The organism is Faecalibacterium sp. I4-3-84, from assembly GCF_023347255.1.
GTDB lineage: Bacteria > Bacillota > Clostridia > Oscillospirales > Ruminococcaceae > Faecalibacterium > Faecalibacterium taiwanense.
In genome coordinates this window covers 57,672-288,357 of the sequence record NZ_CP094466.1, presented here as the reverse complement: position 1 = coordinate 288,357, position 230,686 = coordinate 57,672, and the positions used below count along the sequence as shown (strand labels likewise).

Here is a 230,686-nt window from a genome sequence, read left to right as displayed (position 1 = left end):
AGCAGCGGTATTATAAAATGACATTGTCTGATTACATCACACCGGATTACCCGCCTACCTATCACTGGTACGGCAAAAACGACATGACCCTTATGACCATGTGCTGGTCGGCGCAGGGGCCTGTGCTGGAAAAGGCACTGGCCCGCAACCATGTGACGCATATCTACCATGTGTATGATGATGCTCCCCATGCAGTGGCCGCAGGCAAGGGCACCGATGCGGAGGGCTGGCTGGATGAAGCCGCTGCCTTCTGGGAGGAACAGGTCGGCTGAAAAGGAGATGTTGAGTTGAAACACAGGATATGCACCGCAGCAGCCTGTATCTGTCTGCTGCTGATGATGGCGCTGCCCGCATTTGCAGCAGAGTATGGCGAGCCGGATATCACGCCACAGACCACCATGGGCGAGATCCGCTCGAACCCCAGCATCCTTGGCGCAGGCGTTTGGACCTATTCCAAGGAGCAGAACCTGCCCGGCACCGAGGACTGGTGCAATGACCAGACGCTGGAAAAATATGTGAGCAGCCATGTGGCACAGGATTGTGCCGATGGTCTGAACCTGCTCATCCGCAATTACAATGCGGGCGTGCAGATTACCTATAAGCTCTACTCGGAGCAGGAGATCGCCGAGGACAGCTCCCGCAACAATGGGGAGTTCTATTACTACCCGGCCAGCACGCCGGATGCAAAGTATGCGCTGGTGCTCTCCGGCAACATCTTCAACCGCACGGCGGAGTTAAAGGAGTGCATCTCCACAGCTTACCAGCTGCACCAGAAAGGCTATGCGGTGTTCGTGATGCGCTACCGCGCCTACCCGGATAACGACAACAACGGCCCCATGGAGGACATTGCACGGGCGGTGAAGTACATCATCGGCCACGCACAGCAGTTCGGCGTGCAGACGGAAAGCTACGCCCTGATCGGCTATTCTTCCGGCGGACATCTGGCGGGCCTGTTTGCATCGGACGCTCTGGGCTATAAAAACTATGGCCTGCCCAAGCCCGGCGCAGTGATCCTGGCGTATCCCATCGTGCAGTTTTCCGAGATCACACCGATCTACCGTGTGGGCATCGACCCCTTTGTGTGCGGCCGGTTCTACTATGAATACAGCCTTGCCGACCTGATCACAGAGGACTATCCGCCGGTGTACTTCTGGTATGGCAGGGATGACCTGACCTTGAACCTGCTGTGCTGGCCGCTGCAGGGGCCGGCCCTCAGCAAGGCACTGGCCGCGCATGGCGTACCTTACAAAGAAGTGGTATATGACCACGCAGCCCATGGCATCGGCCTTGGCCGCGGCACGGCTGCGGATGGCTGGCTGGACGAAGCCGCTGCCTTCTGGGAAGAACAGACAAAATAATATAAAGTACGCAGATCCGGGCTGTGCAGCTGCAAAGCCCGGATTTTGCAATAGGAGACATTATGGAATTTTTAGCGTTTCTTTACACGGTGCTTCTGGTGGCCATCTGCCTGATGATGGCCCTGCTGCTGTACCGCTCGGCAAAGCCTGCCGCAAACCGGGACGATGCAGAACGGAAGGAATGGCTGCGTCAGCAGCTGGAAGCGCAGAACCGCCAGATGGACGCGAAGCTGGCAGAGATGGCGCAGCAGAACCTTGCCGCTATGGGCCACATCAGTGAAACACTGCAGGCTTCGGTGCAGAGCATGAGCACCGCCCTTGCCGCAGGGCAGGGTACCCAGCAGCAGACCATGGAACAGCGCCTGCAGGGGCTGGAAGCCTCCAACGCCCGCAAGCTGGAAGAGATGCGCCGCACCCTTGCCGAGGGCATGACTGCCCTGCAGGCCCAGAACGCCCAGAAGCTGGACGAGATCCGCCATACGGTGGACGAACAGCTGCAGGATGCATTGCAGAAGCGGGTGACCGAAAGCTTCAAGGCGGTGAACGACCAGCTGGAACAGGTGTACAAGGGTCTTGGCGAAATGCAGAACCTTGCCGCTGATGTGGGCGGGCTGAAACAGGTGCTTTCCGGTGTGAAGACCCGCGGCATCCTGGGTGAGATCCAGCTGGGAGCCATTCTGGAAGAGATTCTTGCCCCGGAACAGTACGACACCAACGTAGCCACCATTCCGGGCAGCACCCAGCGGGTGGAGTACGCCATCCGGATGCCCGGCGCGGACGGCGGCACGGTGTGGCTGCCCATCGACTCCAAGTTCCCCGGCGACACCTATGCCCATTTACAGGATGCGCAGGCATCCGGCGACGCACAGGCCGTGGAGAACGCCCGCCACGCATTGGAGCTGGTGCTGCGGGCCGAGGCCAAGGACATCCGGGAAAAATATGTGGAGCCGCCCTATACCACGGCCTTCGGCATCCTGTTCCTGCCCTTCGAGGGTTTGTATGCCGAGGTGGTGAACGCGGGCCTGCTGGAAGTGCTGCAGCGGGACTATCAGGTGAACATCGCGGGCCCCAGCACCATGGCGGCGCTGCTCAACAGCCTGCAGATGGGCTTCAAGACCCTTGCCATCCAGAAGCGTTCCGGTGAGGTATGGCAGCTGCTGGGTGCGGTGAAGACCGAATTTGACAAGTTCGGGCAGGGGCTTTCCAAGATGCAGCAGCGCCTGCGCCAGACCGACGAAGAGCTGGATAATCTCATTGGCGTGCGCAGCCGTGCCATCAGCCGCAAACTGCGCGCGGTGCAGACCATGGACGAAAGCGCTGCTGCCGCTCTGCTGGAACTGGATGCTGAGCCGGGCAAACCGGTGGCGGCACGTCTGCCGGAGAATGGGGAAGAGCTCTGATGTGCAGAATATTCCCACGTTATCCCTTGCGATTTTTCTGACGATGTGGTATGATAGGAACTGCTCTCAGAAACAACCGCCGCAGAAACGCGGCACTGCATAAAAATATAAATAAGGAGACCGAGCATTATGAGCGTAAACAAGATCAGTGAAGCCATTTTGGGCGTTGGCGTGGACGATACCACCATCGACCTGTTCGAGAGCCAGTATCCGGTGCCCACCGGCGTGAGCTATAATTCCTATGTCATTCTGGACGAAAAGACCGCCGTTCTGGACACGGTGGATGCCCGCGCCACCGAGCCGTGGCTGGAAAACCTGACCGAAGCTCTGGCAGGCCGTAAGCCGGATTATCTGGTGGTCTCCCACATGGAGCCGGACCACGGTGCCAACATTGCAAAGCTGGCGGCACTCTACCCTGAGATGCAGGTGGTGGGCAACGCCAAGACTTTCCTGTATATGGATCAGTTCTTTGGTGCTGATGCAATTGCCAAGGAGCGCCGTGTAGTGGTGAAGGACGGCGAGAGCCTTTCTCTCGGTGCACATACCCTGACCTTTGTGTTTGCCCCCATGGTGCACTGGCCGGAGGTCATGGTCAGCTATGAATCCACCGAAAAGGTGCTGTTCTCCGCGGATGGCTTCGGTCGCTTTGGCGCTGTGGCAAAGTTTGACGAAAAGGCCGACTGGGCCAGCGAAGCCCGCCGCTACTACCTGAACATCGTGGGGAAATACGGCCCGCAGGTGCAGGCACTGCTGAAAAAGGCCGCGGCTCTGGACATCCAGACCATTTGCCCGCTGCACGGCCCGGTGCTGACCGGAGATCTGGGCAAGTACCTGAACTACTACGACATCTGGTCCAGCTACAAGCCCGAGGAGCCGGAAAAGATCCTTGTGGCAAGTGCTTCCATCCACGGCCACACCCGTGCAGCAGCCCACCTCATGGCAGAAAAGCTGCGTGCAAAGGGCGCAAAGGTAGTGGAGATGGACCTGACCCGCACCGATGTGTCCTATGCCGTCACCGAAGCCTTCCGCTGCGGAAAGATCGTGCTGGCCTGCGCCACCTACGACGGCTTCCTCTTCCCGCCGATGGAAAATCTGCTGACCCACCTCAAGACCAAGAGCTTCCAGAACCGCACGGTGGGTCTGATGGAGAATGGCACATGGGCACCCATGGCCGCAAAGCTCATGCGCGCCGAGCTGGAAAGCATGAAGAACATCACGGTCTGTGAGAATGTGGTCACCATCCGCAGTGCTGCCAATGCTGCTGCCGAAGCGCAGATGGATGCACTGGCTGCAGAAATCGTGGCAAAATAAAGCACTCTGGAAAAATACGCAAGATCCTCTGCCGACTGCCCGGCAGGGGATTTTTTTATTGAACCATGTGGAAGAGTTTGATATACTGAAAAGCAGAAGTTTATGGATGGAGGAATATCATGTCTGTAGAAATAAAAGCGGATATCAGACACTGGCTGCGGGAGTTGGATAAGAAATATTTCTTTGTGATGCTGGGCTTTGCGGTGATGGTCTATTTTCCGCTGATCAGCTTGAAGCTGACGAACACAGTGGATGGTCTGTGGACAACGGCTGAGTACATGGCGGGAGCATGGGAGCTTTCCAATGGGCGATGGTTCTGGCTGGTGACCAGTTTTCTGCGTTTCAGTCTGCAGCTAGAACCCATCAATGCGGTGGTATGCTTGGTGCTGGTTTCTCTTGGAGTCACCAGGCTTCATATGCTCTTCAAACCGGCATGGATGAGAACATCCTGCATTGACTGGCTCGCAGGTTTATGCTATGTTTCCAATGTTGTGGTCGGGTGCTATCTTTCGTTTCACTTCATTGCACCGGAGTACGGATTTTCGTTTTTCTTTGCAATGCTGGCTACAGAGCACGTGATCCGGGGAAAATCAGCCGTAAGCAGCATTGTGCCGGCAGCGGTGCTTTTGGCACTGAGCCTTGGCCTGTACCAGACGAACCTTGCCTGTTTCTGTCTGGTGCTGCTGGCCTATTTTCTCCTACTACTTTTCCAGAATGGAGAAAAACAAAAGATTCGGGAATATATTTGCAAAAGCCTGGCAAGTGCTGCATCCGGCGCAGTGCTGTATCTGCTGATCTTAAAGATTACACTGTGGGCGACGGGAACGGCGATGGCCGATTACCAGGGTGGTGCAGATATTTCAGTGTCTGGAATTCTGAAAAATCTTCCTTCCAGCGTTGAAAAGTGCTATGAGCTTTTTTATCGGTATTTCTTTGGTACCCTTGTAAAACACAATATGCTGCAGGAAACTGCAGTTGTATTTGCTTTGATTTTTTGTGTGGTGGGTGCCGCGCTTGCGTGCAGACTGGTTCGGCTCATACGCCGGAAAGATTGGGAAAACACTTTCTATGGCACAGCAGCGCTGCTGGTGCTGCCCATGATGTGCACGGTATTTATGGTGGCAACCTCGCAGGCGTTGTTTTATATTCCCATGTCCGGAGGTCTGGCCTTGTTCCTGCCGGTCTGTTTCTGGCTATTGGACAGCAGCCGGGAGGGAAAAACAGCCTGTGATGCGTTCCGCAAATGCTGGAATAAAGCAGAAAAAGCACTGATCCTGCTTACGGCGGCTGCTGTCGTTTACGGGAGCGTATTCATGTCGGCGGTCGATCAGCAGGCGATGTATGAGGGACGCAAGGCAACAAAACAAATCGCGGACCTTGTGGCCGGTGAGCTGGTGGCAGAGGGCTATTATGATTTGCCGGAAAAACTGCCAGTGATGCTGGTAGGCCGCCCCAGTGCAAGCCCACTGTTCCGGACACACATCATCTATTGGGATGCGAACGACTACGCACAGGTGGGCCTTTTCGAAAAAGAAAATGCCGCCACAATGCGCTACTCATGGAATGCGGTGTTTCGTGACCTCACACCGATGCAGCTGGAGCTGTGCAGTGATGAGGTATATGACGAACTGATCCGGACAGAAGAAATCAAACGAATGCCGACATTCCCTGAGAAAGGCTCCATGCAGGAAATGGACGGCGTATATGTGATCAAAATTTCAGAGGATTATCTGATCGATGAATAACAAATGAGCCTGAGAACATAAAACAGGACAGATGGAGAAAATAACGATGAAAGAAAAAATCGATGTACAGAAACCGGACGACCTTGGGCTGGATATATCGGATCTAAGATATTTTCTGGTGATGCTGCTGTTTTCGGCGGTAGTGTTTTTCCTGCTGATCAGCCAGCGGCTGACCAATACATTTGACGGATTGTGGAACAATACATGGTTCTTCGGCGGCTATTGGCAGGTAGTCACGGGCCGATGGCTCTGGCCGGTGATCGATGTGCTGCGGTTTGGCATCCAGACGGAACCTTTCAATTCATTGCTGACGCTTTCCATGTCGGCGCTGGCTGTTACCCTGCTTCGGAAGTTTTTTACAGAGAAGGATTCTGTCGTGACCTATCTGGCGGGTATGGCTGTTCTGGCCAGCACGGTCACTGGAATACAGCTGTCATATCGGTTTCAGTCGCCGGTGTTTGGCTGCTCATTTTTATTTTCTGTTCTGGCGGCAGAGCGTGTGGTTCGTGCCGCAGATTTTAGAAAAGCGGTCGTACAGGGAGCACTGCTTCTGGTCATGAGCCTTGCGTGCTATCAGACGAGCCTTGATAACTTTTGTCTGCTCCTGCTGACATATCTTCTGCTGCTTCTGTTCCGCAATGTGGACAGAGAAAAGGTCCATGCCTACATTGGAAGAAGTCTTTGCAGCGCAGCTGCAGGAATGGTTTTGTATTTCCTGCTCACAAAGCTGATCGTATGGGCATGTGGATGGCAGATGGCAAGTTATAATGGAGGAGCGGATGTTTCGGTACTTTCTATACTGAAAAATCTGCCCAATGCCATTGCAGAGACCTACCAACTGTTTGGAGCTTACTTTTTTCAGAATTACTATCGGCATAACATTCTGCAGCCGGTGGGCTTTTTCGTTTTGGTATTTCTGGCGCTGAGCATCGGACTGCTGAACCGCTTCAGAAAAATGCTTCACCGGAAAAATTGGGAATATATCCTTCTGGGAGTGGCAGCGCTGATCGTTTTGCCCATCATGTGCAATGCTATCATGCTGATCACAAGCGAGGCGGTCTGGCTTTTGCAGATGGGCGAAGGATTGAATCTGTTCGTGCCGGTATGTCTGCTGCTGCTTGAAGGGACGCGCACAAATCAGCCTATGGTAAAAAAGTATGTACGTGCTGCCCGGACAGGGGCTGTAGTACTTGCGGTTTTGGTCGTCTATGGCAATGTCTGCTCTGCCGTGATCGATCAGGAAGCTATGTATGAGGGAAGAAAAACACTCAAGAGCATGTCGGATCACATTGCGGACGACCTGATGAGCAGCGGATATTTTGACGATAACGAGCAGCTGCCGGTACTGTTTGTGGGCAGACCCAGCTCGAACTCCAGTTTTATGAAGAGGGAGTATTACCTCTATGCAAATCCGTATGCGCAGATGGGCCGCTTCTGGCTGAACGATTACTCGGCCAGAGCGTCTTGGAAAGCGGTTTTCAGGGATATTACTCCGGCAAAACTCAAGCATTGCTCGGTGGAACAGTACGGGGAACTGTACAGCAGAACAGAGCTGGAACAGATGCCAGTCTATCCGCAGGAAGGATATATCCAGCAGATCGACGGTGTGGTCGTGGTAAAAATTTCAGATGATTACAAAGTTGATAAAGAGTTTGCGCCACTAATCGACCTGGGAGAATTGTTTCAGCTCATAATGGATGACATAAACGATTCATAATGGCTGCGGCTTTGTGAAAAAACCTCCACCGAACGCGACTTTTGCGGAAAGTGACTGCACAGCCCTTGCAAACTGTCCCGAAATGTGGTAACATAGCTCTTGGTTATAAAACCTGAATACTCCCAAACGCAGCGACGGAGAGAGTAGGCATGGCGTACACGGCAAAGAGAGAAGCTTCACCGGCTGAGAGGGCTTCCGGGTGTATCTGTGCTGAAGTTCGCTCCTGAGCGGTCTGTGCGAAACAGCAGTAGTACAGAACGGCCACGCCCCGTTACGGCGTTCTGAGAGCCGCCCGGCATCTGTGCACGGGTGGAAACCGGGTGGTACCGCGGAGCAGAAAAATTACAGCTTCGTCCCTTTTGCCTGAGAAATCGGGCAGGGGACGGAGCTTTTTTGTTGCACTCCGCTCATCAACACGAAGAATAAAGGAGAGAACATCCATGCAAGCAATGATCGACGAGCTGGCAAAACAGGCCGCTGAAAGCCTTGGTCAGGTGTCCGGCAAGGAAACGCTGGCCTCCTTCTGGCAGGAGTACCTCAGCAAAAACGGCAAGATCCCTGCCCTGATGAAGAACCTGCGCACCGTTGCGCCGGAAGAGCGCCCCGCTATGGGCAAGATCATCAATGAACTCAAGGCAAAGGTTCAGGCAGATTACGACGCTGCTGCAGAACAGGTGAAGCAGGCAGAGCTTGCTGCCCGCAATGCTGCGGAGACGGTGGATATCACCCTGCCCGCCAAGACCCGCTCTGTGGGCGGTCTGCACCCGCTGACCCTGATCACCAACCAGATCATCGACGTGTTCTCCGGCATGGGCTTTTCGGTGGGTACCTTCCCGGAGATCGAGGACGATGACCACAACTTTACCCGCCTGAACGTGCCCAAGGATCACCCAGCACGCGACATGCAGGACACCTTCTACCTGTCGGAGGAGTTCCTGCTGCGTACCCAGACTTCCGGCGGCCAGATCCGCACCATGGACGTTCAGAAGCCGCCCATCAAGATCCTGATGCCCGGCCGTGTGTTCCGCTCCGACTCGGACGCTACCCACAGCCCCATGTTCCACCAGATGGAAGGTCTGGTGGTGGATAAGGGCATCACGCTGGGCGACCTGCAGGGCGCACTGAATACCTTCGTGCAGAAGCTGTTCGGCGCTGACACCCGCACCCGCCTGCGTCCCTCCTACTTCCCGTTCACCGAGCCCAGCGTGGAGGTGGACGTGAGCTGCTTTGAGTGCCACGGCAAGGGCTGCCCGCTGTGCAAGCACACCGGCTGGATCGAGGTGCTGGGCGGCGGTGTCGTCAACCGCAAGGTGCTGGAGAACTGCAATATCGACCCGGACGAGTATTCCGGCTTCGCCTTCGGCATCGGCATCGAGCGTATCGCCATGCTGAAGTATGGCATCAACAACATCGGCCTGATGTTCGAGAACAACCTGCAGTTCCTCAAGCAGTTCCACGAATAAGAGGGGAGAGAAGAGACAATGAAAGTACCTTTCAGCTGGTTAAAAGAATTTGTAGATATCGACGTTACTGCGCAGGAACTGGAGGAAAAGCTCTTCTCCTGCGGCTTTGAGGTCGAAGAGCTGATCCCGCTGGATGCAGGCATCAGCAAGGTGGTCGTCGGCAAGATCGTGGAGATGGAAAAGCAGGAGGGCACCCACCTGACCAAGTGTGTGGTGGACTGCGGCGACTACGGCCACGACATCCGCATCAGCACCGGTGCCGCCAACATGAAGCTGGGCGACTGCGTGCCCGCTGCTCTGGATGGCTCCACCCTGCCCGGCGGCATCAAGATCAAGGCCCGCAAGATGCAGGGCGTGGAGTCCAACGGTATGCTGTGCTCCGGCGAAGAGCTGGGCCTGAACGACGACCTGTTCCCGGGCTCTGAGGTCTACGGCCTGCTCATTCTGCCCGAGAACTCTGTCCCCGGCACCGACATTGCTCCCGTGGTGGGTCTGGACGACTATATCTTTGATATCTCCATCACCGCAAACCGCCCGGACTGCCAGTCTGTTCTGGGCATCGCCCGCGAGGTGGCTGCCGTTCTGGGCAAGCCCCTGCACATGCCCGCCATGGACTACAAGACTGTCTGCGAGCCGGATGCGCCCATCACCGTCAAGGTGGAGGCTCCGGACCTGTGCCCCCGCTATATGGCACACTATGTGCGCAACATCCGCATGGGCGAGTCTCCCCGCTGGATGAAGCGCCATCTGGCTCTGTGCGGCCTGCGCTCCATCAGCAATGTGGTGGATATTACCAACCACACCCTGCTGGAAATGGGTCAGCCCATGCACGCCTTTGACCTGAACAAGGTCGCCGGCCGCACCATCGATGTGCGCCGCGCCCATGCGGGCGAAAAGATCGTCACGCTGGATGAGAAGGAGTTCACTCTGAACCCCAACAATCTGGTCATCTGCGATGCCGAAAAGCCGGTGGCACTTGCCGGCATCATGGGCGGCGCAAACTCCGGCATGGATGAGAACACCACCAGCCTGCTGTTTGAGTGTGCCACCTTCGCCCGCGACTGCGTGCGTAAGACCAGCCGCGCATTGGGCCAGAACAGCGACTCTTCTGCCCGCTACGAGAAGGGCGTGGACCGTCACTCTCCTGAACTGGGCCTTGCCCGTGCCCTGCACCTGATCCAGGAGCTGGACTGCGGCGACATCACCACACTGGAATATGACCTGACCGATGGCCGCCCGATGGAGCGCAAGCACATCGTTACCACTCCGGCTAAGATCTGCGGCGTGCTGGGTATCACCGTGCCGGATCAGACCATGATCGACATTCTGCAGCGTCTGGAGTTCACGGTGGATGTACAGGCCGATGGCAGCTGGGACGTGTCCGCACCCCTGTACCGCGAGGACGTGGAGAGCTTCCCGGATCTGGCCGAGGAGGTCATCCGTGAGTACGGCTACGACCACATTGTGCCCACCTTCCTGAACACTGCCTCCGTTACAAACGGCGGTCTGAACTATGACCAGAAGCAGCAGCTCAAGACCAAGCGTTTGCTGGCTGCACAGGGCTTCTATGAGGCCTCCACGCTGGCCTTCTACTCCAACGCAGAACTGGATATGCTGCACATCCCGGCGGATGATGAAGCCCGCAAGGCCATCCGCATCCTGAACCCCATCAGCGAGAATTTGTCCATCATGCGCACCCTGCTGGCTCCCTCCATGCTGAACGTCATCGTGGACAACCTCAAGAAGGGCAACACGGAAGGCCGTCTGTTCGAGATGGCACCGGTGTATCTTGCCAAGGAACTGCCCATCAACGAGCATCCGCACGAGCGCCAGACCCTCTGCATTGGTGCATTCGGCCCCGAAGAAGATTTCTTCACGGTCAAGGGTGCACTGGAAGCACTGGCAGCCGGCTTTGGCCTGAGCTTTGATTATAAGCGCGAGACAACCCCGTGGCTGCACCCCGGCATCAGCGCTGCTGTTTACTGCGGTGACAAGCGTCTGGGCGTGTTCGGCAAGCTGTCCAACGAGATCAACGGCGAGCTGGAAATTGCAAAGGATCAGAAGGACAACCAGAATATCTATCTGGGTGAGCTGGACTACGAGGCTCTGATGTCCTGCGTGGACGGTGAGCTGCGCTATCAGCCGCTCAGTCCCTACGCTGCTGTCAAGCGTGACCTGGCATTGGTCTGCGACGAAAAGACCACCTGCGGCGAGATCGAGGAGACCATCAAGAAGGCCAGCCCTCTGGTGGGTGAGATCAAGCTGTTCGATATCTACCGCGGCGCAAATCTCGGCGAGGGCAAAAAGAGCATGGCATTCACCCTGTCTCTGTCCGACCCGAAGAAGGAAGTCTCTGCGGAAGAAGTGGAGCGCGTGGTCAAGAAGATCCTCGGCAACCTGAAGTTCAAGCTGGGCATCGAGATCCGCTAACTCTATTATAGAAGTAATATAAGGCCGTCTGTGCAGGAATGTGCAGGCGGCTTTTTTGCGTAAAAAGAGAACGTTGAATACAAGAAAATGAACGTTTTTCAGCAGCGCAAGAAAAAAGATGAAAAAATCTGTCAAAAAGTGTTGACAAGGAGGCGGGGGTGTGGTATTATACTTGAGCGCCAAGCGCTGAGGCAAAAGAATGACTTCCAAAGCCTCAGCAGGAAGCCCTTGAAAAGAACCAATAGACGCTGAAAAGTTCCAGTTTGTTCTGAGAAACTTCTTGAGCGTCCAAGTTCAGAAAGTTCAAAAGCTTCTAAAAATAAGGCTTGACAAAAAACCGCTTCGGTGGTAAAATAAACAGGTCGTCAGCTACAAGGCTGAGGCGCACAGGACCTTGAAAATTGAACAATATCGAAAAACTTGTAAGGAACCTTTTAAGTGTTTGGAAAAACACTAAAAACAATTCCAAAAGTAATTCACACAGGACGCAAGCGATTGCGTGCTGAGCGAACAAGATTTAACACTTTTAAGTGATAAATATCATTTATAAAGAGTTTGATCCTGGCTCAGGACGAACGCTGGCGGCGCGCCTAACACATGCAAGTCGAACGAGCGAGAGAGAGCTTGCTTTCTCGAGCGAGTGGCGAACGGGTGAGTAACGCGTGAGGAACCTGCCTCAAAGAGGGGGACAACAGTTGGAAACGACTGCTAATACCGCATAAGCCCACGGCTCGGCATCGAGCAGAGGGAAAAGGAGCAATCCGCTTTGAGATGGCCTCGCGTCCGATTAGCTAGTTGGTGAGGTAATGGCCCACCAAGGCAACGATCGGTAGCCGGACTGAGAGGTTGAACGGCCACATTGGGACTGAGACACGGCCCAGACTCCTACGGGAGGCAGCAGTGGGGAATATTGCACAATGGGGGAAACCCTGATGCAGCGACGCCGCGTGGAGGAAGAAGGTCTTCGGATTGTAAACTCCTGTTGTTGGGGAAGATAATGACGGTACCCAACAAGGAAGTGACGGCTAACTACGTGCCAGCAGCCGCGGTAAAACGTAGGTCACAAGCGTTGTCCGGAATTACTGGGTGTAAAGGGAGCGCAGGCGGGAAGACAAGTTGGAAGTGAAATCTATGGGCTCAACCCATAAACTGCTTTCAAAACTGTTTTTCTTGAGTAGTGCAGAGGTAGGCGGAATTCCCGGTGTAGCGGTGGAATGCGTAGATATCGGGAGGAACACCAGTGGCGAAGGCGGCCTACTGGGCACCAACTGACGCTGAGGCTCGAAAGTGTGGGTAGCAAACAGGATTAGATACCCTGGTAGTCCACACCGTAAACGATGATTACTAGGTGTTGGAGGATTGACCCCTTCAGTGCCGCAGTTAACACAATAAGTAATCCACCTGGGGAGTACGACCGCAAGGTTGAAACTCAAAGGAATTGACGGGGGCCCGCACAAGCAGTGGAGTATGTGGTTTAATTCGACGCAACGCGAAGAACCTTACCAAGTCTTGACATCCCTTGACAGACATAGAAATATGTATTCTCTTCGGAGCAAGGAGACAGGTGGTGCATGGTTGTCGTCAGCTCGTGTCGTGAGATGTTGGGTTAAGTCCCGCAACGAGCGCAACCCTTATGGTCAGTTACTACGCAAGAGGACTCTGGCCAGACTGCCGTTGACAAAACGGAGGAAGGTGGGGATGACGTCAAATCATCATGCCCTTTATGACTTGGGCTACACACGTACTACAATGGCGTTAAACAAAGAGAAGCAAGACCGCGAGGTGGAGCAAAACTCAGAAACAACGTCCCAGTTCGGACTGCAGGCTGCAACTCGCCTGCACGAAGTCGGAATTGCTAGTAATCGTGGATCAGCATGCCACGGTGAATACGTTCCCGGGCCTTGTACACACCGCCCGTCACACCATGAGAGCCGGGGGGACCCGAAGTCGGTAGTCTAACCGCAAGGAGGACGCCGCCGAAGGTAAAACTGGTGATTGGGGTGAAGTCGTAACAAGGTAGCCGTAGGAGAACCTGCGGCTGGATCACCTCCTTTCTAAGGAGTCAGGCAAGGACAGGGCATCAAAAGATGGACAGTCCTTGGACAGGTAACAAACAAGCAGAGTAGATATTGTTCGATTTTGAGGGCCCTGAAAAGGGAACTCAAAGACGTACCTTGAAAACTGAATAATAACTGCGAAACAAAGATTATAGTAAGTTCTTTTTTAAGAAATATTACAATTTCAAAAGGAAGGGTAACAATAATCTTCGTTGGCAAGAGAGAATCAAGAGGAAATACAAGCCATTCTCGAAAGAGAATAGTTTGAATGGTCAAGCGAACAAGGGCGCAGGGCGAATGCCTTGGCACTGGGAGCCGATGAAAGACGTGATAAGCTGCGATAAGCTTCGGGGAGCTGCAAATAAGCATTGATCCGGAGATTTCTGAATGAGGAAACTCACCTGGGTTCATACTCAGGTACGTTATACTGAACTTCAAAATAGGTATATCGAGGGAACCGCCTGAACTGAAACATCTAAGTAGGGCGAGGAAGAGACATCAAACGAGATTCCGTAAGTAGTGGCGAGCGAACGCGGAAGAGGGCAAACCGAGAGTAGAAATACTTTCGGGGTACGGAGCGCATTTAGGACTTAAGTTGTTAACCGAACGGCATGGGAAGGCCGGTCAGAGAGTGTGAGAACCACGTAGGTGAAAACGACAAGAGCCGAGCGAATTCCAGAGTACGGCCAGACACGTGAAACCTGGTCGGAATACGGGGGGACCACCCTCCAACCCTAAATACTACCCAGTGACCGATAGCGTATAGTACTGTGAAGGAAAGGTGAAAAGCACCCCGGGAGGGGAGTGAAAAAGAACCTGAAACCCTGTGCCTACAAGCACCTAGAGCGCGTCAATGCGTGATAGGGTACTTTTTGTAGAACGGTCCGGCGAGCGATTGTATGCAGCAAGGTTAAGGACTTAAGGTCTGGAGCCGAAGCGAAAGCGAGTTTGAAAAGGGCGTTAAGTTGCATATAATGGGCCCGAAACCGGGTGACCTACCCATGGTCAGGTTGAAGTGGAAGTAAAATTCCATGGAGGACCGAACCGACCTCCGTTGAAAAGGCGGCGGATGAACTGTGGGTAGCGGAGAAATTCCAATCGAACCCGGAGATAGCTGGTTCTCCCCGAAATAGTTTTAGGACTAGCCTCAAGTTAGATACCTGGAGGTAAAGCACTGAATAGCCTAGCGGCCGAGAGGTTAGCGAAGCTTATCAAACTCAGAATGCCAGAGTATTGATGCTTGGGAGTCAGACAGTGTCAGATAAATGTCATTGTCAAAAGGGAAACAGCCCAGATCTACAGCTAAGGTCCCAAAGTCAGGTTAAGTGGAAAACGATGTGAAGATACGCAGACAACCAGGATGTTGGCTCAGAAGCAGCCACTCATTCAAAGAGTGCGTAATAGCTCACTGGTCGAGCGTCTTTGCGCGGAGAATTTAACGGGGCTAAACCTGACACCGAAGCTTAGGCAGCATGTTTACATGCTGGGTAGGGGAGCGTTGTATACGCGGTGAAACAGTAGCGCAAGCGGCTGTGGAGTGTATAGAAGTGAGAATGCCGGAATGAGTAGCGCGAATGCAGTGAGAATCTGCATGGCCGAAAGCCTCAGGTTTCTGGAGGAAGGTTCGTCCGCTCCAGGTCAGTCGGGAGCTAAGGTGAGGCCTAACGGCGTAGCCGATGCACAGACGGTAGAGATTCCGTCACCACCAAAAGAGTTAAACACAGGGACACATATGAAGTCTCGGAGCCGGGTGTTGGTTCCGGTAGCGATCGAGGGAAATTAGTACCGAAGTCCGGGATGGAAGATGGCGAGAAAAGCTGTGTGAATTTCTGCGGTGCCCGTACCGCAAACCGACACAGGTAGGTAGGAAGAAGATTCTAAGGCCAACGGGAGAAGGGTTGTTAAGGAACTCGGCAAATTGACCCCGTAACTTCGGGAGAAGGGGTGCTGCAGCAATGCAGCCGCAGAGAATCGGCCCAAGCAACTGTTTACCAAAAACACAGGTTTGTGCTAAATCGAAAGATGACGTATACGAGCTGACGCCTGCCCGGTGCTGGAAGGTTAAGAGGAGATGTGCAAGCATTGAATCGAAGCCCCAGTGAACGGCGGCCGTAACTATAACGGTCCTAAGGTAGCGAAATTCCTTGTCAGGTAAGTTCTGACCCGCATGAAAGGCGTAATGATTTGGGCACTGTCTCAACAGCCCGCCCGGCGAAATTGTAGTACCGGTGAAGATGCCGGTTACCCGCGACAAGACGGAAAGACCCCATGGAGCTTTACTGTAGCCTAATATTGGGTTTCGATGTTGCATGCACAGGATAGATGGGACACTAGGAAGCAGGTGCTTTGGCGTTTGTGGAGTGGCCGTTGGGATACCATCCTTGCGATATTGGAATTCTAACCTGCGCCTTTGAATCAAGGCGGGGGACATTGTTAGGTGGGCAGTTTGACTGGGGCGGTCGCCTCCTAAAGAGTAACGGAGGCGTTCAAAGGTTCGCTCAGCTTGAACGGAAATCAAGCAAAAGAGTGCAAACGCAGAAGCGAGCCTAACTGCGAGACTGACGGGTCGAGCAGTAACGAAAGTTGGAGTTAGTGATCCGGTGGTATGTGAGTGGAAATGCCATCGCTCAACGGATAAAAGTTACCCTGGGGATAACAGGCTGATCTCCCCCAAGAGTCCACATCGACGGGGAGGTTTGGCACCTCGATGTCGGCTCATCGCATCCTGGGGCTGTATTCGGTCCCAAGGGTTTGGCTGTTCGCCAATTAAAGCGGTACGCGAGCTGGGTTCAGAACGTCGTGAGACAGTTCGGTCCCTATCTGTCGTGGGCGCAGGATATTTGATGGGAGCTGTTCCTAGTACGAGAGGACCGGAGCGGACGTACCTCTGGCGCACCAGTTGTTCTGCCAAGAGCATAGCTGGGCAACTATGTACGGATCGGATAAACGCTGAAAGCATCTAAGCGTGAAGCCGACCCAAAGATAAGATATCCCATTGTTTCAAACAAGTAAGACCCCTTGAAGACTACAAGGTTGATAGGCACGATGTGTAAGTGGAGCGATCCATTCAGCAAGCGTGTACTAATAGGTCGAGGGCTTGACCACAATTCGCTTGAGACTCTGAGAGTCAACGAAAAAATGTGAGCAGTGATTATTCAGTTTTGAAGGCACGTCCTTCTAAGAAACACTGGACAAAGTACAACAAACATGTTATACTGGTTCAGTCAGATCGGTCGGTGTCGATGACGGTGAGGTTCCACCTGTTCCCATTCCGAACACAGAAGTTAAGCTCACTTGTGCCGAAGATAGTTCGCTGGAAACGGCGCGTGAAAATAGGTAGTCGCCGACTTGAACAAAAAACGCTTCAGAAGGAATTCTGAGGCGTTTTTCTTTTGTCTTGAAACCGTTTTAGGAGAAAACAGAAAGGCAGGGATGCTTTGAAAATGATGTGAGCATTGAAGATGAAACAGAAAATAAATTCATGGTGGCTCGGCTGTGCTGACCTTTTGGCACGACCGGGCCGCTTTATTGTAATAAAACCTTGACTCTTCAGTCGTTGTAGGGTTTACTATCTATAACGGAAAGGAGCTGCCCGGTCTGGCAGTGTAAGCTCTGTACATTCGGCAGAGAAGAGGGAAGCCGGGCAGAAAACATTATGGAAAAAAATCTGACCAGCGGCAGTGTGTTGAAAAGCATTTTGTTTTTTTCACTGCCCTATCTGCTTTCGTACTTTTTGCAGACGCTGTACGGCATGGCGGATCTGTTCATCATCGGGCAGTTTGAAGGTGTGGCCAGCACAACGGCGGTGTCCATTGGCAGTCAGGTGATGCATATGATCACTGTGATGATCGTGGGCCTTGCCATGGGAGCAACGGTCACTATTGGCCGGGCCGTGGGCGCAGAGAACAAACCTCGTGCGGCGCGGCTCATTGGCAACACAGTCACACTGTTTATGGCAGGATCTGTGGTACTGGCAGCTGTGCTAGTAGGGCTTGTGGATCCGATCGTACGCATTGTCTCCACACCGGAGCAGGCCGTGGCGGGCACTCGTACCTACCTGATCATCTGCTTTATCGGCGTTCCATGCATCACGGCGTATAATATCATGGCATCGATCTTCCGCGGGCTGGGCGATTCCAGAAGCCCGATGTACTTTATTGCGGCCGGTCTGTGCCTTGCCAGCCTTGCCGTGGTGAACGAAAAGGAGTACATTCTGGTCACGCTGGGGGCACCCGGAAACCACGCGACGGAGCAGACCAACATCATGGATGCTGTGCAGGTGTACCGCAGACTGGAAAAGAAAAATGACTGTTTTGCGCCAATTCTACCGCCAGTCGGTTGTGCGGGAATGTCCGGTCCGGTACAATGGAGCCACAAACAGAACTGCTGGCTCACAAGGAGGACAAAACGATGTACGAACTGAACAAGATCGCTTTTGGGAGTTTTCTGGCACAGCTGCGCAGGGAGAAGGGCATGACCCAGAAGGAGCTTGCCGCCTGCCTGTATGTTTCGGATAAAGCCGTCAGCAAATGGGAGCGCGGCTTGAGCGTGCCGGATATCTCCCTGCTGGTGCCGCTGGCCGAACAGCTGAATGTGACCGTGGCCGAGCTGTTACATGGCTGCCGCGTGGAGGAGGAGCAGCGCTTTACCCGCGAGGAAACAGAGGAACTGATCCGCAAGGCACTGACTTTTTCGGCAGAACCGCCGGAACGCCGCCAGGCCCGCACGCAGAAGTTTCTGCCGCTGTATGGGGTCAGCGTGGTGCTTGGCCTTGTAGAGACCGCAGCTGTCTGGGCCGTGGGGCTGGCCGGGACCGAGGGCGCAATGATGCTGCTGATTATAAACGTGATCTTCGGCATCGTATATGGGGCCTACACCTTGTTCTGGATGCCGGAAACATTGCCGCGCTATTATGACGAAAACCATGTCTGCAATTTTGCACAGGGCGCGTTCCACATGCATATTCCGGGTGTGTACTACAACAACCGCAACTGGCTCCATGTGCTCAAAGCAATGCGGGTGTGGTGCGTGGTAAGTATGCTCCTGACACCGCTCTGCACGGCAGCGGCGGTCGTGTTTGAACAGGCCACCGGATGGCAGGTGTGGCGTGCAGTGCTTATCGGATACATTGCATCGCTGTTTGGCGCAATCGTCATCCCGGCAAAGAAGTATCAATGACAGGATAGCGCAAGGGGAGCGGAAACGCTCCCTTTTGCTTTTGACGGCAATGTGATACAATAAAAATCAATATCATTCAGGAAGAAGGAAGATCATCCATGCGTGACGACCATATCGACCTGTGCGGCCAGATCGATTTTACCCGTACCGAGGCAATGCCCCTGCTGGCGCAGGATGCACATTTCAGCTTTGCGTGCAATGGCTGCGGCGACTGCTGCCGTGGCAGAGAGGACATTGTACTTTCAGGCTTTGATCTGTGGCGCATTGCAGCCCGGCTGCGCCTGCCGCCGCAGATCGTGGCGCGGGGATATTGCCGGGCCAGCATTGGCACGGTGAGCCATTTGCCGGTGCTGCGTCTGGCCCCGGTGAAGGAGAACCGGAACAACTGTCCCTTCCTTACGGGAGACCGCTGCGCCATCCACGATGCCGAACCGCTGGTGTGTGCTCTGTACCCGCTGGCGCAGGAGATCAGCAGGAAAGGACAGGTGAGCTATTTTCTGCAGCCCACCGGCTGCGGCGGGCAGGTGATCGAGGCAAGGGTGGAGGACTATCTTGCTCGTTACGATGTCCCGGCCCGGGAACAGACCGATGTGCGCTGGGCGCAGACCTGCATGACACTGGAAGACACGGTGGAACAGCTGGGTGCGCAGCTCAGCCCGGTGCTGGTGCGCCGGATGCAGGACAAGCTCTGGCAGGCGCTGTATTTTGGCTACGACTATGCCGCATCGTTCTTGCCGCAGCTGGAGAAAAACCTGCACTGGCTGGATGCTGAATTTGCAAAACTGACGGAATATCAGCAAAAACGGAATAACACATCAAAATAATCGATCGATATATTTGATGCAATCGATAATAAAGGCCGTTTTAGGGCAAAAGTGAGTTGTTTTACCGTGAAATGTGTGATATACTTCACGAGTGTAAAGCGAGACTGTACGAGCCTTGCATACAAAACATAGCTTTCCGGTGCGGTACCTGTAGGCCGCACACGCAAAGAGATAGAGGAGATAAACATTATGCGTAAAATCACTCGTCGTTCGTTTCTGGCTGCTGCCGCTGCCTGCGGCGCAGCTGCTGCCCTGACTGCCTGCGGCGGTTCTTCTGCATCTTCTGCAGCTGCTTCTTCCGCTGCGCCTGCATCCTCCGCTGCTGCTTCTGCTGCAGCCGATGGCCAGAAGTTCACGATCGGCATCTGCCAGTTGGTGCAGCATGCCGCTCTGGATGCCGCTACGCAGGGCTTTGAGGATGCTCTGACTGCTTCCTTCGGCGAGAACGTCACCTTCGATTTCCAGAATGCACAGGGTGATTCCGCTACCTGCGCTACCATCACCAACGGCTTCGTTTCCTCTGGTGTGGATCTGATCATGGCCAATGCTACGCCCGCTCTGCAGGCTGCACAGTCTGCTACCGACAGCATTCCGGTGCTGGGCACCTCTGTTACCGAGTACGGTGTGGCTCTGGGCCTGACCGATTTCGACGGCACCGTGGGCGGCAACATTTCCGGCACCTCTGATTTGGCCCCGCTGGATCAGCAGGCTGAGATGATCGTGGAGTGGATGCCGGAGGCCAAGAAGGTTGGCCTGCTGTACTGCTCTGCTGAAGCAAACAGCCAGTATCAGGTGGATGAGGTCCAGAAGTATCTGGAGGAAAAGGGTGTCACCGCTACCCAGTACGCTTTCTCTGATTCCAACGACCTGTCCTCTGTCTGCCAGAAGGCTGCCGACGAGAACGACGCACTGTATGTGCCCACCGATAACACTGTTGCTGCAAACACCGGCATTGTGGACGGCATCTGCCGCCCGGCCAAGAAGCCTGTGTTCGCTGGCGAAGAGGGTATCTGCGCCGGCTGCGGCGTGGCTACCCTTTCCATCAGCTACTACGATCTGGGCTACACCACTGGTGAGATGGCAGTGAAGATCCTGAACGGCGAGGCTGATATCTCCACCATGCCCATCGAGTACACCGATGTGACCAAGAAGTACAACAAGACGATCTGCGACGATCTGGGCCTGACCGTTCCCGACGGCTACGAGGAGATCGAGGGCTAAAATACTCCGGGAAACCAAACAGAAAATCAGCGGAGAAGGGTAAAAAGTGCTCTTCTCCGCTTTCCCGTATCAAACGGGAAGAAAAAAAGTGTAACGTTTAGGAGGAATTGTTTTGGAAATCATTGCAAGACTGGCAAACCTGCCGGGCGCTTTGCCGGGTGCCTGTGCACAGGGCCTTATCTGGGGTATCATGGCCATTGGCGTGTACCTGACCTACCGTATTCTGGATGTGGCCGATCTGACCGTGGACGGCTCCTTTGGCACCGGCGGTGCAGTGTGCGTCATGTGCCTGCTGTCCGGCCAGAACGTCTGGGTCTCCCTGCTCATGGCGCTGCTGGCAGGCCTGCTGTCCGGCCTCGTCACCGGTGTCCTGCACACATTTATGGGCATTCCGGCCATCCTTGCCGGCATCCTGACCCAGCTTTCGCTGTATTCCATTAACCTCAAAATCATGGGCAAGGCCAATCAGGCCATCAATGTGGACAAGTACAACCTGCTGATCTCCCTGCGCTGGGTCAAGGAGTTCGCTCTCCACAACCCTATCGTTATGATCATCATTGTCACAGCGGTGCTGATCGGCGTTCTGTACTGGTTCTTCGGCACCGAGCTGGGCTGTGCCATCCGTGCCACCGGCTCTAACCCCGCCATGTCCCGTGCGCAGGGCATCAACACCAACTTCAATATCGTGCTGGGTCTGGCTGTGTCCAACGGTCTGGTGGCGCTGTCTGGCGCTCTGCTGAGCCAGTATCAGGGCTTTGCAGATGTCGGCATGGGCCGTGGCGCGATCGTCATTGGTCTGGCTGCTGTCATCATTGGCGAGGCTCTGTTCAGCCGCATCTTCCACAACTTTGCACTCAAGATGGTTTCTGTCTCTCTGGGTGCCATCATCTACTACATTGTCATCCAGCTGGTGCTGACTCTGGGTTTCGATGCCAACCTGCTCAAGCTGCTGAGCGCTTCTGTGGTGGCTGTTTTCCTTGCCGTGCCGTACTGGAAGGGCAAGTACTTCTCGAAGCCGGTGAAGAAGGCAAAGGAGGATGCAAAAAATGCTTGAGATCCAGAATGTTTCCAAGACCTTTAACGCTGGCACGGTCAACCAGAAAACTGCCCTGAACGGCCTGAACCTGAAGCTGAACGAGGGCGATTTCGTTACCGTGATCGGCGGCAACGGTGCAGGCAAATCCACCATGCTGAACGCAGTTGCCGGTGTATGGCCGGTTGACGAAGGCAAGATCATTATTGACGGTGTGGATGTGACCCGCCTGAGCGAGCATCAGCGTGCCGCTTACATCGGCCGCGTGTTTCAGGACCCCATGACCGGCACTGCTGCCACCATGCAGATCGAAGAGAACCTTGCCCTGGCTGCACGCCGCGGCAAGCCCCGCACCCTGCGCATTGGCATTACCAAGGCAGAGCGCGAGCAGTACCGTGAACTGCTCAAGACGCTGGATCTGGGTCTGGAAGACCGCCTGACGGCCCGTGTGGGCCTGCTTTCCGGCGGCCAGCGTCAGGCACTGACCCTGCTGATGGCTACCATGAACAAGCCAAAGCTCCTGCTGCTGGACGAGCATACCGCTGCGCTGGACCCCAAGACCGCGCTCAAGGTGCTGACCCTCTCGGCTAAAATCGTGGAGGAAAACCACCTCACCACCATGATGATCACCCACAACATGAAGGATGCCATTAAGTATGGCAACCGCCTGATCATGATGTACGAAGGCCATATCATCTATGATGTTTCCGGTGAGGAAAAGAAGAACCTGCACGTCTCCGACCTGCTGGCAAAGTTCCAGATCGCCAGCGGCGGCGAGTTTGCAAATGACCGCATGATTCTGTCCTGATAAATTACAAGGTTAAAATGCAAAGCGCCTGTCCCGGAAAACCGGGACGGGCGCTTTTTATGTATGTTTACCAATTCAAGAGCAAGGCGGTTAATTGGAGTTTTTGGGAGATGATTTTCTTTACATCTTTTGAAGAATGCGGGGCACCGTCCTGAATCGCAAAGAGGAACAGCGAGTAAAGTTCATTATATTTTGGAATAGCCATTTTTTCAAACCTCACGCCTTGGAAAGTTGGAAAGGCTCAGCACACATTCGCAATGGCTTGAGGGTTGCGTTTGTTACATCATTTTGGTATAACAACTCACAACCTCGCAATGCCGTGTTCTTGGAAACAGATCCACCGGCTGCACCTTCTCTGCGTGATATCCATTTTGTTCCAGCCATGCAGCATCTCTTGCGGCGGTGGCGGGGTTGCAGCTGACGTAGACCACCCGGCGGGGAGCCATGCGCACCACGGCGGAAAGGGTGGCTTCGTCGCAGCCCTTGCGGGGTGGATCCAGCATTACGATGTCCGGGTGAAGGCCCTCAGCGGCAAGGCGGGTGGCGGCCTGACCGGCATCTGCGCAGAAAAATCGGCTCTTTGCGGCCACATCTGCACCCATGCGGGCAGCGTTAGCCTTGGCACTTTCAATGGCTTCCGGTACGATCTCCACACCGATCAGCTCACGGCAGTGCGCTGCCATGGAAAGACCAATGGTGCCCATGCCGCAGTAGAGGTCCAGCAGCAGGTCGTCCGGGGTAAGCTGAGCATACTGGGCGGCAATGCCGTAAAGCTGCTCGGCAGCAAGGGTATTGACCTGATAGAAGGAAAGCGGGCCAAGCTGCACCGGAACGCCGCACAGGGTGTCCTCAATATAGCCCGGGCCGTACAGAGTGTGGGTCTCGGTGCCAAGGATCACGTTGGTGTTTTTTGCATTTACGTTCAGCAGGATCGTGGTGATCTCTGCAAATTGAGCTTTCAGCCGGGTACAAAGCTCCTCGGCGCAGGGCAGCTTGGCACAGGTGCAGACAAGGCAGACCATGATCTGGCCGCTGTGAGTGCCGCGACGCAGAAAGATATGACGCACAAGGCCCCTGCCGGTCTCCTCGCTGTACGGCTGGATGCCCTTTTCTGCAAAAAAAGCACACAATGCGTTGCCGATCTCATTCAGCACACCGGGCTGCAGGCGGCAGTCCGGGCAGGGGACGATACGGTGGGTGCGCCCGGCGTAGAAGCCGATACAGGGCTTACCGCTTTTGTCCACGCCCACCGGGAACTGCACCTTATTGCGGTAGCGGTTCACTTCCGGCGAACCCACAATGGGCAGCACAGGCACATCCAATCCTCCGATGCGGGCAAAGGCATCTGCAACATTCTCCTGCTTGGCGCGCAGCTCGGCAGCATAGTCCAGATGCCGCAGGCTGCAGCCGCCGCAGGGGCCTGCCACGGCACAATCCACCGGGATACGGTCCGGCGAAGGAGTGAGCACCTCGTCCAGAATACCGAAGGCGTAGCGCTTGCAGTCCTTAACGATACGCACCCGGGCTTCGTCGCCGGGGGCGGCACCGGGAATAAACACGGTCTCACCGTCGGGGCTGTGTGCTACGCCGCTGCCATCGCTGGAAAGACGCTCTACGCGCAGGGTGAGAACTTGATTTTTCTGTAAGGGCATGAAGGGTCTCCTTTACTGGTGGTCGGGGCCGTCGGCGGGAGCATCAGCCTGCGCCGCAAAATACTTGCTGGGCGGCACGCCCTTGGCGCGCTTGAATACCCGCGAGAAATAGAACTGGTCAAAGAAGCCTACCGACACCGCGACCTCGGCAATGGAAAGGTTGCCTGCGCGCAGCAGCTTGCAGGCTTCGTTGATGCGGTATTCGGTAAGGTAATCGATGGGGCTTTTGCCTACGTTCAGCATGAACACGCGGTACAGGTGGCTGCGGGAGACACCTACGCTTTTTGCCACATCATCAATGGAAATATCGTGTGAATAATTGAACTGGATGTACTTGATGGCGTTGAGCACATACTGGCTGGAAGAGGAAGCCGTGTGCGGCTTGCCAGCGCTGGTCTCCTTCATCAGAGAGGCGATGAAGAGATAAAGGTAGCCCACCATGGCGGCTTCATCCTGCGGCTGCAGCCCGCGGGATGAATAAATGTTGGCCAGAGCGGCACGCATCCCATCGGGGTCGTGGGTGTGATGCACCGGCGAGTCGTCGGTGAAAGGGAGCTGTGCGGCCAGTTTGTGGGCACACGCACCGTTGAAGCCTACCCAGCTGTACTCCCAAGGCTGCTGCTCATCGGCAGTATACCGGATCAGCTGGCTTGGCCGGGCAAAAAACAGCTGACCCTGGCTCACTTCCCAGGTGCGTCCGCCCACCTCGAATACGCCCTTGCCGGAAAGTACCAGATGGATCAGGTAATGGTCGCGGATACCCGGCCCCCATGTTTGGCCCGGAGCACAGCGTTCGATGCCGCAATTGAAGATGGAAAGCTCAATATTATTGGTATAATTTTGTTTGAAGGATTGCTTATATACATCTGCCATAGCCGCGTTTCCTCCGCTCTGTCACGTTGCGGGCAGCTTTGTGCCCGATCTTTGGTATAGTATACCACACACCTGCCCGCAAATTCAACAAAAGTACATCTTATTCTTTGAACTGGGTGCCAAAATTCGCGCTTTTTCTACGTTGGAAATTGAAAAAAGCGGCTGGATGCATTACAATAGACGTAACAACCCATCTATCCCAAAGCAGCATATTCAGGGAGGAATCGTTATGGCAGACAGTGCGCAGCTCCGAAATGAGATCGCGGCGGGCAAATGGGACGATAAGCTCCGGGCACTGTATGGCGATGCGGCGCAGGAGATCTGTCGGCAGCGGGCACGCTACTGTGCTGCGCTGGAACAGTTTGAGCTATACTTTGGGCCGGGCAGGCAGGTGCAGGTTTATTCGGCACCGGGCCGCGCAGAGCTGGGCGGTAACCACACCGACCACCAGCACGGTTATGGCCTTGCGGCGGCTGTCACGCTGGATCTTGTGGCCGTGGCTGCGCACAATACAGACGGCTACGTGCGGGTCAAATCCCGCGGGTTCAACAAGCTGGATGTGATCGACCTGACCGTGGAGGGGCCGCAGGAAGGGGAGAGCACCCACTCGGCCAGCCTGATCCGCGGCATTGCCGAGGGCTTCCGCGCGGCAGGCAAAGCGGTGGGCGGCTTTGATGCATACACGGCCAGTGATGTGCTGCGCGGCAGCGGCCTTTCCAGCTCTGCTGCCTTTGAAATGGGCATGGCTGCCATCTGGAACGGAGAATATGGCTGCGGTCTGGCCCCGGCGGAGCTGGCAAAGATCTGTCAGTATGCGGAGAATACCTATTTTGGCAAGCCCAGCGGCCTGCTGGATCAGCTGACCAGCGCAGTGGGCGGCATTATCTTTGCGGATTTTGCAGATCCCCAGCAGCCGGTTCTGGAAAAGATCCACGCCGACGGCCTGCTGCCGCCGGGCATGAGCCTGTGCGTTACCGATACGCGCGGCAGCCACAGCGAATTGACCGGTGAGTTTGCAGCCATCCGGCAGGAGATGGAGCAGATCGCAGCGTTTCTTGGCAAAAAGGTGCTGGGACAGGTGACGGAGAGCGCATTCTGGGCAGCACTGCCTGCACTGCGCAAAGCCTGCGGCGACCGCGCGGTGCTGCGCGCCATCCACTATTTTGAAGAGAACGCTCGCACCCTTGCCCAGAGGGATGCGCTGCAGGCCGGACAGTTTGCTGCCTTTGCAGCGCTGGTGCTGGAAAGCGGACGCGCATCCTTTGCGCTATGCCAGAATGTCTACTGCAGCACCGATGTGCGGCATCAGGGGCTTTCGGTGGCACTGGCGCTGAGCCAGAGTATCCTGCAGGGCAGCACGGGAGCCTGGCGGATGCAGGGCGGCGGCTTTGCAGGCACCATTCAGGCGTATGTTCCCCAGAGCCTGCTGGAACGCTATCACAGCGAGATCGAGCGGGTATTCGGCAAGGGCAGCTGCTACATTCTGCGTCTGCGGGAGCAGGGGGCAGTGAAAGCGATCTGAAAACAAAAACGCATCTGCAAGATTTTGCAGATGCGTTTTTTGCTATGCTTTATACTGCTGGGAAGGTTCAGAAAACCGGTTTCGGGCCGGGAGCGGACTGAGCCTGCTCTTTCTCTTCTTCCCGGCGCTGCTGATCCGAGATATACTGCACCATGTCCCGCTCCTCGTGGGAAAAATGGAACAGGTCTGCGATGGTATCGTAGGCGCTCACCACGAAGTTGAAGCCTGTCTTTACCACATTGAACAGCAGCATGGGCACAAAGGTGAAAGAAAGTGAGATCAATCCGCCGCTAAAGAAAAGATCGTCCAGACGCAGATTGCTGAAGAAAAGATCCAACGCATCGCCCAGCGGCCCGCCGCCGGAAATGCTGCGCAGCTCTTCTTCGGAAACAGAAATGTATGAATGCGGCATCTGAAGGTTTTTCATGGAGAAAGCTCCTTTCTGACAAGATCGTTCCGGGAATGGAATCAAACTCAGGCGGCAGCGGTTTCCTCGGCCTGAGCGGCATCAAAGCTCGGCATGGGGTTCACGATCTGATCGTAGATGCTTGTAACGGTACGAATGACGTTCATGACCTGCGAATAGACATAGACACCGGCCAGACCGGCAACGCCCACAGAAGCGATACGGCTCCAGGTGTTCATCTTATCCCAAGTGTGATAGAAGGTGCCGGACAGGCTCAGACCATTCGACAGACCGGACTGCACACGGCCTGCGATGTACCGGAAGGAATAGTTGGTCATCAGCACGAACAGGTTGATCGCTGCATTCTGGCAGAATGTAGCAAACTGATCGGTGTTGAAATAAATATCGTGATTAAAGGCTGAGCCAAGGTAGATGGACTGACCGCCATCCAGATAGGTCATTTCCTCTTCGGAGATAACGGCATAGGAAGCCGGTAAAAGCATGGTATTCTGATTGGGATGATCCATGGTGGAAGAACTCCTTTCCGTAGTGGAATCTGCACAAAGGCAGACAATAATACTATCTGAATTGTAACATAACTGTGTCCAAATAACAAGAGCAGAGATGCGCAAAATCATGATACATTTGTGAATAAACTGTTACAGAAAGGCGGCAAAATCACGGATGTCAGCCCAAAAATGCGCAATATGTCCATAATCTGGTCCTGAAAAAATGTTCTGTAGAAAAAACAAAAGCGCCTGCACATTCCGGGTGCAGACGCTTTTACGAGGAGAAAATGATCGGGGAATTACTGTGCCCGTTCGTAGAGCACGGTCAGCTGCGCAATGTGTCCGGCCAGTGCTTCCGGCAAGGGACAGGTGAGCCGCCACTGCCAGTTGGAGCCTTGGGTGCTGGGAGTGTTGATGCGGGCCTCACTGCCCAGATGCAGCCAGTCCGCCAGAGGGATCACAGCGGTATCCGATACACTGGCAAGGCAGGCACAGATCATGGCCTCGGTCAGCTCTTCCGGCTGGCAGCGCAGGTAGCGGCAGGCATAGGCCACATCCTCGGCACTGGCGTTGGTACGCCAGCCTTCGGTGGTCACATTGTCGTGGGTGCCGGTGTACACCACGCTGTTGCGGTGGTAGGTGTGGGGCAGGTAATTGCCGGATTCCCGGCTGTCAAAGGCAAACTGCATGATCTTCATGCCCGGGTAGCCGCTGGCAGAAAGCATGGCCTTGACCTCCGGGGTCAGGTAGCCAAGATCCTCGGCAATGATGCCGCCCTCGCCAAGGTTTTCATGCATGGCGTTGATAAAATCGCGGTCAGGGCCTTTTTCCCAGTGACCGCCCGTCGCCGTTTTGTTCCCGGCGGGAATGGAGTAATAGCTCTCGAAGCCGCGGAAGTGGTCGATGCGCACCACATCGTAAATGGAGGTGGCGTGCTTCATGCGCTGCTTCCACCACGCAAAGCCGGTGGCTTTGTGCGTGGGCCAGTCATACAGGGGGTTGCCCCACAGCTGGCCGTCTGCTGCAAAGGCGTCCGGCGGGCATCCGGCCACCTGGGTCAGATGCATTTCTCCGTCGGTCTGGAACAGCTCCGGGTGGGTCCACAGATCGCTGGAATCCGGGCTGACATAGATGGGAATATCGCCCACCAGACGGACGCCCTTGCCGTTGGCGTAAGCCTTCAGGGCGTTCCACTGGGTGTAGAAGAAGAATTGCACCGCCTTGTAGTAATCCACCGCACCGGCGAGACGCTGTTTTGCGGCAGCAATGGCTTCCGGTTTGCGGCAGCGCAGGTCATCCGGCCAGTCGGCAAGGCCGGCCTGCCCCTGTTCGGCCTTGACAGCCATAAACAGGGCGTAATCCTCCAGCCAGAAGCTCTGCGCCTCGCAGAAGGCTTCATAGGAGGGGGAGGGGGCTGCCAGCAGGCGGTCGGCTGCCTTTTTCAGGATCACAGGCCGCTCGTTGTAAAGGGCACCGTAGTCGACAGAACCGACCGGCTTTTCAGCGGGGATCTCGTCGGCGGTCAGCAAATCGTCCGCAGCCAGCAGGCGGTAATCGATAAAATAGGGATTTCCGGCAAAGGCGGAGAAGCTCTGGTAAGGGCTGTCGCCGTAGCCGGTGGGGCCGATGGGCAGGATCTGCCAGTAGGTCTGCTTTGCATCGGCCAGAAAATCCACGAATGCAAAGGCCTCTTTTCCCAGCGTACCGATGCCAAAAGGCCCCGGCAGACTGAAAACGGGCATCAGAATGCCGCTTGCACGCATAGTGTGCGCACCTCCTTAGCCCTTCACGGCACCTGCAACCACGCCCTCGATGATGTACTTCTGGCAGGTCATGTACAGGATGATGATGGGGATAATGGCAATGATGATGCAGGCCATCATGGGAGCCAGCTCCACACGGCCGTAGCCGCCGCGGAAGTACTGGATGGCCATGGGAATGGTGCGGTATTTCTTGATGTCCAGCACCAGAGTGGGCAGCAGGTAGTCGTTCCACACCCACATGGTCTCGAGGATGGCGGTGGAGATCATGGTGGGCTTGAGGATGGGGAATACGACCTTGAAGAAGATCTGAATGGGGTTGCAGCCGTCGATCATGGCCGCTTCCTCAATTTCCATGGGCACGCTCTTCATGAAGCCGGTGAACATGAACACGGCCAGACCGGCACCGAAGCCCAGATAGATGATGCAGATGTCCCACGGGGTGTTCAGCTTGAGCTGGTCAGCGGTCTTGGACAGGGTGAACATGACCATCTGGAAGGGCACGACCATGGAGAACACGATCAGCAGGTTCATGAACTTGCTCAGCTTATTGTTCACGCGGGTGAGGTACCAACCGGTCATGGAGCAGCACAGCAGGATCAGCGCCACACTGGTAACGGTGATGACAAGGCTGTAGCCAAGGCTGGAAAGGAAGCCCATCTTGGTGACACCGTAAACGTAGTTGCTCAGGCCCGCAAAGGTCTCGGCGGTGGGCAGCTTGAACACGGTGGAGGTGGTAAAGCTGCCCTCGACCTTCAAGCTGTTCAGCAGGATCAGCACGATGGGGTAGATCCACAGCAGACTCAGCAGCGTCATGATGACGGTGAGGATGTTATCCCACATTTTTTTCTGTTTAGGCATTACTGCTGCACCTCCTTGGAACGGGTAAAGTGGAGCTGGATCAGAGAAATGACCACGACGATCAGGAAGAACACCACAGCCTTCGCCTGACCAATGCCCTTCCACTGGGCACCGGAACGGCCATAGAAGGTGTTGTAGATGTTCAGGGCCAGCATTTCACTGGCGTTGGCGGGTTCGCCTGCGGTCAGGGCAACGTTCTGGTCGAACAGCTTGAAGCTGTTGGTCAGGGTCAGGAAGGTGCAGATGGTCACGCTGGGCATAACCATGGGAATTTTGATCTTGAACAGGATCTCGCGGTCGTTGGCACCGTCGATCTTGGCGGCTTCGATCAGGTCGCCGGGCACGCTCTGCAGGCCGGCAACGTAAATGATCATCATGTAGCCGATCTGCTGCCAGCACATCAGGATGACCAAACCGACGAAACCGGCCTTGGCATCCAGCGCCAGCAGAGGTTTCTGCAGGTTGGCCAGCACACCGTTGAGCAGGATCTGCCAGATGTAGCCCAGCAGGATGCCGCCGATCAGGTTGGGCATGAAGTAGACGGTACGGAAGATGTTGGTGCCGCGGATGCCGCGGGTGAGCACCAGCGCAATGGCAAAGGCGCAGACGTTGATGAGCACGGTGGATACTACAGTGAACGCTGCGGTAAAGCCGAAGGCATGCAGGAAGGTGGAATCCTGAAATACGTTGATGTAGTTCTGGATGCCCACAAAGGTGGTCTTGCTAACAGTAGTGAACCGCTGGAACGAAAGGTAAATGCCCCAGATGAAGGGCCAGATAAAGCCGATGATGAACGCGAGCAGCGTGGGCAGCACGAACACCGGCCAATATTTGCTGATGGCTTTTTGCATGATGTACCTCCTATATGCGGAGTGGTTAACAAAAAAGGGGAGGCGGGGCGAACTTCTTCGCCCGCCTCCCTGTTCAGTTCTTTTTTATAGACCGATCAGGAGCTTAGCCGTTTGCCAGCTTGTATTCCTTAGCCCAGCCATCAACGAAGGCGGTCACAACGCCGTCCCAGTCGCCGGTGCCTGCTGCGTAAGCGGTCAGAGCGCTGCCCACGCCGTTCTTCCACTCCTCGGAAGGCATGGTGGAGAAGCACCAGTCCACACTGGTCTTGCCGTCGGCCACATACTGGTTTGCAATGGTGATCAGGGGGTTGGTGGAGTCCTTAGCCTTCTTGAAGGGGATGACGAAGCCCATCTTGTCAGCCATCGCGCTGGTGCCGGCCTCAGAGGTGACGCACCAGTACAGGAAGTCCAGAGTAGCCTGAATATCGGCATCAGAAGAGTTGTTGTTCACGCACCAGAAGTTCTCGGAACCGGTGCACAGGCCCTGATTCTCCTCGCCATCCACGCCGATGTAGATGGGCAGCATACCCAGGTTGTCGTCGCCCAGATCCTTCACGTCATTGTAAGCCCAAGTGCCGTTCTGGTAGAACACAGCCTTCTTGCCCACAAACTCAGCCACAGCGTCGTTGCCGGTCTTGGAAGCCAGCAGGGTGGGGTCACAGGTGGAATCGGTGATGTACAGATCCCAGATCTGCTTGTAGTTGTCCAGATAGGTGCCCTTGATGGCGTCGGTAGAGCTGATGCCGTCTGCCTTGTACTCGTAGTAGATGGGCAGGTTTGCCAGATGGGTCTTGAAGCGCCAGTCAGAAGAACTGTCCATGCCGGCAGAAGTGAAAGCACCGTCCACGCCCAGCTCAGCCTTGCGTGCCTGAATATCGTCAGCGACCTTCTTCAGATCGGCAAAGCCCTTGATGTCGTCCTGGGTATAGCCAGCGGCGGTCAGCAGTTCCTTGTTGTAGATGATGCCGTAGGTCTCGAGGACGTAGGCGATGGCAGCCACAGCGTCGCCATCCTTCAGTGCGAAAGAGTCGCTGGTCAGCTCACCGTACAGCTGGCTGCCGGACAGATCATAGCAGTAATCCTTCCAGTTTGCCAGACCAACAGGGCCGTTCACCTGGAACAGGGTGGGAGCCTCGCTCTTCTCCATCTCGCTCATCAGGGTGGTCTCGTACTGGCCAGAAGCGGCGGTGACAACGGTCACAGGCACGCCGGTCTCCTTGGTGTACTCAGCGGCCAGATCCTGCCAATCCTGATCCTGCTCGGGCTTGAAGTTCAGGTAGTAGACCTTGCCGTCTGCCTTTGCAGCGGTGCTGGAAGCAGCGGTAGAACTGGCAGCAGAGGAAGCGGTGCTGCTGGAGGAGCCGCCGCAGGCAGCCAGACCCAGAGCAGCGGCGGAAACGCCAGCGGCCTTCAGGAAGTTACGACGAGTGATCATTTTCTTCATAATAAGTTCTCCTTCTTATTAAAAATAAACTATTTCAAAATCTCCGTCCCCTGACGGAGGGAAAACAAATTAGGAAACTCCTTCAGTCACGACTTGCGTCGTGCCAGCTCCCTCAAAGAGGGAGCCTCTGGCGAAGAGGTGAAACCTACCGTACTGCCAAAGCCTCCCTCCGTGAGGGAGGGGGACCGCGTCAGCGGTGGAAGGAGTTTTTCAGATGGCTCTTACGCTTTCGCCCTGCTGCAACTCCGGCTGCAAGGTGATGGTCTGGGCCGGGGCACCGTGCTCGATCTGCCGCACCAGCAACTCAATGCTCTGCAGCGAGATCTGTTCACTGGGCTGCACAACGGTAGTCAGAACAGGCACACAGTAACGGGACATCGTGATGCCGTCAAAGCCGATCACCGAAACATCCTCCGGCACCCGCAGCCCGGCGCTCACCAGCGCGCGGATGGCACCTAAGGCGATCACATCGCTCATGGCGAACAGGGCGGTGAAGTCGGCCCGGCGGGCCAGCAGGCTGTTCACGGCATGATAGGCAGACTCAAAATCGTAGTTGGACAGGCCGTACAGCTTGTCGCTGAACAGGATACCTGCCTCCCGCATCGCCTGCTGTGCACCCTCGCGGCGCATCACGCTGGGATAACTGGTGACCGGACCGCCCAGCACTGCGATCTTACGATGCCCTTGCTGGATGAGGTAGTCCACAGCAGCGTAGGCTGCAGCGCGGTCATCCACGCCCACCATGGAAAGATTGGGAAAGTCCAGCTCGTCGGAGACCAGGGTGGTCAGCACCGAGGGGACTGTGATGTTGGCAAAGCCTTTTTTGAAGTTGGCTACGCTGCCGCCCAGAAAGATCATACCTTTGGGCTTGATCTCCCGCAGGATCTTTTCGGCGGCATCGATCTCGTTGGCGTTTTCATCCAAATAGGAAACGATGCCATTGTAGCCATACAAGGTGGCGGCCCGCTGCAGTTGGACTAAGAAGTCCGAGAAGAAGAGATTGCGGGTGCCTTTGACCACGAACACCAGACTGCGGGACTGCTGGATCTTCAGCTGCCGTGCATTGGTGTTGGGCACGAACCCGGCCTCCCGCATTACCTTGAGTACATGCTCCTTGGTCTCGGGCCGGACATCAGGCCGGTCGTTGATGACACGAGAAATGGTGCTTACCGAGCAGCCGCTGATCCGGGCAATGTCCTTAATGGTCAGATTCGGCATTTTGTCGGAGTACCTCACTTTCGGTAATAGATTCGGGAACGTTGTCGGGAACGTTTTCAGTGACTATAGTATGGCATAATTTGTATAAAAAATCAATAACCCAAAAGTGTTTTCGTGAAAATTGCATAGCATTCTGAGCTGCTTTTGTGCAGATTGAATTGCGTACAAATCAAAATGTGCCGACAGTTCCGCAAATTCCCGGTACAAATCAGAAACAACCGGTAAAACCGTACCGATTTGTAACTTTTCGACATAGAGCAGTGGTTTTATAAAAGGAGAAAGGAAAAAACAATGCCCGGCAGATAACACAGCCTGCCGGGCATTGCATGGTTTTGAAATGGTTTATCCGCTTTTTCAAAAATACGGGTGCTGATAGGGTTCGGGTTCCGGGCCGCAGTACAGGCCAAACGCATCACAGATCCAGTAGCTGCCGTCCTCCATGGGCACGCGGCACCACTGGTGGCTGTACTGGTTCTCGTTCACATGCTCATAGGGGATGCCCAGAATGTCCAGACACAGAGCGGTGGCCCGGGCACACCCGGCACAGGATGCTGTGCGCAGTACAAAATAACCGTAGGGGTCGTTGTAATGGTTGGCTTCCATAGAGTAAGCCATGGAGCCATCATCCACCACCGCACGCAGGGCAGAGGCAATGCCGTAAAGCTGATCTTCCCGGCTCATGAGCGCCAGCGGTGTGACCACCTTCAGCGCTTCCTGATATGCCTGCGCAAACTCCTCATCGGTGCATTTGCGCTTGAGAGACTTGTAGTGGGCCAGCTTGTTGATGGCTACCGGCGACCAGATGGAAGAAAACTGCGCTTCGGTCAAAGAAAGCTCGTCATCACCGGCAATGCCGTCCGCAGAAGGTTTGCGGCCTTCGTCAATGCCGTGGTCCAGATAATGACGCAGCAGCGCATCTTCGTCATTGCCGCATACGGCTGCAACATCCGGATACTGTGCAGCGTAGTATGCTGCATCAAAGGTAGAAAGCGCAGCAGCGGAAAGACCGGTCTGTGCGGCCAGCAGCACACCGGCCGTCAGCGCCGCAAGTCTAAGATACCGTTTTTTCATGACAGAAAACCTCCTCAGAAAAAATAAAGCGCGCCCTGAACTCAGTATAGCACATCCGGGCCGGAAGGAAAAGACAAAAAAGCGCTTTCACCTTGTCATCGGTGAGAGCGCTTTGCTGATTGCTGATTATTCTGATCGGGTTTGATTATTTTGATTAGTCGCTGACGTAGGGCATCAGAGCAACGTGACGAGCACGCTTGATGGCGATGGTCAGTGCGCGCTGATGATAAGCGCAGGTGCCGGTCACACGGCGGGGAATGATCTTTGCACGCTCAGAGACGTACTTACGCAGACGGGGCACGTCCTTGTAATCGATGGTGTCGATGCGATCGACACAGAAGCTGCAAACCTTCTTGCGGCCGCGACGCATGGGGCGTGCGGGGCGAGAGCCTTCGGTTCTTTCAAAAGCCATTGCTTATTACCTCCTATTGGATTTTTAACGGATTGACCGTTTCGTGTCAGAACGGCAGGTCGTCGCTGTCGTCGATGACGGCGAAGTCGTCTGCACTGCCGGCAGAGTAGCTGGGAGCTGCCTCCACAGCGGCCGGGCGGGCAGGCGCTGCGTTCTGGTAGGCGGGAGCAGAATTATTCTGATAATTTGCTCCGCCGCCTGCATTGCTGTTTTTGGAGCCTGCAAAGTTGATATTGTTGGCTACCACTTCCACAGCGGTGCGGTTGTTGCCGTTCTTATCCTGATACTGGCGGGTCTGAAGACTGCCTTCAATGGCGATCAGACTGCCCTTCTGGAAATACTTGCAAACAAACTCGGCCTGCTGACGCCATGCAACGATATCGATAAAATCGGCCTGACGCTGCTCGCCCTGACGCGCAAAATTGCGGTCACAGGCAATGCGGAAGCTGCACACATTGGTACCCTGCGGGGTGGTGCGCAGTTCGGGATCCGCCACAAGACGGCCCATGATGGCAACAACATTCAACATTTTACGGTCTCCCTTTCTGTCACAGAAGAATTACTCCTCGTGAGCAATGATCAGGCTGCGCATAACGCCTTCAGTGATCTTGTACACACGGTCCAGCTCAGCGGGGAAGCTGGGCTCGCTGGTGAAGTCGATCACGGTGTAAACGCCTTCCTCCTCGTCGTTGATGGGGTAGGCCAGACGGCGCTTGCCCCACTCGTCGATGGAATCGATCGTACCGTTAGCCTCGATCAGGGACTTGAACTTACCAACCAGAGCGGCGGTAGCCTCCTCGTCGAGAGCGGCGCTGGTAATCAGCATGGTTTCGTACTTTGCCATTTTGTAGCACCTCCTTTTGGACTTAAGGATCCTGCAATCACAGGACCAAGGGTACACACAAAACGCGGCATCGCGTCTTGTGTGCGGCGTGTCTGTTCAGACAGCAACTTATTATAGCAAGCTATGTGGATTCTGTCAAGCTTTTTCCGAAAAAAGATATAATAAAAAATATTTTGATTTTTTTGTGAAAGAGGACTATAATATAGTCGCTTTCAATGGATGAACGGCAAAGCAGCCGGGGATCGGCCGTCTCTCTGCTCTCTGTTATCCGTCTTCGAAAGGAATGTATATATGGTTCTGGGAATTTTATAGTAAAGGAAGGATTCTTTGTGTATTCGGTTTTCCGTAACCTGGCAATCATCATCCTCAGCGCAAAGTTCTTTGGCCTGGTGGCCCGCAAGTGCAAGGCCCCGCAGGTGGTGGGTGAGATCCTTGCCGGTTTGATCATCGGTCCGTGCATCCTGAACCTCGTGCAGACCAGTGACGCCATCTCCACCTTTGCGGAGATCGGCGTGGTCATGCTGATGTTCACCACGGGCCTTGGCACCAATCTGAAGGAACTGATCAAAGCCGGCCCCATCGCCACCCTGATCGCCTGCGTGGGCGTAGCCGTTCCGCTGGTGGGCGGCACCCTGCTGTACAGTGCGTTCTACGGCTTCTCTGCCGTGGGCAGCCCTGAGTTCTACCGTGCCCTGTTCATCGGCACCATCATGACCGCCACCAGCGTGTCCATTACGGTGGCAACCCTGCAGGAGATGGGCCACCTGAAGAGCTTTCTCGGTACCACCATCGTCAGTGCCGCCGTCATTGATGATGTCATCGGCATCGTAGTCCTCACCTGCGTGCTGGGCGCAAGCTCCGGCACCGGCACGGGTCTGGGCAAGGTGCTCATCAATACGGTGCTGTTCTTTGCCACTGCCGTGGGCGTGGGCGTTGTGGCTCACTTTGCTATGACATGGCTGGACAAGCGCAATCCCCACACCCAGCGCATCACCATCGTGAGCATGGCGTTCTGCTTTGCCATGGCCTACATCGCCGAGGAATACTTCGGTATTGCAGATATCACCGGTGCCTATATCGCCGGTATCGTTCTGTGCACCATGGACGATGCCTCCTACGTGGAGCGCCGCGTGGATATCAGCAATTATATCATTTTTGCGCCCATCTTCTTTGCATCCATCGGCTTGAAGACCGACATCAGCGGCCTGACGCCGGAAATCTTCCTGTTCTGTGTCTGCTTCGTCATTGTAGCACTTATCACCAAGATCATCGGCTGCGGCCTTGCGGCCAAGATCTGCCGCTTCAGCTGGGGCGACTCCCTCAAGGTCGGCGTTGGCATGATGACCCGCGGCGAGGTGGCACTGATCGTGGCCCAGAAGGGCCTGGATGTCGGTGTGGTGGACTCGGTCTACTTTACCGCTGTGATCCTGCTGATCGTGGTGTCCAGCGTGGCAACTCCGCTGGTGCTGAAGGCGCTCTTTACCAAGATGCCGCCGCAGAAGCACCCCAGTCAGGTAAATGGGTAAACAATAAAAAAGATCCTCCGACAGGTCTGCCGGAGGATCTTTTATTTTCAGGATAAGTTACAGTGTCTTGCAGAACTCCTTCAGGTAAGCGCGGAATTCTTCGCCGATCTCCGGATGCTGCAGGGCCAGCTCCACCTGAGCTTCCACCACCTTGAGCTTGTTGCCCATGTCGTAGTGCTTGCCGGTGAACTCTACGGCCGTCATGCCGCCGCGGGTGCGGGCATACTCGGCCATGGCATCGGTCAGCTGGATCTCGCCGCCTGCGCCGGGCTTGGTGTGGGCAAGGATATCGTAGATCTCCGGGGTCAGCAGCACACGGCCCAGAATGGAGTAGTTGCTGAACTCCTGTCCCTTCTTGGGCTTCTCGATCATGTCGTCCACAAAGAAATAGTTGTCGTGGATGGGGGTGGTCTTCAGGCTGCAGTACCGGCTCACATCTTCCCATGGCACTGCGGAAACGCCTGCCGCCGGGCGGCCGAACTCCTCGTAGGCGCGGATCAGCTGAGCACAGACCGGGTCCTCGCCCCAGATCACGTCATCGCCGTAGATGACAACAAAGGGATCATCGCCGGTGAAGGCCTTGGCGGTGTTCACAGCATGGCCCAGACCCAACGTCTGCTTCTGGCGCACAAAGAAGATGTTTGCCATGTTGGCGATGCTAAGGCACTCTTCCAGCGCCTTTTCCTTGCCGGGCTTTGCCAGCTTTTCTTCCAGCTCAGGGCTGCGGTCGAAGTGATCCTCAATGATGCTCTGGTTGCGGCCCAGAATGATGAGGATATCGGTGATGCCGGAACGCACAGCTTCTTCCACCAGATACTGGATGGCAGGCTTGTCCACGATGGGCAGCATACCCTTGGGCATAGCTTTGGTGGCGGGCAGCACGCGGGTGCCAAGGCCAGCAGCAGGGATGACAGCTTTTGTGACTTTCTTCATCATGATTCATATTCTCCTATTACTATTTTGAAATCCGCAATGCCAGCCTTTGCAGGCGGCATTGCAGATCAGAGCATCCCGGTCAAAGCGTCCAGATTCGGACCCATCAGCACGGTAGCGCAGGCACCCAGCACCATCAGCAGTACACAGGCACCGATCACACCGGCGATGCTCACGCCGCCCTGCGCAGACAGGACCGCACGGCGCTGGGCAGCGTCCGGGAACTCGGCACGGATGCGGCGGATGCGCTCGGCTGCGCTTTTGCGGTACAGCCACTTGGCGTACAGGGTGCGCAGCATCACCAGCGCAAAGCTGAACACCGTCATAATGCGGGAAAGCATGACGATGGCAGTGCTGCTGATGCCCGCAGTGAGCGGACTGCCGGTGGCCTGCATCATGCTCAGCAGGGTGGGCAGGGCCACCACCAGCTCTGCGGCCAGAAAACCAAAGGCGGGCTTCCACGCCTTGCGGTAGAAGAAATAGAACGGGCCGAACACCAGCGCCGAGAAGCACATGGAAATTTTGGTGTGCTGCAGCTGCATCCGGCTGTAATCGTTCAGGTAGACGGGCGCAGCCTTGCCAATATAATCGTTCCAGTCGCTGTAAGGGATGCCGTCGATCAGCTCTTCCTTGCCAAAGGCCGCCTGCACGTTGCGGCGGGTGGGTTCTTCCACCGTCTGCTGATACTGGCGGTAAAGGTCGTTGTAGTCAAAGCGTCCGTCTGCGTCGGTGCCGGGCTGGCTCTGGGTGGGTGGCTCCGGGCACTGGCTCTCCGGCGGAAGAACGGCACCGCAGCAGCGGCAGCGCTCTTCGGTGCGCAGGGTGCGCTCACCGCAGCTGGGGCAGGTGCGCAGAGCATCGTCTTTGTACGGGAACGTCCATTCATAGCCCGCGCCATGGGCGGGGGTGTGGATGCAGCGGCCAAGCTTTTCGTAGCACTCGCGGTGATAGGGCGCGCCGCAGTCCGGGCAGACCACGATATCATCGGTCAGCGCCAGCGGTCTGCCGCAGCCTTCGCAGGGACAGCCATAATATTTCGGCATGATTTCCTCCTGTTGTATGGTTCATACTGGTATTATACTCCCCTGAAAGAGAAAAGAAAAGGTGAAAATCTTCAAAATTCCAGCAGGATAATCCATTTACCCCTTTACTTTAGCATAGATTCTCGGTATACTAATGAAGTATCTGTGTATAAACTGTGTCTTTTGGCAAGTACAAAGGACTTTACCTTATTTATCATTTCGAGAGGGATTTAGAGAATGATCACGATTGACGAACTGAAGGTGCAGCTTGCCGATTACGGCAAGGCGGTCAAGGACCTGGAAGAAGCTCTTGCCATTGATGCCTCCCGCAAGCGCGTGCAGGAGCTGGAGCACACCATGAGCCGCCCCGGCTTTTATGATGATGCAGACCTGAGCAAGAAGGTCTTTGACGAAGTGGGCGACCTGAAGGGCAAGCTGAGCCGCTTTGAAAAGCTGCAGGGCCTGTACGATGATGCCGAGACCATGTTGGAAATGCTGGATGAAGAATACGACCCCGCCATGATCCCCGAAGCAGAGGAGTCTGTGAACGCTGTGGGCAAGGCTGTGGACGAGCTGCAGCTGATGACCATGCTGAACGGTGAGTACGACCACAGCAACGCCATCCTGACCTTCCATGCCGGTACCGGCGGCACTGAGGCACAGGACTGGGCCGAAATGCTGTACCGCATGTACAACAAGTGGGCTTCCAACCACGGCATGACCGTGGAGGTTCTGGATTATCAGGACGGTGATGAAGCCGGCATGAAGAGCGCCTCCATGATGGTGAAGGGTGCCAACGCCTACGGCCTGCTCAAGAGCGAGAACGGTGTGCACCGTCTGGTGCGCGTGTCGCCCTTTGACGCCAACGCCCGCCGCCAGACCAGCTTTGCTTCGCTGGAAGTGATGCCTGAGCTGGATAACACCATTCAGGTGGATATCCGCCCCGAGGACATTGAGATGCAGGTGTACCGTTCCTCCGGTGCAGGCGGCCAGCACATCAATAAGACCTCTTCCGCTGTCCGTCTGATCCACAAGCCCACCGGCGTCGTGGTCAGCTGCCAGACCCAGCGCAGCCAGTTCCAGAACCGTGACTACGCCATGGAAATGCTGAAGGCAAAGCTGTATCAGATCGCAAAGCAGCAGCACATGGATAAGATCGACGACATCAAGGGCGTGCAGAACGAGATCGCATGGGGTCACCAGATCCGCAGCTATGTGTTCATGCCCTACACCATGGTCAAGGATCACCGCACCAACTACGAGACCGGCAATGTGGATGCCGTGATGGACGGCGATCTGGACGGTTTCATCTTCGCATACCTCAAGGCTGCAAGCCGCGGGGAGCTGCAGGATACCTAATCTTGAACGTATAAAATGCAAAGGCCGTGCTTCCTTTTATGGAGGCACGGCCTTTTTTGTGTTCTTACGCCAGATCGGGCAGAATGGTATCCCAGAGATTTTCCTCCTGCCGCAGGGCGTTGAAGCAGCAGTCCAAGTACATTTTGTTTGCCGCTGCAAGGATCGTGCTGCGGAGAAGCAGCTTTTCATCTGCGGCATCCACGGCAAGGTCGCGGATCTCCCTGGTGCAGCCGAATACGAACGGCAGGCAGTTCTCCATCTCGTCGCAGAAGTAGTCGTAAGCTGCCCCGGCGGAACAGTGCGCCCGCTGCATTTTAAACAGGGCATCGATGTTTTCCATTGAGAGCACCGTTTTGGAGACTGCAATGTACATCAGGGATGCGATCTGATCGCGGGCGTACTTCTTGCGCACCGGGTGGGACAAAATGCCCTTTTTAACGTAGTTGCTTACCATGGAAGAGGTGAGCTCCACGCCGCAGAAGGTGCGGAAATAGCTGTTGACGTACTGCACGGTCTGGTCAAGATAAAGCCCCATCTGCGGGAGATCGGCGTACCGGGGCAGGGCAAATCCGGCGGCGCAGGCCGCAACGCGGCATTTGGTTTCAGTTTTCATATCGTAAGCAGTTTTCTAAGGTTGGCGCAGCTGGGCTGCGCGGGATACAGAAAATGGTTTTCTGGCGGTATTATAGCGCAAATCGGTTCTCTGGTCAACGGATTTTTAAAACTTTTTAAAGAATGCATAAAATCCCTTGACAGGTTTTTGAAAAACTGCTATGATGTCTGCAGTGAACCGAAAACCATGCAGGCGGAAGTGCGTGTAAGGCACGGAAAATAAAAAATGACCTGCTATCACAAAATAGATTTGGAGCGTGCATTTTATGAAAACCAAGATCGTTGTGGATTCTTCGTCCAGCCTGTATGCCCTGCCGGGCGTGGATTTTGCCTGTGTGCCGTTGAAGATCGTCACGGATGAACAGGAATATCTGGATGACGGTACTCTGGATGCTGTGGATATGGCCCGGTCTCTGCGTACTTACAAGGGCAAGACCAGCACCTCCTGCCCCAATGTGGCAGACTGGCTGGCTGCTTATGAGGGTGCGGAGCAGATCTTTGTTGCCACCATCACGGGCACACTGTCCGGCAGCTACAATGCTGCACTGCTGGCAGCGGAAGAATACAAGGAAACGCACCCGGAGGCCCGTGTTTTTGTTCTGGACAGCCTGTCCGCCGGGCCGGAGCTGCGTCTGCTGGCAGAGCGTCTGCGGGATCTCGTCCGGATCGGGATGGAGTTTGACGAGATCTGCGAGGCGATCCTGGCTTACCACAAGCACACACATCTGCTGTTTTCGTTGGAATCGCTGGCCAATCTGGCCCGCAATGGCCGTGTGAAGCCTGCCGTTGCCGCTGTGGCACGGATGCTGGGCATCCGGGTCATTGGTCAGGCCAGTGAGAGCGGCGAGCTGGAGGTGCTGTGTAAGACCCGCGGCGAGCACGGTGCACTGGAGCGCATCGTGCTGGAATTGAAGGATCACGGCTTTACCGATGGCAAAGTGCACATTGCCCACTGTGATAACCCAGAAGCTGCCAAGCGCCTGAAGCTGATGATCCATGCGGTGTTTGCAGGAGCGCAGGTGGATGTGACCGAGTGCGGCGGCCTGTGCAGCTACTACGCTGAGCAGGGTGGCCTGATGGTGGGCTATGAGGACGGAAAAACAGAGTAAAAGAGTTTTTGATATTGCAAGCAAGCCGGGCCTGCGGGTCTGGCTTGCTTTTTTTGAACAACGCAAAACTTGAAAAAGTTGTAAAACCGCGCTATACTTACACATAATTATAAATGGGAAAGGAGGGCAGGCCCATGCTTTTTCGTTCACCGATCGTGCGCTTTTTCAGCCGCATTCTGAACCGCATCACCATCACGGTTGTGTTGGTGGCATTGCAGCTGCTGTGGCTGTGCTGGGTGGCGTTTGCCATCACCACCGGCACGGGCCGCGTGTGGGTGAACGGCCTGCTCAACGCACTGAGCCTGCTCATCGTCCTGTACCTTGTGCGCAAGGATGAGAACAGCGCCTACAAGGTGGGCTGGATCGCGCTGATCGGCATTCTGCCGCTGTTGGGCGGTGCGCTGTATCTGGCCTTTGGCAACAAACGCCCGGCCAAGCGTCTGCGCCTGAAAATGCAGGCGGTGGAGGATGCCCACAAAAAAGACCTTGTACAGGAGCCGGGTGTGCTGGAAGGTCTGGATGCCCGCGAGCAGGGGCAGAGCCGATATGTGGCAAAGTACGGCCCCTATCCGGCGTGGCAGAACACTCGCACGCAGTATTTTGCCTGCGGTGAAGCCATGTATCCGCAGCTGCTGGCCGATCTGGAAAAGGCTGAAAAGAGCATCTTTCTGGAATTTTTCATCGTGAGCCACGGCTGCATGTGGAACGGCATTGAAAAAATCCTGCGCCGCAAGGCTGCGCAGGGCGTGGATGTGCGCCTGATCTACGATGATTTTGGTAGTCTGCTGGGTCTGCCCGCCGATTTCATCGTGCGCATGGAGCGGGCGCACATCCGCTGCATCCCGTTCAACCCGGTGGTGCCGCTGCTCTCGCTGGTGATGAACCACCGCGACCACCGCAAGATCGTAGTCATTGACGGTACGGTGGCCTACACCGGCGGCGTGAATCTGGCAGATGAGTATATCAATGCGGAGCAGCGCTTTGGCTACTGGAAGGATGCAGCCCTGCGTGTGGAAGGCGATGCCGCGTGGAATTTTACGGTGATGTTCCTCAACTTCTGGAACGCCTTCCGCTCCAGCGAGACGGATTATGATGCATTTCGTCCCATGCCGCTGGTGCCGCCGGTATCGGACGGCATCGTGCAGCCCTACGCGGACAGCCCACTGGACGAGGAACCGATGGCCGAGACGGTGTACCTGAACATCCTTGCGCAGGCACAGCGGTATGTTTATATCTACACGCCCTACCTTGCCGTGGGCGAGGAAATGCTGGACGCACTGAAAAACGCGGCCAAGCGCGGGGTGGACATCCGGCTGGTGCTGCCGGGAATCCCGGACAAAAAGCTGGTGTTCCGGCTGAGCCGGTCGTACTATCTGCCGCTTTTGAGGGCAGGTGTACGCATTTACGAATATACGCCCGGCTTTCTGCATGCCAAGTGCTGGGTAAGCGACGATGTAACTGCCGTAGTGGGCAGCATCAACATGGACTACCGCAGCCTGTTCCTACACTTTGAGTGCGGTGTACTGCTGCAAAAGAACAGTCAGGTGGCAGTTCTGCGGGACGATGTACGGGCCACGCTGCCGCAGTGCCGCGAGATACAGGTGACGGAATGCCGCACCAGCCTGCCCGGCACGGTGCTGGACAGTGTGCTGCGGCTGCTGAGCCCCTTGATGTGATAAAAACTCCCTTTCCGGGTAAACTAGCCCAAAAGCCCCTTTACGATGGGGGCAGGAAAGGGAGCGTTTTATTATAATGAAAAAGATACCTCGCATGATCCTGGGCTGCACGCTGGCGGCAGCTCTGGCCCTGACCGCCTGCAGTCGAAGCGATTCCGGTTCCTCCGGCAGCATGAGCACGAACATGGGCGGCAGTTCATCGCAGACGGGGCAGGCGGACCAGAACGCTGCATACCGCACCGGCCTTGGCATCCTGACCGAAGCGTCTGATCAGGAACGCGCGGGCAAGATCGATACCATCGCAGCTGCCGTTCTGCTGGATGCCGAGGGCAGGGTGGCAGATGTGATGCTGGACGAGGTGGAGATCTCGGTCACGGGGGACAGCACCGGCAAGGTGACGATGCCCACCGACGATCGCACCAAGCGCCAGAAGGGCGACGATTACCCGCTGGCGGCGGTGTCCTCGCTGAAAAAGGGCTGGGCAGAGCAGGCGGATGCCTTTGGCAATTATCTTACCGGCAAAACCCCGGATGAGGTGAAGAAGATTGCCACCGACGATGACGGCAAGCCGAAGGATGCTGACCTGCTCTCCACCTGCACCATTGCGGTGGACGGCTATCGGGATGCTGTGGTGCGCGCCTGCGAGAATGCAAAGGCAGTCGGCTCGGCCCGCGGCGACCGCGCTGTGCTGGGCGTGTCAGTGCGCAATGACACCAAGGAACTGACCGCCGACGATGACCACGATGTGACCGCGCAGGTGGACATCACAGTGGCAGCCCTGACGCTGGATGCTGACGGCCGTGTGACCGGTGCAGTGGCGGATGTGGCAGAGCCTGCCCTTACCGTGGGCGCGGATGGTACGGTGTCGGCACCGGAGATGGTCAAAACCAAGGTGGAACTGGGCGACAGCTACGGGATGCGCGGGGCATCCAGTCTGGACAAGGAATGGTACGAGCACAGCGAGGGCTGGTGCGATTACCTGAAGGGCAAGACCCGTACTGAGATCGCAGGCATCCCGGACGATGGTTCGGATGCCGACCTTGCGGCACTGTGCACCATCTCGGTGACGGAGCTGCAGAAGGCTGCGCTGGCGGCGTTTGCGGAAGAGTAAAGCGGAGAAAAGAGGAAAGGCGCAAAGCTTTTCCTCTTTTCTTTGTGCAATCGGACCAAAGAATTGGCGCAGAAAAGCCTTAAAAAAGACGAACTGCACTAACTTTTGCATTTCCTCTTGCCAAATGGCTGCAAACGCGCTATTCTATAGTCACAGTTTAACACTTTAGCATGATAAAATGCTAAACCGAGAGGGAACACATTTGGGAAACAAAAAAGGGAGGAGCCTTTTATGAAACGTCTTGTCTCTGCTTTTCTGGCTGGTGCCATGGCACTGAGCCTTGCCGCCTGCGGCGGTGCCGCATCCACTTCCACCGTGGCATCTTCTGCCTCTGCCTCCGGGAGCGCAGCCGCCTCCGAGACCGCAGCCAGCGATCTGGACTACATCAAGGAAAAGGGCAAGATGGTCATTGGCTACACCGTCTATGAGCCGATGAACTACACCGATGCCGACGGCAACTTTACCGGTTTTGATACCGAGCTGGCAACTGCCGTGTGCGAAAAGCTGGGAGTCGAGCCGGAGTTCGTGGAGATCAACTGGGATACCAAGGTGGTGGAGCTGGATGCCAAGAGCATCGACTGCATCTGGAACGGTATGACCCTGACCGATGACATCATGGCCAACACCGCCACCACCAAGGCCTACGCCAAGAACGCACAGGTCGTGGTCGTGAAGGACGGCACCGACTACAGCTCCACTGCGGATCTGGTGGGCAAGACCGTGGTTGCCGAGGCTGGCTCTGCCGGTGAAGCCGCCATTGAGGGCGACGAGAACCTTGTACAGGCCGATTACGTCTCCAAGAGCGTGCAGACCGACTGCCTGATGGAAGTTGCCGCAGGCACTGCTGATGCCGCTGTGCTGGATCTGACTCTGGCCAACGCCATGATCGGTGAGGGCACCGACTATGCAAGCCTGAAGATCGTGGACGAGCTGAACGCTGAAGAGTACGGCGTGGCCTTCCGCAAGGGCAGCGATGCCGCCGCAGCTGTGGATGCCGCCTTTGATGAGCTGAAGGCTGACGGCACCATGCAGGCTCTGGCCGACAAGTACGATCTGGCTCTGGCCGACTGAGTTCTATAAGAATGTAATTACTCCTTCCGTCATCGCTGCGCGATGCCACCTCCCTCGGTGAGGGAGGCTTTTTGTTACTGATGTGCGTGAGGCTCCCTCATTGAGGGAGCTGTCACCGAAGGTGATGGAAGGAGTTCAAAAAACGGATTGATGGGTGTGTTCTTGTGTCTGTGATTCTGAGTCGCCTTTCCGGCGCGTTTCTGCTCAACTGTGAGCTGTTCGCTCTGACCCTGCTGTTTGCGCTGCCGCTGGGTCTGGTGGTGGCTTTCGGCTCCATGAGCCGGTGTAAGCCGCTTTCCGGCGCGGTAAAGACCTTTGTGTGGGTCATCCGCGGCACGCCGCTGATGCTGCAGATCATCGTGATCTACCTTGGCCCCGGCCTGCTGGGCATGAATAACCCTTGGCCCTCCGGCTCCGGCGGACGCATGGTGGCGGCGGTGGTGGCCTTTGCCATCAATTACGCCTGCTACTTCTCCGAGATCTACCGCGGCGGCATCGAAGCCGTTCCCAAGGGCCAGACCGAGGCCGGTCAGGTGCTGGGCATGACCAAGACCCAGATCTTTTTCAAGGTGACGCTGCTGCAGGTGGTCAAGCGCATTCTGGCCCCCATGGGCAATGAGGTGATCACCCTCGTCAAGGATACCTCGCTGGCAAACACCATTGCCAACAAGGAAATCATCATGATGGCCAAGGAGTACAGCGCAAAGGGCTTGATCTGGCCGCTGTTCTCCACTGCCATCTTCTTCCTGGTGTTCGTGGGCGCACTCACCCTGCTGTTTGGCTGGGCCGAAAAGAAACTGGATTATTTCCGCTGATGAAAGGGAGGAAATTAGATCATGGCACTGCTTGAAGCCTCCGGCATCGGCAAAAACTTTGGCGATACCAAAGTACTCAAGGATATCTCACTCACGCTGGAACAGGGCGAAGCGCTGGCGATCATCGGCTCGTCCGGCTCCGGTAAGACCACTCTGCTGCGCTGCCTGAACTTTCTGGAACGGCCGGACACTGGCATCATCAAGGTGAACGGCGAGACCATGTGGGACGCTGCCGACCCCGCCACCCAGCGCGAGAGCGAGATCCGCAAAAAGCGGCTGCACTTTGGTCTGGTATTCCAGAACTTCAACCTCTTCCCGCAGTACACCGCCCTGCAGAACGTAATGCTGGCGGGTGAACTGCTGGCGAAGGAGCGCCCGGACTACAAGGCCAACAAAAAGGCCATCCATGCCGAGCTGGAACAGCAGGCACAGGAACTTCTGGCCCAGATGGGCCTTTCTGCCCGGGCAGGCCACTACCCGCACCAGCTTTCCGGCGGTCAGCAGCAGCGCGTGGCCATTGCCCGCGCACTGGCTCTGCACCCGGACATTCTCTGCTTCGACGAGCCGACCTCGGCCCTCGACCCGGAGCTGACCGGCGAGGTGCTGCGCGTCCTGCGCGACCTTGCCGACCGCAAGACCACCATGATCATCGTCACCCACGAGATGCACTTTGCCCGTGACGTGGCCGACCGCATCATGTTCATGGATGGCGGCGTGGTGGTGGAGGAAGGCCCTGCCAAGCAGCTCATTGAGCACCCACAGGAGGAGCGCACCAAACAGTTCCTTGCGCATTACTCGGAATAAGCAAAATCACCAATTCTTGCGGCAAAAATTTGGAAATGTTGATGCAATGCAAATCTTGTAAATCCTGCGTCACTCCACTATAATATCATTCATGAATGTACACGACGTCCTGCCCCTTTCCGGCAGGGCGTTTTTCACGGCAAAAATCACGACATCAAGCCGGTTCCCAGTGTGGCAGGAGGATTTTATACTATGACAAAGGATATGACCCAAGGCAGTCCGCTCAAGCTGATCCTTGCGTTTGCGGTGCCGCTGATGCTGGGCAGCCTGTTCCAGCAGTTCTACAATCTGGCCGATACCATCATCGTGGGCCGCTTTGTGGGCGTGGAAGCGCTGGCCGCTGTGGGCAGCGTGGGCGGTTTGAACTATCTGGTGCTGGGCTTTGTGAACGGCATCGCCTGCGGTTTTTCCATCCCCATCTCGTGGACTTTCGGCGCAAAGGACTACAAGGAGATGCGCCGCTACACTGCCAATACCGTGTGGCTGTCCATCGCTTTTGCCACGGTGCTCACCATCGTTACGGTGGCTATGACCCGGCTGGTGCTGGTGTGGACGAACACCCCGGCCGATATCATCGACCTTGCGGATATCTATATCCGCACCATTTTTGCAGGCATCCCCTTCACTCTGCTTTATAATGTGACCAGCGCCCTGATGCGTGCACTGGGCGACAGCAAGCGCCCGCTGTATTTCCTGCTGGTGGCAAGCTTTTTGAACATCGGGCTGGATCTGGTGTGCATCATCGTGTTCCAGATGGGGGCATTCGGTGCGGCATTTGCCACTGTGGTCAGTCAGGCTGTGGCGGGCATCGGCAGCCTTATTTACATCATGCGCCACTACCCGGAACTGCGCTGGAGCAGGGAAGAGGGCTGTTTCAGCCTGACCCACTGCGCAAAGCTGTGCAGCATGGGCCTTCCCATGGGCCTGCAGTGCAGCATTACCGCCATTGGCAGCGTGGTGCTGCAGGGCGCGGTGAACGGTCTGGGCAGCGACATCGTGGCCGCGCAGACCGCCGGCGGCAAGGCTGCGCAGTTCCTGAGTGTGCCGCTGGAAAGCATCGGCACCGCCATGACCACCTACACCAGCCAGAATATGGGCGCGAAGGATCTGGACCGCGTGGACCGCGGCGTGAACACCGCCCTCGGCATCGGCTGCGTATACAGCATTGCGTCCTTCCTCATCCTGCGCGTGACGGATAAGCTGCTCATCGGCCTGTTCCTGGATGCCAGCGAGACCGCCATCATGGCCAACGCCCAGAGCTTCATCTTCTGGAACAGCGTATTCTATATCCCGCTGGCGGTGCTCATTATCTACCGCTACACCATTCAGGGTCTGGGCTTCTCCGGCCTTGCCATGTTTGCCGGTGTGGCCGAGATGGTGGCCCGCGCCATGGTGGGCTTCTGGTTCGTGCCGCTGTGGGGCTACTTTGCGGCCTGCATCGCAAACCCAGTGGCATGGTTCTTTGCCTGCTTCTTCCTCATTCCGGCCTATTTTGTGGTGCGCAAACGCCTGCAGAAGGAAAAGGACATCGAGAAGGAACACGATGCCCGCACCGCAAACGCTTAAAGAATGTTCGCAAGCTCTCCTGCAAAGGGGAGCTTTTTTGCTGTTCGGGCTGTAGGGCAGCCTACGGTTTCAGGGAACTTTATCAGGTGCTACTGTGGGAGTTTTATCTGATACAGTGACGGATTATTAACGCTGATGCGATGAAAAATACAGTGTATCAAGCTGATACAGTGCCCCTTGATTGATACAGTGAGTCAGTGTATCAGGGCAGGCCAGTGTATCAACCTGATACACTGGCAAAAAGAAACATAAGTAAGTTATATATTTCTCACTGTATCATGTGTTTCTCCACGGTAGGGCTGCACTGCAGTCTGCCCGGATGATTTACAAATCCCGCCAAAAGCGTTATACTACTTATAATTGTGTAATTTGGCAGGAGGTGAGCGCATGGCAGAGCAGCAGCTGGAACAGATCGAGGGCACCGTGGAGGACATCATCTACGAGAACACCGACAACGGCTATATGGTGTTCGAGGTGTCCGGCGGCGGTGTGGTCACAGTGGTGTGCGGCATTGTAGGTGAACTGCACGCGGGCGAAAGCGTGGTCTGCCGCGGCCGCTACGAGAACCACGCCACCTATGGCCGCCAGTTCCACGCACAGGAGTGCGAGACCGACATGCCCAAGGATCTGGAAGCGGTGTACGCGTTCCTTGCCAGCCGGTCACTGCCGTACATCGGGGCCAAGACGGCGGATAAGATCATCGACCTGTTCGGTGCCGAGGCGCTTGAGGTGATCGCCAACGACCCGGCCCGGCTCACGCAGGTGCCCGGCATCTCGGCGGACAAGGCCGACCGCATCCAGCAGGAATTCAAGCGGATGTTTGGGATGCGGGAGCTGATCGCCTATCTGGCGCAGTTCGAGATCAGCCCGCGCCGCGCGATGGAGGTGTTCCGCACCTTCGGCCCCGGGGCCATGCAGGCCATTGCGGCAAATCCCTATCTGCTCTGCGGCGAACCGCTGCAGCTGGATTTCCGCCACGCGGATAGCATTGCCCAGTATTACCACATGGAAGGCGACTGCGCCCAGCGGCTGGAAGCGGCCCTGCTGCGCACCCTGCGCCACAACGCGGGCAACGGCCACACCTGCCTGCCGCGCACCCAGCTGCTGGAAACAGCATCCAATTTTATCCATCAGCCGCCGGAAAAGCTGGCTACTGCGTTGGACGAGTGCATCCGCACCGAAGAACTGCGGGTGAAGCTGTTTGACGGCACACCGTATATTTATCTGCCAGACCTGCTGGAAGCCGAGGAGGACATTGCCGCCCGGCTTGCCATGCTGACAAAACGGGGCAAGAATACCGCCCACGGGCTGGATAAAAACATTCAAATTCTGGAACTGACGCAGGGCTTTGCCTATGCGCCCCTGCAGAAGGAAGCCATCCGCAAAGCCATGACCGAGAACTGCCTTGTGCTTACCGGTGGCCCCGGCACCGGCAAGACCACCACCGTCAACGCCATTCTGCAGCTGCTGGAAGATCAGGCGGAACGGGTGGCCCTGTGTGCGCCCACCGGCCGCGCGGCTAAACGGCTGAGTGAGCTGACCGGCCGCAAGGCCAGCACCATCCACCGTCTTTTGGAGGTGGACTACACCGGCGGCGTGGTCAGCTTTATCCACAACGACAAGAATCTGCTCAAGTGCGATGTGGTCATTCTGGACGAAATGAGCATGGTGGATGTGAAGCTGTTTCAGGCCCTGATCGCAGCGCTGCGCTACAGCTGCCGCATTATCATGGTAGGTGATGCCGACCAGCTGCCCAGCGTCGGCCCCGGCAATATTCTGGGCGAGATCATCCGCTCCGGGCTGGTGCCCACCGTGTGCCTGAACGAGATCTTCCGGCAGGCAAAGCGCAGCCTGATCGTGGAGAACGCCCACCACATCATCTCAGGTGAACCGCTGCAGAAGGGCGGTAAGACCGACGACTTCTTCTTTTTGGAATCGGACGGCGATGCGGCCCAGCGGTTGGTGTGTGATCTGGTCACCACCCGCCTGCCGCGCAGCTACGGCTTCGATCCGATCCGGGACATTCAGGTGCTGTGCCCCACCAAGCTTGGCCCTACCGGCACACAGGCACTGAACGTGGAGCTGCAGAACCTGCTCAACCCGGAGCAGACGGGCAAGCCCCAGCTGCAAAGCGCATCCCGGGTGTTCCGCGTGGGCGATAAGGTGATGCAGGTGCGCAATAATTACGAGATCATCTGGAACCGCATTGGCGGGGAGCAGGGCGTGGGTGCCTACAATGGCGACATCGGCATTGTGGAGAGCATCAACACGCGGGATCGCTCCATGGTGGTGCGCATGGATGACAAGCGGCTGGTCTACCCGGCAGAGAACCTGGGCGAGCTGGAGATCGCCTATGCCATCACGGTACACAAAAGTCAGGGCAGCGAGTTCCCGGCGGTGATCCTGCCGGTGGCGCAGGTGCCGCCGCGGCTGTGCTACCGCAACCTGTTCTACACCGGCGTTACCCGTGCACGGAAGCTGTGCATCGTGGCGGGCCGCAGGGACGTTGTGAACCGCATGATGGGCAACATCCGCCAGAACCTGCGCTACAGCGGCCTTGCCTATCTTTTGCAGGCAGAGCTGCCGCCGGAACAGACGGAAACAGAATAGGGCAGGCCAGCAGATAGCTTTCTCCGCGAACAGCCCGGAACCCACGGTTCCGCCCCAATACTTCGTATCGGGGCCCCACTTCCCGGTCATTCGCTGGAGAAACTATCTGCCGTCCTGATGGCATCGGCACCGTTCGCTCCGGCAAGATGCGCGAAGCCATGTCTAAAGTGTAGGCTGCGACTAAAATCGACAGAAAAGCCCGACGGGAAGTGCGAGGACTTCTCACGCTGGTGGTCTGGCGAGCGCAGGCGGGACGGAGTGAACGGTGACAATACTGCATTGCGTCAAAACCGGTATACATTTTGCGGCAACTATGCTATACTGTAAGCTGGTATGATTTCCGGCCTGCATCAACAGGCCGTTGTTTCGATAGAGGAACCAGAGAAAGGAAAAAGAGAACTTATGGCACAGAACGATATCGGTATCGATCTTGGTACCACTACTATTATCATTGCGCAGGAGGGCAAGGGTGTTGTGCTCAACCAGCCCAGCGTTGTGGCAATGGATACCCGCAAGAAGACCGTGCTGGAAGCAGGCGATAAGGCCCTTGCTATGGTGGGCCGCACCCCGAACTATATTTCTGCCATCTTCCCGCTGAAGGACGGTGTGATCAGTGACCATACCATGACCCGTGAGCTGATCTGCCGTTTTGTCAAGCAGGTGTACAGCTCCCACATGGTCAAGCCCCGCGTGGCCGTCTGTGTGCCCGCCGCCATTACCGGCATTGAAAGCGATGCCGTGGTGGAGGCTGTGGTGGCCGCTGGTGCCCGTCAGGTGTACCTGATCGACGAACCCATTGCCGCTGCCCTTGGCTCCGGCATCGACATCACCCAGCCGGAGGGCCGCATGATCATTGATATCGGCGGCGGCACCACCGATATTGCAGTGCTTTCTCTGGGCGGCAAGGTCAAGGCCACCAGCGTACGCGTGGCCGGCAACCACTACGACGAAGAGATCCTCAAGTTCGTGCGCAACAAGTACAGCGTTGCCATTGGCCAGCGCACCGCCGAAGAGCTGAAAAAGAATGTGGCCTGCTGCCCCCAGAAGACTGATTTCCACGAGACCATGGAGATCAAGGGCCGCAGCCTGCTCACCGGCCTGCCGGTGCGTGTGAATGTTTCCACTGACGACCTGTACGACCCGGTCATGATGCTCAGCGAGCAGATCGGCACCGCAGCCCATCAGGTGCTGGAAAAGACCCCTCCGGAACTGGCAGGCGATATCTTCCGCAATGGTGTCATGCTGACCGGCGGCGGTGCACAGCTGCACGGCCTTACCGAATACCTGAGCGAAGAGCTGAAGGTGGAGGTGACAGTTTCGCCCGATCCCGTCAACTGTGTGGCACTGGGCACTGCCATGAGCCTTGGCCTGAACGACAAGCTGGAAACCGGCTTTTTGGATGCAACGCCCCGCATTGGCCGCAGATAATCAAAGCTGCACCATTTATCCATGAATCTGAACAAAAGCGCCAAAAAGAAAAAATATCTATTTTTGTTGAAATAAATTGGAAAATAAGGTATAATGTACCCAAATTGATTTTCTGCTGACGATCTTGTATCGGACGCAGTATACAAGAAACAGGAGGAAAACCATGGATTTAGGTTTTGACGTGGTCGTTACCATTACCGGCATCGTACTGGTGTTCTTGATCCTTATCCTGCTGATGGCGATTATCACGCTGGAAGGCAAGATCTTCGATTCGATGAACGCAAAGAAGAAGGCTGCCAAGGAAGCCGCCAAGGCTCCCGCTGCACAGCCCGCTGCACCCGTGCAGCAGGCCGCAGCTGCTCCCGCTCCTCAGGTGGAAGAGGGCATTCCCGGTGATGTGATCGCCGCCATTATGGCAGCAATCCATGCAATGGGCAACGGCAAGTACACCCTCAAGGCTGTGCGCCGCAGCAAGAACGGCTGGGGCAATGCGGGTGTAAACGACACCACCGCACCGTTTTAACAGAGGAGGAAGAGCATGACACAGTTTATTGATACTCTGGTCGGTATTTTCCAAAGCTCCGGCTTTGCGAAGTTTGGCGAGCCGGGCGGCTACCTGTACGCAGTTATGATCTGCGTGGGCTGTTTTTTGCTGTACCTGGCCATCGTCAAAGAGTTTGAGCCGCTGATCCTGCTGCCCATGGCATTCGGCATGATCCTGGCAAACCTGCCCGGCAGCGGCGTTATCCACATGCAATATTTCGTCGGTGACGGTCTGGAACACCCCATGTGGGTGGAGATCCTGAACAACGGTGGTCTGGCCGATATGCTCTACATGGGCGTTAAGTTGGGCATCTACCCGCCGCTGATTTTCCTGGGCATCGGCACCATGACCGACTTCGCACCCCTGATCTCCAACCCCAAGAGCCTGCTGCTGGGCGCTGCCGCTCAGTTCGGCATCTTCGGTACTTACATGGGCGCTCGTCTGCTGACCGCTACCGGTCTGGTGGACTTCACCCAGAAGCAGTCTGCTGCTATCGCCATCATCGGCGGTGCAGACGGTCCTACCGCTATCTTCGTTACCTCCCGTCTGGCACCTGAGCTGCTGGGCTCCATCGCTGTGGCGGCCTACAGTTACATGGCTCTGGTGCCTGTTATCCAGCCGCCCATCATGAAGGCACTGACCACCAAGAAGGAACGTACCGTCGTGATGAAGCAGCTGCGCACCGTCTCCAAGACCGAGAGGATCATCTTCCCGATCATGGTCACCATCATTGTCTCTCTGATCGTGCCCGATGCCGCTGTTCTGGTGGGTATGCTGATGCTGGGCAACCTGATGAAGGAGTGCGGCGTTGTGGATCGCATCCAGAAGACTGCCGGCAATGAGCTGATGAACATTATCACCATCTTCCTGGCACTGTCCGTTGGCTGCACCACCTCTGCAAACACCTTCCTGAACACCCGCACCCTGTTCATCATCGTGCTGGGCCTGATCGCATTCTCCTTCGGCACTGCTGCCGGTGTGCTGTGCGGCAAGGTGATGTACAAGCTGACCGGTGGTCAGGTGAACCCGCTGATCGGTTCCGCAGGCGTTTCCGCTGTGCCTATGGCCGCTCGCGTTTCCCAGAAGGTTGGCCAGAGCGAGAATCCCTCCAACTTCCTGCTGATGCACGCAATGGGCCCCAACGTGGCCGGTGTTATCGGCTCCGCCGTTGCTGCTGGTATCCTGATCAACATTTTCAGCTAAGCGCTTTCTGAAAAGCATTTTTCCGCCCGTCGGTTCGCAAGAGCTGCCGGGCGGTTTTTGTTTTACGATTTGAAATGCCCGCCGCGTTTGCTTTGGGCATAAAATAAGGAAATTATATTATTTATTTCGTGTTTGTCGCAGCCTGCGGGCTGCTCCAAACACATTTTCACAAAAAGGCCGTAACGAAAAACGGCTGCTGTTTTATCAGATGCAATTTTTCTCTACGACCTCTTTCGTGAAAAAGTAACTCCGAAAAGCCCGCAGGCTTTTCGGAGTTACAAATTATAAAAATATTTTTTCCGCTGAAAATAGCCAGAGCGAACGCGGCGGCTATTCTCAATCGTTTTGAAATGTGGTATACTGTATTTTGATAGTATAAACATAAAAGGAACAGGGGAAACCATGGCAACAGATCTCACACAGGAATTCTGCGCTCTGCGCGATACCTATATCGAAAAACAGTTTGGCCGCCTGAACGATATGCAGCGGCAGGCAGTGTTCACCACCGATGGCCCGCTGCTCATCCTTGCTGGTGCAGGCAGCGGCAAGACCACCGTGCTGGTAAACCGCATTGCAAACCTCATCCGGTTCGGCTCGGCCCACGGCTCCAAACAGACACCGCGCCCGGCCACGGAGGACGATATCAAGGCTCTGCGCAACGCCATCATGACCGGCACTGCCGCCCCCAGCTGGCTGGACGGGATGCTGCGCCAGAACGCTGTGCGCAGCTGGAACGTGATGGCCATCACCTTTACCAACAAGGCGGCAGGGGAGCTGAAGGAACGTTTGCGCCGGATGCTGGGCGGTGAAGAAGGCGACGAAGTGTTCGCTTCCACCTTCCACTCGGCCTGTGTGCGCATCCTGCGCCGCTGGGCGGAGGAGATCGGCTATCCGCGCAGCTTTACTATCTACGATACCGATGATTCCCAGCGCGTGATGAAGGCCGTGTATAAAGAGCTTGGCTTAGATGAGAAATCTGTAGCAATTAAGACGGCAATCAATATGATGAGCGCACGAAAAGATCAAATGGTTAGCCCCACCGATGCGTTAAAAGATCCAACATTGGGAATTGAGGGCAAGTACGATCGATATAAATGCGAAATTTCGGCCAGAGCATATGCCGCTTATGAGAAAAAGCTCAAAGAAGCCGGAGCATTCGACTTTGACGATCTGATCTACCAGACTGTGCAGCTGCTGGCCGAGCACAAGGATGTGCGGGATTTCTACCAGAACAAATACCGCTATCTGCTGGTGGACGAGTATCAGGACACCAGTGTGGCGCAGTTCCGTCTGGTGAGCCTCCTCACCGGCCCGGAAAAGAACATCTGCGTGGTGGGCGATGATGACCAGAGCATCTACCGCTTTCGCGGCGCTACCATTGAGAACATCCTTAATTTCGAGCGCGTTTACCCGGGCACCAAGACCATCCGTCTGGAACAAAACTACCGCTCTACGTCCAATATCCTGAACGCGGCGAACTGTGTCATTCAGCACAACACCGAGCGCAAGGGCAAGACCCTGTGGACCAGCAATGGCGAGGGCGATAAGGTGCAGGTGTACACCGCCGAGAACGAGCAGGACGAGGCCAGCCACATCGCGGATGTGATCGGCCAGCACCTGAAAGAGGGCGGACATCTGGCCGACCACGCCATCCTCTACCGCATGAACGCCCAATCGGCCCCCATCGAAAGCTACTTTACCCGTGCAGGCATCCCACACAAGATCGTGGGCGGCCAGCGCTTCAACGACCGCAAAGAGGTCAAGGATATCCATTCCTACATGTCCATCGTGGCGAACCCCCGCGATGATGTGCGCCTGCGCCGCATCATCAACGAGCCTGCCCGCAAGATCGGTGCCACCACCGTGGAGGTCATTGCCGATCTGGCCGCGCAGGAGGGCGTGAGCATGCTGGACATCATCGGCCATGCCGACCAATATGCAAAGCTCAGCCGCGCCGTAATGCCGCTGCTCAAGTTCTGGCAGATCTATCAGCGCCTGCAGGATTCTTTGGAGACCCGCACGCTGGACGAGTTTGCAGCCGATGTGATCGAGCTGACCGGCTATAAGGCCATGCTGGAAGCCGATGCAGCCAAGGGCCACGAGGATGCGGCTGACCGCCTGCAGAACCTTGGTCAGCTGGTCAACAACGTCAAGAACTACTGCGACCAGCACGGTGAGGAAGCCACGCTGGAAGGCTATCTGGAAGATATCGCCCTCATCAGCGATATCGACAGCTATAACGAGAGCGCCGATCAGGTGGTGCTCATGACCATCCACTCCGCCAAGGGTCTGGAATTTCCGTATGTGTTCCTGATTGGCATGGAGGAGGGCGTGTTCCCCAGCGAGATGAGCAAGTATTCCGAAGCTGATCTGGAAGAGGAGCGCCGCCTTGCCTACGTGGGCATCACCCGCGCCAAGAAGGAGCTGTACATCTCCAACAGCGTTTCCCGGATGCTGTATGGCCGCACCCAGCGCAACGAGCCGAGCCGCTTTTTGCGGGAGATCGAGCCGGAGTATATCGAGGAGACCCGCAGCCCGGTACTGGAACAGCGCTCCCGCTTTGGCGGCTGGGGCGACAGCTATCGTGATACGGTGCCCGGTGGTGCATCCGGTTACTCCGGGCCGTCCGGATGGGGCCGCAGCGCCAGTGGGTACGGTACGGGCGGCTACGGAAGCGGCTATAGCAATCGCAGCGGCTACCTGAACCGCGAATACAACGCGGGCGAGGGCCGCGGCTTTGGCTCGGCCTATGCAAACCGGGGCCAGAGCCAGAGCGGATACGGTTCCGGCTATGGCCGCAGCGGCGCAGGTACTGGATATGGTTCTGGTTACAGTTCTGCATATTCTGACGGAACAACGCAGAAAAAATCTGCAAAGCAAATCTCCTTTACAGGCACGCCGGCAGCAAAAACCGCTGCAAAAGGCGCAAAACACTATGAGCCGGGCGATCTTGTGGAGCACAAGGTGTTCGGACGCGGTCAGGTGGTGGCTGTGAAGCCTGCCGCCGGAGATCAGATCGTGGAGATCAACTTTGAAAAGGTGGGCATCAAAAAGACCATGGCCAATTTTGCGCCCCTGACCAAAATCACTGCGGAGGAATAACACACTTATGATGACTGTTCGTTTGATCGCACATACCCCTGAACCGGAAAAGGTGGTGGCTGCAGCGGCAAAGCTCTGCTATTCCGATGCGCACATCACCGACCTGCTGGACGGCCTGACCGAGGAAAAGACCGCGAAGTTCCTGACCATGCTCAGCGATCTGGGCCATGCCAGCCCCATTGAACATGCCAGCTTCACCTTTGGCATCGAGGGGGTCAGCCGCACTTTGCTGGCGCAGATCACCCGCCACCGCATTGCATCCTTCAGTGTGCAGAGCCAGCGCTATGTACGGCTGGACGATTTCCGTTATGTGGTACCGCCCGAGATCGAAGCCATCCCGGAAGCAAAGGAAGCTTTCCTTGCCAGCATGGAAGAGGACGCAAAGCGCTACCTCGACCTTGCCCACAAGCTGGAAGAAGGCCACACCGCCCGCCTGATGGCTGAAGGAATGCCGGAAAAGCAGGCCCGCGCCAAGGCCAGCAAGCAGGCCAACGAGGATGCCCGCTTTGTACTGCCCAACGCTTGCGAGACTAAGATGGTGGTCACCATGAATGCCCGCAGCCTGCAGAACTTTTTCCACCTGCGCTGCTGCAGTCGCGCCCAGTGGGAGATCCGGGAGCTGGCCGAAAAAATGTTTGAGCTGGTGTATCCGGTGGCACCGCATATCTTTGCAAAGTCCGGCCCGGCCTGTGTATCCGGCCCCTGCCCGGAGGGAAAAATGTGCTGCGGGAAAACCGCTGAGGTGCGCGCAAAATATGCATCCATCAAGGAGGCTGCAGGCGTATGAGCAAGGGAAAACTGATCGCCATTGAAGGACTGGACGGCAGCGGCAAGGCCACGCAGGCAAAGCTGCTGGCCGGGTATCTGGCTGCACAGGGCCTTGCGGTGCGCGAGGTGAGCTTCCCGGACTACGGCAGTGACTCCAGCGCCCTTGTAAAAATGTATCTGGCAGGGCAGTTCGGCCAGCACCCGGACGATGTAAACGCCTATGCAGCCTCCAGCTTTTATGCGGTGGACCGCTATGCCAGCTACAAAAAGGACTGGGGCAGTTTTTACGAGAATGGCGGCATCGTCATTGCCGACCGCTACACCACCTCCAACGCGGTGCACCAGTGCTCCAAGCTTCCGCCGGAGCAGTGGGAGAGTTTTCTCGGCTGGCTGTTTGATTTTGAGTTCCATCTGCTGGGCCTGCCTGCGCCGGATGAGGTGATCTACTTACAGGTAGACCCCGCCGTGAGCCAGAAGCTTATGACCCAGCGTTACCACGGCGACGAGAGCAGGAAGGATGTGCACGAGAAGGATACCGAGTATCTTGCCCGCAGCCGCTGCGCCGCCGAGTATTGTGCCGCGCACCTTGGCTGGGCCGTCGTGCATTGCACCAGCGGGGACAACATGCGCAGCATCGAAGACATTCAGGCTGAAGTGCAGGAGATCGTGTTGAAGCAGCTGACATAATTTTCGATAAGAGGGGGCATCCTGACAGATGTATCGTTTGATGCAGCCGGAAGATAAACCGGCAGTGCTGGCTTTATGGCAGAGCCAGCGCAATGAATCGGAAGAATTTGCCAAAAAGGCCATTGAGCAGTTTGCAGGCGAGCAGAACGTCTATGTGGCCGAGGAAAATGACGAGATCGCCGCGGTGGCGCTGGCTGTGCCGGTCACGCTGCAGGGCCGCAGCGGCACCTACCTGTACGGTCTGTGCGGCGAGGGCAGCCTGATCCTGGCGGGCCTTGTGGACTATCTGTGTGCCCAGCAAAAGCTGCGCGGCGCAGGGTTTACGGTGGCGGTGCCCACCAGCCCGGAGCAGGCCGCACTGCTGCAGGATAAGGGCTTTGCATGGGCCTTCGCCCTGCGCTGTCTTCCCCGCGAGGTGGAGCGCAACCTGTGGAGTCAGGCGGAATTTGATTCCGTCACCGCCAAAAAGCTGTGTGAGCTGCGGGAGCGCTTCTGGCCCGATACCGTGCAGCTGACCCCGGAGCGCATGGCCGTGGTGTTGGGAGATCTGTACTCCTCCGGTGCCACCATCGTTTCCAGCGCCCACGGCTATGGTATTTATTTCCGCAAGGAGGATACGCTTTACTTTGTGGAGCTGCAGGCCGACAATGACCGCGCCGCCGAAGTACTGATGGAAGCCGCCCGCGAAAAGGAAGTCATCGTGGAAAAGGCGGTCATTACAGTGGGCGCATCCCAGCCGCTGTTCCTCGGCGAGGGCACCCGGCAGGACTACGGCATGATCCGCTTTGATGCCGAACCCTTTGATGTAGCCGAAAGCTACATGCGCCTGATGCTGGAAAACTAAGATAAAAGGAAGGTGCTTATGGCACACGAAAAAAACACCCGCAAAAAAGGCGGTGTAGGGAAGATCCTGCAGGTGCTGGTGGTACTGCTGGCACTGGCCGTTGGCGGGGCGCTGCTGTTTGCGCACAACGAGATCAGCGGCAATGGCAGACCCGGCACGGAGGTAACGGTGAGCATCCCACAGGGCAGCGGCGTTTCCGTTATTGCGCAAAAGCTCAAGGATGCGGGTGTGATCCGCTCGGCCTATCTGTTCCGCTGGTATGTGGGGCAAAAGGGCGCGGCATCAAAGCTGCAGTATGGCGATTTTACCCTGCAGAAGAGTGCCTGTTCTTACGATGCCATTATTGCGGTCCTGTCCACCTACGCCAAGGCCGAAACGGTGCGCGTGACCATCCCAGAGGGAACCACGGCCATTGCCATTGCCCAGAAGATGGAAGCCGCCGGGCTGTGCAACGCCAAGGATTTCCTGAAGGAAGCCAACGAGGGTGATTTCAGCGAATACACCTTCTGGCAGTACGTGCCGGACGATGCCGACGCGCCGGACCGCTTTATGAAGTGCGAGGGCTATCTCTTCCCGGAGACCTACGAATTTTTAAAGGACGACACCGTGCACAACTATGTAGCCACCTACTATGCCCAGTTCGATGCACAGATCACCGATGAGATGTATGCAGAACTAAAAAAGCAGGATATGACCCTGCCCCAGCTGATCACACTGGCATCCTTTGTGCAGGAGGAAGCGGGCAACAGTCAGGACTCGAACGTGGCACAGGTGTTCCGCAACCGTCTGGCTGCGGATTCGCCCTATCCGCGCCTGCAGAGCAACACCTCCAGCTATATCCAGAGCGACAGTGACAACAATTACCTCTGGAACTGGGTCGCACCCTACTATGGAGGCTGGGATAATATCCCGGGAAATATCGTGGCTGCGTATGATACCTACAGCTGCAAGGGTCTGCCTGCTGGGCCGATCTCGAACCCCGGCATTGCGGCCATCAAGGCAGCGCTGGCCCCACAGCCCAATGAGGAAGCCAAGGATGCCTATTTTTTTGTGACCGACCTCAAGGGCAGCTATTATTATGCCCGCACCCTGAGCGAACACAACGCAAACTGCCAGAAGGCAGCACAAGTGAACAAAACTGTGAATACGGAAAAATGAGAGGAATTTGAACTATGCTGCAAATCCCGGAACTGCTGGCCCCGGCAGGCGATCTGGAACGCCTGCGCTATGCCATCAACTACGGTGCCGATGCCGTTTACTGCGGCCTGCCTGAATTTGGAATGCGGTCTGCTCCGGCCAACTTTACGCCGGAACAGCTGGCCGAGGGTGTCATCTACGCTCACGCCCGCGGCCGCAAGGTCTACCTGACCATGAACACCCTGCCCACCAACGAGGAAGCCGACCGCCTGCCCGAGGCCATTAAGGAAGCAGCCAAGGCCGGTGTGGATGCCTTTATCGTGGCAGACCTTGGTGTGCTGGATGCCTGCAAGACCTTTGCACCGGACATCGATGTGCACATGTCCACCCAGACAGGCATCACCAACTGGGCTGCGGCCCGCGCCGCCTACAATATGGGCGCAAAGCGCGTGGTGCTGGCCCGTGAGATGACCCTGCAGGATATTGCGATCCTGCGCGATAAAACACCACCGGAGCTGGAGATCGAAGCCTTTGTGCACGGTGCGATGTGCATGAGCGTTTCGGGCCGATGCCTGCTTTCCAACTACATGGCGGGCCGCGACGCGAACCGTGGCCAGTGTGCCCAGCCCTGCCGCTGGAAATACTATCTCAGCGAGGAGACCCGTCCGGGACAACTGTACGAGATCGGCGAGAACGAGAACGGCAGCTACATCCTCAACGCCAATGATATGTGCACCGCACCTTTCCTTGACCTGATCTGCAAGGCAGGGGTGGACAGCCTGAAAATCGAGGGCCGTGCCAAGACCTTCTACTATGTGGCAAGCGTTACCGCCGCCTACCGCAGGGCGCTGGACGCTTATCTGGCCGACCCGCTCAACGACAACTTTGAGCTGCCTGCTGAAGTGTACGAGGAGCTTACCCGTACCAGCCACCGCCATTACTCGCCGGGCTTCTACTTTGGCCGCGAGCAGGCCAGACAGGCCACCGACAGCGCTACTTACATCCGCGAGTGGGAGTTTGTGGGCACGGTGGACGGCTGGGAGAACGGCGTTGCCTCCTGCCAGCAGCGCGGCAAGTGGAGCCTGGGCGACACTCTGGAAGCCCTCTGCCCGGATGGCCGCAGCATTCCGCTGAACCCTGAGTGGATCGAAAACGAAGCCGGTGAGCGGGTGGAGAGCACCCCGCATGCCATGGAAAAATACACCATTCCCACGCCGGAGCTGCCGCCCATGAGCCTGCTGCGGCGCAAAACGGTATAAGGAGACCACAATGGAAGCAACACGCCTGTGTCCATACTGCCTGCAGCCGCTGCCCGGAGCAGCACAAAGCTGCCCGCACTGCGGCAAAAGCTTTGCCGGGCGCAACCCCGGCGGCACCCTGCCGGTGGGCACCGTGCTGGCCGGGCGCTACACCGTAGGGGAAATGCTGAGCATCGACGGCGAGGGCATCCTCTACCGCGGCGCAGAGAATCTGGGCCGTTTCCGGGTGACCATCAAGGAATATCTGCCCATTACCCTCACGGCGGAGCGCACGGCAGAAAGCACCCTGCGGCCCAAGACCGGCAGTGAGGTGCTGTTCAAGACCACCCGCATGGATTTTGCGGACCTGTACCGCTCCATCCAGCGCATCACTCCGGCCAATGGCCTGGAAGCCGTGCTGGATGTGGTGGAAGCCAATAACAGCGTTTACGCCATTCTGGAAAATCTGGGCGGCACCCCGCTGGATCAGTGGCTGGAAAACCACCCCGGCACCATCCGCCCGGACGATGCCTGCACCATGCTGCAGCCGGTGTTTGAAGGCGTAGCCGCCATGCACAAGATCGGTCTGGTGCACCGCGGTATCTGTCCGGAGAACATCCGCGTGATGGAAAACGACCGCTGCCGTCTGGCGGGCTATGCCACGGTGGGCCTGCGCACGGCGGGCAGCGGCCTGCGCGAACAGCTGTACGAAGGCTATTCCGCCCCGGAGCAGTATTCCACCGCAGAGTTCGAGGGCCGCTATACCGATGAATACAGCCTTGCGGCCGTGTTCTACCGCATGGTGTGCGGGCAGGCCCCGGTGCCTGCAGCGCAGCGCATGGTGGCAGACTCCAACCCACGCGCAAAATCGGTGAACGGCAGCCTGCCGCTGTACGTCTCGCAGGTGCTGCAGCTGGGCCTGCGCCTGCGGCCCATGGAGCGCATCCAGACCGTGCCGCAGCTGTATCAGGCCCTTTCTTCCAAGGAATACACCGCCGAGCTGACCCGCACCATGAAGCCGGAGACTCCGGTGCGCACAGCCCAGCCGGAGCCGGAACGCAAGGAGCATCTGCTCAGCTTAAAAGCGCTGCTGGCAGGCATCGTGATCCTGCTGTCCATCCTCATTCTGCTCACGCTGTGGAGCGTGCTGAGCCAGCACATCCACCAGCCTGCCGCGTCGGCTGCGGAGTCGGAACCGGCCAGCAGCGAGGTGATGGTGCCGCAGAACCTTGTGCCGAACTTTATTGGCATGGACTACACGCAGGTGCAGAACAACCGGGAATATACCAGCATGTATCTGTTCTACGTCACCGAGGAATACAGCGATACCGCCCCGGCGGGCCAGATCATCCAGCAGGAGCCGAGCGCGGACACTGTGCTCAAGGCAGGGGAGACCATACGGCTGGTGGTGAGCAAAGGCCCGCAGATGGCCGAGATGCCCAATATCATCGGCTTTACGCAGGATGGCGCGGTAAAGGAACTGGAAGCCCGGGGCCTTGTGGCCAGCTGCTTTATGGTGGTGAACGATGGCTCCTATGCATCCGGCTGCGTGGTGCGTACCAGCGAGGAGCCGGGCACCAAGGTGGAAGTGGGCACAGTCATTACGGTATATATTGCGGCAGACCCCAGTGTGCAGATCACTGTCACACCGGAGGAACCCGCCGCTACCGAACCCACCACGACAGAGCCGGCCCCTCCGGAAACAACAGATCCTACCCCCACGGAACCGGAATACAATACAGACTAAAAAACAAAAGCAGAAGCGGGAGCCTTGCAAAGGCCCCCGCTTCTGCTTGTTTAGGATAGGAAAGAGAATGGCTTAGTTAGAGGTTGGTGTAGCCCATCAGGTAGCGGTCTACCTCGGCGGCGCAGTCGCGGCCTTCGCGCAGGCCCCACACCACAAGGCTCTGGCCGCGGCGCATATCGCCGCAAACGAACACCTTTTCCACGTTGGTCTTGAAGCTGTGGTCTGCCACGTTGCCGCGGGCGGTCAGCTCCACACCAAATGCATCGGCCACGTAGCTTTCGCAGCCGGTAAAGCCTGCGGCGATGAACGCCAGCTGGCAGTTGTAGGTAAATTCTTCACCGGTGGGCACCATGCTGGTACGGCCGGTCTCGGGGTTCCGCTCCGGCTTCAGGTAGGAGATGATAGCACCGGTCAGATTGCCCGCATCATCCTTCAAAAATTCCTTCACGGTGGTCTGGTACACGCGCGGGTCCTTGCCAAACTTTGCAAGGCACTCGGTCTGGCCGTAGTCCACCTTCAGCACACGGGGCCACTCCGGCCACGGGTTGGAGGCTGCACGCTCCTTGGGCGGCTGCGGCATCATTTCCAGTGCCACCAGATCGGTGCAGCCCTGCCGCAGGGCCGTGCCCTGACAGTCGTTGCCGGTGTCGCCGCCGCCGATCACCAGAACATTCTTGCCCTTGGCATCGATGGCCTTGCCGTCCGCGAACTGGCTGTCCAGCAGACTTCTGGTCACGCTGGTCAGGTAGTCCACGGCAAAGTGCACGCCGTTTGCATCGCGGCCGGGCACATTCAGGTCGCGGGCCTTCTTGGCACCGCAGCACAGCACCACGGCATCGTAGCCGTTCAGCAGCTCTTCGGCGGCAACAGTCCCGCCCACATCCATGTTGGTGCGGAACTCCACGCCCTCGGCCTGCATGATCTTGATGCGGCGCTCGATGACGGATTTGTCCAGCTTCATGTTGGGAATGCCGTACATCAGCAGGCCGCCCACGCGGTCTGCACGCTCGAACACAGTCACGGCGTGGCCGCGCTTGTTCAGGTATTCAGCCACCGAAAGGCCGGAGGGGCCGCTGCCCACCACGGCTACGCTCTTGCCGGTGCGGGAGGGCGGCGGTGCGGCGTGCAGCCAGCCCTTGGCGTAAGCCGTTTCGATAATGGCGTGCTCGTTCTCACGCACGGTCACGCTGCTGCCGGTCACATCGCCGCAGGTGCAGGCCGCTTCACACAGGGCAGGGCACACCCGGCTGGTGAACTCAGGAAAACGGTTGGTGGCCATCAGACGGTGCATGGCCAGCTCCCACTTGCCATGATAAACAAGGTCGTTCCACTCCGGGATGAGATTGTTCAGCGGGCAGCCGGAAGCCATGCCGCCGATCATCATGCCGGCCTGACAGAAGGGAACACCGCAGTCCATGCAGCGTGCTGCCTGCGTCTGCTGCTCCTCGCGTGAGAGCCAGACGTGAAATTCGTTAAAGTTTTCAATGCGTTCCAGCGGCGGAACATCCGTGCTGGTTTTGCGCGTATAGTCGATAAATCCAGTTGTCTTACCCATAACGCTGCCCTCCTTACTTCTTCTTCTGCACCGTGTAGAATGCTTCGATCTGTGCCTGCTCGCCGTCCAGACCGCGCTCCTCAACGGATGCGATCACACGCAGCATACGGTCATAATCGTAGGGCAGAACTTTCTTGAACTTGGGCAGGAATTCGCTGAAGTTGTCAAGGATCTCTTTACCGCGGGGAGAGCCGGTGGCCTCCACATGTTCGCGGATCAGCTCTTTCAGGGTGGCAACATCGTACTTGTGCTCCACAGGCTCCAGGCTGACGGTCTCCTTGTTCACGCGCTGGTAGAAGTCCCAGTTCTCGTCCAGCACGTAGGCGATGCCGCCGGTCATACCGGCTGCAAAGTTCTTGCCGGTCTGGCCCAGAACCACCACCGTGCCGCCGGTCATGTACTCGCAGCCGTGGTCGCCAACGCCCTCCACAACGGCGGTGGCACCGCTGTTGCGCACGGCGAAGCGCTCACCGGCCACGCCGGAAATGAACGCCTTGCCGCTGGTAGCACCGTACAGGGCCACGTTGCCGGTGATAATGTTCTCCTCGGGCTTAAAGGTGATGCCTTTGGGCGGGCGCACGACGATCTTGCCGCCGGAAAGGCCTTTGCCCATGTAGTCGTTGCAGTCGCCCACAAGGTCCAGCGTCAGGCCGCCCGGGATGAACGCACCAAAGCTCTGGCCGCCTGCACCCACACAGTGGGCGGTGTAAACATCATCCGGCAGGCTGTTGCCGTATTTGCGGGTGATCTCGCTGCCAAAGATGGCACCAAAGGCGCGGTCGGTGTTGGAGACATCCAGCGTCACGCTCTGGGCATTCTTGCTGCTGAGCTTGAACTTCTTCATCAGCACCTTCATATCGAGGGTGTTTTCCAGATGGAAGTCGTAGGTGTCCTCCTTCACGAAGTGAACATTGCTGTTCTCGATGGCAGGGTTGTGCAGGATGCAGTCGAGATCCATCTTGGAAGCGCGGCTGCCGGGTGCGGCAGGCTTGACCTTGAGCAGGTCGGTGCGGCCCACCAGTTCATCGATGGTGCGCACGCCCAGCTTTGCCATGTACTCGCGCAGCTCCTCGGCCACAAAGGTGAGGTAGTTGATGATGTATTCCGGCTTGCCCTTGAAGTTCTTGCGCAGCTCCGGGTTCTGGGTGCAGATGCCCATGGGGCAGGTATCCAGATTGCACACACGCATCATCACGCAGCCCTCGGCCATCAGCAGGGTAGTGCCGAAGCCGAACTCCTCTGCGCCCAGCATACAGCTGATGGCAACATCGCGGCCGGAGAGCAGCTTGGAGTCGCTTTCGATGCGCACGCGGGTGCGCAGGCCGTTCAGGATCAGGGTCTGATGGGTCTCGGCGATGCCCAGCTCCCACGGCAGGCCAGCGTGCTTGATGGAAGTACGCGGTGCTGCACCGGTGCCGCCGTCGTAGCCGGACACCAGAATGACCTGTGCGCCGCCCTTGGCAACACCGGCCGCAATGGTGCCAACGCCGGCCTCACTGACCAGCTTGACATTGATGTTGGCGCTGCGGTTGGCGTTCTTCAGGTCGTAGATCAGCTCTGCAAGGTCTTCGATGGAGTAGATATCGTGGTGCGGCGGGGGAGAGATCAGGCCCACACCGGTGGTGCTGTGGCGGGTCTTTGCAATCCACGGATATACCTTGGCACCGGGCAGGTTGCCGCCCTCACCAGGCTTTGCACCCTGTGCCAGCTTGATCTGGATCTCTTCCGCAGAAACGAGGTATTTGCTCGTTACACCAAAGCGTGCGGAAGCCACCTGCTTGATCTTGGAATTGCTCTCGCTGTGGTAGCGCTCTTCGGGTTCGCCGCCCTCGCCGGTGTTGCTGCGGCCGCCCAGACGGTTCAGGGCAATGGCAATGGTCTCATGGGCTTCGCTGCTCAGTGCACCGTAGCTCATGGCTGCGCCCTTGAACCGCTTGACGATGCTGGACACCGGCTCCACCTCTTCCAGCGGGATGCCGCCGTCAGGAGCGTAGTTGAAGTCCAACAGGCTGCGCAGATGCACGCCGTCAGCACCCATATTGTCCACGGTGCTGGTGAACTGCTTGAAAGCCGAGTAGTCGTTCGTCCAGCAGGCTTTCTGGAACAGGTGGATGGTCTGGGGGTTGAACAGGTGTTCTTCCTTGCCGCTGCGGAACTTGTGTGCGCCGCTGTCGGCCAGCTCCATGTTGATGTCCAGACCCAGCGGGTCGAAGGCTGCGTTGTGCTGGGCTTCCACATCGGCCTGAATGTCCGAAAGGGTAATGCCGCCCACACGGCTCACCGTGCCGGTGAAGTATTTGTCGATGACATCCTTGGAGATGCCCACAGCCTCAAAGATCTGGCTGCTCTGGTAGCTCTGGATGGTGGAAATGCCCATCTTGGAGGCAATCTTCACAATGCCGCTGAGGATGGCGTTGTCGTAGTCCTCCACGGCTGCGTAGTAATCCTTATCCAGCAGGCCCTCGTCGATGAGCTGGCCGATGGTCTCATGTGCCAGATAGGGGTTGATGGCGCATGCACCGTAGCCCAGCAGGGTGGCAAAGTGGTGCACCTCGCGCGGCTCTGCACTTTCCAGGATCAGGGCCAGTGCGGTGCTCTTCTTGGTGCGGATCAGGTACTGCGAAACCGCGGAAACTGCCAGCAGGCTGGGAATGGTCACGTGGTATTCATCCACATCACGGTCAGAAAGGATGATGATGTTTGCACCATCCTTGTAGGCGCGGTCGACCTCCAGAAATACACGGTCGATGGCCTTTTCCAGACTGGTGTTCTTATAGTAGTTGATGGACACCGTGGCTACCTTGAAGCCGGGCACGTTCATGTATTTGATCTTGAGCAGGTCGGTGCTGGTCAGGATGGGGTTGTGCACCTTGAGCACCTTGCAGTTCTCGGGCTTGTCCTCCAGCAGGTTGCCGTGTGCGCCAATATACACGCTGGTGGAAGTGACCACCTTTTCGCGGATGGCATCAATGGGCGGGTTGGTGACCTGCGCAAAGCGCTGCTTGAAGTAATTGAACAGCGGCGGATGCTGGTTGCTCAGCACAGCAAGCGGGGTGTCGGTGCCCATAGCGCCGGAAGGCTCTGCGCCTGCCCGTGCCATGGAGAGGATCATGGTGTTCACATCCTCATACTTGTAGCCGAACACCTTCTGCAGGCGGGTGAGCTGATCGCCGGTGTAGCTTTCCACCTTCACGTTGGGAATTTTCAGTCTGGCCAGCTCCACAAGGTTGCGGTCGATCCACTCGCCGTAAGGCTCACGGCTGGCGTAGAACTCCTTGAGCTTTTCGTCGTCCACCACTTCGCCCTTCACGGTGTCCACCAGCAGCATTTTGCCGGGGCGCAGACGATCCTTGACCAAAATATTATCCGGCTCGCATTCCAGCACACCCACCTCGGAGGACAGGATCATGCGGCCGTCCTTGGTGATGTAATAGCGGCTGGGGCGCAGACCGTTGCGGTCCAGCACAGCGCCCATCACGTCGCCGTCCGAGAAGAGGATGGCAGCGGGGCCATCCCAAGGCTCCAGCATGGTGGCATAATACTGGTAGAAATCGCGCTTTTTCTGGCTGATGTTCTTGTTGTTCTCCCACGGCTCGGGAATGGTGATCATCACGGCCAGAGGCAGATCCATGCCGTTCATCACCATGAATTCCAGCGCGTTATCCAGCATGGCGGAGTCGGAGCCGGAAGTGTTGATGATGGGCAGGATCTTGTTCATGTCGTCCTGCATGATGGAGCTGGAGATGCTCTCTTCACGGGCCAGCATGGCATCCGTGTTGCCCTTGATGGTGTTGATCTCGCCGTTGTGCAGGATGAAGCGGTTGGGGTGTGCGCGCATCCAGCTGGGGTTGGTGTTGGTGGAGAAGCGGCTGTGCACCATGCCGATAGCGGATTCATAATCCTCGTCCTGCAGGTCGGTATAGAACAGGCGCAGGTCGTGCACAAGGAACATGCCCTTGTACACGATGGTGCGGCTGGACAGGCTGGGCACATAAGTGCCGTTGCTGGCCTGCTCGAACACGCGGCGCACAATGTACAGCTTGCGGTCAAAATCGATGCCCTTGCTCACCTTGGCGGGCTTTTTGATGAAGCACTGCCAGATAGCAGGCATACAGTCGCGGGCTTTCTGGCCCACGGCATCCGGGTTCACGGGAACCTTGCGCCATGCCAGAAATTCGAGGCCTTCCTTGCGGGTGACCACCTCGAACAGCTTCATGGCCTGCGCACGCAGGTGCTCGCTCTGGGGGAAGAAGAACATGCCAACACCGTACTCGCGCTCGTTGCCAAGGCTGATGTTCAGTTCTTCGGCCACCTTGGAGAAGAACTTGTGGCTGATCTGCAGCAAAATGCCCACACCGTCGCCGGTCTTGCCCTCGGCATCCTTGCCGGCACGGTGCTCCAGCCGTTCCACAATGGCCAGCGCGTCGTCCACGGTCTGGTGGCTTTTGCGGCCCTTGATATCCACCACAGCGCCAATGCCGCAGGCATCGTGCTCAAACTGTGGATCGTACAGACCAAGGGTGTTTTTCTGCTCTGTAAAGTTTTCCATAGACTTTCCCATCCTTATCTAAAATCCTCACCGGTGCGGCACCCTCCGCATTTTGACAAAAAAGAAAAGCGCCCCGCAAGGGCATACTTTACCCTTGCAGAACGCCTTTGTTCCGGTAACTATTATTATACTGAACGCTGAAAAATCTTCAAGTGACAGCTGCACCAAATATGACAACTGCTTTACACCACTTCTTGTGCGAAACGCCGCGTATGGCGGTCAGTTGTAGCTATAATGAGAACAGTGCAGGCTCAATGTCTGCCCAGAATGGCCTGCAGGTCATTTTCCGGCGTTGTTACGGCTTTTAAATCGTACTTTTGCTGCAGGGCAGCCACAACGACCGGCGAGAGGAACGGGGGCAGGGTAGGCCCCAGCCGGATGTTCCGGATGCCCAGCGCCAGCAGCGCGATGAGGATGCACACGGCCTTCTGTTCAAACCAGCACAGCACCAGCGAGAGGGGCAGGTCGTTGACGCCGCAGCCAAAGGCGTCGGCCAGCGCCAATGCGATGCGGATGGCGCTGTAGGCGTCGTTGCACTGGCCCACGTCTAGGATGCGGGGCAGGCTGGTGCCCGGCACGGTGCCAAGGGGCAGGTCGTTCAGGCGGAACTTGCCGCAGGCCAGGGTCAGCAGGATGGTGTCGGGCGGGGTAAGGCGGGCAAACTCGGTGTAGTAGCGGCGGCTGGGCCGGGTGCCGTCGCAGCCGCCCACCAGAAAGAAGTGCCGCAGCTTACCGTCCCGCACCGCCTGCACGATCTCGTCCGCGTGCTGCAGCACGGCGGTGCGGGCAAAACCGGTGGTCACCGTGGAGCCGCCGTTCAGGCCGGGCAGCAGGGTGTCCTGCGCGTAGCCGCCCAGCTCCAGCGCCTTTTCGATCACCGGGGAAAAGTCGCGCCCTTCGTCGATGTGGGGCACGCCGGGGTAAGCCACCACCGAGGTGGTGAACACCCGGTCGGCGTAGCTGGCGCGCAGGGGCATGATGCAGTTGGTGGTGAACAGGATGGGCGCGGGGATGTCCTCGAACTCCCGCTGCTGGTTCTGCCATGCGGTGCCAAAGTTGCCCTTGAGGTGGGGGTAGCGGCGCTTCAGCTCCGGGTAGCCGTGGGCGGGCAGCATCTCCGAGTGGGTGTAGACGTTGACGCCCCGGCCTGCGGTCTGTTCCAGCAGCTGCTGTGCGTCGTAGAGGTCGTGGCCGGAAATCACGATGAACGGCCCCTTTTCAATGGTCAGGGGCACCTGCACCGGTTCCGGATCGCCAAACGCGCCGGTGTTGGCCGCGTCCAGCAGCTCCATGCAGCGGTAGCTGGCTTCTCCTGTGGCCTGCACCAGCTGCCACAGGGCGTCGGTGGTCTGGCCGGGGTCGCCCACGGCCTGCAGGGCGGTACAGAAGAACCGGTCCAGCTCCGGGTCGATGCGGCCCAGCACCCGGGCGTGGTAGTTGTAGGCGGCCATGCCCCGCAGGCTGAACAGCACAAAGCATTTCAGGCTGCGCCGGTCGGCGTCCGGTTCCCGCCAGAGGGCCTGCATGTCGTAGTCCGGGCCGGTGCCGGGGCTGGCGTCGTGCACCCGGCGGGTCAGCGCGTCCACGGCGGCGGGGTCAAAGTTCACGTTGGTAATGGTGGTGAACAGCCCCTGCATCAGCAGCCGGGCCTGTTCCGGGGTCGGGCCGCGCCCCGCCGCGATGAGCTGCCCGGCAAACGCGATGAGCGCCCCGGTGAGCCGGTCCTGTGCGGCGGCTGTCTCGGCCGACTTGCCGCACACCCCCGCTGCGCCGGTGCAGGCGGTGCAGCCCGCCGCCTGCTCACACTGAAAACAAAACATCTGCTCGTCCATACAAAACTCCCTTTCTGCCATAAGATACTGCCAGTGTGGGCAGAGCGGGGCGGGGTTATACCCAAAAAGAGCCGCACCCCTGCGGGCGCGGCTCTTAGACGACGCGGTATGACTTAGTAGGTGATGCCCTGTGCCATCATGGCGGTTGCAACCTTCAGGAAGCCGGCGCAGTTTGCACCGACCATCAGGTTGCCCTCGGAACCGGCAGCCACAGATGCATCGTAGGAAGCATGGAAGATGCCCTCCATAATGCCCTTCAGCTTTGCATCCACTTCCTCAAAGCTCCAGCTCAGGCGCTCGGAGTTCTGGCTCATCTCCAGACCGGAGGTGGCCACGCCGCCTGCGTTGGAAGCCTTTGCAGGTCCGTACAGGATGCCGTTGGACAGGTAGACCTCGATGGCCTCCGGGGTGCTGGGCATGTTGGCGCCCTCGCACACGACGGTGCAGCCGCCCTTCACCAGAGCCTCAGCGGACTCCTTGTTGATCTCGTTCTGGGTTGCGCAGGGCAGGGCGATGTCGCAGGGGACAGTCCAGACCTTGGTGCAATCTGCAACATAGGTTACACCCTCGTGGGTCTCGGCGTACTCCTTGATGCGGCCGCGGCGCACTTCCTTCAGATCCTTGACGTAGGCCAGATCAATGCCGTTGGGATCGTAGACGTAGCCGTTGGAGTCGGACATGGTCACGACCTTAGCACCCAGCTGGGTGGCCTTCTCGCAGGCGTAGATCGCAACGTTGCCGGAACCGGAGATGACCACGGTCTTGCCCTCAAAGCTGTCGTTGCGCATGCACTTCAGAGCTTCAGCGGTGAAGTAGCACAGGCCATAGCCGGTAGCCTCGGTACGGGCCAGAGAACCGCCGAAGGTCAGACCCTTGCCGGTGAGCATGCCGCCCTGGAAGCTGTTGGTCAGGCGCTTGTACTGGCCGAACATATAGCCGACCTCACGGCCGCCGACACCGATATCACCGGCGGGGCAGTCCACGAACTGGCCGATGTGGCGGTACAGCTCGGTCATGAAGCTCTGGCAGAAGCGCATCACTTCCATGTCGCTCTTGCCGTGGGGATCAAAGTCAGAGCCGCCCTTGCCGCCGCCCATGGGCAGGGTGGTCAGGCTGTTCTTGAAGGTCTGCTCAAAGCCGAGGAACTTCAGGATGCCCTGATTGACAGAGGGATGGAAGCGCAGGCCGCCCTTGTAGGGGCCGATGGCGCTGTTGAACTGCACACGGTAGCCGCGGTTCACCTGAACCTTGCCCTGATCGTCAACCCAGGGCACACGGAAGGTGATGATGCGCTCCGGCTCGACCAGACGCTCGATCAGAGCGGCCTTCTCGTACTCGGGGTGCTTCTCAACAACGGGCTGGATGCTCTCCAGAACCTCGCGCACAGCCTGCAGGAACTCAGGTTCGTTGGCATTGCGCTTTTCCAGACCTTCGTAAACGCGCTTCAGGTATTCATTTGTCAGCATAGTAGAATACTCCTTTTCCCAATTACTCTATAAAATTTGAAAAAGACGAAACCGCCCGGCCCGCCGCACAGCGGACGCGCTGCTAAAACGCTTTGGGACGATCCCGGATTTCCGTTCTTACACACCGGCCTGCTTATGGCTGCAGACCGCTTTATTATTATAAAGCATTTCTGTGGGTTTGACAATAGCGAGAAAGCAGAAAATGCTTCAAAAAAACAGATGAAAAGTTGAGACCGCTTCACAAAACGAAAAATAAAAGAAAAAAACGGCACAGAACCTTGTTTTTTAAAGCGCTGGCAGAACAAAAGAAATACGGAAAAGAACGTCTTTTCTCCATTTTGCTGCATTCTGCAGGCGCAGAAAGCTATATTTTCTGCAACCAAAAAGCCCTGCACCACGCAAACGGCACAGGGCAGAGAAACGATTTTTACTTCTTCAGCAGCTTTTCGCAGGCGTCTGCGGCACCTTCCAGATACTCGCCGCCGTAGGTTTCGATCATGCCGGCATCGGAAAGCGCAGCCAGCTGGGGATCGATGGGGCACTTGGCCAGCACGGGCAGGCCGTGCTTTGCAGCCACCTCATCCACATGGCTGTTGCCGAACACATTGATGTGCTTGCCGCAGTCGGGGCAGACGATGTAGCTCATGTTCTCCACAATGCCCAGCATGGGCACCTTCATCATCTCAGCCATGTTCACGGCCTTGGCCACGATCATGCTCACCAGCTCCTGCGGGCTTGCCACCACAACAATGCCGTCCACCGGCAGGCTCTGGAACACGGTCAGGGGCACATCACCGGTTCCCGGAGGCATGTCCACGAACAGAAAGTCCACGTCCTTCCAGACCACGTCGGTCCAGAACTGCTTGACAGCACCGGCGATCACCGGGCCGCGCCACACAACGGGATCCTCCTCGTTTTCCACCAGCAGATTGATGCTCATGACATCAATGCCCATGCGGCTCTGGATGGGCCAGCAGCCCTTGTCGTCGGCCATGGCACGGCCATGGATGCCGAACAGCTTGGGAATGGACGGGCCGGTGATGTCGGCATCCAGAATGCCGCAGTGGTAGCCGCGGCGTGCCATGGCGCAGGCCAGCAGGGCGCTGGTCATGCTCTTGCCAACGCCGCCCTTGCCGGACACAACGCCGATGACTTTTTTGACGCTGCTGTTGGGGTTGGGGGCATCGTGCTTGGGCGCTGCATCGCGGGAAGAACATGCTGCTCCACAGCTGGAGCAGTCATGGGTACATTCTTCGCTCATTCTCTTTTTGCGCACGGCTGGCTCAGAGGCATTGGCCGTGTGCTTCCTCCTTAAACAGAATACGGCCATATAAAAGCCGCCCCTTTACTATACCATAAAAGCGCTCAGGAAACAACCCGCCGCGCCGCTCTGCTTTTGCATATCCTGTTCCGCCGCTTCATATGCTGGAACCGGAACATTCCGGCAGGAGGTGCGCCATGCGGCAGAGCTATTTGAAAAATGCGGCGCTGCTCACCGGCTCAGACGTGGTGCTGCGGCTGGCCGGCATGGGCCTGCGCATCTGGCTGGCAAACGAGCTGGGCGGCGAGGGAATGGGCCTTTACCAGCTGGTGCTGGCGGTGTATTCACTGTTCGTCACGCTGGCAACGGCGGGCGTTTCGGTGGCGGCTACCCGGCTCATGACCGAGGAACTCAGCGGCCCGGCTTCCGCCCGTGGTGCAGCCCGCGGCATGCTGCGCCGTCTGCTGGCGGCAGGACTTGTGCTGGGGCTATTTGCCGCTGCACTGCAGCTGGCAACAGCGGATCTTGCGGCCCGGTTGTGGCTTGGCGATGTCCGCGCCGTCGGTGCTTTGCGCGTTTCAGCGCTGGGAATGCCATGGATGGCAGTGTCTGCGGTGCTGCGCGGTTTTTTCATCGCCCGGCGGCATGTGGCCCCCAATGTGTTCAGCCAGCTTACGGAGCAGACGGTGCGCATCGCGCTGGTGGCACTGGCGCTTACCCGCACCGAGGGCCTTGCGGTGGGCGTGCGCTGTATGCTGGTGCTGGGAGCTACCGCCGTCAGCGAAGCGGTGTCGGCGCTGTGCATGCTGGCCTTTTACCGGCGGGATGCCCGCAGTGCCTTTGCGGGGCAAAAAGCCGTCCGCCCGGCAGACCCTGCCCGCCGTCTGTGGGAGATCCTGTGGCCGGTGGAGGGCGGGCGGGTATTGGCAAGCGCCCTGCACACGGCGGAGAATATGCTGGTGCCCGCCTGCCTTGCGGTCTATCTGATCAACGCGGGCGGGCGCACCGCCGCGCTGGAGCAGTACGGAGAACTGAAAGGCATGGCTCTGCCGCTGCTTACGTTCCCATTTGGCCTGCTGGGCAGTCTTTCGGTGCTGCTGATGCCGGAGATCACGCAGGCTCATATTCTGGGCCAGACCGAACGGCTCAACGCACTTTTGAACCGGATGCTGCGGCTCACCGGTTATTTTTCCGCGCTGGCAGGGGTGCTGTTCTGGGTGTGGGGACGGCCGCTGGCACAGCTTTTGTACCAAAGTGCGGATGCCGGGTTTTATCTGGAAACGCTGGCTCCTGCCATGCCGCTGATGTATCTGGAAAGCATGGTGGACGGTGCCATGAAAGGGGTAGGGGAGCAGAAGGCGGCCTTCCGCTACAGCGTGTGGGATTCCATCCTGCGCATTGGCGGGGTGGTGGCGCTGCTGCCGCGCTTTGGCATGAAGGGCTTTTTGGCAGTGATCCTGCTTTCCAGCCTGTACACCTGTGCGGCCAACACCGGGCATCTGCTGTTTTCCAGCGGCACGCAGCATGCATTCCGCCGCTGGCTGGGTGCACCGGCACTGGCAGCTGTGCTGGCCGCGGCGGCTGGCATGGCGTTGCGGAAGCTGCTTGCGGATGGGTTTGCGGCTCGGCTGCCTTTGCAGCTGGCCGCGTTGGGCGTAGGCGGCTGCGCTACCACAGGAGTGTTCCTGCTGGCGGCATGGCCGCTGGGCCTTGGAGAGGAAGCAGCCGCGCTCTGGGCTGCGCACCGGCCCGGCAGACCGAAAAAATAGAGGGAGTTTGGCAGCGGATTCAAATTTTCTGGACATTCTGCAGTGTTCTGAGTATAATATAAAGATAGGGCTGTCCGGTGCGCCGGGCAGGACGGAACGCCGGAAGCTTTTCCGGCCAAAACTGCGGCTCTTGTGCCGTATGTAAAAGAGGACTTTTTTGTGAAAGATAAAAAGAACACGCCGCAGGTGCTTGCGCGCCGGGCGTTGCTTGTGCTGCTGGATGCAGCCATTGTTGCATTCAGCTTTTATTTTGCGCTGCTGCTGCGTGCAGACGGTGCAGTGGAAGCCACATGGTGGCCCCACAACCGTGCCATTCTGTACGCAAACCTGCCGTGGATCGTGGCGGTATATATTATCTGCTTTCTGGCAGGCGGGTTGTACTCCGTTCTGTGGAAGTACGCCGGTGAGCGCGATCTGATCCGCCTTGCCGGAATGATCGGCGTACCAACCGTCATTGTGTACTTTGTCAACCGGCTGTGCATCCACGGAGTGCTGTTCAACTCCGCCAACTGTATGGCGGCGGTGCTCATCTTCCTGCTGGTGGGCGGCAGCCGTCTGGCATGGCGGCTGTTTTTGAACCATCCGCTGGGCGAAAGGCTGCGCGGCGCTGCAAGCAAGGACCCCAACCGGCCCGTGATGATCGTGGGTGCAGGGGAGGCCGGTGCATGGGCCATCAACGTGTGCAAGTCCAATAAGGAATACGGCCACGCGGTGGTGGCGGTGGACGATGATCCCACAAAACTCAACCAGACCATCCACGGGGTGCCGGTGAAGGGCACGCTGGAAGAGATCCCGGACCTGTGCAAGCGCTACGGCATCCACAGCATCATCATCGCCATTCCTACCCTGAAGGGCAGCAAGCTGAACCATGTCATCGACCTGTGCGTCAGCACCCATTGTGCGGTGCAGCTGCTTAGTGACCCGCAGCTGGTGGGCAGCGGTACACCGCAGCAGGGAGCCTTCCGCGAGTTGAACCCGGCGGACTTCCTTTCCCGCGATGAGGTGACTCTGGATACCAATCAGATCTCCGGCTACCTCACCGGCAAGACCGTTCTGGTCACGGGCGGCGGCGGCTCCATCGGCAGCGAACTGTGCCGTCAAGTGATGCGCTTCAAGCCCGGCAAGCTGCTTATTTTTGATATCTACGAGAACTGCGCCTACGAGCTGCTCATGGAGCTGCAGCAGAAGTACGGCCGGGATATCCCGGTAACGGTGCTCATTGGCTCCATCCGCGATAAAAAGCGTCTGGATGAGGTTTTTGAAACATATCATCCCACTGTGGTGTTCCATGCGGCAGCACACAAGCATGTGCCGCTGATGGAGGTCAGCCCTGCAGAAGCGGTCAAGAACAATGTTCTGGGCACCAAAAATCTGCTGGTGAGCGCCAGCGAACACGACGTGGAGCGGTTCGTGCAGCTTTCCACCGATAAGGCTGTGAATCCCACCAGTGTGATGGGCTGTACCAAGCGCATCTGCGAAATGCTCATCCAGACCTTTGCGGGCAACACGGATATGAAGTGTGTGGCTGTGCGTTTTGGCAATGTGCTGGGCAGCCACGGCAGCGTCATTCCGCTGTTTGAGGCTCAGATCAAAAAAGGCGGGCCTGTCACCCTGACGGATCCCAACATTGAGCGCTACTTTATGACCATTCCGGAAGCGGCCCAGCTGGTGCTGCAGGCCGGTGCGCTGGCCGAAAGCGGCAATATCTATGTGCTGGACATGGGCGAGCCGGTCAAGATCATGGATCTTGCCAAGCAGCTCATCCGCTTTTACGGCTATGAGCCGGGCGTGAATATGGAGATCAAGATCGTGGGTCTGCGCCCGGGCGAGAAGCTCTACGAAGAGCTGATGATGGACGAGGAGCAGGATAAGATGCGCCGCACCCAGCACAATAAAATTTTTGTGGCTTCGCCGCGCAGCATCGATCTGGCCGAGTTCTACGGGCAGCTGCAGGAGCTTGCCGCTGCGGCAGAGCACAACGACGAGGGTGTGGTGCAGCAGCTGGCAAAGATGATCCCGACCTTCACCCCCACCCGCCAGAATCTGAAGCTGTAAACTCCCCTAGTCTGCTGCGCAGACAGCCCCCTCAAAGAGGGAGCCTGTCCGTGCGGCAAAGCCTCCCTCTTTGAGAAAGACTTCCCCCGGCCGGGACAGATTCTCCCCGCGCCGGGGAGAAATGTCACCGCAGGTGACAAAGAGAGGAACAGATGTCGCGCCAGCGACAAAAAGGGAATGGGTGGCATCGCATCAGCGATGACGAAAGGAGTTTCTACTGATGCCACTGCGGCGATCGGCCGCGTGCATATAAAATGAGAGGGATGTTACTATGGAAAAGAAACCGTTTCTGACCGAGGCGATGGCACAGGAGATCATTCAGGATGTGCCCACGCCGTTCCATGTCTACGATGAGAAGGGCATCCGTGAAAATGCCCGCCGCATCAACAAGGCATTCAGCTGGAACAAAGGCTTCAAGGAGTATTTTGCCGTTAAGGCTCTGCCAAACCCTGTCATCCTGCAGATCCTCAAGGAGGAGGGCTGCGGCGTGGACTGCTCGTCCCTGACGGAGCTGATGCTCAGCGAGGTGTGCGGTTTCTCCGGCAGTGAAATCATGTTCTCCTCCAACCAGACTCCCGTGGAGGATATGAAGAAGGCCTACGAGTTGGGTGCCTATATCAATCTGGACGATGCCACCATGGTGGAATTTCTGGAGCGTGTCGCCGGTGTGCCGGAGAACATCTTCTGCCGCTATAACCCGGGCGGCACCTTCAGTCTGGGCGAGAGCGAAGAGGGCTTTCAGGTCATGGACAAGCCCGGCGATGCCAAGTACGGCATGACCGAGGAGCAGATGATCGAAAGCTACAAGAAGCTGGCCGCCAAGGGTGCCAAGAACTTCGGCATCCACGCTTTCCTTGCTTCCAATACCATTTCCGATGAGTATTACCCGGAGCTGGCAGGTATCCTGTTCCAGCTGGCTGTCCGGGTGCAGAAGGCCACCGGTGTGCACATCGGTTACATCAACCTGTCCGGCGGTGTGGGCATCCCGTACCGCCCGGAGCAGACCGAGAACGATATCATGGCCATCGGCGAGGGTGTGCGCAAGAAGTTTGAGGAAATTCTGGTGCCCGCAGGCATGGGCGATGTGGCCATCTTTACTGAGATGGGCCGCTTTACCACCGGCCCCTACGGCGCACTGGTGGCAACTGCCATCCACGAAAAGCACATCTATAAGGAATACATCGGTCTGGATGCCTGCGCAGCCAACCTGATGCGCCCGGCCATGTACGGCGCTTACCACCACATCACCGTGCTGGGCAAGGAAAATGAGCCTTGCGACCATATGTACGATGTGGTGGGCGGTCTGTGCGAGAACAACGACAAGTTTGCCATTGACCGGATGCTGCCCAAGATCGACATTGGCGACATCGTTTATATCCACGACACCGGTGCACACGGCTCTGCCATGGGCTACAACTACAACGGCAAGCTGCGCAGCGCCGAAGTGCTGCTGTGCGAGGATGGCACCCACCGTCTGATCCGCCGTGCCGAGACTCCGCGCGATTACTTTGCAACGCTGGATTTCCTGCCCCTGATGAAGCCACTGTTTGAAGATTAAGAGGTATCATAAATGTTTTTTGGCTTTCAGCTCACCCTTGGCCTGATGATGGTATTCTACGGCTATTCGGTCATGAAAAATCCCCGTGTCTGGGGAGATCAGGGCCGCCGTGCCGTCAAAGCGGAACACTTTGAGGAATACTGCCGCCAGAACGGCCTGTTCTTTTTGAAGGCAGGCTGCGTGGTGGCGGTGATCGGTGCACTGGATGCACTCATCACGCTGGATGCCCTGCTGTACGCTCTGCTGTACCTCTTCGGTCTGGCCTTCGCGTTCTATCCGCTGGTCAAATGGTGCCGCGAAAATGAGGGCTTCAGCTGGCCATGGCCCCATGTCCAGAGCGAGAAAAAGCGCATCAAAGAGCTGCGCCGTGAACAGGAATCGCAGGAAAAAGCGGAGCAGGACTCCGACAAAAAGTAAAGAACAAAGAGAAAAACGGCTGCTGTACGGTAAAGTACAGCAGCCGTTTTTTACAATTCATCAATGCTTTTTTGAAGCTTTTGATAAAACTGTCCCAGGTGATACCCATCGATGAACCGGTGGCTCACCTCAAGGCTCATGCCCAGCGTTTCGCGGCCGTTTTCCGGTACAAACTTGCCCCATGTGATGCGGGGGATGGCGTCGTCTTTGTCAAAATCCCGCTCGTTGGTACAACTGGTCAGATCAAACCACGGCGTGGTGGAAATGTAGATCAGCGCGTCCGTCTCGCAGTCCTGATCCAGAAAGCTCTGCTGTGCAGCGCTCTTAGCTTTTGCGGCGCAGCAGAACTCGTCCAGCGTGCCGGTCTTGGGCAGTGTGACGATGTGGAACTGCTCACTGCCGGGCTTCAGATCGGTCAGGCTGGGGATGCGCTTATCCAGAAGCCAGACCTCGCCGTCCCGGATGGTATAGCGGAAATTCACCACGCTGTTCACGGCATCGGTCACGAGATAGCCGAGGGCATAATAAAAGGAAATGCCGCGGGCTTTGGTGTAGGCGTGGAGATTCGTCACGTCCACCCGGAAGGTGACACTGTAAAATGGCTGCGACACTCCGGAAAAGAACCGGAACAGCTCTGCCCGCGGCCACGTGTTCATGTCGATTTTATGCATGGTTGTTTTCTCCATCCGCCTTGCTTTTATCCAGTGCATCGAACTGCTTTACGATCTGCGGGTCCTTCAGCTTGACGACCTTGCCGGAGAGATAATGCAGGGTGTTTTCCTCGGGAATATCAAGGAAAGTGACCCGCACAGCGCACAGGGCCTGCGTTTTGGTGCCGGTGCGCTCGTTCATCTTGCGGTTGCCGTACTTGATATCGCCCAGAACCGGACGGCCCAGATAGGCCAGATGTGCACGGATCTGGTGGGTGCGGCCGGTGACAAGGCCGATCTTGCACAGGGCGAACGGCCCGGCGGTGCGCAGTACGTCCACGTCCGTAATGATCTGCTTGCGGCGCTCGTCCTGCGACTGGTGTGCGTGGATGCTTACCTTGTTGTTCTTCTCGTCGTGCTCCCACCATGCGGTGAACCGCCCGGACTGCGGGATACCCACCGTGATGGTGTAGTACTCCTTTTTGAGTAGATCAGTGCGGATGATCTCGTTCATGTCCCGCAGGGCGGTGTAGCTCTTGGCGGCGATCACAAGGCCCTCGGTGCCGCGGTCCAGCCGGTTGCAAATGCCGGGCTTGAACCGGTTCTCGCCGTGGGGGTCGTATTCGCCTTTTTCGGCCAGATACTGGGTAAAAGCGTCCACAAGGTTTGCATCGCCGGTGCGGTCGCTATGGCACAAAAGGTGGGTGGGTTTGTACAGCACAGCAATGTTTTCGTCCTCATAAATGACATTGACCTTGGGCTGATTCTGCTTTTTTTTCGGCGCGGCCTTCTGCACGGTTTTTGCGCCTTCCGGCGGGAAAAACTCGTCGTTGATGTACAGCTCGATCAGGTCGCCTGCCTGAATGCGGTACTCCGGCACGGCCTTTTTTCCGTTTACCTTCACGCGCTTATTGCGGAAGCTCTTGTACAAAAGGCTGGTGGGAAAATCGCGGGTCACGCTCTGCACAAAGCGGGAAAGACGAACGCCGTCGTCGTTGGCGGTTGCGGTATATTGTTTCATAAATGTTCCTCAATTTTCAAGAGATACCTTTATAGTAATACAGCCTTGGCTGCAAGTCAACGCGGAAACGCCCCGGATCAAAACTATTTTACCGCAAAGCCTTGAGTTCCGGGCGCAAAATGGGTACTATTATAAGGAATGAATCAGAAGGAGAGTACCGCAATGGCAGAACACAAACGGCATCAGGGACACCGTCAGCGGATGCGCGAACGGGTGCAGAACTACGGTCTGGACAGTCTGGCCGAGCACGAAGCGCTGGAATATGTGCTGTACCTCACCAACGCCCAGAAGGACACCAACGGCATCGCTCATGACCTGATCGACCGCTTTGGCGATTTTGCCGCTGTGCTGGAAGCCAGCGAGGAAGAGCTGTGCACTGTGGAGGGCGTAGGCCCGGCCACAGCCCGGATGCTGCATCTGCTGCCGGAGATCAGCCGCTACTATGGCCGCAGCCGTACCAGCACCACCCGCTGCATCAGAACTACGGAGCAGATGGGCAGCTATTTGATGGCGAAGTTTGCGTGGTCGGATTACGAGCGTGCAATGCTGGTCAGTCTGGACAGCCGTAAGCGGGTGCGCGCGGCGGTCTGGCTGCGGGAAGGCACCACCGACCGGGTAAGTCTGGACATCAAGGATGTGGTGTCTGCGGCCATCAAGGGCGGCACCGACACGGTGGTGCTCAGCCACAACCACCCCAACGGTGCGGCCTTGCCCTCCATGGAGGATCTGGAGGCCACTGGCAATATTGCCCGGGCATTGGGCCTTGTGAACATCCATCTGCTGGATCACTTCATCCTGACCGATACGGAGTATTTCTCCATGCGGGACGCAAACCGCCTGCCGATCTATGACTTTAAAACAGGTACGCTTTTCTGGCCTTGATTCGTGAAACAACAAAAAAGTGTTTACATTATAAAACTGGTGTGCTATAATCAAACCGTAAAATACAACTGATTGTGGTTCTTTGCGTGAGGGCCGGAGAGGAGAGGGAAGATGACAGACGAAAAATTTGAACTGGTATCCTCTTACCAGCCCACCGGCGACCAGCCGCAGGCTATTGAAACACTGGTGAAAGGCGTGGAGCGGGGCGACCGCTGCCAGACCCTGCTGGGTGTTACCGGCAGCGGCAAGACCTTTACCATGGCAAATGTTATTGCAAAATGCAACCGGCCCACGCTGGTTCTGGCCCACAACAAAACGCTGGCGGCCCAGCTGTGCACCGAGTTCCGGTCGTTTTTCCCCAACAACGCGGTGGAGTATTTCGTCTCCTACTACGATTACTACCAGCCGGAAGCCTATATCCCCAGCACGGATACCTATATTGAAAAGGACAGCGCCATCAACGACGAGATCGACCGCCTGCGCCATTCGGCCACGGCGGCGCTTTCGGAGCGGCGGGATGTGATTATTGTAGCATCGGTTTCCTGCATCTACTCGCTGGGCGACCCCATCGACTACCGCAGCATGGTCATCAGCCTGCGCCCCGGCATGCAGATGGAGCGGGACGAGCTGTGCCAGAAGCTGGTCACTCTGCAATATGAGCGCAACGACGTGAATTTTGTGCGCAACAAGTTCCGTGTGCACGGCGATATCGTGGACATCTACCTTGCCTATATGAGCGAGCTTGCCATCCGTGTGGAATTTTTTGGGGACGAGATCGACCGCATCACGGAGTTCAACCCTCTCACCGGGGCCAAGCAGAATGTGGTCAAGCATGTAGCCATCTTCCCGGCCAGCCACTATATCGTCAGCGCCGAGAAGAAGGCCGCAGCACTGGAAAAGATCCGCGCCGAGTGCGACGCGCAGGTGAAGCAGTTCACCGCCGAGGGCAAGCTGATCGAGGCGCAGCGCATTGCCCAGCGCACCAATTACGACATTGAGATGCTCAACGAGGTGGGCATGTGCAAAGGCATCGAGAACTATTCGGCGGTGCTTTCGGGCCGTGCGCCGGGCAGTATGCCCACCACTCTGCTGGATTATTTCCCGGATGATTTTCTGCTGTTTGTGGACGAGAGCCATGTTACCCTGCCGCAGGTGCGCGCCATGTACGGCGGCGACTATGCCCGCAAAAAAACGCTGGTGGAGTACGGCTTCCGCCTGCCGTCCGCCTTCGATAACCGCCCGCTCAAGTTCGAGGAAGTGGAGTCCAAGCTGAACCAGATGATCTTCGTTTCGGCTACGCCCGGCGACTACGAGCGGCAGAACAGCACGCAGGTGGCGCAGCAGGTCATCCGGCCCACCGGCCTTTTGGACCCGCTCATTTCGGTGCGCCCGGTGGAAGGGCAGGTGGTGGATCTGTTGGGCGAGATCAATACCCGCATCCAGCGGCACGAGCGCGTTCTCGTGACCACGCTGACCAAGAAAATGGCCGAAGACCTGACCGACTACCTTACCGAACAGGGCATCAAGGTCAAGTATATGCACCACGAGGTGGACACCTTTGAGCGCATGGAGATCATCAAGGACCTGCGCCTTGGCTCCATTGATGTTGTGGTGGGCATCAACCTGCTGCGCGAGGGTCTTGACCTGCCCGAGGTGAGCCTTGTGGCCATTCTGGATGCCGACAAAGAGGGCTTTCTGCGCAGCGAGACCAGCCTGATCCAGACCATTGGCCGCGCGGCCCGCAATGCCGAGGGCCTTGTCATCATGTACGCGGATGTCGTCACCGACAGCATGGACCGCGCCATCACCGAGACCGAGCGCCGCCGCGCCATCCAGATGGCCTACAATAAAGAACATGGCATCGTGCCAAAAACCATCGTCAAGGCCATTGCAGACAGCATCGAGATCAGCGATAAAGCGGAGAACGCTAAGCTGAACACCCGCCGCATGGGCAGGATGGAGCGGGAGGCCGCCATCGAGCGCCTGACCCGCGAGATGAAGGAGGCGGCGAAGCTGCTGGAGTTTGAGCACGCGGCCTTCCTGCGTGACCAGATCGACCGACTGCGCCGGGGCGAGAACCCGACGGTGGACTCTGCGGCAGAAACGGAGCGCAAACAGAACCATTCACAGACACAACGAAAAGGGAGAAAATACCTTGGCAAACGATAAGATCGTCATCAAAGGTGCCCGCGAGCACAACCTGAAAAATGTTAACCTGACCCTCCCGAGGGAAAAGCTGATCGTCATGACCGGCCTTTCCGGTTCGGGCAAGTCGAGCCTTGCGTTCGACACCATCTATGCCGACGGCCAGCGCCGCTATGTGGAAAGCCTTTCCAGCTACGCACGCATGTTTTTGGGCCGCATGGACAAGCCCGATGTGGACGAGATTACCGGCCTGTCACCGGCAATTTCCATCGACCAGAAAACCACCAGCCACAACCCGCGTTCCACCGTGGGCACCGTGACGGAGATCTACGATTATCTGCGACTTCTGTACGCCCGCGTGGGTGTGCCCCACTGCCCGGTGTGCGGGCGGGTGATCAGCCAGCAGACCGTGGACGAAATGGTGGACGCGGTGCTCAAACTGGACGAAGGTACGAAGTTTCAGGTGCTGGCTCCTGTGGTGCGCCAGCGCAAAGGCACCCAGCAGAAAGAGCTGGATGCTGCCCGCCGCGGTGGCTATGCTCGTGTGAAGATCGACGGCAACCTGTATGATCTGGACGAAGAGATCAAGCTGGAAAAGAACATCAAGCATACGGTGGAGATCGTGGTGGACCGCCTTGCCATGCGCAAGGGCATCCGGGGCCGTCTGGCAGATTCGCTGGAAACCGCGCTGGCGCTTACCGGCGGCATCGCCGAGGTGGATGTGATCGGCGGCGAGTGCATGACCTTCAGTCAGAACTTTGCCTGCCCGGAGCACGGCATTTCCATCAGCGACCTGTCGCCGCGGCTCTTCTCCTTCAATAACCCGCTGGGAGCCTGCGAAAAGTGTACCGGCCTTGGCACTTTTATGCGGGTGGACGAGGAACGCATCCTGCCCAACCGGAACCTTTCCATCCGTGAGGGTGCCATCAAGGCCAGCGGCTGGTACTATGCCGAGGGGTCTGTATCCGAAATGTATTATCTGGGTCTTGGAAAAAAGTACGGATTTACGCTGGATACGCCCATCAAAGAGATGAGCACCGAAGCTGTCAATGCGTTGCTGTACGGAACTAATGGCGAAAAAATTGAGATGCACCGCACGAATGAGTTCGGCAGCGGTGTGTATTATAATACCTTCGAGGGCATCGTGGAGAACCTTGAGCGCCGCTTCCGCGAGACCAACAGCGAGTGGATGAAGGAAGAAATCGGCAGCTTCATGTCCGGCGTGGAGTGCCCGGACTGCCACGGCAAGCGCCTGAAACCCGTGGTGCTGGCTGTGACCATCGGGGATAAGAACATCAGCGATTTCTGCGAAATGTCCATCCGGGACGAGCTGAAATTCATTGCCGAGAACGAGCCGAACCTGACCGAAAAGCAGAAGCAGATCGGCGGGCAGATCATGAAGGAGATCCGGAACCGCCTGCAGTTTTTGCAGAGCGTGGGTCTGGATTATCTCACGCTGGCCCGCTCAGCAGGCACTCTTTCCGGCGGTGAGAGCCAGCGCATCCGCCTGACCACTCAAATCGGCAGTGCGCTTTCCGGCGTGCTCTATGTGCTGGACGAGCCGTCCATCGGCTTGCATCAGCGCGATAACGACAAGCTCATTGCCACCCTGAAAAATCTCCGCGACCTCGGCAATACGGTGATCGTGGTAGAGCACGATGAAGATACCATGCGCAGCGCGGATTATATCGTGGATGTAGGCCCGGGCGCAGGCGTGCATGGCGGTGAGATCGTAGCTGCTGGCAGCGTGAAGGACATCTGCAAGGCAAAGCGCAGCATCACCGGCGATTATCTCTCCGGCCGCAAACGCATTGCCGTGCCGCAGACCCGCCGCACCGGCAACGGCAATTACCTTACTGTACGGGGTGCACGGGAAAATAACCTGCGCAATATCGACGTGAAATTCCCGCTGGGAGAGTTTATTTGCGTTACCGGAATTTCCGGCTCCGGCAAGTCCAGCCTCATCAACGAAATTCTGTATAAGACGCTTGCCTGCGAGCTGAACGGTGCGCGTTCCCGCGCAGGCAAATGCGATGGGGTAGAAGGGCTGGAATTTGTGGATAAGGTCATCGGTATCGACCAGCAGCCCATTGGCCGTACGCCGCGCTCCAATCCGGCCACTTATACCGGTGTGTTCAATGATATCCGCACGGTATTCTCCCAGACGCAGGATGCCAAAATGCGCGGTTACGGCCCGGGGCGTTTCAGTTTTAATGTCAAGGGCGGCCGCTGCGAAGCCTGTGAGGGCAACGGTATTCTGCAGATCGAGATGCACTTTCTGCCGGATGTGTACGTGCCCTGCGAGGTATGCAAGGGGGCGCGTTACAACCGCGAAACGCTGGAAGTGAAGTATAAGGAAAAGACCATCTCCGATGTGCTGAACATGACCGTGGAGGAAGCAGTGGTATTCTTTTCCAACCAGCCCAAGATCGCCCGCAAACTGCAGACCCTGTTGGACGTGGGTCTTGGTTATGTAACACTGGGCCAGAGCGCCACCACCCTTTCCGGCGGCGAAGCACAGCGCGTGAAGCTGGCCAATGAGTTGGCCCGCCGCAGCACTGGTAAGACCGTGTATATTCTGGACGAGCCTACTACCGGCCTGCATATTGCAGATGTGCACCGCCTGATCGAGGTGCTGCAGAAGCTGGTAGATGCGGGCAACACGGTTATTGTCATCGAGCACAATCTGGATCTTATCAAGTGCGCCGACCATATCATTGACCTTGGCCCTGAAGGCGGCAGTGCAGGCGGTGAGATCGTGGCCGAAGGCACGCCTGAACAGGTGGCAGAGGTGCCAGGCAGCTTTACCGGTCAATATCTGAAACCGCTTTTGGAAAAAGACAAGCTCCTGCAAGAAAAAGAGCAAAATAAATAAAGCGCGTACTTTCGCAAAAATCAGACTTTTTGAGAAAAAAGCAAAGAAAATTGCAAAAATCGGTTGACAAAACTGCTGCATCTGAGTATAATATTTCATGTCGCCACGCTTCGGTAGGGAAGCGGCGGTCGATATCCGGGTGTAGCGCAGTTTTGGTAGCGCGCTTGAATGGGGTTCAAGAGGCCGTGAGTTCGATTCTCGCCACTCGGACCAAAAATCCAACGATTTCACGTTAGAAATCGTTGGATTTTTTTGTTTGTGGGCTGACCTCATTTGGTTTTGACCACAATTTTGACCACAATGCCAAAGATTTTATCTGGTCTAATTAGTGCCGTTCCGTCCAATTTTCAGGCTGAAAACGCCTCACTGAACAACTGGATTGCACTCTGCCGAATGGATTCCTGAACATGGAGATAATGCTCAGTCATCTCGGTGTCGGCGTGGCCTACGATGCTCTGGATGGTCTGGATATCCACGCCCAACGCCTGCATCTGCGACACATAGGTGTGGCGGCAGCTGTGCGGCGTGAGCAAGCGGACATCGCCCGCTTCTTCCAGAGATTTGCGGAACACATCCCGGAAATGGGTGGGATTGCAGGGCAAGCCGGTCTTGGGGCTTTCCCAGATGAACTGGTCGTTGGTATCCCGCAGCTTGATGGCACACGAGCGGACATTCAGCGGCACCGGAATATCCCGGATACTGTCTTTGGATTTCGGACTGCCGATGCTGACCGTACTTTTTACGACCTTTAAGTAAGGCAGGGAGTTCCCCCAACGGGAACTTCCTGTTTTTCTTTGCCAGAGATATGAGCCTGCTCCGCCTGCCAAAGACAAGCTTGCGTTTGCGCAGCAACAAAAGCCCCAGTGGGGCTTTTGAGCAACCGAACGGTCTGTGAAGCAGATGGAGGGGCCTTGCCCCGACAAGTGACCGTTGACCTTCCTCGCTGTTCCAGCAGGCAAGGATGGCCGGGTAGAATGCCCGTGCCAGACGGTCAATGACTTCATCGGGGTAGGGGGAAGTGTTTGTGGACTTTTTCTTTTTGTTCAAACGCACGCTCCTTTGATCGTCCCACCGTGGCAAAGCCGGGCGAGAAAATCAAAGTTCCAGTTTTTATCAGGCGCAAGGGCGCAGATATTTTCCACCCTGCTCTTGCGGCTGGTGGCTCGTTGATGGCTTACAAGGGCCTGTTGTTATGCGACTTTTTTATCGTTCAGCAGTTCTTCAAACTGTGCCATATACGCCTTGTGCTGTTTTAGGATCTTCATGGATTCCATTTTCACATAGGCATCATCAGGCACCTGGGGGAGATACTTCATCAGGAAATCAACATCCTGCTGGATTCGCCGGACGGCAGCTTCCAGTGCAGAATAGTTGATCCCGTAGATTCGTTTCTGCGGAGCAGGGCGGGCCTCCGGGTGCAGAATTTCGTGCACGATTTGCTTGAGGTTCGGAAAATCGGCTCTGGCGAGGCGGTGCATATCGGCATCACGGACTTTGAACTGCCTGGACAGGACCTTCTCTTTCGTACCGGGCATCATCTGCTCCATGATCTCCACGCCCCGCATGAACTTTTCCGAGCGGACAACATAGGATTCACTGACATTGTTCCGCTCTGCAATCTGCTTGCGGATGCTTGCTTCCGCAGAGGTGGGAGGAATTGTGTCAATTTGACACAATTCCTCCTGTATGGTTTTCTTGGAAGCAGTCGTGTGCTGGTTGTTGCCGTTTTCACCGGGCTTTCGATGCTCCACACTGTACTGCTTTCCAATGAGGAACTTCTTCTGCTCCGGGGTGAGGTTGCGCCGCCCCAACTAACTGTATTTGGATATTCTATGGTAACTTCAGCATATAAAAATCCGAAGATTGCTCTGATGAAGCCAATGATATTTTTATTGGATTATAGTGGATTTTTTCTTGAATTTTATATGTTTTAGATTCGAGCTTTTTCCATCCATCAAAAAAGTAGTTAGGAACTCTTTTTCCGTCAATAATCTGAACTCCGTCTATGATTTCTCCCATTACAACACGATGCTCTCTTTGGTATTGATATCGGGGAGATTTATAAAAAAGGTTTTCAACCGTTCCATTTACGAACATTTCTTTTGACTTATCTCTTGAGGGCGGTTGATACAACACCGTATGCTCACAATAATTTATGCCTTGCGCTGCTTTTGTTTTTTCCAAATCCTGTTTGAATCCAAGATAGTCTATGAGTACAGCAAATCCTTGCTCGCAGTTGAATTCTTCTATAACTTTCTTTGAAATTGCAATTCTATTATCTGCTATGTCATTCTCGTAAACAGTATATGTACAAAAAATTGGCAGGTCATCATTTTGAAAAAACCCAAGATAGTTAACTGCTGTTCCTCTGGTATCTGCAAAAATTGCTCCCTCTGTCTGGTCACCTCGACTATGATCCAAGTTTTCTGATTCAAGGCTTCTAAAATATCGAGCCGGACGCATAAATAGTTTTCCGTCGAGCAAGTCATTTGCATATGCTTCTTCAGTTACAAACTTTACAAGGTATTTTAGTAGATTATTACCCAATTCAAAGTTCCTCTTTATTATTTGCTTCCGCCGAGTCGCTGTGCCACCGTCTCATGGTCGGAGCATCTGTTATTTTGTTGCGGTTACGATAATCTTTAACCTTGCGCCAGAATGTTGCAGGTTTCAGATGGAGTTCATTCATCATAATTTTAGGTGTTGTTTTTCCATTTTGCCAGTCGTTATACAATCTTTCAAATTGTGTCTCGTCTATTTCAATCGGTTTTCTACCTTTGTGCTTTCCCTCAGCCTTAGCTTGCTCAATTCCAATACGCTGACGTTCAAGAAGATTTTCATGCTCGAGCTGTTTTAATTCGGTCAAAATAGATACAGCGAACTTTCCGATAGATGTAGAAGTATCAAGATTTTCTCTGATGCTAATAAAGGTCACTTTCTTTAGTTCTAGTTGCTCTACAATTTTCAGAAAAACTCGCACATTAAGTTCGTCAAGGAGTTTCGCCCGGATCTGCTCGGTGTCCGCACCGCCAGAATTGAAGTGCCTTGCAAGCTGGTTGAGGTTGGTGCCCACCCTGCTGCACTGGGCAAGCAGAGTGGAAACGGCAGTCAGGGTTTCTTCGCCACCGCCGGCAACGATGACCGTTTTCTCGATCTTGACGTTGTGGATGGCGCGGTGGATAAAAGTGGAGAGGGAGAGATTTAGGAGTTTGCAAGTGAGTTCCAGTGACGCTTTTTCCTCCGCTGTCACACGGAACTTGATGATGTGCGTTTTGTTGTTCGGCGTGTCGTGGTGCTGAGAATTGCTAGGAATCGGTTGAACATTCGTTTTGGTCATTGTACCTCCTGTCTGTTCGATAACTCCTCGGTGAAGTTATGTAAGCACGACACGCCGTTGCTGTTCGCACCGTCAGGTGCGAACCATGAGCAGGGTTTGGGGCAGGCACGCCCCAACAAGATCACATCAAAACTCACAAGAGTTGCAGATGTGAAGTCCCGGTGGAACACAAGATTTTCAAGAATTGAAAATTTGTGGCCATGGGACGGTTCTTGCCCTCTACCGCTGCGCTCAAAATCAACTTTCGACAAATGTTTCCGAATTGTTAAGACGCAAAAAATAAGTAGAGGTGGTGCTGCTCATGTAAGGGGGTCACCGGTTGTTCCGAACGAAGTTCCTGCCCCTGTTTTGCAGCAGCGTTGACTGAAAAGCCGGTATCGCGTTCGGACGGCTAATGAAATTATCAAGGTACGGTGCTTCCCGGAAAAGAAAAATACCGCCCACGCAGTACAGGCGAAGGATTTTGTCGGGGTGAAACGGCGGCAAAATGATCGGGTGTGTTGCGGGGCGGTAAATCTTTTAGGGATAATCCACGGAGAGGCTGTATTCAAAATGAACACGACCACATCTTGTGGAGAGATTCAGGCTACTCAACAAAATCGGTGGGATTTACAAGAAAAATACCACTGTATGTGGAATTCGTCAAGAGAAATTTGAAAAATTTATGGCAGTAAAGTGAAAAGGGTAGGACTATTGAATCGGAATTAAGGTGCTGCGAGCCAGAAAATTGCGGCATAACTTTGAAATTAAGGATGGGCTACTAAAACATCTTAATGAAGTTAATATAATAAGTCGGACTATGCACAACGGCAGGTTAATTTATTATGAACAGCATTGATTACTTGGTAAAAAGTGCTATAATTAAAATGCCTCATACAAAAGGTATGAGGGAAGGAGATTGTTGTCAACCATCCTGCTAGAATGTTCTCGAGAACATTTAGCAGCACAGTTGACACGGTTGTTGATGCTGATGTAGTTGAAGCTATAATCAGAGTGATTCCAAGAATCAAGACAATCGCCTCCTCGTCGATTATACCATAATTGATGATTGCGCTAACAGAATAGCTGGAAACTCTGAAAACCCTTTATGGTAATAGGGGTAACCACGTCAAACGTATATCCACCGGCTTAGAGACGCTATTCCTCGTGCCGGTGGATATTGCATTTTAGGGGAATTGAAGATGGATGCTTGGTTGAGTGATAAAGAAACTATTCGGAAAATCAAACGGTATTATGCACATTTTGATGTAAAAACTGATATTGGTCATGTAACAGATTACGTTTCGAATCCGCAATCTGTTGCAATGCACGGCTTCTACCCCTTTATCCACTATGAAATGGATATGAGCAAATTTAATAAAGAAAAAGGACTGGTTCCTAAAACCCGTGATATTTGTTATGCAGCGCATATTGATCGGTGTATTTATCAGTATTACAGTCACATTTTAAATGAATTGTATAATGAGAGAACAATTAGTGATAGGATTTCTGATGTTGCTGTTGCTTATCGTACTAATTTAGGAAAGAGCAATATTCAATTCTCCAAAGCTGCCTACGATTTTATCCGTAAAACAGAGAACTGCTATGTGATGATTGGCGATTTTACGCATTTCTTTGATAACTTAGATCATGCTTATTTGAAAAAACAATGGTGCTCTTTACTGGGATGTGAAAGACTGCCGAAGGACCATTATAATGTTTTTAAGAACATCACATTGTTTAGTCAATGGGAATTGACGGACTTGTTGAAAATAAATGCGCTGAAAGATAACAAAGCAGGCCATCGTGCGCTCAATAAGCAATCAAGGGTATTGACAGCAGAGCAATATAAAAACAATCGTTCTCATATACAATCGAATAGAAATCATTACGGAATTCCACAGGGATCGCCAATCAGCGGAATGCTGGCAAACCTCTATATGTTAGAAGTTGATAGGAAAATCCATGACCTTATAGAACAATATAAAGGATTCTATATGAGGTATAGCGATGATTTTATAGTAGTGTTGCCAGATAGACCGGAAGGTCAAGTTTTGAATGTTTTTTCAGAAGTGCGAGAGTTTATCGCCAGTGCGCCAAGATTGATACTAGAGCCAAGCAAAACGCAATATTTCCGTTATGTAGAAAAAGAAGTTGAGAATATCGGAAAAGCGGTTTCTAAAGATGCAGACGATAGTAAAAAGTTTATCAATTTCTTGGGATTTTCGTTCGATGGAAAGAAAGTGTTTATCCGTTCTAAAACAACGGCTAAATACTATTATCGGATGTACAGAAAGGCAAAAAATATTGCAAAAACAGGAGGGTATACTGGAAAAGGAAATCATATCAATCTTTCTGGTCTGTATACGCTTTATTCTGAACATGGTGCAAAGAGCAAACGAGGAAATTATTTTACTTATATTGAACACGCCGAAGAAGAATATGGGCAGGATGAAGATATTCGGCGTGATTTGAAAAATAATATGGGGAAAATACGAAAAGCCTTAAAAAATCATTGATACATATAACAACAGCCGCCCAGCGACCTTACGGTCTTGCTGGGCGGCTTATTTTTTGCGTTTCCAGAGCAAATATTCCTCGTAGCGGTGCATCTCGTTCTGTTCTTCTTCGGTCAGGCGTTGGCGCTGCTTGCGGGCTTCGTCCGAGGGGTCGATGTCGGTCAAGCCCAGAAGGTAGTCGGCGGAGGTGCCGTAGAGCTTGCAGATGGCAATCAGCATCTCGTGGTTTGGGGAACTCTTTTCATGCTCCCAACTACGGATGGTAGAAGTTGCAACATTAAGGGCTTTGGCGAGTTCTTCCTGTGTTTGGTTATTCCAATCTCGTAGGTCAGCTAATCGTGCTCCAATCATCCTTTTCCCGCCTTTCTTTGCCATAAGTATAGATACTTCTTATCACTTTTGGCAAAAAGCGCCGAGAATCTTGTTAATTTGCCTTGAAAGTGATAAGACACTTATTAGTATAGGCTGGAAATGCTAAGAATATTATCACTTCCGCCACAACGCTAAGGCAAAGCGAGGGAATCCCCGTTGGAACAACTGATCGACTTTCACGCACCGGAAGTGCAGGCGGTGCTGGATACACTTCTAAAAGATCGCTCCACCGGTAAAAACATCATCTGGGCAACCGACCCGCCGGAGGAACTGCAAACGGTGATGTACGAACCTGTCACGGATAGATCCCAGATCACCACCCAGCAGCTCGGGCTGACCCACTACGAGGTGGTGCTGCCCCGGATGATGAAACAGACCGACACTCAGCAGCAGCGCACCCGCAAAAAAGGCGAGGTGTTCAGCCCGGCATGGGTCTGCAACAAGATGAACAACGCACTGGATGCCGACTGGTTCGGTGCGCTGGGGGCAGAGCAGACCGCTGGACAGTTCACGGTGGAACTGCCCCAAGGCTGGCAGACGGTGGAAACGCCGGTGCAGTTCCCGGCTTGCGGGGGCAGAGCCCCGGCATGGGTGCAGTATGTGCAGAGCCGCCGCTTGGAGGTGACCTGCGGCGAAGCCCCCTTTCTGGCGTCCCGGTACGATGCCGCCACCGGCGAGATGATCCCGGTAGCCCGGCGCATTGGCATTCTGGACCGCAAGCTGCGTGTGGTAAGCGAGAACGCCGCCACCGAGGACGAGTGGCGCAAATATGCCACCCATGCGGTGCAGTCCACCTACGGCTACGAGTATCAGGGCGATAATTTGTTGCTGGCACGGGTCAACCTGCTGCTGACCTTTGCGGAGCATCTGCAAGCCCGCTGGCAGCGCAAGCCAACAAAAGAGGAGCTGCAAACCATCGCCAAAAACATCAGTTGGAACCTGTGGCAGATGGACGGTTTGCACCTCTCCGTGCCCGGCGGCAAGCCCCAGCCGGAGGCGGAACAGCTTGACCTGTTCTCCATGTTCGAGGCGGCAGAGGAGCAGCCGCCCACGGTATCCTGCAAAGTGAAAAACTGGCGCAAGGGTGGCCATGGAACGACCCAGAACTTTGAAACCATTCAGGAAAGGAGTACCAGCATGAAGTTTGATTATGTCATCGGAAACCCGCCGTATCAGGATGAAACCCTTGGCGATAATGGAACGTATGCGCCACCGGTCTATAATCTCTTTATGGATGAAACCTATAAAGTGGCAGATAAAGTAGAATTGATTCACCCGGCACGGTTTTTGTTCAATGCGGGCTCTACACCGAAAGCGTGGAATCAGAAAATGTTAGAGGATGGGTGGTGAAAAAGATGGTGGATTTGCTGGAGCAGGAAAACCCCGGCTGCTTCGATGACCCCGGCAAGACCTTTCTCGACCCCTACATGAAGTCTGGTCTGTACATTACGGAGATCGTCAAGCGGCTCTACCGCAGCGAGAAGATGCGGCAGGCTTTTCCGGACGACAACGCCCGGCTGGAGCATATCTTTGCCAAACAGGTCTATGGGCTTGCGCCGACTGAGATCATCTACCGCATTGCCATCAGCTACATTCTGGGCTTTGCAAAGGATCACGGCATCACCGCCCACCATATCCGTCAGGCGGATACGCTGGAATTTGCCAAGGCGGGCACCATGGAAAGGGAATTGGATAAGATTTTCAGAGACTGAGAAATAGAATACAGCATAAAAACCAAAGGCGGCTGTCTGCATGGGTGCAGATGGCCGCCTTTGCGCTTTTTTACGGAATGGAAGGGAGGAATAAGCAATTATTATCGCAATTTTCAAAAATAGTGCCCATCAACACGGTATATTTGCGATATGCAGTTTGCGGATGTTGCTTGTGCATTAAAAACGCAAACTGCTATAGAAGGACGAGAATCGCAGGTTTAAAATTAGTTGGGGGTGAACGATGTCCATCTGGGCAAGTACCAAAATTTTTCGGCAAATTTTGTGCAGCCCGCAGAAATCAATAAGCCCTATTGAAAAGTGACGTAAAATGCGTTACAATAAAGCTGAGGTGATAACCATGGAAAAAACGATGACACTCAATCTCCGTGTCAACCCCACCGTGAAACAGCAGGCCGAGGATGTGCTGAAGCAGCTTGGTATCCCGATGGCAACTGCCATTGATATGTACCTGCGCCAGATTACCATGACTGGCGGCATTCCCTTCTCGCTGTCCCTGCCGAAAGCTCCTACGGCTCTGAACGCTGATACCATGACTGATGATCAGCTCCATGCAGCCTTGCAGGTAGGCATCAAGGAGATTCAGAACGGTGATACCGTGGATGCCGCAAGCGCATTCGCACAATTCAGGGAACAGCACAGATGAAGCAGTATGACGTGAAAATTTCTCATGCAGCCCTCAGCGATATGGAGCAGATTTACAGCTACATTGCAGACCGTCTGCTGGAGCCTGACACGGCTATGGGGCAGTATAACCGTATTGCAGAAGCCATCCAGTCGCTGAACATCCTGCCGGAACGTTGTGCGCTGGTGGAAAGCGAACCGGAGCGCACCCAAGGGCTGCGGCAGATGCTGGTGGACAACTACTCGGTGTTCTACATCGTGGGCGAGGATACCGTGTCGGTGGCTCGTGTGCTGTACAGTGCATCTGACCTTGTGCGCCGCCTGCGGAGAATGAAGTGAAAGGGGTGTTTGCATGACCGCCGTGATCTATGCCCGCTATTCATCGGACAACCAGCGTGAAGAATCCATCAAAGGGCAGATTCGGGAATGCACGGCCTATGCGGAAAAAAACGGTATCACGGTCATCAAACACTACATTGATCGTGCATTCTCCGCCAAAACAGACAATCGCCCGGAGTTCCAGCAGATGATCAAAGACAGCGGCAAGAAGCTGTTTGATGTTGTTCTCGTCTGGAAATTTGACCGCTTTGCCCGGAATCGTTTTGATAGCGCAAATTACAAGATGATCCTGAAAAAGAACGATGTCCACCTGATCTCCGTTATGGAACCCATTGCCGAGGGCTCACAGGGCATTCTGGTGGAAACGCTGCTGGAAGGCATGGCAGAATACTATTCGGCAGAGTTGTCCGAAAAGGTGATTCGTGGTCAGACCGAGAACGCTTTGAAGGGTAAGTGCACTGGCGGTACGGGAACCATTGGCTATAAAATCGACGAGGACAAGTTTTATCATCTTGACCCGCTGACTGCTCCGCTGGTGCTGGAAGCCTTTCAGCGGTATGACAACGGCGATAAAATGGTGGAGATCGTAAACTTCCTCAACGACAAGGGTGTCCGCAATATGTTGGGCGGCAAAATGACCCACAGTAGCGTGAACACCATGCTGAAGAACCGCCGGTACATTGGCGAACTGTCTTTCCGGGATATCGTTGTGCCGGATGCAATTCCGGTTATTGTTCCGAAAGACCTGTTTGACCGGGTGCAGAAGCGTCTGGATAAGAACAAGCGTGCCCCTGCCTGTGGCAAGGCAGACGAGGAATATCTGCTGACCACCAAGCTGTTCTGCGGTAAGTGCGGTGCACTGATGTTCGGCGAAAGCGGAACCAGCGCCACCGGACGCACCTACTATTATTATAAATGCGCCAACGTCAAACGGCGCAAGGGCTGCAACAAAAAGACCGTGCAGAAGGACTGGCTGGAAGATCTGGTCGTCCGGGAAACCATGAAGCTGATTCAGGACGATGCGGTGATCGACAAGATCGTTCAATTGATCATGGATGTCCAGAATCAGGAGAATACCACGATCCCGCTGCTGGAAAAGCAACTGCGAGAGGTCAACAAAAAGCTGGACAACCTGATGAAGGCTATCGAGGACGGCTTGTACACCCGGACAACGAAAGAGCATCTGGAAGCACTGGAGAACCAGAAAGATGAGCTGACTGCAAAAATTGCAGATGAAAAATTGAAGAAGCCCAGCTTCAATGAGGATTTCATCCGATTCTGGCTGATGAAATTTAGAAAGTTCGATATTTCGCAGAAAAAGCAGAGAAAAGCGCTGATCGAAATTTTTGTAAATGCCATTTTTCTGTACGATGACCGGATGCTGATTACGTTCAACTACAAGGATGGCACCCAAACTGTCCGGTTTGAGGACACTTTGACGGCTGATGGGGTAGAAGGAGATAGTTCGGATTTGTCCAGCTCTGCTGGACCATAAATCCAACGATTTCACGTTAGAAATCGTTGGATTTTTTTGTTTGTGGGCCGACCTCATTTGGTTTTGACCACAATTTTGACCACAATGCCAACGATTTTATCTGGTCCAATTCGTGTCGTTCCGTCCAATTTTCAGGCCGAAAACGCCTCACTGAACAACTGAATCGCACTCTGCCGAATGGATTCCTGAACATGGAGATAATACTCAGTCATCTCGGTGTCGGCATGGCCTATATTGCCTTCATGGGCTGGATCTTGTTTATGCAGAAAAAGGGCCTTTGGCAGCAGCTGATCCACGCAGCCGCCGGATGTGAAAAGTTCTTCTTCACACTGGGTGGTTTAGTGTTGATGATGAACCTGCACATTTTTCCATTCATGCTAACCATCTACGATTATTTCCTCAATAGGTCGCTTTGCATTTTATGCCATGCAAAAGGCAGAATCATATATAAAAAGTTCTTTCGTATGTAAAAGCCTTCAAAAACAACTTGAAACACTTTTGTTGCAATGGTACAATAATAATGTTATTTTATGGAAGCTCGGCGCAAAGCCCATGCGGACAGGCCGCCGGTGTGCTGACAGCCACGGCGGCGGTAAGACCGAAACGGCTAAAGAAGACGATGCGCACGAAGCCGTTACCTTTATGGCACCGTATATGGAGGTAGGAGCCTTTATCGAGCAGGTTCACAGCGTTTACCCGGAAGTGAATGTTGAGATCGTGCCGTACAGCGGCGATAACACCCCACTACCTGCCTACAGAATATGTTTACGGCGGGCGACCTACCGGATGTATGCACCCTTACGGTCTATGTTTCCAGCTCGCTGACTGCGGACGACTCCCGGATGTCCTATTTGCACGGTTCTTCCTTTGCGGAGGCAAAGGAGCGGCTTGACCGCATCATCCGCCAGCAGGCAGGCCAGCGCCGCCAGACCTTTACGGTAAACACCCATCTGCAGCACGAAAACGTGCTGGCAGACCCCAACCGTCTGAATCAGGTGCTGATGAATATCCTCTCCAACGCAGTCAAGTATACGCCCACCGGCGGGCATATCCGGTTTGAGGTGGACGAGCTGCCCCGAAACGAGCACTACGCCCGATACCGCTTTGTGGTGCAGGATGACGGCATTGGCATGAGCGAGGCCTACCAGAAGACCCTTTTTGACCCCTTTACCCGCGAGGAGCGCTCCGGCACCAACAAGGTGCAGGGCACCGGCCTTGGTATGGCCATCACCAAGAACATTGTTGACCCGCTGAGCAGGATCATTCCCACCCTTGCCATGACCGCCAATGCCTTCCTTGAGGATATGCAGAAGAGCAGGGAAGCCGGCATGGACAAGCGCGTTTCCGCAGAGGAAGCACACAAACGATGTAAATGATGCAGGAGAAGATTAGAACGTGAATACACTTTCCGAGATCGAGGAATATTACAAAGCGCGTGAGCAGCAGCTGTTGGAAAAACTTCATCAACAGGAAGCCGCTCTTGCCGCAGCGGAGCAAACGCTGAAACAATTGACCGAAAATCAGAAAACACTGATGGACGAAACCACCAAGCAGCGTGCTGCACGGGAGCGGGCATTCAAAGAAGAACTCTATCGGGATTCTCTGACAGGTGCTTACAACCGCCGCTATTACGAAGAGGTCGTCCGCAAGACCATCGGCCCGGCGGGTGTCGCACTGCTGGATGTGGACAATTTCAAGATCTGTAACGACACCTATGGGCATTACGCCGGGGACATGGCACTGAAAACGGCAGCAAACGCCATTCAGTCCTGCATCCGGGAGTCGGACCTGCTCATCCGCTACGGCGGGGATGAGTTTCTATTGGTCCTGCCCGGCATTCCGGGAGACTTCCTGCAAACCAAACTGGAACAGATCCGCACTGCCGTGCAGATGGCATCCGTACCCGGCTGTTCGCATTTCCGCATCTCGCTGAGCATTGGCGGAACGATACAGTCCCTCGCCGACCCTATGAAAAACATCGTTCGTCGTGCAGATTGGCTGATGTATCAGGCAAAGTGCCGCAAAAATGCCGTCATGGTGGAGGTTCCGGGGCATAGCCTGACCACACGGGAAACGCTTTTGCAGGAAAAATCCCAGATCCTGCTTGTGGACGACTCTGCAATGAACCGCATGATACTGGCAGAGATCTTAGGAGATAGCTACCATATTCTGGAAGCAGAAAACGGGCAGGAATGCATGGAAAAATTGCAGGCAGAAGCCGGAAACATTGCACTGGTGCTGCTGGACATCAATATGCCGGTCATGAACGGCTTTGAAGTGCTGAAAGCCATGAATGTCAACCACACCATCGAGGATACCCCAGTCATTATGATCTCCAGCGAGGACTCCGACGCTGCAATTCGGAAGTCCTACGAACTGGGCGCAAGTGATTATGTCAACCGCCCCTTCGATGCACGCATCGTATACCGCCGCGTGACCAACACCATCAAGCTGTACGCCAAGCAGCGGCGGCTGGTGCAGATGGTCTCTGACCAGATCCGCGCCCGTGAGAATAATACGGATATGCTGGTGGGTGTACTGAGCCATATCGTAGAATTCCGCAACGGCGAAAGCGGTGCCCATGTGCGGCACATTCGTATCATCACAGAAATGCTGCTCCACTGCCTATTGGGGGTCAGCAACAGGTACTCGATCTCTGCGGAACAGCAGGATATGATCCCGCTGGCCTCCGCCTTGCATGACATCGGAAAAATTGGCATTGACGAAAAAATTCTTAATAAACCCGGAAAACTGGCCCCGGAGGAATTTGAAATCATTAAGACCCACAGTATGCTTGGAGCCGGGATGCTGCATGATCTGGATGAATTTGCCGAGCAGCCGTTGCTGCAAACCGCCTACGAGATCGCCCGCTGGCACCACGAACGCTGGGATGGGCGCGGCTACCCGGATGGGCTGAAGGACGATGAAATTCCCATCAGCGCACAACTGGTTTCGCTGGCCGATGTATACGATGCGCTGACCAGCGAACGCTGCTATAAAAAAGCCTTCTCCCACGAAAAAGCCGTGCAGATGATCCTGAACGGTGAGTGCGGAGCATTCAACCCGCTTCTGCTGCAATGCCTGACGGATATCCAAGCTGCCCTGAAAGAAGAATTACAGCAGCACAACTGAGCTGCGGATGCAATCAAAACAGGAGTATAAAAAGCCCGAATGAAACACAGAATCTCACGCCGTGCATTCCTGAACGGATGCACGCTGCTGGCGGCAGCTGCTGCCGTAAGCAGTCTGACTTCCTGCGGAGAAAAGGAAGCGAAAGACAGCGGTCTTGCACAAATCGTTGTGGGAAGTGACACCTATCCACCTTATATCTATCTGAACAATGACGGTGTTCCCACCGGGATCGATGTGGAGATCGCCACCGAGGCGTTCCGCCGCATGGGGTATGCTCCCCGGTTTGAAACGATCGATTGGGAACAAAAAACAAATCTTGTGGAAAGCGGCGCCATCGACTGCATCTGGGGCTGCTTTTCCATGGATGGACGCGAAGAGGTATACCGCTGGGCGGGGCCTTACATGGTGAGCCGTCAGGTGGTTGCGGTGGATGCCGACAGCAGCATCCGATTCCTCAGCGACCTTACCGGCAAGACCATCGCCGTGCAGAGCACCGGCAAGCCGGAGGAGATCTTTCTCAGCGGCTCCGACCCGCGCATCCCGCAGACGGTGGAGGTGCTCAGCATCGAAAACCGCAGCGTGCAGTATGCAATGCTGGCCTGCGGCTATGTGGATGCCATCGCCGCCCATGAGATGGCCATCCTGCAATACATGAAGGACAATGATGTGGAGTTCCGCATTTTGGAGGAACCGCTGCTGGTCACCGGGCTGGGCGTCGCCTTTGCCAAGAACGACACCCGCGGGCTGGACAGCCAGCTGACCGATACCCTTGCGCAGATGCGCGCGGATGGCACGCTGGAGCGGATCGTTGGCCGATACCTTGAAAATGCTTCGCAGTATCTGGAGGTGGACACCGTTGGCGCGTAAAAACAGAACCACCCCGGATAAAAGGATATGGACAGCCTATCTGATCATCGGCGTGCTCTTGATGGCCGGTGTTGCTTTTTTCTCCAGCTGGCGGGCAATGCGCACAGCAGAGGAACGCTTTTGCCAGACCCTTGAGTTTGTCAAATCCCAGTCCACCAGCTTTGAAAAGCACAACGATACCATCACGGCAAAGGCACTCCGCCGCACGGCGGTCGCAGTCCATCAGCTGGCAGAGGACACTGCCCTCGATCTCTCCGACCCACAGTGCCTGAACAGGCAGGCAGAAAAGCTCTGGCTCACCGGCGTTTCGGTTCTGGGACCGGATGGCACGCTCCGGTGCGAGTCCACGACCAACGGCATCGGCTATGACCGGTTTGGCGACCGGCTGAAAAATGACGCTGTTCTGGACGTTTTATCTTACCCGCGAAAGACCTATGTGAAGCGCGTCCTGCTGGAAGATGGCTCTGCTGTGGATGTTGCGGCGCACCGGGCAGAAAGCACAGAGCTGCTCCTGCTTGCCTACCGGTACACCCCGGCGGAATTTGTGGAGGAAACGGCGCTGTCCATCCAGAGCATACTGGATGGCTACCCGGCAGAAACCAGCGGCACGCTGTTCATCGTGCAGAACAATCAGGTCGTTGCCGCAAACCGCCCGGAGCTGATTGGGCAGGATGTTGCAGGCAGTCCGCTGGCGCAGGGAATTCGCAAAGCCGGGGCCGCAGAGAAGCTGACCCATACCCGGGACTGGAACGGCTCCGGCTGCTATTTCGGGATGTTCTGCCATGGCAGATCCTTCGATCTCTATGCGTACACGGATGAAAAAATAATCTTCCGGGAGTCGCTTTTGCTGATCCTGACGGTTCTGGTCGGCTACATCCTGCTTGTAATGATCCTTCAGCTGCTGCGCCGCCGCTCCGTGCAGGAGATGGAGCTGCAGAAAAAAGAGCAGGAGAGGAAGTACCAGACCCAGCTGGAGGAACAGAACCGCAAGCTGGAGATCGCGCTTCAGCACGAGGGGGCGGCAAACCGCGCCAAACGGGAGTTCCTGTTCAATATGAGCCACGATATCCGCACCCCCATGAACGCCATCATCGGCTTCACCTCGCTGGCTGCGACCCATATCGACAATAGGGAACAGGTGCTGGACTACCTCAAAAAGATCTCCACCTCCAGCCAGCATCTGCTTTCCCTCATCAATGATGTGCTGGATATGAGCCGCATCGAGAGCGGAAAGGTAAAGATCGAGGAAAAAGCGGTGCATCTGCCGGACCTCGTCCACGATGTGCGCTCCATCATTCAGCCCAATGTTTCGGCAAAGCGGCTGTCGCTTTTTATTGATACCATGGATGTGGAGAACGAGGATATCATCACCGACCCGCTGCGGCTGAACCAGATCCTGCTGAACATTTTGTCCAATGCCATCAAGTTCACTCCCACAGGCGGCATGATCAGCATTCGCATTGCTGAGAAAAACGGTGCGCCTGCGGGCCGGGCCTGCTATGAGTTCCGCATCAAGGACAACGGCATCGGCATGAGCGAGGAATTCCAGAAGCACATCTTTGAGGAGTTCACCCGTGAGGAAAACTCCACCGTCAGCGGCATTCAGGGCACCGGCCTCGGCATGTCCATCACCAAGAACATTGTGGACCTGATGGGCGGCACCATCGCCATTGAGAGCGAGCCAGGCAAGGGCAGCGAGTTCATCGTGAATCTCTGCTTTGCGCTCAGCGGACAAAAGGTGGAGCTCAGGCAGCTCCCGCAGCTGGAAGGGCTGCGGGCACTGGTGGCGGACGACGATACCGACACCTGCCTGAGCGTCAGCACCATGCTGTCCAAGATCGGGATGCGGCCGGAGTGGACGATCTCCGGCAGGGAAGCGGTGATCCGCACCCGGTATGCCATGGAGCAGGGGGATGAATTCAGCGTTTACATCATCGACTGGCTGATCCCCGATATGAACGGCATCGAGATCGTGCGGCAGATCCGCAAGGTGATTGGGAAAAGCTGCCCCATCATCATCCTGACCGCCTACGACTGGGCCGATATTGAAGAGGAAGCTCGCGCTGCCGGTGTTACCGCCTTCTGCGAAAAGCCGCTGTTCCTCTCGGAGCTGCGCAGAGTGCTGGCAGAGCCGTTCGGTGCAGAGCCTGACTGCAGGCCGGTGCAGCGGAACGCGGAGGCCTTCAAAGGGAAAAAGATCCTGCTGGTGGAGGACAACGAGCTGAACCGTGAGATCGCAGTGGAGATCCTGAAGGAAGCGGGCTTTGAGGTGGAATCTGCCGAGGATGGCGAGATCGCCGTCCGGAAGATGAAGCAGGCGGCAGACGGACAGTATGACCTGATCCTCATGGACATCCAGATGCCCAACATGGACGGCTACGAGGCAACGCGGCAGATTCGTGCGCTGCCGGATGCCGCAAAGGCTGGCATCCCCATCTTTGCAATGACGGCAAATGCCTTTGAGGAAGACCGTCAGAACGCACTGCAGGCCGGTATGAACGGCCATATTGCAAAGCCGCTGGATATTCCGCACCTGCTGCAGGTCCTTGCAGATGTACTGAAATAAACAGCACCCAAAAGCAAAAGCACCCACAGCAAACGCCACAGAGGTTTTGAATCTCCGGTGAGCAAATTGCTGCGGGTGCTTTATTTTTTTTTATGCCTGACAGGCGGCTTGTTACAAAATTTTGCGCAGCTCCTGCACAAGGTCGCCGATCACGATGGGTTTGGACAAAAAGCCGGTCATGCCGCTTTCCAAGGCATTGCGGCGGTCTTCATCGAATGCGTTGGCAGTCATGGCAAGGATCGGGATCTTTGCCAGTGCAGGGTCATCCAGTGCGCGGATCTGCCGGGTGGCGGTATAGCCGTCCATCACCGGCATCTGCACATCCATCAGCACCAGATCATAGCTGCCCGGTGCGGCAGTGCTTACCTTTTCCACCGCCACGGCACCGTTTTCCGCCGTATCGACCCGGAAGCCGTACTCGCACAGGATCTCCTGCGCGATCTCACGGTTCAGCTCGTTGTCCTCTACCAGCAGGATGTGCCTGCCCTTGAAGTTGGTGTTCTTTTCCGGCAGAAGCTCCTGCGCCGCATCCGTCTGTGTCTGTCCGATGGCGTTCATCAGGGTCTCGCGCAGGTCGGATATGAACATGGGCTTGGAGCAGAAGGCGGTCACACCGGCAGCCTTTGCCTCCACCTCAATGTCGGACCAGTCGTAGGCGGTCAGGATAATGATGGGCGTATCATCGTTCAGGCTGCGGATCTGGCGGGTGACCTCGATGCCGTTCATGTCCGGCAAGCGCCAGTCGATGATATAGGCATGGTAAGCATCGCTCATCTCGATGGACTGCCGTGCACGCAGCACCGCTTCCTTGCCGGAAAGGGTCCACTCGGCACGCATTCCCACCTTGACCAGCATCTTTGTCACGCTGTCGCAGGTGTTGAAATCGTCATCAACCACCAGTGCCTTCAGGCCTTCCAGTTCGGTGATCTTTTCCACCGGACGGTGCTCGGCCTGCGCACGCATCGGCACACGAATGATAAACTCGCTGCCCTTGCCCTGCGCCGTCTGCACCTCGATGGTGCCGCCCATCATATCCACGATGTTTTTGGTAATAGCCATGCCAAGGCCGGTGCCCTGGATCCGGCTTACCGTGGAGGTGCGCTCCCGCTCAAACGGCTCAAAGATCTTTTTGGCGAACTCCTGGCTCATGCCGATGCCGTTGTCCTTGACGCGGAACTCGTACTGCCCGCAGCCGCGCACCGCTCCGGCAAGCTGCCGCACCCGCACCGAGACCGTGCCGCCCGCCGGGGTGAACTTGATGGCGTTGGACAGCAGGTTCAGCAGTACCTGATTCAGCCGGGTCTTATCGCAGTAGACGTCCTCATCGGTCACATCCATGGCATCCATATAAAGCTCCAGCTGCTTTGCGTAGATCTGCCCGCTGACGATGGTTTTCAGGTCGTGCAGCACATCCGAAAGGTTGACTTCCACTTCTTCCAGATGGATCTTTCCGCTTTCGATACGGCTCATATCCAGCACATCGTTGATGAGGGAAAGCAGATGATTGCTGGAAGCGAGGGTCTTGGCAAGATAATCCTTCACCCGGTCTTTATCGTCAATGTTGCTGAGTGCCAGCGTGGTAAAGCCGATGATGGCGTTCATGGGGGTGCGGATGTCGTGGGACATATTGGAAAGGAAGGTGCTCTTGGCGCGGTTGGCCGTTTCGGCAGCTGCAACGGCATCCGAAAGCGCCTGGTTTATCTGTTTGTCGGCGGTGCGGTCGGACATGACAAGGATATATTTTGTCCTGCCTGCCACATCGCTGCCCATGGCAACGATGTGGAACCAGCGCAGCTCTTTTGTCTCCTGATGCATATACGCCGCATCCCACTCGCGCTGTTCCCCGCGGTGAAGCCTCTCCAGAAAGTTCTTGTCACGGTCCGGGTCGTCTTTCGGGTGCAGGTTCGCCAGAACATGGACATCCTGCCGCACTTCTTTCCACGGGATGCCCAGCAGCCGTTCGACGTTGGGGCTGACATAATCCACCTTGGAGGTTTTTGCGTCCAGCATCAGGAAAACGTCGTCCACGTTCAGCGAAAGCTTTTGGAACAGCTCATCCCGGTACAGGATCTCAGTGTCCTTCCGGCGCAGGGTCGTATGGCTTCTGCGCAGGATCAGCAGGATGATCAGCACAGCAAGGCCAAAGGCGATGCTCGCCACGATCTGCACCGTGTGGAACCACAGCTTATCCAGACTGGCATTGACGATGCTGACCGGCACAAGCCCCACCATCGTCCAGTTCTGGACCGCGGTATTCTCGTAGACCAGATAATAACTGATGTCGCCAAGTTTGACCCTCAGGTTTCCGCTGCGGCCCTGCGCAAAATCATCCGAAAGGGCAAGAATCTGTTCCTCAGAAAGGTCGGAATGGTCGCGCAGCATCGCAATGAAGTTGTAAATGATTTCCTTGCGGTTTACGGAATTGTCGATGACCACCCGCCCATCCGGGTAGATCACATAGTTGCTGGCATTGCCCTGAAAAGCAGAGTTGTCCAGCAATCGCAGCACAGCATCATTATAATAGGTGATGGCAACAGCATCGTAGGCAAAGCCCCGGTAGCTGCCCTGCGTTTCGGGGCAGATGAACGCAAGCATCGGGGCTTTGCCGGGCAGCGCCGTATTCACGACGATATCCTCGCCATCGGAGAGCTTTTCGTCCAGATTGGTCTGCAGGCCAAGGTAGCCGGTTTCCCCGGTCACGGTCGTGTAGTTGCCGTCATAGGAAAGAAAGTAGAAGTCAACAAATCCGGTTGCCTGCTGTGCTTCCTCGATATATGCCTGAATTTCATCCTCATTCGAGGTGCTTTTCAGAAAGCCGTTGTACAGATGCAGATAGGTCAGGTTTTTGCGCACCATCTCTTTCAGCATACTATTGGATTTATACAGTACCTCTTCCAGATGCGAGGTGCTTTCCTGATAGATGGTCTGCGACACAAACGAGATGTACCGGACGCTGAAACCGGCTGCCAGAAAGACCAAAAGAAGGATGGCAGCGGCGGCAAGCAGCCACTTGTGCCGGGAATAGCAGCTGCGTTTGGATTCGTGCTTTTCGTCTGCCATCCCGCTCACCTCAGTGTCATGTAGTTTTCAGGCTCTGCAAGCACTGCCTTGCCGCCGGAAACGTAATCTGTCCATGTGGATTTTACCCACGCATCTTCGCCCGCAGACGTGCCGCTATCGCTCGCGAGCAGCGCTTCCATCTGCTTTTCCGTTGCAAGGCAGGTCACGGTAACGGTGTCGCCATCCCCCAGCGGCTGACCGTTCCGGGTGATGCCGGTCAGGGTATAGCTGCCGTTTGCCTCTTTTACCTCCACGGCAATGCCGCTGACCACCGGCAGAGAGCCGCGGTTGAAGGGCACAAACCCGCCCTCGCAGCCTTCCACAAAGGCGCGGACGGTCTCTTTCAGCTCCGCACCGGTCATGGTGCGCTGGCGGGACATCAGACCGTTCGGCATGATCATGGAAGCTGCCATTTTCTGGTTATAATCCGCCTGCAGCACACTGCCGGTAAAGCTGTTTGCGGTGGCAAGCAGCACATCGGTGCCATACACGCCGCGCAGCGTGTTTGCCATCACGGAGAAGGCAGCGCTGCCGCCGTTTGCGTGGAATACGTTGGAATAGGCCTTCCCGGAGGTCAGCACGGTCTCGTTGTCGGCAGGCTCCTCTTCGGCAAGGAGCTTGGCATTGAAGGCCTGATACGCCTGCGCAGCGGTAAGCTCGCCTGCGATCATTTTGGAGACCACATCCTTGGAAACGGCAAAGAAATCGTTGGAGGCGATGCGGATATACATGTGGTTTTCTTCCACTACGCTGCGCACGTCTTTCAGATACTCGGTCAGGCGCAGGGGGACGTTCTGGCTGTAGCTCAGTACGTCCTGCCCCTCCGAGACGATGCGGTTCTGCGCCTGTTCGGAGAGCATGACGTTCAGCACCTTCATGGCTTTTTCGCGGCGCGCAGTGTCCTGCTCCAGATCCCGGTTCAGGGCAACTTGGAAATAGGGGGTGGTCATGATCCACTGTTCGCCGTTCTGGCTGAAGAAGGGCAAAAAGGTGGTGTCGATGCCCTCATCCTGAAACATCTTCACGCCGGCAGAGCTGCCAAAGTACATGGCAACTTCTCCGTTCCGGAACATCCCGGTCACATCGTCGTAATTCAACGCAAGATCGTCTGCCGTAAGGTGGGTATCCTGAATGAACTGCTCCATCCGCTCAAATGCCCCCGGCCACACGGTGTCGTCCAGACCGACCCGTGCGGTGTTGGCGGGGTCGCTGTAGGCAGTACGCCACTTGCGTCCCGCGGTGGTGGTAAGCTCGGCAGCGGAAAGCCCCTGCAGCGTTTCCATGCAGGTGTAGTCGTAGGCGTAATCGGCGGTAAAGCCGCGGATGCCGATCTTTTCAAAAGCCTGACAGGCCGCTGCAAAGCTTGCGTAATCGGTGGGCAGGGGAATATCGTACTGCTCAAAAAGGCTGCGGTTGACCACAAAGCCGTGGGCATCCGCGCACACCGGCAGCCAGTTCACACTGCCATCCTCGTTTTTGAAGCTGTTGAGGTAGGTGTTGTACACAGCGCCCGCCTCATTGGTCATGGCAAGGTTCATCAGGCTGTCCTTCAACGGTGCCGCATCGTGCAGCGAGAAGCGGCAGCAGGTGATGATATCCGGCAGACCGCCGTTCTGCTGCAAAAACTTGTAAAAATCCAGATCGTTGTTGCCTACGATGAATTCAATGTTCACGTCCGGCAGCTGCGCCTGAACATAGGGCGCATAGTTTTCGTACAGGCTGGTGCTCCACAGATACACCTGAATGGTCTGAGCGTCTTCCAGCTTCTGTGTTCGTTCCGCATCTTTTCCGCTGCATCCGGTGAGCAGGGATAGCCCCATCACCAGTGCCGCAAGCATGGAAAATAGGCGGCGCAATGTTTTTGTTTTCATCCGATCCTTCTCCTCACACTTCTTGGGCAGCCATCGTTTTGCGGCTGGCTGCTTTGGCTTACTGATCATACATCACCGCCCGCAAGAGTGTGCGCTGTAAAACCCACCCACGGAAAGGATGCCGCAATTTTTGCGTCTTTTCTGTTTTGCGCTCTCCCTCTACCGCGAAGGGGCACAGAATGACAGAGATATAAAAATATTTTACCACTCCCATGAAGGATTATCAATAAAATTTCATGGATTGATCCATAAAAACTGTATGGGATTACAATAGATGTGTTACAAAGTGAAAAAGACGAATGAGTCGTTCTGTGGTACAGTTAAATTGCTACACCAAACATCACAGAAACACATCATTGACAAACCTGCATTGTGAACTCAAGGAGCCTGTCCAAAAGAAAGCATAAAAATGCGCATAACGCCCTATGAAATGGTGTTGCGGGGCGTTTTATTTTGTCTTGTTTTGTGGGCGATGTTGCGGTTTATGCTGCGGTTTTGCGAAAACTTGCGAGACTAAATAAAAAAATCCTACGGAATTACGATTTTAAACGTAAATTCGTAGGATTTCTGGAGCTACTGACCTGATTCGAACAGGCGACCTGCTCATTACGAGTGAGCTGCTCTACCAGCTGAGCCACAGTAGCAGATAAAATTTTCTTGCATGTTCTGCAACGAGAAATATTCTATCATACTTCCTGTGCGCTGTCAAGATTTGATTTTGCGGCAGAACAGGTGCAAATCGTCTGTGATGCAAAAATATAACTGCCCTCCGAGAAAAACTCGAAGAGCAGCCTTGCACACAAGAATAATCAGTTGAACAGCTTACGGCCGATCCAGATGCAGATGCAGGCACCCACAACGGAAACGAGGATCTCACCCACGATGCCGGTAGCGCTCAGACCGATCAGGCCGAACACGATACTGCCTACAAAACCGCCCAGAATGCCCAGCACGATATTGCGCACGGTGGAAGTTTCGCTGCCCATAATGCGGCCAGCGATGTAACCAGCCAGAGCGCCGATCAGTAGACTGAAAATAAAACCAAACATAATACTCGACCTCCTGAATTTTAAAGCTCTGCGCTCTGCCCGGCGGTTTCCCGGGCAAAGCGGCAAATATCCTTCAAACAACATTTTTCGCATTCTGGTTTGCGCGCATTGCACACTGCCCGACCATGCATCACAAAGCGGTGGCACAGGTCGCTGCCTTCTTCCGGAGGAACGATCTTCCACAGGGCCATTTCCACCTTCTGCGGTTCCTTGATGCCGTCCACAAGGCCGATCTTGTTGCACAGCCGGATGCAGTGGGTGTCTGTTACGATAGCAGGCTTGCCAAACACATCGCCCATGATAAGGTTTGCGCTCTTGCGGCCTACGCCGGGCAGGGCGAGCAGCTCTTCAAAGGTGGTGGGCACCTGACAACCGTATTTATCGCGCAGCACCCGCATACAGGCGGAGATATCCCGCGCTTTGGAGTGTCCCAACCCGCAGGGCTTGACGATGGCTTCAATGTCTTCGGGTTCCGCAGCAGCCAGCGCAGCAACATTGGGATATTTGGCAAACAGGTCTTCCACCACAATGTTCACGCGGGCATCGGTGCACTGGGCTGCCAGACGCACGCTGACCAGAAGCTGCCAGGCGTGGTCATAATCCAATGTACAGCCGGCATCTGGGTATTCTTTTTTTAACCGGTCGATCACTTCCAGCGCCAGCGCCTTTTTTGCAGTAAGGTCTTCTGGTGCTTTTTTGCGAACAGGCATTTCATCCACTCCCATCAACAAAAGCTGATACGATAATACCATGTTTTGCGTTTTTTGTAAACTGCGGGCAAAAATTATCTGAGAATGATTTTCAGATAAAACCTTGCTCTTACTGCCAAAATGCGATATACTATAAAAAATGCTGGGGGAATCGCGCCTCGGTACGGGAGGAGGGAAACACGATGAACGAACCACTGGCACAGCGTCTGCGGCCCAAAACACTGGCAGATGTCTGCGGTCAGCAGCATCTGCTGGCACCGGGCAGGGTGTTCCGCCGTACCATCGAGAGCGGACGCATCCCGAACATGATCTTCTACGGCCCGTCCGGTACCGGAAAAACGACGGTGGCACGTATCATTGCAGAAAACAGCGGTATGACGCTGCATAAGCTCAATGGCACTTCCTGCGGCACCGGGGACATCAAGGCGGTGCTCAAGGATATCGGCACGCTGGCAGGTGCGGGAGGCATCCTGCTGTATCTGGACGAGATCCAGTACCTGAACAAAAAACAGCAGCAGAGCCTGCTGGAATGCATTGAAGACGGCTCGGTCACGCTCATTGCATCCACCACCGAAAATCCGTACTTCTACATTTATAATGCGCTGCTGTCCCGCTGCATGGTGTTTGAGTTCAAATCGCTTTCGGCGGCAGATGTGGAGCGTGGGGTGCACAATGCACTGAAAAAGCTTTCGGAAGGGGAGAGCACAAAGGTCTGCATGGACGAGGATGCCTGTGCCTACCTTGCCGAGAGCGCAGGCGGCGACCTGCGCAAGGCGCTGGGCTGTCTTGATTTTGCGGTGACGGCAGCTCCCATTGAGGATGGGGAAAAGCACATTACGCTGGAAATGATCCAGCAGGTCACCCGCCGCACTGCCATGCGGTATGACCGGGAGGGCGATGACCACTACGACATCGTGTCAGCCTACCAGAAGTCCATGCGCGGCTCCGACCCGGATGCGGCGCTGCATTATCTGGCCCGTCTGCTGGAAGCAGGAGATCTGCCCTCGGCCTGCCGTCGCCTGATGGTATGTGCCTGCGAGGATGTGGGCCTTGCCTATCCACAGATCATCCCCATTGTGAAGGCGGCAATTGATGCCGCCAACATGGTGGGCCTGCCGGAAGCACGGCTCCCGCTGGCAGATGCCGTCATTCTGGTGGCCACCAGTCCCAAGTCCAACAGTGCCCATGATGCCATCAACGCGGCCATTGCGGATGTGCAGGCGGGCCGTACCGGGCCGATCCCGCGCCAGCTGCAGAACAAGCACTACGACGGTGAGGATGCGCTGGTAAAGGGACAGAATTACAAATATGCCCATGATTACGCCCACCACTGGGTGGAGCAGCAGTACCTGCCAGATGCCATCAAGGACGTGAAATATTACACCTTTGGCGATAACAAAAATGAGCAGGCGGCCCGTGCCTACTGGGCAAAGATCAAGGGCGAAGAGAACGTCTGAACAAGACCTTTTGTATGAGGAGAAAGCAAAGGAGAAGTTATGCGATATTCCAAACAGCGCGAGCTGGTCATGCAGACGGTGCAGAACCTGTGCGACCACCCCACCGCCGAGGAAATTTATGATGCTGCGGTCAAGGAATGCCCGGGCCTGAGCCTTGGCACCGTATACCGTAACCTGAATAGTCTGGTGGATGCGGGCCGGGTGCGCCGGGTGTCCATTCCAGGCAAAGCTGACCGCTTTGACCACACGCTGCCCTGGCACAGCCATCTGTACTGCACCGTGTGCGGCAGCGTGACCGATGCCGAGGTGGACGAAAAGCAGGTAATGAAACTGGTGAAAAACCAGAAGGGCCATGTGCAGGACTGCGCTGTTGTGCTGATCGGCGTATGCGAGGCCTGCTGCGAGAAGCAGGCGCAGGAAAACGCCCACTGAACCATAAAATTTGCACGGAACCTCTTGCCCGGAGCGTATAAACAGGGTATACTATAGAGAAGGCTCTTTTCAGAAAGTGCAAGTAGATTTTCGCCGCACAGGGCACTTCGGTCCGGCGGAGAAGGATGGTTTGATTGGAATACATTAGTTTTGAACATAATAACATTGCCGCTGAGCTGGTAAAGCAGGCCTATGATACGCCGCCGCTGGCCTTTGTGCACAGCTATGGCTGTCAGCAGAACGTGAACGACGGCGAGCGGATCAAGGGCGTGCTGATGGACATCGGCTATGGCCTGTGCGATAAGCCCGAGGATGCAGACCTGATCCTCTTCAACACCTGCGCCGTGCGTGAGCATGCCGAGCAGCGTGTGTTCGGCAACGTAGGTGCCCTGAAGGGACTCAAGGAAAAAAAGCATGATCTCATCATCGGCCTGTGCGGATGCATGGCCAACCAGAAGCACGTGGTAGAAAAGCTGCGCAAGAGTTACCCCTATGTAGACCTTGTGTTTGGCGTGGATGGCATCGACACCCTGCCGCAGCTCATTGCCCAGAAGCTGCAGAAGCATAAGCGTGTGCTGATGGAGCCCGCCCAGCGCCCGGTCATCGTGGAGAATATCCCCATCCGGCGTGAGAGTGAGTTCCGCGCATGGCTGCCCATCATGTACGGCTGCGACAACTTCTGCACCTACTGCATCGTGCCCTATGTGCGCGGCCGCGAAAAGAGCCGCAAGCCCGGAGATATCCTTGCTGAGTTCCGTGGTCTTGTGGAGGCAGGCTATAAGGAGATCACATTGCTGGGACAGAACGTCAACAGCTACGGCAAGGGTCTGGAAGAAAAGGTGGACTTTTCTGATCTGCTCAACCTGCTGTGCACGGTGCCTGGCGATTACCACATCCGCTTTATGACCAGCCACCCCAAGGATGCCAGTCACAAGCTGATCGACACCATTGCCGCCCAGCCGAAGCTGTGCAAGCACCTGCACCTGCCGGTGCAGTGCGGCTCCGATGAACTGCTGAAGAAGATGAACCGCCACTACACCGTGGAACAGTATCTTGAACTCGTTGAATACGCCCGCAAAACGGTGCCCGGCATCACCTTTTCCAGTGACATCATCGTTGGCTTCCCCGGCGAGACCGAAGCGGACTTTGTAAAGACGCTGGAACTGGTGCAGAAGGTGGGCTATATGCAGCTGTTCACCTTTATCTATTCCAAGCGCACCGGCACCAAGGCTGCCGAAATGCCCGATCCCACCCCCCGCAAGGAAAAGACCGACCGCATGACCCGCCTGCTCAAGCTGCAGGACGAGATCGCCATGGCACTGGTCAAGGCGCAGGTGGGCCAAACCGTGAAGGTGCTGGTAGAGGGCTTTGGACGCAGTGAGGGCACCCTCTCCGGCCGTCTGGACAACAACCTGACGGTGGAGTTCACGGCAGACGCTTCCCTGATGGGCAGCTATGCCAACGTACATCTCACGGGCGCACGGGCGACTGTGCTGCTGGGTGAGCTTGCCTGAGTGATTCCGGGGCAGTGCCCCTGAACATATAAATAAGAAGGAGACCATTCAAATGGATTGCATTGATCTTTTCAAGCGCGCAGCCGTTGCGTTGCAGACCGATAGCCGCTACCTCGTTCTGGATCAGACCCGCAAGGCAAACGATAAGGACGAAGAGCTGCAGAACCTGATCGGCGAGTTCAACCTCGCCCGCATGGATCTGAACAACGAGATCGGCAAGAGTGAGCGCAACGATGCCCGCATCGCCGAACTGAACGAAAAGGTGAACAGCCTGTACGGCCAGATCATGGGCAACGAAGGCATGGTGGCTTACAACGAGGCCAAGCGTGACTGCGAGAACCTTGTGAACTATATTGATGCCATCATCAACACTGCCATGAATGGCGGCGACCCCATGACGGTACAGGAGCCTTCTGCTTCCTGCACCGGCAGCTGCTCCACCTGCGGCGGCTGCCACTAAAACCGGCAAAAACAAAACGCGGCTGTGCAAAACAGACCGCGTTTTGTTTGCAAAAGCGGTTACAAGCCGCAAACTTGTGCACAGAACCATAGAACGGGAGAGAGGGTAAACCATGGCAGAGCTGTCGCCCATGATGCAGCAATATCTTGAGATCAAAAAACAACATAAGGACGAAATTCTGTTTTACCGCATCGGCGATTTTTACGAGATGTTCTTTGACGATGCCCTGACGGCATCCAAGGAACTGGACCTGACTCTGACCGGCAAGCAGTGCGGCATGGAAGAGCGAGCGCCCATGTGCGGCGTGCCCTTCCACAGCTACGAGGGCTATGTGGCGCGGCTGATCGCCAAGGGCTACAAAGTAGCCATCTGTGAGCAGGTGGAAGACCCGGCCAAGGCCAAGGGCCTTGTCAAGCGGGACATCATCCGCGTGGTCACACCCGGCACGGTCATTGAGAGCAGTATGCTGCAGGATGACCGCAATAACTACATTGCCAGTATCTTCCTCAAAGGAAAGAAAGCAGGTTTGTGCTTTGCGGATGTCTCTACCGGCACGGCCCATATCACAGAGCTGGATGCAGACAAGATCGCCCCGGCGGTCATTACGGAGCTGTGCCGCTACCATCCCAGCGAAGTGCTGATGAATCCGGGTCTGCTGGACTGCCGCGAGGTGACAGCGTACATCAAAAAGAATATGACTTGTTCGGTGGAGCTGATCGAAGAGGAACGCTATGCACCGGGCCTTGTGGCGGCATCGCTGGAAAACCAGTTTGGCCGCGACTGGGCGCAGACCACCGGCATTGCAGCGGACGGCCTTGTGCGCTTTGCCATGGCGGCACTGCTGGAATATCTGCACGATACCCAGATCAAGGGCGTGGAACGTCTGAAAACGGTCATAACCTATAATAAGGCCCAGTTCATGCGTCTTTCGCCCGTGACCCGCGCCAATCTGGAGCTGACCGAGACGCTGCGCGGCCGCGAAAAGCGGGGCACGCTGCTTTGGGTGCTGGATAAGACCAGTACATCTATGGGCAAGCGTATGCTGCGCAGCTGGATCGAGCAGCCGCTTATTTCCAGTGCACTCATCAACCACCGCCTGAACGCTGTGGAGAGCCTTGTCAAGCAGACCATGGCCCGCGGCGACCTGACCGAAGAGCTGGGTTACATTGCGGATATGGAACGCCTGATGACCCGCACGGTTTACGGCTCTGCCACACCCAAGGAGATCTATACGCTGGCCCAGACCTGCGACCGGCTGCCCGGCCTGCGCAGGCAGGCTGAGGCCTGCGGCTGCCCGGAGCTTGCTGAACTGGCAGTACAGATCGATCCGTTGGAGGACATCAAGGCCCGTATTTATGCGGCGGTGGACCCGGAAGCGCCCTCTACCCTCAAGGATGGCGGTGTCATTGCCAAAGGCTACCATGCCGAGGTGGACGAGCTGCGCTCCATCCGCGACAATACCAAGGGCGTTCTGGCGCAGCTGGAAGCCCGCCTGCGGCAGGAGACCGGCATCCCCAAGCTGAAGATCGGCTATAACCACGTGTTTGGCTACTTCATCGAGGTAAGCAACTCCTATAAGAGCATGGTGCCGGAGACCTACATCCGCAAGCAGACCCTGACTTCCGGCGAACGCTACATCACGCAGGAACTGAAAGAGCTGGAAAGCAAGATCTTAGGTGCCCACGAACGGCTCATCACGCTGGAGCACCGCCTGTTCAGCGAACTGCTGGAAAGCATCAGCGCTCAGCTGGACCGCATCCAGCGCACGGCCAATGCGGTGGCCCAGCTGGATGTGCTCACGGCGCTGGCGCAGGTGGCAGCGGAAAACAACTACTGCCGTCCCATCGTGGACGACAGTGACGAGCTGACCATCACCGAGGGCCGTCACCCTGTGGTGGAGCAGATGCTGAAAGGCAGCCTGTTTGTACCCAATGATACCACCCTGAACTGCGGTGCAGACCGCTGCCTGATCATCACCGGCCCCAACATGGCAGGTAAATCTACGTACATGCGCCAGAATGCACTGATTGCGCTGATGGCGCAGATCGGCTCCTTTGTACCGGCTTCCAGCTGCCATGTGGGTGTGGTGGATGCCATTTTCACTCGCATCGGTGCGTCGGACGATCTGTCTGCCGGTCAGTCCACCTTTATGGTGGAGATGACCGAGGTAGCGGAGATCCTGAAAAATGCCACCGCCAAAAGCCTTGTGGTGCTGGACGAGATCGGCCGCGGCACTTCCACCTTTGACGGTATGAGCATTGCCCGCGCCGTAGTGGAGCACATTGCAGACCCCGCCAAGGGCCTTGGCTGCAAGACTCTGTTTGCCACCCACTACCACGAGCTGACCGAGCTGGAAGGCGGCGTGGACGGCGTAAAAAACTACAATATTGCAGTAAAAAAACGCGGCGAGGACATCACCTTCCTGCGCCGCATCGTGCGCGGCCCGGCGGATGACAGCTACGGCATCGAGGTGGCAAAGCTGGCAGGCCTGCCCGGCAGTGTGACCCGCCGCGCCCATGAGGTGCTGCGCGCGCTGGAAGCAACTGCACCTAAAAATAAAGTAGAGCAGATGGATTTTGATGCCCTGCAGGAGTATAACTCTCCGGCTGTGCCCAGCGAGATGATGGACAAGCTGGAAGCTCTGGATGTGGAAACACTCACCCCCATTGAGGCTTTGAACTTCCTCTACGAGCTGAAAAAGACCCTGAAGGGCAGCCTGAACAGATGAAACTGCTCTACCTGACCCAGACCATACAAGGAGGGAAAACACCATGGCAGTGATCCATGTTCTGGATAAGCACACAGCCGAGCTGATCGCAGCCGGTGAGGTGGTCGAGCGTCCGGCATCCGTTGTTAAGGAGCTGCTGGAAAACTCCATTGATGCCGGTGCCACGCAGGTGACCGTCAGCATTGAATCCGGCGGCGTTAAGCTGATCGAAATCAGCGATAACGGCACCGGCATCGAGGCAGAATATATCTCCACGGCGTTTATCCGCCACGCCACCAGCAAAATTGAAACACCGGACGATCTGACCAACATCCATACGCTTGGCTTCCGCGGTGAAGCACTGGCATCCATTGCCAGCGTGGCCCGTGTAGAGCTGACCACCCGAACCGAGGTGGACGAGTTTGCCACGGTCTACCGCATTGAGGGCGGGGAAGAGGTCTCCCGTGAGCCGGGTGCCAGAGCTGTGGGCACCACCATCCGGGTAAAGGATCTGTTTTACAACACGCCTGCCCGCATGAAGTTCCTCAAAAAGGACTCCTCCGAGGGCACCTTTGTGTCGGATACAGTTACCCATGTAGCGCTCAGCCACCCGGAAGTCAGCGTCAAATTCATCCGTGAGGGCAAGCTGCAGTATGTCACGCCCGGCGACGGCCAGCTGCGCGGTGCAGCCTATGCGGTGCTGGGCCGGGAGTTCAGCCGGGACCTCATTGAGCTGAAAAATCAGGAGGGCGTGTACCGCATCACCGGTCTGGTCACCCCGCCCAAAAGCTGCCGCGCCAGCCGAAGCATGCAGCATTTTTACATCAATGGCCGCTATGTGCGCAACCGCACCATGATGGCCGGTATGGAGATGGCGTTCAAGGGTACCATGATGCAGGGCAAGTTCCCGGGCGGCATTCTGCTGCTGGAAATGCCGGCCGACCTTGTGGATGTCAATGTGCATCCGGCCAAGATCGAAGCCCGCTTTGCCCGCGAAAATGATGTTTTTGATGTGGTGTATCATGCCGTCAAGCTGGCATTGGCTCAGCCCGGCACCGGTGAACGGCTTTTTACTTTTGAAGCAGACAAAGAAGAAAAAGCTGAAAATTTAAAAAAAGACACTGATATAATCAAAAATGATGTAAAGAACAATAACTTTACAGGTCTTTCCGCGATCATTCGGGGGCAGGCAGACCCGGGCGTTCTGCCACAGCAGCACTGGGAACCGGCAAAACCCGCCGCAGCACCGCAGCAGCCTGCCCCGTCTGCTGCAATGCAAATACCGACAGCACCCAGTGTGCCGCGCTGGAAAGGCAGTGCTCAGAACGAGGATATGCTTGATCCGTTCGTGACCCTTCACAGCCCGAAGCTGGAAACGACAAAGGCACCAGAGCCGTTCCGTGCGGCGGCAAGTGAAACACAGCTGGATGTGGAACCGGAATTTGGTGAAACAAAACTGCATTCGCCTCAGGACCATATGGCAGCGTGGAACCCTGCGCAGGAAGCACCAAAGGAAGAACCTGAGAGTGCACCTTATGTAGAAACAGAACCGGATGCGCCGGAAGCGGCAGAACAGGAAACTGTACTGGCCGAGCCGGAGCAGATGAACTTTGATCCGACGGCGGATCAGCCGGAGCCGCTGCGCTATGTGGGCGAGGTGTTCAGAACATATATCCTTGCAGAACGCGGCGACGAGCTGTGCCTGATCGATAAACACGCTGCCCACGAGCGCCAGCTGTACGAAAAACTGGCCGCGAACTATGGCAATGTGCCCAGCCAGATGCTGCTGGAGCCTGCTGCCATCGACCTTGCTGCGGAGGAAAAGCAGGCCCTGCTGGATAACATTCCTCTGCTGGAAAATGCGGGCCTTGAAATCGCGGACTTTGGCGGCAATACCGTGGTGCTGCGCGCGGTGCCCGCAGATGTGGAGCCGCAGAATGCCGAAAGCCTGCTGGTGGAGATCGCAAATAAGCTGCTCAAGGGCGGCCATGATGCGCTGAACGAGCACACCGAGTGGGTGCTGCATTCTATCTCCTGCCGTGCAGCCATCAAGGCGGGGGACAAGTCCTCGCCGCAGGAACTGCTGGCGCTGGCCGAAAAGATCCTTTCCGGCGAGGTGCCGCCGTTCTGCCCGCATGGCCGCCCCTGCGTACTCAAATTGACCCGGAAGGAGCTGGAAAAGCAGTTTGGACGCATCGTATAAACATCCCGTGGTGGCCGTCGTCGGCCCTACCGCAACCGGAAAGACGGCGTTGGGCGTAGAGCTTGCAAAACATTTTTCCGGCGAGGTCATCAGCTGTGATTCCATGCAGATCTATAAAGGTCTGGACATAGGCACGGCAAAGGTGACACCGGAGGAGACCTGCGGTATCCCGCATCACGGCGTGGATATCCTTACGCCGGACAAGGCTTTCAGCGTGGCAGACTTTACCGCCATGGCCGGAAAGCTGGAAGAAGAGATCTCTGCCCGGAAGAAGCTGCCCATCCTTGTGGGCGGCACAGGGCTGTATGTTCAGAGCTTTCTGTATGGGGTGCGCTTTACAGAGGAAAAAGCACCTGCCGGTCTGCGGGAGCAGCTGGCGGCGGAACTGGCTGCAAAAGGCGGTGCTGCCATGTACGAAGAACTGAAGCAGGCCGACCCGGAAGCTGCTGCGGCTATCCACCCGAACAATCAGGTGCGGGTGCTGCGCGCACTCGAACATTATCGTGCCACCGGCAAAAAGCTGAGCGAACAGAAGGCGGAGTCTCTCCCACCGGAGCGGCCCTACCGCAGCCTGATCCTCGGTCTGGATTTCCCAGAGCGCGCGGTACTTTACCGCCGCATTGACCTGCGTGTGGACAAAATGCTGGAAGCGGGCCTTATAAAGGAAGCGGAGCATGTCTGGCAGAACCGGGAAAGCTTCCGCACGGCAGCGCAGGCCATCGGATACAAGGAGTTCTTTCCGTATTTTGAGCAGACGGCTCCACTGGAAGCCTGCACGGAAAAGCTCAAGCAGGCGTCCCGCAACTATGCCAAGCGCCAGCTGACCTGGTTCCGCCATATGGACGGTGTGGTCTGGCTGGATGCCGGTGCACCGGATGCAGTGCAGACTGCCATCCGCAAAACGAGCGAATTTTTAGCGAAAGGATGATCGATATGCCGGATGAGACCCAGAAGGAACGCCATGCGCCGCATGTGCTTACCACTCTGGCAGGCGTGCTGATCGCGTTTCTGCTGCTGGCAGCAATTTATGTGGTGTATCAGGCCGCACATATCCTGTTCCCGCAGAATGTTTATGAGACTGCGCTGCCTGCGGTCATTTCGGATACGGTGGAAGCCGACGGAGTTCTGCTGTTCGACGAAAGCTATGTGGCAGGCAGCGGAAACCTTGGATATCTTGCTGCCGACGGCGAGCGCGTTTCAGCGGGCACCGCAGTGGCAGAGGTGTACAGCAACGCTTCGCAGGCTTCGCTGCGCCTGCAGCTGAACCAGCTGAATGATCAGATCGACCTGCTGCAGAAATCGCAGAACACTTCTGCGCTGCAGCTGGATACCCTTTTAAAAGAACGTTCTTCTGCGCTGTATGACCTGCTGGATACGCTGGACGACAGCGATTATGAAGCGGTGGATGATGATGCCAATGCCTACCTGCTGGCCCAGAACAAGCTCTGGGTGGTAACGGGCGAAGCTGCAAACTTTACCGATCAGATCACTGCGCTGGTCCAGCAGTCCCAGAGCGTGCAGGCGCAGCTGGGCAGCCCGGCGCAGATCACTGCACCGCAGACCGGCTATTTTGTGCGCTCTTCCAGCAGCGGACGGCTCAATGCCAGTGCCGATGATATCCTTGCACTGAATGCACAGGAGCTGCAGGGCTATCTGCAGTCCGACCCAGTGCTGGCACTGGACGGCTGCGCCGGTAAGATCGTGGCAGGGTTCACATGGCGCTATGTGGGTGTGTGCACTGCAAAGCAGGGCGAAAAGCTGCTGGGTCAGAACGGCAAGCCGCTGAGCACAGCGGTGGAGATCAGCTTCCCGGGTCAGGTGGAGAACAGCCTCAAGGCCACCGTCACCGAGGTGGAGATCGATCAGGACAGCGGCCTTGCCCGCTTTGTGCTTGCTTGCAACTCCATCAACGGCGATGTGCTTTGCCTGAACCGGGCTGCAGCACGCATCTCGGTAGGAGAGCGCAGCGGCCTGCGGGTGCCTGCTGCGGCTGTGCACTATTTGAAAGAGGATGGCACCGAGGCACAAACGCAGGGCGAAAACTACATTCCCGGTGTGTACGTGAAACTTGGCAACATTGCCCGCTTCTGCCGGATCGACCCGGTGGACGCAGACCATCCCCTCATCACGGACGGCGATTACATCCTTGTTCTGCCCGAAGGGACCGAGGGCTCGGTCAGCAAGGTGAGGCTATATGACGAAATAATCGTTTCCGGACAAAATTTGTATGATGGAAAGCTTTTGTAGTTATTGACATCTGAGGCAAAAAATCCGATAATAGATAAAGCTATTATTTGCATCTATTTGCAAAGAACGCCAGGCAGCGCCATGCTGCCCGAATGAAAGGAGCAGATTGTATGTCTTTGCTTGACAGCATTAAGAAAGGTCTGTTTGACCAGGAAGACGATTACGAGGATCAGTACATTGACGATGGCCCCCAGATGGTAAACAATAACAATGGCATCGGCCTTGGTGCTGACGACGAAAATGAAGAGCCTGTTGAGGGTGCCAAGAAGAACGGCAAGGTGGTCAACATCAATGCCACCACTCAGCTCAAGGTCGTTCTGGTCAAGCCTGAGCGTTTTGAGGATGCCAGTACCATTGCTGACCACCTGAACAACAAGCGCACCGTGGTGCTCAATCTGGAGTCCACCAACAAGGAAGTGTCCCGCCGTCTGGTGGACTTCCTGTCCGGTGTTGCATATGCAAACAATGGCCAGATCAAGCGCGTGGCCAACAGCACCTTCATCATCACTCCGTACAACGTGGATATCATGGGTGATCTGCTGGACGAGCTGGAGAACAATGGCGCGTTCTATTGATCCGCAGCCCAAGGCGGCGCGCGGGTTCATCCCTGCGCGTACCGATGAAGAACGCTATCTCATGCGCCATATCGAGGACTTGGCCCACACGGCCTTTTCCCGGGACATTGCGCGGTATTCGGCTTTCCTGAGTGACCGCGAGCAGGACTTGGCCCGCGCGGCACTGGGCCGTGCCGGTGTGCAGGAGAGCTTCCGGTTTGAGGGCGGCTGGCTGAATGCGGAGCGCAGAGTGCTCTGTATCGAGCCGGAGTACAGCTGCGGCGAAGCACCCATCTGCTGTGTGCGGCTGCAATGCCGTGCACAGGCGGGAGCTGCGCTGCCCGCCCACAAGGATTACCTGGGCAGTCTGATGGGCCTTGAGCTGCGGCGCGAGGCGCTGGGAGATATCGTTCTGCCGGAGGATCAGCCGGGCACAGCTTATGTGTTTGCGCTGGAACCGGCAGCACAGCTGATCTGCCGGGAACTGTTTCAGGCTGGACACACGGAGCTGACCACGGAACTGCTGACGCTGGACGAGGTGCCGCAGTTTCCGCAGGCGGAGCGTGAGATGCACAGTGCAACGGTATCGTCCCTGCGGCTGGACGCTGTGCTGGCAGCTATGCTGCACTGCAGCCGAGGACAGGCTTCGGAACTGATCGAGGCGGGCAGGGTGGAGATCAACCACCTGCCGGCGGATAAACCTCATGCGCAGGTATATGAGGGCGATGTGTTCACGGTGCGCGGCAAGGGCCGCTTCAACCTGACTGCACTGCCCGGCAAAAGCAGAAAAGATCGGTCGATCATCGAATTTTTTCAATATTAAAAGCAACGGGAGGAAATGACTATGCTGACTCCGCAGGATGTCCGTTCTGTGCAATTTGAGAAAAACCTCCGCGGCTACCGCACAGAGGACGTAGACCGTTTTCTGGATAAGGTGGAAGAACAGCTGCGGGAAGACGATGCGCAGGCGGAACAGCTTCGCAAGCAGATTGCGGACCTGACTGCTGAAAACCAGAAGCTGCACGATGAACTGAAGAGCTTTGAGGCAGATGGTGAAATGCTCAAGAGTGCGCTGATCAATGCACAGCGCATGGGCGAAAATGTCATCCGCGAAGCAAACCAGAAAGCAGAAGAGATCATCCATCGTGCAAATCTGCGCGGTGATGATATCATCCGCGATGCCAACGAACTGCTGCAGAAGGCAAACGACCGTGCAGACGAGATCGAGAACGAAGCAAACGAGAAGCGCCTTGCAGAGGAGCGCGAGTATGACCGCGTGCGTCTGGAAGTGACCCGCTTCAAGTCTGACGTGCTCAACCTGTACCGCAGCCATGTGGAGTCTCTGAGCCGTCTGCCGGAGTTCCAGAAGGAAACGGCTGCACAGGATGCCGAACAGGCAGAGCCTGCTGCAGAGGAAAGTGAGCCTGCCGCTGCAGCCCAGCCGCAGGCAGCGGACGTGCAGGAGCCGGAAGCAGAGCCTGCACAGCCCGCACAGGAAGATGCAGAACCTGCTGCCGTTGTTGAAAATGACGACGACAAGGCAGCTGACAGCAGCGAGGATTTCTGGGCAAAGGATGAGAGCCAGCTCAAGCTGGACCCGCCGCCCGCGCCTCCTGCTGATTTTAAGCCGGACGAGCCAGACTACGATGCTTTTCAGGGTGTCAAGTTCAGCGAGTAAGGCAACCCCATAAGGAAATATAGAGGAGAGTGTAAACCATTGGCTAAGAACAAATCGCAGTACGATAGTACTCTGAACCTGCCCAAGACCCTGTTTGAAATGCGTGCCGGCCTGCCCAAGAAGGAGCCGGTCATGCTGAAGGATTGGGACGACAACGACCTGTACAATCAGCTCATGAAGCACAACGAGGGCAAGCCGCAGTTCATCCTGCACGACGGCCCTCCGTACGCAAACGGTAATATCCACATGGGTACTGCCCTGAACAAGATCATCAAGGATATCATTATCCGCGATAAGAACATGGAGGGTTTCCAGGCTCCCTATGTGCCCGGCTTTGATACCCACGGCCTGCCCATCGAGCTGAAGGCTCTGTCCTCCGTCGGTGATAAGAAAAAGGACATTTCCAAGCTGGAACTGCGCCAGATCTGCGAAAAGTTTGCTACTGAGCACATCGATATCATGAGCGACCAGTTCAAGCGTCTGGGCGTTATCGGCGATTTCGAGCATCCGTATCTGACCCTGAAGCCTGAGTTCGAGGCACGCCAGATCGAGATCTTTGGCGAGATGGCAAAGAAGGGCTACATCTACAAGGGCCTGAAGCCCGTGTACTGGTGCCCGGACTGCCGCACGGCTCTGGCAGAGGCCGAGATTGAGTACGGCGAGGACGACTGCGATTCCATCTTCGTGCGTTTCCACGTCTCTCAGGACCCCAACGGTGTGCTGGCAAAGCACGGCATCCCGATGGACAAGACCTACTTCGTCATCTGGACCACCACCACTTGGACTCTGCCCGCTAACGAGGCGATCTGTCTGAACGGCCAGTTCGAGTACTCCTTCGTCAAGATCGGCGATGAGTTCCACATCATGGCCACCGAACTGGTCAAGAGCGTCATGGATGCCTGCCACATCGAGAACTACGAGATCGTGGGTGAGCCGGTCTCCGGTGCCGAGTTTGAGCTGATGCGCTACAACCACGTCTACCTGCCCAAGGAGGGCTGGGTCATTCTGGGCGATCACGTCACGCTGGAAAGCGGTTCCGGCTGTGTCCATACCGCAGGCGGCCACGGCGTGGACGACTTCAACGTCTGCCAGAAGTATCCGCAGGTGCCCATCACCGTCCCCGTGGACGATGGCGGCTATCTGACCGAGCTGGCCGGTAAGTATGCAGGTCAGCGCGTGTGGGCTGCCAACAAGACCATTCTGGCCGATTTGACCGAGTCCGGTGCTGTCATGGGTCAGGTGCACATCAAGCATCAGTACCCGCACTGCTGGCGCTGCCATCACCCCATCATCTTCCGTGCAACGGAACAGTGGTTCTGCTCCATCGCAAAGTTCCGCGAGGATGTCTACAAGGCCATCGACACCGTTACCTGGATGCCGGATTGGGGCCATGACCGCATGAAGGGCATGGTGCGCGACCGCAACGACTGGTGCATCAGCCGCCAGCGCACCTGGGGTGTGCCCATCCCCGCATTTTATTGCAAGAAGTGCGGCACCTACCACATCACCGATGCCACCATCAAGGCTGTCAGCGACCTGTTCCGCAAAGAAGGTTCCGATGCATGGTATAAGTACGAAGCCGAGCAGATCATCCCCGCAGGCGAAGTGTGCGAAAAGTGCGGTGCTTCCGAGTGGACCAAGGACACCGACATCATGGATGTCTGGTTCGACTCCGGCTCCACCCACGCTGCTGTGCTGGAGGAGCGCCCCGAGCTGCGCTTCCCGGCTGATATGTATATGGAAGGCGGCGACCAGTTCCGCGGCTGGTTCCAGTCCAGCCTGCTGACCAGCGTTGCAAGCAAGGGCTGCGCACCCTATAAGTCTGTTCTGTGCCACGGCTGGGTCGTGGATGAGCAGGGCAAGCAGATGCACAAGAGCGCCGGCAACGGCGTGGAGCCCAGCGAGATCATCAAGGACTACGGCGCTGATATCATCCGTCTGTGGGTGGCTTCTTCCGACTACACCGTGGATGTGCGTGCCGGCAAGAACATCTTCAAGCAGCTGAGCGAGGCTTACCGCAAGATCCGCAACACCGCCCGCTTCATTCTGGGCAATCTGGACGGCTTTGATCCCAACACCGACTGTGTGGCTGACGATCAGCTGCAGGAGATCGACCGCTGGGCACTGGCTGCTCTGGATGACCTGATGGTCAACACCAGCGCAGGCTACGCTGTGTATGACTTCAACAAGGTCTATCATGCAGTGTACAACTTCTGCGTTGTTGCAATGTCCAACTTCTATCTGGATGTGACCAAGGATCGCCTGTACTGCACCAACGGCGCAGGCCGCAAGGCTGCTCAGACCACCATGTACAAGATCCTTGTGGCTCTGGACAAGATCATTGCGCCCATCCTGTGCTTCACCAGTCAGGAGATCTGGGACTTCATGCCCAAGACCGAGGGCATGAACCAGTACGTTGTCTTTGAGGAGATGCCCAAGGCCGGCCAGTATGCCGCCGATGAAGCCTTCAAGGCAAAGTGGGCACAGCTGATCGCCGTCCGTGATGAGGTGAAGAAGGTTCTGGAGCAGGCCCGTGCCGAAAAGGTCATCGGTGCTTCTCTGGAGGCTGCCGTCACCCTGTACTGCAATGATACTGTGTACAGCCTGCTCAACAGCATCCCCATGGACGAGCTGGCCGACCTGATGATCGTCTCTCAGGTAGAGCTGGTCAAGGGCGAAGGCGGCGCTGCAAGTGCTGTCGAGGGTCTGGGCGTTGCTGCTGCACATGCTACCGGCGAAAAGTGCGAGCGCTGCTGGAAGTATTCTTCTTCCATCGGCAGCCATGCCGCACATCCCACCCTGTGCGCACGCTGCGCCAGCGTTGTGGAAGCCTAAGCGTTCCGCATAAAACAATGTTTTAAAGGGCGGCGCTCCCTTATACCGGGGAGCGCCGTTTTTTATACTGAATGATTTTGGGAGTATCCTATGGCATTTGTTGTTTTTAATCTGCTCGCGGCTGCGGCACTCATTGGCATCGATCAGGTCATCAAGCTGTGGGCCACAAATGTGCTGCAGCCCGTTGGTGCAATGCCGCTGATCCCCCATGTGGTGGAGCTGCGGTTCGTGCTCAACCCGGGCATGGCGTTCAGCCTGCTCAGCGGCAAGCAGCTGTTCCTTATCATCGCTACCAGCATAGCGCTGATCCTTGTGGCCTACGGGCTGTTCTTCCGCAGCCGCGGCAGATACCTGCAGCAGGCCGCACTGCTGCTGATCCTTGCCGGCGGTGTCGGCAACCTGATCGACCGTGTGCTCAACGGCGAGGTGGTGGACTACATCAATCTGCTGTTCATGCAGTTTGCGGTGTTCAATTTTGCGGATATCTGCGTGTGTGTGGGCGTGGGCCTCTGGGTGCTGGTAATTTTTCTGGAAGAGCTGCACGCTGAGAACGGGCAGTCCCCGAAGGAGCAGTGAGCCATGGAACAGCGTGAATTTGTGGTGGAGCAGGAGACGGCAGGCCAGCGCATCGACCGCTTTCTGAGCGGCGAGGACACCGGCCTTTCCCGGTCTGCTCTGCAGGCGCTGGTGGCCGACGGTCATGTGTTGTGCAACGGCAAGCTGGTCGCCAAAAGCCTGAAGCTCAAGGCGGGCGACACCATCGTTTTGGAAATTCCGGACGCAAAGCCCATTGAGGCCGTGCCGCAGGACATCCCGCTGGAAATCGTCTATGAGGACGAGCATCTGCTGGTGGTCAACAAGCCCAAAGGCATGGTGGTGCACCCGGCTCCCGGCAACCCGGACGGCACGCTGGTGAACGCGCTGCTGTGGCACTGCAAGGGAAGCCTGTCCGGTATCGGCGGCGAGATTCGCCCCGGCATCGTGCACCGCATCGATAAGGACACCAGCGGACTGCTGGTGGTGGCAAAGGACGATGCAACGCACATCGGCCTTTCCCAGCAGATGGCGGTGCACAGTGTGGAGCGCGCGTATCGCACCATCGTGTACGGCGGCTTTGCACAAGATGAGGGCTTTGTGGAAAGCAATCTGGGCCGCAGCAAGACCGACCGCAAAAAGATGGCGGTCTACCCGGCCAGTGAGCCGCACACCAAATATGCCTATACCGGCTATCAGGTGCTGGAACGGCTGAACAACTTTACCATGCTGGAATGCCGCCTGAAGACCGGCCGCACCCATCAGATCCGCGTGCACATGGCATCCATCCAGCACCCGGTGGCGGGCGACCCGGTGTATGGCCCGCACAATTGCATCACCAGCCTGCACGGCCAGTGCCTGCACGCCAAAACGCTGGGCTTTGTGCACCCGATCACCGGCGAACATCTGCGGTTCGATTCGGAATTGCCGGAATACTTCACTCGTTTTCTTGCAACGCTCAGGAGGGGAACGGTATGAACCATCTTTCTTCAACGCTTGTACTGTGTGATCTGGACCATCTGCTTTTGGGTGCCGACGGCAACCTGACGCAGGTGGTGCGGGATGTGCTGCAGCTGTTCGTCCGCCGTGGCGGACGTTTTACGGTGTTTTCCCAGCGCACGCCGCGGGCAGTGCGGTCCATTCTGGGCAGTGTGCGGCTCAGTGCTCCTGCGCTGGTGTGCGGCGGTGCCATGGCCTACCATTTTTCCGATGGCACCCGCCAGCCGCTGTGCACCTTTGCCGGGCAGGATGCCGACCTGTTCGCCCGCCTGCCGGTGGCAGAGGGCGTGGGCATTGCCCTGCAGATGACCGACGGTACTACCCGCGTGCTGCGCATGAGCGAGGCATTGGAGCGTCATCTGCGGCAGGAATGGACCCCTTATCTGCTGGCAAATGCGGCAGACATCAAGGGGGAAGAAGTGCTGCGGGTGTTGCTGTATCAGGACAGCAAGGTAGTGCCCATGATCTCGCTGCTGGAAAAATCTCTGGGCGACCGCACAGCGGTGCTGCTGGGCGAGCGTGCCGCAGCGGATACGCTGATCCTGACCCCCAGAACCGTCTCTGGCCGTGAAATGCTGGATGCCGTGTGTATGCCGGTGGGCATCGACCCGGAAGATGTGCTGGTACTTGCCGGAGGGCTGCCTATGCTGGACATGGTGCGCGCTTCCAGCCAGAGCACCGCAGCTGCGGATGCCCCGGCTGAGCTGCGTCTTGCTGCCCAAAAGGTCACTTTGACCGATGCTGCGGCAGGTTCTGCAGTGGAAGTGCTGTACCGTATGGTGCGGGATGCTGAAAATTTGGCGTAAAATTTGTGCAAGGCTTCTGCAAATTCTTTCGCAGAAGCCTTTCTTTTTGGAGGAAAGTCAGGTACAATGAGAGAAACGCATCTTCTGGTCCTGCAAAAGAAGGAAAAACTCTTTCTTGCGCTGTCGCTGGCGGCGGTGGTTTTGTGCACAGTGCTGGCCTTTGGCTTTGCCGTGCCGCTGCAGGCTGCCGAACCGCAGGTCCTGCCGGATACGACCGGGCTGGAACAGTATGTGCTGGTGGATCTGAACACTGCTGATCTCTCTGCGCTGTGCACACTGCCGGGCGTAGGGGAAAAGCGCGCACAGACGATTCTGGATTACCGGACGCAGAATGGCCCGTTTGAACGGGTAGAAGATGCAGCCGATGTTCCGGGCCTGACACAGACCATTGTGGATTCCTGGGCAGGAATGGCAACCGTGAGCTGAGCCGCAGCCGGCGGCCCGGCGCAGCAAAAAGGGGAATGATTATGAGTGACGATACCATTTTTATCAACCGGGAACTGAGCTGGCTGGATTTCAACCGGCGCGTTCTTGCGCTGGGAAAGGATAAAAATGTTCCGCTTGCAGAGCGGGTCAAATTTCTTGCGATCTACGGCTCCAATCTGGACGAGTTTTTTATGGTGCGCGTGGGTTCTCTGCAGGAGCGCGCCAATCTGGAACAGGAACAGGGCAAAAAGGTCAAGAGGGAAAACAAGACCAACATGTCCGCGGCGGAACAGCTGACTGCCATCATGCCCAAAACGGCACAGCTGCAGGAGGAGTGCGATAAATACTACGCAAAGGCGCTGGAAGCACTGGCGGAGTGCGGCTGGCGCAAGGTGGATCTTGACCACTTGTCCAAGGAGGACGAGCACTTCTGGAAGAAGTACTTCCAAACGGAGCTGTTCCCCATCCTCAGCCCGCAGATCGTGGATAACCGCCATCCGTTCCCATTCCTGCGCAATAAGGAGATTTACCTTGGCGTTCTGCTCAAGGAAAAACACCCGGCAGGGCAGAGCCTTGGCATCATTCCCATTTCCAGCCAGATGGAACGGATGCACGTTGTAAAAAAAGACGGCGAAACGCAGTTTGCACTTACCGAAGAGCTGGTGCTGCACTTTGCGGCCAGCATCTTTGGCAAAGAGACGATTCAGGAAAAATGTCTCTTCCGTGTTACCCGCAATGCGGATATCGACGTAAAAGAGGGCATGATGGATCATGATATCGACTACCGCGAGATCATGACCGAGCTGCTCAAGCGCCGCCGTAAGCTGGCTGCGGTGCGTCTGCAGATCACGCCTGCCCCGGCCCCGGAGGTAGAACGCCTGCTGTGCAACCGTCTGCTGCTCACCCATAAACGGGTGTTCGAGCAGAAAAGCCCGCTGGATCTGAGCTTTTTCTACAAGCTCACCGGCCGCATGGAAGCGGAGGAACGGCCGGAACTGTTCTACCCGGCTGCACGGCCCATGCTGCCGCCGCCGGACTACGACCTTGCCGCTGAGGTGCAGAAGCACGATGTGCTGCTCAGCTATCCGTACCAGTCCATCCGGCCCTTCATTGCCATGCTCAAAAAGGCTGCCCATGATCCTGAGGTCATTTCCATCAAAATGACGCTGTACCGTATGGCGCGGGAGTCCCAGATCGTGCAGGCGCTGATGGAAGCCGCTGAGAACGGCAAAGAGGTGGTGGCGCTGGTGGAGCTGCGCGCCCGCTTTGACGAGCAGAACAATATCGACTGGTCGAAGCAGCTGGAAAGCGCAGGCTGCACGGTCATTTATGGCTTTGATGATTACAAAGTGCACTCCAAGCTGACCCTTATCACCAAAAAGAGCAAAGAGGGCTACTCTTATATCACCCAGATCGGCACCGGCAACTACAACGAAAAGACCAGTGAGCTTTACACGGATTATTCCTTCATTACGGCAGACCATGGCATTGGCGAGGAAGCTTCCAATGTGTTCCAGAACCTTGCCGTGCAGAAGCTGACGGAGGAGAGCGACCGGATGCTGGTAGCACCGCTGCGCTTCAAGAGCGTATTGCTGGAAGAGATGGATCGTGTCATTGCCGCCGCCCGCATGGGCCGTCCGGCATCCATGATCCTGAAAAACAATTCCATCAGCGACCGGGATATCATCCTCAAGCTGCAGGAAGCCAGCTGTGCCGGTGTGCGCATTGATATGATCGTGCGCGGCATCTGCTGCGTGCGCGCCGGCGTGCCCGGCAAGACGGAGAACCTGCATATCCGCAGCCTTGTGGGTCGTTATCTGGAGCATGGCCGCATTTACAGCTTCTTCGATGGTGCACATACCCGCATCTATATTGCATCCGGCGATTTCCTCACCCGCAACACCGAGTGCCGCGTGGAGGTGGGCGTGCGCGTGGAGGATCCCGTGCTGGTGCGGAAGCTTACCGATATTCTGCAGCTGCAGCTGCGGGATAACGTCAATGCCCGCGAGATGCGCCCGGACGGCAGCTACCAGAAGGTAAAGCCCGCTGAGGGCGAAGCACTGGTGAACGGCCAGATGGGCATGTATGAGCTGTTGAAAAATGACTGGACGCAGCCGGAGCCTTGGAGGCTTTCTGCCGCTGCGCAGGAAAAACAGCCTGAACCTTCTGCCGAAGCAGAAAAGCCAGAACCTGCGAAAACGGAAGTAGCTCCCGCTGCAAAACAGGCAGAAGCTTCTCACCCGGAATCTGCTGCGGCACCGGAAAGCGGCGACCGTTTTGACCAGCTGGAACAGATGGTCAATCATAAAAAGCGTACAGAGCCGCAGCCTGCCCCTGCAGCCAAGCCGATAAAGCCGGTGGTGGTGGAGACACCCGCCCCCAGAAGCCGCCTGAAACGGATTTTGGATTTCTTCAGGTTACGCAGATAATATTTGCAAGACCCGACAGAGCAAACCCTCTGCCGGGTCTTTTTGCGTGTTTGCCTGCATAAATAAAAAGCAAACGGAAGGCAGGAGGCAGAAGGTGCGGGCAAAGCGATGGGGACGAGCCGGGCACGGCAGGGAGCAGCCCAGACGGAGGGTGATTTTTCTGGCAGTTTTAGCCGGACTGCTGGTGTGCGTGGTGCTTCCGGTGCGGGCGCAGAAAAAAACGGGGAAGCTCTGTTTCCCGCTGGACACCACACAGTACCGTGTTTCGGACGGATACGGCTGGCGGCAGGATCCTTTTACCGGGGAAAGGACGTTCCATAAGGGCATTGATCTTGCCTGTGCAGAGGGAACAAAAGTGCTTGCTGCGGAAGGCGGTGCGGTGGTGCAGGCATACCGCAGCACAAGCTATGGCACCTGTCTGCGTGTTCTCCATACAGATGGCAGCGAGTCACTTTACGCCCATTTGCAGTACGCCTATGTCCGCCCGGGCGAGGTGGTGGAAGCAGGGCAGCTGCTGGGCGCAGCAGGGCGCAGCGGGCGCGCTACGGGAGCACACCTGCATTTTGAACTGTACCGGAAGGGAACAGCCTGTGACCCGGCGGATGCGCTGGGCCTTTCCTCATGAAGCTGCATGATTTCCGGCAGCTGGGGCCGCTGGTGTTCCGCGACCCGCTGCTTTTGTGTAGCGCACTGTATTTTCTGCTCTACTTTGATGCAAGCGGCTTTTTGCGGCTGGGGCTGCTGGCGGCGTTCCTGCACGAGTGCGGGCACATTCTGGTGTATTGTGTGTTTCTGCGCCGCTTTCCGGTCATTGAGGTGACCATGACTGGCTTTTGTATGCGGATGGACGCTCCGGCCCGGGGCCTTTCACCGGGGCGGCTCTTCTGGCTGGCTGCTGCAGGCCCGGCGGTCAATTTCATGCTGGCAGGCATCTGGGCGCTGCGGCTGGAACAGGAACTGACCATCCGCGGCAGTGCCTTCTGGGCGGCAAATCTGCTGACCGGGGGATTCAATCTGCTGCCCGTTCCACCGCTGGATGGGGCGCAGCTGGCATCCTGCCTGTGCGAAATGCGGCGTGCAGGCAAAAAGTTTAAGGGAAATGATTGAAAAAACAGCTCATTTCGGGTACAATAAAATGACGTGTAAAAATGGACTGTTTATTGGAGGACTCGATGTTTGATCCAAAACTGAAAGAAGCACTGGGACGGGTACAGAAGCCTGGTCGTTATACCGGCGGAGAACCCGGCAGTGTATATAAGGACAAAGAAAAAGTGGATGTCCGCTTTGCGTTCTGCTTTCCGGACACCTATGAGGTGGGTATGTCCTTCCTCGGCGAAAAGATCCTGTATGAGCTGCTCAACCGCCACGAAAACTGGTGGTGCGAGCGTGCTTTTATGCCGTGGCTGGATATGAAGGCTGAGATGGAGCGTCTTGGTCTGCCGCTCTACACCATGGAGAGCAAGGACCCGCTCACCGCTTTTGATGCAGTGGGCTTCACCCTGCAGTACGAGCTTTCCTATACCAATATTCTGGCTATGCTGGATCTGGCGGGCATCCCGTTCTATTCCAAGGATCGCGATGAAAGCTGGCCGCTGATCGTGGCGGGCGGCCCCTGCGCCTGCAACGCGGAACCCATTGCGGACTTTTTTGATGTGGTCCAGCTGGGTGAGGGCGAAAACCAGCTGCCCGGCATCTGCGCCGAGATCGAAAAGGCCAAGAAGGAGGGCGGCGTTTCCAAAAAGGAACTGCTGCTGCGCATTGCAAAGATCCCCGGCGTCTATATCCCGGCGTTCTACGATGTGGAGTATTACGAAGATGGCCGGGTCAAGGCCATCACCCCCAATGAGCCGGGCATCCCAGCGCGCATCACCAAGGCGATCATCAAGGACCTGAACGAGTTTGCCCCGCCTACGAATTTCGTGGTGCCCATGGTGGGTGCCATTCAGGACCGCGCCAGCATCGAGGTGCTGCGCGGCTGTGTGCGTGGCTGCCGTTTCTGTCAGGCGGGCTTTCTGTACCGTCCCATGCGCCAGCGTGACGCGGGCCTTCTGAACAGGGCGGCGCAGGAGCTGTGCGCTAACACCGGCTATGAAGAACTGAGCCTTTCCAGCCTGTCCACCTCTGACCACGGGCAGCTGGAAGAGCTGCTGGACGATCTGAACGAGTGGGCACCCAAGGAGCATGTGAGTCTGTCGCTGCCTTCGCTGCGCGTGGACAACTTCTCCCAGAGCCTCATTGAAAAGACCACCAAGGTGCGCAAGAGCGGCCTGACCTTCGCCGCCGAAGCCGGCACCCAGCGCCTGCGCAACGTCATCAACAAGAATGTCACATGGGATGAGATCGAAAAGACCTGCACCATTGCATTCAACGCGGGCTACACCTCGGTCAAGCTCTACTTCATGATGGGCCTGCCCACTGAGACCATGGAGGACATTGAGGGCATCGCAGAGACGGCGCAGAAGGTGGTAGACCTCTATTATTCGCTGCCCAAGCGCGGCAAGGGAAAGGGCGTTCAGGTGACCATCAGCTGTGCCTGCTTTGTGCCCAAGCCCCATACGCCGTTTGAGTTCGTGCCCATGGACACTGAAGAAATGCTGCGCGCCAAGCAGAAGCACCTGCTGGAAAGTGTGCGCAGCCGCAAGATCAAGGTCAACTACCACGACAGCACCACCAGCTTTTTGGAGGGCGTGTTCGCCAAGGGCGACCGCCGTCTGGCACCGGTCATTGTGGAAGCCTACAAGCGCGGCTGCTACTTCGACGGCTGGGAGGAGTGCTTCAAGTACGATACTTGGCTGCAGACCTTTGCTGATCTGGGCATCGACCCGGCGTTCTACTGCCAGCGGCCCATCGGTCTGGACGAGGTAACGCCCTGGTCCCATATGGACTACGGTGTTACCCACGAATATCTGGTACGGGAGTACAAAAAGGCCCTTGCCGCCCAGACTACCCAGCCCTGCAACCGTGCCTGCCACGGCTGCGGTGCAAATCACCTGTTAGGAGGTCCCTGCTTTGATTACAGTCAGAATCTCGTTTGAGAAAAAGAATGAGGCCTCCTACATCTCCCTGCTGGACCTGCAGCGGGTGATGCAGCGGGTGCTCAAGCGCAGCGGCCTGCCGGTGTGGCATACGCTGGGTTTCAATCCCCACATCTATATGACCTTTGCCTGCCCGCTTTCTCTGGGGCAGGAGAGCGAGTGCGAGTGCGTGGACGTCAAGACCGAAGCGGAAGCCCCGGATTTTGAACAGTGGAAAGCGGCCCTCAATGCCATCATGCCCGCAGGCATCGTGATCACGCACGTTGGCCCGGTGCAGATGAAAGCGGACCTCATTGCCTACGCATGCTATCGCATCACCTACCCGGCGGCAGCGGCTGCGGCGCTGGATGCGTACAACGCGCTGGAAAGCGCCCCGGTGGAAAAGCACGGCAAAAAAGGCAACAAGATCATTGAGCTGAAGGAATATCTGCCCAAGGTGGAGTACACCACGGAGGGGGACAGCGTGCACATTGATCTGTGCCTGCCCGCTGCGCAGGAGCTGAACCTGAACCCCTCGCTGCTCACCGGCTTTCTGGAAGAAAAATTCGGCCTGCCTGCCGTCAGCGCCAACATCCTGCGCAAAAAGTTTTTGACGGCAGATAAGCAGCTGTTTGTCTGATCGGAGCGTGAAAGACTGTCTGTTGGGCAAAACAGAAAATTTTTGCATTTATTTTGGTCAGAACGCTTGCATTCACGCAGGTTTTGTGATATCCTATTTAGGCGTTAGTGTCCGCTGAGACCACAGCGGGGTTAATGACAATATCATTAAACGGGCGGTCCTCTGACGGCAAAGTGCCGTGTATGAACGTCTAAAAACAAATGGAGGATTCAAAAATGGACGCACTGAAGATTATTTCTGAAGGCAGCATCAAGGCTGAAAAGCCCCAGTTCAACGTTGGCGATACCGTCCGCGTTGATGTTCGTATCAAGGAAGGCGACCGTGAGCGCATTCAGGCCTTTGAGGGCACTGTGATCGCAAAGAAGCACGGCGGCGTTGCTGAGACCTTTACCGTTCGCCGCGTTGCTTACGGTGTTGGCATCGAGCGTGTCTTCCCCATCAACAGCCCCTTCGTTGAGAAGGTCACCGTTGTCCGCAAGGGCAAGGTCCGCCGCGCAAAGCTGTTCTACCTGCGTGGCCGTACGGGCAAGGCTGCCAAGGTCAAGAGCGATATTTGATCATCCCCGATTTGAAACGGGAGAAAAGGGACAACCTTGTTGTCCCTTTTTTCTTTATCAAAATTTCGGAAAAATGCGGCTTTTTGCAGGCACCGTTCTTGCGAAGAGCCTGTCGGTTGCGGTATAATCGGGTCAGCAGTGTAAAACCAGAAGGTGAGGTGTACCGGATATGGAAAAACAGGAACAGACAAAGCCCGTGCGCGGGCAGAACCTGCTGGAATGGTACGAGGCATTGATCTCGGCAGCGCTGGTGCTGGTGCTGATCTTTTCGTTTTTCTTCCGCATCATTCAGGTGGACGGCAGCTCCATGGTGCCCACACTGGTGAACGGTGATAAGCTCATCGTGTGGGGAGCAGGCTATACCCCGCAGCGTGGTGACGTGGTCATTGTGGACAGCTATACCTCCTACGGTAAACCGCTGGTCAAGCGTGTCATCGCCAAGGGCGGAGATACCATCAGCATTGATTACGATTCCGGTGTGGTCATGGTGAACGGTGAGGTCTTGCAGGAGGACTACATTGCAGAGCCTACCTATCTTGGCTACGATGTGCAGTTCCCGTACACAGTGTCGGAGGGCACGGTGTTCGTGATGGGTGATAACCGCAACCAATCACTGGACAGCCGTTCCACCTATGTGGGCTGCATTGACGAACGGGACATTCTGGGCAGGGTGCTTTTGTGCTTTATGCCCTTTACAGATTTTGGGGTGGTAAAATGAACGAAATGGATACCCGCTTTGCAAACCAGTACAATATTCAGTGGTTCCCGGGCCACATGACCAAGACTCTGCGCATGATGGAGCAGGAGATCCAGCACGTGGATGCCAGCCTTGTGCTGCTGGATGCCCGAATCCCGCTTTCCAGCCTGAACCCGGAGATCGAGCGCATCACGGCCCGCAAGCCGAAACTATACGCGCTGAACAAGGCCGATCTGGCAGACCCGGCTGTAACGGAAGAGTGGATCAAGTATTTCCGTGCGGCAGATGCCGGCTGTGTGGCCATCAGCGCCAAGCAGAAGGGCGGTGCCAATGCGGTAAAGGCTGCCATTGAAAAAGAACTGGCGGGCCTGCTGGAACGCCGCCAGAACCGCGGCATGGGCGGTGCCAAAACACAGGTGATGCTGTGCGGCATCCCCAATGTGGGCAAATCCACCTTCATCAACACCTTTGCAGGCTCTGCCCGCGCCAAGGCGGCAGACCGCCCGGGCGTAACCAAGGGCAAACAGTGGGTCAGCACCGACAAATTTGACCTGCTGGATATGCCCGGCGTACTGTGGAAGAAGTTTGACTCCAAGACCATTGCGTCCAATCTGGCCTTTATCGGCTCCATCAAGGATGATATTCTGGATGTGGAAGAGCTGGCCATGAACCTGCTGGACGAGGTGCGCCGCAACTACCCCGACCTTGTGGCCCAGCGCTACAAGCTGGATGCCGAAACGCTGGCCCTGCCGCCCTACGAGCTGATGGAAGCCATCGGCCGCAAGCGCGGTCTGCTGGTGCGCGGCGGCGAGGTGAACACCGAGCGCTGCGCCATTATGCTGGTGGACGAGTTCCGCGCCTGCAAGTGGGGCCGCATCTCGCTGGAGCGTCCGCCGCAGCGGGATGATCTGGCTGATTTTGCCGAGGAGGATGACGAATGAAGCGCCGTTCCGACGAGGAGATCTCGGCTCCGTTGTATGAGTACGATGCCGCTGTACGCAGTCAGTATGGCTGCTTTGCAGGCGTGGACGAAGCCGGACGCGGCCCTCTGTGCGGCCCGGTGTGCGTAGCGGCCTGTATTCTGGACCCGGAGAATCCGGTCTTTGGCATCAACGACTCCAAAAAGCTTACTGAGAAAAAGCGGGAAGCTCTGTTTGATGAGATCATTGAAAAGGCGTTGGCCTACAAAATTGTTTTTGTGGGGCCGGAGATCATTGACCGGGACAACATCCTCAACGCCACCATGGGCGGCATGAAGCAGGCTGTGGAAGAGCTGGACATCGTGCCGAACCTTGTTCTCGTGGATGGAAACCGCACCCCGGCAGGGCTGCTGGTCCCGGCACAGCCGGTGGTCAAGGGCGATGCCACCAGTGCCAGCATCGGCGCAGCATCCGTCCTTGCCAAGGTCAGCCGTGACCGCTATATGCTGGAACTGGACAGACAGTATCCGCAGTATCAGCTGGCAAAGCACAAGGGCTACCCGACCAAGCTCCACTATGAGCTGATCGCCCAGTACGGCATCCAGCCGTTCTACCGCCGCAGCTTCCTCAAAAAGCAGGGCTACTGGCCGGAGAACGGAAAGTGAACCGCGCCGAGACAGGGCGCAGGGGAGAAGCAGCTGCGGCCCGCTGGTATCAGAAGCAGGGCTGCAGGCTGCTGGCACACAACTTCCACACCCGGATGGGTGAGCTGGATGTTGTGGTGCAGGAGCCGGATGGGACCATTGTCATCTGTGAGGTCAAGACCCGTGCGGAAGGCTCTCTGGCCAGCCCGGCAGAAGCGGTGGACCGGCCCAAACAGCGCCGCCTGATCCGTGCAGCACAGTGTTATCTGCAGCAGAACGGCCTGAGCGATGCACCGGTGCGATTTGACGTGGCAGAAGTGTTCCCTCTTGACAGCGGGCGCTGGATGGTACATATTATAAGGGGCGCTTTTCTCACGTAAAGCAACGGCCCCGGTGGGAAAATGTACGGGCAGAGGGCTTCTCTGCCACAGCAGAAGAGCGTGCTTTGCACGTTCTACGGCGAAAAAGGAGCGACAACAATGCAGTTTTTTAGTACCAGAGACCAAAACCGCAAAGTGACTTCCTCGGAAGCAATCGCACAGGGCCTGTCCAACGAGGGCGGTCTGTTTGTACCGGAAAGCTTTCCGCAGGTGGATGTGAAGGCACTGTGCGAGCTGGACTACCCGGCCATGGCAGCTGCCGTCATCAAAGAATATCTGACCGACTACTCGCAGGATTTCCTGACTGAAGCTGCCCACAAGACCTACGGAGAGGCCTTTGGCGGCAAGGCAGGCTATCTTGCCCCGGTGGAAGGGGACACCTATGCCTTAGAGCTGTGGCATGGCCCTACCTGTGCATTCAAGGATTATGCTCTGCAGCTGATGCCGAAGCTTCTGGTGGAAGCCAAAAAGAATCTGGGCCGCACGGAAAAGACCCTGATCCTTGTGGCGACCAGCGGCGATACCGGCAAGGCAGCTCTGGACGGCTACCATGATATCCCGGGCGTGGAGATCGCAGTGTTCTATCCCACGGGCGGCACCAGCGAGATCCAGCGCCTGCAGATGGCAACGCAGGAGGGTGCCAACGTGGCAGTGTACGCTGTGCGCGGCAACTTTGATGATGCACAGACCGGTGTGAAGAAGGTCTTTGGTGACACTGCCATTGCAGCAGAGCTTGCCAAGCGGAACATCCGCCTGTCCAGCGCCAACTCCATCAACTGGGGCCGTCTGGTGCCGCAGATCGTCTATTACTTTGCCGCCTATGCCCAGCTGCTCAAGGCGGGCAGGATCACCTTCGGCGATGAAGTGGACTTCTGCGTACCCACCGGTAACTTCGGCGACATTCTGGCAGGCTACTATGCAAAGCGCATGGGCCTGCCCGTGGGCAAGCTGGTCTGCGCTTCCAACGAGAACAACGTGCTGACCGATTTCCTCACCACCGGCACCTACACCGCAAAGCGGGAGTTCTTCAAGACCACCTCACCCAGCATGGACATTCTGGTGTCCTCGAACCTCGAGCGCCTTCTGTACCATGTCACCGGCAGTGATGCCGAGGTGGCGGGCCTGATGAAGAGCCTTGCCGAGACTGGTAGCTATACTGTGCGTCCGGAGACGCTGGCTGCCATTCAGGAGAACTTCTCCTGCGGCTGGAGCAGTGAGGAAGAAGTGGCAGGGGAGATCCGTGTCCGCTACGAGAAGGACAACTACCTGTGTGATACCCACACCGCCGTTGCGTTCCATGTGGCAGCGCAGAAAAAGCGCGCGGGCGTGCCCATGGTGGTGCTGTCCACCGCGTCTCCCTTCAAGTTCCCGCGCAGTGTGCTGGAAGCACTGGGCCGCACCGCCCCGGAAAATGATTTTGAAGCAATGCAGCAGCTGGAAGCAGCTACCGCGCATACCGCACCGGCAAGCCTTGCCGCGCTGCGCCAGAAGCCGGAGCGCTTTAACACCGTGATCGATCCTGCGCAGATCGCCGAGGTGGCGCTGGGCTATCAGGAATAACACATCCTGCTGCATTTAGAACAGGAGAAAAAACATGGCACTTTTTGTGCTTGGCGATACCCACCTTTCTCTGGGCGCTTCCAAGCCGATGGATATTTTTCCCGGCTGGAATGATTATGTGGAGCGCCTTGAGAAAAACTGGCGCAAGCTCATCAAACCAGAGGATACCATTGTATTGGCGGGCGATATCAGCTGGGCCATGCGCCTGACCGATACCCGTAAGGATTTTGAATTTCTGCAGAGCCTGCCCGGGCAGAAGATCATCATGAAGGGCAACCACGATTACTGGTGGTCTACCGTGAACAAGATGAATGCCTACCTCAAAGCAGAAGGCTTTGATACCCTGCACATTCTGCACAACAACTCCTACAGTGTAGAGGGGTATGCACTGTGCGGTACCCGCGGCTGGCTGTTTGATGCAGGCGAGGCCCACGACGAAAAGGTGATGAACCGCGAGATCGGACGGCTGCGCATGAGCTTGGATGCCGCCGAACCCGGGCTGGAAAAGCTGGTGTTCCTGCACTATCCGCCGGTGTATACCGGCACCAGTGCGCCGGAGATCGTAGCCACCTTAAAGGAATACAGCATCAGGACCTGCTACTATGGCCATCTGCACGGCAATGCCATCCGCTATGCGGTGCAGGGCGATGTGGATGGCATCCACTACAAGCTGGTCAGTGCCGATGGGCTGCGTTTTTGCCCGTACCGCATCAATTGAACCGTTAAAACCAATAAAAATTAACAATTTGGGCTGGCAATTGTGTCAGGAGCGTGCTATAATAGTTTTTGACGCGATTGTTGCACCCAATTGAGCGCGCGCGTCCCCGCATATTGCAAAAGCAAGTTCATCCAGGACGCAGTGCGCGGTTGCAAAGGGCAAAAACTTCCTGCCCTGCGCAATAGAATTTTTGAGTGGAGGAAAAACAAATGAATTTCATCAAGTGTGAAAAGCTCGAGAAGAGCATGGCAGAACTGCAGTTCTCCATCGACGCAGAGGCTTTCAAGAAGGCTGTTGCCGATGTTTTCAAGAAGGAAGGCAAGAAGTACGCTGTTCCCGGCTTCCGTAAGGGCAAGGCTCCCCGCGCTCTGATCGAGAAGATGTACGGCGCTGATGTCTTTACCTATGATGCCATCAATGAGCTGTTCCCCGAGGCTTTCGAGGCTGCTGTCAAGGAAGCTGGCGTTGAGCCGGTCGGCCGTCCGGAGGTCACTGTTGACTCTGCTGATGAGACCAACGGTGTCACCCTGACCGTCAAGGTCGCTGTCAAGCCTGAAGTCAAGATTGGCAGCTACAATGGTCTGACAGTTGAAAAGACTGTCCATACTGTTTCTGACGAGGCTGTTGAAGCTGAGCTGAAGCGTGTGCAGGAGCGCAATGCCCGTGAGCTGACCCGTGAGGGCGCTGCTGAGAACGGCGACATCGCTGATATCGACTTCGAGGGCTTCGTCGATGGCGTGGCTTTCGAGGGCGGCAAGGCTGAGCACTACAGCCTGACTCTGGGCAGCGGCAGCTTCATCCCCGGCTTTGAGGATCAGATCGTGGGCCACTCCGCTGGCGAAGAGTTCGACGTGAATGTTACCTTCCCCACCGAGTATCAGGCTGCCGAACTGGCTGGCAAGGCTGCTGTGTTCAAGATCAAGCTGCACGAAGTGAAGTACAAGGAGCTGCCTGCTCTGGATGACGAGCTGGCTAAGGATTGCTCTGAGTACGACACTCTGGACGAGTTCAAGGCTTCCATCCGCAAGAACAATCAGGAGCAGCTGGACAAGCAGGACGATCTGGCTGTTGAGAATGCTCTGGTGGATCAGGTCATCGAGAGCATGGAGGGTGAGATCCCCCAGGCAATGTATGATGCCCGCATGGACGAGATGGTCAACGACTTTGCATTCCGCGTGGAGCAGCAGGGCCTGCGCCTCGAGGACTACCTGAAGTATATGGGCCAGACTATGGAGCAGTTCCGCGCTTCCTTCATGCCGCAGGCTGAGAAGCAGGTCAAGATCCGTCTGGCTCTGGAGGCTGTTGCTGCTGCTGAGAACATCGAGGCTTCCGAGGAGGAAGTTTCCGCTGAGATCAAGCGCATTGCTGACCAGTACAAGATGGAAGAGGACAAGGTTCGTGAGCTGGTCAATGTTGACGACCTGAAGAAGGATCTGGCCATCAACAAGGCCATCGACTTCATCAAGAGCCACGCAAACATCGTGGAGAAGGCTGCTGAGGAAGAGAAGGCTGCAGACGCTGAGTAATCAGCTCCTGTGTTCCTTTGAAGCGAGCAGTATGCTGCACGGTTTCAATCAAAGGTTGTAAAAATTGACCGATACGGAAGAACCGGCAGGGAAACCGTATCGGTCAATTTTGCAAATACTATATTCCATTTCAGGAGGCGAACTTTATGAGTTTTGTTCCTTACGTTGTGGAACAGTCGTCCCATGGCGAGCGTTCCTATGATATTTTCTCCCGTCTTTTGAACGATCGCATCATCGTTCTGAGCGAGGATGTCAACGATACCTCCGCCAGCCTTGTTGTGGCACAGCTGCTGTATCTGGAAGGGCAGGACCCGGACAAGGACATCAGCCTGTATATCAACAGCCCCGGCGGCTCCATCAGCGCCGGCATGGCCATCCACGATACCATGCAGTATATCAAGTGCGATGTTTCCACCATCTGCATGGGCATGGCAGCTTCCATGGGTGCCTTCCTGCTGGCAAGCGGCACCAAGGGAAAGCGTTTTGCACTGCCCAACTCGGAAATTCTGATCCATCAGCCGCTGATCGGCGGGCAGGGCGGCGGCCTTTCCGGCCAGACCACCGATATCAAGATCCATGCCGAGCACATGGTGTATATCCGCGATAAGATGAACCGCATGCTCAGCGAGTACACCGGCCAGCCGCTGGAAAAGATCCAGCTGGATACCGAGCGCGACAACTATATGTCCGCACTGCAGGCAAAGGAATACGGCCTGATCGATGAGGTCATTGCCCACCGCTGAGCCGCCGACATTTAATTTACCCAGGATAAGGAAAAACAGCTATGGCAAATAACAATTCCGGCAGAGACAAAAACGAAAAGGATCTGGTCTGCAGCTTCTGCGGAAAGCATCAGGACGAAGTGGAGCGTATGATCATCGGCCCCGGTGTCAATATCTGCAGCGAATGCATCGGCCTGTGCCACGACCTGCTTTCCGACAAGCCGGATCAGCCCAAAAGCGCCCGACCGGCCCGTGGTGCAAACCGTGCACACATCCAGCCTGCGGACGATCTGGATATCAACATCCTGACCCCGGCCGAGATCAAGGAAGGTTTGGATCAGTATGTGATCGGTCAGGACGAGGCAAAGCGTGTGCTGGCCGTCTCGGTCTACAACCACTACAAGCGCATCCTCAGCGGCAAGGGCAGCGATGTGGAGCTGCAGAAGTCCAACGTGCTGCTGCTGGGTCCTTCCGGCGTGGGCAAGACCCTGCTGGCACAGACTCTGGCAAAAATGCTGGGCGTTCCCTTCGCCATTGCCGATGCCACCACCCTGACCGAAGCCGGTTATGTGGGCGAGGATGTGGAGAACATTCTGCTCAAGTTGATCCAAGCAGCGGATTTTGATGTGCAGAAGGCACAGATCGGTATTATCTATATCGACGAGATCGACAAGATCACCCGCAAGAGTGAGAACCCCTCCATCACCCGCGATGTGGGCGGTGAGGGCGTGCAGCAGGCCCTGCTGAAGATTTTGGAGGGCACTGTGAGCAATGTTCCTCCGCAGGGCGGCCGCAAGCACCCGCAGCAGGAGTTCATCCAGATCGACACCACCAACATCCTGTTCATCTGCGGCGGTGCATTTGATGGCTTGGATAAGTATATCCTGCGCCGCACCGATAAGTCCGCACTGGGCTTCGGCAGCAGCCTGAAGGATAATTCCAGCGAAGCGGAGAAGGCTCTGCTGCGCAAGGTGGAACCCCACGATCTGGTCAAGTTCGGCCTGATCCCGGAACTGATCGGCCGTCTGCCGGTCATTACCGTGCTGGACGATCTGGACGAGGACGCTCTGGTTCGCGTACTCAAGGAGCCGCGCAACAGCCTTGTGAAGCAGTATAAGGAACTTCTGAGCATGGATAATGTGGAACTGAACTTCACTGACGAAGCACTCCACGCCATTGCCCGCAAGACGATCGAGCGCAAGACCGGTGCCCGCGGCTTGCGCAGCGTGATGGAAAGCATTCTGCTGCCCATCATGTACGAGGTGCCCACCGATGCTACCATCATCCGCGTAACTGTGGATGAAGATACCGTGGAAGGCGGCGAAGCACATCTGGAATACGGCGCGGTGCGCAAGCGCTATAAAAATCAGGTCGCTCTGAGCTGACGCTTTTAGCGTACAGCAGGGGAGCAAAGACCCGGCATTCAAGCTCTGTTTCAAAAGCTTTTTGCTTTTGGCAGGGCTTTTTGCTTTATTATTCTTGTTTCCGAGGGCAAAATGTACTATAATATTAAGGTCTGGAATGGCATGGGGAACGCTCCCTGGCAGGAATGCTCCGCAAAATGCCGCTCTGGCGCTATGGGTAACAGGAAGTACGATAAAGGAGTGTGTTTCTAATGGCAAATTATCTTGCAATGAATCGTGATGAACTCACTGCCGAAAAGGCAGCGCTCGAAGCAGAGTATAAAAAATTTCAGGCCAAGGGTCTCAAGCTGAACATGGCCCGCGGCAAGCCCGGCCCTCACCAGATGGATCTGGCTATGGACCTGCTGAAGATGAATGACTATACCACCGATGCCGGTACGGATGCCCGCAACTATGGCGAGCTGGAAGGCCTGCAGGAGGCCCGCGTGCTGTTTGCGGATGTCTTTGGCGTAAAGCCGGAGGAAGTGTTCGTGGGCGGCAACTCCAGCCTGCAGCTGATGTATAACCTCGTCAATATCGGCTATGTGTTCGGTTTCCCGGAGTCTCCGTGCCCCTGGTCTCAGGTGGAGAAGCGCAAGTTCCTCTGCCCGGTGCCCGGCTATGACCGTCACTTTGCTATTACCGAGGAGTTTGGCTTTGAGCTGGTCAGCGTGCCTATGACCCCCAATGGCCCGGATATGGACATTGTGGAAAAGCTGGTGGCCGAGGATCCTGACATCAAGGGCATCTGGTGTGTGCCGCAGTATTCCAACCCCGATGGCTACACCTACAGCGATGAGACCATCGAGCGTTTTGCCAAGATGAAGACCGCTGCGCCTGATTTCAAGATCTTCTGGGATGAAGCCTATATCGTCCATCACCTGACCGATGAGATCATCGAGACTCCGGTGCTGCTGAACGAGAGCAAGAAGTACGGCAACGAAAACCGTGTGTTCATGTTCACTTCCACCAGCAAGATCACCTTCCCGGGCGCAGGTGTCTCTGCCATTGCCTGCAGCGAGAGCAGCATGAAGTATATCTGCAAGCGCTTCTCGGTCATGATCATCAGCTATGACAAGATGAACCAGCTGCGCCACGTCCGCTTCCTGAAGAACAAGGAAGGTGTGCTGGCCCACATGGCAAAGCACCGTCGTCGTCTGGTGCCCTGCTTTGATGCCGTCAAGACCGCATTCAAGAACAACCTCATCCCCTGCGGGGATATTGCCCACTGGACGGACCCCAAGGGCGGCTACTTCATCAGCCTGTATGTGATGCCCGGCTGTGCAAAGCGCGTGGCGGGTCTGTGCAAGGATGCGGGCCTGACCCTGACCGGTGCCGGTTCTGCATATCCCTATCACAAGGACCCCGAGGATTCTCACCTGCGCATTGCGCCCACCTATCCCAGTCTGGACGAGGTGGAAACCGCTTCCGAACTGCTGTGCATCTGTGTGCGTCTGGCTGTGGCAGAAAAACTGCTGGCTGACAAGGCAGACTAACATTTTTTGATTTTATCTCCTCTGTGCGGCCCGTCTGGGCCGTCAGGGGAGTTTTGTCGCAAGAAAGCCGGCACGACGGCCCCCTTGCGGAAATGATAAGGCCCGCCGGAGCAGGCGGTCCGCGCTAGAATACGGGCGGCAGCTGCAAGAACTGCTGCTTTTGGAGGTTCTCTGAATTTTATGAAAACAAAAGGCAAAGCATGGCATCTGATCGCCACAGTGCTGTTGATCGTGGTATTTGTGTATACTGCGTTCTTCGGTGTGTATGCCAAGTACGGCGATACGACCACGACCTACATCAAAGGTGCAAAGGATATCCGCTTCGGTGTGGATATCAAGGGCGGTGTCAACGTCACCTTTGTGCCGTCGGATGGCTACGATGCTACCGAAGAACAGCTGGAAGCAGCCCAGCTCGTCATTGAGAACCGTCTCGTGGCGCTGAATGTGACCGACTACGAGCTGTATGTGGACAACAATTCCGACAGCCTGATCCTGGAGTTCCCGTGGCAGTCCGGTGAGACAGATTTTGACCCGGAAGCTGCGATCGATGAGATCGGCACCACCGCCTATCTGACCTTCCGCGAGGGAAGCAGTGCGGACGGTGAGCTGATCCTGGACGGCTCCATGATCGAGAGCGCCGCAGCTCAGTATGGCCCCGTCAGCAATGGCGGTGCTTCGGAGTATTTCGTCTCCCTCAAATTTACAGAGGACGGTGCCAAGGCATTTGGCGATGCTACCACAAAGCTGGCTGCATCGGGCGGCACCATCAGCATCTGGCTGGACGATGAAAACGTGAGCACGGCTACGGTCAACACCGCTATTACCGATGGCTCTGCCATCATTACAAGCTCGGCTTCCAATCCTTTCACGCAGGAGCAGGTCGTCAAGATGGCCCGCCAGATCAACTCCGGCGCACTGCCCTTTGCACTGACGGTGGACAGCTATTCCACCGTCAGCCCCAGTCTGGGCGAGAACAGCCTAAGCGCCATGGTTCTGGCCGGCCTGATCGCCTTTGCACTGATCGTGGTGTTCATGACGATGCTGTACCGTCTGCCGGGCTTCCTTGCATGTATTGCACTGGCTGGTCAGGTGGCAGCAACGCTGGCGTTCGTTTCCGGCTACTTCCCGGTGTTTGAAAGCTTTACCATGACTCTGCCCGGCATCGCAGGCATCATCCTTGCCATCGGCATGGGCGTGGATGCCAATGTTATCACGGCAGAACGCATCAAGGAAGAGCTGAAAAACGGCAAGTCCCTGGATGGCGCGCTCAAGAGCGGTTTTGCCCGCGGCCTGACCCCCATTGTTGACGGCAACGTGACCATCGTCATCGTGGCCATCGTGCTGATGGGTGCCTTTGGCCCCTCGGACAGCATGTTTGCAAAGGCACTCCACTTTGTGTTCTTTGCCTTTGGCCCCTCCACCGCAGGCACTATTTATGCCTTCGGTTACACGCTGCTCACCGGCGTGCTGCTGAACTTTGTGTTTGGCGTGTTTGCTACCCGTGTGATGATCCGCGGTGCGGCATCTATCAAGGCACTGCGCAACCCTTGGCTCTACGGTGCAGAAAAGCCCGGCAAGGAAAAAACCGAGAAGAAGCCCATCGACTTTGTGGGCCTGCGCAAGCGCTTCCTGACGATCTCCTCCTGCCTGATGGCAGCCATCGTGCTGTGCGCTGTGGTTTTGGGTGTCCATCTGGATACCGAGTTCACCGGCGGTGCCATGATCACCCTGAGCTACGAGGGCAGCTTTACCATGTCGGATGTGCAGAAGGTTGCATCCTCTGCATTGGAGAATAACGGCCTGACCCTGCAGACCGGTGAGAATGTTGCTACCGGTGGCCAGACCCTGAAAATCTCGATGCCCGGTACCGAAACAGTGACTACCGAGCAGGTGGCCAAGCTGCTGGACAGCCTGAACGAAAGCTGCCCGGACAACAATTTTGAACAACTGTCGCTAAGCAACGTCAGCGCTGCCATGGGCACCAAGTTCCTGCAGAAGAGTCTGGTTGCCGTGGTGTTTGCACTGGTGCTGATCCTGCTGTACATCGCCCTGCGCTTCAAGAACATCGGCGGCCTGACCGGCGGCATGATGGCAGTGCTGGCGCTTGTGAACGACCTGATGGTGGTGTTTGGCACCTTCGTGTTGCTGCGCACCGCGCTGGATGGCAACTTCATTGCCGCCATGCTTACCATCCTTGGCTACTCCATCAACGATACCGTTGTGGTCTACGACCGTATCCGCGAGAACCGCACCCTGATGGGTAAAAAGGCATCCTTTGAAGAGCTGGTGAACCACTCGGTGAACCAGTCCGCCCGCCGCACCCTGATCACCACCATTACCACGGTGATGGCGCTGGGCGTTATGTGCATCGTGGCAAAGCTGTATGGTCTGGACAGCATCTTTACCTTTGCGTTCCCGCTGATGATGGGCATGATCAGCGGCGTGTACACTTCGCTGTGCGTTTCCACCTCTGCGTGGGTGCTGTGGAGTGAGCGCAAGCCCAAGACCAAAGCCTAAAAACACAGCCCGGTCAGACCGGACAGGAGGAACAGAACATGAAGTGTCCCTATTGCGGAGCCGAGGAATCCAAAGTAATCGATTCCCGCCCCACCGAAGACAGTGAGCGCATCCGCCGCCGCCGCGAATGCCTGAGCTGCCATATGCGCTTTACGACCTATGAGGTCGTGGAGACTGTTCCGCTTGTGGTCATCAAAAAGGACAGCTCCCGTGAGCCGTTCGACCGGCAGAAGCTGCTCAACGCCATGGTGCGTGCCTGCGCCAAGCGGCCGGTCAGCTACGAATCGCTGGAGCGTGCGGTAAGCAGCATTGAGCAGACGCTGCTCAGCTCCTACGACCGTGAAATCCCCAGCGTGCGCATCGGTGAGCTGACCATGCAGGAACTGAAAAAGATCGACGAAGTGGCATATGTTCGCTTTGCATCGGTCTACCGTCAGTTTGCAGACGTGGAAAGTTTTTTCAATGAGCTGAAAAAGCTGATGGGCGACCGCAAGGAACCACAGAAATAATTTGCATCAGAACACCGGCTTTCGCCCAATGGGGCAGGGCCGGTGCTTTTGTTTATACCAGCCGGTGCGAGAGCCATTCCAGTGTTTCCACCTGTACCTGTGCGCGGCGCAGCTCACCAAAGGCCTCCTCTGGGGCACCCATTTCCAGGTGTCCGTCCGCCGCCCGCAGTGCAGCTTCCAGCTCGGTAAAATCTGCGGTGCGCAGCAGGTGGTTCATTTTGGTGCGCATTTGGTCGCACCGGTCGGCACCATCAGCAAGCGCCTGCCGGGCGGCAGGGTAGTCGGTATTGCGGATGGCTTCGGCGGCGGTGTCAAGGTCTGCCGAGATCACATCCGCAAAGCTCTGCACCTTCCAGCTGCTGTAAAAGGCCACGCTCAGCAGTACGGCCACAATGGCGATACATGCATAGATCCGCTTCATCCGCTCACCTCAATGGGAGCCGCCGGCACGGCGGTTCTCTTTTTTTAGCAAAAAATAATCCTCGGTCTCGTTGCCGATCAGCAGCAAAATTTCTTCCGGCAGCAGGGTGTTGGCCTGCGCCGTGCGTTCCAGCCACGCGCGGTCCTTGCCGCACCAGCGCAGGTTGTCTTCCAGCACCTGTCCGTCCAGCACAAAGGGAATGGTGGCGTTGATATGGGTCACCTTCAGCTGCAGGTCAGCAAGACGGGCTGGCTCTTTTTCTGGCCGCAGTGCTGCCGAAAGGGTACCGTTCGTCTCGATCACCGCGTAGGAGACCTCCCGTGGGTCAAAAATATTTTTACCGCGCAGCGCTTCCATCAGGTCGGCTGTGGTCAGCCGCAGCATCCGCAAGGCTTTCTGATCGATCTGCCCGTCCAAGATCACCGTCTTTGGTCTGCCGGAGAGAAAGTTGAAGAATTTCTGGCTGCGGAAGCTCAGCACGGAGCCAAGCAGTTCCAGCGCTGCAATGAGAAACAGCGGGATCAGGCTGGATGTGATGGGCACCTCTTCCGATTCAATGGAGATGGATGCCAGATTGGAAATGAGAATGGTGGACACCAGTTCTTCGGGCTGCAGTTCGCCCAGCTGGCGCTTGCCCATCAGCCGCATGGCAAACAGGACGCACAGATAAATGATGATCGTGCGGCAGATCAGAAGCTTCAAGTAACAAGACCTCCTGTCGTTTCTGACGGAATGGATGCCGCTGCAGCCGGGCATACTGCTGTGCAAAGGAGTGGTTGGATGCGGCAGTTATCACAGAGCCTTGCGGCAAATCTTGCGGTGCTGGACAAAATGTTTGGCACCTCTGCGGATTATTATGCCAAGGAGATCACGATTTATCATTGCAGGGGAAGCATCCTGCTGTTTGACGGCATGGCAAGCCTGGATTCTTTGTGGGAGCTTTTACTGGATGCGGCCAGCCGTCAGGCACCGCCGCAGCAGGCAGGCCAGCGTTGCACCGGGCCGCAGGTCTTTGAGCTGATCCTGCACGGCTCAGCCTTTCCGGCAGAAAGTGAGCCGGTAACAGATCTGGCTGATCTGATCAAACGAATGACGGCAGGCATGGCGGTCTTACTGCTGGACGGCTGCGCAAAGGGCATTGCCTTCTCGGTGCAGGGACTGAAGTTCCGCTCGGTAGACGAGCCTTCCGGGGAGGGCAATCTGCGCGGCTCCCGCGAAGGCTTTGCCGACCTGCTGCGGGTCAATCTGAGCCTGCTGCGGCGGCTCATCCGTACCGAACATCTGGTGCAGGAGGTGGCGCAGGCCGATACCGAAATGCAAACGGAATACGCCATCTGCTACTGCAAAAACAGGGCAGACTCCGCCATGGTGATCCGTGTGCGCAAAGCGCTTGCCGCTGCAAAGCCGGAGCTTTTGCTGGATTCCAGTTACTTTGTGCCGTGGCTGCTGCCGGGCAGGGCGCGGCTGTTCACGCCGGTAAGCTACACCGAGCGGCCTGCCGTGGCGGCGGCAAAGATCTGTGAGGGCAAGATCGTGGTGCTGGTCAACGGAAGTCCCTCTGCCATGGTGCTTCCGGCTCTTTTCTGCGAAAATTTTGAGTGCTTGGACGATTATGCATCCACCGCCGTGTTTTCCTCTTTTCTGCGCATCCTCAAATATGTTTCGTTCTACCTCACAGTATTTCTGCCGGGTGTGTTCGTCTGTCTGGCGGTCTACCTGCCGGAGCTGATCCCACCGCAGCTTCTGTACAAGATCGAAGCGGCGGAGAAGGCCACACCGCTGCCGCTGTTTGCGGAAATGCTGCTGGTCATACTCATTTTGGAGGTCATCCGGGAAGCAGGACTGCGGATGCCGCAGTCGCTGGGGCATTCGGTCAGTCTGGTGTCCGCGTTGATCATCGGCGATGCTGCCATTGCCACCGGGCTTATGAGCACGCCGGTGATCTTTGTGGCAAGCATCACGGCCATCGCGGTGTTCGTCACGCCCTCTTTGTACGAGCCTGCTACGCTGCTGCGTCTGGGCGTGGTGCTGGCTGCAGGCCTTGCCGGGCCGGTGGGCCTTGCGGGAGCTTTTTTTGCAGTTCTGCTCAGTCTTTCCGGCACAGCCTGCCTGCAGGTGCCATATCTGGCGGCGCATCCGTTCCCGCAGCGGCCCATGGAAGAGGATGGCATCATCCGCCGCAACTACCGCCGCCTTTCAGCGCACGACTTTAATATCTGGCAGAAACGGGAGGAAAAATGATACAAAAACAGAAAGGCTTTTCTGCTCCCGTGCTGGCACTGAGCGTGTGGACAGCTGCGCTGGCAGAAGAAATGCAGACCGGTATCTCTCCGCGTGGGATGATCATTCATGGAGCGGTTCAGACTCTTTTGCTCACATGCATCAGTGGGGTGTTCTCTGCCTGTTGGCAGCGGGCAGCCATGCAGTGGGTCTGGCTGTTTTCCGCAGGAGCATGGTTTCTGGCAGAGTTGTTTGAAACCGTAATGCAGGCCCAGAACATCTGCCAGCAGGAGTTCCGCTCCATGGCGCTGATCGGCCTGCTGCCGCTTTTGCTCTGGGCAGGGTGGTGTATTCCGCCTTCCGGCTGGGATGCTCCGGCACGGGTGCTGTGGTGGTTCGTGCTGCTGGGTGGGCTGGTCTGTCTGACAGGGCTTGCCGGGCAGATGGACTGGGCGCACCTGCTGACGGCAGATGCTGTGCAACTGACCCGCTGGCCGCGTGTTCCGCTGTATGCGGAGTATTTGTTCTGGCCGCTTCTTGCAGGTTATGAAGAGCCGCGCAGCATGTCCTGGCTGCCATGGCTCACCTTTCTGGTACAGGCGGGTCTTACTGCCGGGATGTGCCTCGTATTTGGCGCAGCGGATTACCCGGCACAGGAGCTGCTGCGGGCATGGAGCGCAGATGTTTTCTCCCGCATGGATGCGCTGCTTTTGCTCATCTGGCTCACCTGCGCGATCTTCCGCACCGGCTTTCTCTGCGCGGCAGTGCGTACCGTGTGGCAGCGCGCGGTGCAGTGCGGGAAAGGAGCGGTAAAATGAAGCAGAAGAAACTGCGCGCTCTCAGTGCGGTGCTTTTGATCGGGTGGTGCCTGATTTTTCTGCGCTGCGAGACCACCGAAAAAAGCATGGTGCGTGCGCTGTATCTTGCTCAGAAGGAACAGTCCATCACCGTAGGGCTGCTGTATCAGGCTCCGGAAGCCGCCGCCGATGCATCCGAGGCTTCTGGTGCTGTGCAGCTGCAGTTGGCGCAGGCGGACACGCTGGCAAAAGCGCTGGCGGCGGCTCAAAAGCAACTGCCGCAAAAGGCGGATTACCGCCTGTGCGATTATCTGCTGATCGATCAGGATGCATCGGCAGAGCTGCTTGCAGCGTATGAGCGTACGGTGCTGGAAAACAGGCAGGGCAGGGTATCGGCAAAAGTTTCTGTGCTGGAAATGGACGATGGATTTTTGGAGGAACTTCCAGCAGAAAAGCAGGAATTTCCGAACAAACTGCTTGAGCAGCTCAAGCAGTGCGCAGACCAGATGCCGAGGCTTTACCAGTATCAGGACGGAATGCTTCTGCCGCAGCTGCGGGCAGAGAAACAGGAAGTGGCACTTGCAGATACAAGCATCCTCTGGCGAGTGGAAAACAGCATTGAGCTGGAGGCCCGGCAGGCGGAAACAGCGCGGCTTTTGCTGGAAATGGGCGGCGTGCATACGTTCTGGCTGGAAGGTGAGCCGGTAACGGTCCGCCGATGCAGCGTGTCTGTCACCCTGCAGGAAGAAACTGCCAGTCTGCGGCTGGACTGTCAGCGCAGCTATGATACGCCGCAGCCCAGCGCCGCACAGTGCGAACAGCTGGCAGAACTGTGCACGCAGACGGTGCAGTCTTTCTGGCAGCAGGGCATCGACCTTGTGCATCTGCAGCAGCGCAGTGCATTGCAGAACGGTGTGGGCAGAGAAAAGATCACAATAAAAAACGCCTGCCCGCAATTGCAGGCAGACGTGAAATTTTTACCGATGTGATTCAGTTGGCAGTGGGGAAGGTGACAGTAATGGTAGTGCCCACATCCACCTGACTTTCCAGTTTGATGCGTGCGTTGTGGATGCGCGCGATATGCTTGACGATGGCAAGGCCCAGACCGGTACCGCCGGTAGCCTTGCTGCGGCTCTTATCCACACGATAGAAGCGCTCAAACACGCTGGACTGTGCTTCTTTCGGGATGCCGATGCCGTTATCGGCCACAGTCAGGGTGCAGTGTCCGTCGCGGCTGCAGGCTGTGGTGATCTGTACCTTACCGCCGGGACGATTATAACGGATCGCATTATCGCACAGGTTCTGGCATAGCTCGTCCAGCAGGGCACGGTTGCCGTGCACAAGAGCACTTTCGCCCAGACAGTTCAGCGAGATGTAAGCCCGGCGGGCATTCAGCTTCTGGCGCTCTACGCAGTCCTTGGCAACGGTAAGCAGATCCACTGTCTCCATCTCCGGCTCAGAACCGGCTTCGCTGGCGTTGTCCAGACTGGAAAGCTGCAGGATATCGTTCACCAGCTGGATCATACGGCTGGCCTCCACATGGATCTTCTGGGCAAAGCCCGGCACATCCTCAGGCTTTGCAATGCCGGTCTCGATCAGCTCCGCATAGCCGGAAATACTGGTCAGCGGGGTTTTCAGCTCATGACTGACATTGGCAGTAAACTCCTGCCGCATCTTTTCATTGTTCTCACGGAGGATGCGGTCAGAGTGGATGCTTTCGGCAAAGGGGACAAGCTCCTTATAGGGAACATTGTCCTGAATATGATCCAGATCTTCGGTCATGCTCAGCACAGGGGAGACCAATGCACGGGTGAGCAGAGCTGCCAGCACAGCGGCGGCCAGCATGAGTGCAACGCAGCTCAGCACGATGGCAGGCAGGGTCGAATCATAAATAGACCAGACCGTTTCTGCATCCTGTGCCATGCGCAAAATTTCGCCGTTGGGCAGCAATATGGCATAGTAATAGGTCTCGTAGCCCATGGTCTGGGAGTCGCGGATGTCCCGGCCCACACCTTCGGTCATGGCCTGACGGATCTCCGGGCGGGAGAGATGGTTCTCCATGGGCTGATCGGTAGCAGATTCAAACAGCACGCTGCCGTCCTGCGAGATCAGGGTGATGCGCAGATCATTGGTAACGAAGGACGAAAGCTGCTGCGGGTCCTGCACCAGATCATAACCGGCGCTTACCAGATCGGCTTCCCGCTCAAGGCTGGTCCATGCCTGAGCCGTGAATGCCTTGTGAAAAACAAAGATGCAAAGCGCCGCCGTGAACAGCAGACCAAGGAAGCCCATCAGGAACAGGCGGTAGCTGATCTTTTCTTCCATGCTGCGCAGCTTCATTCTTCACCGGCCTCCTCTTCATCGGTCAGCTTGTAACCCACCTTGCGCACAGTGCAGATGTATTTGCCGGCATCCCCCAGCTTTTTGCGCAGGGTGCGGATATGCATATCCACAGTGCGGCTCTCCACCGAAATGTCGGTGCCCCACACCACCTGCAGAATGGTCTCGCGTGTCACCACCAGATTGGTGTTCTCCAGCAGCAAACGCAGCAGGCTGTACTCCTTGTAGGTCAGCTCCACCGGCGTTCCGCTCACAGTCACGTTGTGACGGGCATTGTCCAGCAGGATCTCGTGAAAGCTGAGTACGTTGGGACGTGCTTCCGGAGCCGAGCGGCGCAAGGCGGCGCGCACCCGGCTCAAAAATTCCATGATGCCAAAAGGCTTTGAGATGTAATCATCGGCACCGCAGTCCAGCCCGCGCACGGTGTCCAGCTCACTGGATTTTGCAGTCACCATGATGACGGGCAGCCTGCGCAGGGAAGGGGTGTTGCGCAGCTTTTTCAGGATGGAAAAACCGTCCTCACCGGGCAGCATCACGTCTAAGATCACCAGTTCCGGCTCTGCAGCGTGCATGGCCTGCCAGAACAGCTCAGAGCTTTCAAAGCTGGTCACTTCGTATCCGCTGGACTGCAGGGCATACTGTTCCAGCTCCCGGATGGCGGCATCGTCTTCAACAATATAGATCATTTGTCAAAATCCTCCGCAGATTGATTTTCAGGGAAGAGATAGCGTTCACGGTAACGGTCAAGACGGCGATGGAATTCCTCACTTTCCTTGGTGTCATTGCCGTGACGCAGCTCGTTGAGGTATGCGTGGGTATCAAAGCTGTCCTGTGCAACCTCGATCTGTGCAACGGCTACGTTGCTGCAGTGGTCGCACACACGCTCATAGTTGGTCAGCAGGTCGTCCAGCACAAAGCCATATTCAATGGAGCAGCTGCCGGCCTGCAGGCGGGCAATGTGGTGGGCCTTGATGGCACGTACCAGCTCGTTGACCACGGCTTCCAGCGGTTCCACCTTGCTGGCAAGATGCAGATCACCCTTGCGGAAAGCATCAGTGGTGCGGTTCAGAATATCCTGCACCGCATCCTCCAGCACCTGCAGCTCGTCGCGGGCATCCTGCGAGAACTGGATTTCTTTGGTGTGCATCTCTTCGGCAGATTCCATCAGGTTTACGGAATGGTCGCTGATGCGCTCAAAATCGCTGATGGTGTGCAGCAGAGTATTTACGCTCTGGCTGTCGGCATGGTTCAGCTCACGGCTGGAAAGCTTGACAAGGTAGGTGCCGAGAGCGTCCTCGTAACGGTCTACCTGCGTCTCTTCCTCGCGGACTTTCTGCGCAAGGGTGTCGTTCCACTCATGAGTCAGGCTCATGGCCTGCATCACGCCCACACGGGCAAGCTCTGCCATTTCAGCAGTTGCAGAGCGTGCACGCTCCACGGCCACGGCAGGGGTGTTCAGCAGGCGGTCATCCAGCAGCGCAAAGCTTTCCTTTTCCGGCGAATCCGGAATGGTGAGGATAGCAAGCTTTTCCAGCAGGTTTGCAAAGGGCAGCAGCACCAGCGTTGCCACGATATTGAACACCGAGTGCACCACAGCGATGCCCCATGCCTCGATGGTGGTGTTCACAAAAGCAAAGTGGCAGACCGTATTCAGGCCGTAAAAGCCGACAAGGAAGATGGTCACACCGATGATGTTGAAGTACAGATGGACCATGGCAGCACGGCGTGCATTCTTGTTGGCACCCACAGAGGAGATCAACGCGGTAACGCAGGTGCCGATGTTCTGACCCATGATAATGGGAATGGCACTGCCGTAGGTGATCACGCCGGTGGCGCTCAGCGCCTGCAGAATACCCACGCTGGCGCTGGAGCTCTGGATGATGCCGGTAACAAGGGCACCCACCAGAACGCCCAGAAGGGGGTTGGAAAAGCGGGTGAACAGGCTGGTGAACCATGCCTCGTTCTGCAGGGGCAGGACGGCGTTAGACATGGTGGTCATGCCAGTCATCAGCACGGCAAAGCCGATGAGGATGGTGCCCACGCCTTTTTTCTTCTCACTCTTACACATATACAGCAAAATGCCGATAAATGCAAGCAAAGGACTGAAAGAAGTGGGTTTGAGCAGATTGATGAGGAGGCTGTCGCCCTGCAGGCCGGAAAGGCTCAGGATCCAGCTGGTGACAGTGGTGCCCACATTGCTGCCCATGATCACGCCGATGGCCTGATGCAGCTCCATGATGCCGCTGTTGACAAAGCCGACCACCATGACCGTGGTAGCGCTGGAACTCTGGATCACAGCGGTGACGCACAGGCCAAGGAAAAAGCCTTTAAGGGGGTTGTCAGTCAGCTTGCTCAGGATCTTCTGCAGCTGGCCGCCGGCCTGCTTTTCCAGTGCTTTGCCCATGATGTCCATGCCGAACAGGAACAGGGCAAGACCTCCAAGCAGGGAAAAGACATTGAAGATGGTCATAAAGATTTCCTCACTTTGGTTTGACGTGTTTTTGATGTGTTTCTCCTGATTTTGAGTATACAGATGCAATGTAAAATCCAAAATCGAGGGAATGTAAAATCCGTGTAAAGGTAAGAAAAATGTAAAAAATCAGTACATGGCTGCGCTGCTGCGTGCATTCTTGCCGGGCTGCGAAAAAGCCGCCCGCACAATATTGTTTTTTACCGATCGTTCTATTATAATAATAAGAAGGAATCCTGCACGGTACCTGACAGCAGGCAGGGCTGTGCAGCAAAAGGGAGCACAGGAGGAACAAGAATGGGCACATTCAATGTCTCGCTCAAAACGCTGACCGACCGTGTCAGCATGGAAGTTGTCTATACGCCGAAGGAACTGGATCAGATCTGTGTGGAGATCGCCGAAGTGAACCGCCCGGGTCTGTTTCTGGCGGGCTATTACGATTATTTTGATAAGCTGCGTCTGCAGATCATGGGTCTGGCCGAGATGAACTTTCTGTCCGGCCTTTCACCGGAAAAACGCTACGAAGCGCTGGATCAGCTGTTCCGTCAGCAGCCGCCGGCTGTTATCGTCTGCCGCAGCGAGGAATTGACTCCCTTCCCGGAGATGCAGGAGCTGGCCCAGAAGCATGGTGTTGCACTGCTGCGCTCCAACGAGACCACCTGCACTCTGATGGGCAGCCTGATCAGTGTGCTGAATCTGGAACTGGCACCGCGTATCACCCGCCATGGTGTGCTGGTGGAAGTGTACGGCGAAGGCATCCTGATCCTGGGCGACAGCGGCATTGGCAAAAGCGAGCTTGCCATCGAGCTGGTCAAGCGCGGCCACCGCCTTGTGGCAGATGATGCGGTGGAGCTGCGCAAGGTGTCCAACCGCCAGATCATGGGTACTGCCCCGGAGAATATCCGCCACTTCATTGAGCTGCGCGGCATTGGCATCGTCAATGTGGCCCGTGTGTACGGCGTGGGCGCGGTCAAGCTGAGCGAAAGCCTTGACCTTGTGGTTCAGCTGGAAGCATGGGACCCCACTAAGAACTACCAGCGCACCGGTCTGGAAAACGAATACTACGACATTCTGGGCGTCAGCATTCCCAGCACCAGCATTCCGGTCTCACCGGGCCGCAATCTGGCTGTCGTGCTGGAAACTGCAGCCATCAACAACCGCCAGAAGAAGATGGGTTACAACGCAGCGCGTGAACTGCTGATCCGTCTGGGTCTGGACGATAAAATGGATTGATCCCACACCGCAAAAGGAGCAAGTTATCATGGAACGATTCAAGCAGAAACTGCAGGCAGCAGCGATCCCGTTCAGGGAGAATGAACCGCTTGCGGCACACTGTACCTTTAAAATCGGAGGCCCGGCACAGCTGTTTGTCATGCCGGAAAACGAGCAGCAGCTCTGCAGTGCAGTTGCGCTTTGTAAAGAGCAGGCTGTCCGCTATTACCTGCTGGGCAACGGCAGCAACATCCTGTTTGCGGACGAAGGCTTTTCCGGCGTGGTGATCGATGTTTCGGCACTGGACGCAGAGATCGCGGTGGAAGATACAGTCCTGACCGCAGGCGCAGGTGTCCGCCTTGCGGCACTGTGTAAGGCGGCACTGAAGCATGGCCTGTCCGGGCTGGAATTTGCCTACGGCATCCCCGGCACGGTGGGTGGTGCAGTGTATATGAATGCGGGTGCCTACGGCGGCGAGATGAAGGACGTGCTCACCACAGTGCGGTATCTTGCGGCAGAAGGCGAGGTCAGAGAAGTGCCTGCCGCAGAGCTGGATCTCCGCTATCGCCACAGCATTTTTGAAGAGAACAGCGGCTGCATCCTCTCGGCACAGTTCCATCTGCAGCCCGGAAACGCAGCGGACATCCGTGCAAAAATGGATGAATTGATGGCCAAGCGTGTGGACAAGCAGCCGCTGGATAAGCCCAGCGCCGGCAGCACCTTCAAGCGCCCGGCGGGTGCTTTTGCGGCTGCGCTGATCGACCAGTGCGGCCTGCGCGGCTATCGCCACGGCGGCGCAGCCGTCAGCGATAAGCACTGCGGCTTTGTGGTAAACCTTGGCGGCGCTACCTGTGCTGATGTACTGGCACTCTGTGACGAGGTGCGCGCCATCGTAAAGGAAAAGACGGGCTACGACCTTGAAAAAGAGATCCGGGTCGTCCGATAACGGAAAAAGCAAAAAAGGAGCGGTAGATCAGATTATGGAGCTGTTGATCGTCAGCGGACTTTCCGGTGCAGGCAAGTCGGTGGCTATGAATGCGCTGGAAGATATCGGTTTTTTCTGTATAGATAATGTTCCGGCCGGACTGCTGCCCAGCATCACTGCATTCTCGGAAGCGGGCGACAGCCAGCTGGAGCGGGTGGCTCTTTCCATGGATGTGCGCGGCTGCCGCACCAGCGAAGAAATCGAACGTGCGCTCGACAAGCTGGATGAGCAGGGTGTGGATTATAAAATTCTATTTCTGGATGCCCCGGACGATGTACTCATGCGCCGCTACAGCGAGACCCGCCGCCGCCACCCCATCAGCATTGCCGAGGGCATTTCCACCCGGGAGGCCTTTGCAAAGGAACGCAAAATATTGAAGCCTTTGCAGGAGCGTGCAGATTACGTCATCAATACCGCCCTGCTTTCTACAGCACAAAACAAAGAACGCATCTGCGATCTTTTTGCAAAAAATGGCGGAGCCAAGGGCGCTATGCGCCTGACCGTGATGTCCTTTGGATTCAAATTCGGCATCCCGCCGGAGGCAGACCTTGTGCTGGATGTGCGCTGCCTGCCCAACCCCTTCTACGTGCCGGAACTCAAGCATAAGACCGGCCTTGATCAGGATGTGGTGGATTTTGTCATGAGCCACCCGGAAGCGCAGGAACTGCTCAAGCGGTATGAGAACTTTTTGCAGTATGCACTGCCGCTGTACGTCAAGGAGGGCAAAAGCCAGCTGACCATTGCGGTGGGATGTACCGGCGGCAAGCACCGTTCCATTACATTTGCGCGTAAGATCGCGGAGTATTGCACGCAACTCGGCTACGAGCCGGGCGTGCAGCACCGCGATGCCAAACGCTGACAGAATTCGAGGAAGTATGAGTAGTTTTGCATCCCGCGCGCGGGAGGAGATCGCGCAGCGCAGCATCCAGAAGGATTGCTGTGTGCGTGCGGCAGCTTATGGCATTGCGTGCTTTGCCAAATATTTTGATGCAAAGGGTCTGGTGGTGCAGACCGAGCAGCAGGAGACGGTGCAGGCTGCCCAGCAGCTGTTCGCACGCTGCGGCGTGCAGGGCGAGATCCTGCACAAGCAGCGGCCCAGCGGCGTGCTGTATGAATTCAACATCCGCGCACCGGAGCAGGTGGCCCGGGTGCACGAGCTGTTCGGCACCACGGGCAGCGAGACCAGCCTGCAGATCGATCCCCGCCTTATCCGCTGTCAGACCTGCGTCAGTGCATACATTGGCGCAGCTTTTTTGTGCAGTGGAACGGTCATTGATCCGCAGAAAGAATATAATCTGGAGTTCCTTACCTCCCGCACCAATCTGGCACGGGACTTTGAAGCGCTGCTGGCAGAGCATGAGTTTGCACCGCACCGCACCCGCCGCAACGGCGTGAACCTGATCTACGTCAAGACCGGGGCCAATGTGGAACGGCTGCTCAGCTTTATGGGCGCTGGAAACGCTGCAGAGGAAATGCATGCGCAAAAAGCCTTCAAACAGGTGCGCAACCAGACCAACCGACAGACCAACTGTGATACGGCAAACCTTGGCAAAACGGCCCGTGCCAATGCGCAGACGCTGAAGGCCATCCGCTTTCTGGAAGAGCAGGATGCCCTTAGCACTCTGCCGGAGGTATTGCAGGAGGCCGCTGCCAAGCGGATGCAGTACCCAGATCTTTCGCTCACAGCGCTGTGCGGCTGCTTTGAGCCACCCGTGAGCAAATCCGGCCTGTCGCACCGGATGAAGAAGCTGGAGGCATTGGCCGAAAATCTGCGGCAGAATCTGGAACAGGAGGCAAAAGCATGAGCGAAGCATTACCCAATACCCGGCCTTTTGTCCATCTGCACATCCACACAGAGTACAGCCTGCTGGATGGTGCCTGCCGCATTGACCAGCTGATGGATCGCGTAAAAGAGTGCGGACAGACCGCCATTGCCTGCACCGACCACGGCGTGATGTACGGCTGCGTGCAGTTTTATAAGGCTGCAAAAAAGGCTGGCATCAAGCCCATCATCGGCTGTGAGGTGTATGTGGCCACCCGCACCCGCTTTGACAAGGTAAATAAGATCGACGGCAACAACCACCTGATCCTGCTGTGCAAAAATGAGACCGGCTACAAAAACCTGATCAAAATGGTGTCGGCCGCCTTTGTGGAGGGCTTTTATTCCAAGCCCCGCATTGATAAGGAACTGCTGGAAAAATATCACGAAGGTCTGATCTGCCTGTCGGCCTGTTTGGCAGGCGAAGTTCCACAGGCTATTCTGGCGGGCGATTATGAGCGCGCCAAAGCAGCAGCGCTGTGGTATCGAGACCTCTTCGGCGAGGGAAACTATTATATCGAGCTTCAGGACCATGGTCTGGAAGAGGATAATACTGTGCTGCCGCAGCTCATCAAGCTTGCACGGGAGACCGGAATTCCCATGGCAGCCACCAACGACTCCCACTATCTGCGCAAGGAGGATGCCAAAATGCAGGGCATCCTGCTCTGCATCCAGACCGGCAAGACCATTCAGGATGCGGATAAAATGGAGTTCCAGACCGACGAGTTCTATGTCAAAACGACAGACGAAATGTACGAGCTGTTCTCCATGGTGCCGGAAGCCTGCGAGAATACCGCCAAAATTGCCGAACAGTGTAACTTTGATTTTGATTTTGGACACACTAAAATTCCATATTACAAAGCGCCGAACGGTATGGATAATCAGGCGTTTTTTGAAAAGCTCTGCTGGGAAGGTCTGGAGCGCCGCTACGGCCCCAATGTTCCGCAGGCCAACAAAGACCGTCTGGAATACGAGATCGGCGTGGTCAAAAAGATGGGCTACACGAACTACTATCTTATCGTGTGGGACTACGTGAACTACGCCAAGAGTCAGGGTATTCCGGTAGGCCCGGGCCGTGGCTCCGGCGCAGGCAGCATTGCGGCTTACAGCGTGGGCATCACGGATATCGACCCTATCCGTTATAACCTGATCTTTGAGCGCTTCCTGAACCCGGAGCGCGTCAGTATGCCAGATTTTGATGTGGACTTCTGCTACGAGCGCCGTCAGGAAGTGATCGATTACGTCAACCGGAAATATGGTGCCGACCATGTGGCTCAGATCGTCACTTTTGGCACCATGGCCGCCCGCAACGCCATCCGCGATGTGGGCCGCGTGATGGGCATTCCGTATCAGCAGGTAGATGTTGTGGCAAAACAGGTGCCCATGGAGCTGAAAATGACGCTGAAGCGTGCGTTGGAGGTATCGCCGGAACTTAAGCGGATGTACGATACCGACCCGCAGGTCACAGAGCTGATCGACACGGCCTTGAAGGTGGAGGGCATGCCCCGCCATGCTTCCACCCATGCGGCGGGTGTCGTCATTACCCCGGAGCCTACGGACTACTATCTGCCGTTGGCCACCAACGACGGCCTGCCTGTGACCCAGTTCAACATGACCGAGATCGAAGAACTTGGCCTTTTGAAGATGGACTTTCTGGGCCTGCGCACGCTGTCCGTCATTCATGACGCGGAAACTGCTGTGCAGAAGCACCACCCGGAGTTCTCCATCCAGAAGCTGGATTACGACGACCCGGACACCTACAGGATGCTGGGGCAGGGAGACACCGAGGGTGTGTTCCAGCTGGAATCTTCCGGCATGAAGCAGGTGCTTGTGGGCCTGCAGCCGCAGAACCTAGAAGACATTATCGCTCTGATCAGCCTGTACCGGCCCGGCCCCATGGATTCGATCCCCACCTACCTGCGCAACCGCCACGAGCCAGACAAAATCAGCTATAAGACCCCACAGCTGGCTCACATTCTGGATGTGACCAATGGCTGCATCGTCTATCAGGAGCAGGTCATGCAGATCTTCCGGGAGCTGGCAGGTTTTTCTTTTGGTCAGGCAGACAATGTCCGCCGTGCCATGAGCAAAAAGAAACATGCCGTCATGGAGGCCGAGCGGGAGCACTTTGTGTACGGCTGCACCGATCCCGGCAACGAATGCCCCGGCTGTGTGGCAAACGGCATCTCTGAGAAAGTGGCCAATGAGATCTACGATGAAATGTCCAGTTTCGCTTCATATGCGTTCAATAAGAGCCATGCGGCCTGCTATGCCTATGTGGCATTCCAGACGGCCTACCTCAAGTGCCATTATCCCAGTGAGTTCATGGCGGCTTTGCTGACCAGTGTGCTGGATAACACGGATAAGGTCATTGAATATTCCGGCGAGTGTGCCCGCCTTGGCATCAAGGTGCTGCCGCCGGATGTGAATGTTTCCAACGGCGGCTTCACGGCGGATGGAAGCGGTCAGATCCGCTTTGGCCTGAATGCAGTCAAAAATGTGGGCCGCAACCTGATCGAGAATGTGGTGAAGGGGCGGCAGAATAAACCTTACACCGGCCTGTACGATTTCTGCAAGCGGATGCATGGCAATGAACTGAACCGTCGGGCAGTGGAGTGCCTCATCAAGGCCGGCGCATTCGATCATCTGGGCAACAACCGCCACAGCCATGTGGAGGCCGTAGAGGGCATTCTGAAGAGCATTGAGACCGACTCTCGGCGCAATCTGGATGGACAGCTGGATCTGTTCTCGGTGATGAGCGGGGAAGCACAGAGCGGTGCTTCCGAGGATAACTATGAAATAAAGCAGCTGCCGGAATACAGCCATAAGGAACTGCTCCAGCAGGAAAAGGAAGTCAGCGGCCTGTATCTGTCCGGTCATCCGCTGGATGCTTACCGGGAACAATCGGCACGCATTGCATCCCACACCATCAAGGATCTTACAGGGGAAGATGCCCATGTGAAGGATGGAGAAAAAGTGCGCATTGTGTGCGCGGTGGTAAAAAGCCGCATGATGACCACAAAGTCCAACAGCATGATGGCTTTTACCAGCGTAGAAGACCTGACCGGCACCATGGAAGTGATCGTATTCCCAAAGGTGTTGGATGCTTTCCGGGATTCACTGCACGAAAATGCAGTCGTCGTGATCGATGGCAGACTGTCGGTACGGGAGGATGAAGCTTCCAAGCTGCTGGCAGAGAGCATCGTCCCGATCGAAAATTACGATCCGGCCCGACTGGATAACGGCAGGCCGGACCCGATGAAAACGGCAGCAAAGAAGCTGTATATCCGTGTGCCTTCCCGCAGCAGCAGGGAATATGCAAAGGTGGTCAATCTGCTTGGCATTTTTGATGGGGACATGCCGGTGCTCCTGTATCTGACCGATACCAAGCAGTATCTGCGTGTGCCGCGCCATCTGTACGCATCCGGCCATCCGTTGCTGTTCAAAGAGCTGGAAAGGCTGGTCGGAACGGACAACATTGCAACAAAATGACATTTCCGTGCACGAATCTTAACGCAAATCCGGCGGGATGGCTGTTTCCAAAATAAGGCGTTTGTGTTATAATGATTCAAGGCAAGTGAAGTGCTTTGGACAGCGTTAAAATGGAGAGCGCTGTGATACCATTGGGTAAATGAAGAAACAAATTGGAGGGAAACTCTCGTATGGAAAAGCAGATCAAAACGATTGGCGTATTGACGAGCGGTGGTGATGCTCCTGGCATGAACGCTGCCGTGCGCGCCGTAGTCCGTACCGGCCTGCATAAGGGTTACCGCATGATCGGCATTCAGCGTGGCTACAATGGCCTGCTGAACGGCGAATGCTTTGAGATGAACCTGCGCAGTGTGTCGAACATCATCTCTGCAGGCGGTACCATTCTGTATACCGCCCGCTGTCTGGAATTCAAGACCAAGGAAGGTCAGGACAAGGGTGCAGAGAAGTGCCGCGAACTGGGCATTGATGCGCTGGTGGTCATTGGCGGCGACGGTTCTTACCGCGGCGCTCGTGAGCTGGCCCACCGCGGCATTCCGATGATCGGTCTGCCCGGCACGATTGACAACGATATTTCCTGCACCGATTACACCATTGGCTACGATACCGCCATGAATACCGCGCTGGAGATGATCGACAAGCTGCGCGATACCACCCAGAGCCACGACCGCTGCAGTGTGGTCGAGGTCATGGGCCGCAACGCCGGTTATATTGCTCTGAATGTTGCAATTGCTTCCGGCGCTATGGCTGTTCTACTGCCGGAGAAGGAATTTGACATGCAGCGTGATATTCTGGATAAGATCGCTGAGACTCAGAAGACCGGCAAGCGTCACTTCATTATTATCGTTGCCGAGGGTGTTGGCCATGCACAGGAAATCGCAAACGAGATTCAGGCACGCACCGGCATCGACTCCCGCGCCACCATTCTGGGCCATGTCCAGCGCGGTGGTTCTCCCACTCTGCGTGACCGTGTGAACGCTTCTGCAATGGGCTACCATGCCGTGTGCCTGCTGGAGCAGGGCAAGTATAACCGCATCGTCGGCATGAAGGGCGAAAAGCTGGTGGATTACCCTGTGGATGAAGCTCTTGAAATGACTAAGACGCTTGACCCGGTGCTGCTGGACGTGGCAAACACCATTTCTATCTGATATTTATAAAGCCAATACTATGGAGCTGTTCTCTCGAAGAATCGGGAGAATGGCTCTTTTTTGCGTTTTAACGTAAAAAATACATGAACTGACTGGAACTTTCTGCATTTTTAAAAAAGAAAAATCGTGAATGAAAAGTGCATAGCTTAAAATTGAAATTTGTGGAAGGTGGTTTACGGGAAATTGTGGAGGAATACGCAGGGCGTGTTTTACTACTTTGGCAGGAAAATAACGATGATGTGTGAGGCAAAAATTGTAGCACAAAAAGCCAATTTTGTCTTGAACTTTTTGCCGTATGTGCTAGAATAAAAGAGAAAGGCATCCTTGTGTCCAACAGATATCTGGATGTGAATATTGGAAAGTAAATTCGGAGGTAATCACAATGGCTGATATGTTTGCACCGCTGGTAGCACAGCTGAAGGCAAATCCCAAGACGATCGTTTTCACCGAGGGCAATGATCCCCGCATTCTGGAGGCCGCTGCAAAGCTGCTGGCCGAGGGCGTGCTGAAGGTCGTCATGGTGGGCAACGAGGCTGAGTGCAAGGCTGCTGCTGCCGCCGGTAACTTTGATATTTCCGCTGCCGAAATCATCGACCCCGAGAACTATGCCGGTTTCGATGAGATGGTCAACACCATGGTGGAGCTGCGCAAGGGCAAGCAGACCGCTGAGGAGTGCACCGCTCTGCTGAAGAAGTCCAACTACTTCGGCACCATGCTGGTGAAGATGGGCAAGGCTGATTGCCTGCTGGGCGGCGCTACTTACTCCACTGCCGACACCATTCGTCCCGCTCTGCAGCTGGTCAAGACCAAGAAGGGCGCACATCTGGTCAGCTCCTGCTTCATTCTGGACCGTGACTGCGGTGAAGAGGGCCTGAAGCGCATTGCCATGGGCGACTGCGCTGTTAACATCGACTATACCGATACCATTGATAAGGCTACCGGCGAGGTCAAGATCGCCGCTTCTGCAAAGCTTGCTGAGGTTGCTATTGAGACCGCTAAGACCGCAAAGTTGTTCGGCATCGATCCGAAGGTTGCTGTGCTGAGCTTCTCCACCAAGGGCTCCGGCAAGGGCGGCACCGTTGCTTTGAGCCATGACGCTGTGATCAGGGCTCAGGAAATGGATCCCGAGTTGGCTGTGGACGGTGAGCTGCAGTTTGACGCTGCCGTTGCTCCCGAAGTTGCACAGGTCAAGTGCAAGGGCAGCAAGGTGGCTGGTCAGGCCAACACCTTCATCTTCCCCTGCATCGAGGCCGGCAACATCGGCTATAAGATTGCTCAGCGTCTGGGTGGTTATGCAGCTTACGGCCCCATCCTGCAGGGTCTGAACGCTCCCATCAACGATCTGTCCCGTGGTTGCAACGCCGACGAGGTCTACAAGATGAGCCTGATCACTGCCTGCCAGTCTTGAGCTGACTGATTGAAAATAGCCGCCGCATTCACCGTACAAAACGGGCAGAATGTTGAGGCCTCAAAGGCAGATTTCAAAAAATGAGTATAGAAAAGCTGAGCATCTGTGAAAAAGCAGGTGCTCAGCTTTTTGCATTTTCAGTTCCGAAAAATTCTACTCTTTTTGAGGGAAAAAGATGAGATTTTTGCTTTCCGCTTTTCGTTGGCGCTATTTTGCAACAGCCCCTTTACAGGTTTGCTCAGTTCTTTTCGATATACACGCTGGTGGAGGGGAACGCAAAATCCACACCGTCGGCCTGCATGATGTCCATAATGTTCAGGTTCAGGTCGTTCTGCATCTGCAAAAATTCCGCGTAGGCGTTAGTCAGCAGGTAGGCGGAGACCAGAATGTTGATGCTGGAATCGCCAAAGTTTGCAAGCTGTACGATGTTGGTACCCTTGTTGGTGTAAGGGCTTGCGTCCAGCATGGTCTGCAAGTCTTTCATCAGCTGTTCCAGCTTCGGGCGGGTGGTGCCATAGGTGACACCCAGATTGAACTTGTAGGGCCGCATGGTGCGCAGGGCGGCGTTCTGCACGGTGGAAGAGCAGATCTTACTGTTCGTCACCACATTGATGGTTTTATCCAGCGAGCGGATGCGGGTGGAACGGAAGTTGATGTCGATCACTTCGCCTTCCACATCGCCCACAGTGATCCAGTCGCCCACCGAGAAGGGCTTGTCCAGCAGAATCACGATGCCGGAAAACAGGTTGCTGGCGCTTTCCTGTGCGGCCAGCGAGATGGTCAGACCAACCAGACCGGCACCGGCGACAATGCTGCCGATGGGAAAGCCCACTTCTTGTGCCAACGCTGCCACGCACAGCACGATCACCAGCACCTTGTAGGCGGTGTCCAGCAAAGAGCAGAGTGTTTTGTTGGAGCGGATCTCCGGGCTGCAGGAAGCCAGCAGCAGGTCGGCCAGATCCGATGCCGCATACAGGCCTTCGCAGACCAGCAGGGTCATGACAAGGCGGAAGCAGACCAACAGCAGCTTGGCAATGCCGGGAATGGCCCAGGGCAGGGAAGCTGCCGCCAGATATACGCCAACCGCAGTGCACATGCGCTGGATGGGTACCGCAAAGCTGCGCAGCAGGATGGGAGTGCCGTTAAAGTGCCACTTGCGGGACAGCAGTGCCGGAATGCCCCTTTTGCTCAGCCAGCGGCGTACCAGCCATGCGGCAAGCAGAATGAGCAGTGCGCACCCTGCGCGCGCAGCCAGTGCAAACCAGCCCTCCAGCAGTACAGAGCCAAGCTCAAACGAAAGATCACGAATAGAAAAGATCATGATAACCTCCTGAATTTTATACGACCCATCTATGATACCATACCGCACCCACCCGGGCAAGAGCTTACAGAGAAGGGCGCTTGAAAGAATTACTTTGACATTTTTTGCACAAATTTTAAGATGCCCTCTTGACAAGCTGGGCCTGCCACGCTATACTTTGTGCCAGAAAGTTCGTTTCAGGGCGGGGTGAGATTCCCCACTGGCGGTAAAGTCCGCGACCACCCGCAAGGGTGCTGACCCGGTGCAACTCCGGGACCAACGGTATAGTCCGGATGCAAGAAACGGCAGGCAAATCGTTGTCTACGCGCCCTGTTGCAGTGTTTTTGTTGCAGCAGGGTGCTTTTCTATTTGTCCTTCCCGTTCCAAAAAACAAGATACGAAAAGAGCTTTCGGAACAATTTTTGCAAGGGGCATCTTACCCCGGGAAGGATCATTACCATGAAAAAAAGCACGACTCACAATCTTACTGTTGCCGCCATGCTCAGCGCGGTGGCCTTTATCCTGATGTTCATTGAGTTTCCCATTCCGATGCTCATTCCGTCCTTCGTCAAGATGGACTTTTCTGACCTGCCGGCTCTGCTGGGTGCCTTTGCTCTCGGCCCGGTGTACGGTGTGGTCATCAGCTTTATGAAGAACCTGCTGCACATCGTTATCAAGGGCACTTCCACTGCATGCGTGGGTGAGCTGTGCAACTTCATGCTGGGTGCGGTTTTCTCCGCTGTGGCAGGCGTTATCTATAAGCACCACAAGAGCCGCAAGACCGCCATCATTGGTGCTATTGCAGGCGCTGCAGCCATGGCTGTGTTCAGCGTACCGTCCAACTACTTCATCACCTATCCGGCCTATGTGCAGTTCTACCACATGCCGCTGGAAGCCATCCTCGGCATGTATCAGGCCATCCTGCCTTCTGCAGACAGCCTCATCAAGTGCCTTGTCATCTTCAATATGCCCTTCACGCTGGTCAAAGGCCTGCTGGATGCAGTGCTGTGCATGCTGATCTACAAGCCGCTGTCTCCCATCCTGCACGGCAGAAAGTAACTTGTTCTCCATTTTTTCTTCTTCTCAAATCGTATAACCACAGCAAAACTCCCCGGTCAGGTCCCGCAGTGCGGTTCCCGGCCGGGGAGCTGTTATTTAGAGGAAAATATATCCGCCAGCGGTCGATCAGGCTAATGCCCCTTTGTCCAGCCATCTGCCGCGTACCAGCCGCACAAGGAACAGCACACCGCGCATGGTCAGCTCAAAGCTCATGGCCATCCATACGCCCACCAGCCCAAAATGCGGAGCCAGCAGGGAAGCCAGCGTGAGCCGGATGCCCCACATGCTGACAAGGTTCAGCACAAAGCATCCCGTGCTGTCTCCGGCACCCTGCATGGCACCGCTGGCAACGATACTGGCACCGAACATCGGTTCGGCCAGTGCTTCAATGCGCAGCACCTGTGCGCCCAGCGCAATAACTGCCGCATCTGCGGTGAAAATACCCATCAGGTTTGGCGCAAAAATGTACATGCCAACACCGGTCAGCGCCATGATGCCTATGCCCATGCCGGTGCACAGCCAGGCAAAGTTTTTTGCCATATCCCGACGGTTTGCGCCCACGGCCTGCCCCACCAGTGCAAGGGATGCATCCTGAATGCCATAGCCTGCCATGTAGCACAGGCTTTCGGCGCTCACACCCAGACTGTTGGCAGCAATGGCGGTGGTGCCAAGGCCGGATACGATGCGGATGAGCAGCACCTGCGCCGAGGAAAGAACTGCACGCTCTGCGGCCAGCGGTGCGCCTACCTTCCACAGGTTCTGCAGGCAGGCTTTGGTAATGTGCCAGGAGCCGGGCTTGCGGATGCACAGCGGTCCGTCCCGCAGCAGCAGGATGGCAAGGGTCAGCACACCGCTGATAGCGGTAGCAAGGGCGGTGCCCAGTGCTGCGCCCGGTACCCCCCAGCCAAGGCCCCAGACGGTCATTGTGCGGCCAAACACCACCATCTCACGGGTGGGATTGATGAGGCAGAAGTTAAAGATCACATCCAGCACGCAGGTCAGCACGCTGATAAGGCCCGGTGTCAGGGCATCGCCGGAGGAACGCAGCATGGAGGAATAGGTTCCCATGATCATCAAAAAGGGCAGGGAAGCCGACCAGATGGCAAAGTAGGCCGAAGCATCCGCCTGCAGGGAAGAATCAGCACCCAGCCATCCGGGCAGAAAGCGGCTGATGCCAATGCCGAAGGCCGCAGCTGCAAGGCCCACCACAAGGTTGAAGATCATAGATTGGCGCAATACACCGCGTGCATCGTCCTGCCGGTCTGCACCCAGATACTGTGCCACCTGAATGGCAAAGGACATATATAGACCGGCCAGCATTCCATGCATGAGCCACGTGCTGGAACTGACGATGCCAATGGATGCCGTAGCAGATGCACCGATATGCCCCACCATGGCTGCGTCGATGTACTCCACCGCAGTTACCACGATCTGCTGCAGGATGGATGGGATGCTCAGTGTGAGCACCACCTGCATGGTGTGCCGCAGCGGCACCTGTTCGCCCCGGCGCATCTGCGCCGAAAGCTGCTCAAGAGAGATGGACATGAGTTCTCCTTTTATAGAAACAATAACTTTTTCGACAGACTGATATACTATTATAAGTGCGGTGCTGCAGAAAGTCAATCAAACGTGGATTTTTCTCCGGGAATGATTGATTTTTTATGGATAGCGTGATACACTTCTCTCACAAACATAAAAGAAAGAGGAACTTTGAATATGATCGAATCACTGCTTTCGGTCGTAGGACAGCGCGGTGTCGATGCTCTGGCATTCCTGCTGGCGTTTGCCCTTACGGCTTTGATGGACTCCGTTTTTCACGATAAGCTTCCGCACGACCATGGCCGCGAGTTTGCGGTGAACGGTGCGCTTTCCAAGGGTAAGGCCCGTGGTTCCGGCCTGATCTTCGTGCTGTGCATCGCACTGGTATCGCTGGCATTCCTGCCGTTCAAGGTGGAATACGTCATCTACACCATCCTGCTCATTGCATCCATGCTGTCCGGCTACTTTGACGATGCTGCTGAAACTGCATGGAACGAGTATAAAAAGGGTATCATTGATTTTGCCATTGCCATTGTTGCAGGTGTGACCTACCTCAACTTCAACGGCTGCGGTGTGAATTTCCTGCAGTGGAGTTTCACTCTGCCGTATGCTGTGTACCTGCTGCTGATCGTTATTCTGATCTGGACCAGCATCAATGTGGTCAACTGCACCGACGGCGTGGACGGCCTTTCGGCAAGTGTTGCAGTGGTGACCATCGGCACCTACCTGCTGGCCTATAAAACAGAGCTGGCCGAGTACGGCACCGCAGGCGTTGTGTTCATGGGTGCGCTGCTGGCCTATCTGTGGTCCAACGCAAAGCCGTCCAGCCTGCTGATGGGCGATGCCGGCAGCCGCGCAATGGGCTTCTTTATCGCAATGCTGTCCCTTAAGTGCGGCCATCCGTTTGCCTTCCTGCTGGCAGCCATCGTGTTCATCGTGGATGGCAGTCTGGGCATCCTGAAGATCAGCCTGAAGCGCTTTTTGCACATTTCCATCCTCAAGAACACCCGCACCCCTTTGCACGACCATGCCCGCAAGAATAAGGGCTGGAGCGACGAGCAGGTGGTGGCCCGCTGGCTGATCATGCAGTGTGTGGCTTCGGCTTTGCTGCTGCTCATTGTCCGCGGCTAAAATATAGCAATCAAAAAAGACGCTTGGTCTTGTCTGAATATGTTTTCCCGGCAGGGAAGCATACAGCAGTGTATCAAGCGTCTTTTATTTTATAGTTCTATCATTCGTTACAGCCCGGCCTTTTTTGCTGCAGCCTGCACGACATGGCCCACCAGCACCGAGGTGGTCACAGTGCCCACACCGCCGGGTACCGGCGTGATGGCATCCACTACCGGCTCTGCTTCGCTGAACTTTACGTCACCACACAGCTTGCCCTTTTCGTTCACATGGATGCCCACGTCTACCACGGTCTGGCCCTCACGCAGGCAGTCGGTGCCCACGGCACCCATCTTGCCCATGGCCACTACTACCACATCTGCTTCCTTGCAGATGGCGGGCAGGTTCTGCGTGCGGGAATTGCAGATGGTCACGGTGGCATTCTCGCGGTCCAGCATCATGGCTGCGGGCTTGCCTACCACAAGGCTGCGGCCCACTACGACAGCGCGCCTGCCGGAAAGCGGAATGTTGTAATACTTCAGGATTTCAAGGCAGGCCTGCGCGGTGCAGGGAGCATAGCCGAGATCGGTATTCGTGAACACACCGGCCAGAGAATCGTCCGTGATGCCGTCAATGTCCTTTTCCGGAGCCAGCGCCGCACGCACAGTGCGGTCATTGAACTGCTTGGGCAGCGGACGGAACAGCAGGCATCCGTGGATGGTATCCTCTGCGTTCACCTCGGCAATCACCTTCAGCAGATCGTCCTGCGAAGCATCGGCGGGCAGAAGAAACTGCTTTACCTCCACACCCACCTTGCCACAGCGGGCGATCACGCCGCGCTCGTAGGAGAGGTCGTCCTCCCGCTCACCCACACGCACCACGGCCAGCGTGGGAGTGATGCCTTTTGCCTTGAGCTGCTCACACAGCGCCGCATTGCGTTCGTTCATAGCGGCTACAACGGGTGCGCCCTTCAAAATCGTTGCCATAATACTTTCCCTCACTTATTTCGCAATTTGTTCATCACGGATGCAAAAACAGCGTCTGCCCGCAACACAAATTCATCCAGCAGTTTGTCTGTTTTTGCGTCCAACGCAGCAGCGCGCTCACGGTCTGCCATCAGCTTTGTGTTGATGAACACATTCAGGCTTGCGGCCTGCAAGGCTGCCTTGCACAGGGCGGCTGCACAGCCTGCGTCCGAGACGGCCATCACGCTGCCCTTGGCGGCGTATTCTTCCACCAGAGCAATGCCCTCGGCGCACTTTTCCATGATCTCAAGTGGCACGGCACAGGCGGCATCCAGCGCCTTTTCCAGCACGGCGGCTTTGTGTGCAGCCTGCTCTGGTGTGTCCTTGGGCAGGCCGTAGGCCGCAGCCAGCGGCGCAAAGGCATCGGCATCGGCCTGCACCAGCGCTTCCAGCTCTTTGCGCAGGGCATCGGCTTTTGTGTTCAGGGCCTGAATGTCTGCTTCCACGGCGGCATATTTCTTTTTGCCGGTGGTCAGGTTGCCCACCATATTGCCCAGCGCTACACCGGCAGCACCCACCAGCGCTGCCGTTCCGCCGCCGCCCGGCGTGGGGGCTTTGCTGGCCAGCTCTGCGAGAAATTTCTCACAGCTCAGCTTAGTCATTTCCATTTGTAAATACCCCTCTCTGTTACATAGGCATCCAGCCGCTGGTCGTGCTCGTCTACGGCAGCATGTTCCACCCGCTGTGCCTCAAATGCAATGCCGATCTTCACCGCGTTTTTGCAGCGGGGAAGATACCGGTCGTAATAACCCTTGCCCATGCCGACCCGGAAGCAGTCTGCATCAAAAGCCGTGCAGGGTACAAGGACCAGATCCAGCGCTTCCGGCAGCAGAATCTCCGACCGGCTCAGGATGGGGGTGCGGATGCCGTACTGCCCCATCTCCCAGCCGTCCGGGCCGGGCACAGCGGCTGTAAGGGAATACGCCTCGCCGCACACCGGATAGGCCAGTGTTTTGCCCTGAGCTGCTGCTTCGGCGGCAAAGGCAGCAAGGTCGGCTTCAAAGCCAAACGCTGCGTACAGCAGGATGGTCTGCGCATTCTGCACGGCAGCCAGCTGCCAGAGGGATGCGCACAAAGCGGCATTTGCAGCCTTGCGTTCTTCCGGGCCGAGAGCCTTGCGTGCGGCACGGCCCGCTTTGCGCTGGGTCTGCTTTGCTTCGCTGACCGTCACCAGAGAACACCTCGCTTCATCTGAAGGTTGACTGACTTGAAAAATATACAAAAACGACACTGCATTTTTATACAAGTATAATAAACACTTCAGACGAAAAAAGCAAGCCTTTTGGCAAAATGGAAGTTGAAGATTCTACAGCTTTCTGCTATGATAAAAGAAAGCAATTCGGTTCGTGCGCGGAGCAGGGTGGCTTGAAGAGATCCAGAGATCCGGGGCTTTCTCCGGAAATTGAGAGGGGTAGAATATTATGTACAATGAAATGATGGACACCATCGGTCTGGTCAATACCGTTGATCCGGAGTTGGCCGCAGCCATGGATCGCGAGCTGAACCGTCAGCGCCAGAACATTGAACTGATCGCCAGTGAGAACATCGTCTCTCCCGCCGTCATGGCCGCAATGGGCAGCATCCTGACCAACAAGTACGCCGAGGGCCTGCCCGGCAAGCGCTACTATGGCGGCTGTGTCTATGTGGACGAGGTGGAGAACATTGCCATCGAGCGTGCCTGCAAGCTGTTCGGCGCAAAATATGCCAATGTTCAGCCCCACTCCGGTGCACAGGCCAATCTGGCAGTTTATTTTGCTCTGCTGGATCTGGGCGATACTGTCATGGGCATGGATCTGTCTCAGGGCGGCCATCTGACCCACGGTTCTCCGGTGAACATGTCCGGCAAGAACTATAACTTTGTCTCTTACGGTGTCAATGCCGACGGCGTGATCGACTATGCTGAGCTGGAAAAGCAGGTTAAGAAGGTGCGCCCCAAGCTGATCGTGGCTGGTGCGTCTGCATATCCCCGTGCCATCGACTTTGAAAAGATCGCTGAGATCGCCCACGGCTATGGTGCATATTTGATGGTGGATATGGCCCACATTGCCGGTCTGGTGGCAGGCGGCTATCACCAGAGCCCTGTGCCGTATGCTGATGTTGTTACCACCACCACCCACAAGACCCTGCGCGGCCCCCGCGGCGGTCTGATCCTGACCAACAATCCCATTCTTGCAAAGCGCATCAATTCTGCCGTGTTCCCCGGCACCCAGGGCGGCCCGCTGGAGCATGTGATCGCCGCAAAAGCTGTCTGCTTTGGTGAAGCACTGAAGCCGGAGTTCAAGGAATATGCCCGCAAGATCGTGGAGAATGCACAGGCTCTGGCAGCAGAGCTGCAGGCACGCGGTGTCAAGCTGGTGTCCGGCGGTACGGATAACCACCTCATGCTGATCGACCTGCGTGACGAGGAGTGCACCGGCAAGGAGCTGGAAGCACGTCTGGACAGCGTGCACATCACCGCCAATAAGAACACTGTCCCCGGCGAGACCCGCAGCCCGTTCGTGACTTCTGGCGTGCGTCTGGGTACCCCGGCTGTTACCACCCGCGGCATGGGCGTGGCCGAGATGAAGGTGATCGCCGACTGCATCGCCGATTGCATCTGGCACTACGACGAGAAGAAGGACGAGATCAGTGACCGTGTGCTGAAGCTGACCCGGGATTTCCCTCTGTATCAGTAAATATCGCATTGTTTGAAAGAGGAAGCGCCTTCGGGTGCTTCCTCTTCCTTTTTTGCTGGGTTTGTGTTACCATAAACGCAAAGATAAAAGGAGAAATGACCATGAAGCGTACAGGGCTGTTACATCTATATTACGGTGATGGCAAGGGCAAGACCACCGCTGCCATGGGCCTTGCTTTGCGGGCCATGGGCAGCGGAAAGCGGGTGGTGATCCTGCAGTTCCTCAAAGGCGGCAAAAGCGGCGAGGTGCCGCTGCTGGAACAGCTGGGTGCAAAGGTGTACCGCGGCAAGGCGGGGCAGAAATTCGTGTTCCAGATGAACGAAGCGGAAAAGGAAGCCACCCGCCAGCTGCAGAATGCGAACCTCACAGCTGCCATGGCCGACCCTGCCGACCTGCTGATTTTGGACGAAGCAGGCAGCGCATGGGAACTGGATATGGTGGATAAAGCCCTGTTGCAAAAGGCTGTGCTGGAACGCCCGGCAGAGCAGGAATGCGTGCTTACTGCCCATGCTGCGCCGCAGTGGATGCTGGATGCCGCCGACTATGCCACGGAGATGAAGTGCCACCGCCACCCTTACCAGAGGGGAATTTCCGCCCGGCAGGGCATTGAATACTGACCACGACAGCAGGATGCCGGGTGCATGAGTGAAAAGCGCAAAAACCGGGATGGGGTATTTTTCATCTTGCATTTAGCCCACTGGTGTGATATGATGAAGACAAGAAATCATGCGTGCATTTTCTGAGCAGACCCACCACAGAACAGGGAACCGCTCCGCACCGCTGCCGGGCAGTTCCCGACGGCGTTTTGTTTGAAACTGCGGTTAGCGCTTCCTAACAGATTCTGCGTCAACGGGCCGATGCGCGCAGAAGATCTGGAGGGGAATAAAATGATTGAAACGATCGTAAAAGTAGAGGGTATGATGTGCGGCATGTGCGAGAGCCATGTCAACGAAGCCGTGCGCAAGGCCTTCCCGGAGGTGAAAAGGGTGTCGTCCTCGCAGGCAAAAGCCCAGACGGTGATCCACTCGGAACAGCCGCTGGACGAGCAGAAGCTGCGGGATGCCATCAATGCAACCGGCTATGAGGTCAAGGGCGTAAGCAGTGCACCTTACGAGAAAAAAGGCTTTTTCTCGTTTTTGAAAAAATAAGCAAACCTTAACACACATAAGGGAGGCGTATCTGGATGAGGATTCTGGTTTACGGTGCGGGCGTTTTGGGCTGCGAGCTGGCCCATGTGCTGATGCAGAACAAAAAGAACGTTGTCACGCTGCTTGCACGCGGAGAGTGGAAGGAAATGATCGACCAGAAGGGTTTGGTCATCCGACACTGGGTGCAGCGCAAGACCACAACGGAACGGATCAAAACCGTGGACACTCTTGCCCCGGATGATTATTATGATCTCGTCTTTGTGGTCGTGCAGGCGGGCCAGCTGCCGGATGTGCTTCCTGTGCTCAAGGCCAACAAGAGTCAGTATTTTGTGTTTGTGGGCAACAACCCGCAGGCAAAGCAGGTGCTGGAATTCATGCAGCGCCCGGCGGATAAGATCGCATTCGGCTTTCAGGGCACGGCAGGCCGCCGTGAACACGACCATGTGGTCAGTGTGTACGCCAGTGCTGGCATGACGGTGGGCGGTGCCACAACTCCGCTTTCTGGCACCTTCCGAACCCGGCTCAAGACCGCCTTTGACGGTGCAAAATACAAGCTGACCTTCTATGGCGATATGGATGAATGGCTCAAGTGCCACATTGCATTTGTTCTGCCGGCGTGCTATGTGTGCTATGCCTGCAACGGCGATCTGCACCGGGCCACCAAGCAGCAGCGCGGCGCCATTCTGGATGCCGCCTATGAAGCCTGCCTGATGCTCAAGGATGCGGGCATCCCGGTGAACGATGCCAACAACACCGATAATTTCCAGCCCGGCACATCGGCCCGCCGTAAGATGGAAGCGATGGTGTTTACCATGACAAAAACACCGCTGGGCAGATTGTGCGTTTCGGATCACGCCATGCACGCAGTGTCCGAAATGAAGTATCTGGACGAAGCGTTCGATGCTCTGCGCAGGCAGACCGGCACGGCAATGCCCATGTGGGAAAAGCTGCGCAATGAAATGCCATCGTGGGATAGCCTGCAGCAGAACCGGAAAGCAGCAAAATAAAACAAAAAAGAAGCAAAGGCACTGCCGCTCCTGTTTTTGGGTGCGGCAGTGCCTTTTTGCTTGGGTCTCATTTATTCCAGAAGTCCTGCAGGGCAGCGGCCAGCTCTTCGCAGCTGCGCAGATAGCGGATATGCCGCCAGTGAGGAGGGAACAGCCGGATGTATTCCTGCTGGGCAAACCGGTCGTCCAGCAAAAGCACCGCACCTCTGTCTTCCGGCGTGCGGATCACGCGCCCTGCGGCCTGCAGTACCTTGTTCATGCCGGGATAGCGGTAGGCATAATCAAATCCAAAGCCGTTCTGTGCGTCGTAATAACGGCGCAGCATTTCCTGCTGCGGATTTACCTGCGGCAGGCCCACACCCACAATGGCGCACCCGATCAGGCGGCTGCCTGCAAGATCAACTCCCTCACCAAAGATGCCGCCCATCACGCCAAAACCCAGAAGCGTTTCGGCCGGGTCCGGCACAAACTGAGCCAGAAATTCAGCCCGAGCGGCATCATCCAGACGGCTTTCCTGCACAAGGGTGCGAATGCCCGGGTAACGTGCTGCAAAATCTTCGTGTACCTGCCGCAGATATGCGTAGCTTGGGAAAAAGGCAAAGTAGTTTCCAGTTCTGGCCTGCACCAGCCGGGCCAGTGCATCCGAAACTGCCTGCACGCTGGCTTCGCGGTCGCGGTAGCGGGTAGAGATATTCGGCAGGCAATACAGCCCCAGATTTTCAGCCGGGAAGGGACTGTCCAGTGCGACGGCACGTGCATCGCTGCAGCCCAGAACACTGCGGTAGAACGAGGGCGGAGCCAGTGTTGCACTGAACAGCGCTGCGCTGCGCCCTGCGGCAAGGCTGGCATCCACAAAAGGTGCCGGGTCCAGACACAGCAGCTGCAATTCAAGCTCTCTGCCGCGCGCGGTAAGCTGAGTGACAAAGTGGCTGTCGTATCGTTCGGCAGCACGGGTGATGTCCTGTACAGCAAAATAAAGCTCCAGCAACTGTGCATGTGCTTCGGCATCCGGGTTCGCTTCCAGCCAGTCCTGCAAAGGTGCCTGTACGGCCCGCAGCGGACTGAGCAGGGCAGAGGGCGGCTCCTGCAAAAATACAGTACTGTCCTGTGCATACAGCGGTTCGGGCAGTTCCAGTGCGGGGACAGTGTTTTCAGGCAAAAGACTGGTCTGTGCCGGGTCTGCGGCATCGGTCTGGCTGCTGTGCCGGGGTGCAAGCTGTATGCAGGCTTTCCGGGCTTCCAGCAGGGCTTTGTCTGCTTTGGTCAGAGCGGTCTTTAAAGCACTTTTGCCCTTGCCCAATGCGCGTTTTGCCTCGGTCAGGCTGCTTTTACAAAAGCGTGCAGAATACATTGCTCTGGCTCTGTCGGGCAGATTATGTGCTTCATCGACCAAAAACAACCAGTCGCCGGAAGAATCAAAGAACCGTTTCAGGTGCACCACCGGATCGAACAGGTAATTGTAATCCCCAATGACCACATCGCACCACTCGCTCAGGTCTAGCCCCAGTTCAAAGGGACACACCGAAAAACGCTTTGCCGCCCCGGCCAGCGCTGCGCGGTCAAAGCTGCCGGTACCGTCCAGCAGAGCTGTCAGTGCATCCTTGATGCGGTCGTAGTAGCCGTTGGCGTAGGGACAAAGCTCCGGCAGGCAGGCGGGATGTCCCTCTGCGTCCGGATGCAGGCAGACCTTTTCCTTGGCGGTCAGCGTCACACTGCGCAGGGCAAGCTCTGGCTGGGCCGTATGCAGCCGGGTCAAGGCATCCTCGGCGGCAGTCTGGGTCGTGTTGCGGGCCGTGAGATAGAACAGCTTTTCTCCGTTGCCTTCGCCCATGGCTTTCAGCGCGGGGAAAAGCGCGCTCATGGTCTTGCCAATGCCGGTAGGAGCCTGACAGAACAGCCGCGTACCACCCTTGCAGTCGGCGGTCTTGCCAGCGCGGCAGGCGCGGTAGATCTCGCCCGCCATAGCCCGCTGTCCGGGCCGGTACTGCGCAAACGGGAACTGCAGCGCCGCAAGGCTCTGAGTACGCTTTACATCCCACTCTATCCGGCGCTGCGCCCACGGAGCATACTGGCACAATAATTTGTCAAGAAATTCATCCAGCTCCTGCTGCGTAAAGCGGCGGATAAAGCGGATGATCTGATCGGTGTCTATCTGATAATAAGTCAGCCGGACGTTCAGTTCCGGCAGGCTTTGCTGTGCGGCATAAATGGCACCGTACACCATGCCCTGTGCCCAGTGGCAGGGGTTCATATCCTCAGTGATCTCTTCCGGCGGCACAGCGGTGGTCTTGATCTCATCAATGACTACCGTGCCAGTCTCATCGGTAAAAATGCCGTCAGCCCGGCCCTCAAGGGTAAAAGTGATGTCCTCTGCCTGCCGCTCTACGGAGAGAAATACCTCAGCCTGGTAGCCGTCTCCGGCAGCTTTTTGCAATTTGCGGTGGATGTGGGCACCTTCCAGTGCACGGTCAAACCCTGTAAACCGGCTGTCAATGCTGCCGGTCCGCAGCAGAAATTCCACCAGCTGCCGGATGGGCAGATGAACCGTTGCCAAAGCATTTCACCTCCGCTTTTGGGATACACTGACGAACCGGTAATTTCTCTTCAGACACGATTCGGGCCATTCCATCGCCCGCCCGATTGCCTCACGGCAACAGGGTCCCACCCCAGCGGACGGTCTTCAGAGAAACTCCCGGTTCGTCGACGTAAACTGATTATTTCAGGCCGAACATCTCCATGCATTCTGCTGCCGCTTCATCCACTTTGCCAAAATCCACCGCTGCACGGTAATAGGTCTCCAACTCATCGTGGCAGCTCTTGGCCTGTGCCATCAGGGCACTGGCCTGTTCCAGCAGTTCGGCGGCAGCACGCTCGTTAAAACGCAGCCGTGCCCGGTACGCTGCCAGATTTTCCCTGTCAAGGAAGCGGGTGCACCGCACAGCCTGCACACTGGGCAGATGCACCGGATGCCAGCGATTATCCGTCAGGAAGGCAAGCTTCAGCTCCGGGATCAGGATATGGTCGATCTTATCCTCCGGGTGCATGGCGCATGGACAGGTAATAATGTGGTAGCCCCGCGTCAGGGCTTCGGCGCGGATCAGCTCCAGCAGCAGGCGGGACACCGCGCCGTAGTCATCCCGGAACACGATAAACTTATCCGCCAATGCCTGTGCAGTGCCCTGATAAAACACTTCACCCTTGGGGGTGACGGCGGAAAGCAGGCGTAGCTCTTCGCTGCCAATGCCTTCCGTGCGCGGCATCACCCGGGTGCACAGCCGTTTGACATAACGGCGCACCTTGTCGAAATTGGCGCTGCAGGCTTCGGCGCGGCGGCTGTCCAGCAAAAGGCTGCCTGCCGATGCAATATATCGTGCAGCGCGGCTGCGCAGCAGGGCGTTGCGGGCAAACAGCGCCTTGACCTCATCGGTGCACTGGTGCAGCTTTTCTGCATCGATGGTGTGGTACAAACTCACTACCACTTCGTCCGCACCGGGAGCATCCGGCTCCACCACATGGGGCGCAGTGGCATCCACGATGGCCCTGTGCTGCCCGGGCAGGATCATGCCGTCCAGACTGTCCGGGTCGCTGGCACAGTGGATGCGCTGCGTCAGTTCGCCGCGCTGTTCGGCAGCACGGGCAAGCCGCTTCATCAGGGTGGATTTGCCGCAGCCCGGCCCGCTTTTGATCAGGTACATCTGCATACCGGGTTCGTGGCGCAGCGGTTCAAAATAGCCCTTGAAACCGGCAGGCGTTGTGGCACCCAGAAAGAAATCAATGGAATCATGTCGTGCAGTTTCCATAATCGAACACCTCTCTTTTTGTTTTAGAGTATGCAAAAGGAAGGTGTTTGGTTCTTGCAGCGGGAATGATTCAGTCTTTATGATAGGTATGTTTGCACACCGTTTCAATGTTGTCCCGCAGGGCAGTAAAATCAGCAAAGGCTGCAGGCTTGTTCTGCGGGCTGCGCAGCAGAGCGGCAGGGTGGAAGGTACCCATGAACAGGATGCCGCCCTTTTCGTACAGCTGGCCATGCTCCTTGGTCACGGAGAAATCCTTTCGGATCATCCGCTGGGCGGCAATGCGGCCAAGGCAGACCACGATCTTTGGCTTCAGCAGGCGGAACTGCTCCCGCAGCCAGGGCATACAGGCTTCGCTCTCAGCAGGCTGGGGGTCACGGTTCTGCGGCGGGCGGCACTTGACGATGTTTGCAATATAGCAGTTCTTCGTGCGGTCAAGGTCGATGGCAAACAGATATTTGTCCAGCAGCTGGCCGCTGCGCCCCACAAAGGGCAGACCCTGCTCATCCTCATTCTGGCCGGGGCCTTCGCCCACAAACAGAACTTCGGCATCTTCCACACCCTGACCGAACACCACATTGGTGCGGGTCTTGCACAGCTCGCAGCGGGTGCAGGCAAGACAGCTTGATCTTAATGTTTCCCAATCCATGGCAGCTTGATCTCCTCTTGAAACGGTATGATACTTAATTCACAAATCGGAACAGCTTTTCTCCTAAAATAATAGTACAAAATCTAGGATGGTACGATGCATTGCATGAAATGACGAATCCACTCAATACCTCTTTTAGTATACGACTTTTCGGCAACATCATCAATACAGTGGCCGACAATCTTTTTAATGACATGCTCATCCACACCGGCTTTCTTTGCCGTGGTGACGAACTGAACACGACCATCATGAGGACGATGCCGGGGGGCCAAGGCCTAAAGCATTCACGACGAATGCGTTGCCCTTTCTGTGTGTGTTTAGGCTGGCGGCTTAACGATACTACAGGACGATTCACTCGTCATGGATGTGGAGAAATCACACGATAAGACGTTGTTTTATCAAAATAATAAACAAAGAGTATCTCCATGTGTTGATTTTAAATCAATCTGCAGTGATGATCGAAAACGATTACACATGCAGATTCCAAAGCACTTATACAAATTGTATCCGCTTTCTCTTTGCAGAGCGCGGCTGGATGTGTTATAATCAAAATAGTTTTCTGCGATGCATTTTCAGGCGGTAGTGCCGGACGGCAGCGCGGGAGAAACCGGATAGCGGGAGAGTGGAACTTTTGGAGTTGGAACAGGCAAAAAAGCGCGTGGAAGAATTGCGCGCTGTGATCGAGAAAAACAATCGGCTTTACTATGACCAGGATGCCCCGGAGCTTGAAGATTTTGAGTATGATGCTCTGACCCGGGAACTGAAAGAATTGGAAGCGCAGTTTCCGCAGCTGGTCACGGCATCGTCGCCTACCCAGAAGGTAGGCGGCACGGCCAGCAGCAAGCTGCCCAAGGTGACCCATGCGGTAAAAATGGAAAGCCTGCTGGATGCATTTTCGTATGATGAGCTGCGGGATTTTGACCGCCGCGTGCGGGAAGCCGGCATAGAGCCGGAGTATGTGGTGGAGATCAAGATCGATGGCCTTTCCTGCAGTCTAGAATACGAAAACGGTGAGCTGGTTCGTGCCTCTACCCGCGGTGATGGCGTGGTGGGCGAGGACGTGACCGCCAATGTCCGCGCCATTCGCAGCATTCCCAAAAAGTTGAAGGATGCACCTGAATTTCTGGAAGTGCGCGGTGAGGTATATATGCCGCATGGCGCGTTCCAGAAGCTGTGTGCAGAGCAGGAGCTGCAGGGCGCAGCGCCCTTTAAAAATCCGCGCAATGCGGCTGCCGGTTCGCTGCGCCAGAAGAATGCAAAAATCACCGGAAGCCGGGGCCTTTCTATCTTTGTTTTCAATGTGCAGCAGATCCGCGGCAAAACGCTTACCAAACATGCCGAAAGCCTGGATTACCTCAAGAGCCTTGGCCTGCCGGTCTCGCCGCGCTATCATATCGTGCATGACATTGAGCAGGCCATTGCCGAGATCGAGCAGATCGGCCAGAACCGTGCCAAACTGGATTTTGATATGGATGGTGCTGTGATCAAGGTGAACGATTTTGCACAGCGCGATCTGATGGGTTCCACCAACAAATTTCCACGCTGGGCAATTGCGTTTAAGTATCCGCCAGAGGTAAAGGAGACAACGCTGCGCAGCATTGAGGTCGCAGTTGGCCGCACCGGTGTTCTTACCCCGACGGCCTGCTTTGACCCTGTCTTTCTGGCGGGTACTACCGTTGCCCGCGCGACCCTGCACAATGAGGATTTTATCCATCAGTTCGGCCTTTGCATCGGCGATACCATTCAGGTGCGCAAGGCGGGTGATATCATCCCGGAAGTGATCGGTGTTACCAATCACGCAGAGGATGCACAGCCCTATGAGATGCCCACGGTCTGCCCCTCCTGCGGTGCGCCAGTCGTTCATCTGGAGGATGAAGCAGCTCTGCGCTGTGTTAACCCCGAGTGCCCGGCACAGGCACTGCGCAATATCATCCATTTTGCTTCCCGCGATGCAATGGATATCGAGGGCCTTGGCACAGCAGTTGCCACCCAACTGGTGGAGAAGGACATGGTGCACTCCGCAGCGGATATCTACACGCTGACACGGGAACAGCTGCTGACGCTGGATAAGTTCAAGGAAAAGAGCGTCGATAACCTGCTGAACGCCATCGAGGCTTCCAAGCAGAACAATCTGGATAAGCTCCTGTTCGGCTTTGGCATCCGCAACATTGGCGATAAAGCTGCAGCCCTGCTGGCAGAGCATTTCGGTACGCTGCAGGCTGTCCGGGAAGCAAGTGCAGAGCAGATCAGCGAGATCGATGGGTTTGGCGGCGTAATGGCGCAGAGCGTCGTGGAATTCTTTGCAAAAGAGGGAACGATCGACCTTGTCCATCGTCTGGCCGATGCCGGATTGAATATGCAGTGGAAGGGCGAACCGAAAGGTGATAAGCTGGCAGGGAAAACGCTGGTGGTCACCGGCACGCTGGAAACTCTTTCCCGCAATGAGGCGGAAGCACTGATCGTGAAAAACGGCGGTAAGGCCAGCGGTTCTGTTTCAAAGAAAACGGCCTATGTCGTGGCAGGCACGGCAGCAGGCTCCAAACTGACCAAGGCGCAGGCGCTTGGCATCCCGGTGCTGACCGAGGCAGAATTTCTGGCAATGATCAGCGACGAAAACATCTGATAAAACCGTTCCAATGGATATCCCCGCAGTTTTGTGCTGCGGGGATATTTTTATGTCCGCAGGTTCTATCCGGCAGGGACAGGCATATACTCATAGCAGGCAATGAGCCTGAAAAAGGAGAGGACAGTGTGGATGAGTATTATCGGGCGATACGCCTGCTTCCCTCATGGCTGGCCGGGCCATTGGGACAGCTGCCAGCACAGACGGCAGCGCAGATCCATGAACTTCGGTTCCGGACAGGCTGTGGTGTTTTTGTTACACTGTCGGGTCGGCAGCTCCCGCTGCAGGACCTGCCGGAGTGCCCGCTGCAGCTGAGGGAGTGTGTATTGGATCAGCTTCAGATCGAAGAGATCTTTCACACCCTGTGCGGCGGCGCAGTACATGCACACCAGACGGAGCTTGCGCATGGATTTCTGACCATACCCTCCGGCTGCCGGGTGGGTGTGGCAGGACGCTATGTGGATCGCGACGGCCAGACGGTTCTGCAGCAGGTGCAGGGGTTGAACCTGCGCATTGCAAGGGCGGTTCTGGTACAGCTGCCGGACGAACTTCTGGTGCAACTGAAAAAGCATTTTATTGGGATGCTTTTGGTCGGCGAGCCGGACAGCGGCAAGACGACGCTGCTGCGTCAGATCGCACGAGAACTGGCCGGGATGCAGCGGCGAGCCTGCGTGGTGGACGAGCGCTGCGAGATCTTTCCGCCGGGTGATTTCGAGAAGATGCCTCCGCTGGATCTGCTGTCCGGCATCCCTAAGGAACGGGCTGTGCAGATGGCACTGCGCACGCTTTCGCCGCAAGTTATTTTGCTGGACGAGCTGGGCACGCTTGCCGAAACTGCAGCGCTGGAACAGGGCTTTTACGGCGGGGTGGACTTTGTTGCAAGCGTCCATGCCGCAAGCGTGGAAGAAGCCGCCCGGCGGCCGCAGGTACAGGCGCTGCAGCGGCATGGAATGCTGCGTGTATTTGTACTGCTGCACGGCTGCACAACGCCGGGAAAAGTCCGGCAGGTCTGCACGGTATGATGCGGCTTTTTCATTGGGCAGCGGCTGCACTGCTTCTGCTGTGCGGGTGGCTGACCGGTTCTGCATTTCAGGTCAGAACAGAGCAGCATATCCTGCAGCTGCAGCGCACCGTGGAGCTGCTGCAGCGCATCCGGCAGGAGATCGCTTACCGCAGGCTGGATCTGGAACAGCTGCAGCGGTGTCTCGTGCAGGAAAAGCTGCTGGAAAGCGATGCAGCACCAAAACTGCAGGAAATTCCGGCACCGGAAAGATTTGATGATGCGGAACGCCTTTGCTTTGAGCAGTGCTTTGCCGGCCTTGGCCAAAGCGAAGCGGCACAGGAATGCGAACGACTGGATTATTACTCTGCCCGTTTTGAAGCATTCCTGCACCAGGCGCAGCAGAAAGCGGCATCCGGGCAGGGCTTACCGTGCAGGCTTGGCCTTGCAGCCGGCGCGGTGGCAGCACTGATTCTTTTGTAGTGGCAGGAGGACGAAAACTTGGAGATCGACCTTGTGTTCAAAATTGCAGCGATCGGTATTATCGTGGCCGTCCTGAACCAGCTGCTGATCCGTTCCGGCCGGGAGGATCAGGCCATGATGACGACCCTTGCGGGTCTTGTGGTAGTGCTTTCCATCCTTGTCAAGCAGATCAGCGCACTGTTCGTTACCATCAAGTCGCTGTTTGCACTATGAGTACATCTTTTTCCATTCTGGGGGCAGTGGTCGTCTTTGCAGCGGCGCAGCTTCTGCTGCGGAAGGATGCACCGGCCTATGCGTTTCTGCTGTCCGTTGGCGCAGCATTGTTTGTGCTGCTGCAGCTTGGAGTGGCGGTGCAGGAGCTGCTTCGGAATATATTGGCTTTCAGCCGCCGGGTGGACGGGCCTGCATTTGCCTGCCTGCTGCGCTGTGCCGGAATTTTGCTGCTGACCGATTACGCGCGGACCCTGTGCGAAGAAGCTGGTGCGGACACTTTGGCATGGTGCGCCGGGTTTGCGGGCCGATGTTTGGTTCTGGCGGCAGCATTTCCTCTGCTGGAAGAGATCTGCCAGAAGATCTGGGGGCTTGCCGCATGATAAAAAAATTCCTGCAAAAAGCGGCAGCGTTTGTATTGTGCACCGTATGCTTTCTGGCTTTTGCACCTGATGCCGCTGCGGCACAGCTGCAGGGCCTGCCCGGACAGGAGCTTTGGCAGCCTTATCTGGAAAAAGCTCCGCAAAGCGCAGAGTCCTTTGCCAAAGATCCGCTCAAATCTCTGCTCGCGCTCCTGCCGGGATCACCGGCAGAGATGATCCGGCAGATGGCACACTGCTATGCGGATGTTCTGCTGTTTTTACTGTTGCTGATCGTGCTTTCATTTCTGGTGGGAGGAGCAGCCGACAGCGCCTTGTTGGAGCTAGCTGCGGCTGTGGGCTGCGGCACTCTTTTGTGGGGAGATCTGATCAGCCTTGCACAGCTGATCTGTGAGCGGATGGAGGGGTGGAAAAACTACCTTCTGGGTTTTCTTCCGGTGTACAGCGGTGTGCTCGCTGCCGGTGGAGAGGTAAATGCCAGCACAGCGGCAAGCGGTCTGCTGCTGACCGGGCTGTGCTTTCTGGCACAGGGTACGGTGCTTGTGGTCAGTCCGCTGCTGCAGAGCTACCTTGCGGTAAGCATGGCGTGCTGCATCAGCACCCAGCAGGGGCTTTCGGAAACGTGCCGTGTCATGGGCGCGTTGCTGCACAGGGGGCTTGTCTGGGCTGGGCGGATTTTTGCAGTGCTGTTAGGGCTGCAAAGAGCGGTAACGATTCAGCTGGACCGTTCTGCACTGCGGTTGGGCCAGCTGCTTACCGGCGGCGTGCCGGTGATCGGGCAGGCTCTGAGCGATACGGCAGAAGTATTTCTTGCCGGAATGCAGCTGCTCAAAAGCAGTCTGGGTTTTGCGGCACTTGCCGTGATCGGGGCCGAATTTCTGCCACTGTATCTGCAGCTTCTGCTCCATTTGCTATTCCTTGCAGGATGCAGGCTTCTGTGCGGCCTCGCGGAGAACCGGCGCTGTCAGGCGCTGTTTGACTGCATGGCCGAAGCGGTAAAATGCATGGCAGCAGTAACGGCACTGTTTTTTGAACTGCTGACGGTAGGCGTGGGGCTTCTGATGATGACGGGAGGCGGATAGGAAATGCACGCATTTCAGACGGCGGCATCGGCGTTCTGCATTGCCTGTATCTGTGCGGAGATTACGACGTTGCTGGCGGGCGCAGGCTGGGCGGGCAGATGCATAAAAGCCGTTGCCGGGCTATATATTCTAGTGATCCTGTTCCGGCTGGCCCCGCAGATGAAGCTGGAACTGAAAAGTGCAGCGGCGGCTGCTCCGGCAGCGGTCAGCATCCAGAGTACGGAGACATCGCTCTTGCAGGGAACGCAGGAACGGCTGGAAGCGGATCTTTGCGCAGAGTGTGAGCGGCGCTTTGGTACAAAGGTGAAACTGGAGATCACACTGACCTGGACAGAACAGACCGTTCGGACAGAAAAGGTGCTTGTGATCCTCCCGGCGGCGTGCACATCCGCAGAGCAGAGCCGGATCGCGGCATATCTGCAGCAGGAGCTTGGCATGGCACCGATACTGGAAGTACAGGAGGACACCGAATGAAAGAAGCAGGGGGCATTTCGTTCGGAGATTCCGTGAAAGATTTTGCCCGGAAATGCAAAGGAAAACAGGGCAGAGCAAGGCTTGCTGCGGCAGTAGGCGTTCTGGCAATGCTGCTGATCCTGCTGTCGGAACTTTTTCCGCAGAACACGGCAGCGGGCAGCACAAAAAACACAAAGTCTGCCCAGAGCAGCACGGAATATCAGGCACAGCTGGAGAACCGGCTGGAACATCTGATCTCACAGATGAGCGGTGCGGGCAAAACGACCGTGATGGTCACGCTGGAGACTGGGGAAGAAGCCATTTATGCGCTGGATACACAGTCCGGAGAAATGCAGTCCCAGCAGACCCATGTCCTGCTGGAAGATGGTTCAGCCCTGACCGAAACGGTATGTCTGCCGCAGGTGTGCGGTGTGGCCGTGCTGTGCGAGGGCGGCGGAGACATCCGCGTTGCTGCCCGGATCACCGAACTGGTAAGCGCACTGCTGGATCTGCCATCCAACCGCATTTGTGTGGAACAGCGCAAGGGCTGAGACCCTGCAGCTTTTATAAGGAGGAACGATTTATGAGAGCACTTTCCAGAAATACCCGCAGGGCCACAGCTGTTACATTGGCTGCCGCACTGGTGATCGCCGTATACTTGAACTGGCAGTACGCCCGCAGCGATGTGCCCACGGAACTGCCGGACAATGCTGCAATGGTCGCGGCAGAGGCTGAGAATGTCCCGGTACAGACGCAGACGGTTCTGGATGAGCTGCCCACAGAGGCCGAAGCGGTGTCCAGCGCCAACAAAAACTATGGTGAAGCGCAGCTTGTAAGCGTTGCCAGTGACAGCGGTGCAAAGTTTTTTGAGCAGGCTCGGCTTAAGCGACAGAAGGCCCACGATGAGGCGATGGATTCCATCAAGAAAACGATGAAATCCTCGTCGCTTTCCGCAGAGGAAAAGAAGGAATATACCGCCCAGATGACCGCAAATCTGGAAGATCTGAATGCGGAGAATGAGATCGAAACGCTGATCAAAGCCAAAGGTTTTGCAGACTGCCTGTGCTTTTTGCAGTCCGGCCGGGCAGACCTTACCGTGATGACCTCCGGTGAACCGCTCACAGCGGCACAGGTGGCACAGATCCGGGATGTGGTGCTGAACAAAAGCACTGTGACTGCCCAGAACATCACGGTGGTGGAGGTCAAATAAGAAGGTGCGGCAGAGTTTTCCGAAACAAGTATTGAAATCGCACCCGCTTTGATGGTATAATAACTCTATCAATAAAGAATGATGTTGTCCTGCGTATGGCATTGATCGTTTCAGGCAGGACCATTTCAAACAAGAAAAAGCAGGCTGTGCCCGCTTTTGAATGGAGGACAACACAATGGATTTTCAGAATACAGATCTTCGGGGCGGCAGCCTTCAGATCTCCACCGAAGTCATTGGCAAGATCGCACGCTGCGCAGCATTGGAAATTGACGGCGTTGCCGAGGTTTCCTGCGGCAGACAAAATAAAAAGCTCAAGGATCTGCTGGAAGCATCCAGCATCCAGTCTCCGGTCGTGGTGGAAATGCGGGATGGTACCGCAAACATCACTCTGAACCTGATGATGAGCTTTGGCGCACGCATTCCTGCTGTGGCCGAAAAGGTGCAGGAAAACGTGAAGAATGCTGTGCAGAACATGACCAATGTCACTGTGAGCCGCGTCAATCTGGTGATCGCCGGCCTTGCAGAAACCACTGCAGCAGAGAAGTAAAATAAAATTCAGAATTGGAAGCCGATCCTCTCTGTGCTCTGGCCGGAGAGGCTTCGTGCTGCGAGAGGAACATTATGGAAAATATTTTGCCCCGTAGAGAAGCACGCGAGAATGCATTTTTGCTGGCATTTTCGCAGACCTTTGGTGATATCCCGCTGGCAGAGGCCATTACCAGCCATGAAGAAAACGATGAAGAGCACCCTGTGGATGGTTTCAGCAAGCATCTGCTGAACGCATACTACGATCATTCTGCCGAGGTGGATGATGAGATCCGTGCACATCTGCGCAACTGGACCATGGAGCGCCTGCCTCGTGTCAGCCTGACTATCCTGCGTCTGGCAGTTGCCGAGATGCTGTTTGGCGGCGAGAATAAGCCCGGTGTTGCCATCAACGAGGCGGTGGAACTGACGAAAAAGTATGGTGCGGACGAAGATTACCAGTTCGTGAACGGTCTGCTTGGCGCAGTGGCCCGGGATCACGGTCTGGATGCGGAGCAAGCCGAACAGTGAGCCGTTATACGCTTGGCATTGATACAAGCAACTATGCAACCTCTCTGGCAGTGTTTGATACAGCTGGAGAGGTTGTTTGCGCAAAGAAGCGCTTTTTGCCGGTAAAAGCGGGCCAGCTGGGCCTGCGGCAAAGCGATGCATTGTTTCATCATACGGTCGCGCTGCCGGAGATGATGCAGGAACTGGCGCAGGAATTTGATCTGACGCAGATCGATGCTGTGGGCGTATCGCAAAAGCCCCGCCCGGTAGAAGGCAGCTATATGCCTTGCTTTCTTGCAGGTGTCAATGCTGCAACGGCCTTTGCACATGCAAAAGGGATCCCGCTTGTGCTGACGACCCATCAGCAGGGTCACGCTGCCGCAGCGCTGTTTGCAGCTAAGGAGGAACAGCTGTTTGCTGAAAAAGTTCTGCTGTTCCATATTTCCGGCGGCACCACGGACCTGCTGCTCTGCGATCAGGTGCGCCGGATCACAACGCTTGGCACCAGCACAGACCTTTATGCCGGACAGGCTGTGGACCGTGTGGGGGTCAGGCTTGGCTTTGGCTTCCCGGCGGGTGCCGAGGTTTCCCGTCTGGCTGCACAGTGCACTGAGGAGATCAAGCCAAAATCCAGCGTGAAGGGGATGCAATGCAGCCTTTCCGGGCTGGAAAACCAGTGCAATGCCCTGCTTGCCGCAGGCAAAACGCCAGAATATGTGTGCAAGTACTGCCTGCTCTGTGTGGCGGATACAGTGGTAAAAATGACCAAAGCTGCACAGAAGGAATACCCCGGCCTGCCGGTGGTATGTGCTGGCGGAGTGATGAGCAGCGATATCATCCGTGCATGGGTGCAGAAACGTCTGCCGCAGGTCTACTTTGTGCCGGGACAGTATTCCAGCGATAATGCCATCGGTGTTTCGATCCTGGCAGCGCGGGAGGCCGGATTATGGCTGAAGTGATTACCGTTTCAGCACTCAACCGTTATGTAAAAACGCTGCTGGATGCCAACGATGCTTTGTTTGACCTTGCCCTGCGCGGCGAGATCGCAAATTTTGTACAGAATGCGCGCAGCGGGCACTGCTATTTTTCTCTGCGGGATGATATCTGCAGCGTCAAAGCGGTAATGTTCCGCACTGATGCACGCCGCCTTGCTTTCCGCCCGGAAGAGGGAATGCGTGTAGTCGTGCGCTGCCGCGCTACCCTTTATGAGCGCGACGGCGCATTTCAGCTGTACGTGAACGATATGTTCCCGGATGGCATTGGTGCCGTACAGCTGGCGTTGGAACAGCTCAAGGCGAAACTGGAGCAGGAGGGCCTGTTTGCACCGGAGCACAAAAAGCCGCTGCCGGAATTTCCTAAATGCATCGGTGTTGTTACCAGCAAGACGGGAGCTGCCCTGCAGGACATCCGCAATGTGCTCACACGGCGCTGGCCATCGGTACGGCTGCTGCTGTGTCCGGTGACAGTGCAGGGGTTTGAAGCCGCGCAGCAGGTGGCTGATGCCATCAAAAAGCTGGATCAGCGCAAAGAGGTGGACGAGATCATCGTTGCACGCGGAGGCGGCAGCCGGGAAGACCTGTGGGTCTTTAACGCAGAGATGATCGCCCGGGCTGCATACCGCTGCAAAAAACCACTGATCAGCGCAATCGGCCACGAGATCGACTATACCATTCTGGATTTTGTGGCAGACTGCCGTGCCCCCACACCTTCGGCTGCAGCAGAGCTGGCTGTACCGGATCGGGCAGAGCAGGAACGGATATTGCTGGATTTGCAGCAAAATATTCGCAAAAATATGCAAAAACGTTTTGATTTATGCTATAATGGTCTGGAACAATACAACTTTGTGTTGGAGCAGGGCCTTGCACGCCGAAACTGGCAAAAAAGTCAGGGGCAGCTGCAGCAGGTGCAGGATGCCATCCGTCAGCAGATTCAGAAACGCCTGCATTCTGCAGAATTGCAGCTGGGTCATGCGGCAGCACTTACTGGTTCGCTGGATCCATACAAGGTGCTGGCGCGCGGCTACACGATGGTCACAGCAGCCAACGGCACTATTTTAAATGCAGATGATCTGCAGCCGGAAAAAACAATCTATGTTCGCAGCGCTTCCCGCCGTGCAAAGTGCAGGGTGGAAGCGGTGGAGGAGATCAATGAGAACACCCAAAAGTTTTGAGGAAGGCATGGAACGGCTGAATACGCTCCTTGCACAGATGCAGAGCGAGGATACGACCCTTGCAGATTCGGTCAAACTGTATGCAGAGGCCGCTTCTCTGATGGAGTACTGCCATGCTGCACTGGAAAAAACATCGCTGCAGATCGACGAGATTGACGTAAAGCTTGCGGGCACAGTGCAGGAGGAAAGCTAATGGACTATCAGGAGCAGTATCAGAATTATCTGGCGCAGGCAATGGCCGCGCTGGAAACGGCCTGCGGCCGTTTTCTGCCGGAAGAATCCGAGGTGTGCCGTGCGGCACGCTACAGCCTGATGGGCGGCGGCAAACGGATCCGTGCAGTTCTTGTTCTCAGCGTCTGCGACATGCTGGGCGGCAGTATGCAGGCGGCACAGCAGTTTGCAGCTGCTGTAGAAATGCTGCACTGCTATTCGCTCATTCACGATGACCTGCCCTGCATGGACAATGATGATCTGCGCCGCGGCCGTCCTTCCTGCCACAAGGCGTTTAGCGAAGCAACTGCCATGCTGGCCGGTGACGTGCTGCTGACAGAAGCATTTGAGACAGTCGCCAATGCCCCGGCAGATGCGTCTGTCTGTGTACAGGCAGCGCGGGCACTGGGTGCAGGCGCTGGCAGCCGCGGCATGGTCTATGGGCAGGAACTGGATCTGAAATACGAAGCGTTGGCCGCAACAGAAGACCAGCTTCGGCTGATCCACCGCAATAAAACGGGTGCGCTGATCAATGCAGCCATCCAGATGGGTGCGGCTGCGGCCAAAGCAGATGAAGCACAGTGCAGAGCGCTGGAACAGTATGCTTATGGTCTGGGCCTTGTTTTTCAGATCGTGGACGATGTGCTGGATGTTACCAGCACACCGGAACAGCTGGGCAAGCCCATTGGCAGCGACAGCGAAAATGGAAAGACTACCTTTGTGACCCTTTATGGTGCGGAAGGTGCCATGAAGCTTGCACATGACCTGAATCAGGAGACCTGCACGGAACTGCACCGGAATTTTGGCGAAAAAGCTGCGTTTCTGGAACAGCTTGCGCAGCAGCTTCTTGTGCGTAAAAACTAAAAATAATCCATACAGAATAAAGGAAAAAGATTATGCAGCTTATTCAAAACATCCTGTCTTTCAATCAGATCCTTACGGTTTCACTGCTCGGCTGGTTTGTGGCGCAGGTGCTTAAAACCATCATCAATTTTATCCTGCTGGGCAAGTTCCAGTTGGAACGCATGTGGGGTGATGGCGGTATGCCCAGTGCCCACAGCGCAACGGTCTGTGCCATGGTCATTGCAACCGGACGCTGTGTGGGTGTTGACTCTGCCATTTTTGCAGTGGCAAGCGTGGTGGCAATCATTACCATGCACGATGCCATGGGCGTGCGGCATGAGACTGGCGAGCAGGCCAAGGTCCTGAACCAGATGATCGATCAGTGGATCGAAGTGAGCGAGAAGAATGCTCCTTTCCTGCAGAACATGCATCTGAAGGAGATGGTCGGCCATACGCCGCTGCAGGTCGTGGCAGGCGTACTGGTCGGCGCAGCCGTCGGCTTCCTGTATCCGCTGGCTTGAGGCATTCTTTTTTCACGCAGGAACGCACTACAGCAACAGAAAATCTTCATTTGAAGGACGTGTGATTTATGGGAGCATTGCTGCTGGACAGCATCAATCAGCCCAGAGATTTAAAGCAACTGAATGAACAGCAGGTGAAACAGCTGTGCGCGGAGATCCGCCAGTTTCTGCTGGAGAATATTTCCAAGACGGGCGGCCACCTTGCCTCAAACCTTGGCGTGGTAGAGCTTACCGTTGCGCTGCACCGTGTTCTGGATACACCACAGGACAAAATCGTGTTTGACGTCGGTCACCAGTGCTATACACACAAGATCCTTACGGGTCGGCGCGGACAGTTTGATAAACTGCGCCAGCTCGACGGGATCTCCGGTTTCCCGAACCCGAACGAGAGTGAACACGATGCATTCATTGCCGGGCACGGAAACACGGCGCTTTCGCTTGCGATCGGCATGGCGTGGGCCAAAAAGCTGCATCATGAAGCAGGGCTTGTGGTCGCGGTGATCGGCGATGGTGCCTTTACCGGCGGCATGGTCTACGAGGGCATGAACAACATTGAACAGCTGGACAACCTTCTTGTGATCCTGAACGACAACAAGATGTCCATTTCTAAAAATGTCGGTGCACTTGCCCGCTATCTGACTCATTTGCGCACGACCACGGCCTATTTTGATGCCAAGGATAATGTGCGCAGCTTTTTGGATGGAGTACCGCTGGTGGGCGCTCCACTGAAAAAAAACATCACCGAGTTCAAGACGCTTTTGCGTCGGGCAATGTACCACTCTACCATGTTCGAGGATATGGGCTTCCAGTACATCGGGCCGGTGGATGGCCACAACGTGGAAGAGCTGGAACGCACACTGCGCACCATCCGCAACCGGCAAGGGCCACATTTTCTGCACGTGATCACAAAAAAGGGCAAGGGCTATCAGCCGGCCGAGGCAAACCCCGGCAACTATCACGGCGTGTCGGCATTTGATCCGGATGGAATGCCCGACCCGGAGGTGGCACCAAAGGAATCGTTCTCGACGGTATTTGGCAATGCTCTTGTGACGGAAGGCGACCGGAACCCGAATATCTGCGCCATCACTGCAGCAATGAAGTATGGCACCGGCCTGCAGTTTTTTGCGCACAGCCACCCGGAGCGTTTTTTTGATGTCGGTATGGCAGAGCAGCACGCTGTGACCTTTGCTGCCGGGCTTGCAAGTCAGGGCATGCTGCCGGTGGTATGCATTTATTCCACCTTCCTGCAGCGTTCCTATGATCAGATCATCCACGACGTAAATCTGCTGCGGGAGAATGTAGTTTTTGCCATCGACCGCGCCGGTTTTGTCCCAGCGGATGGCGAAACGCATCAGGGCATTTACGATCCCGCTTTCCTGAGCCAGCTTGGAATGCCGCTGTATGCGCCTTCCAATTATCAGGAACTGAATTACTGGCTGCAGCAGCTGTTGAGTGACCGCTTCCATGGCCCACGGGCAATTCGTTATCCCCGCGGTGGGCAGGATGCAGTTCTGGCGGAATTTGGCTGCACCGGCGAAGATTATGATTTCCTGCGCAAGGCGGATGATGCAACAATCGTTCTGGTGAGTTACGCCGACGAACTGGCCGACCTTTTGCAGGCAGAACGTGAATTACAGCAGAAAAGCATTGCGTGTGATGTGATAAAAGCTGTAAAGCTGTATCCCTTTACAGACAAAATGATCGCCGATCTGTCGAAATATAAAATAATCCTGTTTGCGGAAGAATGCATTGCAAACGGAAGCATTGGTGAACATCTGGAATATGCTTTGCAGCAAAACGGATGGAATGGGCGCTTTATCCATTGCGCAGTGCGGAACGCGTGTCTTCCGCATGCCAGTGTGGCACAGATCAAACAGGCAACCGGTCTGGATGCAGCGCATCTTGTACAGGCCGTGCAGATGGCCGTGACGAAAGGAGAAAATTTACTGTGAAGATTCGATTGGACCAATATCTTGTTCAGCATGGTCTGACACAGAGCCGTGAGCGCGCAAAGGCGCTGATCATGTCCGGCATCGTTTTTGTCAATGAGCAAAAGGTGGACAAGGCCGGAGAGATGATCAAGGAAGATGCCAAGGTGGAAGTGCGCGGGCACGACATTGGCTATGTCAGCCGCGGCGGTCTGAAGCTGGAAAAAGCTATGAAGTGTTTCCCGCTTACACCCAATGGCAAGGTCTGCATGGACATTGGAGCATCTACCGGCGGCTTTACGGATTGTATGCTGCAGAACGGTGCCGTCAAGGTCTATGCGGTGGATGTCGGCTATGGACAGCTTGCATGGAGTCTGCGCACAGATGAGCGCGTAGTGAACATGGAGCGCACGAACATCCGCAATGTCAAACCGGAGGATCTTGCCGAGCAGATCGAGTTTTTCAGTGTGGATGTCTCGTTTATCTCGCTGCACCATATTTTCCCGGTGGCACAGGCAATCACAACGCCGGATGCCATGGGCGTTTGTCTGGTCAAGCCGCAGTTTGAAGCTGGACGCGAAAAGGTTGGCAAGAACGGTGTGGTGCGCGACCCTGCTACCCACCGTGAAGTGCTGCACAATGCCATGGGCTATGCTGCTGCAAACGGTTTTGCTGTACGCGGATTGGATTTCAGCCCGGTAAAGGGACCTGAGGGCAACATTGAATACCTGATGTTCGTGCAGAAGAGCGGTGAACCTTCTGTGCTGGACGACAGCGTTGCAGAGCAGGTGGTGGAGGCAAGCCACAGCACGCTGGACCGCTGAGCGGCTCTGCCATCAGACCAGAAAAAGGAGCTTCCCGCATGACGATCTATATTTCGCCGAATCCCGGCAAGACCTCTGCCAACGAGATCGCACTGCGCGCGGCGCAGATTCTAATGAACCATGGTGCAGCTGTTCTGATGTGTGAACAGCCACGCACAAGCTGCAGCACGGCCGGAGTGGTTTATCTGCCGCTGGAGGAATGCCTTGAGCAGGCAGATGTGATCCTGACCATTGGCGGCGATGGCACCATTCTGCATGAGGCAAATCTTTCGCTTCGGTACGCAAAGCCGATCTTGGGCATCAATCTGGGACGCTGTGGTTTTCTGGCTACCTGCGAAGTCAGCGAGATGGAAGCCAAGCTCTCCGCTGTTGCACGGGGAGAGTTCAGCGTAGACAACCGGATGCTGCTGTATGTCCGCGTTCTTGGCCACGATGGCTGGGAGGGCCACGCCCTGAATGACGTGGTGGTCACAAAGGGCCGCCTGCAGCAGGCGATCGATTTCAGCATTTACTGCGATGATATTTTAGTAGAGCACTACCGTGGGGACGGTGTGATCGTTGCAACGCCCACCGGCTCCACAGCGTATTCGCTGGCGGCGGGCGGGCCGATCCTGGATTCCCAGACGAAGGGCGTTGTTGTAACGCCTATCTGCCCGCACAGTCTGGCCAGCCCGGCCATGGTGTTTGCGCAGGAGCGCAAGCTGAATATCTGTGTGGGACAGGTGGCCGACGATGAAGTGTTTATCAGCTGCGATGGCAGAGCTGGCTGTCCGCTCAAGGCCGGCGCAACGGCTGAAGTAAGGCTCTCCGATCAGGTGGTAAAGCTGATCACCTTCGGAAAAGCAGATCAGTTTCAGGCCATTGACCAGAAGCTTCGCAGCAGACGATAAAGGGGAGGCGAGTTTACGATGGCGCGCAGCCGTAAGGAAGATGTAAAAAGCAAGGGAGAACGTCAGCAGGTGATTCTCCGGCTTGTGCAGGAACACCCGATCAGCCGGCAGGAAGTTCTGCTGGATCACCTTTCCAAAGAGGGATTCGAGGTAACACAAGCCACCGTTTCCCGCGATATCCGGGAGCTGTGTTTGGTAAAAGCTGCCACGGCAGAGGGGTATCGCTATGTCTCCAGCCGGAACGAAAGCTTCAACCCCAAAACGCAGGGAAGGTTTGAAACGATCTTTCATGAATCCGTGCTGGGGGTAGATTACGCCGGACATGTTGTGCTGGTAAAGTGCTATTCTGGCATGGCCAACGCCGCATGCGAGGTTTTTGACGCATTGCAGTGGAAAAATGTGGTCGGCACGCTTTCGGGCGACGACACGTTCCTGATCGTTGCACGGTCGGAGCGTGATGCAAAAACGATCTGCTCGGAACTGACGAGACACATTGGATAAAAATAACGCGGGAGAAAAGATATGCTGAGCAGCCTGCAAATTGAAAATGTTGCTGTGATCCAGAAGGCTGAAGTACATTTCAAGCCGGGCCTGAATGTTCTTACCGGTGAGACTGGTGCCGGCAAGTCGATCCTGATTGATTCCATCAATGCGATCCTGGGAAACCGCACTTCAAAGGATCTTGTGCGCACAGGGGCCTCCAAGGCGGTGATCCGTGCAGCCTTTGAGGAGGTGCCCGGTACGGTGCTGGACAGCCTTGAGAAGGCGGGCTACGAGCGCTCGGATGCACTGATGCTCAGCCGCGAGATCACAGCCGAGGGCAAAAGCACCTGCCGCATCAACGGAATGCCTGCAACGGCTGCGGTTCTGCGGGAGCTGTGCGGAGGACTTATCAATATCAACGGTCAGCACGACTCTGTGGGCCTTCTGAACCCGGCAAGACATCTGGGCATTCTGGATGATTATGCGCAGAACAGCGCGGAGTTTCAGGACTATTATGTCCTGTACCGGGAGCTTGTGCGCATCAAGCGGGAGCTGGATGCCATGATCACCGACGAAGCCGAAAAGCAGCGCAGGATTGATCTGTTGAGCTATCAGGTGCAGGAGATCGAGGATGCCGGACTGACCGCCGGAGAGGAACAGACGCTGGAAAGCCGCCGCAAGATCCTTGCCAATGCATCTGCCATCCGGGATAAGATCGCACAGAGCTATGCATTGCTTTCGGGCGATGACGAGGCCTCCGGCGCAGTCGATCTGCTGGGCGAGGCATCCAATGCAGTGGATGCTGCCGCGCAGCTGGATGATGCACTTGCCGGTGCATCCAGTCAGCTGCTGGATCTGTATTACAATGCAAAGGATGTTGCCGCAGATCTGATCGGTCGGCTGGATTCCTATGATACCAACGATGCGGAGCTGGACGAGATTGAGCAGCGTCTGGATCTGATCTACAAGCTCAAGCGCAAATATGGTGATACGGTAGAAGACGTGATCGCTTTTGGACAGAATGCAAGGGAAGAACTGGAGCGCATCCAGTCCTCACAGGAGCGGCATGACCACCTGCAGGCAGAAAAGCTCCGCCTTTATGCGCTGGCCCGTGAAAAGGCAGAAGCACTGACCCAGACGCGCCTGCGCGCTTTTGAAGAGCTGAATAAGCGTATTTCCGGCACGCTGGATTTTCTGAACATGCCGGGCGTGCGCATGACACTGCGCCATACCCGCGGCCCGCTGGCAAGCCATGGGCAGGACAGCATCGAGTTCTACATTTCCACAAACCCCGGTGAGGCGCCCAAACCCCTTGCAAAAATTGCTTCCGGCGGCGAGCTGAGCCGCATCACGCTGGCCATCAAAAATGCAATGGCCGATAAGGATGCCGTGCCTACCGTGATCTATGATGAGATCGACAGCGGTGTTTCTGGCAAAGCCGCCGGGCGTATTGGTGAGGTACTGCGCCAGAGCGCACAGGGCCACCAGATCTTGTGCATCACCCATACAGCCCAGATCGCTGCACTGGCCGACTGCCATCTGCTGATTCAGAAAAATGTAGCCAATGACCGCACCTATACCGAGATCCATCCGCTGGATGAGGAGGGCAGGGTGGAAGCACTGGCCCGGCTGATCTCCGGCGACCACGTTACCGAGCTTTCGCGTGCCAATGCCCGCGAAATGCTGGGTCTTGGCGCAAAATAAGCCAAAATAAACCGCTGCAGATAAGGGGGTTGACAAGCCCGAAGCATTGTGATAAAGTAGTTCTTGTTAATGGCGATGAAGGGAACAAGTACCTTGAAGTGTTCTGCCCAGAGAAACCCCGGTTGGTGTAAGGGGCCGCAGAGCAGCAGGGGAAATACCTCCCGGAGCTGCAGGCTGAATGCCGTTCAGGTTAATAGGCTGTGCCGCGTGCGAGCGTTACAAACGCAGGAGTGTCTCTCTACTCTGGGGTGTGCACTCGTGAGGTCGTTTCTGTGAGGAAGCGGCAAACAGAGGTGGTACCGCGAATTTTCTCGCCCTCTGCCAAATTCATTTTTGGCAGGGGGTGTTTTATTTTTCCCTCTGCCCACAAACAGGAGGAAAAAATCATGACTCTGTACGAAGAACTCAAGGCCCGCGGCCTGGTGGCCCAGATCACCGATGAAGAGATCATCGACCTGATCAACAATGGCAAGGCAACCTTTTACATCGGCTTTGACTGCACTGCCGACAGCCTGACCGCAGGCCACTTTATGGCTCTGACCCTGATGAAGCGCCTGCAGATGGCAGGCAACAAGCCTATTGCCCTGATCGGCGGCGGCACTACCATGATCGGCGACCCCTCCGGCCGCACCGACATGCGCAAGATGCTGACCAAAGAGGATATCGCCCATAATGCCGCATGCTTCAAAAAGCAGATGGAAAAGTTCATCGACTTCTCTGAGGGCAAGGCACTGATGCTGAACAATGCAGATTGGCTGCTGAACCTGAACTACGTGGAACTGCTGCGTGATGTGGGTGCCTGCTTCTCCGTGAACAACATGTTGCGCGCCAAGTGCTACGAGCAGCGCATGGAGAAGGGCCTGTCCTTCCTCGAGTTCAACTACATGATCATGCAGAGCTACGACTTCTACTACATGTTCCAGCACTACGGCTGCAACATGCAGTTCGGCGGCGATGACCAGTGGAGCAACATGCTGGGCGGCACCGAGCTGATCCGTCGCAAGCTGGGCAAGGACGCTTATGCTATGACCATCACCCTGCTGACCGACTCTCAGGGCAAGAAGATGGGCAAGACTGCCGGCAATGCTGTCTGGCTGGATCCCAACAAGACCAGTCCATTCGAGTTTTACCAGTACTGGCGCAATGTGGGCGATGCCGATGTGATGAAGTGCATCCGTATGCTCACCTTCCTGCCGCTGGAGCAGATCGACGAGATGAGCACATGGAAGGATCAGCGCCTGAACGAGGCCAAGGAAATTCTGGCTTACGAGCTGACCAGCATGGTCCATGGCAAGGAAGAGGCCGAAAAGGCTCAGAATGCTGCCCGCGCACTGTTCAGCGGCAGCGCAATGGATACCGAGCACATGCCTTCTACTCAGCTGACCGAGGCCGACCTGACCAATGGCTCCATCGGTATCCTGACCCTGATGGTCAAGGCTGGTCTGGCAGCATCCAACGGCGAGGCACGCCGTCTGGTCGTGCAGGGCGGTGTTCTGGTGGATGGCGAGAAGGTAGCCGCTCCCACCGTTAGCTTCACTGCTGAGCAGCTGGCAAAGGGCATTGTGATCAAGAAGGGCAAAAAGATCTACCACAAGGTCACTCTGTAAAAAATATTGAACATGAAAATGCCGGTGTACTCCGTTTTGGAGTGCACCGGCATTTTTTCACTTGATGGAGGATCGCTCGCTTGATTGCAGAATTTACAGCTCGTAAGCCTTCTTCAATGCTTCGTAAGCTGCATCCTCATTCTCTGCGTGGACCAGCAGGGAAATATCCAGATCGCTGGTGGTGATAAGCAGTACTTCAATGCCGGCCATTGCCAGAGAATTCAGTGCACGGGCAGCTACGCCGCAGCTGGTGACCATTTCTTCACCAAACAGGTTCAGCTTGGAATAACCCACGCTGATCAGCGGAGAAGCCTTGGCATCCTTGTCCAGATTTGCAACGGAAATAGCCTTCATCACCAGCGGAAGATCACTGCTGGAAGCGGTAAAGCTGAAATCAATGGTGGTGCCATGGGGCGCACTCTGGCTGATCATATCTACGACCACACCGTTATCTGCAAAGATCTGCAGGTAACGTGCCAGGCTGTTGCCCTTGAACTCTACATCCTGCACACTGATCATCATGAGACTCGGCTCAATATTGATCTTCGATACTCCGTACATAAAGATCCTCCATTCTGCCCGAAAGGCGGGCTTCAACGATACAAAATTTATTCAGGTAAGCTGCAAAAGCTCCGGGTCGATATTTTCCCGGGCAATGGACTGAATCATTTCCAGGCTGAAATCCGGATACGCCTGCCGTACTCCGTGGGACTTTGTAAGGGCTTCGGTATAATCGCGGAACAGATAGGTACGCACATTGGATTTGCCTGCATCATAGTGGGTTACCGTCGGAAGAAGTCTGGGGGAGAGCACGCTGCAACGGACGGTGCCGTCCAGTTCGGTCGTTTTTTCAAGCTGAACCGATAAAATTGCGCCGATCAGCTGATCGGGCTTTTCCTGCGTGCTGATAAAATTGCCCAGAGAATAGGCTGTGAACACCTGCCTGCCGTCTGCTGCAGTCAGCCACTGTGCATTTTGCAGCACATGCGGGTGGGTGCCAATGATCAAGTCTGCACCCCAATCCGCAAGGCTTTGTGCCAATGCACGCTGCGCATCCACAACGGTATGACTGTTTTCCACGCCCCAGTGCACACCCACCACCACAAAATCTGCAAGCTGACGTGCCGCTTTTACCTGCTGCTCGATCACATCGGTCTGGCTGGTATAGATCACATTGGCCTGCATGGAGCTGTTCTGCGGGATGCCATTGGTATGCTCTGTATAGGAAAGATATGCGATCGTTACACCATTGACAGTCTGCAGCGGGATATGACCGTAGTCCTCTTTGCCCTTCCACAAACCGGTGGTCACTACATCCTCCGGCATACTGCCCCAGAAGCGCAGGGTGGCGGCAATGCCGGAAGCGCCTTTATCGTAGGTGTGGTTATTGGACAGGCTGAACACCCGCACACCCGCCCGGTAAAGCGCACGGGCGCAATCGCCCGGCGTAGAAAAGCATGGGTAGGAGGATGGCTCCAATTCATCCGTGCAGAGCGTTTCCTGATTGATCCAGTTCACATCATGCTGTGCATAAAAAGGCGCAATATGTTCGTAACAGTAATCGAAACTGTAAGCTTCCTCTCCGGAAGCGCGGCGCTGCGCCTGCTTATAAATGGGTGCGTGGATCAGATTATCTCCTGTTGCAGAAAAGCGGACAGTCTGAACCAGCGGCTGCGGTTCCGGCTCTGGCGCAGGCTCTGCTTCTTCCAGCTGTGATACAGTGGCAGAACCTGCAGAAGAGCTTTCCGTGCTCACCGGTTCTGCCGTCGGTATGCTTTCCTGCAGAAAGAACTTTGGCAGCAAAGGCAGGCAGAACAGAAATACGATCAGCACCGCTCCGGCTGTCCAGAAAGCCTGCCTTCTGGCGCGGCGTTTTGCAGTCGGTCTGCGCCGGTGCTGTTGCGGGGATTGTTTGTTCATCCGCGTCCACATCCTTCCACCATGTTTCTGCCAAAAGCAGAGCAATCAGGCTTTTTAAAGTGCAGCGATCATATCACCCATATTGTACAGGCCCGGCTCCTTTTTTGCAAGGTAAACTGCTGCATTCACAGCGCCGTTTGCAAAAATATTGCGGGAATAAGCGGTGTGCTTGAGAGTGATCACTTCATCCGGACCGCAGAACAGCACTTCGTGATCACCCACGATGCTGCCGCCGCGCACGGAACTGATACCAATTTCCTTCGGGTCGCGCTTCTGACGGACAGAAGAACGGTCGTAAACATAATGATATTCGCCATTGTTTTGCTCATTGATGGCATCGGCCAGCATCAGAGCGGTGCCGCTGGGTGCATCCAGCTTGTTGTGGTGGTGCTGCTCCACGATCTCAACATCGTAGTTCACACCCAGAATAGCCGAAGCGCGCTTGCACAGCTCCGACAGCACATTGATGCCCATGGACATATTAGCGCTCTTGAACACCGGCACCGTGCGGGATAGCTGCACCACCTTGAGCTGCAGCTCTTCCGAAAGGCCGGTGGTGCACACCACGATGGGCAGCTTGTGAGCTTCACAGTAGGGCAGAGCCTTTTCCACAGCGGCCGGAGAGCTGAAATCGATAATCACATCGCCCTTGCCGTCCAGCTTTTCCAGGCTGTCATACACAGGGATGCCGTTCTGTTCGCCATCCTTTATGTCGATGCCTGCAATCACGCGGCAGTCCTCGCGCTGTGCGATCATATCACACAGCACATGGCCCATGCGGCCGCCGATGCCCTGAATCACAATATCCGTCATAATTTTTATCCTTTCCTGCCCGTTTTGCATATCGGCATATCGCAAAATGCCCGGACAGAGCGCTCCGCCGGGCATTTTGCAGCCAAAAACTTATTCTGTAATAAGACCCTCTGCACGCAGAGCCTTTTCAATATACTCCTTGTGTGCCTCGCTCGGCTCTACCAGAGGCAGACGGCACTCGCCAGCTTCCCAGCCCAGCACATTCATGGCGTACTTCACCGGAATGGGGTTCACTTCACAGAACAAAGCACCTGCCAGCGGCAGCATTTCCAGCTGCAGCTCACGGGCCTTTGCGGTATCGCCGTCAAAGAATGCCTTGCAGCAGTTGTGCACCAGCTCCGGCTTGACATTGGACACGACGCTAATCACGCCCTTGCCGCCCAGAGCCAGCAGGGGAACCACCTGATCGTCGTTGCCGGAATAAATGTTCAGCTCGTCGCCGCACAGCTGTGCAATCTTGGCTACCTGAGAGATGTTGCCGGAAGCTTCCTTGATGCCGTTGATCAGAGGATGCTTGCTCAGTTCCAGAGCAGTCTCCGGGGCAATGTTCAGGCCGGTGCGGGAAGGCACGTTGTACATGATCACCGGGATGCCTCCGGCCTCAGCCATGGCGGTAAAGTGAGCAACAAGACCAGCCTGCGTGGTCTTGTTGTAATAGGGAGTCACCATCAGCAGAGCGTCTGCGCCGCATTCGGCAGACTTTGCGGCCAGTGCGCAGCCGTGGTCGGTATCGTTGGAGCCGGCACCGGCAATGACGGGCACGCGGTGGTTGACAACATCCACCGTATACTTGATAGCGGCAAGCTGCTCCTCATCGGTCATAGTAGAGCACTCGCCGGTGGTGCCGCAGATGATGATGGCATCGGTATGGTGCGCGATCTGATCCTCAATAATGCGGCCCAGCTCGTCAAAGTTGATGCTTCCGTCCTCGTACATCGGGGTGATAATGGCAACACCCGCGCCGGTAAAGACAGGATTCTTCATAGCCTAAAACTCCTTTGTATGCGCTTTTGCGCAAAATATACTTAGTCGAAATAGCCCTTTGCGGCCAGCAGCTCTGCCAGCAGAACGCCGCCGCCTGCAGCACCGCGCAGGGTGTTGTGGCTCATGCAGGCAAACTTGTAATCAAACAGGGTGTCCTCGCGCAGGCGACCGATGCACACAGCCATGCCGTTCTCGGTGTTGCGGTCCAGCTTGGGCTGCGGACGATCCGGCTCGGTGAAGTAATGCAGGAACTGCTTGGGTGCGCTGGGCAGGTCAAGCTCCTGTGCGGGGCCGCGGAAGTTTGCCCATGCCTCCAAAATCTGCTCCTTGGTGGGTTTCTTCTCAAAGCTTACAAACACGGCAGCGGTGTGGCCGTCGGAGACAGGCACGCGGAAGCACTGTGCGGTGATCACCGGCTTTTCGGCGTTCACGATATGGTCGCCCTCAATGTGGCCCCACAGCTTGAGCGGCTCGCGCTCGCTCTTTTCTTCCTCGCCGCCGATGTAGGGGATCACGTTGTCCACGATCTCGGGCATACGGTCAAAGGTCTTACCTGCACCGGAAATGGCCTGATAGGTGCACACCAGAGCCTTGCTGACACCAAAATCCTTCATCAACGGGTGCAGGGCGGGAACATAGCTCTGCAGGCTGCAGTTGGACTTGACGGCAATAAAGCCGCGCTTGGTGCCCAGACGCTTGCGCTGTGCGGGGATGATCTCGATGTGGTCGGCGTTGATCTCGGGCACCACCATGGGCACATCCGGGGTAAAGCGGTTCGCACTGTTGTTGGACACCACCGGGCACTCAGCCTTTGCATAAGCCTCTTCCAGAGCCTTGATCTCATCCTTGGGCATATTGACTGCACAGAAGATAAAATCCACCTGAGAAGCAACCTCTTCCACCTTGGATGCATCCAAAACTACCATCTTCTTGACACTTTCCGGCATGGGGGAGGTCATGGCCCAGCGGGGACCGACAGCTTCCTCATAGGTCTTGCCGGCGCTGCGGCCGGATGCAGCCAGAACGGTCAGCTTGAACCAGGGGTGATTTTCCAGCAGCGTCACAAAACGCTGACCGACCATACCAGTCGCACCTACGATACCCACTTTATACTGTTTTTCCATTTCCAGCACCTTTCCTTTCGTGAAAGCGAACTCAATAAATATTTCTATTACATAGATTCACGGCTTGCAAACCGGACAGCGATGCAATATAATAGATACTGTTTATACAGATTTTATGATATCATTGATACGGTGTCCGTGTCAATCATCGGAAAGGCAAATTGCACGCTATGTTAAAAAAAGATTTTTGGTATGATTTACCCAAAGAACTCATTGCACAGGAGCCTGCTGACCCCAGAGACTCTGCACGGCTGATGGTGCTGAGCCAGAAAGACGACAGCATCCAGCACAAGATCTTCCACGATCTGCCGGAATTTTTAGAGCCGGGCGACCTGCTGGTGGTAAACAATTCCAAGGTTCTGCCCGCCCGCATTGTGGGTGTCAAGCAGCCCACAGGCGCTGTGTGTGAGCTGCTTTTGCTGCGTCAGGTCAAGGGCGACCAGTGGGAGTGCCTTGCAAAGCCTGGCAAGCGGATGCAGCCCGGCACGAAGGTGAGCTTTGGTGACGGCAGTCTGACCGCCGTGGTGGACGAGACCATGGAGGACGGCAACAAGTACGTTACATTCTATTACGATACTGAGACCCTTTATGAAAAGCTGGATGAATTTGGCAAAATGCCTTTGCCGCCCTATATCACCAAGCAGCTGGAGGATCAGAGCCAGTATCAGACTGTTTACGCAAAGGAGCTTGGCAGTGCTGCAGCCCCTACGGCCGGCCTTCATTTCACGCCGGAGCTGATGGATACCATCCGCGCCAAAGGCGTGAACATTGCCGAAGTGACTCTGCATGTGGGTCTGGGCACCTTCCGCCCTGTACAGGAGGACGAGATCACGGATCACAAAATGCACAGCGAATGGTACTGCATCGACGAAAAAACGGCGCAGGTGATCCGCGATACCAAGGCTGCCGGTCACCGTGTGATCGCAGTGGGCACTACCAGCTGCCGCACGCTGGAAGCCGTTGCCGCAAAGTACGGCGAGATCCGCGCCTGCAGCGGCAACACTTCTATCTTCCTGTATCCAGGCGTGAAGTTCAACTGCATCGACGGCCTGATCACCAACTTCCACCTGCCGGAAAGCACCCTAATCATGCTGGTGTCGGCCCTGTATGGCTACGAAAAGACCATGGCAGCCTATAAGGTGGCTGTGGAGGAACGTTATAGATTCTTCTCTTTTGGCGATGCGATGCTGATTCTTTGATTATTTTTCCCGCTATTCTGTTGTTGATGAGCCTGATCCCGGGCTTTTTCATGAAGATCGCACGGCTGTTTTCCGTGCACAGAAAGGAACAAAAACTATGCCTTCTTTGACGACCTATAAGCTGCTCAAGCAGGAACACGATGCCCGGCGGGGCGAGTTCAAGACCGTGCACGGCACGGTGCAGACGCCCGCTTTTCAGAACGTGGCTACCGCCGGTGCTATCAAGGGCGGGTTGTCTGCGCAGGACCTGAAAGACATTGGCGCACAGGTCATGCTGTGCAACACCTACCACCTGCATCTGCGCCCTGGCGACAAGCTGGTAGCCGATATGGGCGGTCTGCACAAATTTACCCGCTGGAACGGCCCCATTCTGACCGACAGCGGTGGATTTCAGGTATTCAGTCTGGCAAAGCTGCGCAAGATCACCGAAGAGGGCGTGACCTTTGCCTCCCATCTGGACGGCCACCGCATCTTTATGGGACCGGAAGAGAGCATGCAGATCCAGGCAAACCTTGGCTCTACCATCGCCATGGCCTTTGACGAGTGCGTAGAGAACCCCGCACAGCACGATTACTCCAAGGCCAGCTGTGAACGCACGACCCGCTGGTTGAAACGCTGTAAGATTGAAATGGCCCGCCTGAAGCACGAGGGCATTTCCGTGAATCCCGATCAGCTGCTGTTTGGCATCAATCAGGGCTGCACCTTTGCTGATCTGCGTGTGGAGCACATGAAGCAGATTGCAGACCTCGATCTGGACGGTTACGCCATCGGCGGTCTGGCTGTGGGCGAGCCCACCGAGGTGATGTATGAAATGATCAGTCAGGTGGAGCCCCACATGCCCAAGGATAAGATCCGCTACCTGATGGGCGTTGGCACCCCCGGCAATATCATTGAGGCAGTTTCCCGCGGCGTGGATCTGTTTGACTGCGTGATGCCCAGCCGTAATGCACGCCACGGCCACTTGAACACCTGGGGCGGTATCATCAACATCAAGAATGCAAAGTATGAGCGCGATGAACGCCCTATTGATCCTGCCTGTGGCTGTCCGGTCTGCCGCAGCTATTCCCGCGCCTATATCCGCCACCTGTTCAAAGCGGAGGAGATTTTGGGAATGCGCCTTGCCGTCATGCACAACCTGTGGTTCTATAACCATCTGATGGAGCGCATCCGGGATGAGCTGGATGCAGGCACCTTCACGGCTTTCCACGATAAATATGTAAAGCTTCTGGATACCCGAATTTGAGAATAAGCCTTGCAACAGGTCGTTTAAAAAGGTATAATAAGCTTATCTGAATTTTGAGAGGAGATTTTGCCCCATGCAATTTCTGACTACCACTTCCGAAGGCTATATCAGCCTGTTCTTCACACTGGCTCTGATGCTGGTTCTGCTGTACTTCATGATCTATCGTCCCCAGAAGAAGCAGGAGAAGAAGGATGCCGCAATGCGCAGCAGCCTAGAGATCGGCGATCAGGTCACCACCATTGGCGGTGTCATTGGCCGTGTTGTTGCAATCAAGGACGATACCTTTGTTCTGGAGACCGGTGCTGACCGTGTGAAGATCCGCTTCACCAAGACTGCAATTTCCGCTGTTGAAAAGCTGAACATGGACAAGGCTGACAAGAAGTAAGCTTTTTCTTCAAACAATTAAGAGCATATCAAACGCGTCTTCCTGCATAGATTACTGGCAGGGAGGCGCGTTTTTATGTCTGAGAAAAAACTTTTCCCGGCGGAACTCCGGGTTCTTCTGCTGGCGGGGGCAGTCGGCGTTATGGTCACAGCGGGCTGGCTGGCCGCAATGGCAGCGCTGATGACAGCACAGGGTTATTCTGGTGCCGCCGCACCGCCGCTGGCAACAGCAGCCGTTGGTGCAGGGAGCCTTTGCAGCGGTTGGATCGCTGCATTTTGCAAAAAGGAACGCGGCCTGCTGTGCGGGCTTGTACAGGGCCTGTTTTATGCGGCATTGCTCGTGGTGCTCAGCGTTCCTTCCGGTACGCTTACGGAAGAGCCGCCGCTGCTGCGGTTTGCTGTGCTGATCCTGTGCGGCAGTATTGGCGGATTGCTGGGCATGGTGACCCGGGAGAAAAAGCGCCGCAGCTGAACAAATAGAACAAGGAGGTTCGATCATGTGGGTCTATCAGCAAACAGGAACGCCAGCGCATTTGCCAGAAGCCGCGCAGCAGCTTCCCACAGGTGAAGCTGCGCTTCTGCCGCAGCCGCAGAAGACACTGCCGCCAGAACGATCCGCACCGGAAGTGCCTTCACCGCTGCAGAGACATAACACGGAAACCCGGCAGAAAACCTGCTGGCTGCTCGTCTGTGCCTTTCTGATCGGCTCTGGCTCAGCTGGCGTGCTTCTGGCTTTCTGCGAAAAACAGCAGCCGGACTGGCTGCAATATTACCTGCAAAGCTGGCGCGGCCTGTTTGCCGCTGCAGATGCACATACTGCGGCCAGCCTTTTCGGAATGGAATATCTTACGCTGGCTGCGGCCGCGACCCTTCTGTTCCTGATGGGCTTTTCCGCACTGGGGCCGGTTTTGATCTTTTTGTTTACGATGTTCTATGGGCTGGGAAACGGGACGCTGTTTGTGCAGCTGCTTTCCGACACGGCACTGAAAAAAGAAACGTGGCTTCTGCTGCTTGCATTTCTGCCTGCGGCAGCTGCTTCTGCAGGGCTGTGCACGCTCGGCACAGATTCTCTGCGGGTGAGCAGCCAGATCCGCGTCTGTTCCTTTTTTGCAGCAGGGCCTGACCGGGAGATCGTCCGGCCACATGGATTCATCCGGCAGTATCTGCTGACGCTGACGTTATTTGTGCCGCTGTGCGGCATTTCTGCAGCGCTTGCAAGCATTGGAAGCAGGCTTTGAGCAAGGCTTTGAGCGAGGGCTTTTCTTGCGGGTTTGCTTGTTATATGCTACAATAGAGAATAATAAAGCCAAGACAATGTAACAGGAGCTTTTTTGATGAAGGAACCAAAACTGAAAACTGTATATGTGTGTTCCAACTGCGGCGAGACAAGCCCCCGCTGGATGGGCCGCTGCCCAAGTTGCGGCAGCTGGAACACGATGAACGAGGACGTTGTAGCGGAAGCCCCCAAAGCAGGTACTGCCGCAGCCAAACAGGCGGCAGCCGCCCGCCCGGAAGGGGTGACCACCCTGACCGCAAAACGCCTTTCTGAGATCAGCATGACCGAAGAAAAAAGCCGTATTCTGACCGGCATTTCGGAGCTGGACCGTGTACTTGGCGGCGGCATTGTTCTGGGCGGCGTTGTGCTTTTGAGCGGTGAGCCGGGTGTGGGCAAATCTACTATGCTTCTGCAGCTGTGCGGTGCCATTTCCAACCAGCACAGCGTTTTGTATATCACTGGCGAGGAATCGGTGCGGCAGGTCAAGCTGCGCGCTGCCCGGCTGAAAGTGCCGCAGGATAACATCTTTCTGGCAGCGGAGAATGATGTGGACGAGATCTGCGGCCTGATCGAAAAAGAAAAGCCGGATCTCGTGGTCATCGACTCCATCCAGACGATGCGCTGCATGGATATCTCGTCCTCCGCCGGTACGGTAAGTCAGGTCAAGGAAAGTGCGGCCCGCCTGCTGGCCGTGGCCAAAAAGCAGGAGATCCCCATGTTCATTGTGGGCCATGTGAACAAGGACGGTGCCATTGCAGGCCCCAAAGTCATGGAGCATATCGTGGATACGGTGCTTTACTTTGAGGGCGATAAAATGCTGCCGTACCGCATCCTGCGTGCGGCCAAGAACCGTTATGGCTCCACCAATGAGCTGGGCATGTTTGATATGACGGGGCAGGGCCTTGCTGAGATCGAAAACCCTTCACAGATGCTGCTGGAAGGCCGTCCTCTTGGCGTTTCCGGCAACTGTGTGGCCTGTACCATGGAGGGCAGCCGTCCCATTTTGAGCGAAATTCAGGCCCTTGCAACCAAAACCAATTTTCCAGCACCGCGCCGTGCCTGCAGCGGCTACGACTACAACCGCATGAATCTGTTGATCGCTGTGCTGGAAAAGCGTGCAGGGTATTTCTTTGGAAACCTGGATGTATATATCAACATCGTGGGCGGCATTGCGCTGCGTGATACTGCCTGTGATCTTTCTGTCTGCTTGAGTATGGTCTCCTCGCTGCTGGACAGGCCCGTCAGCGATAAGCTGATCGCCATTGGCGAGGTCGGCCTTGGCGGTGAAGTGCGCAGCGTACCCAATCTGGAACAGCGCCTGCATGAGGCAGAGCGTATCGGCTTTGAACGTGCGGTGATCCCGAAGCACAGCCTGAATCATCTGAGCCCGGCAGATTATCCTGGAATGCAGCTGATCGGCGCGGCTTATATCACCGATGCGATCAATGCCCTGAAATCTGACCGCTTATAAGAGGAAAAACAATGTCGATCTATCTGGACGAGAAAAATCCCGGCAAGCACAAGCCCTTCGATGATGCTGCGCCGGACATTGTAGAATACGTCCGCTATCTGGAAGTGATCGCGGGCAAAAGCGCAAACACGGCGTTCAGCTACTACTGTGATCTGCGCGGATTCAGCCGTTTTATGAAGCGCCGCCGTGGGCTTGTGCCCGAAGACAGCGAGATGAAGGATATCGACCCCAAAGGGCTGGACACCGCATTCTGGGCCTCCGTAACAAAGGAGGATATCTACGAATATCTGTACTTTTTAAACCGCGAGTGCGGCAACAAAAAGTCCTCAACGGCCCGGCGGCTGGCAAGCCTGCACGGCTTTTATGATTACCTGGTCAATCAGGTCAACCGGCTGGATGCAGATCCGACTGCGGCCATCCACCCACCCAAACAGGATAAGGTACTGCCCAAATATCTGACGGCGGAGCAGTCCATGGAGTTATTGGAAAGCACGCAGACCCAAAGCGATTTTCCGGAGCGGGATTATTGCATGGTGACGCTGTTTTTGAACTGTGGAATGCGTCTGGCAGAGCTTGTCGGCATGAATCTGGACGACATTGATTTGGAAAACCGCCAGATACGCCTGTTTGGCAAGGGCCACAAGGAGCGCATGGTTTATCTGAATGATGCCTGCATGGAAGCATTGCGGCTGTATCTGGGCAAACGCAATACGATGGAGGGGCTTCTGCCGCAGGAAAAGGCGGTCTTTATTACCCGACGGCGCAAAGAGCGTATCTCGAACCGCAGGGTAGAACAGCTAGTGACCGGTGCAATGAAAGCAGCCGGATTAAAAGGCTTTTCCACACATAAGCTGCGCCACACTGCCGCAACTCTGATGTATCAGACCGGCAATGTGGACATCCTTACACTCAAGCAGCTTTTGGGCCACAGCAACGTGTCTACCACACAAATTTATACGCATCTACAGGAATTTCAGGTGCGCGCGGCTATTGAAGAAAACCCGCTGGGCAAGGTCAAAAAGTCCAAAGCATCTTCTCGCATCTTGGATACAACAGAAAAGGAAACAGGGGAGACAGCAGAGGATTCAGCTCTGGATGAGGAACTTTCGTCTGTGCCCATGAAAGCCTTTGAGGGTGCGGCTCAGGATGGCATCGGGCTGGATGCTTCCGTGCTTGCAATGAAGCCTGATGCGAACGCTGGAAACGGAAATTCCTGAACCACATAAGAATACCCATAAAATGGAACAATGCCGTCTGTGACGCGTCCAAAGTGCGGACATGTCATCGGCGGTATTTTTATAGATATATTTATATAAATATAAATAATGGAATGATAAGCTGTGATCTGGCCAGCGATTTGAAATCGTACGAGCAAATGGTCGTTCACAGAAAAATAAAATGCAAGCGGCGCATGGCAGCGGCAGACTGTGCAGCTTTGTAATTTGTAAGTCCATAAAAAGATTGTAGCACCAAAATACAAATGAGACACAAAAATATAAAAAAGCAAAAGTTGAATCATACGGTATTACAGATGGCTGCAGATCCGTAGGTCGCGGAAAAAGGCCAGATTCAGGAAAATAGAGATTTTTCACTTCCCTATATTTCGCATAACGTGCATTATACGAAAATTATGCAATCAAAAAATAAGACCGCCCTTCTCTTCTGGTTATGAGTTCAGCGGTCTTAAAATGCTGATGGCTGTATGGTGTTGGGTTCAGAATGTTATCGCTTCTTCTCCTTTGGTGATGCTATGCTGATACTTTTTAATTTAAAGTGAACCCGGCAAGCTGCTCGGCCTGCGGCTGTGTGCCAAAGTATTCACAGATCGCTTCGTAATAAACGCGGGCTGTTTTTTTACAACCTTCTTCGCTGCCGAACTGTGCAACATCTGCTTCATTCGTTACAAAGCATTGCTCTGCCAGCACTGCCGGACAATTTACATCTTCCAGCAACGTAAAGCTTCGCTCTGCACGCACCTCGGTGTGGGTGCTTTCCACCAGTTGCTTCTGATCGTTTTCCAGATAATAAATGTATCGGACTCCCCCGCGCCCACGCAGAGATGCTCCTGCAGCCTGCATTCCTTTGGCAAGCAGCTGCGCAAAGTAAAAGCTTTCCTGATGCCAAGTCCGGCCCGGCACTGCCGGATAGCACTCAAAGCCGGATGCAGTGGAGCCATTTGCAGCTGAGTTGCCGTGGATGGAAAGCAGCAGCTGCGGTGCCTGTTCGTCCGCTCTGGCGGCACGCTGGGCGGGTGTAGTGGTTTCATCAAGGCTGTCACGGGTCTGCAGCGGAATAAAATTAGAGTCCTGCTGCAGCAGCCGGATCAGTTCCGAGGCGGTTGCTGCGGTCATATCTTTTTCTTCGATCACTCCCCTTGCACCCGGGTCTGCTCCACCGTGCCCGGCATCGATCACCACGCGGTAAGGCGGATCACCTACCTGCGGACGAAATTCTTCACCGGCGATGCTTTCCGCTGGCTGAGCTGTCTGCAGAGTCAGCGCTGCATGCCAGAGTGAGCTGCCAAACCAGATGCCCACTGCGCAAAAAAGCAGAATGACCGTATTTTTGAGCACATGAGAAGTCTGTTTTCGTCTTTTTGAGTGCACGGCTTTGGAATATCGTTTTGCCATTTTGGCTTACATCCTTATATCAGTATTCTTTATAGAATACGATCCTGCTCTGCAAATTCCTTCAATGTGAGAAAAAGCTACCCGAAAAATCCTTCGGATAGCTTTTTCTTTATTTCAGCTCTACCACGGTCACGCCGCTTTCACCCTCGCCATAACGGCCCAGACGGAAGCTTTTGACCATGCGGTTGCCGCGCAGATGCTTGTGGATAGCTGTGCGCAGCGCACCGGTGCCATTGCCGTGGATCAGATAAACCACTGTCTGTCCGTTCAGGATGGCACGGTCGATAAAGGAATCCACCTCCGGCAGCGCTTCGTCCACCGTCAGGCCCAGCAGATTGCATTCCATCTTGGCGGAACGCTGTACCCTCTCTACCCTGCCGTTCGGGCGGTTGGCATCGCCGGTCAGGCGGGAATAACGCTGCTGTGCTTTAGTCTGCGGTTTCTTTTCCTTGACCAGCTTTTCCGGCTGTTTCAAGCCCTTGAGCGGAACTTTGGTCTTGATGATGCCTGCACGCACCAGAACATCGCCGTTTTTATCCGGCAGGGCCAATACGGTGGCCAGCTGGTTCAGCTCTGCAATGCAGACCTCCTGCCCTACCTTGACCTCTTTCAGCGGCACAAATTCCTTGACGGGGTTATGCACAGCCTCGGAGCCGATAAACAGCTTTTCCGATTCTTTTTTGGCGATCTCGCGGGCGCGCTGAGCTTTCTGCTGGGTGCTCATGCGCTCGTCCTTCTGCAGCTGACGCAGTTCATCAGTCAGGGCGTAAGCCTGACTTTCCACCTGCTGTGCCAGCGCACGAGCCTTGGCACGGGCAGCTTCCAGTTCATTTTCACCCTGACGGATCAGCTCATCACGCTTTTTCTGCGCGGCTTCCAGCTGGTGGGAAGCTTCATTTTTCAGCTCTTCCACCTCGTTCTGGCTTTCCTTCAGCTGCAGCTTCAGATCATCCAGCTGCCCCAGAACGGCATCCAGACGCTTATCCTCTGCGGAAAGATGCTGCTGTGCCGCTTCGATCACGCGCTCCGGGATGCCCAACTTTTCGCTGATGAGGAACGCATTGGATTTGCCCGGCACGCCGACGCTCAGCTTATAGGTCGGGCGCAGCGTTTCCAGATCAAACTCACAGCTGGCATTGACAACGCCCTTGGTTTCCAGAGCAAACACCTTCAGCTCAGCGTAGTGAGTGGTGGCCATCAGCAGCACGCCGCGGCGGCGCAGCTCTTCAATGATGGCCACAGCCAGCGCAGCACCTTCGGCGGGGTCGGTACCGGCACCAAGCTCGTCCAGCAGCACCAGTGTGTGCGGCATGGCAAGCTCCAGAATGCCGGTGATCTTTTTCATATGGCCGGAGAAGGTGGAAAGGCTCTGCTCAATGCTCTGTTCATCGCCGATATCCACCAGAAATTCGTCAAATACGCAGATCTCACTGCGCTCGTCAGCCGGGATCAGGAAGCCGCACTGCGCCATGGCGCACAGCAGGCCCGCTGTTTTCAAGGTGACGGTTTTGCCACCGGTGTTCGGTCCGGTGATGATCAGCGAATCGTAATCCCTGCCCAGAGCAATATCCACAGGCACGCACTTTTTAGGATCGATCAGCGGGTGGCGCGCACGGATCAGCGAGAAGGAATCGTCGGTGCGGACAGCAGGCTTGAATGCCTTGAGATCCAAAGCCAGCCGTGCCTTTGCCAGCAGAACATCGATCTCCAGCATAGCCTTGTAGCTGTACTGGAACTGCGGCTCAATGGCAGCCACCTGTGCGGTAAAGGCCACCAGAATGCGCTCGATCTCCTGCGCTTCCTGCGCACGGTACTGCAAAATGCGGGCATTGGCTTCCACAACGGCCTGCGGCTCCACAAAGACGGTGGCTCCGGTAGACGAAACATCATGAATAATGCCGCTCACCTCACCGCGGTATTCGCTCTTGACCGGCACAACATACCGGCCATTGCGCATGGAAACCACGCTTTCCTGTAGATACTTGGAGGTATCCATATTGCGGACCATGCTCTCCAGACGGTCACGGATGCTGTTCTCCGTTGCGCGGATCTTTTTGCGCAGATCGTTCAAGGTATGAGAAGCCGTGTCTGCCATGGCATCCGGTGCCAGAATGGCGCTGGAGATCTGCTGTTCCAGGCCCGGCTGCGGTGCCAGCGCATAGAACAGATCGTCTGTAGGCAGAGCGTCGTGCTCCGAAGCGCCATACCAGCTTGAAAGATTCTGAAAATTGCGCAGTGCACCAGCCACCATCAACAGCTCGCCCATTGAAAGTACGCCGCCTTTTACGGCGCGGGCCGCCAGCTGACTGACATTCTCCACGCCGCCAAAGCGCGGGGAGCCGTTTTTGATCAGCAGGGTGTTGATGGCATCGGTCTGTTCCAGCGCATAGCGCACCTCGTCCGGGTCGCACTGCGGCTGAGTGGCAAGCAGCATTTCGCGCGCTTCCTTGCACACGCAGCCCTCAGCGGCACGGGCGATGATCTTATCCAGTTCCAGAGTTTTTAAGTAACTTGTTTCCATAGGTTCCCTTTATGCTCAGGGCAGCAGGGTCTTTAAAAAGTCATAGCTTTTCAAAGGCTTGTCCAGGTGGGTCAGTGCATAGCGCTCTGCCACTGCGGAAAGCTTTTCCAGACTGCCCACAGAAATTTTGAATGCAAATATTTTTTTGTCGTCCACAAGGCAGATGTGCCGCAGCGCATACAGTGCGCCCTGATCAAGGTTGCAGGTCTTTCCTGCTTTTGCGGCGCAGTCTGCACAGAGCAGGTGGCCTTCCTGCACATCAAGATAGAACGCAGCACCGTCATAGGCGCTGCAATCGCGGCAGCACACGATCTGCGGCATAAAGCCGCACTCGCTCATGGTGCGCAGTTCAAACACGGCCTTGATCACCCGCAGGTCCGTTTTGCTCTCGCTGATCATATAGAAACAGTTGAGCAGCAGCCGAAGCTCCCGCTGTGCCTCCTGCCCGGTAGGCGAAAGGGTCATTGCCATTTCAGCCATATACATGGCAAGGCTCATGCCCTCAATGCTGGACGAGATGCCGTGAAAGACATTTTTCACTTCCGCTTCCCGCACAGTGTACATGTTGCGGCCCGGCACCAGTGTGAACTCGGAATAGCAGAACAGCCCGCACGCGCTGAACAGCTTGCTCTTCAGCCGCAGGCTGCTCTGCGCTGCTGCCGAGATCACGCCCAGTTCCGGTGTCAGGATCGTCAGAATGCGGTCCGATTCCTTATAGCGGGTCTCCTTCAGCACCAGACCCGTGGTTACAAAGGCTTCCATTTTCTTGGTCCTCTGCCGGGGTTTCTTCCGGCCGCTGTTGTTTATAATCGAGATAACGAAGAATGTTTCCCGTGCAGGCAAACGCCTGCCAGCTTGCTTGTGCATCCATTTGCAGCACCTCTTCCCTGTTACGGATAGTGTCAAGTTTATTTTAACCGTTCATCCAAGGGAATTCTGTCCTGCTTTGGCAAGTTTCAACGGTTATTGGTGTTCTGCTTGAAGCCAAAGTTGTTCAGCAGGAACTCGTTATCGCGCCAATCGGATTTTACCTTTACCCAGCACTGCAGATTGACGCGGCAACCCAAAAACTCTTCGCAGTCTGCACGGGCAGCACTGGCAATTTTTTTCAGCATTGCACCGCCTTTTCCAATGACCATGCCCTTGTGGCTTTCGCGCTCGCAGTAGATATTTACATCAATATCGATCAGGTCGGTGCCCGGGCGCTCTTTGAAGCGCTCCACCACAACAGCAATGCCATGGGGGATCTCGTCGCGCATGAACAGCAGGGCCTTTTCACGGATGACCTCCGCCACAAGCTCCTTTTCCGGCATATCCGTGTAGGCATCATCATCAAAATAATGCGGGCCTTCCACAGCATAGCGGCTCAAAGCATCGAACAGCACTTCGCAGCCGTCGTTATCACGGACGCTGATGGTGTAGATATCGTCGAATACACCCAATGCCTTCAGCTCTTCTTTGCGGGCTTCCAGATCAGCAGGCTCCTTGACAAGGTCGGTCTTGTTGATGACTGCAATTGCCGGGCCGCCGCTGCTGCGCAGCATATCCACCAGCACCATTTCCGATTCATTCAGTGCGCCGTAAGGCTCAAACAGCATCATGGAAACATCCACATCTGCAATAGAATCGCTGGCAGTCTTATCCATCCGTTTACCCAGTTTGTTGCGTGCCTTGTGCACACCGGGTGTATCCAGCAGCACATACTGCATCGGCCCGCGGGTGATCACGCCGGTAATGCGGGTACGGGTGGTCTGCGGCTTGGAAGTGACGATGGCTACCTTTTCGCCAACCAGAAGGTTGGTCAGACTGGATTTGCCTACATTGGGACGGCCAATGACAGCCACAAAAACGGAAGAAGTATCATAATGCCCCTGAATGGGTGTAGCGTTACTCAAAATCTAGCTCCTGTCTGTATTGTGCGGCAACCGCACGGTGAATCAATTACTCGGTATAGCTTACGGTGCGCGGCAGGCCCAGCTGCAACAGAACAGCTTCCTCTTTCTCACGCATCCGCATGGCTTCCAGACCGCCATTTTCGTGGTCGTAGCCCAGCAGGTGCAGCATGGAGTGCACCGTCAGGAACGCCACCTCACGCTGCAGCGGATGGCCGTAGAGGTTTGCCTGCTCCTGTGCACGCTCCATACTGATGACGATGTCACCCAGCATTTTGCAGCCGTTGTTCTCGTCAACATCATATTTGCCGTCCACCCCCAGAGGGAAGCTCAGCACATCGGTGGGCATGGGCTTGTTGCGGTACTGGTTGTTCAGCTCAGCAATGGCAGCGTTATCCACAAAGGTCACGCTGATCTCTGCAGGAGCTTCAAAATGCTCATACTCCAGCACGGCATTACAGGCACGGCGGATGAGAATGCGCAGACCGGAAGGAACCTTGACGGCCTTCTGTGAATTGGTGATCAAAACTTTATTGGACATAAATCAGTCCACTCCTTTCTGTTTCTGATGGCTTTATATGAATTCTGGTGATTTTATTTTTCAGGGTGTGCAGCCTTTTCGTAAGCCTTGATAATTTCCTGCACTAGACGGTGGCGCACAACATCCTTCTCAGTAAAATAGCACTGTGCAATCCCATTTACATTTTTAAGCACGTGCAGTGCATCCACAAGACCGCTGCGGGTGCGTTCCGGCAGATCGATCTGGGTCACATCACCGGTAACCACCACCTTGGAGCCGACACCCATACGTGTGAGGAACATTTTCATCTGCTCCGGTGTGGTGTTCTGTGCCTCGTCCAGAATGATAAAGGAATCATCCAGCGTGCGTCCGCGCATATAGGCAAGCGGTGCAACCTCAATGATCTGCTTTTCCACAAGGCGCTCGTAAGTTTCGGCACCCAGCATATCAAACAGGCCGTCATACAGCGGGCGCAGATAAGGGTCTACCTTCTGCTGCAGATCACCAGGCAGAAAGCCCAGCTTTTCACCCGCTTCCACTGCCGGGCGGGTGAGCACGATACGGGAAACATCCTTGGCTTTAAAAGCCTTTACCGCCATGGCAACGGCCAGATAGGTCTTGCCGGTACCCGCCGGGCCAACGCCAAAGGTAATGGCATTGGTGCGGATGGCATTGAGATATTCCTTCTGGCCCAGTGTTTTGGGCCGGATCGGCCGTCCCTTGACCGTTACGGTAACAAAATCTTCGGTCAGTTCCTTGACCCGCTTTTCTGCTCCATCGTGCGCCAGACTGATGCAGTAGCGCACGGTCTGGTCTTCCAGCGGTGTATGATTCTCGATCAGAAGCAGCATTCCCTCCACAGCGCGGCTGGCCGCGGCAACATTGGCCGGTTCGCCTGAAAGCCGCAGCTGCGTGCCCCGGCAGACCGCCGTAACAGAAAACTCGTTCTCCAGCAGACGGATGTTCCGGTCGCAGTTGCCAAAAACAGCTGCGGCGACCTCTACACTATCCAGTTCAATATTCTTTTCTGCCATGTGCTCCTCCTGAAAGGATATATTTTAATGCTTCTATTGTACCACCAAAATCTCGAGAAGAAAACTGTGAAAAGTGCACAAAATATTTTCATCCGTTCCATCGGTTTTTCCATACGGCAAGGCAGCTGCCCATGCAAAGCGGCAGCAAAAAGGAAAATGCAGGAACAGGAACGCATCCTGTACGAATGATCTTGTCAAGTCCTTTTGTGCCACAACCACAGAGAAAAACAAAACATATCTTTGGACAAAAAGGCAATAGCAAACTTCTCCCCTGCGTGCTACAATAGCAAACGTTGTGCGGCTTGCATCCGGCCAGCCGCTCCGGAATGCTGAAATCAAAGGAGAAGGAACCATGGAACAACTTTTTCTGATGCCCGGTGAAGAACGCTGCGAACGCTTCAAGGATGGCAACGGTATTCCGAGAGTTCACTACTCCTATCGCTCGATGCACGGTGCATTCTTCGACTGCGAGAGCCGCAGTTTGGAGGAAGCCCAGCGCCTGTGTGAGGACTGGCTGGTAGGTCAGGACCGCTGCTACCGCAACTGAAATGAAAAATAGAAACCTCCGCTTCCCTGTCGGTACTGCCGCCGGGAAGCGGAGGTTTTTGCTTTTTACAGGTTTATTTCCACAGTTGAGCGCAGACAAGTTCCAGCACACTGCCCGCGATGCAGCGGGCCTTATCCGAAATGAGAAAACAGTTGGAAAGTTCCTCTTTGCGGGGGTCTATATCGGCCACCTTAAAACCGGGCGTTACCGGATAGCTGCTACGCAGAAGCCCGCGCAGAATGCCCGTGATCTGCGTGGTCACAGAGATCATGGCACCATCTGCCGTGCGGATCTGCGCAATGGTCTCACCCGCTTCCACGATATCTCCAATTTTGCGGAGATCCATAAATATACCGGCCGTGCCGGCATGGATCACGCGCTCTTTGCCGTAGCCGCCAATGATTCCGGGAATGCCGGTATCGGGGATGGCACTGCCTTCCCGAATGATGCGTCCCAGCCGGTGGCCGCGTTTGGTCTCCACCACCACATCTACATCCTGCCCGGCCGTGAAACCGGGGCCGAGTGCAATGGTCAGGGGTGCCATATCCCGCGTTGTGCCAAGATTCTTTTTGGCAAGGATCGCATCCACAAGGACATCCGGCTTTGCCGGCGCAATGCTTTTGCCTTGCGGGTCTACCAGAACAGGAACGGCATTCTGTTTCCAGATTTCTTCTGCCTGTGCCAGAGTTTCGATTCGTACCGCACGCAGACCTTCAACGGCGGTCTCACCTTCATAAACGGCTTCGCACAGAGAAACCTGCCGCCGGATCGCCGCCGGATGCTCCGCTTCCAGCACCAGCACACGCAGGCCTGCGCTCCACAGCCGGTGAATGGTGCCGGTAGCAAGGTCGCCGCCGCCGCGCACAAGGATCAGTGCATCTTTCTTCATTTGATCTCCTCTCCGGGCTGGAGTCGAGTCAATACGATCTCCATAGACCCACCGCAGGCAGCAATTGCTGCATCATCATTTTTGCCGTCTGCCGAAAAATGCAGCCGTTGATACGCCGGAGCAGCTCCCGTCAGCATTTCCTGTGCAGCCAGAATGGTGCGGTGCTCCATAATACCGCCGCCCACACTGCCCACAATAGAGCCGTCTGTGCGAACCAGCATTTTTGCGCCGATTTCCCGCGGCGTAGAGCCGTGCCGCGCCGCAATCACGGCAAGCGCCGCCTGCTGCCCGGCGGCATCTGTCTGAGCCATGGCTTCCAGAAGGGCAGATGAAAAGCCCTCCGTCTGCGGACGCGCATTCTTGATCGATACGATCTGTGCCAGAATGGAAAGTGCGATCTCCTCTGCCGTCTGTGAGTCGATGGAAAGTCCGATGGGGGCGTACAACGCCTCCACTCTTTCGGCATCGATACCGGCTTCCAGAAGTTGACGGCGCACCAGTGCGGCACGCCCGCGGCTGCCCATCATGCCAACATAGGCTGCAGGCTTTTTTAATATCACCTTCAGGCAGTCCACATCAAATGCATGTGCCCGGGTGACGACCACAAAATAAGTCTCTGCGCCGTCAGGTACCTGCGCAAGCGCTTTTTCAAACGGCAGGCAGAGCACTCTATCGGCTCCGGCCAGCCGCAGCTGCTGTGCATATTCCTCGCGGTCATCCATTGCAAGGACCGTCAGGCCCAGCAGCTTTGCAAGCTGCACAACGGCTGCAGCCACATGTCCACCGCCGCAGACTACCAGCTGCGGCACCGCGCCAAAGCGCTCCGCAAAGATGTCTGTGCCTGCAACAGAGTGGATACCAGCTGCTGTGCAGCCCTGCAGTTCTGTCAGGTGCTGCAGCAGTACGGTGCTGTCTCCCCTCTGCCACACAGGCCTGCCCTCCAGCAAAAGCAGCTGGCTCCCCGCGGCATCGCCCTCTAACTGGGCCACCATCGTCCAGCCGCCCATAGAACGGGCTTTTTGCAGCATTGTATAAAGCGGCATTTTACCCATGCGTCATTCTCCTGTTTTGTCTTTATTACTGTTCTACTGCTGCGGCCTGATCGTAACGTGCCGGGTCCAGCCGGTTCTGCCACTGCTCAAATTCTTCCGGCAGCATCCGCCAGGCAAGGCCGCAGCCTGCGGAAATCTCGCGCGGCAGTGGGATGAGCCTGCCCGGAACCTTCTCCGCAAGGCACTGCTTTTCCCATTCCATGGCATCCAGCGTTGTGCGGAATGAAAGAACAATATAAGTTTTTTTGATGCGCATATCAGATCTCCTGTGCAAGCTCCTGAACAGCGGCTGCGGCCTGCAGCACTTCGGCTTCCGTATTGAAATGCGAAAAGCTGAACCGTACCACGCCCTGCTCCACCGTGCCCAGCGCTTTATGCATCAGCGGTGCACAGTGCGCGCCGGCACGCACACAGATGCTGTAGTCCTCCCACAGAATATCTGCAATGCGGGCTGAATCTTCGTCTCCGATGTTGAGCGAGATAATGGGAGCATGCAGCGGCATTTCCGGGTCGCCGTAGATCTTCACGTTCGGCAGATCTCGAATGTTTTTATAAAAGAGCGCCGCCAGTGCAGTTTCTTTTGCACACAGCGTTTCCACACCCTGAGCCAGAATCCATTCCACACCGGCACACAGGCCCGCCAGACCCGGAACATTGAGCGTCCCGGCTTCCAGAGCGGTGGGCATCTGTGCAGGATGCTGTTCATCAAAGCTGTGTACGCCGCTGCCTCCCACTACCAATGGCTGGATGGAAAGCCCCGGGCGTACATACAAGCCGCCTGTTCCCTGCGGGCCAAGCAGCGCCTTATGCCCGGTGAAGCATAGCACATCAATGCCCAGTGCCTGTACGTCAATGGGCTGTGAACCCGCCGTCTGGGCCGCATCCACGATCAGCAGCAGGCTGTGCCGGTGCGCAAAACCCGCTGCTTTTGCAAGATCCGTTCCGTTGCCGGTCACATTGGAAGCACCTGTTACGACCAGCGCTTTTGTATTGGGCTGAACCAGCTTATTCCAGTCATCATATTGCAGCCGTCCGCGCTCATCCACGCCCGCAAAACTGAACTGCAAGCCCTGTTCCCGCAGCCGGTAGAGCGGCCGCAGAACAGAGTTATGCTCACATACCGTTGTGATGATATGATCACACGGTGCAAAAAGCCCACCCAATGCAATGTTCAAGGCCTCCGTTGCATTTGCCGCAAAAGCAATACAGGACGGGTCTGGTGCGTGGAGGAGCTTTGCCATTGCGCACCGCGCAGCATAAACAAGACGGCTTGCGTGCAGCGTGGGCTCATGGGCACCCCGTCCCGGATTGCCTGCCGTGCGCATTGCGTCCAGCACAGCCTGCTCTACCTGCGGCGGCTTGCGCAGGGTCGTGGCAGCGTTATCCAGATAGATCACGGTTTCACCACGTTGCCTGCCTGCGTCAGCTTTTCCACGATGGTGTACATGTTGGTCACACTGCCAACAGCAAGCTTTTCGGTCAGGCCATAGAAATTCAGGCAGGTGCCGCAGGTCATGATCTCCACGCCCTGTGCTTCCAGTGCCTTCAGGTCATCCAGCATGGGCGAACCCTCACAGGTCAGGGACGCGCCGCCGTTATAGAACAGCACTGTTTTGGGCAGCTGATCCTGCTGGGTAAGTGCGAACACAAAGGCCTTGAGCAGAGACTTGCCAAGGTCATCTGCGCCAATGCCCATTTTATCAGAGCTGATGGCAACCACCGTGTCCGTGCGGGTGTCCAATGCACAGGCCGGTGCTTCTTCAGTGGGTGTTTCGGACGCTTCGCCGACCGTGAACAGCACGCGGTATTCCCGCTCGGCCAGCTTTTCGGCGCTGTACTGATAACCTTTCTGCTGGGCCATTTTGGTAAGGTTCTGCACGGCGATCTCATTATCCACCAGCACTTCCACCTCACCGGCACCCTTCAGTTCAGAGATCGCCTTTTTGGCTTTTACAACGGGCAGCGGGCATGCGTCACCACGGGCATCAACTTTCAGCATCATAATTGTAGGCCTCCATCAGTATTTTACAGTGATTTCCTGTTCGGTTTTGGGTATGATCTCACCCACGATCTTTGCGGGCAGGCCAGCGGCCTGCAGCTCTGCTTCCAGCGCATTTGCTTCTTCTGGCAACACGGCCAGCAATAGTCCGCCGGAAGTCTGTGGGTCAAACAGCACCTCTTCCATTGCAAACGGCACATTTTCAAAAGTGACATATGGGCCGGTATGGTTGCGGTTGCGCTGTCCGGCAGCGGTATACAAAAAATCATCTGCCGCTTTTTCGGCTCCCGGTAGAACCGGCACCATCCGTGCATCAATGATACAGGAAAGCTTTCCGCCCATCATCTCGTGCAGATGGCCCAGAAAGCTGAAACCGGTCACATCGGTTGCCGCGTGGACCGTATACTTTCGGCTGATCTCGGCAGCGTTTTTGTTCAGCGTTGTCATGGACGCAATGGCACCGGCCATATCTTTCGGTGCCGCTTCGCCCACACGGTTTGCCGTGCAGATCAGGCCCACGCCCAGAGCTTTTGTTAAAATCAGCTTGTCGCCGGGCCTGCCGGAATCATTCGTATACATTTTTTTCGGGTCCACAAGGCCAGTCACCGAAAGTCCGTATTTCACACCTGTATCGGCAATGGAATGCCCGCCTGCAAGGCTTCCGCCCGCTTCGGCCACCTTCTTGGCTCCGCCGCGCAGAATTTCGCCCAGAATGTTCAGATCCATGCTCTCCGGGAAGCAGACAAGGTTCAGTGCAGTCTTCACCTCGCCGCCCATGGCATAGACATCGCTCAGGGCGTTGGCCGCTGCAATCTGGCCGAAGGTATAGGGGTCGTCCACCATTGGCGGAAAAAAGTCCACCGTCTGCACCAGCGCAATATCATCTGTTATGCGGTACACGGCGGCATCATCCCGGCTGTCGTAGCCCACCAGCAGGTTCGGGTCTTTTTCCCCGCGCGGCAATTTTTCCAGAATGCGGCTCAGCACACCTGCTCCCAGCTTTGCGGTACATCCGCCGCCGGTGCAGAACACGATCTTGCCTTCTTTGCTCATGCACGTTCTCCTTTCTCGAAATGAGACGTAGCGCAGGAAATCCGATAAATTTTTTTCAGAATATCAGCCACCTGCCGGGCCAGAGCAGCCTGCTCTTTTGTATCGACCTGATTGAGTACAACATAAAAGCTGCGATCCCCTACAGCCTTCCTTCCACCGGCTTCACTCGCAAGCAGCTTTGCCAGAAGTTCCGGTGTCAACTGCGCATCCTGCGGAACACAAAGCAGCTCTGCGGCAAGCTCTGCCCGGAAACAGACCTCCCGGAGCGGATGCCTCAACGCAGAAAGCCCTGCTACGGCCAGAACCGTATCGCACTGCGGTAAAAGCACCGGCTCGTGCGCAGCGGGTGCCTTGCAGGGCATCCGTTTTGCGCCGTCCGCTTCAATGAGCACGATATCTGCAAGGGTCATCCAGCGCTCCAGCTGTGCCTGCGGCGGGGCCGTTAATTTGCCGCCGTGTGCAGCGGTTCCGGCCACAGCATAACTGCCGCACTTCCACAGGCGGAAAAGCTCTGCATCCGTCTGTGCCCAGACCCCGCCGGGCGGCTGCATAATATGGGTGGTGGTAGCGGCCAATACCTGCCAGCCCTTGCGGGCGCAGTTCGCAGCCAGATTGTACATCAGTGTGGTCTTTCCGCCGCCGCCCACCAGAGAAATAACATGTCCCTTCTCCGCAAGAAACGGAAAAATTTTTTCGTCGATCATTTCTGCTTTTCTGCAACTGCCATGGCGATTTTTTCCGGTGTGATGGGCAGCTCATAGAACCGGGTGCCGATAGCGTTATAGATGGCATCGGAAATGGCAGGCAGCGGTGTGTTGATGACCACCTCGCCGATGGACTTTGCGCCAAAGGGTCCGTTGGGTTCATAGCTGCTCTCGAATTCAACCTTGATCTTGCCTACATCGGTGCGGGCCGGAATTTTGTACTGGAACAGAGAGTTCTCTTCCGGGTAGCCATTTTTATCGTAGGTGATGTTTTCGGTCAGAGTCATGCCGATGCCCTGCAGCAGACCGCCCTCAGTCTGCACACGGGTCAGGTTCGGGTTGATGGGCGTGCCGCAGTCCACACAGGCATCAAATTCCAGCAGCTTTACCTCGCCGGTCTCGGTATCCACTTCCACCTCAGCAGCACCAACCATGAACGGCGGCGGCGACAAAGGCGAAGTATGCGTTTCGGTGGCTTCCAGCGGCACCATATGGCCGAACTGAGAAGCATACGCGATCTCGCTCAGAGACTTTTTCTGTGTGGGATCTTTGCTCTTGAAAACATCTTTTCCATCAAATTCCACCTCGTCCTCGGTGCATTCCAGCAGCTCTGCGCCCAGCTTGCAGATCTGGCCGCGCAGCTTCATGGCACACTTTTCGGTGGCCTTGCCGGTAACGTAAGTGGTACTGGACGCATAGGAGCCGGAGTCATAGGGCGAGGTATCCGTATCAGCTCCGAAGACCGTGATATTGTCCAGCGGGCAGTCCAGCACTTCGGCGGCGATCTGCGCCAGTGTAGTGTCACAGCCGGTGCCCATGTCGGCCGCACCGATCATCAGGGTGTAGAAGCCGTCGTCATTCAGTTTCAGGGTGGCACTGCCCACATCCATGCCGGAAATGCCGGAGCCCTGCATCGCCATGCCCATACCGACAGCGCGCACCTTGCTGTTGCCCATATCACGGGCAGGGTATTTGTGCTCCCAGTCGATCATATCCCGCACCTTGACAAGG

199 protein-coding genes, 2 tRNA genes, 3 rRNA genes, 1 pseudogene, 1 riboswitch and 2 other annotated features (2 of these 208 only partly in view) are annotated in these 230,686 nt (G+C 56.1%); of the genes and pseudogenes, 137 read left to right on the top strand and 68 right to left on the bottom strand.

All coding sequences use genetic code 11. The annotated features are described in order from the left end of the window. The 17 genes from MTP41_RS01385 to MTP41_RS01305 form a co-directional block, all read left to right on the top strand. On the top strand, positions 1–272 hold the final stretch of the coding sequence (locus tag MTP41_RS01385) for an alpha/beta hydrolase (RefSeq protein ID WP_249236024.1). It extends 805 nt beyond the left edge of the window; the window shows 272 of its 1,077 coding nt (coding positions 806–1,077); its start codon lies beyond the left edge, outside the window; it ends in the stop codon at positions 270–272. 15 nt (positions 273–287) lie between these two features. Continuing rightward, positions 288–1,358 (top strand): alpha/beta hydrolase, encoded by a 1,071-nt coding sequence (locus tag MTP41_RS01380; protein WP_249236023.1) that lies wholly within the window; start codon positions 288–290, stop codon positions 1,356–1,358. A gap of 62 nt (positions 1,359–1,420) precedes the next feature. After that, positions 1,421–2,758, top strand: coding sequence for a DNA recombination protein RmuC (locus tag MTP41_RS01375; protein WP_097775384.1), 1,338 nt, complete (start codon positions 1,421–1,423; stop codon positions 2,756–2,758). Between the two features lie 129 nt (positions 2,759–2,887). Then, on the top strand, positions 2,888–4,069 hold the full coding sequence (locus MTP41_RS01370; protein ID WP_249236022.1) for an FprA family A-type flavoprotein: 1,182 nt from the start codon (positions 2,888–2,890) through the stop codon (positions 4,067–4,069). Between the two features lie 119 nt (positions 4,070–4,188). Beyond that, complete coding sequence (locus tag MTP41_RS01365) at positions 4,189–5,814, top strand: glucosyltransferase domain-containing protein (RefSeq protein WP_249236021.1); 1,626 nt, start codon at positions 4,189–4,191, stop codon at positions 5,812–5,814. Between the two features lie 46 nt (positions 5,815–5,860). Next, positions 5,861–7,531 carry a glucosyltransferase domain-containing protein gene (locus MTP41_RS01360; protein ID WP_249236020.1) on the top strand — a complete coding sequence of 557 codons (1,671 nt, stop codon included), beginning with the start codon at positions 5,861–5,863 and terminating at the stop codon, positions 7,529–7,531. A 122-nt stretch (positions 7,532–7,653) separates the two neighbouring features. Beyond that, positions 7,654–7,892, top strand: a binding site (T-box leader). Positions 7,893–7,971: 79 nt separating this feature from the next. Further along, positions 7,972–8,994: a phenylalanine--tRNA ligase subunit alpha gene (gene pheS / locus MTP41_RS01355; protein ID WP_005945958.1), complete on the top strand. Its 1,023-nt coding sequence runs from the start codon at positions 7,972–7,974 to the stop codon at positions 8,992–8,994. 18 nt (positions 8,995–9,012) lie between these two features. Continuing rightward, entirely contained in the window at positions 9,013–11,424 is a 2,412-nt protein-coding gene (gene pheT, locus MTP41_RS01350; RefSeq protein ID WP_249236019.1) for a phenylalanine--tRNA ligase subunit beta, read from the top strand. Between the two features lie 543 nt (positions 11,425–11,967). Beyond that, positions 11,968–13,478, top strand: a 16S ribosomal RNA gene (locus tag MTP41_RS01345). A gap of 273 nt (positions 13,479–13,751) precedes the next feature. Further along, a 23S ribosomal RNA gene (locus MTP41_RS01340) occupies positions 13,752–16,586 on the top strand. A 127-nt stretch (positions 16,587–16,713) separates the two neighbouring features. Continuing rightward, positions 16,714–16,830 (top strand): 5S ribosomal RNA (rrf, locus tag MTP41_RS01335). Together the 16S, 23S and 5S rRNA genes form the textbook arrangement of a ribosomal RNA operon. Positions 16,831–17,136: 306 nt before the next feature. Continuing rightward, positions 17,137–17,904 (top strand): MATE family efflux transporter, encoded by a 768-nt coding sequence (locus MTP41_RS01330; protein ID WP_249236018.1) that lies wholly within the window; start codon positions 17,137–17,139, stop codon positions 17,902–17,904. After that, positions 17,892–18,659 carry a helix-turn-helix domain-containing protein gene (locus tag MTP41_RS01325; RefSeq protein ID WP_249236017.1) on the top strand — a complete coding sequence of 256 codons (768 nt, stop codon included), beginning with the start codon at positions 17,892–17,894 and terminating at the stop codon, positions 18,657–18,659. Before MTP41_RS01330 ends, MTP41_RS01325 begins: the two co-directional genes overlap by 13 nt. A gap of 98 nt (positions 18,660–18,757) precedes the next feature. Beyond that, a complete protein-coding gene (locus MTP41_RS01320) occupies positions 18,758–19,483 on the top strand; it encodes a YkgJ family cysteine cluster protein (RefSeq protein WP_249236016.1) in 726 nt (241 codons plus the stop codon). Between the two features lie 189 nt (positions 19,484–19,672). Then, positions 19,673–20,704 carry an ABC transporter substrate-binding protein gene (locus MTP41_RS01315; protein ID WP_044953360.1) on the top strand — a complete coding sequence of 344 codons (1,032 nt, stop codon included), beginning with the start codon at positions 19,673–19,675 and terminating at the stop codon, positions 20,702–20,704. A 112-nt stretch (positions 20,705–20,816) separates the two neighbouring features. Continuing rightward, complete coding sequence (locus tag MTP41_RS01310) at positions 20,817–21,758, top strand: ABC transporter permease (RefSeq protein WP_249236015.1); 942 nt, start codon at positions 20,817–20,819, stop codon at positions 21,756–21,758. Then, positions 21,751–22,545, top strand: a complete 795-nt coding sequence (locus MTP41_RS01305; RefSeq protein ID WP_005939014.1) for an ABC transporter ATP-binding protein — start codon at positions 21,751–21,753, stop codon at positions 22,543–22,545. The genes MTP41_RS01310 and MTP41_RS01305 overlap by 8 nt, the downstream gene beginning before the upstream one ends. A gap of 67 nt (positions 22,546–22,612) precedes the next feature. Here MTP41_RS01305 and MTP41_RS01300 read toward each other — a convergent pair whose 3' ends face one another. The 3 genes from MTP41_RS01300 to MTP41_RS01290 form a co-directional block, all read right to left on the bottom strand. Further along, positions 22,613–22,750: a hypothetical protein gene (locus tag MTP41_RS01300; RefSeq protein ID WP_154261047.1), complete on the bottom strand. Its 138-nt coding sequence runs from the start codon at positions 22,748–22,750 to the stop codon at positions 22,613–22,615. Positions 22,751–22,823: 73 nt separating this feature from the next. Beyond that, positions 22,824–24,197, bottom strand: a complete 1,374-nt coding sequence (rlmD, locus tag MTP41_RS01295; RefSeq protein ID WP_249236014.1) for a 23S rRNA (uracil(1939)-C(5))-methyltransferase RlmD — start codon at positions 24,195–24,197, stop codon at positions 22,824–22,826. A gap of 12 nt (positions 24,198–24,209) precedes the next feature. Beyond that, a complete protein-coding gene (locus tag MTP41_RS01290) occupies positions 24,210–25,070 on the bottom strand; it encodes an AraC family transcriptional regulator (protein WP_005939008.1) in 861 nt (286 codons plus the stop codon). A gap of 229 nt (positions 25,071–25,299) precedes the next feature. Here MTP41_RS01290 and MTP41_RS01285 point away from each other — a divergent pair, with 229 nt between their 5' ends. Beyond that, positions 25,300–26,592 carry a galactokinase gene (locus MTP41_RS01285; RefSeq protein ID WP_249236013.1) on the top strand — a complete coding sequence of 431 codons (1,293 nt, stop codon included), beginning with the start codon at positions 25,300–25,302 and terminating at the stop codon, positions 26,590–26,592. A gap of 67 nt (positions 26,593–26,659) precedes the next feature. On the opposite strand, the gene MTP41_RS01280 is transcribed toward MTP41_RS01285, so the two are convergent. The 11 genes from MTP41_RS01280 to rpsF form a co-directional block, all read right to left on the bottom strand. Then, the gene (locus MTP41_RS01280) at positions 26,660–27,019 is read right to left on the bottom strand and encodes a hypothetical protein (RefSeq protein ID WP_005939003.1); all 360 of its coding nucleotides are present in this window, start codon (positions 27,017–27,019) and stop codon (positions 26,660–26,662) included. Between the two features lie 47 nt (positions 27,020–27,066). Continuing rightward, positions 27,067–27,525, bottom strand: a complete 459-nt coding sequence (locus MTP41_RS01275; RefSeq protein WP_097775417.1) for a hypothetical protein — start codon at positions 27,523–27,525, stop codon at positions 27,067–27,069. A 281-nt stretch (positions 27,526–27,806) separates the two neighbouring features. Then, entirely contained in the window at positions 27,807–29,270 is a 1,464-nt protein-coding gene (gene malQ, locus MTP41_RS01270) for a 4-alpha-glucanotransferase (RefSeq protein WP_249236012.1), read from the bottom strand. Between the two features lie 15 nt (positions 29,271–29,285). Continuing rightward, on the bottom strand, positions 29,286–30,128 hold the full coding sequence (locus MTP41_RS01265; protein WP_249236011.1) for a carbohydrate ABC transporter permease: 843 nt from the start codon (positions 30,126–30,128) through the stop codon (positions 29,286–29,288). Further along, positions 30,128–30,979, bottom strand: coding sequence for a carbohydrate ABC transporter permease (locus MTP41_RS01260; protein ID WP_005938991.1), 852 nt, complete (start codon positions 30,977–30,979; stop codon positions 30,128–30,130). Before MTP41_RS01260 ends, MTP41_RS01265 begins: the two co-directional genes overlap by 1 nt. Before the next feature lie 103 nt (positions 30,980–31,082). Further along, the gene (locus MTP41_RS01255) at positions 31,083–32,423 is read right to left on the bottom strand and encodes an ABC transporter substrate-binding protein (RefSeq protein WP_097775421.1); all 1,341 of its coding nucleotides are present in this window, start codon (positions 32,421–32,423) and stop codon (positions 31,083–31,085) included. 210 nt (positions 32,424–32,633) lie between these two features. Beyond that, positions 32,634–33,641, bottom strand: a complete 1,008-nt coding sequence (locus MTP41_RS01250; RefSeq protein WP_249236010.1) for a LacI family DNA-binding transcriptional regulator — start codon at positions 33,639–33,641, stop codon at positions 32,634–32,636. Positions 33,642–33,995: 354 nt separating this feature from the next. Next, positions 33,996–34,712 carry a hypothetical protein gene (locus tag MTP41_RS01245; RefSeq protein WP_249236008.1) on the bottom strand — a complete coding sequence of 239 codons (717 nt, stop codon included), beginning with the start codon at positions 34,710–34,712 and terminating at the stop codon, positions 33,996–33,998. 154 nt (positions 34,713–34,866) lie between these two features. Further along, positions 34,867–35,124, bottom strand: a complete 258-nt coding sequence (gene rpsR, locus MTP41_RS01240; protein WP_015538096.1) for a 30S ribosomal protein S18 — start codon at positions 35,122–35,124, stop codon at positions 34,867–34,869. Between the two features lie 46 nt (positions 35,125–35,170). After that, on the bottom strand, positions 35,171–35,653 hold the full coding sequence (locus MTP41_RS01235; protein WP_118528801.1) for a single-stranded DNA-binding protein: 483 nt from the start codon (positions 35,651–35,653) through the stop codon (positions 35,171–35,173). Positions 35,654–35,683: 30 nt separating this feature from the next. Beyond that, positions 35,684–35,968: a 30S ribosomal protein S6 gene (rpsF, locus tag MTP41_RS01230; protein ID WP_005938979.1), complete on the bottom strand. Its 285-nt coding sequence runs from the start codon at positions 35,966–35,968 to the stop codon at positions 35,684–35,686. Positions 35,969–36,297: 329 nt separating this feature from the next. On the opposite strand from rpsF, the gene MTP41_RS01225 reads away from it, so the two are divergent. Next, positions 36,298–37,494, top strand: coding sequence for a cation:proton antiporter (locus MTP41_RS01225; protein WP_249236007.1), 1,197 nt, complete (start codon positions 36,298–36,300; stop codon positions 37,492–37,494). 57 nt (positions 37,495–37,551) lie between these two features. Here MTP41_RS01225 and MTP41_RS01220 read toward each other — a convergent pair whose 3' ends face one another. Then, positions 37,552–38,427: a UTP--glucose-1-phosphate uridylyltransferase gene (locus MTP41_RS01220; protein WP_249236540.1), complete on the bottom strand. Its 876-nt coding sequence runs from the start codon at positions 38,425–38,427 to the stop codon at positions 37,552–37,554. 68 nt (positions 38,428–38,495) lie between these two features. Then, positions 38,496–39,470, bottom strand: coding sequence for an RING finger protein (locus tag MTP41_RS01215; protein ID WP_249236006.1), 975 nt, complete (start codon positions 39,468–39,470; stop codon positions 38,496–38,498). 216 nt (positions 39,471–39,686) lie between these two features. Between MTP41_RS01215 and prfB the strand changes: the two genes are divergently transcribed. Continuing rightward, positions 39,687–40,808, top strand: coding sequence for a peptide chain release factor 2 (prfB, locus tag MTP41_RS01210; RefSeq protein WP_097775423.1), 1,122 nt, complete (start codon positions 39,687–39,689; stop codon positions 40,806–40,808). Positions 40,809–40,872: 64 nt separating this feature from the next. Here the strand turns inward: prfB and MTP41_RS01205 are convergent, their stop codons facing one another. Beyond that, positions 40,873–41,421 carry a DUF1836 domain-containing protein gene (locus MTP41_RS01205; RefSeq protein WP_005938962.1) on the bottom strand — a complete coding sequence of 183 codons (549 nt, stop codon included), beginning with the start codon at positions 41,419–41,421 and terminating at the stop codon, positions 40,873–40,875. 265 nt (positions 41,422–41,686) lie between these two features. Here MTP41_RS01205 and MTP41_RS01200 point away from each other — a divergent pair, with 265 nt between their 5' ends. The 18 genes from MTP41_RS01200 (at position 41,687) to MTP41_RS01115 (ending at position 64,880) form a co-directional block, all read left to right on the top strand. Continuing rightward, on the top strand, positions 41,687–42,529 hold the full coding sequence (locus tag MTP41_RS01200) for a DegV family protein (RefSeq protein ID WP_249236005.1): 843 nt from the start codon (positions 41,687–41,689) through the stop codon (positions 42,527–42,529). 134 nt (positions 42,530–42,663) lie between these two features. Further along, complete coding sequence (gene cls / locus MTP41_RS01195) at positions 42,664–44,205, top strand: cardiolipin synthase (RefSeq protein WP_249236004.1); 1,542 nt, start codon at positions 42,664–42,666, stop codon at positions 44,203–44,205. A gap of 76 nt (positions 44,206–44,281) precedes the next feature. Beyond that, positions 44,282–45,316: a hypothetical protein gene (locus tag MTP41_RS01190; RefSeq protein ID WP_249236003.1), complete on the top strand. Its 1,035-nt coding sequence runs from the start codon at positions 44,282–44,284 to the stop codon at positions 45,314–45,316. A gap of 231 nt (positions 45,317–45,547) precedes the next feature. Continuing rightward, entirely contained in the window at positions 45,548–46,387 is an 840-nt protein-coding gene (locus tag MTP41_RS01185) for a transporter substrate-binding domain-containing protein (RefSeq protein ID WP_097777677.1), read from the top strand. A 170-nt stretch (positions 46,388–46,557) separates the two neighbouring features. Continuing rightward, positions 46,558–47,202: an amino acid ABC transporter permease gene (locus MTP41_RS01180; RefSeq protein WP_005938622.1), complete on the top strand. Its 645-nt coding sequence runs from the start codon at positions 46,558–46,560 to the stop codon at positions 47,200–47,202. Positions 47,203–47,223: 21 nt separating this feature from the next. Then, positions 47,224–48,006 (top strand): amino acid ABC transporter ATP-binding protein, encoded by a 783-nt coding sequence (locus tag MTP41_RS01175; RefSeq protein ID WP_005938624.1) that lies wholly within the window; start codon positions 47,224–47,226, stop codon positions 48,004–48,006. Between the two features lie 192 nt (positions 48,007–48,198). Next, positions 48,199–49,572 (top strand): MATE family efflux transporter, encoded by a 1,374-nt coding sequence (locus MTP41_RS01170; protein WP_249236002.1) that lies wholly within the window; start codon positions 48,199–48,201, stop codon positions 49,570–49,572. 387 nt (positions 49,573–49,959) lie between these two features. Continuing rightward, on the top strand, positions 49,960–52,182 hold the full coding sequence (gene recD2 / locus MTP41_RS01165) for an SF1B family DNA helicase RecD2 (protein ID WP_249236001.1): 2,223 nt from the start codon (positions 49,960–49,962) through the stop codon (positions 52,180–52,182). Between the two features lie 402 nt (positions 52,183–52,584). Next, positions 52,585–53,610: a rod shape-determining protein gene (locus tag MTP41_RS01160; RefSeq protein WP_005941460.1), complete on the top strand. Its 1,026-nt coding sequence runs from the start codon at positions 52,585–52,587 to the stop codon at positions 53,608–53,610. A 163-nt stretch (positions 53,611–53,773) separates the two neighbouring features. After that, positions 53,774–54,133: an OadG family transporter subunit gene (locus MTP41_RS01155; protein ID WP_005941465.1), complete on the top strand. Its 360-nt coding sequence runs from the start codon at positions 53,774–53,776 to the stop codon at positions 54,131–54,133. A 15-nt stretch (positions 54,134–54,148) separates the two neighbouring features. After that, complete coding sequence (locus MTP41_RS01150; RefSeq protein WP_223389822.1) at positions 54,149–55,357, top strand: sodium ion-translocating decarboxylase subunit beta; 1,209 nt, start codon at positions 54,149–54,151, stop codon at positions 55,355–55,357. 402 nt (positions 55,358–55,759) lie between these two features. Then, complete coding sequence (locus MTP41_RS01145; RefSeq protein WP_249236000.1) at positions 55,760–58,459, top strand: ATP-dependent helicase; 2,700 nt, start codon at positions 55,760–55,762, stop codon at positions 58,457–58,459. Between the two features lie 7 nt (positions 58,460–58,466). After that, positions 58,467–59,246, top strand: a complete 780-nt coding sequence (thyX, locus tag MTP41_RS01140) for an FAD-dependent thymidylate synthase (RefSeq protein WP_120081495.1) — start codon at positions 58,467–58,469, stop codon at positions 59,244–59,246. Next, positions 59,243–59,914: a dTMP kinase gene (locus MTP41_RS01135; RefSeq protein WP_249235999.1), complete on the top strand. Its 672-nt coding sequence runs from the start codon at positions 59,243–59,245 to the stop codon at positions 59,912–59,914. Before thyX ends, MTP41_RS01135 begins: the two co-directional genes overlap by 4 nt. Positions 59,915–59,942: 28 nt before the next feature. Next, positions 59,943–60,758, top strand: a complete 816-nt coding sequence (locus MTP41_RS01130) for a hypothetical protein (protein WP_097775434.1) — start codon at positions 59,943–59,945, stop codon at positions 60,756–60,758. 18 nt (positions 60,759–60,776) lie between these two features. Next, positions 60,777–61,916 (top strand): endolytic transglycosylase MltG, encoded by a 1,140-nt coding sequence (gene mltG, locus MTP41_RS01125; protein ID WP_249235998.1) that lies wholly within the window; start codon positions 60,777–60,779, stop codon positions 61,914–61,916. Between the two features lie 14 nt (positions 61,917–61,930). Then, a complete protein-coding gene (locus tag MTP41_RS01120) occupies positions 61,931–63,154 on the top strand; it encodes a peptidase U32 family protein (RefSeq protein ID WP_005941481.1) in 1,224 nt (407 codons plus the stop codon). 10 nt (positions 63,155–63,164) lie between these two features. Beyond that, entirely contained in the window at positions 63,165–64,880 is a 1,716-nt protein-coding gene (locus MTP41_RS01115) for a PASTA domain-containing protein (protein ID WP_097775435.1), read from the top strand. Between the two features lie 76 nt (positions 64,881–64,956). Here the strand turns inward: MTP41_RS01115 and MTP41_RS01110 are convergent, their stop codons facing one another. The 5 genes from MTP41_RS01110 to MTP41_RS01090 form a co-directional block, all read right to left on the bottom strand. Then, complete coding sequence (locus MTP41_RS01110; RefSeq protein WP_097777685.1) at positions 64,957–66,435, bottom strand: glutamate synthase subunit beta; 1,479 nt, start codon at positions 66,433–66,435, stop codon at positions 64,957–64,959. A gap of 13 nt (positions 66,436–66,448) precedes the next feature. Beyond that, complete coding sequence (gltB, locus tag MTP41_RS01105; RefSeq protein WP_118528837.1) at positions 66,449–70,984, bottom strand: glutamate synthase large subunit; 4,536 nt, start codon at positions 70,982–70,984, stop codon at positions 66,449–66,451. Positions 70,985–71,235: 251 nt separating this feature from the next. Further along, positions 71,236–72,816: a hydroxylamine reductase gene (gene hcp / locus MTP41_RS01100; RefSeq protein ID WP_249235997.1), complete on the bottom strand. Its 1,581-nt coding sequence runs from the start codon at positions 72,814–72,816 to the stop codon at positions 71,236–71,238. 113 nt (positions 72,817–72,929) lie between these two features. After that, entirely contained in the window at positions 72,930–74,282 is a 1,353-nt protein-coding gene (gdhA, locus tag MTP41_RS01095) for an NADP-specific glutamate dehydrogenase (protein WP_249235996.1), read from the bottom strand. 427 nt (positions 74,283–74,709) lie between these two features. Next, complete coding sequence (locus tag MTP41_RS01090) at positions 74,710–75,543, bottom strand: Mrp/NBP35 family ATP-binding protein (protein ID WP_179859666.1); 834 nt, start codon at positions 75,541–75,543, stop codon at positions 74,710–74,712. A gap of 197 nt (positions 75,544–75,740) precedes the next feature. On the opposite strand from MTP41_RS01090, the gene MTP41_RS01085 reads away from it, so the two are divergent. From MTP41_RS01085 to MTP41_RS01070, 4 genes are all read left to right on the top strand, one after another. Next, positions 75,741–77,312 carry an oligosaccharide flippase family protein gene (locus tag MTP41_RS01085; RefSeq protein WP_249235995.1) on the top strand — a complete coding sequence of 524 codons (1,572 nt, stop codon included), beginning with the start codon at positions 75,741–75,743 and terminating at the stop codon, positions 77,310–77,312. Between the two features lie 159 nt (positions 77,313–77,471). After that, the gene (locus tag MTP41_RS01080) at positions 77,472–79,367 is read left to right on the top strand and encodes a nucleoside-diphosphate sugar epimerase/dehydratase (RefSeq protein WP_120121261.1); all 1,896 of its coding nucleotides are present in this window, start codon (positions 77,472–77,474) and stop codon (positions 79,365–79,367) included. 271 nt (positions 79,368–79,638) lie between these two features. Beyond that, positions 79,639–80,925: a diaminopimelate decarboxylase family protein gene (locus tag MTP41_RS01075; protein ID WP_097775440.1), complete on the top strand. Its 1,287-nt coding sequence runs from the start codon at positions 79,639–79,641 to the stop codon at positions 80,923–80,925. A gap of 12 nt (positions 80,926–80,937) precedes the next feature. Next, on the top strand, positions 80,938–81,342 hold the full coding sequence (locus MTP41_RS01070) for a hypothetical protein (protein ID WP_097775441.1): 405 nt from the start codon (positions 80,938–80,940) through the stop codon (positions 81,340–81,342). A 50-nt stretch (positions 81,343–81,392) separates the two neighbouring features. Here MTP41_RS01070 and MTP41_RS01065 read toward each other — a convergent pair whose 3' ends face one another. Together MTP41_RS01065 and MTP41_RS01060 are read right to left on the bottom strand one after the other, a co-directional pair. Continuing rightward, a complete protein-coding gene (locus tag MTP41_RS01065) occupies positions 81,393–82,013 on the bottom strand; it encodes a CatA-like O-acetyltransferase (protein ID WP_249235994.1) in 621 nt (206 codons plus the stop codon). Next, complete coding sequence (locus MTP41_RS01060) at positions 82,006–83,013, bottom strand: RluA family pseudouridine synthase (RefSeq protein ID WP_249235993.1); 1,008 nt, start codon at positions 83,011–83,013, stop codon at positions 82,006–82,008. Before MTP41_RS01060 ends, MTP41_RS01065 begins: the two co-directional genes overlap by 8 nt. A gap of 162 nt (positions 83,014–83,175) precedes the next feature. Here MTP41_RS01060 and MTP41_RS01055 point away from each other — a divergent pair, with 162 nt between their 5' ends. From MTP41_RS01055 to MTP41_RS01040, 4 genes are all read left to right on the top strand, one after another. Beyond that, positions 83,176–83,895, top strand: a complete 720-nt coding sequence (locus MTP41_RS01055; RefSeq protein ID WP_044953632.1) for a JAB domain-containing protein — start codon at positions 83,176–83,178, stop codon at positions 83,893–83,895. A gap of 111 nt (positions 83,896–84,006) precedes the next feature. Next, positions 84,007–86,064 carry an excinuclease ABC subunit UvrB gene (gene uvrB / locus MTP41_RS01050; protein ID WP_097777692.1) on the top strand — a complete coding sequence of 686 codons (2,058 nt, stop codon included), beginning with the start codon at positions 84,007–84,009 and terminating at the stop codon, positions 86,062–86,064. Continuing rightward, entirely contained in the window at positions 86,051–88,915 is a 2,865-nt protein-coding gene (uvrA, locus tag MTP41_RS01045; RefSeq protein WP_249235992.1) for an excinuclease ABC subunit UvrA, read from the top strand. The genes uvrB and uvrA overlap by 14 nt, the downstream gene beginning before the upstream one ends. 135 nt (positions 88,916–89,050) lie before the next feature. Next, positions 89,051–89,128: transfer RNA gene (locus MTP41_RS01040), tRNA-Pro, on the top strand. 134 nt (positions 89,129–89,262) lie between these two features. Here MTP41_RS01040 and MTP41_RS01035 read toward each other — a convergent pair. The 5 genes and pseudogenes from MTP41_RS01035 to MTP41_RS15615 form a co-directional block, all read right to left on the bottom strand. Further along, positions 89,263–89,598, bottom strand: a complete 336-nt coding sequence (locus tag MTP41_RS01035) for a tyrosine-type recombinase/integrase (protein WP_249235991.1) — start codon at positions 89,596–89,598, stop codon at positions 89,263–89,265. A 507-nt stretch (positions 89,599–90,105) separates the two neighbouring features. After that, entirely contained in the window at positions 90,106–90,726 is a 621-nt protein-coding gene (locus MTP41_RS01030) for a hypothetical protein (RefSeq protein ID WP_242959278.1), read from the bottom strand. A 19-nt stretch (positions 90,727–90,745) separates the two neighbouring features. Beyond that, on the bottom strand, positions 90,746–91,462 hold the full coding sequence (locus MTP41_RS01025; RefSeq protein ID WP_097777694.1) for a hypothetical protein: 717 nt from the start codon (positions 91,460–91,462) through the stop codon (positions 90,746–90,748). 1 nt (position 91,463) lies between these two features. Next, a complete protein-coding gene (locus MTP41_RS15620; protein WP_442900358.1) occupies positions 91,464–91,895 on the bottom strand; it encodes a recombinase family protein in 432 nt (143 codons plus the stop codon). Positions 91,896–91,898: 3 nt separating this feature from the next. Continuing rightward, a pseudogene (locus tag MTP41_RS15615) lies at positions 91,899–92,252 on the bottom strand (plasmid mobilization protein); the annotation flags it as partial. 1,181 nt (positions 92,253–93,433) lie between these two features. On the opposite strand from MTP41_RS15615, the gene MTP41_RS01015 reads away from it, so the two are divergent. After that, a complete protein-coding gene (locus MTP41_RS01015; RefSeq protein ID WP_097777720.1) occupies positions 93,434–94,750 on the top strand; it encodes a reverse transcriptase/maturase family protein in 1,317 nt (438 codons plus the stop codon). Positions 94,751–94,798: 48 nt separating this feature from the next. Here the strand turns inward: MTP41_RS01015 and MTP41_RS01010 are convergent, their stop codons facing one another. Beyond that, positions 94,799–95,125, bottom strand: a complete 327-nt coding sequence (locus MTP41_RS01010) for a helix-turn-helix transcriptional regulator (protein WP_249235989.1) — start codon at positions 95,123–95,125, stop codon at positions 94,799–94,801. 153 nt (positions 95,126–95,278) lie between these two features. On the opposite strand from MTP41_RS01010, the gene MTP41_RS01005 reads away from it, so the two are divergent. From MTP41_RS01005 to MTP41_RS00960, 10 genes are all read left to right on the top strand, one after another. Next, entirely contained in the window at positions 95,279–96,472 is a 1,194-nt protein-coding gene (locus tag MTP41_RS01005; protein WP_249235988.1) for an Eco57I restriction-modification methylase domain-containing protein, read from the top strand. Continuing rightward, positions 96,469–96,834 (top strand): hypothetical protein, encoded by a 366-nt coding sequence (locus tag MTP41_RS01000; protein ID WP_249235987.1) that lies wholly within the window; start codon positions 96,469–96,471, stop codon positions 96,832–96,834. Before MTP41_RS01005 ends, MTP41_RS01000 begins: the two co-directional genes overlap by 4 nt. A 358-nt stretch (positions 96,835–97,192) precedes the next feature. After that, positions 97,193–97,498 (top strand): type II toxin-antitoxin system RelB/DinJ family antitoxin, encoded by a 306-nt coding sequence (locus MTP41_RS00995; RefSeq protein ID WP_097777721.1) that lies wholly within the window; start codon positions 97,193–97,195, stop codon positions 97,496–97,498. Continuing rightward, positions 97,495–97,815: a type II toxin-antitoxin system RelE/ParE family toxin gene (locus tag MTP41_RS00990; protein WP_112090862.1), complete on the top strand. Its 321-nt coding sequence runs from the start codon at positions 97,495–97,497 to the stop codon at positions 97,813–97,815. The genes MTP41_RS00995 and MTP41_RS00990 overlap by 4 nt, the downstream gene beginning before the upstream one ends. 13 nt (positions 97,816–97,828) lie before the next feature. Beyond that, a complete protein-coding gene (locus tag MTP41_RS00985; protein WP_249235986.1) occupies positions 97,829–99,310 on the top strand; it encodes a recombinase family protein in 1,482 nt (493 codons plus the stop codon). 191 nt (positions 99,311–99,501) lie between these two features. Then, positions 99,502–99,780, top strand: coding sequence for a hypothetical protein (locus MTP41_RS00980; protein ID WP_249235985.1), 279 nt, complete (start codon positions 99,502–99,504; stop codon positions 99,778–99,780). 372 nt (positions 99,781–100,152) lie between these two features. Then, positions 100,153–100,686 carry an ATP-binding response regulator gene (locus MTP41_RS00975; RefSeq protein ID WP_249235984.1) on the top strand — a complete coding sequence of 178 codons (534 nt, stop codon included), beginning with the start codon at positions 100,153–100,155 and terminating at the stop codon, positions 100,684–100,686. Positions 100,687–100,705: 19 nt separating this feature from the next. After that, positions 100,706–102,442: a diguanylate cyclase gene (locus MTP41_RS00970; RefSeq protein ID WP_120020199.1), complete on the top strand. Its 1,737-nt coding sequence runs from the start codon at positions 100,706–100,708 to the stop codon at positions 102,440–102,442. A gap of 39 nt (positions 102,443–102,481) precedes the next feature. Continuing rightward, positions 102,482–103,309, top strand: a complete 828-nt coding sequence (locus tag MTP41_RS00965; RefSeq protein WP_249235983.1) for a substrate-binding periplasmic protein — start codon at positions 102,482–102,484, stop codon at positions 103,307–103,309. After that, positions 103,299–105,875: a hybrid sensor histidine kinase/response regulator gene (locus MTP41_RS00960; protein ID WP_249235982.1), complete on the top strand. Its 2,577-nt coding sequence runs from the start codon at positions 103,299–103,301 to the stop codon at positions 105,873–105,875. The genes MTP41_RS00965 and MTP41_RS00960 overlap by 11 nt, the downstream gene beginning before the upstream one ends. 111 nt (positions 105,876–105,986) lie before the next feature. On the opposite strand, the gene MTP41_RS00955 is transcribed toward MTP41_RS00960, so the two are convergent. From MTP41_RS00955 to MTP41_RS00935, 5 genes are all read right to left on the bottom strand, one after another. Then, on the bottom strand, positions 105,987–108,935 hold the full coding sequence (locus MTP41_RS00955; RefSeq protein WP_249235981.1) for a hybrid sensor histidine kinase/response regulator: 2,949 nt from the start codon (positions 108,933–108,935) through the stop codon (positions 105,987–105,989). Positions 108,936–108,940: 5 nt separating this feature from the next. Further along, positions 108,941–110,806, bottom strand: coding sequence for an ABC transporter substrate-binding protein (locus tag MTP41_RS00950; RefSeq protein ID WP_249235980.1), 1,866 nt, complete (start codon positions 110,804–110,806; stop codon positions 108,941–108,943). 568 nt (positions 110,807–111,374) lie between these two features. Further along, a tRNA-Thr gene (locus MTP41_RS00945) sits at positions 111,375–111,450 on the bottom strand. Positions 111,451–111,615: 165 nt separating this feature from the next. Continuing rightward, on the bottom strand, positions 111,616–111,855 hold the full coding sequence (locus MTP41_RS00940; RefSeq protein ID WP_005941717.1) for a GlsB/YeaQ/YmgE family stress response membrane protein: 240 nt from the start codon (positions 111,853–111,855) through the stop codon (positions 111,616–111,618). 20 nt (positions 111,856–111,875) lie between these two features. Then, positions 111,876–112,565, bottom strand: coding sequence for an endonuclease III domain-containing protein (locus MTP41_RS00935; protein ID WP_044953658.1), 690 nt, complete (start codon positions 112,563–112,565; stop codon positions 111,876–111,878). Between the two features lie 182 nt (positions 112,566–112,747). On the opposite strand from MTP41_RS00935, the gene MTP41_RS00930 reads away from it, so the two are divergent. The 34 genes from MTP41_RS00930 (at position 112,748) to nrdR (ending at position 151,149) form a co-directional block, all read left to right on the top strand. Beyond that, positions 112,748–114,022, top strand: a complete 1,275-nt coding sequence (locus tag MTP41_RS00930; RefSeq protein WP_249235979.1) for a replication-associated recombination protein A — start codon at positions 112,748–112,750, stop codon at positions 114,020–114,022. 39 nt (positions 114,023–114,061) lie between these two features. Further along, positions 114,062–114,454: a Fur family transcriptional regulator gene (locus MTP41_RS00925; RefSeq protein WP_097777727.1), complete on the top strand. Its 393-nt coding sequence runs from the start codon at positions 114,062–114,064 to the stop codon at positions 114,452–114,454. Between the two features lie 134 nt (positions 114,455–114,588). Next, a complete protein-coding gene (gene miaB, locus MTP41_RS00920; RefSeq protein WP_249235978.1) occupies positions 114,589–115,968 on the top strand; it encodes a tRNA (N6-isopentenyl adenosine(37)-C2)-methylthiotransferase MiaB in 1,380 nt (459 codons plus the stop codon). A gap of 52 nt (positions 115,969–116,020) precedes the next feature. Next, positions 116,021–116,428, top strand: coding sequence for a YlbF family regulator (locus MTP41_RS00915; RefSeq protein ID WP_097775655.1), 408 nt, complete (start codon positions 116,021–116,023; stop codon positions 116,426–116,428). Positions 116,429–116,540: 112 nt separating this feature from the next. After that, positions 116,541–119,156 carry a DNA mismatch repair protein MutS gene (gene mutS, locus MTP41_RS00910; protein WP_249235977.1) on the top strand — a complete coding sequence of 872 codons (2,616 nt, stop codon included), beginning with the start codon at positions 116,541–116,543 and terminating at the stop codon, positions 119,154–119,156. 43 nt (positions 119,157–119,199) lie between these two features. Next, positions 119,200–121,338 (top strand): DNA mismatch repair endonuclease MutL, encoded by a 2,139-nt coding sequence (mutL, locus tag MTP41_RS00905; protein WP_249235976.1) that lies wholly within the window; start codon positions 119,200–119,202, stop codon positions 121,336–121,338. A gap of 7 nt (positions 121,339–121,345) precedes the next feature. Continuing rightward, positions 121,346–122,266: a tRNA (adenosine(37)-N6)-dimethylallyltransferase MiaA gene (gene miaA / locus MTP41_RS00900; RefSeq protein WP_097777813.1), complete on the top strand. Its 921-nt coding sequence runs from the start codon at positions 121,346–121,348 to the stop codon at positions 122,264–122,266. Positions 122,267–122,271: 5 nt separating this feature from the next. Continuing rightward, complete coding sequence (locus tag MTP41_RS00895) at positions 122,272–123,585, top strand: HlyD family efflux transporter periplasmic adaptor subunit (RefSeq protein WP_243089035.1); 1,314 nt, start codon at positions 122,272–122,274, stop codon at positions 123,583–123,585. Positions 123,586–123,695: 110 nt separating this feature from the next. Next, on the top strand, positions 123,696–124,160 hold the full coding sequence (locus MTP41_RS00890) for a cell division protein SepF (RefSeq protein ID WP_044953672.1): 465 nt from the start codon (positions 123,696–123,698) through the stop codon (positions 124,158–124,160). Beyond that, the gene (locus MTP41_RS00885) at positions 124,144–124,962 is read left to right on the top strand and encodes a S4 domain-containing protein (RefSeq protein WP_249235975.1); all 819 of its coding nucleotides are present in this window, start codon (positions 124,144–124,146) and stop codon (positions 124,960–124,962) included. Before MTP41_RS00890 ends, MTP41_RS00885 begins: the two co-directional genes overlap by 17 nt. A 21-nt stretch (positions 124,963–124,983) precedes the next feature. After that, positions 124,984–125,817, top strand: coding sequence for a DivIVA domain-containing protein (locus MTP41_RS00880; protein WP_242959295.1), 834 nt, complete (start codon positions 124,984–124,986; stop codon positions 125,815–125,817). A 39-nt stretch (positions 125,818–125,856) separates the two neighbouring features. Continuing rightward, positions 125,857–128,652, top strand: coding sequence for an isoleucine--tRNA ligase (gene ileS / locus MTP41_RS00875; RefSeq protein WP_120020208.1), 2,796 nt, complete (start codon positions 125,857–125,859; stop codon positions 128,650–128,652). A gap of 90 nt (positions 128,653–128,742) precedes the next feature. Further along, the gene (gene lspA, locus MTP41_RS00870) at positions 128,743–129,228 is read left to right on the top strand and encodes a signal peptidase II (RefSeq protein ID WP_120020209.1); all 486 of its coding nucleotides are present in this window, start codon (positions 128,743–128,745) and stop codon (positions 129,226–129,228) included. 3 nt (positions 129,229–129,231) lie between these two features. Next, positions 129,232–130,164 (top strand): RluA family pseudouridine synthase, encoded by a 933-nt coding sequence (locus MTP41_RS00865; protein WP_249235974.1) that lies wholly within the window; start codon positions 129,232–129,234, stop codon positions 130,162–130,164. After that, complete coding sequence (locus MTP41_RS00860; RefSeq protein ID WP_249235973.1) at positions 130,161–130,991, top strand: HAD family hydrolase; 831 nt, start codon at positions 130,161–130,163, stop codon at positions 130,989–130,991. Before MTP41_RS00865 ends, MTP41_RS00860 begins: the two co-directional genes overlap by 4 nt. 66 nt (positions 130,992–131,057) lie before the next feature. Further along, positions 131,058–131,417, top strand: coding sequence for a ComEA family DNA-binding protein (locus MTP41_RS00855; protein ID WP_118527364.1), 360 nt, complete (start codon positions 131,058–131,060; stop codon positions 131,415–131,417). A gap of 41 nt (positions 131,418–131,458) precedes the next feature. Then, entirely contained in the window at positions 131,459–133,846 is a 2,388-nt protein-coding gene (ppk1, locus tag MTP41_RS00850; RefSeq protein ID WP_249235972.1) for a polyphosphate kinase 1, read from the top strand. Positions 133,847–133,940: 94 nt separating this feature from the next. Beyond that, positions 133,941–134,471, top strand: a complete 531-nt coding sequence (locus MTP41_RS00845; RefSeq protein WP_249235971.1) for a M23 family metallopeptidase — start codon at positions 133,941–133,943, stop codon at positions 134,469–134,471. Next, the gene (locus tag MTP41_RS00840; RefSeq protein ID WP_249235970.1) at positions 134,468–134,953 is read left to right on the top strand and encodes a peptidase; all 486 of its coding nucleotides are present in this window, start codon (positions 134,468–134,470) and stop codon (positions 134,951–134,953) included. The genes MTP41_RS00845 and MTP41_RS00840 overlap by 4 nt, the downstream gene beginning before the upstream one ends. Before the next feature lie 65 nt (positions 134,954–135,018). After that, positions 135,019–136,881: a TIGR03960 family B12-binding radical SAM protein gene (locus MTP41_RS00835; RefSeq protein ID WP_249235969.1), complete on the top strand. Its 1,863-nt coding sequence runs from the start codon at positions 135,019–135,021 to the stop codon at positions 136,879–136,881. Next, the gene (locus MTP41_RS00830; protein WP_249235968.1) at positions 136,856–137,500 is read left to right on the top strand and encodes a TIGR03936 family radical SAM-associated protein; all 645 of its coding nucleotides are present in this window, start codon (positions 136,856–136,858) and stop codon (positions 137,498–137,500) included. The genes MTP41_RS00835 and MTP41_RS00830 overlap by 26 nt, the downstream gene beginning before the upstream one ends. 215 nt (positions 137,501–137,715) lie before the next feature. Beyond that, a complete protein-coding gene (gene rplS / locus MTP41_RS00825) occupies positions 137,716–138,057 on the top strand; it encodes a 50S ribosomal protein L19 (RefSeq protein WP_022257134.1) in 342 nt (113 codons plus the stop codon). Between the two features lie 169 nt (positions 138,058–138,226). Then, positions 138,227–138,775 carry a signal peptidase I gene (lepB, locus tag MTP41_RS00820; RefSeq protein ID WP_249235967.1) on the top strand — a complete coding sequence of 183 codons (549 nt, stop codon included), beginning with the start codon at positions 138,227–138,229 and terminating at the stop codon, positions 138,773–138,775. Next, the gene (ylqF, locus tag MTP41_RS00815) at positions 138,772–139,695 is read left to right on the top strand and encodes a ribosome biogenesis GTPase YlqF (RefSeq protein ID WP_005941918.1); all 924 of its coding nucleotides are present in this window, start codon (positions 138,772–138,774) and stop codon (positions 139,693–139,695) included. The genes lepB and ylqF overlap by 4 nt, the downstream gene beginning before the upstream one ends. Then, positions 139,692–140,339: a ribonuclease HII gene (locus MTP41_RS00810; RefSeq protein WP_097777741.1), complete on the top strand. Its 648-nt coding sequence runs from the start codon at positions 139,692–139,694 to the stop codon at positions 140,337–140,339. The genes ylqF and MTP41_RS00810 overlap by 4 nt, the downstream gene beginning before the upstream one ends. Continuing rightward, positions 140,336–140,698: a YraN family protein gene (locus MTP41_RS00805; RefSeq protein ID WP_120079326.1), complete on the top strand. Its 363-nt coding sequence runs from the start codon at positions 140,336–140,338 to the stop codon at positions 140,696–140,698. Before MTP41_RS00810 ends, MTP41_RS00805 begins: the two co-directional genes overlap by 4 nt. Positions 140,699–140,797: 99 nt before the next feature. Next, positions 140,798–142,258, top strand: a complete 1,461-nt coding sequence (thrC, locus tag MTP41_RS00800) for a threonine synthase (RefSeq protein WP_249235966.1) — start codon at positions 140,798–140,800, stop codon at positions 142,256–142,258. Positions 142,259–142,292: 34 nt separating this feature from the next. Continuing rightward, the gene (locus MTP41_RS00795; protein WP_005941928.1) at positions 142,293–142,976 is read left to right on the top strand and encodes a metallophosphoesterase; all 684 of its coding nucleotides are present in this window, start codon (positions 142,293–142,295) and stop codon (positions 142,974–142,976) included. A 209-nt stretch (positions 142,977–143,185) separates the two neighbouring features. Then, positions 143,186–144,502: a trigger factor gene (tig, locus tag MTP41_RS00790; protein ID WP_249235965.1), complete on the top strand. Its 1,317-nt coding sequence runs from the start codon at positions 143,186–143,188 to the stop codon at positions 144,500–144,502. Between the two features lie 146 nt (positions 144,503–144,648). Next, a complete protein-coding gene (gene clpP, locus MTP41_RS00785; protein WP_005941935.1) occupies positions 144,649–145,245 on the top strand; it encodes an ATP-dependent Clp endopeptidase proteolytic subunit ClpP in 597 nt (198 codons plus the stop codon). A gap of 41 nt (positions 145,246–145,286) precedes the next feature. Beyond that, positions 145,287–146,609 carry an ATP-dependent Clp protease ATP-binding subunit ClpX gene (gene clpX / locus MTP41_RS00780; RefSeq protein ID WP_097777745.1) on the top strand — a complete coding sequence of 441 codons (1,323 nt, stop codon included), beginning with the start codon at positions 145,287–145,289 and terminating at the stop codon, positions 146,607–146,609. 230 nt (positions 146,610–146,839) lie between these two features. Next, a complete protein-coding gene (locus tag MTP41_RS00775) occupies positions 146,840–148,123 on the top strand; it encodes an aminotransferase class I/II-fold pyridoxal phosphate-dependent enzyme (protein WP_118527346.1) in 1,284 nt (427 codons plus the stop codon). 180 nt (positions 148,124–148,303) lie between these two features. Further along, positions 148,304–150,640, top strand: coding sequence for a protein translocase subunit SecF (secF, locus tag MTP41_RS00770; protein WP_249235964.1), 2,337 nt, complete (start codon positions 148,304–148,306; stop codon positions 150,638–150,640). A 38-nt stretch (positions 150,641–150,678) separates the two neighbouring features. After that, positions 150,679–151,149, top strand: a complete 471-nt coding sequence (nrdR, locus tag MTP41_RS00765) for a transcriptional regulator NrdR (protein ID WP_044953681.1) — start codon at positions 150,679–150,681, stop codon at positions 151,147–151,149. 52 nt (positions 151,150–151,201) lie between these two features. On the opposite strand, the gene MTP41_RS00760 is transcribed toward nrdR, so the two are convergent. Next, on the bottom strand, positions 151,202–151,570 hold the full coding sequence (locus MTP41_RS00760) for a DUF4363 family protein (protein WP_097782131.1): 369 nt from the start codon (positions 151,568–151,570) through the stop codon (positions 151,202–151,204). A 9-nt stretch (positions 151,571–151,579) separates the two neighbouring features. After that, complete coding sequence (locus MTP41_RS00755; RefSeq protein WP_249235963.1) at positions 151,580–152,272, bottom strand: DUF421 domain-containing protein; 693 nt, start codon at positions 152,270–152,272, stop codon at positions 151,580–151,582. Positions 152,273–152,350: 78 nt separating this feature from the next. Between MTP41_RS00755 and MTP41_RS00750 the strand changes: the two genes are divergently transcribed. The 3 genes from MTP41_RS00750 to MTP41_RS00740 are packed head-to-tail and all read left to right on the top strand — an operon-like array spanning position 152,351 to position 155,576. Continuing rightward, positions 152,351–153,811, top strand: a complete 1,461-nt coding sequence (locus MTP41_RS00750; protein WP_249235962.1) for a spore germination protein — start codon at positions 152,351–152,353, stop codon at positions 153,809–153,811. Further along, entirely contained in the window at positions 153,808–154,608 is an 801-nt protein-coding gene (locus tag MTP41_RS00745) for a hypothetical protein (protein WP_249235961.1), read from the top strand. The genes MTP41_RS00750 and MTP41_RS00745 overlap by 4 nt, the downstream gene beginning before the upstream one ends. Beyond that, complete coding sequence (locus MTP41_RS00740; RefSeq protein WP_249235960.1) at positions 154,605–155,576, top strand: hypothetical protein; 972 nt, start codon at positions 154,605–154,607, stop codon at positions 155,574–155,576. The genes MTP41_RS00745 and MTP41_RS00740 overlap by 4 nt, the downstream gene beginning before the upstream one ends. Position 155,577: 1 nt before the next feature. Here the strand turns inward: MTP41_RS00740 and MTP41_RS00735 are convergent, their stop codons facing one another. From MTP41_RS00735 to MTP41_RS00725, 3 genes are read right to left on the bottom strand one after another with little or no spacing between them, the layout of a single operon-like run. Beyond that, entirely contained in the window at positions 155,578–156,927 is a 1,350-nt protein-coding gene (locus MTP41_RS00735; protein WP_249235959.1) for a sensor histidine kinase, read from the bottom strand. Next, complete coding sequence (locus tag MTP41_RS00730) at positions 156,924–157,613, bottom strand: response regulator transcription factor (RefSeq protein WP_120119793.1); 690 nt, start codon at positions 157,611–157,613, stop codon at positions 156,924–156,926. The genes MTP41_RS00735 and MTP41_RS00730 overlap by 4 nt, the downstream gene beginning before the upstream one ends. Then, positions 157,610–159,397, bottom strand: coding sequence for a Na/Pi cotransporter family protein (locus tag MTP41_RS00725; protein ID WP_120020220.1), 1,788 nt, complete (start codon positions 159,395–159,397; stop codon positions 157,610–157,612). The genes MTP41_RS00730 and MTP41_RS00725 overlap by 4 nt, the downstream gene beginning before the upstream one ends. Before the next feature lie 297 nt (positions 159,398–159,694). On the opposite strand from MTP41_RS00725, the gene hprK reads away from it, so the two are divergent. The 7 genes from hprK (at position 159,695) to pta (ending at position 169,458) form a co-directional block, all read left to right on the top strand. Continuing rightward, positions 159,695–160,630 carry an HPr(Ser) kinase/phosphatase gene (gene hprK, locus MTP41_RS00720; protein WP_005941969.1) on the top strand — a complete coding sequence of 312 codons (936 nt, stop codon included), beginning with the start codon at positions 159,695–159,697 and terminating at the stop codon, positions 160,628–160,630. Between the two features lie 28 nt (positions 160,631–160,658). Further along, entirely contained in the window at positions 160,659–161,555 is an 897-nt protein-coding gene (gene murB, locus MTP41_RS00715; RefSeq protein ID WP_097775627.1) for a UDP-N-acetylmuramate dehydrogenase, read from the top strand. A gap of 34 nt (positions 161,556–161,589) precedes the next feature. After that, entirely contained in the window at positions 161,590–162,453 is an 864-nt protein-coding gene (gene rapZ, locus MTP41_RS00710; RefSeq protein ID WP_005941973.1) for an RNase adapter RapZ, read from the top strand. A gap of 16 nt (positions 162,454–162,469) precedes the next feature. Further along, the gene (gene whiA / locus MTP41_RS00705) at positions 162,470–163,399 is read left to right on the top strand and encodes a DNA-binding protein WhiA (protein WP_005941975.1); all 930 of its coding nucleotides are present in this window, start codon (positions 162,470–162,472) and stop codon (positions 163,397–163,399) included. Next, positions 163,396–166,905, top strand: coding sequence for a DNA polymerase III subunit alpha (locus MTP41_RS00700; protein WP_249235958.1), 3,510 nt, complete (start codon positions 163,396–163,398; stop codon positions 166,903–166,905). Before whiA ends, MTP41_RS00700 begins: the two co-directional genes overlap by 4 nt. Positions 166,906–167,075: 170 nt before the next feature. Next, a complete protein-coding gene (pfkA, locus tag MTP41_RS00695) occupies positions 167,076–168,050 on the top strand; it encodes a 6-phosphofructokinase (RefSeq protein WP_207698060.1) in 975 nt (324 codons plus the stop codon). Between the two features lie 382 nt (positions 168,051–168,432). Then, a complete protein-coding gene (gene pta / locus MTP41_RS00690; protein ID WP_249235957.1) occupies positions 168,433–169,458 on the top strand; it encodes a phosphate acetyltransferase in 1,026 nt (341 codons plus the stop codon). 238 nt (positions 169,459–169,696) lie between these two features. On the opposite strand, the gene MTP41_RS00685 is transcribed toward pta, so the two are convergent. After that, a complete protein-coding gene (locus MTP41_RS00685) occupies positions 169,697–170,779 on the bottom strand; it encodes a mechanosensitive ion channel family protein (protein WP_249235956.1) in 1,083 nt (360 codons plus the stop codon). Positions 170,780–170,947: 168 nt separating this feature from the next. Then, positions 170,948–171,067, top strand: a riboswitch (FMN riboswitch). Between the two features lie 150 nt (positions 171,068–171,217). Here MTP41_RS00685 and MTP41_RS00680 point away from each other — a divergent pair. After that, positions 171,218–171,817 (top strand): ECF transporter S component, encoded by a 600-nt coding sequence (locus tag MTP41_RS00680; protein WP_005941988.1) that lies wholly within the window; start codon positions 171,218–171,220, stop codon positions 171,815–171,817. Between the two features lie 126 nt (positions 171,818–171,943). On the opposite strand, the gene MTP41_RS00675 is transcribed toward MTP41_RS00680, so the two are convergent. Continuing rightward, positions 171,944–173,362, bottom strand: a complete 1,419-nt coding sequence (locus tag MTP41_RS00675; protein ID WP_249235955.1) for an MATE family efflux transporter — start codon at positions 173,360–173,362, stop codon at positions 171,944–171,946. Between the two features lie 171 nt (positions 173,363–173,533). On the opposite strand from MTP41_RS00675, the gene MTP41_RS00670 reads away from it, so the two are divergent. Continuing rightward, entirely contained in the window at positions 173,534–174,487 is a 954-nt protein-coding gene (locus MTP41_RS00670) for a phospho-N-acetylmuramoyl-pentapeptide-transferase (RefSeq protein WP_005941994.1), read from the top strand. Positions 174,488–174,594: 107 nt separating this feature from the next. Here MTP41_RS00670 and MTP41_RS00665 read toward each other — a convergent pair whose 3' ends face one another. From MTP41_RS00665 to MTP41_RS00655, 3 genes are read right to left on the bottom strand one after another with little or no spacing between them, the layout of a single operon-like run. Further along, entirely contained in the window at positions 174,595–175,449 is an 855-nt protein-coding gene (locus tag MTP41_RS00665; RefSeq protein ID WP_097777763.1) for a bifunctional 5,10-methylenetetrahydrofolate dehydrogenase/5,10-methenyltetrahydrofolate cyclohydrolase, read from the bottom strand. An 11-nt stretch (positions 175,450–175,460) separates the two neighbouring features. Further along, positions 175,461–176,096 carry a cyclodeaminase/cyclohydrolase family protein gene (locus tag MTP41_RS00660; protein WP_097777764.1) on the bottom strand — a complete coding sequence of 212 codons (636 nt, stop codon included), beginning with the start codon at positions 176,094–176,096 and terminating at the stop codon, positions 175,461–175,463. Continuing rightward, a complete protein-coding gene (locus MTP41_RS00655; protein ID WP_097777765.1) occupies positions 176,087–176,659 on the bottom strand; it encodes a 5-formyltetrahydrofolate cyclo-ligase in 573 nt (190 codons plus the stop codon). The genes MTP41_RS00660 and MTP41_RS00655 overlap by 10 nt, the downstream gene beginning before the upstream one ends. Before the next feature lie 250 nt (positions 176,660–176,909). Here MTP41_RS00655 and glyA point away from each other — a divergent pair, with 250 nt between their 5' ends. From glyA to MTP41_RS00635, 4 genes are all read left to right on the top strand, one after another. Continuing rightward, positions 176,910–178,163: a serine hydroxymethyltransferase gene (glyA, locus tag MTP41_RS00650; RefSeq protein WP_005942005.1), complete on the top strand. Its 1,254-nt coding sequence runs from the start codon at positions 176,910–176,912 to the stop codon at positions 178,161–178,163. Positions 178,164–178,264: 101 nt separating this feature from the next. Then, positions 178,265–178,780, top strand: a complete 516-nt coding sequence (locus MTP41_RS00645; protein ID WP_097775481.1) for a cob(I)yrinic acid a,c-diamide adenosyltransferase — start codon at positions 178,265–178,267, stop codon at positions 178,778–178,780. A 270-nt stretch (positions 178,781–179,050) separates the two neighbouring features. After that, positions 179,051–179,311, top strand: coding sequence for a heavy-metal-associated domain-containing protein (locus MTP41_RS00640; RefSeq protein WP_249235954.1), 261 nt, complete (start codon positions 179,051–179,053; stop codon positions 179,309–179,311). Between the two features lie 35 nt (positions 179,312–179,346). Next, entirely contained in the window at positions 179,347–180,318 is a 972-nt protein-coding gene (locus tag MTP41_RS00635) for a ketopantoate reductase family protein (RefSeq protein ID WP_097775482.1), read from the top strand. 67 nt (positions 180,319–180,385) lie between these two features. On the opposite strand, the gene MTP41_RS00630 is transcribed toward MTP41_RS00635, so the two are convergent. The 3 genes from MTP41_RS00630 to MTP41_RS00620 form a co-directional block, all read right to left on the bottom strand. Then, positions 180,386–182,872 (bottom strand): ATP-dependent DNA helicase, encoded by a 2,487-nt coding sequence (locus MTP41_RS00630; RefSeq protein WP_249235953.1) that lies wholly within the window; start codon positions 182,870–182,872, stop codon positions 180,386–180,388. A gap of 160 nt (positions 182,873–183,032) precedes the next feature. Continuing rightward, the gene (locus MTP41_RS00625) at positions 183,033–184,118 is read right to left on the bottom strand and encodes a hypothetical protein (protein ID WP_249235952.1); all 1,086 of its coding nucleotides are present in this window, start codon (positions 184,116–184,118) and stop codon (positions 183,033–183,035) included. Positions 184,119–184,188: 70 nt separating this feature from the next. Then, complete coding sequence (locus MTP41_RS00620) at positions 184,189–184,764, bottom strand: uracil-DNA glycosylase (protein ID WP_005942018.1); 576 nt, start codon at positions 184,762–184,764, stop codon at positions 184,189–184,191. A gap of 622 nt (positions 184,765–185,386) precedes the next feature. On the opposite strand from MTP41_RS00620, the gene ligA reads away from it, so the two are divergent. From ligA to tyrS, 22 genes are all read left to right on the top strand, one after another. Further along, entirely contained in the window at positions 185,387–187,387 is a 2,001-nt protein-coding gene (gene ligA, locus MTP41_RS00615) for an NAD-dependent DNA ligase LigA (protein WP_249235951.1), read from the top strand. A 128-nt stretch (positions 187,388–187,515) separates the two neighbouring features. Beyond that, positions 187,516–188,409 (top strand): AAA family ATPase, encoded by an 894-nt coding sequence (locus MTP41_RS00610; protein WP_249235950.1) that lies wholly within the window; start codon positions 187,516–187,518, stop codon positions 188,407–188,409. Next, positions 188,406–188,870: a hypothetical protein gene (locus tag MTP41_RS00605; protein WP_120019879.1), complete on the top strand. Its 465-nt coding sequence runs from the start codon at positions 188,406–188,408 to the stop codon at positions 188,868–188,870. Before MTP41_RS00610 ends, MTP41_RS00605 begins: the two co-directional genes overlap by 4 nt. An 18-nt stretch (positions 188,871–188,888) precedes the next feature. Continuing rightward, the gene (gene spoIIIAC / locus MTP41_RS00600) at positions 188,889–189,083 is read left to right on the top strand and encodes a stage III sporulation protein AC (protein WP_005942027.1); all 195 of its coding nucleotides are present in this window, start codon (positions 188,889–188,891) and stop codon (positions 189,081–189,083) included. Then, entirely contained in the window at positions 189,080–189,463 is a 384-nt protein-coding gene (locus tag MTP41_RS00595; protein WP_097781768.1) for a stage III sporulation protein AD, read from the top strand. Before spoIIIAC ends, MTP41_RS00595 begins: the two co-directional genes overlap by 4 nt. Further along, positions 189,460–190,542 carry a stage III sporulation protein AE gene (locus MTP41_RS00590; protein WP_249235949.1) on the top strand — a complete coding sequence of 361 codons (1,083 nt, stop codon included), beginning with the start codon at positions 189,460–189,462 and terminating at the stop codon, positions 190,540–190,542. Before MTP41_RS00595 ends, MTP41_RS00590 begins: the two co-directional genes overlap by 4 nt. A 3-nt stretch (positions 190,543–190,545) precedes the next feature. Beyond that, a complete protein-coding gene (locus MTP41_RS00585) occupies positions 190,546–191,016 on the top strand; it encodes a hypothetical protein (protein WP_223387582.1) in 471 nt (156 codons plus the stop codon). Then, on the top strand, positions 191,013–191,546 hold the full coding sequence (locus MTP41_RS00580) for a stage III sporulation protein AG (protein ID WP_097777777.1): 534 nt from the start codon (positions 191,013–191,015) through the stop codon (positions 191,544–191,546). The genes MTP41_RS00585 and MTP41_RS00580 overlap by 4 nt, the downstream gene beginning before the upstream one ends. Positions 191,547–191,578: 32 nt before the next feature. Continuing rightward, positions 191,579–192,205, top strand: coding sequence for a SpoIIIAH-like family protein (locus tag MTP41_RS00575; protein WP_249235948.1), 627 nt, complete (start codon positions 191,579–191,581; stop codon positions 192,203–192,205). A 160-nt stretch (positions 192,206–192,365) separates the two neighbouring features. After that, entirely contained in the window at positions 192,366–192,752 is a 387-nt protein-coding gene (locus tag MTP41_RS00570; protein WP_005942042.1) for an Asp23/Gls24 family envelope stress response protein, read from the top strand. Between the two features lie 74 nt (positions 192,753–192,826). Continuing rightward, complete coding sequence (gene nusB, locus MTP41_RS00565; RefSeq protein WP_005942043.1) at positions 192,827–193,261, top strand: transcription antitermination factor NusB; 435 nt, start codon at positions 192,827–192,829, stop codon at positions 193,259–193,261. Further along, entirely contained in the window at positions 193,258–194,199 is a 942-nt protein-coding gene (locus MTP41_RS00560; protein ID WP_249235947.1) for a glycoprotease, read from the top strand. Before nusB ends, MTP41_RS00560 begins: the two co-directional genes overlap by 4 nt. Further along, a complete protein-coding gene (xseA, locus tag MTP41_RS00555; protein ID WP_249235946.1) occupies positions 194,187–195,410 on the top strand; it encodes an exodeoxyribonuclease VII large subunit in 1,224 nt (407 codons plus the stop codon). The genes MTP41_RS00560 and xseA overlap by 13 nt, the downstream gene beginning before the upstream one ends. Further along, positions 195,388–195,603 carry an exodeoxyribonuclease VII small subunit gene (gene xseB, locus MTP41_RS00550; protein ID WP_249235945.1) on the top strand — a complete coding sequence of 72 codons (216 nt, stop codon included), beginning with the start codon at positions 195,388–195,390 and terminating at the stop codon, positions 195,601–195,603. Before xseA ends, xseB begins: the two co-directional genes overlap by 23 nt. Further along, complete coding sequence (locus MTP41_RS00545; RefSeq protein WP_097781771.1) at positions 195,603–196,484, top strand: polyprenyl synthetase family protein; 882 nt, start codon at positions 195,603–195,605, stop codon at positions 196,482–196,484. Before xseB ends, MTP41_RS00545 begins: the two co-directional genes overlap by 1 nt. A gap of 32 nt (positions 196,485–196,516) precedes the next feature. Beyond that, positions 196,517–196,984: a divergent PAP2 family protein gene (locus MTP41_RS00540; RefSeq protein WP_097777783.1), complete on the top strand. Its 468-nt coding sequence runs from the start codon at positions 196,517–196,519 to the stop codon at positions 196,982–196,984. A gap of 68 nt (positions 196,985–197,052) precedes the next feature. Continuing rightward, positions 197,053–198,936 carry a 1-deoxy-D-xylulose-5-phosphate synthase gene (gene dxs, locus MTP41_RS00535; RefSeq protein WP_249235944.1) on the top strand — a complete coding sequence of 628 codons (1,884 nt, stop codon included), beginning with the start codon at positions 197,053–197,055 and terminating at the stop codon, positions 198,934–198,936. Next, positions 198,933–199,736, top strand: coding sequence for a TlyA family RNA methyltransferase (locus MTP41_RS00530; protein ID WP_249235943.1), 804 nt, complete (start codon positions 198,933–198,935; stop codon positions 199,734–199,736). The genes dxs and MTP41_RS00530 overlap by 4 nt, the downstream gene beginning before the upstream one ends. 38 nt (positions 199,737–199,774) lie before the next feature. Continuing rightward, the gene (locus MTP41_RS00525) at positions 199,775–200,626 is read left to right on the top strand and encodes an NAD(+)/NADH kinase (RefSeq protein WP_005942060.1); all 852 of its coding nucleotides are present in this window, start codon (positions 199,775–199,777) and stop codon (positions 200,624–200,626) included. An 18-nt stretch (positions 200,627–200,644) separates the two neighbouring features. Beyond that, positions 200,645–201,127 carry an arginine repressor gene (locus MTP41_RS00520; RefSeq protein WP_005942062.1) on the top strand — a complete coding sequence of 161 codons (483 nt, stop codon included), beginning with the start codon at positions 200,645–200,647 and terminating at the stop codon, positions 201,125–201,127. A gap of 21 nt (positions 201,128–201,148) precedes the next feature. Further along, on the top strand, positions 201,149–202,813 hold the full coding sequence (recN, locus tag MTP41_RS00515) for a DNA repair protein RecN (RefSeq protein WP_120079272.1): 1,665 nt from the start codon (positions 201,149–201,151) through the stop codon (positions 202,811–202,813). Positions 202,814–202,879: 66 nt separating this feature from the next. After that, positions 202,880–203,135, top strand: a binding site (T-box leader). A 64-nt stretch (positions 203,136–203,199) separates the two neighbouring features. Continuing rightward, positions 203,200–204,420 carry a tyrosine--tRNA ligase gene (gene tyrS / locus MTP41_RS00510; protein WP_249235942.1) on the top strand — a complete coding sequence of 407 codons (1,221 nt, stop codon included), beginning with the start codon at positions 203,200–203,202 and terminating at the stop codon, positions 204,418–204,420. 93 nt (positions 204,421–204,513) lie between these two features. Here the strand turns inward: tyrS and MTP41_RS00505 are convergent, their stop codons facing one another. The 5 genes from MTP41_RS00505 to asd all read right to left on the bottom strand — a co-directional run bounded on the left by MTP41_RS00505 (position 204,514) and on the right by asd (position 209,261). After that, positions 204,514–204,981 (bottom strand): ACT domain-containing protein, encoded by a 468-nt coding sequence (locus MTP41_RS00505; RefSeq protein WP_097775498.1) that lies wholly within the window; start codon positions 204,979–204,981, stop codon positions 204,514–204,516. A gap of 51 nt (positions 204,982–205,032) precedes the next feature. Continuing rightward, a complete protein-coding gene (locus tag MTP41_RS00500; protein WP_249235941.1) occupies positions 205,033–206,340 on the bottom strand; it encodes a CapA family protein in 1,308 nt (435 codons plus the stop codon). Between the two features lie 54 nt (positions 206,341–206,394). Then, positions 206,395–207,153 (bottom strand): 4-hydroxy-tetrahydrodipicolinate reductase, encoded by a 759-nt coding sequence (dapB, locus tag MTP41_RS00495; protein ID WP_097775500.1) that lies wholly within the window; start codon positions 207,151–207,153, stop codon positions 206,395–206,397. 90 nt (positions 207,154–207,243) lie between these two features. Beyond that, positions 207,244–208,137 (bottom strand): 4-hydroxy-tetrahydrodipicolinate synthase, encoded by an 894-nt coding sequence (dapA, locus tag MTP41_RS00490; protein WP_097777789.1) that lies wholly within the window; start codon positions 208,135–208,137, stop codon positions 207,244–207,246. A 41-nt stretch (positions 208,138–208,178) separates the two neighbouring features. Next, positions 208,179–209,261, bottom strand: coding sequence for an aspartate-semialdehyde dehydrogenase (gene asd, locus MTP41_RS00485; RefSeq protein ID WP_005942078.1), 1,083 nt, complete (start codon positions 209,259–209,261; stop codon positions 208,179–208,181). Positions 209,262–209,431: 170 nt separating this feature from the next. Between asd and queA the strand changes: the two genes are divergently transcribed. The 7 genes from queA (at position 209,432) to MTP41_RS00450 (ending at position 216,051) form a co-directional block, all read left to right on the top strand. Beyond that, positions 209,432–210,460, top strand: coding sequence for a tRNA preQ1(34) S-adenosylmethionine ribosyltransferase-isomerase QueA (queA, locus tag MTP41_RS00480; RefSeq protein WP_097777791.1), 1,029 nt, complete (start codon positions 209,432–209,434; stop codon positions 210,458–210,460). 97 nt (positions 210,461–210,557) lie between these two features. Next, positions 210,558–211,703 carry a tRNA guanosine(34) transglycosylase Tgt gene (gene tgt, locus MTP41_RS00475; protein WP_005942084.1) on the top strand — a complete coding sequence of 382 codons (1,146 nt, stop codon included), beginning with the start codon at positions 210,558–210,560 and terminating at the stop codon, positions 211,701–211,703. Between the two features lie 73 nt (positions 211,704–211,776). Further along, the gene (gene yajC, locus MTP41_RS00470; protein ID WP_005942086.1) at positions 211,777–212,088 is read left to right on the top strand and encodes a preprotein translocase subunit YajC; all 312 of its coding nucleotides are present in this window, start codon (positions 211,777–211,779) and stop codon (positions 212,086–212,088) included. Positions 212,089–212,163: 75 nt separating this feature from the next. Further along, a complete protein-coding gene (locus MTP41_RS00465; RefSeq protein ID WP_154259836.1) occupies positions 212,164–212,559 on the top strand; it encodes a TIGR04086 family membrane protein in 396 nt (131 codons plus the stop codon). Between the two features lie 25 nt (positions 212,560–212,584). Next, positions 212,585–213,325 (top strand): hypothetical protein, encoded by a 741-nt coding sequence (locus MTP41_RS00460; RefSeq protein WP_143405509.1) that lies wholly within the window; start codon positions 212,585–212,587, stop codon positions 213,323–213,325. Between the two features lie 162 nt (positions 213,326–213,487). After that, positions 213,488–214,834: a DNA repair protein RadA gene (radA, locus tag MTP41_RS00455; protein ID WP_242821940.1), complete on the top strand. Its 1,347-nt coding sequence runs from the start codon at positions 213,488–213,490 to the stop codon at positions 214,832–214,834. An 11-nt stretch (positions 214,835–214,845) separates the two neighbouring features. Beyond that, positions 214,846–216,051 carry a tyrosine-type recombinase/integrase gene (locus MTP41_RS00450; protein WP_249235940.1) on the top strand — a complete coding sequence of 402 codons (1,206 nt, stop codon included), beginning with the start codon at positions 214,846–214,848 and terminating at the stop codon, positions 216,049–216,051. Positions 216,052–216,597: 546 nt separating this feature from the next. Here the strand turns inward: MTP41_RS00450 and MTP41_RS00445 are convergent. From MTP41_RS00445 to MTP41_RS00415, 7 genes are all read right to left on the bottom strand, one after another. Next, positions 216,598–217,464 (bottom strand): N-acetylmuramoyl-L-alanine amidase family protein, encoded by an 867-nt coding sequence (locus tag MTP41_RS00445; protein ID WP_249235939.1) that lies wholly within the window; start codon positions 217,462–217,464, stop codon positions 216,598–216,600. Positions 217,465–217,573: 109 nt separating this feature from the next. Next, a complete protein-coding gene (locus MTP41_RS00440; protein ID WP_005942094.1) occupies positions 217,574–219,985 on the bottom strand; it encodes an endonuclease MutS2 in 2,412 nt (803 codons plus the stop codon). 15 nt (positions 219,986–220,000) lie between these two features. After that, the gene (gene recO / locus MTP41_RS00435; RefSeq protein ID WP_118527063.1) at positions 220,001–220,747 is read right to left on the bottom strand and encodes a DNA repair protein RecO; all 747 of its coding nucleotides are present in this window, start codon (positions 220,745–220,747) and stop codon (positions 220,001–220,003) included. Then, on the bottom strand, positions 220,698–220,856 hold the full coding sequence (locus tag MTP41_RS00430) for a hypothetical protein (RefSeq protein ID WP_158576285.1): 159 nt from the start codon (positions 220,854–220,856) through the stop codon (positions 220,698–220,700). The genes recO and MTP41_RS00430 overlap by 50 nt, the downstream gene beginning before the upstream one ends. Positions 220,857–220,941: 85 nt before the next feature. Continuing rightward, positions 220,942–221,880, bottom strand: a complete 939-nt coding sequence (era, locus tag MTP41_RS00425) for a GTPase Era (RefSeq protein WP_249235938.1) — start codon at positions 221,878–221,880, stop codon at positions 220,942–220,944. A gap of 46 nt (positions 221,881–221,926) precedes the next feature. Continuing rightward, positions 221,927–222,418: an rRNA maturation RNase YbeY gene (gene ybeY, locus MTP41_RS00420; RefSeq protein WP_097775507.1), complete on the bottom strand. Its 492-nt coding sequence runs from the start codon at positions 222,416–222,418 to the stop codon at positions 221,927–221,929. 53 nt (positions 222,419–222,471) lie between these two features. Beyond that, the gene (locus MTP41_RS00415) at positions 222,472–223,431 is read right to left on the bottom strand and encodes a PhoH family protein (protein ID WP_005942102.1); all 960 of its coding nucleotides are present in this window, start codon (positions 223,429–223,431) and stop codon (positions 222,472–222,474) included. A 352-nt stretch (positions 223,432–223,783) separates the two neighbouring features. Here MTP41_RS00415 and MTP41_RS00410 point away from each other — a divergent pair, with 352 nt between their 5' ends. Continuing rightward, positions 223,784–223,978 (top strand): DUF3873 family protein, encoded by a 195-nt coding sequence (locus MTP41_RS00410; RefSeq protein ID WP_005942104.1) that lies wholly within the window; start codon positions 223,784–223,786, stop codon positions 223,976–223,978. 73 nt (positions 223,979–224,051) lie between these two features. On the opposite strand, the gene yqeB is transcribed toward MTP41_RS00410, so the two are convergent. The 8 genes in view from yqeB to MTP41_RS00370 are tightly spaced (at most 25 nt apart) and all read right to left on the bottom strand, a layout consistent with a single transcriptional unit that may run on beyond the window. Next, positions 224,052–224,867: a selenium-dependent molybdenum cofactor biosynthesis protein YqeB gene (gene yqeB, locus MTP41_RS00405; RefSeq protein WP_118527061.1), complete on the bottom strand. Its 816-nt coding sequence runs from the start codon at positions 224,865–224,867 to the stop codon at positions 224,052–224,054. Further along, positions 224,864–225,919 (bottom strand): XdhC family protein, encoded by a 1,056-nt coding sequence (locus MTP41_RS00400; protein ID WP_249235937.1) that lies wholly within the window; start codon positions 225,917–225,919, stop codon positions 224,864–224,866. The genes yqeB and MTP41_RS00400 overlap by 4 nt, the downstream gene beginning before the upstream one ends. 25 nt (positions 225,920–225,944) lie before the next feature. Then, positions 225,945–226,175, bottom strand: a complete 231-nt coding sequence (locus MTP41_RS00395) for a DUF3343 domain-containing protein (RefSeq protein WP_097775510.1) — start codon at positions 226,173–226,175, stop codon at positions 225,945–225,947. 1 nt (position 226,176) lies between these two features. Next, entirely contained in the window at positions 226,177–227,316 is a 1,140-nt protein-coding gene (locus MTP41_RS00390; RefSeq protein WP_097777797.1) for an aminotransferase class V-fold PLP-dependent enzyme, read from the bottom strand. Beyond that, a complete protein-coding gene (yedF, locus tag MTP41_RS00385; protein WP_097777816.1) occupies positions 227,313–227,918 on the bottom strand; it encodes a sulfurtransferase-like selenium metabolism protein YedF in 606 nt (201 codons plus the stop codon). The genes MTP41_RS00390 and yedF overlap by 4 nt, the downstream gene beginning before the upstream one ends. An 18-nt stretch (positions 227,919–227,936) precedes the next feature. After that, positions 227,937–228,971, bottom strand: a complete 1,035-nt coding sequence (selD, locus tag MTP41_RS00380) for a selenide, water dikinase SelD (protein WP_097777798.1) — start codon at positions 228,969–228,971, stop codon at positions 227,937–227,939. Further along, entirely contained in the window at positions 228,968–229,675 is a 708-nt protein-coding gene (gene yqeC, locus MTP41_RS00375) for a selenium cofactor biosynthesis protein YqeC (RefSeq protein WP_097777799.1), read from the bottom strand. Before yqeC ends, selD begins: the two co-directional genes overlap by 4 nt. Beyond that, positions 229,672–230,686, bottom strand: the final stretch of a protein-coding gene (locus tag MTP41_RS00370; protein ID WP_097777800.1) for a xanthine dehydrogenase family protein molybdopterin-binding subunit. The gene runs 1,277 nt beyond the window's last position; 1,015 of the gene's 2,292 nt are visible here — the last part of the coding sequence; the start codon falls outside the window, past its right edge — the gene reads right to left on this strand; it ends in the stop codon at positions 229,672–229,674. Before MTP41_RS00370 ends, yqeC begins: the two co-directional genes overlap by 4 nt.

Excerpts from the sequence above, each read along its gene's own strand:
- MTP41_RS01375 (WP_097775384.1), top strand. The coding sequence starts at position 1,421 with ATGGAATTTTTAGCGTTTCTTTACACGGTGCTTCTGGTGGCCATCTGC.
- MTP41_RS01370 (WP_249236022.1), top strand. The coding sequence starts at position 2,888 with ATGAGCGTAAACAAGATCAGTGAAGCCATTTTGGGCGTTGGCGTGGAC.
- MTP41_RS01365 (WP_249236021.1), top strand. The coding sequence starts at position 4,189 with ATGTCTGTAGAAATAAAAGCGGATATCAGACACTGGCTGCGGGAGTTG.
- MTP41_RS01360 (WP_249236020.1), top strand. The coding sequence starts at position 5,861 with ATGAAAGAAAAAATCGATGTACAGAAACCGGACGACCTTGGGCTGGAT.
- pheS (WP_005945958.1), top strand. The coding sequence starts at position 7,972 with ATGCAAGCAATGATCGACGAGCTGGCAAAACAGGCCGCTGAAAGCCTT.
- pheT (WP_249236019.1), top strand. The coding sequence starts at position 9,013 with ATGAAAGTACCTTTCAGCTGGTTAAAAGAATTTGTAGATATCGACGTT.
- MTP41_RS01330 (WP_249236018.1), top strand. The coding sequence starts at position 17,137 with ATGGAAAAAAATCTGACCAGCGGCAGTGTGTTGAAAAGCATTTTGTTT.
- MTP41_RS01325 (WP_249236017.1), top strand. The coding sequence starts at position 17,892 with ATGTACGAACTGAACAAGATCGCTTTTGGGAGTTTTCTGGCACAGCTG.
- MTP41_RS01320 (WP_249236016.1), top strand. The coding sequence starts at position 18,758 with ATGCGTGACGACCATATCGACCTGTGCGGCCAGATCGATTTTACCCGT.
- MTP41_RS01315 (WP_044953360.1), top strand. The coding sequence starts at position 19,673 with ATGCGTAAAATCACTCGTCGTTCGTTTCTGGCTGCTGCCGCTGCCTGC.
- MTP41_RS01305 (WP_005939014.1), top strand. The coding sequence starts at position 21,751 with ATGCTTGAGATCCAGAATGTTTCCAAGACCTTTAACGCTGGCACGGTC.
- MTP41_RS01300 (WP_154261047.1), bottom strand. The coding sequence starts at position 22,750 with ATGGCTATTCCAAAATATAATGAACTTTACTCGCTGTTCCTCTTTGCG.
- rlmD (WP_249236014.1), bottom strand. The coding sequence starts at position 24,197 with ATGCCCTTACAGAAAAATCAAGTTCTCACCCTGCGCGTAGAGCGTCTT.
- MTP41_RS01290 (WP_005939008.1), bottom strand. The coding sequence starts at position 25,070 with ATGGCAGATGTATATAAGCAATCCTTCAAACAAAATTATACCAATAAT.
- MTP41_RS01285 (WP_249236013.1), top strand. The coding sequence starts at position 25,300 with ATGGCAGACAGTGCGCAGCTCCGAAATGAGATCGCGGCGGGCAAATGG.
- MTP41_RS01280 (WP_005939003.1), bottom strand. The coding sequence starts at position 27,019 with ATGAAAAACCTTCAGATGCCGCATTCATACATTTCTGTTTCCGAAGAA.
- MTP41_RS01275 (WP_097775417.1), bottom strand. The coding sequence starts at position 27,525 with ATGGATCATCCCAATCAGAATACCATGCTTTTACCGGCTTCCTATGCC.
- malQ (WP_249236012.1), bottom strand. The coding sequence starts at position 29,270 with ATGCGTGCAAGCGGCATTCTGATGCCCGTTTTCAGTCTGCCGGGGCCT.
- MTP41_RS01265 (WP_249236011.1), bottom strand. The coding sequence starts at position 30,128 with ATGCCTAAACAGAAAAAAATGTGGGATAACATCCTCACCGTCATCATG.
- MTP41_RS01260 (WP_005938991.1), bottom strand. The coding sequence starts at position 30,979 with ATGCAAAAAGCCATCAGCAAATATTGGCCGGTGTTCGTGCTGCCCACG.
- MTP41_RS01255 (WP_097775421.1), bottom strand. The coding sequence starts at position 32,423 with ATGAAGAAAATGATCACTCGTCGTAACTTCCTGAAGGCCGCTGGCGTT.
- MTP41_RS01250 (WP_249236010.1), bottom strand. The coding sequence starts at position 33,641 with ATGCCGAATCTGACCATTAAGGACATTGCCCGGATCAGCGGCTGCTCG.
- MTP41_RS01245 (WP_249236008.1), bottom strand. The coding sequence starts at position 34,712 with ATGAAAAAACGGTATCTTAGACTTGCGGCGCTGACGGCCGGTGTGCTG.
- rpsR (WP_015538096.1), bottom strand. The coding sequence starts at position 35,124 with ATGGCTTTTGAAAGAACCGAAGGCTCTCGCCCCGCACGCCCCATGCGT.
- MTP41_RS01235 (WP_118528801.1), bottom strand. The coding sequence starts at position 35,653 with ATGTTGAATGTTGTTGCCATCATGGGCCGTCTTGTGGCGGATCCCGAA.
- rpsF (WP_005938979.1), bottom strand. The coding sequence starts at position 35,968 with ATGGCAAAGTACGAAACCATGCTGATTACCAGCGCCGCTCTCGACGAG.
- MTP41_RS01220 (WP_249236540.1), bottom strand. The coding sequence starts at position 38,427 with ATGAAGAAAGTCACAAAAGCTGTCATCCCTGCTGCTGGCCTTGGCACC.
- MTP41_RS01215 (WP_249236006.1), bottom strand. The coding sequence starts at position 39,470 with ATGCCGAAATATTATGGCTGTCCCTGCGAAGGCTGCGGCAGACCGCTG.
- prfB (WP_097775423.1), top strand. The coding sequence starts at position 39,687 with ATGATCACGATTGACGAACTGAAGGTGCAGCTTGCCGATTACGGCAAG.
- MTP41_RS01205 (WP_005938962.1), bottom strand. The coding sequence starts at position 41,421 with ATGAAAACTGAAACCAAATGCCGCGTTGCGGCCTGCGCCGCCGGATTT.
- MTP41_RS01200 (WP_249236005.1), top strand. The coding sequence starts at position 41,687 with ATGAAAACCAAGATCGTTGTGGATTCTTCGTCCAGCCTGTATGCCCTG.
- cls (WP_249236004.1), top strand. The coding sequence starts at position 42,664 with ATGCTTTTTCGTTCACCGATCGTGCGCTTTTTCAGCCGCATTCTGAAC.
- MTP41_RS01190 (WP_249236003.1), top strand. The coding sequence starts at position 44,282 with ATGAAAAAGATACCTCGCATGATCCTGGGCTGCACGCTGGCGGCAGCT.
- MTP41_RS01185 (WP_097777677.1), top strand. The coding sequence starts at position 45,548 with ATGAAACGTCTTGTCTCTGCTTTTCTGGCTGGTGCCATGGCACTGAGC.
- MTP41_RS01175 (WP_005938624.1), top strand. The coding sequence starts at position 47,224 with ATGGCACTGCTTGAAGCCTCCGGCATCGGCAAAAACTTTGGCGATACC.
- MTP41_RS01170 (WP_249236002.1), top strand. The coding sequence starts at position 48,199 with ATGACAAAGGATATGACCCAAGGCAGTCCGCTCAAGCTGATCCTTGCG.
- recD2 (WP_249236001.1), top strand. The coding sequence starts at position 49,960 with ATGGCAGAGCAGCAGCTGGAACAGATCGAGGGCACCGTGGAGGACATC.
- MTP41_RS01160 (WP_005941460.1), top strand. The coding sequence starts at position 52,585 with ATGGCACAGAACGATATCGGTATCGATCTTGGTACCACTACTATTATC.
- MTP41_RS01155 (WP_005941465.1), top strand. The coding sequence starts at position 53,774 with ATGGATTTAGGTTTTGACGTGGTCGTTACCATTACCGGCATCGTACTG.
- MTP41_RS01150 (WP_223389822.1), top strand. The coding sequence starts at position 54,149 with ATGACACAGTTTATTGATACTCTGGTCGGTATTTTCCAAAGCTCCGGC.
- MTP41_RS01145 (WP_249236000.1), top strand. The coding sequence starts at position 55,760 with ATGGCAACAGATCTCACACAGGAATTCTGCGCTCTGCGCGATACCTAT.
- thyX (WP_120081495.1), top strand. The coding sequence starts at position 58,467 with ATGATGACTGTTCGTTTGATCGCACATACCCCTGAACCGGAAAAGGTG.
- MTP41_RS01135 (WP_249235999.1), top strand. The coding sequence starts at position 59,243 with ATGAGCAAGGGAAAACTGATCGCCATTGAAGGACTGGACGGCAGCGGC.
- MTP41_RS01130 (WP_097775434.1), top strand. The coding sequence starts at position 59,943 with ATGTATCGTTTGATGCAGCCGGAAGATAAACCGGCAGTGCTGGCTTTA.
- mltG (WP_249235998.1), top strand. The coding sequence starts at position 60,777 with ATGGCACACGAAAAAAACACCCGCAAAAAAGGCGGTGTAGGGAAGATC.
- MTP41_RS01120 (WP_005941481.1), top strand. The coding sequence starts at position 61,931 with ATGCTGCAAATCCCGGAACTGCTGGCCCCGGCAGGCGATCTGGAACGC.
- MTP41_RS01115 (WP_097775435.1), top strand. The coding sequence starts at position 63,165 with ATGGAAGCAACACGCCTGTGTCCATACTGCCTGCAGCCGCTGCCCGGA.
- MTP41_RS01110 (WP_097777685.1), bottom strand. The coding sequence starts at position 66,435 with ATGGGTAAGACAACTGGATTTATCGACTATACGCGCAAAACCAGCACG.
- gltB (WP_118528837.1), bottom strand. The coding sequence starts at position 70,984 with ATGGAAAACTTTACAGAGCAGAAAAACACCCTTGGTCTGTACGATCCA.
- hcp (WP_249235997.1), bottom strand. The coding sequence starts at position 72,816 with ATGGACGAGCAGATGTTTTGTTTTCAGTGTGAGCAGGCGGCGGGCTGC.
- gdhA (WP_249235996.1), bottom strand. The coding sequence starts at position 74,282 with ATGCTGACAAATGAATACCTGAAGCGCGTTTACGAAGGTCTGGAAAAG.
- MTP41_RS01090 (WP_179859666.1), bottom strand. The coding sequence starts at position 75,543 with ATGAGCGAAGAATGTACCCATGACTGCTCCAGCTGTGGAGCAGCATGT.
- MTP41_RS01085 (WP_249235995.1), top strand. The coding sequence starts at position 75,741 with ATGCGGCAGAGCTATTTGAAAAATGCGGCGCTGCTCACCGGCTCAGAC.
- MTP41_RS01075 (WP_097775440.1), top strand. The coding sequence starts at position 79,639 with ATGGAAAAGAAACCGTTTCTGACCGAGGCGATGGCACAGGAGATCATT.
- MTP41_RS01070 (WP_097775441.1), top strand. The coding sequence starts at position 80,938 with ATGTTTTTTGGCTTTCAGCTCACCCTTGGCCTGATGATGGTATTCTAC.
- MTP41_RS01065 (WP_249235994.1), bottom strand. The coding sequence starts at position 82,013 with ATGCATAAAATCGACATGAACACGTGGCCGCGGGCAGAGCTGTTCCGG.
- MTP41_RS01060 (WP_249235993.1), bottom strand. The coding sequence starts at position 83,013 with ATGAAACAATATACCGCAACCGCCAACGACGACGGCGTTCGTCTTTCC.
- MTP41_RS01055 (WP_044953632.1), top strand. The coding sequence starts at position 83,176 with ATGGCAGAACACAAACGGCATCAGGGACACCGTCAGCGGATGCGCGAA.
- uvrB (WP_097777692.1), top strand. The coding sequence starts at position 84,007 with ATGACAGACGAAAAATTTGAACTGGTATCCTCTTACCAGCCCACCGGC.
- MTP41_RS01015 (WP_097777720.1), top strand. The coding sequence starts at position 93,434 with ATGGATGCTTGGTTGAGTGATAAAGAAACTATTCGGAAAATCAAACGG.
- MTP41_RS01010 (WP_249235989.1), bottom strand. The coding sequence starts at position 95,125 with ATGGCAAAGAAAGGCGGGAAAAGGATGATTGGAGCACGATTAGCTGAC.
- MTP41_RS00995 (WP_097777721.1), top strand. The coding sequence starts at position 97,193 with ATGGAAAAAACGATGACACTCAATCTCCGTGTCAACCCCACCGTGAAA.
- MTP41_RS00990 (WP_112090862.1), top strand. The coding sequence starts at position 97,495 with ATGAAGCAGTATGACGTGAAAATTTCTCATGCAGCCCTCAGCGATATG.
- MTP41_RS00985 (WP_249235986.1), top strand. The coding sequence starts at position 97,829 with ATGACCGCCGTGATCTATGCCCGCTATTCATCGGACAACCAGCGTGAA.
- MTP41_RS00980 (WP_249235985.1), top strand. The coding sequence starts at position 99,502 with ATGGAGATAATACTCAGTCATCTCGGTGTCGGCATGGCCTATATTGCC.
- MTP41_RS00975 (WP_249235984.1), top strand. The coding sequence starts at position 100,153 with ATGTCCTATTTGCACGGTTCTTCCTTTGCGGAGGCAAAGGAGCGGCTT.
- MTP41_RS00965 (WP_249235983.1), top strand. The coding sequence starts at position 102,482 with ATGAAACACAGAATCTCACGCCGTGCATTCCTGAACGGATGCACGCTG.
- MTP41_RS00955 (WP_249235981.1), bottom strand. The coding sequence starts at position 108,935 with ATGGCAGACGAAAAGCACGAATCCAAACGCAGCTGCTATTCCCGGCAC.
- MTP41_RS00950 (WP_249235980.1), bottom strand. The coding sequence starts at position 110,806 with ATGAAAACAAAAACATTGCGCCGCCTATTTTCCATGCTTGCGGCACTG.
- MTP41_RS00940 (WP_005941717.1), bottom strand. The coding sequence starts at position 111,855 with ATGTTTGGTTTTATTTTCAGTCTACTGATCGGCGCTCTGGCTGGTTAC.
- MTP41_RS00935 (WP_044953658.1), bottom strand. The coding sequence starts at position 112,565 with ATGCCTGTTCGCAAAAAAGCACCAGAAGACCTTACTGCAAAAAAGGCG.
- MTP41_RS00930 (WP_249235979.1), top strand. The coding sequence starts at position 112,748 with ATGAACGAACCACTGGCACAGCGTCTGCGGCCCAAAACACTGGCAGAT.
- MTP41_RS00925 (WP_097777727.1), top strand. The coding sequence starts at position 114,062 with ATGCGATATTCCAAACAGCGCGAGCTGGTCATGCAGACGGTGCAGAAC.
- MTP41_RS00915 (WP_097775655.1), top strand. The coding sequence starts at position 116,021 with ATGGATTGCATTGATCTTTTCAAGCGCGCAGCCGTTGCGTTGCAGACC.
- mutS (WP_249235977.1), top strand. The coding sequence starts at position 116,541 with ATGGCAGAGCTGTCGCCCATGATGCAGCAATATCTTGAGATCAAAAAA.
- mutL (WP_249235976.1), top strand. The coding sequence starts at position 119,200 with ATGGCAGTGATCCATGTTCTGGATAAGCACACAGCCGAGCTGATCGCA.
- MTP41_RS00895 (WP_243089035.1), top strand. The coding sequence starts at position 122,272 with ATGCCGGATGAGACCCAGAAGGAACGCCATGCGCCGCATGTGCTTACC.
- MTP41_RS00890 (WP_044953672.1), top strand. The coding sequence starts at position 123,696 with ATGTCTTTGCTTGACAGCATTAAGAAAGGTCTGTTTGACCAGGAAGAC.
- MTP41_RS00885 (WP_249235975.1), top strand. The coding sequence starts at position 124,144 with ATGGCGCGTTCTATTGATCCGCAGCCCAAGGCGGCGCGCGGGTTCATC.
- MTP41_RS00880 (WP_242959295.1), top strand. The coding sequence starts at position 124,984 with ATGCTGACTCCGCAGGATGTCCGTTCTGTGCAATTTGAGAAAAACCTC.
- lspA (WP_120020209.1), top strand. The coding sequence starts at position 128,743 with ATGGCATTTGTTGTTTTTAATCTGCTCGCGGCTGCGGCACTCATTGGC.
- MTP41_RS00865 (WP_249235974.1), top strand. The coding sequence starts at position 129,232 with ATGGAACAGCGTGAATTTGTGGTGGAGCAGGAGACGGCAGGCCAGCGC.
- MTP41_RS00860 (WP_249235973.1), top strand. The coding sequence starts at position 130,161 with ATGAACCATCTTTCTTCAACGCTTGTACTGTGTGATCTGGACCATCTG.
- MTP41_RS00855 (WP_118527364.1), top strand. The coding sequence starts at position 131,058 with ATGAGAGAAACGCATCTTCTGGTCCTGCAAAAGAAGGAAAAACTCTTT.
- ppk1 (WP_249235972.1), top strand. The coding sequence starts at position 131,459 with ATGAGTGACGATACCATTTTTATCAACCGGGAACTGAGCTGGCTGGAT.
- MTP41_RS00840 (WP_249235970.1), top strand. The coding sequence starts at position 134,468 with ATGAAGCTGCATGATTTCCGGCAGCTGGGGCCGCTGGTGTTCCGCGAC.
- MTP41_RS00835 (WP_249235969.1), top strand. The coding sequence starts at position 135,019 with ATGTTTGATCCAAAACTGAAAGAAGCACTGGGACGGGTACAGAAGCCT.
- rplS (WP_022257134.1), top strand. The coding sequence starts at position 137,716 with ATGGACGCACTGAAGATTATTTCTGAAGGCAGCATCAAGGCTGAAAAG.
- lepB (WP_249235967.1), top strand. The coding sequence starts at position 138,227 with ATGGAAAAACAGGAACAGACAAAGCCCGTGCGCGGGCAGAACCTGCTG.
- ylqF (WP_005941918.1), top strand. The coding sequence starts at position 138,772 with ATGAACGAAATGGATACCCGCTTTGCAAACCAGTACAATATTCAGTGG.
- MTP41_RS00810 (WP_097777741.1), top strand. The coding sequence starts at position 139,692 with ATGAAGCGCCGTTCCGACGAGGAGATCTCGGCTCCGTTGTATGAGTAC.
- thrC (WP_249235966.1), top strand. The coding sequence starts at position 140,798 with ATGCAGTTTTTTAGTACCAGAGACCAAAACCGCAAAGTGACTTCCTCG.
- MTP41_RS00795 (WP_005941928.1), top strand. The coding sequence starts at position 142,293 with ATGGCACTTTTTGTGCTTGGCGATACCCACCTTTCTCTGGGCGCTTCC.
- tig (WP_249235965.1), top strand. The coding sequence starts at position 143,186 with ATGAATTTCATCAAGTGTGAAAAGCTCGAGAAGAGCATGGCAGAACTG.
- clpP (WP_005941935.1), top strand. The coding sequence starts at position 144,649 with ATGAGTTTTGTTCCTTACGTTGTGGAACAGTCGTCCCATGGCGAGCGT.
- clpX (WP_097777745.1), top strand. The coding sequence starts at position 145,287 with ATGGCAAATAACAATTCCGGCAGAGACAAAAACGAAAAGGATCTGGTC.
- MTP41_RS00775 (WP_118527346.1), top strand. The coding sequence starts at position 146,840 with ATGGCAAATTATCTTGCAATGAATCGTGATGAACTCACTGCCGAAAAG.
- secF (WP_249235964.1), top strand. The coding sequence starts at position 148,304 with ATGAAAACAAAAGGCAAAGCATGGCATCTGATCGCCACAGTGCTGTTG.
- nrdR (WP_044953681.1), top strand. The coding sequence starts at position 150,679 with ATGAAGTGTCCCTATTGCGGAGCCGAGGAATCCAAAGTAATCGATTCC.
- MTP41_RS00760 (WP_097782131.1), bottom strand. The coding sequence starts at position 151,570 with ATGAAGCGGATCTATGCATGTATCGCCATTGTGGCCGTACTGCTGAGC.
- MTP41_RS00750 (WP_249235962.1), top strand. The coding sequence starts at position 152,351 with ATGCGGCAGTTATCACAGAGCCTTGCGGCAAATCTTGCGGTGCTGGAC.
- MTP41_RS00745 (WP_249235961.1), top strand. The coding sequence starts at position 153,808 with ATGATACAAAAACAGAAAGGCTTTTCTGCTCCCGTGCTGGCACTGAGC.
- MTP41_RS00740 (WP_249235960.1), top strand. The coding sequence starts at position 154,605 with ATGAAGCAGAAGAAACTGCGCGCTCTCAGTGCGGTGCTTTTGATCGGG.
- MTP41_RS00735 (WP_249235959.1), bottom strand. The coding sequence starts at position 156,927 with ATGAAGCTGCGCAGCATGGAAGAAAAGATCAGCTACCGCCTGTTCCTG.
- MTP41_RS00730 (WP_120119793.1), bottom strand. The coding sequence starts at position 157,613 with ATGATCTATATTGTTGAAGACGATGCCGCCATCCGGGAGCTGGAACAG.
- MTP41_RS00725 (WP_120020220.1), bottom strand. The coding sequence starts at position 159,397 with ATGACCATCTTCAATGTCTTTTCCCTGCTTGGAGGTCTTGCCCTGTTC.
- hprK (WP_005941969.1), top strand. The coding sequence starts at position 159,695 with ATGGGCACATTCAATGTCTCGCTCAAAACGCTGACCGACCGTGTCAGC.
- murB (WP_097775627.1), top strand. The coding sequence starts at position 160,659 with ATGGAACGATTCAAGCAGAAACTGCAGGCAGCAGCGATCCCGTTCAGG.
- rapZ (WP_005941973.1), top strand. The coding sequence starts at position 161,590 with ATGGAGCTGTTGATCGTCAGCGGACTTTCCGGTGCAGGCAAGTCGGTG.
- whiA (WP_005941975.1), top strand. The coding sequence starts at position 162,470 with ATGAGTAGTTTTGCATCCCGCGCGCGGGAGGAGATCGCGCAGCGCAGC.
- MTP41_RS00700 (WP_249235958.1), top strand. The coding sequence starts at position 163,396 with ATGAGCGAAGCATTACCCAATACCCGGCCTTTTGTCCATCTGCACATC.
- pfkA (WP_207698060.1), top strand. The coding sequence starts at position 167,076 with ATGGAAAAGCAGATCAAAACGATTGGCGTATTGACGAGCGGTGGTGAT.
- pta (WP_249235957.1), top strand. The coding sequence starts at position 168,433 with ATGGCTGATATGTTTGCACCGCTGGTAGCACAGCTGAAGGCAAATCCC.
- MTP41_RS00685 (WP_249235956.1), bottom strand. The coding sequence starts at position 170,779 with ATGATCTTTTCTATTCGTGATCTTTCGTTTGAGCTTGGCTCTGTACTG.
- MTP41_RS00680 (WP_005941988.1), top strand. The coding sequence starts at position 171,218 with ATGAAAAAAAGCACGACTCACAATCTTACTGTTGCCGCCATGCTCAGC.
- MTP41_RS00675 (WP_249235955.1), bottom strand. The coding sequence starts at position 173,362 with ATGTCCATCTCTCTTGAGCAGCTTTCGGCGCAGATGCGCCGGGGCGAA.
- MTP41_RS00670 (WP_005941994.1), top strand. The coding sequence starts at position 173,534 with ATGATCGAATCACTGCTTTCGGTCGTAGGACAGCGCGGTGTCGATGCT.
- MTP41_RS00665 (WP_097777763.1), bottom strand. The coding sequence starts at position 175,449 with ATGGCAACGATTTTGAAGGGCGCACCCGTTGTAGCCGCTATGAACGAA.
- MTP41_RS00660 (WP_097777764.1), bottom strand. The coding sequence starts at position 176,096 with ATGGAAATGACTAAGCTGAGCTGTGAGAAATTTCTCGCAGAGCTGGCC.
- glyA (WP_005942005.1), top strand. The coding sequence starts at position 176,910 with ATGTACAATGAAATGATGGACACCATCGGTCTGGTCAATACCGTTGAT.
- MTP41_RS00645 (WP_097775481.1), top strand. The coding sequence starts at position 178,265 with ATGAAGCGTACAGGGCTGTTACATCTATATTACGGTGATGGCAAGGGC.
- MTP41_RS00640 (WP_249235954.1), top strand. The coding sequence starts at position 179,051 with ATGATTGAAACGATCGTAAAAGTAGAGGGTATGATGTGCGGCATGTGC.
- MTP41_RS00635 (WP_097775482.1), top strand. The coding sequence starts at position 179,347 with ATGAGGATTCTGGTTTACGGTGCGGGCGTTTTGGGCTGCGAGCTGGCC.
- MTP41_RS00625 (WP_249235952.1), bottom strand. The coding sequence starts at position 184,118 with ATGGAAACTGCACGACATGATTCCATTGATTTCTTTCTGGGTGCCACA.
- MTP41_RS00620 (WP_005942018.1), bottom strand. The coding sequence starts at position 184,764 with ATGGATTGGGAAACATTAAGATCAAGCTGTCTTGCCTGCACCCGCTGC.
- MTP41_RS00605 (WP_120019879.1), top strand. The coding sequence starts at position 188,406 with ATGATGCGGCTTTTTCATTGGGCAGCGGCTGCACTGCTTCTGCTGTGC.
- MTP41_RS00595 (WP_097781768.1), top strand. The coding sequence starts at position 189,080 with ATGAGTACATCTTTTTCCATTCTGGGGGCAGTGGTCGTCTTTGCAGCG.
- MTP41_RS00590 (WP_249235949.1), top strand. The coding sequence starts at position 189,460 with ATGATAAAAAAATTCCTGCAAAAAGCGGCAGCGTTTGTATTGTGCACC.
- MTP41_RS00585 (WP_223387582.1), top strand. The coding sequence starts at position 190,546 with ATGCACGCATTTCAGACGGCGGCATCGGCGTTCTGCATTGCCTGTATC.
- MTP41_RS00580 (WP_097777777.1), top strand. The coding sequence starts at position 191,013 with ATGAAAGAAGCAGGGGGCATTTCGTTCGGAGATTCCGTGAAAGATTTT.
- MTP41_RS00575 (WP_249235948.1), top strand. The coding sequence starts at position 191,579 with ATGAGAGCACTTTCCAGAAATACCCGCAGGGCCACAGCTGTTACATTG.
- MTP41_RS00570 (WP_005942042.1), top strand. The coding sequence starts at position 192,366 with ATGGAGGACAACACAATGGATTTTCAGAATACAGATCTTCGGGGCGGC.
- nusB (WP_005942043.1), top strand. The coding sequence starts at position 192,827 with ATGGAAAATATTTTGCCCCGTAGAGAAGCACGCGAGAATGCATTTTTG.
- xseA (WP_249235946.1), top strand. The coding sequence starts at position 194,187 with ATGGCTGAAGTGATTACCGTTTCAGCACTCAACCGTTATGTAAAAACG.
- xseB (WP_249235945.1), top strand. The coding sequence starts at position 195,388 with ATGAGAACACCCAAAAGTTTTGAGGAAGGCATGGAACGGCTGAATACG.
- MTP41_RS00545 (WP_097781771.1), top strand. The coding sequence starts at position 195,603 with ATGGACTATCAGGAGCAGTATCAGAATTATCTGGCGCAGGCAATGGCC.
- MTP41_RS00540 (WP_097777783.1), top strand. The coding sequence starts at position 196,517 with ATGCAGCTTATTCAAAACATCCTGTCTTTCAATCAGATCCTTACGGTT.
- dxs (WP_249235944.1), top strand. The coding sequence starts at position 197,053 with ATGGGAGCATTGCTGCTGGACAGCATCAATCAGCCCAGAGATTTAAAG.
- MTP41_RS00525 (WP_005942060.1), top strand. The coding sequence starts at position 199,775 with ATGACGATCTATATTTCGCCGAATCCCGGCAAGACCTCTGCCAACGAG.
- MTP41_RS00520 (WP_005942062.1), top strand. The coding sequence starts at position 200,645 with ATGGCGCGCAGCCGTAAGGAAGATGTAAAAAGCAAGGGAGAACGTCAG.
- recN (WP_120079272.1), top strand. The coding sequence starts at position 201,149 with ATGCTGAGCAGCCTGCAAATTGAAAATGTTGCTGTGATCCAGAAGGCT.
- tyrS (WP_249235942.1), top strand. The coding sequence starts at position 203,200 with ATGACTCTGTACGAAGAACTCAAGGCCCGCGGCCTGGTGGCCCAGATC.
- MTP41_RS00505 (WP_097775498.1), bottom strand. The coding sequence starts at position 204,981 with ATGTACGGAGTATCGAAGATCAATATTGAGCCGAGTCTCATGATGATC.
- MTP41_RS00500 (WP_249235941.1), bottom strand. The coding sequence starts at position 206,340 with ATGAACAAACAATCCCCGCAACAGCACCGGCGCAGACCGACTGCAAAA.
- dapB (WP_097775500.1), bottom strand. The coding sequence starts at position 207,153 with ATGACGGATATTGTGATTCAGGGCATCGGCGGCCGCATGGGCCATGTG.
- dapA (WP_097777789.1), bottom strand. The coding sequence starts at position 208,137 with ATGAAGAATCCTGTCTTTACCGGCGCGGGTGTTGCCATTATCACCCCG.
- asd (WP_005942078.1), bottom strand. The coding sequence starts at position 209,261 with ATGGAAAAACAGTATAAAGTGGGTATCGTAGGTGCGACTGGTATGGTC.
- queA (WP_097777791.1), top strand. The coding sequence starts at position 209,432 with ATGTTAAAAAAAGATTTTTGGTATGATTTACCCAAAGAACTCATTGCA.
- tgt (WP_005942084.1), top strand. The coding sequence starts at position 210,558 with ATGCCTTCTTTGACGACCTATAAGCTGCTCAAGCAGGAACACGATGCC.
- yajC (WP_005942086.1), top strand. The coding sequence starts at position 211,777 with ATGCAATTTCTGACTACCACTTCCGAAGGCTATATCAGCCTGTTCTTC.
- MTP41_RS00465 (WP_154259836.1), top strand. The coding sequence starts at position 212,164 with ATGTCTGAGAAAAAACTTTTCCCGGCGGAACTCCGGGTTCTTCTGCTG.
- MTP41_RS00460 (WP_143405509.1), top strand. The coding sequence starts at position 212,585 with ATGTGGGTCTATCAGCAAACAGGAACGCCAGCGCATTTGCCAGAAGCC.
- radA (WP_242821940.1), top strand. The coding sequence starts at position 213,488 with ATGGGCCGCTGCCCAAGTTGCGGCAGCTGGAACACGATGAACGAGGAC.
- MTP41_RS00450 (WP_249235940.1), top strand. The coding sequence starts at position 214,846 with ATGTCGATCTATCTGGACGAGAAAAATCCCGGCAAGCACAAGCCCTTC.
- MTP41_RS00445 (WP_249235939.1), bottom strand. The coding sequence starts at position 217,464 with ATGGCAAAACGATATTCCAAAGCCGTGCACTCAAAAAGACGAAAACAG.
- MTP41_RS00440 (WP_005942094.1), bottom strand. The coding sequence starts at position 219,985 with ATGGAAACAAGTTACTTAAAAACTCTGGAACTGGATAAGATCATCGCC.
- recO (WP_118527063.1), bottom strand. The coding sequence starts at position 220,747 with ATGGAAGCCTTTGTAACCACGGGTCTGGTGCTGAAGGAGACCCGCTAT.
- MTP41_RS00430 (WP_158576285.1), bottom strand. The coding sequence starts at position 220,856 with ATGGATGCACAAGCAAGCTGGCAGGCGTTTGCCTGCACGGGAAACATT.
- ybeY (WP_097775507.1), bottom strand. The coding sequence starts at position 222,418 with ATGTCCAATAAAGTTTTGATCACCAATTCACAGAAGGCCGTCAAGGTT.
- MTP41_RS00415 (WP_005942102.1), bottom strand. The coding sequence starts at position 223,431 with ATGGCAGAAAAGAATATTGAACTGGATAGTGTAGAGGTCGCCGCAGCT.
- MTP41_RS00410 (WP_005942104.1), top strand. The coding sequence starts at position 223,784 with ATGGAACAACTTTTTCTGATGCCCGGTGAAGAACGCTGCGAACGCTTC.
- yqeB (WP_118527061.1), bottom strand. The coding sequence starts at position 224,867 with ATGAAGAAAGATGCACTGATCCTTGTGCGCGGCGGCGGCGACCTTGCT.
- MTP41_RS00400 (WP_249235937.1), bottom strand. The coding sequence starts at position 225,919 with ATGGGTAAAATGCCGCTTTATACAATGCTGCAAAAAGCCCGTTCTATG.
- MTP41_RS00395 (WP_097775510.1), bottom strand. The coding sequence starts at position 226,175 with ATGCGCATCAAAAAAACTTATATTGTTCTTTCATTCCGCACAACGCTG.
- yedF (WP_097777816.1), bottom strand. The coding sequence starts at position 227,918 with ATGCTGAAAGTTGATGCCCGTGGTGACGCATGCCCGCTGCCCGTTGTA.
- selD (WP_097777798.1), bottom strand. The coding sequence starts at position 228,971 with ATGAGCAAAGAAGGCAAGATCGTGTTCTGCACCGGCGGCGGATGTACC.
- yqeC (WP_097777799.1), bottom strand. The coding sequence starts at position 229,675 with ATGATCGACGAAAAAATTTTTCCGTTTCTTGCGGAGAAGGGACATGTT.